The organism is Shimia sp. MMG029 (assembly GCF_027947445.1).
Lineage (GTDB): Bacteria > Pseudomonadota > Alphaproteobacteria > Rhodobacterales > Rhodobacteraceae > Shimia.
Window position 1 is genome coordinate 1 of the sequence record NZ_JAQJIM010000007.1, and the last position, 228,729, is coordinate 228,729.

The following is a 228,729-nucleotide window of genomic DNA, read 5'->3' on the forward strand; positions in this document are numbered from 1 at the left end:
CTCCTGTGCCAAAAACAACCGTTTTTGCGCCATCACTACGTGCCGCTGTAGCAACTGCCAAGGTTTCTACAGCGGCAACGAAAAGCTAGTTAACGAAATAGCCTTCGATCAGAACGCCTTCTACATTTGGCAGCGCCTCTGCACCGGCGTTAGTTGTGATGGCTTCGCAGACTGCAGTCGCAATCGCCGAAGCAGCTGTCAGCTCGGGGATTCCAAGACCCAGAATTTCGGAAATCACGCCAACTTTCGGAACAAAACTACATGCCGATGAAGTCGCCTCTTGAACTTCTTGAAAGAACTGTTTCGACGCACCCTCCGCACCAAGGTCTACATCGCAGCCCATCAAAAATACCGAAACAGTGAACAAATACGCAAAATTTCTCATTTTCTCCTACTCCATAATGCCATTGAAACGATAGGGTGAATAACCAGCTACATCCGGCTCCGTAAGAGTGCGTTGGGCGACACCGCCACGCGAGACGCTAGAGTCAATTATTGTGTACCTCGAAGGTGGGCCTGATACACTGACCACCAAAAAAACATGGCTTCCAGCATCCAGCAATATATCGCCAGCCTTCAGCTCTGTGTTTGAACTAAGCCTTGTTGCGACCTCCTTCAGAGTGGACGTGCCATATTTTTTGTTCGTCAAGCCCCAGACACGCGTGATTAGGCCCGAGCAATCGATACCGGCGACATCAGTCGACAATACACAATCATTTGAGCACGTTGTCCCATTATTCCTTTTGTATCGACCACGTGTGCAAATATCCCCAGCGAGCGCACCATCGTCAATTTTTGCAAAGTATCCATCTAAGGAGTCCCACTTACCCCATCCATACGGCAACCCCACAAACACACTTCCACCGATAGCATTGGTTAGTCGGGCCGGTAACAAGTGTCGGTTATTGCTTGAACAACTCTCGCCCCACGCGCGGGAAAGATTGTTCGAGTTCAATCGAGTAAGGGCTTGCACGAATGTGTTTGCATTGGCGATTACCTGAGCTCGGCTTATCGGATCAACCAATGGCAGCCCTTCAGCCCCTCCGCCATCTACCGCGCCTAGGTCGAAAAATTCTAAGAGTAGTGCAACTCTACCTGGTGAGTTCACTCGATCGACGAACTCAGGGGTTTCAAAAAATATAAGTTCTTCAAATGATACGCCACCTGATATCTTAAGGAATACGGCACGAGCCTTTGAGTCCACTGCAACAGGCAATGGTAGGGACATCTCATTCGTCCAATTCGGGACCTCCAGTCCCGCCAGCAGACCTCCTTCTCCTACGATGCCTGCAAAACTTCTACTAATTTCACCTTTACCATCGATAATTTGCCGTTCACTCCAAAACACAACAACCTCTCCAGAGTCCAAACGGTTAATAGCGCGCCAGTCGATTATGCTGCCGCCAGAAGTGACAGGTGACAGACTCCCATCTACAGAAACAGGAAGGAAACTCTCTGATCCCGGGGCGACACCGAGCGTTGCTCTCTCAGACGCCTCTACTTCCAAAGTACCATCGGCAAGAAGATTGAAACCGACAAGAGCAGTTTCATCAACGCTGCCCACACCAGTGGAGAACGCTTCTCCAGATGAACCTGCTGGGATGGAGGCGATATCTTCTATTACTTCTTGAGACCCAAATTCATCCTCGACCAAGAGTGATGATTCCAACAATCTGACGTCAGCAATCCTCCCAAGGCCTGTTACCTTCTTTGAACTTATCAGCTGAAACAGCTCATTAAATACATGTATCTCTGAGTCGTATTTCTCGACCAAAACCCACCGTGGGCCAACGCTCAAAAAGAACTCTGGCGCCACACCGCGATCCTCGGATTCAGGGGCAATGTAATCAATTGCGAGATTGTCCGCTTGGACGCTTGTTCCGCCTAGCAGTAGAGCCAGCGAAAGGAATAGAGCACTACTCTGGCCAAAATAACGATGAACTGACATTCTCAACTCCTATCCTATTCTCTGCCGAACACTGAGCTCTTGAAATGTCAGTCTTGGGAGCGACGCCGCCGGAGTGGATACCAGCCAAGAGCCAATTATCATCGCGCATGGCAAAAACAGGTGCTCCACTCATTCCGGCTTCTGTCTGGCACAGCGAAAACATGCAACTTGTTTGCGCTTCTAGAACTTGGCAAGCATCGCTTAGATCAACACGGCTAATCCCGTTGGTGGCGTCAGCATTGGCGAGGCCCAGTGTGACCAGATGGTTATTCTTTCCCAAAATCATAAGACGATCACCCTGTTCTGCCCTCCCAATTGGAAGCATAGACAGCGCGGCCCGGGCACGGTTAGGGTCAGTAAAATTCGTTCGTAGGACGATCTTATCGGTTGGAACTCTCCAATTGTCGTGCGCAACATCGGAGTTCCCATAGAATTCCGTGCCTATAAGTTTCTCCAAATCCAGATCGGACCAGTCCCCCGGTCCAAGAGCTTCTTCAACCTCCTCAACGCTCGAAAATTTCGAAAGTCTGAAGGTGTCCTCTGGATCCTCTGTTAGAGACCAAACCTGTCGACCAGGAAGTAGCTCGAGGTTTTGACTGGCTCCGATGCACTGCTTTCCAAATGGACAACCGTCCGGCAAGCAGTGTCGAGCGGTTATGAACACCTCATAGTCATCATCTAGAATAACGCCTGAGCATCTCACAAAATCTCTACCCGCATATGTAGTATTTGCTGCTCTGGTCAAAAGTTGTGAAGGAAATTCGTCTGATGCGGTCTCAACAAAACAGCTGGACTTGTACTGTTCAAGCATCCGCCTGTGCTCGGCGGAAGGGTTTGTCTGCACGAGATACCGGTACAACCCGCCCCTACTGCCTTTATTGTAGAGGTAAAAAGCCGCCTCATTGCACATCCGTCCAATGCTAGTATTCTCGAAATTGCACGCTACTCTAAACGTGTTTTTCTGAACTTCAGTGAGTCCTGCTGGAGGGCTATCTGGGTCACAATTGCTTCCGGTGATTTCTTGATTTCCACCATCTGAGATAGAGACCTCTGAAGCAGCTGCTGATTGCGAAGCTAACGCTTCACTTGAAACCGACTCTGCAGCCAATGCTGATAACTGACCACCCTCAACCTTTTGAACTCTGAGAGCTTCGCACTGCGCTGAGCCCGTAATACATCCAATGGGGCTTGGCGGCGGCGAAGAAAAAAATTGCTGTAAGCTTTCTCCAGAAGAAATCGAATAACTCTGCTGCAGTAAATCACATTGGCACGATCCAGTAATACAACAAACTGGGTTCGGAAAAGGAGGTGCCGCGGAAAACGGAAGGTCCTGACTTTCGAAGGTAAAGCTCTCACTACTTTGAAAAAAAGTGCTTAGTTTGAACTCGCATTGGCAAGAACCTGTTATGCAACAAACAGGACTAGGAACCTCTCTCGTCGGATCTCGAACAAGCAGCTCGGTATTCTGGGCTCTCAACCCAGTGGCCGAGGAGACAACCATAAACAAAACAAAGAAAATTCCCGCTGCGCCTCGCATAGTCATTCGAACTCCAATCTTGCTAAGACATCAGCATCAGACTTCTTGCAAATCGATTTGTTGGCGCAAAAGAAGGCACGTCCCGACCTACTCTCAACATTCAGATCGGACATAAGGACCGCAACAACTCTACTTCCCGACCCTGGCTGGTCGCTGAAAGCGTCTGGATATCCAGCAGAAAATCTAGGGGTACTCAGAACGACGTTGAAGTCTGCGCTATCGGCGGCCGGAACTACAGCCGATTGGTTGAAGCCGTTACCTGCCTTCTTGCCATAAAACTCTACAATCTTAATTCCAGAAGAGCAAAGTTCGGCGGTCATAAGCGCGGGACCCTGCGAACCATCTGCGTATGCGCGAACCCTATCGCATTGGTCGTTGGAGACATTAGTATCCTGAGACGGAGAAGGACGGTCGTCGCTTACACCAGGAATGGTGGGCACCGATATCGGATCGCAGCCAGTTAGGAATATGCCACAGAGCATTAAAGCGACATTTTTATTCATTGCATGCGCCTAAATCAAACTAACTAATGGTTTACGGTAGGGCCCTTGGTCAGGACCTATCAACTTTAGGATGAATTTCGACAATACCTGAGGAAGGTTCTGACGCGCATTGGAGCCGAGCGCTTAGCCGTCAGTTAGTGTTATCGAAAGAACTGGGGCAGTTCAGTATGCCTTCCTGGGCCACATTCGCACGACTGTTCCAACGACAAGCGGACCAACCCAGAACCATCCGCCGCCTTCCGAAGCAAATTCTTCTTCGCTTAGCCGAGCACCTCGACTATGGTTTGCAGCTGCCTCTAGGTCCACTTGGCGCACTGCATCGAATAGGTTTTTGATTTCATCCGGATACATCTCGATACGGGACAACATGATCTCGAGGTCGCGTTTCATTGTTTCCACGGCTTCTTGAGGATTCGTGTCTGGAAACTCATGCTTCGTCGATACCGACAATCCAGAATTGAAACCGTTGTAGTCGATTGCGTCCTTCTCATACCCAAGCACCAAACGTGTAGCCATCGTGAAATCCTCCTTTTTTAACCTTAATGTGTCGAATCGCGGCCTATCTTGTCCGCGCTTAAGATGATTCTCTGGAGAGTACCGAGGACAATACGCAATTTCATGATCCGAACGGATCATAGCCCCTAGTTTTACGAGGTTGCTGTCATGCAACTGGCGGCAGAACACGAAGGATCAGTCTGATCAGTTCGAGCCTGCTTCCAACTCCTGTTTTGGAGAGCACGGTTGAAACCTGGTTCTTTGCCGTTGTCGGGCTGGTGCCTCGCCGCTCGGCGATTTCAGCTATGCTGGCGCCGTCTGCGATCCACCGACAGACATCAGACTCTGCGTGGGTCAATCCGTAGAGCTCGGTGAAACGATCCATCCGGAGATAGGGGATTCGCTCTGGGTCGATGAGTGTGACGAGTGCTCCATCCAGTCCCTTTTCCAGTTCGGCCTTACTGTCGCTGATGGGTCCTATATCCAACAGGAATGGCGTCCGGCCAGATGGTCGGGCGATTGAAATCAGGGACTCGTGCCGGTTGGCCTGGCCTCGGGCTGTGGAACCTACGTCGAGGACGTGCGCCTGAATTTTGGACGTTACATCGGGATCGGAGGTGAGAATTCTTCCCTCACCAGACAGCGCGATGCCATCTTTCAGGCCAAATATTCTTTCCGCTTCGGCGTTCTTCACGACAATCTGCCCTTCCGGAAGCGCAATTGCGATTCCTGCTTGCACCCGCTCCAAGGCCGCAAGCGCCGCCTTGTACCGTGCCTTCAAAAGCGCGAACACGCGACCAATCTCAAGTGCTTTGGTCAGATGGGGAAGTAGGGCGCGTGACCGTTCGCTTGCGGACAGTGGAATTTCAGCCTTCTGTCGATCAAACCCGATGCTCATGGCATCAAACCATACCGAGTCTGCATTCAAACGGATCCCAAGCCGCCGGGCAACACCGGTTCGTTTTCTCAGAAACGCATAGTCCTTTCGCGCATCTAGGGCTTCAGCTGACAGTCCCGTTTCCAGGTCGGGCACTGGTTCATGCGGGGGTTGGGCCTGAAGAAAATCCCAGTCTTGGTTCTGCATGCGTGAGAGCCATGCACCGTAGTACCAGCCCGCCGGTGTGCGGGAAAAATCCAGGTAGACACTGGACATCATCGTCAGGTCTTTCGCGCCTGCTTTATTACCACGGATCACCAATGCAATAGCCTTGGCATCGACGGCTGATGCCGTAGCATCCAATGCACGACGCCAACTTCCCGGATTAACGGCTGTGTCGTATATCAGTTCGAGCGCCTGATAACCTCGCGGGTCCATTTCGTTCGCATCCTTCGAGCAAAGATCAGCTTCATGGCGACTTTAACAGAGTTGAACAATCTCATCAGCCACATGCATCGAAGGATGCTGCTTGTGGTTTCTGGCAGGGGTAAAAAGGACCGTTTTTTACCCGCCTGGTTTCTCGAAAGCTGACCTTGGCGCAACCGCAGCGAAATGGCGTTTTGTCCCGCAACTTGTGAGTTGCTTTGAAAATCCCCGCCGCGCGGTGAACGAATGGCAGCAATCTCCGCTGCCGCGCGGCGTCCTGGACTAAGCATCTGCGGCAAATTTCGTGCTGCGTGCACACGCAGCGAGAAAAGTCGATGGCCGCCTCGGGCTCACAGTTAGCTTTCTCCGCGCTCCGTCTGAACGACTGCTGTCACCTAGGCGTAAATGATCACCCCATCGACGGCCCGGCTCGATTGCGCACCTGTGCCGGGCGGCTGTGGCGTTGATGGTCTGTTGCCCAGACCGGGCGATCTTTGGTGTTGATGAAGAGCTCCATGTCATCGCGGTGGCGGGTCATGGCGACGTAGGCGAGGTGACGATCCATGGACCGGGATGCCAGGACATAGGACTGATCGACCGTCGCGCCTTGGGACTTGTGGATGGTGACGGCGTATCCGTGGTCGAAGCTGCGGAAGTCTTGCGGATTGAAGCGGACGAGCCGATCTTTGTCGCCATCAAGAGCAACGGCTATCTCCCTATCTTTTGCCGACATAACCGTTCCCAACATGCCATTCTTCACACCAATGCCTTTGTCATTGCGGGTGAAGACAATGCGGTCTTCAGCTGCGAAGGCGCGCCTGCCGGTGTCGGTCGTGAACAATGTCTCGGCTGGCGCATTTCCGTCTGGCTGCAGTGCAGCACGAATGGCCTGATTGAGCGCGTGCACGTCTTTGCGTTTGTGTGCAAAGGCCAAGCGCGACTTTGATGCGCCACTTGCGGCGACATCCATCGCATAGGTTTCGACCAAGGCTTCGATGGCGTCGCCGCGCTCATTGGTCTGTATCACAGCATCGCGTTTGCGGTACTGCTCAACAGCTTTTGTCATCTCACCCGCCGCCAGATCGCGGGAAGCCTGTTTCTGCCAATCCACTTTCTGGCGATGAATCTCAGTCAGATACGTAGCACTGTGGTCTTTCACCACACGCCGGAAGGGCGTCCCGGCCTCAATCGGCTGCAGCTGATCCGGGTCACCAACCAGAACCAGCTTCGCGCCGATTTCGTTCATTTTGGTAGTGATGCGGGACAGCTGCCGCGTACCAATCATGCCTGCCTCATCAACAACCAGCACATCGCCTTTGGCAATCGGTGCATTTCCGCTTTTCCACGACAGTTCCAATGATGCGAGCGTGCGGCTGGTGATGCCGGATGCGCTTTGCAGTTCCTCGGCAGCTTTTCCCGCCAGAGCCGCGCCGTGAACCGTGACGCCTTGCCGTGCCCAAGCATCTCGTGCCGTTGCCAGCAGAGTGCTCTTGCCCCCACCGGCAAGCCCAACGACGGACGACATTTGTCGTTCGCCGAGGATGTGACGCAAAGCATTCTGCTGTTCGTTGCTCAACGTGCCACCAAAGGCGCGGCGCATTTTGTTGTTCTGCGATGTGATGGCTCGTTCGATATGCGCGGCGTTGACGGCAAAGCCAGTTTTGGCCGACATCGAGGACGCCGCGCGATCCAGCGACCTTTCTGCCCGCTGATAATCTACCGTCATAAAGACGGGCGTTGATCCATCATCCGCCAAGCGTACCAGTTGCGGTGACTGCATCGCTTGATCTGCGGCCTTTTGCAGCGCCATCGGATCATCGATCCGCTTCGCCAGCGCGCGCAACACATCGACACGTTTGAAAGCGGCTTTGGTCTGCGAGATATGATCCAGCACCAAGGCAGGTGATCGGATCAGTTCGGCCTTGGAATGCGCCAAGTCGTCATCGGGCAGAACCAAGGCCTGCTTCGGATCGGATTGCCTTTGAGCGTGAAAGACGGGCGACACTCCTTGCGACTGGCCGTCACGGGTCAGGGCCTGTCTTTCGGCAAGGTGTTTGGAAATGAGTGCCTGCTGCGCATCACGATCCCGCTGCGCAGCGGCTTTGGCGTCCTCTTCAAAGCGTTTGAGCGTCGCTTGATATTGCCCGGTTGTACGCGACAGCAGCCCGCGCAAACCGGTGGGCAGTTGCGCTTGCCGTGCCTTTAGCTCAGCCAGCCGCCGCTCTTCCTGCGCTTTCAACAGAACCGCGCGTTCCGCACGTTGCGTCGCAACCAGCTTGGCACGCCGCGCTTCAAAAGCGGTGTTGCGTGGATCGACAGGCTGTTGGGGCAGGTCATCTAGACGAACCGCGACATCCTCAATCGATGGCAGGTCCATTTCCGAGCCAATCCGGGCGCGCATCTCCTTCGGTTTCACGCCACACTAGCGCGACAGCGACCAAACTTTACCATCCGCATCGACTGCAATGAAGCCGCGCCGGTCGCCTCGCGCCAGGGCAAACCCTTGCTCTTTCAATGCAGCCTCGAACCCGGCCCTGGAATCTGAAGCCTCCCAGCAGGCGCGGAACATGGCTTTAAGCGCTTTGGGATCGCGCTTGGCCCGTTTCGCCTGTCCAGCTTCCTGCCGCGTGTAATTGAGCGGGTCGCGTTTCTCGGCATCCACAAAGCCTTGCGGCATCTCCCAATCATGGCTGCGATAAAGCTCGCGCGCGAGGCCCCCAAGCTTGCGCTTGTAATGTGGCAGATTGATCGCTTTGTGTTCTTGCCCATCGATCCGCGACCAGACCGCATGCGCATGCCGCCGTCCGTTCTTCTCGTGAAAGACAATCGCGCGGGGCTGACCCGCGAGCCCAAGACGTTTCTCAACTTGGGCAATCGTCTCTTCAAAGTCTTCGACAGAGACCTCCGCATCTTGCGGTGGGTTCAGCGACACAGAGAACAGATATTTGTCACAGCGCGTGGCATTCGAGATCGCCTCAGCTTCCGCAAACGCGCCATAGAGATCGTCAGCAACAAACCCGTCAATGCGATGCACCGTGACATGATCATTGTCGCGCGGGTTCAGCAGGTGATGCGCGAGCTGTGCGCCATAGCCGCGTGCGTTGCCTTTCAGGATCACGCTTGCCGTCTCCCTCCAGCGGAACGGCGAGTCTTCTTACCAAGTGCATCCATCAACAGGGTCCGAATGGCCGCAAGATGCGCGTTGGCTTCCGCGATGTCAGCTTTCTCAGCTTCACCGACGATAAGCGCGCCGATGTTGGCATGGTAGGCCAGTTGGTTGAGGTTGCTCGCAATGCGCGACTGCCCCAGCAGAGCCAAAGCCTCAGCCGCTGCTTTCTTATCCTCAACAGCATCAGCAGGCCGCGTTTTGCGTAGCTTCACATCCTCAGCAAAAACGCAGGCGCGAACATAGGCACTGAGCGTCATGCCAGCGGCCAAATCTTCCAGCCGTTCACGTTCTTCCCACGTCAGGCGCAACGTCAGCGGCGACAAGGCGGTGCGTTTCTTTGGCGATGCTGTTGCCGCCTTCTCAAAGGCAGGTGTCACAGCCCGATCTGGTCGCGGCACCGCAGTCATGGCGACGGCTCCTCAAACGAAGCACCGACCGTGGGAGCAACATCGACCTCATCCGATGCATCTTCTGCCGCCTCTGCAAACGCAGCTAACTTGTGGATAACCTCCGGTTCCGCCTTAAGAATGCTTGTCCATTCTTCAAGTTCCGTCAGTATCTGCTCGCACTCAGAAGGTTCTAGATTGTTCCTCCCCGGTGCACCACTCAAGTTTTCGATAAAGCTGAGTTTTTCCAAAGTTGCGACTACTTAGAACACCACGTCTCCCTATTGCCGTACCATTTCTGTACCACTTAGAGCCGGTTTAATACTCGTTTCAAAACATTGAAGATCTCGACGAACTAGCGGGCTTGGACGGAAACGAGCGGTTGTGGGGACGAACCGGTTAAGATGATCGTTTGAAGCTTTTTAGCGGGCGCTGATGGGAAGTGCTTTCAAGGAGCTTGCCAAAACATCAAATTAGAAGACCAGAAACGAGTGTCTTGATCTGACAACCTGTTGCGTTGCTACGGTAGGGAGGCAGACAGCGGCAACGAAAGCTACCGGCGTACATGACGTATAAAGGCTCGGTCAAAGCAAGCACTCCGCGAAGCCCCATGAGATTCAGGGAGTGCCGCTACCGAAACGTCATGATCGCTACAGCAAATCTCCGGTCTCTAACGGGGCAAATGCGCTTTTGAGCGGAATTTCGGTGCGCAATAATATTTCGCTGAATTTTTTCATTTTTTCCAAGGATAGATCTAGCAATCAATTATTTTTATGTCGCCGCAAGAATCAAGATCTGGCGGCCTTACAGTTGAACTGACCGAGCCTTATTGACGCGACAGATGCGTTCAGATGCGTGTTTGCGGATGCTCTTAGCAATTTGATTAAAAGATTCCGAAACCTTCTCTTGGTAAGCTATTGTTATCAAATTCAAGAGGAGATAATTCTTGCCAACACTTTCATTTTGTTCACCAAAAGGTGGCACAGGAAAACCCACAACCTGTATTTTAGTGGCGCTGGAAGTCGCGAGGTCTGGCAAGTCGGTCGCTGTATTGGATACCGATCCGAAACGTTGGCTGTCCAGCTGGGCGGATCTAAAGGATTTGCCTGACGGATTTACCGTGCATCAAGTCGAGCAGCAGGATCTTACAGACGCAACGCTCAAGGCAGTTGAACTCTACGACTATGTTTTGATCGATGTCGAAGGTTCTGATGATGCCTCACTGATTGACGCTGTATTAGTTAGTGATCTGGTTGTTGTACCCACGAAGGCCTGCCGTATGGACGCACCCGGTGCCGTACAGGTTCTGAAACAAGTCCGTCAGAAGAGTTTGGTGTTGAACCGCAATATTGCGGCTCGCGTCTTGATGACCCAAACGGAACCAGGGGCCGTCGAGCATCGCATCACCGGCGAGATCGGTGCGGTCCTGAGGCAGGCAAATGCGCCAGTCTTTATCACGCGCTTGGCCAACCGACCGATTTTCCAAGCTATGGTCAGTTTTGGCGGCGACTATTTGGACCTGCCACGTGCCTTCCAAGGATCGGCACCACAATCCGCACATGCCAATGTCGCAGCCTTGGCAAACGAGATCGCGGCAACACTTTCAAAAACTCTTTCGGCAGCATAAGGACCGCAAACATGCAGGATAGAGTTCCTCAAAAACGCATATCACCAGCTGCATGTTGCGGCAGTGATTGTTCACGTCTCATTGGTAATCGGTGAGGTCTACAATCTCATTCCACATCATTGAGAACTTGTCCTTTTGCAGTTTTTGTTGTTCCGCATATTCATGATCTCCGTGTTCAAGGTACGGAATGCCTTCCCGTCATCTGTCCGATGGTGAACAAAGTCATATGACCAGACGTGATCACGATACTCCGGCCGTATCGGCCATACTGGCGAGCCAGTTCGATCATGTCGGCAACCAAGCGATCTTCATCGGCGCGACCTTTTGGGGCTTCAGTGATCGTGAGTTTTGGCCTCTCGACCCCTCCCAAGAGGGCTAGTGCGGCTGAAGACTGTGGTGCATCCTTCTTTTCGATCAGATGCGGAATCTGATCCATGATGACGGCTGGCTCCGAAGCCTCCAATTTTGCGGCCGGCTGACAAGAGAAGTTCCTGGGTGTCGCCAGTTCCGCGATGGCCTCGTAGTGATTTGCAGATGCTGGGTTGCCGCTCGCCAGCCCTAAAGGTCATCGTTCCGATGGAACCCAAGCCAATCATGCACTAACATTCAAATTGGGCCACTCAGGTGGGGGTGATCAATTCCTCAACATCTTTTTCTACGTCTTTTAGACTTTGATGCAAACGGGTGACTATCTCAGCGTGTTCCTCTCGCCAAACTCCGTTTGGGAGATTTTGCAGCGATTGCAGCTGTTCCCATAGAATAGTCAGGCCAAGGACTGCTGCTGAGCCAGAAAGTTGGTGTATCTCTTCCCTAACTGACTGCGTAAGATCGTCTTGGGTGACGAGGCGCTGCAACAAACTGTTTAGCGACATCAAGAGTTCTTTCGATGCGTCGCGGAAGCGCTCCGGTCCAAAATGGTCGAGAAATTCGTTAACTACCGTTCCATTTGCGGGGCTCTCTTTGTGCCCAAGGGGCAAGTCAAAGACACCTGATAGGCACTGGTGCACAGCTGAGCGCGTGATGGGTTTGACAAGCAGGCTTGAGAAACCAGATGCCAAGATTTGTCTGTGATCTGCAGGTGACGCGTGGGCTGTGACGGCAATCGCTGGCGAATATTTTTGCTCTTTACGGACTTGTCGGAGTGTTTCTATCCCGTCGATCCCTGGCATGCTGATGTCGAGCATGAGCACATCAAATTTATGTTCTCTCGCCAAATCAATTGCATCATACCCATTTGAGGCTTCGACGATGTGACCTCCAAAGTCAGTAAGCAGCGCTCCTAAAACATCACGGTTGATCTTATTGTCATCCACAACGAGCGCGCGAAATTTCCTTTGCAATTGTAGGCCTTGGCTTGCTGGAGCTTGGGGCATTGCAACTTCAGTTTGCGTCGCAGCAGGCAAAGGCAGGCGCATCACAAAAAGGCTACCTTCGCCCAAGATACTGTCGGCTTCGATTTCGCCGCCCATTTGCGCGACCAAGCGCTTTGTAATCGCCAGCCCCAGCCCAGTTCCGTTAGCTGAGCGATCAAACGAAGTATCTACAGTGACAAATTCTTCAAAAATTGCTTCTAAATTCTCTGTTGCGATGCCTACTCCAGTATCAGAAACCCGCAACTCAATCATTTGGTTTTGCAAACGTTCAACCTCGATGTTTATTGAACCGTCGCGGGTAAATTTTATCGCGTTGCCAGCAAGGTTGACGATGCTCCTCTGGAGAGAGCGGCGATATCCAATCACAAATCCAATGTCTTCTGGGCGAACATTTGCGGCGATGACATTGCCGCGTGCCTGCGCGCTTGCGCTCAGGCTTTTGACACATTCGTCTATTAAAGTTGGCAGATCAAAAACCGATTGTTCTGTGAATGCGCTGTTTGCAGAAAGTTTTGAAAAGTCCAAGACATCATTCACATGAGACAGAAGAAGATCACCGGAGACTGAGATGGCATTGAGGTGCTGCTTGTTTTGTTCTGACATGTTCGACTGATCTATCAGTTCCAATGATCCCAAAATACCATTCAGCGGTGTCCGCATTTCATGGCTCATCACTGTCAACAGATTTGATTTGGCTTTTTCGCCGAGTTGCGCTTTTTCGAGTGCCTCTTGCAGCTTTTGCTCTGCTTGGATCTCTTTGGTGATGTCTCGCAAGTAAGACACAAAAACCTTTTCCCCGCGTGCTTGGGAGAGTGATATCGACAACTCGACAGGGAAAATTTCTCCGGACTTTCGGAGTGCCTCTAGTCGAAGTCTGCCTGCGCCGATTACTTTCTTTTCACCTGTTTGCAGGAAACGCTGCATGCCTTTTGTGTGGGCGAATCGTAAGTGTTCCGGAACAATGAGTTGAACCATATCTTTGCCCAGTACTTGGCTCCTTTCGAAACCAAATACGTCTTGGGCGGCGCCATTGAATTCGATGATACGTCCAGAGGAGTCGACGATCAGAATCGCATCTAGTGAGGACGAAATCGCAGCTTCAAATCGCGTGCGTGCAATTTCGCTAGAAAGCGAAATTCGTCGGCCCTGGCGATAGAGCGCTATCAAAATCGCCAGGGCGATAAACAGCACCGCGATCAATGAAACGATCCCCATCACGAGGCGCGTCAAGGTGCGGGAAAAGGTTTCACGCTGAAGCGCTTCTTGACTGGTAAAATTCTCAATTCCAGAGAGTGCAAGGCCGCGGATGTTTGGTCCGAGATTCTCAATGTTGCGGTAGATACCCCCGAGCGCGGCGCGGAGCTCGTCATCCGCGCCGTCAATCAGGGGCGTTGTGTTGTCGAGAAAATCGGTCGCGGCGCTTAAGTGAGTGTCTATTGTTGGATCACCCCTAAACGACTGATAAAGCCTGCTTTGTTGCAAGGTTGTGATGCGACTGTAAAAGATATCAAAGCGTTTTCTGACTTCCGATACATCTCGATCTGGATCTGCAAGCACGCCTTGCACGGAGTTCTGTAGTCGCAGCAACTCGACTTCGAGCTGAGACATTCGCCAGCTCACGTCATCGTTTTGCGCCTCTGATAGAACACGCATATCTGCAATCACAGAACGCCCCAATAGGCCTATCAGCCCAAGGCTTAGTGCCATAAGCGTGACTAATAAAATAAAGGGCCAACGGCCAATCATCCGTGACAGTCTTTCGCGTATAACTTGTTCCTTACCTCTTTACTCCGAAACCACTTCAATACGGTTGAGTTGCCAAATGCTACGCGAATAGTATTCCTCTGTATTGTACCTCGGGTTGCTTTCGAATGGGTAAACGATCCACAATGGCCCCTTGTCACGCAAGGACATTTCTTCGCCGTTTCTTAAGTAGGCAACAATTGGACCAGATGGGATTGCATCCGTTGTCGGAATAGAAACTGCGTAGTCATTTATTGCTGTCGCACGTAGCATGCCTTCGCTGGCACCCACATATTGCATTAAACTGTGTAGCGAAACGCCGACGAAGGTCTGTTGTCCGTCAGTCCAGATTGTGTTTGTTTGAAAGCTTTCTTGAGGCAGCTCACGCAGGTCGTCTGCGCTAAAACTCCACTGGCTTGGTGTCGTCGATCCTTTGATGTCACCGGAAACGGTCAGTATTGTTTCAGCAGCGCTCGTTGTTGCAAAACAAAGCGACATGACGCTTGCGATACAAAATAATCTTGCAAGTGGCACGGGTTCATCTCCTTAAACATTTTCAAAATTTGTGCTTGGGATGTGTGTGCCACGCTTTTGAAGTTACTGGCTGGTGCAAAGGGCGAGCGTTGTAACCTTTAGGATAGAGAGGGCCGACTTTCGCGACTCTGACCCTACGTTAGCTTGTCTCGATAAGCAAAATCTCATCAGGATCTACTGAAATCAGACCAATGGGTCAGATGATTGAAAGTGAGGAGACAGTGATGCGACAGCTGAGTTTGAAAGGTGGGGGAGAGTTTACTAGCGCTGCGTATACCTCCGGGTTAGTGTCATCTCAGGCCAATCGTATAAGGCGTACAATTTCGATGCGAATATTGCTTGCAGATGATCATGGGATGGTTCGCGAAACCATTTCTGCATATCTTACGACTGAAGGGCGCGCTGCCGTTGTAGCAGTGTCTGATTATTTTGAGGCCATGAAGGCGCTGGAGCAGAAGGGAACTTTTGATCTCGTTTTGTTAGATTTCAGCATGCCGGGCATGAACGGGTTGCAGGGATTGACCGATGCTTTAGCCAAATACCCGGAACAGCCCATTGCGATTGTCAGTGGCACCGCCCCCAATAAGGTGGCGCAGGAGGCTTTGGATGCCGGAGCGATCGGGTTTCTGCCCAAAACCATGGGGGCCAAGTCGTTGGTAAACGCCGTGCGATTCATGATCGCAGGCGAGAGTTTTGTGCCTCCCAGCGTTATGGCAGGAGGCGAAGCGGCAGAAGAAACGGCCTTTACCAAGCAGTTCAGCCAACGCGAAAAGGAAGTGCTTACCGGGCTTTGCAAAGGGCATTCCAATAAAGAGATCGCGCGGGATCTGGATCTTCAGGAGGTCACGATCAAGCTGCATGTGCGTACCCTTTGCAAAAAGCTGAATGCGAAGAACCGCACGCAGGCGGCGCTGATCGCGAAAGAGGCGGGCTTTGAGTAGGGGCTTGCGCCCCCCAAGCCCACCTCTAAGGGCCTGTCTGTCAGAACAGGATGGTGCCATAAAGATCGCCAAGATCTGCGGCCGTGCCGTCCAGCACCAGAGTGGTGCTGTTTGACAGGGAGATCTGCAGATCATCGCCGGAGTTTGTGACATGCGTGGCGAACCATTGCAGATGTTCCGCGTCACTTGCACCCAACTCTAGGCGACGGAAGTCCAGACGGTCACCTCCATCTGTGTCGAAATCCAGAATGCGGTCGGTGCTGCCATCCAGATCATCGCTGCGGAAGATGAAGCGGTCAGCGCCGCTGCCGCCTGATGCGAGGTCTGCGCCAGCCCCGAGGTAGAGCCGGTCGCCGCCTGCGCCGCCGTCCAGAGTGTCATTGCCTGACGCGCCGCTGAGATAGTCGCGGTCATCGCCACCGTTCAGGACGTCGTTGCCGCTGTCGCCGCGCAGGCTGTCGCGCCCCAAACCGCCTGTTAGCACATCGTCATTCACACCACCGCGCAGATCGTCACTGCCCGCGCCGCCATCAAGCTGGTCGTCGCCGGAACCACCACGGAGCGTGTCTGCGCCATCGTCGCCGTTTAGCGTGTCTTCACCTGATCCGCCCACAAGGCTGTCATCGGCTGCGCCCCCTGAGAGTGCATCGTGGCCGCTGCCGCCTTCGAGCGTGTCAGCATCGCCGCCGCCGTTGAGGGTATCGTCGCCGGAGCCGCCGCGCAGCAGATCGCTCCCTGCGCCACCTGAGAGGGCATCGTCGCCTGAACCGCCGTCTAGGGTATCCGCACCGCTGCCGCCATCCAGCGTGTCGTCTTGACCGCCGCCTGACAACAGATCGTCGCCGGTGCCGCCATAGAGGGCGTCTGAGCCGGACCCGCCATTGAGCACATCATTGTTTGCGCCGCCATCCAGCGTGTCGTGGCCTGCGGAGCCTTCCAATGTGTCGTCTCCGGCACCGCCTGACAACAGGTCGTCATCCTCCGGCAGGAGGTTGCCATACTGGTCATAGCGCAGCCCGCCGGCGTAGTCGGATATGATGCTGCTTTCATAGTTGGGACCCGCCCCGCCGTGCAGATAATCACTACCATCTTCGCCACGTAGTTCGTCTCCGGCGCTGCCGCCGATAAGGGCGTCGGTGCCGATGCCGCCGCTGATAGTGTCATGCCCTGCATTTCCCGAGAGATGGTCATCATAGGTCAACGCACCTTCAGTGGTGGCCACAAGCTCCAGATCACGCAGTAGCACGGAGGAGCTGAGATCCACCTCGGAAAAGGGGCTTTCTGCGGTTGGGTCAGCGGCACCATCGTTGGAGTAAGACCGCGGTGCGTTGGTGATCAGATGCAGGGCCGCTTCGCCGGTGTCTGGATCGATGATGACCTGATAGATGCCGCCTGAGCTGCGGGTGCTGTTGTTCATATCGTGATCGCCGGAGTTGCCGCCGACATAGAGCGTGCCATCTGCATCCACGATCGCAGCACCAAAGGTGATCGCGGGCGCGCCAGCAAGGGTCTGTCCATCCACCACGGTTGATGTGACCGGAACGGTGGAGAAGGTGGGCTCACCAGAAGAGATGTCGACGACCAGAAGGATGGTGTTTTGACCTTCCCCCGGTGGTCGGGCAACGCCGTAGAATTTCTGGCTGCCGGCATCATAAGCCACATCATAGACGCGATGCTGCACCAGTGAGCGGGGCAGGTGGTGCACGGTGACTTCCGGGTTGCCATTTTCGTCAAATGTATCGACGTCGATCACTGCGATGCGGTCCATGCTGGATTCAAAAGACCAGAGATTGCCCTGATCATCAAAATCCCCAGTCCAGGAGCGGTAAGGCGTTTCACCGATCCGGTAGCTGTGGCCTTCGGCATCGAGCATGATCAGATCTGAGCGCTGAACCGCATTGCCAAGGCTGTCGACTCCGTTGCTGACGGCAATCGCATAGAGCAGATCATCTTCGGCGTTGTAGCCCATGGAGTTGACATTCACTGTCCCGGCGACACCTGCGACTTCATAGGTTTGTGTTTCCACATCAAAGACATGCAGGGTGCCATTGAGCACCTGATAAAGATTGGATTGACCGTCAGCAAAAGCGGATACGGTGATGGTCTGGCCGCCGATTTCAACCTCTTTGTCATAGTGAAAGGCCGGGCCGGATGTGTCGATGACGGGGCCTTGGGACTCGCCCTGAATGGAGCGGATTGTGATTTCGGGCGCATCACTTTGAGCCGCGAAGGTGGTTTCAAATGTCGAGAAAGCTCCGCTCTCAGAAGAGAAGGTGCCCACAACCGCGCCGTCCACAAGCACTTCGATTGAGGCGTTGGTCAGGCCCGCCGAAAAGTTTGCCGCCAGATCAAAGCTCAGGCGATAGACCCCGTCCTGCGCAAGCGAAAGGCTTTGGCTCATCGATTGATGACCCCCGGCGAGTTCGGTGATTGTCCAGTTTCCGGTGTCGGCGTAATCCTGAAAGCCGGAGGCACCAGAGGTGCCTGCCAGTAGGTTTTCCTGCGCGTGGTCACCATGGATGACGTCGTTCCCTGCAGAGCCGGTCAGGGTGTCGTCCCCATCCAGTCCGATCATGAGGTCGCTGACTTGCGTGCCATCGAAAGCTTCGGACAGAATGGTGCCGATGAGTGTGTTTTCTGTTGGGTCGGGCATAGCCTTTCCTTTCCTGTTTTCTAAGAGGGCCGGGGGCTTACCAACCGATACCGTTTACGGCGACGTTGCGAGGGGCTTCGTCAAAGAGGCGCACCACATCGACAACTTCGACGTCTGGATGACGGGTGACCGCATCGCGGTAGGTGTTGCTGGCGTGGCAGACGATCACCGCGTCAACCGAGCGCATCAGGTGATCGACGTCCTCGCAGAGCATGTCCGTGAGTTGTGCGGAGAGTGTCGCGAGGCCCTGGCTTCCGTGTTTGGTGTAGCTCGCGAGCCCCTCCAGAGGGGTGTCTTTGGTGACGGCTGCATCATGGGCCAAAAGCTCCACGCCCTGCGCTTGCAATGTGGCCATCGCCTCCAGAATTGGGCTTTCACGCAGATCGTCGGTGCCCGGCTTGAACGCGAGTCCAAGGACGCCCACGCGCCGGGCACCTGTGGCCAAGGCCATTTCCACCGCGCGGTTGATCTGTTCAGCGTTGGAGCTTTCCAGATTGCCGATCATGGGCAGCGACACGCCGTGTTTTTCCGCCACATATTGCACCGCGCGTACCTCTTTGGGCAGGCAGGAGCCGCCGTAGGCAAAGCCGGGTTTGAGGTAATAGGAGGACAGGTTGAGTTTCTGGTCCTGAGTGAAGATGTCCATCACGGCGTGACTGTCGACACCAAGAGGTTTGCACAGACGCCCAACCTCATTGGCAAAGCAGACCTTGGTGGCGTGCCAGACGTTGTCGACATATTTGATCGTCTCCGCCACTTCGATGGTGGTGAGGATCGGATTGTCATCCACGGGTGCATAGATCCGGCGCATGATTTCCGCGGTGGCAAAATCGGTGGTGCCGATTACGGTTTTTGGGGGGTGGTGGAAATCAGAAATCGCCACGCCTTCGCGCAGGAATTCCGGGTTGAAGCAGATACCAAAGTCGCGGCCCGCTACTTTGCCGGAGACCTCCTCCAGAATGGGGGTCATCACAGACATGGTCGTGCCCGGCGGGATCGAACAGCGCATGGCAAAGACGTGAAACCCTTCTTTGTCGCGCAGCCCTTCGCCCATCGCGCGGGAGGCGGCCCGGATGTAGGTGTCATCACAGCCGCCATCTGCCGCGGTTGGCGTGCCAACGGAGACAAAAGTCACATCCGTCTCGCGCACAGCAGCGGTGAGATCGTCGGTTGCAGAGATCAGCCCATCTTTGACGCCCTGTGTGAGGGTTTCGCTCAGATCCGCCTCATGGATCGGGCTTTTGCCGCGGCCGATTTGAGCGACTTTGCCAAGATCGAGATCAACACCGATCACACGGTGACCAAGCGCGGCAAGGCAGGCGGTTGATACCGCGCCGACATAGCCAAGGCCGACAATACTAATGCTGGCTTTGCGGCTTGGGATAGCTGATACGAGTTCAGCAGGCTGGTTCGAAAAATCGCGATGTTGCATAAATATGATCTCCTGTTTGAGATCAGCCTAGATCGCTGTTCAGTCTGTTGTTGGCGGCGATAGGTCAGTCCAAAATGGCTTTTGGTCAAATGCCTATCCTTTTGATAAAATTGTACATATTGGAGAAAAGCAAAACCTGCATGACGGGTCATGCAGGTTTGCCACGTGGCGCATTTGGGTAGGCGCTGTTGATGCCCACGAAGTGTAACTGAGGCTATAGTAAGTTGGCTGGACGCCATCACGCTCTTAAGGATAGCGCAGAGCTCAAAACGGCAATTCGATCAGTCCGACGTATATCATCAGCAGTGTCAAGAAGCCCGTGACTGCAGTCACCAGTTGGAATTTGGCAAAGCCGTTGCGCAGCTTCTCCAGAAGGCCGTCGCCATCGCCAGCGCTTTGATTACCCCGGTTGGACCACTTCTGTTTGGAAAGGTGAAAGATCATGTAGATCTTGACCGACGCATTGATGACCTGGTTCAGATAAAGAATAAAGGGCCAGGTCATGTCGGCACGGCGGCTGTAGCCAAACAGGAACATGCAGAGCACGACGCGGGAGAAGATCACCCAGATCAGGCAGTTCCATATGTAGCCTGGGGCGACGATGCTGCCGAGCACCGCCATGAACGGGCTCACCATCATGGTCCACATGGCGATGCGCTGATCGACCACGCACCACCAGATGAAAAATGGCATCCGGCGCGGGCCAAGCGCGATGGCGCGGCTGCCGTTGCGCAGCATATTGCCGGACCAGCGGCGGAAGTTCTGCACCATGCGCAGCAGGCCGTTTTCTTTGATGACTTCGATGGTGTAAACTGTTGCATCCGGCACATAGGTCATCTTGGCGCCCACGCTGAGCAAACGGTACCAGGTGGATTTGTCATCGCCTGAAAGGAAGCGGAACCGCCCCCAAAGCCAGTGATTGAGGTGGTCGGCCTCAATGGTGCGGATGAACTTCGGATCGACAATGTGGCGGGCGCGAAAAACGCTCATCCGGCCGGTGAGGGTGAGCACCCGATTGGATAGGGCGTGACTCTGCATGGCGAGGCGGCGCTGGGCAAAACGCATGTCGAGCCATTTGGCGATCCATGTAGGGCCGTAGCAGATCACCTCTTCGTCGGTGGTGAGCGCCTGAAGCTCCGGATCATAGGCGAACATCGATAGGGTTTTCTTGAGCACGTCCTGCCCGTAAAGCGCATCTCCATCCATAAAGATGACCATATCGTCGGGATCAGCCCCGGCCCGTGAAATGGCGCGCAGGATCAGCCCGATCGCCATACGCTTGCCCGGTTGGTTTTGCCGGATAAATACCAGTTCCGCCAGATCATCGGGGATGTCCTGTGCATAGGTGTCCACGAACTGACGAATGATGTTTTCATCATAGGCGCTGCCGGTGCCGATGTAGAGCGTGGTGGGGATGCGCTCACGTTTGATCTGGCCAAGGATGGAGCCGATCACCCTTTTGGTGATCGAGGGTTCCTCATAATAGGTGGTCATCTGGATATGCAGGCGCTTGGGGCGCCAGCCTTCTTGCCAGAGCGCGTCGGCGCGGGCGCGGATATGGGGCCACTTCAGGCGGGCGTAGATCATGGCGCGCACAGAATGGGTGAACCACCAGCCAAAGCGCCATAGTCCCAAAGCGCCAAGGATCACAGTGATATGCAAAGCATTGGGATCGACAAAGCGGTTGGGCACATTCACCAGCAGCCAGAGCAGCGCCGCAATCACCGCCATGAGGGCAAGGATGTTGGGCAGGGTCCAGCGCGCCCAGTAGGGTTTGATCGGGGTCTGCAGTTCGCGCAGCTTGAGGGTCAGATCCTTGTCAAAGGCGAACTCGGACAACTCACTCATCGCGGTTCACCAGAGATTGAATGCGGGCAATCATGCGCTGGCCAACCGCGCGGCGGGTCTGGATATTGACCGGCGCGTCGCGGCGCAGCAGGGATTTGGTCTGCGCCGGAGTGATGTCTTGGGGGGTGACGGTAACAATGATGCCAAATTCACCGGGGCGGCGGGGATCGGCGCCCGCCCGCACATCGGTGACGGTGCCGGCGATGGTGGTTCTCTGGCCAAGACTATTGACGCCGATATTCGCCTCCATCCCGATGAAGATGGCCTCGGAATACCGCTCGGAGACCCATCCCATGGCCACGCGGGGGGTGTCGGACTCAAAGACAACCGCGAGATCATCGTGGCGGTAGGGTTGCCCCTTACGCACCAGAACCTCGTGCACCACCCCATCTGAGGGCGCGCGCACGTGGCTCATGGAGATCGCTGATTTGTTGGCATCGCGGGTGGCGCGCAGGCGGCGCACCTTGGCGTTGTGTTCAAATTCCAGTTCGATGACTTTGTCCAGCGCAAAGGCAAAAGGATCAAAGGCTGTGGCGGCTTCTGGATCATGGGTCTGAATATCGAGCCAACGCTTCCAGAGGGCGTCAAAGCCGCGGTCGCCGATGAACTGTGCATAGATCTGGGCGGCAAGGGCACCCCGCACCTGCAGGGGTTGTGTCTCGTCCAGGGCCTCCAGCATGGTGCGAGCCTCAATGACACGGTCGCGCTCTTTCTCTGCAAGGCTCAGGCGGGCGCGGGTCTGGGACAGTTCCGCCTGCGCTGCCGGATCGCGCAGGCGCACCATGACCTCGCCCGCCTCAACCCGCTGGCCGGGGACCACGTGGATGGATTTCACAAAGCCTTCGCTGGCGGGGAGGTCTTCGGCAATGGGCGCAACGACGCGGCCGTGCTGGATATTGATGCGGGTGAGGCCGTTGAAGAGCGCAGAGCCAAGCACGGTGGCGATGAGGGCTGCCAGCAGCAGGTAGATCACCACATGGATCACCGCGCGCACGGATCCGGGCATCTTGGATTGCTGGTTGGTGGACTTCTCTTCTTCGGTTTCTCCCATGGGGACAAGATCAACAGGCGTATCAAGGCTCATGATCACGTCTTCGCTGCTGGCCATGCGACCGGACAGGATGGAACGATAAAACAGAGCCAGCGTTTCGCGCTGACGCCCGCTGAGGCCTTCAAAGGACACTGTGCCGTCGGCATCCGGTGCCGTCAGGCGCACGTCAAAGCGGACGTCAACTCCCTGAAAAGGCACACTGAGGGTGCCGGATTGCGGTGGCGATCCTGCGTCCTCGGGCCAGTCAAAGCCAGCCAGAGACCACGCCTCAATGCGGATTTGCTCGCCGTCCGGCGTGTCCAAAAACAGCGGGGCGTGCACCTTCCAGCTAAGCTGGGCGCTGGGGTTTTCATGGCGGATTTGCACGGGCACTCTCACAGGTTGAATGCCCAGAAGGTAGCTGGCGGGTGGCGCCAGCGCGCGCCGCGCTGAGGTATGGTGGGGCTGGCAAAAGAAAGTGCGACTATACGCAGGTATAGGCCCGCTCACTTTGGTTGCGACAAAGCCGGGTGTTGCGGCTTAACGGGACAATCCGGCGTGGGTGTTGAGGAAAAACTGCGAGAAGATCGGGCCGCTGGCGGCACCAATTTCACGGGCGTCCTGACCCACCACGGCCTCTTCGATGCGCGGCACGATCAGGCCGCGTGTGTCCTGATTGACCAGATAGCGTCGGACCCGCTCCACCAGCTCTTGGCGGACATCGGCGGGAAAAGCGCCGTCGATCAGAATGGCCTCAAAATCGACCACGGAGCAGACCGACAGCGCGGCCTTGGCCAGCTCCTGCGCGGTCTGTCCCAGCCACGGATCGACATAGCGGCTGAGCACCGACCAATCTTGTGGCTGGCTCCAGAGCATGTCGGGGTTGAGACCGGCCTCAATCAACCGCGTTTCCAGAAGGTGGATGGAGGCCACATCTATGAGCTGGCGGCTTTCCCCCATAGGGCCTGTGGCACGCATGGAGCCAAGCGCGCCTGCATTGCCCTGATTGCCCTCAAACACACTGTCATTCATGACGATGCCGCCGCCTACAAAGGAGCCGACAAAGAAATAGGCATAGTCGCGGAACTCTTTGCCACGGCCATAAAGATGCTCGGCGCGGCAGGCTGCGGTAGCATCATTGCCAACAAAGATGGGCAGGTCGCTGAAGCGGGCCACCTGTTCGGCAAAATCAATGTCTTTCCAGAGCTTGAACTGCTCTGCGGCGGGGCCTGCCAGATCGCTCCAGCGCCACAGCTCAAACGGAGCGGCGACGCCGATGCCGCAGATGTGCTCGATCTCCTCGGCGCTGAGAGTGGCGAGCAATGTCTCAAGACTGTCATGCAGGAAGGTGAAGACATCTGCGGGCAGCGGGTAGTCGTAGGTGGTGTGCTCAGAGGCGCGCACATTACCTGCGAAATCCAGAAGCAAGAGATCCGCAGTCCGGCGGCCGATCTTTAATCCCAGCGCCAAGACCCCGTCGGGGTTGAGGTGCATGGGAATGGAGGGCTTGCCCACCTTGCCGCGCGTGGGTTCGCCGCGTTGAAGCAGGCCATCGCTTTCCAGCTTGCGCAGCATGGTGGAGATCGCCGGTGGCGTCAGCCCCATACGTTTGGCGAGGTCGATGCCGGGCAGGGCGCCCTGTCGCTGCAGGATGGACATCAGAAGGCGTTCGTTGCGGTTGCGGACGCGCCGTTGATTCACGCCTCCGCTGAGTGCTCTGATTTTTCCGCCATCCATATGGCTGACCATAAAAGGCTCCTCCCAGCTTTGGAAGATAGGGCGCTTCGATTATTTAATAAAGTTAATTTATTTATTGACAGCTCTTGGGGAATCGCCGTTACCTATGGGGGCATCCTGCGTCACGAATTAGAGGCAGGCCTGGAGCTGGAGGGAGCCAGACCCAAATATTGCGAACCTTGGGAGGACATTATGAAAAAGCTACTTGCGACATCGGCCCTTGTTTTGGCCGGCATGACGGTCAGTGCGGCGGCGGATGTGAGCGCGTGCCTGATCACCAAAACAGACACCAATCCGTTCTTTGTGAAGATGCGCGAAGGCGCGACGGCAAAGGCCGAAGAGCTGGGCATCACGCTCAACAGCTATGCCGGTAAGGTGGATGGTGACCACGAAACTCAGGTGGCGGCGATTGAGACCTGCATTGCCAATGGCGCGAAAGGTATTTTGCTGACCGCCTCTGACACCAGCTCGATTGTGCCAGCGGTGCAGCAGGCGCGGGATGCGGGCCTTTTGGTCATTGCTCTCGACACCCCGCTGGAGCCAATTGACTCTGCGGATATGACCTTTGCTACTGACAACTTCCTGGCCGGGGAGCTGATCGGCAAATGGGCGGCAGCGGCGCTGGGTGATGAGGCGGCCAACGCAAAGATTGCGATGCTCGATCTGGCTGTGAGCCAGCCCACTGTGGGTGTTTTGCGCGATCAGGGCTTCCTGAAGGGCTTTGGCATTGAGCTGGGCGACCCCGGCAAATGGGGCGATGAGACCGATCCACGGATTGTGGGCAATGACATCACCGCAGGTAACGAGGAGGGTGGCCGTCGCGCCATGGAGAACCTGCTGGCCAAAGATCCGATGATCAATGTGGTCTACACCATCAACGAGCCTGCCGCTGCGGGTGCCTATGAAGCGCTGAAGGCGATTGGCCGTGAAAACGACGTGCTGATCGTGTCTGTGGATGGTGGCTGCCCAGGTGTGGACAACGTCAAGGACGGCGTCATTGGCGCAACCTCGCAACAATATCCGCTGTTGATGGCATCCAAAGGCATTGAGGCGATTGCCGCCTGGGCCAAAGACGGCACTAAGCCACAGGCCTCTGATGGCAAGGAATTCTTTGACACCGGCGTCTCGCTTGTCACTGATCAGCCTGTTGATGGCGTGGACAGCATCGACACTGCCAAAGGCACCGAGCTTTGCTGGGGCTGATCGCAGCCTAGACGTGTTAACCTGACGCGAGAGGGTGGGGGCAGCCTCACCCTTTTGCACAAGCTCAGACAGAATGCCGGGGGAGGGCTCACATGTCTCAGTTGGAGAATTATGAGGCTGTGGTGACAGATTCAGCGTCCGAAGTTGCTCATTTTGACGAGGGCAAAAGGGGGATTGTCGGGCGGTTTCACCACGCCTTGCACACCACGCCTGCGTTGGTGCCGCTGATCGTTCTGGTCGGGGCGGTGGTGATTTTTGGCCTGCTGCTGGGCAGCCGGTTTTTCTCGCCTTTCGCGCTCACTCTGATTTTGCAGCAGGTGCAGATCGTCGGCATTGTGGCGGCGGCCCAAAGTCTGGTGATCCTGACTGCAGGCATCGACTTGAGTGTCGGGGCCATTGCGGTGATCTCCTCCGTGGTGATGGGGCAATTCACTTTCCGCTACGGCCTGCCGCCTGCGGTGGCGGTGGCATTCGGGCTGGCCTTTGGCACCGCGATTGGTGCGCTCAATGGCTGGCTTGTGGCGCGTATGAAGCTGCCACCGTTCATCGTCACATTGGGCATGTGGCAGATCGTTCTTGCGGCGAATTTCCTCTATTCGGCCAATGAAACCATCCGCTCACAGGACATCGCCGCAGAGGCGCCTTTGTTGCAGCTCTTGGGGGCGAAATTCAAACTGGGCGGGGCCGTGTTCACGTTGGGCGTGGTCTTCATGGTGCTTCTGGTTGTCGTGCTGGCCTATGTGCTGAAGCACACGGCCTGGGGCAGGCATGTCTATGCGGTGGGGGATGACCCGGAGGCGGCGGAGCTGTCTGGCGTGAATGTGAAAGGCGTGCTGATCTCTGTCTATGCGCTGGCCGGGTTGATCTGCGCCTTTGCGGGCTGGGCGCTGATCGGGCGGATTGGCTCTGTCTCGCCCACATCGGGGCAACTTCTGAACATCGAGAGCATCACTGCGGTGGTGATCGGGGGCATCTCGCTCTTTGGCGGGCGTGGCTCCATTCTGGGCACATTCTTTGGCGCGCTGATTGTTGGGGTCTTCACGCTGGGGCTGCGTTTGGCCGGCGCAGATGCGCAATGGACCTTCCTGCTCATCGGCGCACTCATCATCGGCGCGGTGGCCGTGGATCAGTGGATTAGAAAGGTGGCGGCATAATGGAACCGATTTTGAAAGGCCGCGGACTGGTCAAGCGCTATGGCCGTGTGACGGCGCTGGATCATTGTGATTTTGACCTTATGCCGGGCGAGATCCTTGCGGTGATTGGCGACAACGGAGCTGGGAAAAGCTCGCTGATCAAGGCGGTCTCCGGTGCGGTGATCCCCGATGAGGGCACGGTGACGCTGGAGGGCAAAGAGGTGCGCTTTACCTCCCCCATTGAGGCGCGCGAGGCGGGGATTGAGACGGTTTATCAAACCCTTGCGATGTCGCCTGCGCTATCGATTGCCGACAATATGTTCATGGGGCGCGAGCTGCGCAAACCCGGTTTTCGCGGCAAATGGATGCGCCAGCTCGACCGTCCCGCGATGGAGAAATTTGCCCGCGACAAGCTAAGCGAACTGGGCTTGATGACCATTCAGAACATTAATCAGGCGGTGGAAACCCTCTCCGGCGGTCAGCGACAAGGTGTGGCTGTGGCGCGCGCCGCGGCCTTTGGCTCAAAGGTGATCATTCTGGATGAACCGACTGCGGCGCTGGGCGTGAAAGAGAGCCGGAAAGTGCTGGAGTTGATACAGGATGTGAAGGCGCGGGGCATTCCGATTATCCTGATCAGTCACAACATGCCGCATGTGTTTGAGGTGGCCGATCGCATCCATGTGCACCGTCTTGGCAAGCGGCTTTGCGTGATTGATCCAAAGGATTACACCATGTCAGATGCGGTGGCCTTTATGACCGGGGCGAAGGCTGCGCCATCGGAGGCGGCGTGAGCCGCGTGATGCAGGATCTGGATGCGCTGGTTGCGGCCATAGCGGCCGCGCCGCGCAAAGGTGTGCGCCGGGTTGTGGCGGTGGCGGGCGCACCGGCGAGCGGGAAATCAACGCTGGCAGAAGAGATTGCCGCGCGGTTGCGTGCCGTCGGATCAGTGGCGCAGGTTGTGCCGATGGACGGGTTTCACATGGACAACCAAGATCTCGTGGACCTAGGGCTTCTGGCGCGCAAGGGCGCGCCAAATACCTTTGATGCAGAAGGGTTTGTGGCCTTGGCGGGTCAGCTGTCTCAAGGCGGGGTTCTGGCCTACCCAACCTTTGACCGGGCCCGCGACGTGACCATACCCGGCGGCGGCGCGGTGTCGGCGGATTGCGATACGGTGGTGGTTGAAGGCAATTATCTGTTGTTTGACGCGCCGGTCTGGCGGGCGCTGCCCGAAATTTGGGATGTGTCGGTTTTTCTGTCGGTACCAGAAGAAGAGCTGCGTCGGCGTCTGGTGGAGCGGTGGCTGACCCACGGTCTGTCACAGGAGCAGGCGGAGCAGCGCGCAGAGGAAAACGATTTAGAAAATGCGCAGCTTGTGCAATCAAAGCGCCTGCCTAGCGACATTGTCTTTGTAAACAAAGATTCTCAAAGGCTATAGCAACCAATGAATGTTGTTCGCTTTGGTGGGATTCGCCTAACTCGGCTTAGACTGGTGTGTTTTAGACCCTTCGTAGGGAGTAAGGTTTTTGTAGTCTCACAGATGCATCAACGACTGTAGGCTTTGACTATGCGGAAGGCGTCTTTGGGTCGTTGCTTTCGTTTTTCTTCTTTTTGTCCTGATCGTAGTGCCACTTGATCGCAAAGAACATGCCGATCCCGAAGACAACGAGCTTGAATGACAAAAAAACAATTGGAAATAGGTCTGACCAATGGCCCATAGTGTGTTCCTTTTTGCACTATCTAGTTTGAGGAGCGCTAACCCACAACCGGAAAGCGCGACAGCCACCAAAGTGACGCAGGTCAGGCTTTATGGACAAAAATCGCGCTGCGTCTATCGGGGGCTCACACGTGTCGCACTGGTGCGTTCATCTTGCCTGCCATTCACATGTAAGTCGGCACGGTGCGCCCAGATGGTGTGCTGATAATATAGAGGGATTCCGGGGAGATCGTTGACGGCAATCCCCATAGCTGCGCCAAGAAATGTTCTTGCGCGCAAGGCATTTGTTTCAACGGCCCACGCGCCAATAGCGGCGTCAAACTGATCATTTCGATAGTTAGAATAATTGGCCGAACCCAGTCCGAGTTTTTTGTTGGGGGACGCAAAGGCAAAAGAGATCATTTGCGCCGCCCCTTGCGGATGCCCCCAGCCATACAGAAAAAAGCCTAGGTCTCCTGCGCGCCGCTTTCTGGAGAAATCTGGCCAGTTTTCTGACTTGATATGGATTTTTATACCTATGCGTGACAGATATTGCGCCACGGCTTGCGCCACTCGATCCCAATTCGCATACCGATCAGCGGGCACATAAAAATCAATCTCAAAACCTCCCGGGTAACCTGCCTCCGATAACAGTGCGATCGCTTTTTCCCGGCTATAGGGCAATTCCGGCATGTTTGGCGCATCCGCGCGATAACGCGGGGCAAATTGATTTGCCACGGTAGCCTCGCCTAAGAAGAGATTGTCAGTGATTGCTTTCCTGTCGATTGCCATGGACATAGCCTGTCTTACACGTATGTCCGCGAGCGGTGCGTTTCCTCCGCCGGCGCGAACGCCTTTGGCGCCATCCTCGCTAACGTCCAAAACTAAAAATATAGACCGCCAAGAGGGCACCGATGTGTAGGTGAGCCGCTCGCTTGAGGAGAGAAGAGGCAAGTGCTCAGTTTTAGGATTTTCAATCACATCGAAGTTGCCTGCAATTAGCCCGGCGAGGCGATCACCGGCGTCGGTTACCGTCCTGATTTGAACAGTATCCCAGACGGGTTTGGCGCCCCAGTAGTTGTCATTTTTTGAAAGATCAGCTTCGCCCGTGCTTGCAAATCTGTCGAGTTTGTAAGGCCCGGTTCCAATTGCAGCGCTGCCAGTTTCGAAATCTTGACGGCTTGGATAGTTTAAACCGCCGCAGTCGCCATGCTCATCATAGGCAATTGTCTTTGATTGGAGGTTTGCATGCTCTGATGACAGGATCGAAAGAAACTTCATTTTCTGTATCCACAGCGGGTATGGCGTCTTAAACTCAAAGCGAACCGTAAGGTCGTCCACTGCGACTATGTCATCGATTGGGCCCATTGAATTGGTCAGGAGATTGCGTCGGCCATCGACACGCCGCATCATGCGACATGCAGAGTAGATAACGTCTCTGGACGTAAATGGAGCTCCGTTGTGGAAGAATACATCTCCTCTCAATTTGACTTCCAGGGAAACAGGGCTAATCCAACGCCAGCTTCGCGCAAGCAACGGTCCATCGTCAGATGCAACCAAAGCTTCGAACACATGTTCCTTCAATGAAGCCGTTGGCGTCCCGCCAAAGGGATGGGGGTCTATGGAGCGGGGCGCAGATGAGAATGCGATCCTGAGAGTCTCAGCGCGCGCGTCTTGAGAGAACAAAATCACAAATAGAAATGTGATCGCAGCCAGTACTGTTTTCATGGCGGTGCTCTCAACCGGGTTTCTGGGACTAAGAATTCTGCGTTGGTGGGTTTGCTTTTTCAATACTGAAAAGCGCCAATTAGGATTCAACTTTAATTGGATTGCTCCATTCCCCACCGTCTGAAACCACAATTACATCGCGGTTTACTGAAATTGGCAAGGAGACTTCCGCCAAAGGTGTCCAGAAATTCATGGTAGTACCTTTGTGATGAGAGCCAATTTCCCACAAATGTCGTGTTCTACATGAAAAAAGCCGCCGCAGAGTTTTTCTGCAGCGACTTTCGAATTCAGAACGTTTGCGTTTTAGAGGTTTGGGTAAAGTGGGAAGCTTGCGCAGAGCTCTGCCACTTTGGCTTTAACCGCTTCTTCCACTTTGCTGTTACCTTCTTCGCCATTGGCGGCCAGACCGTCGACCACTTCCACAATCATGTCTGCAATTGCACGGAACTCTTCTGCGCCAAAGCCACGGGTGGTGCCTGCGGGAGTGCCAAGACGGATGCCGGAGGTCACCATCGGTTTTTCAGGGTCAAACGGAATGCCGTTTTTGTTGCAGGTGATGTGCGCGCGGCCCAGAGCTTTCTCGGTGGCGTTGCCTTTCACACCTTTGGGGCGCAGGTCGACCAGCATCACGTGGGTGTCGGTGCCGCCGGTGACGATGTCCAGACCACCTTTGACGAGTTGATCCGCCAGCGCCACAGCGTTGGCGCGAACCTGCTTCTGGTAGGCTTTGAACTCAGGACGCAGCGCTTCGCCAAAGGCAGCGGCTTTGCCTGCGATCACATGCATCAGCGGGCCACCTTGAATGCCTGGGAAGATCGCGGAGTTGACCTTCTTGGCGATTGTTTCATCGTTGGTCACGATCATGCCGCCGCGTGGGCCGCGCAGGGTTTTGTGGGTCGTGGTGGTCGCCACATCCGCATAGGGGAACGGGGATGGGTGCTCACCTGCGGCCACGAGGCCAGCAAAGTGCGCCATGTCTACCATCAGGTATGCGCCAACAGAGTCTGCGATTTCACGGAACTTCGCGAAGTCGATCTGACGTGGTATGGCGGAACCGCCTGCGATGATCAACTTTGGCTTGTGCTCGTTGGCCAGCTCCTGAACCTGATCGTAGTCCAGCAGGCTATCTTGTTGACGCACGCCGTACTGAACCGCGTTGAACCATTTGCCGGACTGGTTTGGTTTTGCGCCGTGGGTCAGGTGGCCACCTGCGTCTAGGGACATGCCGAGGATGGTGTCGCCAGGCTGGAGCAGTGCGGTGAACACACCCTGGTTGGCCTGCGAGCCGGAGTTTGGCTGTACGTTCGCGTACTCAACGCCAAAGAGCTCTTTTGCGCGGTCGATGGCGAGGTTCTCCGCCACATCCACGTGCTGACAGCCACCATAGTAGCGGCGGCCTGGGTAGCCTTCTGCATATTTGTTGGTCAGCACAGACCCCTGCGCTTCCATAACGGCCGCAGACACGATGTTTTCAGACGCGATCAGTTCGATCTCGTCGCGCTGGCGCGCCAGCTCATCTGTGATGGAGCCAAACAGCTCTGGGTCGCGGGATGCGAGGGTTTCTGTGAAAAAGCCAGAATCACGGGAGGTGCTCATGGACGTTTGCTCCTGTTGAACGGTTCGTGTTGCGAGTTTCCTAATGGAAACATGCGTGGCTTGAAAGGTCCCAAAGCGACGCAACACCTTGCCTGAGCGCCTCAGATGGTGCAGGGGATAAACATATGTCGCTATCGGAAACCTTTGGCGGCGCAGGGAAACCTGCTTTCGATTTGGGGGGCAAGGACGATCATGTCCAAGAGAATCGCGTTTTTGGCCAGCACTGCGCCCGTGGCGCAAACCGCACGTGCTGCACTTATTGGGCGATATGGTGATGTTGAGACTGAGTCGGCAGATGTCATTGTGGCACTGGGCGGCGATGGCTTCATGCTTCAAGCACTGCACGCAACTGAGGCTCTATCAGCACCTGTCTATGGTATGAATCGCGGCACCGTTGGCTTTTTGATGAACGCCTACTCCGAAAGCGACTTGCAAGAACGTCTGGCAGCGGCGGAAGAAGAACAACTAAACCCTCTCGCCATGCGTGCGACATCGATAGATGGTTCGGTGTCAGAAGCTTTGGCCATCAATGAAGTGTCGCTCCTGCGTGCAGGCCCGCAAGCCGCAAAACTGAAGATCGCAATTGATGGCCGTTTGCGTATGGAAGAGCTGGTTTGCGATGGTGCGCTTATCAGCACGCCCGCGGGTTCAACAGCGTATAACTATTCTGCGCATGGTCCGATTTTGCCGATAGGGTCTGACGTATTGGCACTTACTGCGATTGCCCCTTTTCGCCCCCGACGTTGGCGCGGGGCTTTGCTTCCTAAGTCTGCAGCCGTTACGTTTGATGTATTAGAGCCGGAAAAGCGGCCGGTGATGGCCCATGCTGACAGCCGTGCCATCGAAAATGTTATTAGAGTTGAAATTCGATCTGACGTGCAGATAGCGCACCGCATACTCTTCGATCCAGGCCATGGTCTGGAAGAGCGCCTTATTCGCGAACAGTTTGTATGAGATCAAGAGAGGCGCGTGAGCGAGGTACGCGCCTCTCTGACACAGTAGGTCAGGCCGAAGCGTAACCTATTGTTTTCAATGCCTCTGTGATCTCGTCCAGAATGGTCGGGTCATCGATTGTCGCCGGCATTTTCCACTCTGTTCCATCAGCAATAGATACCATCGTTCCGCGCAGGATCTTACCGGAGCGCGTTTTCGGCAGACGGTCTACCACAAGCGCGAGTTTGAACGCGGCCACTGGACCGATTTTGGAGCGTACGAGGCCAACGACCTCTTTGGCCACCTCATCATGTGGGCGGTTGCTTCCTGCGTTAAGGCAAAGGAACCCTATGGGCATCTGACCTTTCAGCTGATCAGTCACACCAATCACGGCACACTCCGCAACATCCGGGTGTCCAGCTAGTACCTCTTCCATGCCTCCGGTTGAAAGGCGGTGCCCTGCGACGTTTATCACATCGTCAGTGCGCGCCATGATGTAGACATAGCCGTCGTCGTCTTTCATCCCTGCATCGCCGGTTTCGTAATAACCCGGGAAATGGGAAAGGTAAGATGACTTAAAGCGGTCTTCAGCATTCCAGAGTGTTGGCAGTGTGCCTGGGGGGAGGGGAAGCTTGATTGCGATCGCACCCAGTTCGCCAGCAGCCACAGGATGACCGCCTTCATCCAGAATCTCAATATCGTAGCCGGGCATCGGGACTGTAGGTGAACCCAGTTTAATTGGCAGTTCTTCTATGCCCAATGGGTTTGCAGCAATCGACCAGCCTGTTTCTGTTTGCCACCAATGGTCAATAACGGGCACCTTTAGTTGTTCCTGCGCCCAGATTATCGTGTCAGGATCGGCCCTTTCCCCAGCCAGATAGACCTGCTTGAGGCAGCTGGTGTCATATTTTGCGACATATTCGCCGGTAGGATCCTCGCGTTTTACGGCTCGGAACGCTGTCGGTGCCGTGAAGAAACTTTTGACGTTGTGCTCCGATATGACACGCCAGAAGGTGCCGGCATCCGGAGTCCCAACCGGTTTGCCCTCAAAAACAATGGTCGTGTTGCCATGGATGAGGGGCGCGTAGCAGATATAACTGTGCCCGACGACCCAACCTACGTCTGACGCAGCCCAGAACACATCGCCGGGGTCAACATTGTAGATGTTTTTCATTGTCCAATTCAGCGCAACGAGTTGCCCTGCAGTGTGACGAATGACCCCTTTGGGCTGCCCTGTCGTGCCTGAGGTGTAGAGGATGTAGGAGGGGTGATTGCCTTCCACCGGAACGCATTCGGCGGGTTCAACTCCATATTGGAAACCGTGCCAGTTGACGTCGCGGCCTTCTTTAAGCTCAGCAACCTCTTGTTCGCGTTGAAATATGACGCAGAAGTCCGGTTTGTGCGCGGCGAGGTCGATGGCTTCGTCAAGAAGTGGTTTGTAGTGAACCACGCGCCCAGGCTCGAGGCCGCAAGATGCGGCGATAATCGCCTTGGGTTTTGCGTCATCAATGCGCACTGCGAGTTCATTTGAGGCGAACCCCCCAAACACAACTGAATGAATTGCGCCCAAGCGGGAGCATGCCAGCATTGCCTCAAGCGCTTCGGGGACCATTGGCATGTAGATGATAACGCGATCACCTTTTTCGATACCTTTGGCGCGCAATGCACCGGCGAGTGTCGCGACACGGTTGCGGAGCTCTACATAGGAAATCTCTCGCTTCGTGTGCGTGATTGGGCTGTCATAAATGATAGCCGTTTGTTCTCCGCGGCCAGCTTCTACGTGGCGATCAACCGCATTCCAACAAGTATTGACCTTTGCGTCAGCGAACCACTCATAAAGGTGATCGCCCTTGTCAGAGAGCGCCTTGGTGGGTGGCGTATGCCAATCAATTGCTTCTGCCGCCTGCATCCAGAAAGCTTCCGGATCATTTTTCCAGCGTTCATAAACGTCTTGATATGACATTTCGGTCCTCCTCTTCCTGTTATCTGGCATAGAGGAGGAGCAAGTCATGCAGCAAGTCTGCGCTAGAGTTATCCGCTAGATTCTCACCTCAGATTTGCTATTTCCGATAGGACAAATTGCAAACTTTAGTTAACTCGCCAATTTTTGCAGGAAAAATTGACAAAAATGGAATTTTTGCAAATTTGCAAATTTTGCGCTCAGGCCGAACGCCTTGCACAAACGCTCGCGGAAACGTGCGGACGTGTCAAAACAAACTCTGCGATACTGAACTGGGCTGTGTATTCGGACGACAAGTTGCGGGAGAGAGACATGTTAAGAGCGATATTCAATTTTGAAACTCGGAGTGGCTTCAGGGCGTCGTGCCTTGGTGTTTTGGCTTGGGTGGCGTTTGGGTTCGTTTGGCTCGCGCATCCAGTCGCCGCTGCCCCCGTCACTTATGAACTCGATCAGGCGGAAAGCGTTGTAGGGTTTACGTATTACTTCAATGAGAATGGCACCGTAGGGAAAATGCCTGTCGAGACTGCAGAGTTGAGTCTCGACCTTAAGGACGTGTCGCGCAGCACAATCGATGTGACCCTTAGGCCTGATCGCGCGAGGGCTGGGTTCCTTTTTGCTACAGAAGCGTTGAAGGGTGCTCAGGTTCTGGATGTCAGGACACACCCAACCATACGCTTTGTTGCGCGTGAGATCACTGGAACTGTCCATAGTGCGCGCGTTGTCGGTGACTTGACTGTGCGCGGCGTCTCACGTCCGGTTGCGCTTGCTGCTCAACTGTTTCGGCAACGCGGTACAGACGCGGGAGAATTGGATCAGTTGTCAATTTTATTGACGGGCAGCTTAGATCGTCACGATTTCGGAGCAAGCGGATATGCGGATCTGGTGGGACCGACAATAGACTTGCGCATCCTTGCGCGCATCAATCGTTCTGAGTGAGGGGGCGGTGGCGCGCTTTCATGCGCGCCACTTTCACCGAAAAATTAACCGTAGTGCGTAACTGGCGAGCCGGCGATGGCAGCCATGTTCAGCAGACCTCTGGGTGTGATCGATGGGCTGACAATATGTGCGCGGTTGCCCATACCCATAAGAATGGGGCCAACCTCAAGCGCATCTGCGCGCATTTTTAAGATATTTCGTACACCAGATGCTGCATCTGCATGTGCGAAGATCAGAACGTTCGCAGCGCCTTCAAGGCGTGTGCGTGGGAAAATACGACTGCGCAGATCGGGATCTAGCGCGGTATCAACATTCATTTCACCTTCATATGCAAAGTCTCTTGGTTTGCTATCCAAGATCGCAAGCGCGTCGCGCAGGCGTTTTCCAGACCCTTGCCGGTGGTTACCAAATTGACTTTGTGAGCAAAGCGCAATCTTCGGCTCAAGGCCAAAACGGCGGACATGGCGGGCGGCACCCACGGTTATGCGGGCGATGTCCTCTGGGCTGGGCAGTTCGTGAACCTGCGTGTCTGCGATGAAGAGGGGCCCGTCTTCCAAAATCATCAATGAAAGCGCGCCGTGTGGGGAAAGGTTGTTGTTGCCGAGCACCTGTTCAACATAGTTGAGGTGCCAGCGGTACTCTCCAAACGTGCCACAGATCAGACTGTCTGCTTCTTCTCTATGAACCATGATGGCGCCAATGGCAGTGGTGTTGGTGCGCATGATGGCTTTGGCCAAATCTGGGGTCACCCCCTCGCGCTCCATCAGCTCGTGGTAACTGTTCCAGTAGTCATAGTAACGCGGATCATTTTCCGGGTTCACAATTTGGAAGTCGCGGCCATGTCGAATAGACAGGCCTGCGCGCTCGCACCGTGCCTCGATCACCTCTGGGCGACCGATCAAGATAGGTGTTTCGGTGGTTTCCTCCAGGATCGCTTGCGCCGCCCGCAGAACGCGCTCATCTTCGCCTTCTGCAAATACAATGCGACGGGAGGCTTTTTGGGCCGTTTCAAATACCGGCCGCATAAGCAGCGCAGACTTAAAGACGGACTGATTGAGGGTGTGGATATAGGCGTCAATATCTGCGATCGGACGTTTGGCAACGCCACTCTCCATTGCGGCTTTTGCCACAGCTGCTGAGACGACGCCAACCAGACGGGGATCAAATGGTTTTGGGATCAGGTAGTCCGCGCCAAAGGTGAGTTGTTCCCCTTTGTAGGCAGCTGCGGCTTCTGCGGAGGTCGTTGCGCGGGCAAGTTCTGCAATGCCGTTGACGCAGGCCACACACATCTCATCGTTGATTTCAGTTGCGCCAACATCCAAGGCACCACGGAAAATGAATGGAAAGCACAGTACATTGTTGACTTGGTTTGGAAAGTCGGAGCGGCCAGTAGCGATAATTGCGTCAGGCGCCACCTCTCGTGCGAGATCCGGCATGATCTCTGGGGTTGGGTTTGCGAGCGCAAAAATAATAGGTTGGCGCGTCATCTTTCCGACAAGTTCAGGCTTCAGGACACCGGGGCCGGATAGGCCAAGGAACATGTCCGCACCATCGATCACCTCTTCTAGCGTGCGCAGATCGGAAGCTTGAGCAAACTCCGCCTTCTGCAGATTCATATCCTCTTCACGCCCCTCATAAACCAGCCCGTGAATATCGCAGAGCCAGATGTTCTCGCGCCTCACACCCAGTTTCACGAGCATATTCAGGCAAGCGATGCCCGCAGCGCCGCCACCTGTTGAAACAATTTTTATGTCTTCAAATTTTTTGCCTGCAACCTGAAGAGCATTCGTTGCGGCGGCACCCACAACAATCGCTGTGCCGTGCTGGTCATCATGAAACACCGGTATGTTCATGCGCTCACGGCAGATTTTTTCAACAATGAAACAATCTGGCGCTTTGATGTCTTCGAGGTTAATGGCGCCAAAGGTGGGCCCCATTGCACAGACAATTTCAGCCAGCTTTTCGGGATTTGCTTCGTCAAGCTCAATGTCAAAGCAGTCGATGTTGGCGAATTTCTTGAAAAGAACTGCTTTGCCTTCCATAACCGGCTTAGAAGCAAGCGCGCCGATATTTCCCAGCCCGAGGACCGCAGAACCGTTTGATACGACGGCCACCAAATTCTGACGTGCAGTATAAAGTGCAGCGTTTTCTGGATCTGCTTTGATCTCCAGACAGGCTTCCGCCACACCGGGAGAGTAGGCGCGAGACAGGTCGCGTCCATTCGCGAGCGGCTTGGTTGCTCGGATCTCTAGTTTGCCGGGTTTGGGAGTTGCGTGATAAGTCAGCGCCGCTTCGCGCAGGGATTGGTTGCGATTTTCAGACATCAGCGACCTCTGTTTGGCACTTTGAGTGCGGTCAAAAAGGAATTAGTTCAGCCTTAAACCAGTTTCGGTGTCGTTTAAATGCACAAAAGTGACGTTGCGGCGTGAGCCTGCGATTTTGACGTTTCTGGCCTAGCTTGTCTAAGAAATGCAGGGGCTCACGGGTAGGGGGGGCGGGCGATCGGATCTCCCGACGATACGCTACTCTACTACACCTCTTTGGCATGCGCGTTGGAAATGTTGGGGTGATTGCCGGTGGGGCTTTCTGAGATTGAGTTTGAAGCCCTGCCAGCTTTTGATATTTCTTTCACGTAGCCGGTCCGTCAGGCTAAACGTGGTGGTGGTTTTGACTTGCTCCAACGCAGTCCTTGATCAGCGCTATACAAAGATTGGGAAATCATGAACACAGACAACGAACTCGCAACGCTTGCCTTTGAAGTCAGAGAAAATGCTTATGCGCCATACTCCAAATTCAAAGTTGGGGCGGCGATCCTGTCAGAGAGCGGCGCCAAGTTTGTTGGCTGCAACGTCGAAAACATTGCCTATCCTGAAGGGACCTGCGCTGAGGCGGGAGCAATTGCCGCGATGGTTGCGGCCGGAGAGACGCGCTTGACCGAAGTGTTTGTGGTGGCCGACAGCAAGCAACCGGTAAGCCCATGCGGTGGATGTCGTCAAAAAATTGCTGAATTTGGATCCTCAGACACAAAAGTGACATTGGCAAATCTTGATGGGGTCCGGGTCACCATGACCATGGATGAGCTATTGCCAGGCGCTTTTGGTGTCGACCATATGGATGTTGATCACAAGGATCGCGACTAAATGGATGCGAGAGCGATCATCACGCATCTTCGCAAAGGTGAAGTGCCAAGCCAGGCAGAGCTGTCCTGGTTTGCGCGGGGGCTTTCGGATGGCTCAGTCTCTGATGCACAGGCCGGCGCTTTTGCGATGGGTGTCTGTTTGCGTGGGCTGTCAGAAGAGGGGCGCGTTGCGCTGACCCTTGCGATGCGCGACAGCGGAGATCGCATGGTTTGGGATTTGCCGGCACCTGTTCTGGACAAGCACTCGACAGGTGGCGTGGGCGATTGCGTTTCACTGGTGCTTGCCCCTGCATTGGCCGCCTGCGGGGCCTATGTGCCTATGATTTCTGGGCGTGGCCTTGGGCACACAGGCGGGACGCTGGACAAAATGGAAGCCATCCCAGGGCTGACCACGGCCTTGCCGGAAGGAAAATTCAAGAAAGTAGTGGCGGATGTGGGCTGCGCCATTGTGAGCGCTTCGGCGCAGATAGCGCCCGCGGACAAGCGGTTGTATGCGATCCGTGATGTGACTGCGACGGTGGAAAGCCTTGATTTGATCACCGCTTCGATCTTGTCAAAGAAGCTCGCAGCTGGGCTTGAAGGTCTTGTCTTGGATGTGAAGGTTGGCTCCGGTGCATTTATGAAGTCTGTCGAGGATGCGCAGGCTTTGGCCAACTCTCTTGTGTCGACGGCCAATTTGGCAGGGTGTCCGACCAGCGCGGTTATTTCTGATATGAACCAACCTCTTGCGTCCTCCTTGGGTAATGCACTCGAAGTCGCTGAATGTATGAAGGTTCTCTGTAATCAGGGTGGGGGGGCTTTAACAGAGCTGTCTGTCTCTCTCGGTGGGATGCTTTTGGTAAGCGCGGGGCTGGCAACAGATGTTGCTGAAGGCGTGTCCAAAATGATGGGCGCACTTTCGAGTGGCAAAGCTGCTGAGGTGTTTGCTGGTATGGTTGCTGCGATGGGTGGCCCAAAGCATTTCGCCGACGAATGGCAGAGGTTTTTGCCGGAGGCGCCTGTCATTCATGAGGTCACTGCGGTTCAGGCAGGTATCGTGCAAGCCATTGACGGCGAAGCGCTTGGGCTGGCCGTGGTTGGCCTTGGTGGCGGGCGCCAAATAGAAAGTGATGTAATTGACCCGTCTGTTGGTTTGTCAGATGTGGTGCGCTTAGGGGATCGCGTGGAAGTAGGGCAGCCGTTGTTGCGCGTGCACGCCTCGCGGGAAGATGCGGCCGCAGCGGCCGAGGCTATTGTACGCAGAGCCATTGTCATCGGTGAGGGAATGCCCGATATTCCTCCGCTTATTCATGAAGGGAACCAATAGAACGATGGCACGTGTGTTTCTCGTGGTGATGGACTCTGTGGGGTGTGGGGGAGCACCCGATGCAGCAGATTTTTTTAATGATGCGCTGCCAGATACCGGGGCGAACACGGTTGCCCATATCGCTCAGGCCTGCGCCAACGGTCTCGCAGAGTATGGGCGTAGTGGTCCGTTGTCTTTGCCAAATCTGGATTCGCTCGGTTTGGGGGCCGCAGTGCGATTGGCGTCTGGTGCTGAAACGCCGGGTCTTGAGGCTGAGCCAACAGGTTTCTGGGGTGCAGCGAGTGAGCAAAGTGCAGGCAAAGATACGCCCTCGGGTCACTGGGAACTCGCCGGTTTGCCTGTACCCTGGGATTGGGGGTATTTTCCAAAGTCTGAACCGTGTTTTCCTGAAGCGCTTGTTGCGAAAGTCTGTGCACTCGCGGGAACAGAGGCCATTTTGGGCAACTGTCATGCATCGGGCACTGTTATTATCAACGAACTTGGTGCGGAGCATGTCAAATCCGGTGCTCCGATTTGTTACACCTCAGCAGACAGCGTTTTTCAGATCGCTGCACATGAAGAGCATTTTGGCCTTGAGCGCTTGATCACGCTGTGTCGCGAACTTGCGCCAACCCTCCATGAGATGAAGATTGGCCGCGTGATTGCGCGTCCCTTTGTGGGCGATGCAGCGACAGGTTTTGAGCGCACAACCAATCGTCGCGATTTTGCGATCGCGCCGCCGGAGCCGATCCTGACCAATTGGGTGCAAGACGCTGGAGGTGCGGTCCTTGGTGTCGGTAAGATCGGCGACATTATGACGATGGCGGGTATAGACAGCTGTACCAAAGGCAGTGACGCAAAGTTGATGGACGACTTGCAAGGTTTGTCTGAGACTGCGCCTGCAGGCAGCCTGACATTTGCGAATTTTGTGGAATTTGACAGCCGTTATGGACACCGCAGGGACATTTCGGGCTATGCGCGCGCGCTGGAATGGTTCGACCGTGAAATTGGCGATTTTATGAATAAGATGCGCGACGGAGACCTACTTATTCTGACGGCTGATCACGGCAACGACCCAAGCTGGCCAGGAACGGATCACACCCGTGAACGCGTCCCAGTGCTCTGTGCCGGTGTCGGGGCCGGAGAGGCTGGATTGATTGATTTTGTAGATGTGGCGGCGACGGCGGCGACACATCTTGGCATTACGCCGCCGCGTGGAAGGAGTTTCCTATGACCGTTGCCGATCTCAAGAAAATTGAGTTGCATATTCACCATGAGGGTGCGGCGCCGCCTGCGTTCATCAAACAGCTCGCGCATGAAAAAAAGATGGATCTGAGCAAAGTCTTTGCCGAAGACGGCGGCTATGCGTTTGAGAATTTTGTGCACTTCCTGAGTGTCTATGAAGCTGCAACAAGCGTGCTGACAGGGCCAGAAGAATTCGCGCGTTTGACCGCCGCTTGGCTTGAGGAAAGCGCAGCCAATGGTGTTGTTTACACAGAAAGCTTCATCAGCCCGGATTTTTGTGGCGGCGGAGATGTGGGGGCTTGGCGTGAGTATCTGCATGCCATCCAAGAGGCCGCCAGTGCGGCCGAAGCCAAACATGGCATCACGTTGCGGGGGGTTGTAACGGCTGTTCGACATTTCGGCCCTGAGAAATCCCGAACGTCGTCTTTGTGTGCGGCAGAGACAGCGGGTGAATTTATTGTTGGTTTTGGTATGGGCGGCGATGAAGGGCAGTTCAAACAGGGCGACTTCGCCTATGCATACGATCAGGCGCGTGAGGCGGGTTTGAAGCTCACCACGCATGCGGGTGAATTTGCTGGGCCTGAGAGCGTTTGGGATGCGATCAACGATCTGAATGTAGAGCGCATCGGTCATGGTGTGCGTGCGATCGAGGACCTCGATCTGGTTAAAGAGTTGGTGGCGCGCGATGTAACACTAGAGGTTTGTCCGGGCTCAAACGTTGTGCTTGCCGTTTACCCGGATCTGGCGTCACACCCCATTCAGAAACTTCGGGATGCAGGCGTGAAGGTGACAGTCAGCACGGATGATCCGCCGTTCTTCCACACCACCATGCGTCGCGAATATGAGATGCTTGCGCAGGTCTTCGGTTGGGATGAAACGGATTTTGACGGGATCACCAAAACCGCGCTTGACGCCGCCTTCTGTGACGCAGATACGAAGGCAATTGTGGCCAAGAGACTGGAGAAAGCCTGATGGATCATTTGACTGTAGTGAACCACCCACTGGTACAGCATAAGCTGACAATCATGCGGGATGAGGCGACTTCGACTGGTGAATTCCGCCGCTTGCTGCGCGAAATCAGCCAGCTACTCGCCTACGAAGTGACGCGCGAATTGCCAATGACCACAAAGCGTATCAAAACGCCGATGGTTGAAATGGATGCCCCGACACTGGCGGGTCGTAAGCTGGCATTGGTGTCGATCCTGCGCGCAGGCAATGGCCTGTTGGATGGAATGCTCGAACTCGTGCCATCGGCGCGCGTTGGCTTTGTTGGCCTCTATCGCGACGAAGAAACATTGGAGCCCGTACAGTATTACTTCAAAGCGCCAAGTGAGCTTGATGAGCGGCTTGTGATCGCGGTGGATCCAATGCTGGCAACGGGCAATAGTTCCGCTGCGGCCATTGATTTGCTGAAAGAGCAGGGCGCAAAGAATATCCTATTCCTCTGCCTGCTGGCCGCACCAGAAGGTGTCGCGCGCATGAAAGAAGCGCATCCAGATGTGCCTATTGTGACGGCCGCTTTGGATGAGCGTTTGAATGAAAAAGGGTATATTTTGCCTGGTCTCGGAGATGCGGGTGACCGTATGTTTGGCACGCGCTAGGCGAAAATAAGGCTTTTCAGTGGTTTACTCACTGTAAAGATTTTGGCTAATGTGCCCCTACATCTTGTGGGGGCAAAATGACACTAGTCAAATTTCTTGCGATTGCGGTTCTCGCAGCGGCATCCGGAGTCGGGGCAGCTCAGGCGCAATCAATCAGCGACAGGCAAACCCCGGCGGAGTTTCCCCCGGCGAATTTTCAGGGCAAACAATTTGTCGACAGTCGCGGGTGCGTCTACATTCGCGCTGGCGTAGACGGCGCGACAACCTGGGTGCCTCGTGTCACGCGTGATCGCAAAGTGATCTGTGGATTCAAACCCACGTTCGACACTGCCTCTCGCCCGACAAGCGCAGCCCCTCAGTTAGACAGCGATGTTGTACAGATTGAGCCCGCTGCCCCACCTACGGAAAAGCCCTCGTTGTTTGGCAACGCGCGGCCAACGCCTCAAGCCGTGCCGCCGTCCCCCGCACCGGCACCAGCAGCCGCGGCAACAGCAACGGTCGTAACACCGGCGCCGAAAGCCGCGCCGGTTGTAGTACAGCCCAAGGCGCAAGCGGCGCCCACCAAATCAAACGCGAAGGCCGCTCCCAGCGCAGTGAAAGCCGCCCCGACGAAAACTACAGCTGCGCCTGCTCCGTCACCCGCACCCGCGAAGACTGTTTATACAAATCCTACCCCGCAACCAGCTGAGCGTCGCACTTCAAAGCAGTCGCCGCGGGCTTCGGGTATTGTCTCTCCTTGTCGGGAGGGCGTGACGCAATACAAAGGATCCAGCGTGCGTTGCGGTCCGCAGACGCAATCGCCTGTTACACCTGGTGTAGGTGGCACCATCTCGACCCCGCCTCAGATCAATCTGGAGCAAAGCAGCGCATTGCCGCGACCTCCTGCTGGCACTGTCGTGCGCCGTGGCGAAGTTGCCGCAGATGTCAGGATTGTGCCCAAACATGTGTATGAGGCACGCCGAACAAATTCTGTTTCTTCTTATGTACCTGAAGGGTATCGACGCGCCTTTGAAGACGGGCGTTTGGACACGGAGCGCGCTGTTATGACCTTCGCGGGTCATGAGCAGACCAACCAGATTTGGACGCAGACCGTGCCGCGCCGCTTGATCCAGGTGACTTTGGACAAAGGAGCTTCGGAACAAACCATCACGAGGTACAAAACCGGAGAGCGGATCAAAACCCAAACGGTTTCCACCAAGGCTGAGGCCCCACAGAAAGCCTTGCGTCTAGCTGGTACGTCATACGTGCAGGTGGCAAAGGCGGTTGATGCGACCCAGGCGCAAGCTTTGGCGCGGGATGTGCGCCGGCTGGGTGTCCCGGTGCGGATCGGGCGTTATGAGCGCGACGGCGCAACGCAAAGAATTGTGTTGGCAGGGCCGTTTGCAACGCAAGCAGAGGCGTCATCTGCGCTGGCCAAGGCCAAGAGTGCAGGGTTTGGCGGTGCGTTCCTGCGCAAGTAAATCGACAGCATCGTGATTTGTGGCTCTTAGCCGCCGCAAATCTCCTGAAGCGCCACCCAATATCGATCTATTAGAACGGGTTCGGGCAAATTGTCTGTGAATGGGGCCGCTTCAATCAGCGCCAGCGTGCTTTCTCCGGATGGGTCCTGCGCCAAGGCATAGGGTTTCAGGCGCACGCGCTTCTCCTCAAAGGCTGCAATCAGTGCATCATCCGGCGCCGCCATTGGGGGCGCGCTGATCAGTGCCTCAATGTGCTTGCTGAGCAGCGCGTCTGGCAAGGTGCCAGTGGTGAGGAGGCGCAGGCTGGCGCGAATACCGCCGCTTTCTAAAAGTCCACGCAGCGGGTCTGCGATCGCGGCCTGCGCGGCGATGACGTAACCTGCGGCCACATCCGGCTCCTCAAAGTCTTCCACTGCATCGCGCCCCAAAAGCACGATGTTGCCAGGCAAAGCCACCGCATCTCGCAGGGCGCTTGGCACCACTGTGATGGCGCGCACTTGCAAGCGTTTCTGAAACGCGTCAAGGGCGGGCAGCGCTTGTGAACTGCTGCACGCCTTACCGGTCAGCTGCAGCGCGTGGGTTTGCAGCTCTTGTCCAATGGTTTGCCGCGCCACATTGGGTACAACACGCAGGGCATGGTTGATCAGTGCATTGGGCAGCCAGAATATACCCAACGCTGCAATCGTTGCGATGGACCCGCCAAAAATGAATTTGCGTAGCCTACCTGTTGCCTTTCCTGGATTGGCCACCGCTTTGCGCAGCTTTTCGATGGCTTCGACCACCTCTGGGTGGTCAGCATCTATTTCCAGTGTCTCGCTTGGGTCGCCGTCCGGGTAAAACACGGCGGGCCGTTCGCCTGGGTTGAGCCTGCGCACGGCGGGAAGGGACCAATGGGTCAGCGCCCGATCATTGCTGTCTTTGATCACCAATGTCGCATCTCCCAGCGACACAATCACATCTCTGCGTTGTGTGTCAGGTGTCTCTCGCCACAGGGCTGTGGCTTCCAGACGTTGGAATTTTTCGAGTGCAGTGCTCATGGTGGGTCTGCTCAGGCCTCTGATTGGCTCAATCCCTAGCATGGGCGCGAAGGGCGGGGCAATCACTTGCCCCACAGAGGCAGAGCATAAAAAAGGCCCGGACAAAGTGCCGGGCCTTGATGTTTTTACTTCCGATCTTTGATCAGAGGATTTTGATGTCCGCCGCTTTGATGTCTGCGAGGAAGGCATCAAGACCTTTATCGGTCAGCGGGTGGTTGATCATGGATTTGATCACGCCGGGAGGGGCTGTCATCACGTCTGCACCAACCAGCGCACATTGGGTGGCGTGGTTCACGGTGCGCACGGAGGCGGCGAGGATTTCGGTTTCAAAACCGTAGTTGTCATAGATCTGACGGATATCTGCGATCAGATCCATGCCATCGATGTTGATGTCGTCCAGACGGCCGATGAAAGGAGAAATGAAGCTTGCGCCTGCCTTTGCGGCCAGAAGCGCCTGATTGGCGGAGAAACATAGGGTCACGTTCACCTTGTGGCCTGCATCAGTCAGGGTTTTGCAGGCTTTCAGGCCGTCCCAGGTCAGCGGCACTTTCACTGCGATGTTCTCAGCGATCTCAACCAGCTTGCGGCCTTCTGCGATCATTTCGTCGGCATCGGTTGCGGTGACCTCGGCAGAAACCGGGCCTTCGACCAGATCACAGATCTCTTTGGTCACTTCGAGAATGTCGCGGCCGGACTTTTTGATCAGGGAGGGATTGGTGGTGACACCATCAACCATGCCAAGGGCGTTAAGCTCGGCAATGGCGTCGATTTCGGCAGTGTCTACAAAGAATTTCATGTCAGGTCCTTTGCTGGGTTTGACAAGTGCATGGGTGTTTGGTGCAACTGCGGGATTGCGCTGCGGCTGTGATGGCTTTACCCGATAGAAGGCCGCGCCGAAAGCTGTAATGCGCCAAAAGGGCGCAATATTCGTTAGCGATAACGGTATTTGGCGGGCAAAGCTGGCAAGAGGGCCTTTTGAGCGACGCAGAGTTTTATCCCGAAGGGGCTTTGATTGCGGTTCTGACCACGCAACCGCTGGACCGGGTTTTGGATTACAAAGCACCGGCCGGGGGCGTTTGGGCTGGCAGCTTTGTCGAGGTGCCGCTGGGGCCGCGCAAAGTGCTTGGTGTGGTCTGGGGGATGGGCAAGGGCGATTATGACATCTCCAAAATTCGTGCGGCCAATAAGGCGCTGGACGTGGCACCGATGCGAGCCGATATGCGCAACTTTTTGCAGCGTGCCGCCGATTACACCCTGACACCCCTTCATGCGATGCTGCGGCTCGCGACCCGTGCGCCGGGGCTCAGCGATCCGCCTTCAATGCGCAAGGTGTACCGCCGCGGCACAGGTGCGCCAGATCGACAGACCGACGCGCGGCGGCGGGTACTCGCAACGTTGGAAGACTACGGCGGGCTGGCGTTTACTCTGGGCGAACTTGGCGAGATGGCGGGGGTCACAAACTCGGTCATCAAGGGGCTGGTGAAACAAGGCGTTGTGCTGGAAGAAGCCGCGCCACGGGACACACCATATTTGCGGCTTGATCCGGACTATGGCGGCAAAGAGCTGACAGCGGATCAGGAAGCCGGGGCGGCAGAGCTACGCGCCGGTATTCAATCAGGTGTCTATGGCACCACTTTGCTGCGCGGGGTCACGGGCTCCGGCAAAACAGAGGTTTATCTTGAGGCTGTCGCGGAATGCCTGCGCAAGGGGCGGCAGGCGTTGGTGCTTTTGCCAGAGATCGCACTGACCGCCGAATTTCTGACCCGCGTTGAGGCGCGGTTTGGTGCGCGCCCAGCGGAATGGCACTCCGGTGTAACCATGACCGAGCGGCGCCGCGCATGGAAGATGGTGGGAGAGGGTGGCGCACAGCTCGTGGTTGGCGCGCGCTCTGCGCTTTTTTTGCCTTATCGTGATCTTGGTTTGATCATCGTCGATGAAGAGCACGACACCTCCTATAAGCAAGAGGACGGCGTGCTCTACAACGCGCGCGATATGTCGGTGCTGCGTGCGGCGATGTGTGACGCACAAGTTGTTCTGGCGTCGGCCACGCCTTCGCTGGAAACCTGGGCCAACGCCGAAGCGGGCAAATATAAGCGCCTTGAGTTGACCAGTCGTTATGGGGCTTCCGTGCTGCCAGAGATGCGCGCGATTGATATGCGCACGCAAAAGCTGCCGGCCAGCCGTTGGATTTCCCCGGCCTTGAAAGAGGCTGTAGATGCACGCATTGCCAAAGGCGAACAGGCGCTGTTGTTCATCAACCGCCGCGGCTATGCGCCTGTTACGATTTGTCGTGCCTGCGGGCATCAGATCGGCTGCGATCACTGCGACGCGCGTATGGTGGAGCACCGTTTCCTGAAACGTTTGCTGTGCCATCAGTGCGGCGAAACAAAGCCCATGCCTGACGCCTGTCCGAGCTGCGAGGTCGAAGGTAAGCTTGCGCCAGTCGGTCCGGGGGTCGAGCGGCTGGCTGAGGAGGCACAAGAGCTTTGGCCAGACGCCCGTCAAGCGGTGTTGAGTTCCGATTTGTTTGGCTCTGCCCGTGCGTTGAAAGAGAGCATTGAGACCATCGCCAATGGCGGCGCAGATATCATCATCGGCACGCAGCTGGTGGCCAAAGGGCATAATTTCCCGCTGCTGACGCTTGTCGGCGTGATCGATGCAGACCTCGGCTTGCAAGGCTCTGACCTGCGCGCGGCGGAGCGGACTTTTCAGCTCATGCGCCAAGTTGCCGGTCGGGCAGGGCGCTCTGAACGCGCGGGGCTTGCGCTGTTGCAGACCTTCCAGCCGGAACACCCCGTGATCCGCGCGATCCTGACCGGCGATGAAAACGGCTTTTGGCGGGCTGAGGCGGATGAGCGGCGCCACGCTGTGGTGCCGCCTTTTGGCCGCATGGCTGGGATCATCCTTTCAGGCAGCGATGTTGGGCAGGTGTTTGATCTGGGCAATGCGCTGGCGCGCAATTCTGATGCTCTGCGCGCGATTGGAGCTGAAGTTTACGGACCGGCCCCGGCACCGATTGCGCGTGTGCGTGGACGGCACCGGGTGCGGCTTTTGGTGAAAGCCGACAAATCCGCGCCACTGCAAGCCGCCTTGGCACGTTGGATTGGCCAGTTCCGCCTCAAAGGCGATCTGCGCCTCGCTGTCGATATTGATCCGCAGAGCTTCTATTAAGTGTAGGGTTTCCTCTTGCCGCCAACATCCCGGAGCGCGAGGCAGAGCGTCGCATTTGTCTTGCGTGCAAATACGCAGCCCGGCTTGTGCATCCTTTCGCTCTCGCCTTTTGGGGTGTTTCCCAGTATGCGCTAAGCATGTTTGAAAAAATTGCCATTGATGACGCACAGGCTTTGCCATGGTGGCGTCGCCCAATCGCGCTTTTGTTCCTGATGGCGCTGGCCATGCCCATCGCGTTCAACACATGGAGCGCGCTGCTGAATAACTTTGTCGTAGAGGTTGCAGACTTTGACGGCTCCGACATTGGCCTTTTGCACACCGTGCGGGAAATACCAGGCTTTCTGGCGATTGGGGTGATTTTCCTGCTGCTCTTCATTCGCGAGCAGGTTCTAGGCTTGATTGCCCTTCTGCTCTTGGGCGTTGCAACTGCGCTGACCGCCTATTTCCCCAGCATGGGCGGTATTTTGATGATCACCCTTCTGAGTTCTATTGGGTTTCACTACTATGAGACCGTGAACCAATCGCTTCAGCTCCAATGGCTCGATAAGAAGCGTGCGCCCAAAGTGCTGGGCTGGCTGGTGGCCGCAGGCTCTGGCGCAACGTTGATTGCCTATGGGCTGATTGTGCTGAGCTGGAAACGGTTTGATCTGAGCTATGAGGTTGTCTACCTCGCCGGGGGCGGCATGACCGCGCTGATTGCGCTGTATTGTATTTTCGCCTTCCCGCAGTTTGAAGGCCGCACGCCGCAAGCACGTAAGATGGTGCTCAAAAAGCGCTATTGGCTCTATTATGCGATGCAGTTTATGGCGGGCGCGCGCCGACAGATATTTGTGGTTTTTGCCGGCTTCATGATGGTCGAGCGCTTTGGTTTTGACGTGCATGAAATCACGGCACTCTACCTCATCAACCTTGTCGCCAATATGATCTTTGCCCCGATGATCGGCGCGGCTGTTGCCCGATTTGGGGAGCGGCGCACCCTGATCTTTGAATACGCCGGTCTGGTGATCGTGTTCCTCGCCTACGGTGGCATCTACTTCTTCGGTTGGGGGCTTGTGCTGGCGGCCACGCTCTATGTGGTGGACCATTTGCTGTTCTCCCTCGCACTGGCGCTGAAGACCTATTTCCAGAAGATTGCCGATCCTGAAGATATGGCACCAACCGCTGCTGTCGCCTTCACCATCAACCACATTGCGGCGGTGTTCCTGCCGGTGCTGCTTGGTTTGCTTTGGCTTGCCTCCCCGGGGGCGGTGTTCGTGCTGGCGGCGTCTATGGCGGCGGTATCGCTTGGTCTGGCCTTCCTGATCCCGCGCCACCCTGAGAAAGGCAATGAAACCCGCCTGACACGCCCTTTGGCCGCCGCTGCAGAGTAGTTTGCCCCGTCAGGCTTGACGAAGCTGGGCCAAGACCCTAGGCCCGGCACAAAGTTTCTGGAGATCTGTTATGGCCACATTCACCGCGCTGACCACGCTCGTCGGGAAATCCCAAGCTGAGGCGCTTGGCGAAGCCATGGAGCGTCTGGTGCCGGAACCCACCGGTGTGGGCGTCTTTGAGATTGAAGATGGATCTGGTCTTTGGGAAGTGGGCGGCTATTTCACCGAGGCGCCTGATGAGGCGGGCCTCGCCGTTCTCGCTGCTGCTTTTGAGGCAAAGCCCTTTGTAGTGTCCGAACTGCCGGAAACCGACTGGGTGGCCCATGTGAAGCGTGAGCTGGCCCCTGTGGAGGCCGGGCGTTTCTTTGTTTACGGCAGTCATGATGCAGACAAAGTGCCGGAAGGCGCCGAGCCGCTGTTGATCGAAGCGGCTATGGCGTTTGGCACTGGGCACCACGGCACCACGCTTGGGTGCCTCAAGGCGCTGGATCGTGTTGCAAATGAAGGGTTTGTTGGCGCGAACGTCGCTGACATCGGTTGTGGGACGGCCGTATTGGCTATGGGAGCGGCACGCATCTGGCCAAACAAAGTGCTCGCGAGCGACATCGATGAGGTTGCCGTCGACGTGGCGAAGGCCAATGCCGTCGCCAATGGTTTGGAAGGCAAACTGATCTGCCTAGAGGCCGCGGGCTTTGGTCATCCCGACCTGGCTGCCAAAGCCCCATTCGATTTGGTCTTTGCCAATATCCTCAAGGCACCGCTTGTCGATCTCGCACCAGACATGGGGCAGAACATTGCGCCAAGTGGCTTTGCCATCTTGTCAGGCATTCTGAATGAGCAAGCAGATGAGGTTGTAGCGGCCTATCAGTCGGCTGGTTTTGACGTGCACACACGCGAAGAGATTGGCGAGTGGACGACACTTACCATGCAGCGGAACGCGGTGAACTGACGCTTCACAGGCATGAACCAATGATCGCTCCTTAGCGAGAATCAAGGTTGGGCGTCCCAGAATTGGGGCGCCATTTTTGTAACTCACCCGCACTTTGTTTCGACTTTGAAGACGGTTGAGGGTCTTAGGTGTTTCCGTTTCGAAATTGACATCATCTGTTAAGCATAAGTGTCAGTTTTGTCTCGAATTCGCCACAATTGCGGTGAGTTGGCTTGATTTTAGGGCAATTTTTGGCCAATTTTAGACATGTTTGGTGGGGGCCAAACTTGGGTAATAGCCATGAGTGAATCCAACGCTGAGTTTCATGAGCGTCTTGCACGGATTTACCGCCAGCAGGCGGAAGCCGGGCCCAAGGCGCGTGAAGCGGTCGTGGTCGATCGCAATGGATACATTATTGTGCGCGGCGCAGGACGACGGCGCAGCATCCCGTGGCACGGCTTGGGCATGGTCGTGATGTCTTTTTTCGTCATCAAAGGGCTCATGATGTCGCAACTGGGGCCTGACTTTTATTCGCAGGATGTGGCAAGGCTGAGTGGTGGATCCGCCATCGAGAAAGCCGCCGCCTGGACGATGCGCCCGGACCCAGTGTCTCGTTGGATCGCAATGCAGATCAAAACACACAGCTAAACGCTATTAGAGTTCATGGATCCCTCCAAGATCCTATGCGGCCTCGGGTTCTCTCCCCCGGGGCCGCCTTTGTTTTAAAACAAAAAAACCGCAGCCTCCCCAAAGGCTGCGGTTTCCTGACCCGAAGGAATGCCCTTCGTGAGCGGTGCTTGGCAGGCTCAGCGGTAGCGAGCGATATCAGCACGCGACATGCCGATGTCTTCCAGCTCGCGGTCGCTCAGCTGTTCCAGAGCATTGCGGGTCATGCGTTTTTCATTCCAATCTTTGACTTGGGCGGTAACCGCGCCGAAGGTTGCGCGGATACGACCGGCAAAACTTGGATAAGACGCTGTTTCAAATGAGGCCATATCAGTGCTCCTTTTGCTAAATTGGTATGGACTTTGTTCTAGGATGGAGCGCAGATAGAGATGCGAAGGATGGCTCGCAAGCTGGATTCTGGCATAGCTCCTATGCGGCAATTGCATGGGTTGGGCTGTTATGCTGAGTCATAAAAATAAGGCCTGAAACCGACCCTTTGCAGTTCGTTCCCGTCGCATCCAGATCAGCCATGTTGGCGCTGCAATTCGGGCTTGCTTTCTACGCATGCCATTTTTTGAATGGGATCGGGCTTGGCGTTTGTTCTCGTTTCGTGCTACTTCGGCAGAAATAGAACAACAAAGCAGAAATGGGGCAGGCGATGCGTGTTTTGGGGATTGATCCCGGTTTGAGAAACATGGGCTGGGGCGTGATTGACGCAGATGGCAGCCGCTTAAGCCACGTTGGCAATGGAATTTGTCATTCGGTGGGTGAAGATCTCGCCGCGCGCCTGCTCTCGCTGCATGAGCAACTGACTGATGTTGTTGCACGTTTCCTACCTGATCATGCGGCGATTGAGCAAACCTTTGTGAACAAAGATGGCGCGGGTACGCTGAAGCTCGGCCAGGCGCGGGGCATTGCTCTTTTGGTGCCAGCGCAGGCAGGTTTGATTATTGGCGAATATGCGCCCAACAAGGTCAAGAAAACCGTCGTTGGTGTCGGCCACGCAGAAAAACATCAAGTAGAACATATGGTTAAGTTGCAGCTTCCGGGTGTGCAAATAACTGGGCCGGATGCGGCAGATGCGCTGGCCATTGCGATGTGTCATGCGCATTATGCACGGGCAGGGGCGGGGTATGCCGCCGCATTAAAAAAGGCGCAGGCATGATTGGGAAGATTTCCGGAACGCTGGAGTATCGCAGCACAGACCATGTGTTGATCGATGTGCGCGGCGTCGGCTATATGGTTTATTGCTCTGACCGCACGCTGGCTGGGATGCCGGGTGTTGGCGAAGCCGTGGCGCTTTATACTGACCTTCTGGTGCGGGAGGATTTGCTCCAACTCTTTGGATTTGCAAGTCTTTTTGAGAAGGAATGGCATCGTTTGCTGATGAGTGTGCAAGGCATTGGCGCAAAAGCCAGCCTTGCGATCCTTGGCACTTTGGGTGCCGAAGGTGTGAGCCGGGCCGTCACGCTTGGCGATGTGGCTGCGATCAAAGCGGCCAAAGGTGTCGGCACTAAGACCGCACAACGTGTTGTTATTGAACTGAAAGACAAGGCGCCTGAGGTCATGGCGCTTGGCGGTAGCCTGAGCAATGCGATGGCCGCAGCAACAGCCGAAGGAGCACAGTCGGTCGCAGAAGAGGACGCGGTGATCGAGGATGCAGCGCCTCAGCCCATCGCGGCTGGAGATGGTGCGTCAGGGGGCAAGGGCTCCGCAGCTGCGGCATCGATGAGCGTGCAGGCCGACGCCCTGTCTGCGCTTGGCAACCTTGGCTACAGCCCGTCTGACGCGGCAACTGCGGTGGCTCAGGCGGCGGGCGAAGATCCTGAGGCTGACACGGCTTCACTGATCCGATCGGCGCTTAAGCTACTGGCACCGAAGGGATAATTTATGGATCAGCCAGACCCGACACTGCGCCCGGAGCCCCGGCCTGAGGATGCTGACCGTGCGCTGCGCCCGCAGGAGCTTGAAGCCTTTATTGGTCAGGCGGAGGCGCGGGCCAACCTGCGTGTGTTTATTGAGAGCGCTCGGCGGCGGGGTGAGGCAATGGATCACACGTTGTTCCATGGTCCGCCCGGTTTGGGGAAGACCACGCTGGCGCAGATCATGGCGCGGGAGCTTGGGGTGAACTTCCGGATGACCTCTGGCCCGGTGCTGGCCAAGGCTGGAGATCTGGCGGCGATCCTGACAAATCTGGAAGCGCGGGATGTGCTTTTTATTGATGAAATTCACCGATTGAACCCGGCTGTGGAGGAAGTGCTCTATCCGGCGATGGAGGATTTTGAGCTTGATCTTGTGATCGGTGAAGGGCCTGCGGCGCGGACAGTTCGTATTGAATTACAACCGTTTACGCTGGTTGGGGCGACCACACGGCTTGGGCTGCTGACCACGCCTTTGCGGGACCGTTTTGGTATTCCGACGCGGCTGCAGTTTTACACGGAAGATGAGCTGAATGAGATTGTCACCCGCAATGCCCGCAAACTGGGTGTGCCATCGCAAGAAGGCGGGGCGCGCGAGATTGCGCGGCGGTCGCGGGGCACACCGCGGATTGCCGGGCGGCTGCTGCGGCGTGTGGTGGATTTCGCGCTGGTGGAAGGCGATGGTATCATCACAAAAAGCCTTGCAGATGGGTCACTTACGCGGCTTGGGGTCGACAATCTGGGCCTTGATGGGGCTGACCGCCGCTACCTGCTTTTCATTGCGGAAAACTACGGCGGTGGCCCTGTCGGCATTGATACGATCAGCGCCGCGCTGAGCGAGAGCCGGGACGCGATTGAAGAGGTGATTGAGCCGTTTCTTTTGCAGCAGGGTCTTATTCAGCGCACGCCGCGCGGACGTATGCTTGCGCAAAAGGCGTGGCGGCATTTGGGGCTTTCTGCACCAAAACGACCGGATCAGTCGGACCTGTTTACTTCTAAAAAGAGCTGAAAATTAGATGTCGGTATTGCGTCGGTATCACGACTGTATTGCGACGGTGCAATTTTCGGGGTGAGTGGATGAGTGAGAGTGTTAAGGGATCGCACCGCAGTGTGACAGAGTTGGCGACACGTGCAACGCGTGTGAGCGATATTTATGCGCAGAATTTTGGTATCACGCGTGATGCAACATGGCATCTGGCCAAGCTGACAGAAGAACTGGGAGAGCTGCAGGCTGCCTATCTTTCCGTGACCGGAAATCAGCGTGGCAGTAAGTCAGACACTTCTGCGCGGCGGGCGCTAGAGGATGAGGCTGCGGATCTGTTTGGTTTCTTGCTGGTCTTTGCGCAATGGCAGGGGATTGATCTGGAAGCTGCGTTTGAACGCAAATGGGGCAAATATCTTGAGTTACCTGCAGAGCCAGTATCCGGCGAGTAGCTGTTTAGCGTGTAGCCTGCTGCCGCAACCTTCTGGCCTGTAGCCCCGGTAATGCAGCAGAGAGCACTCCAGCCCCAAGGATGAGCGTGAGCCCGACCCAAGTCAGGGTGGCTGGCAGCGTGCCAAAGATCACCCAGCCGAGTGCGGTGGCGCTGAGCAGTTGCAGGTAGACCAGCGGGGCAAGCTGTGCGGCTTCGGCGCGGCGATAGGCGAACAGCAGAAGCAGGTTGCCGCCCATGGAGAAAGCCGCGCTCGCAACGGTCAGGGCGCTGAACTCCAGCGTCATGCTTTCTGGCACATGGGGTAGACCCAACGGCGTCAGAATGAGCGCACCCAACATAAGCTGAGTGACCAGCATGTCGGTTGGCCGCACAGTGTCTGAAAGCCAGCGGGAGATTGTCAGGAAGGTGCCATAACACATCCCCGCGCCAACCGCATAGAGCAGGCCGGTCGACATGTTGGCGCTGGGGCGTACGACGAGCAGCACACCAATGAAGCCAACCGCCATCAACATGTTGCGGCTGGGGGTTGCAGGCTCTTTCAAGAGCGTGACGGACAGCAGATATGAAAAGATCGGGCCGATGAAGAAGGCGGCAAACACATCTGCGATCGGGGCGGTCTGCAGGGCGTTTTGAATGCAGAAGATTCCGCAGCTCATGAGAGCGCCGCGCAGCCAGATCCCCCAGTGGCGCAAGGCGCCTATCATCGACGGGCGCATCAACGGCACCACCATCAGCGCGCCAAGAGCAAAGCGGGACCACGCCACAAAGATTGGACTGGCCTCATGGTTTTGCATCATCAGTTTGCCAGCAGTGTCCCCGGCAGGGATCATCGACATGGCCACAAACATCAGAGCAAAGACTTTGAACATGCACTTCCCTTAACAGGTAAATTAACGAAGCTAAACCCCATGAGATTTGTGTGTTTTGTTCGCAGGAAAGCGCTGCGCAGCTGTTGAACCAAAGCGCGGAACAGCGCTACGGTTGCTGTCATGACAAAGCGCTTTTCTCGCCGTTCGTTTTTGACGCTGACTGCCGCAAGCTTGGCGACGCCGGGTTTGGCAAATGCCCCCAGCCGTTCTTTGCGCCCTGTGCTGCGCCCGAGCGCGCAGTCGTTGATCAACGCTGCGCCGACAGCTGAGAGCCTGATCCGGGACAGTGGGCTGTCCGGCAAGATCAGCTATGCCGTGGCACGGGCCGGAGAGGGGGGCGGCATCTTGGAGGGGCACAATGCGGCGGCGGGTCTGCCGCCTGCGAGCGTCACAAAGGTGCTGACGGCGCTTTATGCGCTGCATTATCTGGGGCCGACCCATCGATTTGTCACAAGCCTTGTTGCTGTGGGGACTGTGCAAAATGGGGTTCTGAAAGGTGATCTGGTGCTGCGCGGCGGGGGCGACCCGACGTTGGACACAAATCGGCTTGCCGATCTGGCACGGACCTTGAAAGCCTCTGGCATTCGTGAGGTGACAGGGCGGTTCTTGGTGTGGGGCGGAGCGCTGCCTGCGACTAGGCAGATCGACGACAAGCAACCCGCTGAGGCAGGTTATAATCCTGCGGTGTCCGGGCTCGCGCTGAACTATAATCGTGTGCATTTCGAATGGAAGCGGAGTGGCAACGGCTATGGTGTGACGATGGATGCGCGCAGTGATAGATATCGTCCTGCGGTCACGGTGGCAGAGATGCAAATCGCAAACCGGGCGGTGCCGGTTTATACCTACAAGTCTGCTGGGAAAACGGATCAGTGGACGGTGGCACGGGGCGCGCTTGGCAATGGGGGCGCGCGTTGGCTGCCGGTGCGGCAGCCAGAGCTTTATGCCGGTGAGGTGTTTCGCACGCTTGCCCGCGCCCATGGGGTGCAGTTGAAAGCGCCGAAGGTGGCGCGGGATGCGCCGCGTGGCACCATTGTGGCGCGCCAGCAAAGCCCTGATTTGCGCACGATCCTCAAAGGCATGTTGAAGTATTCGACCAACTTGACGGCGGAGATGGTGGGGTTGGCGGCGAGCCAGGCGCGCGGCGCGCATCCTGCTTCGCTTCGGCAGTCAGCGGGTGCGATGAATGCCTGGGCCAAAGAACAGATGGGAATGCAGGCGGCTGCGCTGGTGGATCACTCTGGATTGGGAGAGGCGTCGCGGCTGCGGGCTGATGAGACGGCGCTGATGTTGGCGAAGGCGGGGCAGCATGCGGTGTTGCAGCCGATTTTGAAAGACATCCCGCTGAGAGATGAGAACGGCCGCCCGATCAAGTCTCATCCGGTGAAGGTGAAGGCCAAAACGGGGACCCTGCATTTTGTGAGTGCCCTAGCAGGATATCTGAATGCGCCGGATGGCAAAGTTCTGGCGTTTGCGATTTTTGAGGCGGATGTGAATGCGCGGGCGCGGTTGATTGGGCCGAACAGAGAGAGGCCCAAGGGCGCGCGCACCTGGAATGGGCGTGCAAAACGATTGCAGCAGGCTTTGATTGCACGTTGGGGCACGGTGTATGGGGCTTAGCAAAGCACGTGCCGTGGAGGTGACAGAAACGCAGCATTCTATGGCGATTTAGGCAGAGCGATTGGTGTCGACCACTTGTTTTGTAACAGTCTCGTAACCATGTCACCTTACCGTTTTTGCATATGACTTGCGCTTTGGGCGTAAGACTGAAGAGTTGGGTATGTCCTGTATGACAAAGGATCTGATGGATCAGTTTGCGTTCCTTGATGCTGTGAAGGGTGCGATTTTTGTGCTTGAAGTCGCACAGGATGGCATGCCGCGCTATGCTAAGGTGAACAAAGAGTGGCAACTGCGCACGGAGATTGATGCGGCGTTCGCGATCGGAAAAACAGCCTACGAGATTTTTGGTGGTGCCAATGGCAAGCGCGGGCTGCAGTTGCATCTGGATGCGATGGAAGCGCAAACAGAGATGGCCTATATCGTCACCATTCCATTTGAAAACAGGATCGCGGATTTCCGCACCACGCTGATGCCGGTTTTTGATGATGCGGGGAAGCTCACGCACATTGTTGGCACCACAGATGACATCACTTCCGCGCGGGAGCGGGATCAGGCGCTAGAACTCAATCGATTGGCGCGTGAGGAAGCCGAGAACGCGGTGCACGCCAAAGAGCGATTTCTTGCCAATATGAGTCATGAGATTCGCACGCCGATGAACGGTATATTGGGCATGTCGGAGCTTTTGGCTGAGACGGACCTCAATGCACAGCAGCGGCTTTTTGCGAAAACGATTCACAACTCTGCTGATGCGCTGCTGACCATCGTGAATGACGTTCTGGATTTTTCAAAGATCGAGGCAGATAAGATCTCTTTGAATGACGGACCTTTTTCGTTGCGAGATTTGGTACAGGAGTGCTGTGCACTGCTGGGGCTGCATTCGGATGCAAAAAACCTGAAAATGGAAGTAACCTACCCAGAGAGTGTGCCGAGCGCCTTTATTGGTGACGTCAACCGGTTGCGCCAAGTTTTAATGAATCTGATAGGCAACGCGGTGAAGTTCACGCAGGAGGGTGGGGTGTATGTCAGTGTATCCTACGACTCAGAAGAAGCAGATAGGCCGCTGAAGATTGCGGTGACCGATACGGGTGCTGGCATCGCGCCGGGCCAGCAAGAGGTGATTTTTGCAGCCTTTGAGCAAGCGCATGAGGATAGCGCACTGCGTGGCAAAGGCACGGGGCTGGGGCTGGCCATCAGCAAGGCATTGGTGGAGCGCATGGGCGGTACAATCACAGTTGAGAGTGTGCCGGGGGCGGGTTCTACTTTTGTGTTTTCATTGGGATTGGCACCCAGCGATGTGGTGCCTCTTCCTGTGGCTGCGACTGTCCGACCAGCCTATCAGGAACCGGACGCAGTGGGCGAGCCCACACCCAAACTTGTTTGGTCAAGCGACAAGATCGCGGCGCATAGGCGTTTTGACGTTGCTGGGCCACCACTGTTGTCGGGGCTGCGAGTCTTGGTGGCGGAGGACAATCGCACAAATCAGCTTGTTGTGCGCAAGATGCTCGAGCCCGCCGGGGTGGACTTGCACGTCGTCGAGGATGGTTTGGCTGCGCTGACAGCTTTTGAGGCACGCCCTTGGGATCTTGTTTTAATGGATTTGTCGATGCCCGTGATGGGCGGTCTGGATGCCACCCGTGCAATCCGGGAGTTTGAGCAAGAAAAGGGCTTGGCGCGGTGCAAGATTGTTGCGCTGACCGCCAATGCGCAACCCAGCGATGAAGAGGCCTGTCTCGCCGCTGGGATGGATGATTTTCTGAGCAAGCCATTTCGCAAACGGGCTTTGCTTGACGCACTCAACGTATAACTCAGGCGCCTCCGCAAGGTTGAGGAGGGCCTGTCATCGCTGCGTACCCTAAACCTGTCGCGGTCAGGTCATGTGACGTGCGCGTGCGCCGCGTTCGATGCCCGCTGCGTGCAGGCGATCCAGATCCAGCTCATAGCGGATTTCTTCGAGCAGGCGCAGCTCTGGTTCGGCCAGCGTGCCGTCCGCCGCAGCCACATCACAGGCCAGCGCATAGGCGGTTTCAAACAGACGCTCATCCAAATTGTCGCGCACCAAACCAAAGAGAGCGGCCAGACCGTCTTCCTGCTCAAACAGATCAAACACGATCTGGCTGATAATCTGCATCCGGTCGAGATCATACTCGGCAAAGACTGGCAGGTGATTGACCGCCGCCTGAATTTTCACGAGTTCTGCGGTGCGGATGTTTTCATCAGAGGCGGAGACAGCCACCATCACCAAGACCAGGCAGTCCTGCGGCGTGAGCGGGTGGGGAAGTTCTTGGGTCACGTGCAAATCCTTTGCAATGCTGTGTTGCAGTGCAGAATATTGACTGCCAGTCTCTGGGGCAATAGGAAGCGTCGGATTGTCGCGTGCAATGAAGCACGTGGCCGTTTTTTGCTGAAACCCCGATCCTGAACCGGAGATGGACAATGTCTGACCTGCGCGCAGCAGCCCTCGAATCCAAAGCTTGGCCTTTTGAAGAAGCCCGAAAGCTTCTCAAACGCTATGCAAAGGGTGCGCCTGAGAAGGGCTATGTTCTGTTTGAAACCGGCTATGGCCCATCGGGTCTGCCGCACATTGGCACTTTTGGCGAAGTGGCCCGCACCACGATGATCAAAGTGGCCTTTGAGGCGATCAGCGACATTCCCACGAAACTGATCTGTTTCTCTGACGATTTGGACGGGCTGCGCAAAGTGCCGTCAAACGTGCCAAACCCTGAGAATCTTGAGCCCTATCTGCAGATGCCGCTGACGGCGGTGCCTGATCCGTTTGGCACGCATGACAGCTTTGGTGCGCACAACAACGCTATGTTGCGCCGCTTCCTGGATACTTTCGGCTTTGAGTATGAGTTCTACTCGGCCAAGGAATTCTATGAAACCGGCCAGTTTGACGAGGTCTTGAAGCGCGCGGTGGACAACTATGATGCCATCATGGGGATCATGCTGAAATCACTGCGCGAAGAGCGCGCCGCGACCTATTCGATCTTCTTGCCGCTGCACCCGGAAACCGGTCGTGTGCTTTATGTGCCGATGAAAAAGGTCTGCGCGGAAACCTATACCGTCACCTTTGATGACGAGGACGGCAAAGAGTGGACCGTGCCAGTGACCGGCGGCAATGTGAAGCTGCAGTGGAAGCCGGACTTTGGTGCGCGCTGGGCCGCGCTGGGCGTCGATTTTGAGATGTATGGCAAGGAGCACGCCACCAACGAAAAGATCTATGATGCGATCTGTCGTGCGCTGGGAGGGCGTCAGCCAAACCACTTCTCTTATGAGCTGTTCCTGGATGAAAACGGGCAGAAGATTTCGAAATCTTCGGGCAATGGTGTGTCGATTGACGAGTGGCTGACCTATGCTTCCACCGAAAGCCTTGCCTATTTCATGTATCAGAAGCCAAAGACCGCAAAGCGGATGCATTTTGATGTGATCCCGAAAGCGGTGGATGAGTATCATCAGCAGTTGCGCGCCTATCATGGGCAAGACATCAAGGCGCAGTTGAACAACCCGGTGTGGCACATTCACGGCGGCGACGTGCCGCAATCGGATATGGTGGTGCCCTATTCCATGCTGCTCAACATTGCCTCTGTGTCCAACGCCGAAGACAAAGAGACGCTTTGGGGCTTCATCAACAAATATGCGCCTGACGCGACCGCAGAAACGCATCCGGGTATGGATGCGGCGGCCGGTCATGCGGTGCGCTATTTCAATGACTTTGTGAAGCCTGCGAAAACCTATCGCGCGCCCACAGAGCAGGAGCGCCGTGCGCTGGAAGACCTGGCGGGGGCGCTGGCGTCGCCTGAGACAGCGCTGGCCGTGATCGCAGCCAAGAACGCATTGGTGGGCAACGAAGATCCGCTGCCGGAGCCAAACTTCACGGATGAGGAATTCCTGCAGTCCATCGTTTTTGCGGTTGGTAAAAATCATGGGTTTGAACCGCTGCGCGATTGGTTCAAGGCGATCTATGAAGTGCTTTTGGGCGACTCCCAAGGCCCACGCTTTGGCAGCTTCATTGCGCTTTACGGCGTGGAAGAAACTCTGACACTGATCCACAGCGCGCTGGCGGGCGATCTGGTCAAGCCTGCGTAAGTAGCAGAAATAGAAAGACTTTTGCAGCAGGCCCCACTTCGGTGGGGCCTGTTTGCGTTTGGCGGTGCGATGCGTCGAATGATCTGGGCGCGCGGTTGCGGCGTAGCCTTCCTAAAGGGAGGGACTGAGATGAAACATATTTTGCTCGCCTTTGTTGTGGTGCTTGAGTTCACGCGAGCCGGTGCGGCGCAGGCCCAAGAGAGCGCTAAGGCGGAAATTGAGGCGGTGATCAGCGCACAGATCGAAGCTTTTCGAGGCGACGATTTTGTCACCGCCTTTGGATTTGCCGCGGACAATATCAGACGCCTGTTTCTGACGCCTGAGAACTTTGGCGCCATGGTGCAACGCGGCTACCCGATGGTGTATCGACCCGAAACGGTGCAGTTTGGGGCGCAAACCTTGGAGGGGGCTGCGGTCTGGCAGCGCGTTTTGATGAAAGACGCAGCTGGGGTCACACATGTGCTGAACTATCTGATGGTGCCGCAGAATGGCGTCTGGCGGATTGCTGCCGTGCAGTTGCAGCCCGCCTTAGATGCGGCCGCTTAAGTCTGTTTGCTGCGCCCTTCGCGCCAGACCAGAATGCCCGCCGCTGTCAGGATCACGCCCGCGCCGAGCCAGCTGATGGCATCGGGCAGCACAGAAAAGACCAAAGCATCATAGAGGGCTGCAAAAGCGAGCGCGGCGTAAAAGAACGGTGCAACAAAGCTCGCATCAGCGAGCCGCATGGCGTTTATGAAGCAGGTCTGTGCAGAGGCCATGAGAAGGCCAATGCCCGCCAGCGCAGCCCATTGCGGCCATGTTGGCATGTGCCAGACAAACAGCGCGGCGGCCGTCGCGATCGCCAGGCCAATTGCATTGTTGATCAGCAAGATCTGAAAGGGGCGTTCGCGGCCTGTGAGCTTTTTGATAAAGATCAGCTCTCCCCCCATTGAGACAGCTGCGCACAGCGCAAGGATTGCGCCAAATTCCAGAGCGTCAGCGCCCGGTCGGGTGAGGATCATGGCGCCCGCAAACGCAAGTGCCGCTGAGCCCCAGCGCCATGGGCCAATTTTTTCACCCAGAAACGGAATGGCCAGCAGCATGCCCACGACCGGGTTCAGAAAGCTGATTGCGGTGGCGTCCGATAATGGGATGAAAGCCGCGGCGGCAAACATGAGCGTCACGCCCCCCCAGCCAAGTGTTGAGCGGCCAATGTGCAGCCCCCAGTGAATACGGCTGAAGGTTGGGCGCAGGATCATCGCGGCTGTGGCAAACCCCAGAAAGGCAAACAGAAATCGCCCATGGCTGATTTGCAGTGGGTGCAGTGCAGGACCAAGGGCACCTGTGCCAAGCGCCTTGGCCAGCAACGTTGTGCCTGCTGCAAACGCCGAGGCTGCAAGCGTGAGCGCGGCGGCGAGTGCAGGATTCGAGGTGGGCACAGGTGTGGGTTGCATGAGCGATTTATGAAGCGGACGTTCCGGGCTGACAAGGCCGTGATTTCGTCGCTGCATAAACGGGATTGAAGGGTTCGAAATGGGTACATTTGGCGAAAACTGAACGAAATGGAACTTTGGGGTTCCCATTCGTCGTTTGACCGGTTAGGGAGGCCTTATGACCAGATGTGCTTACAAATCCTTGCTGCGACGCCGACGCCTTATTGCGTAATCGGCATCTGTGCCTGTGAATGGTCTTAAGCGTTAGAAAGTGACGCAACCCCCTTCAAAAACATTGACGTAAATGCCTTGAGTGATGCAGTCACTGAGGCTCATGATCTGAAAAAGGAAGATCGCAATGATCCCGTCCATTTTGCCAACATACAACCGCGCACCGCTCACGTTTGAGAGCGGTGAAGGAAGCTGGATGATCGAGGCGGACGGCCGACGTTTTCTGGATCTGGGCGCCGGTATTGCGGTGAATGTGCTGGGGCATGCAAATCCTGTGCTGGTCAATGCGTTGACCGAACAGGCGGGTAAGCTGTGGCATGTGTCCAATCTCTATAACATCACCCAGCAGCAGGCGCTGGCGGATAAGCTGGTGGCGCATACCTTTGCCGACACCGTGTTTTTTACCAACTCAGGCACGGAATGCTGTGAGCTGGCGGTGAAGATGGCGCGCAAGTACTGGAACGACAAAGGTCAGCCGGAGCGTGTGGAGATCATTGCCTTCGAAGGCGCGTTTCATGGCCGCAGCTCCGCGGGCATCGCGGCGGCGGGCTCTGAGAAGTTGGTGAAAGGCTTTGGGCCATTGTTGCCGGGCTTCCATCAGGTGGCTTGGGGCGACGTGGAAGCCGCCAAGGCGCTGGTTGGTGATCAGACCGCTGCGATCATCGTGGAGCCCGTGCAGGGGGAAGGTGGCATTCGCCCGCTGCCGGATGCGGACCTGAAAGCGCTGCGCGATATCTGTGATGAGGCGGGCATTCTGCTGATCATGGATGAGGTGCAATGTGGCGTGGGCCGGACTGGCAAGCTCTTTGCGCATGAATGGGCCGGTGTGACGCCTGACATTATGATGGTTGCCAAAGGCATTGGCGGCGGCTTCCCGCTGGGCGCGGTGCTGGCCACAGAAGAGGCCGCAAGCGGCATGGTGGCGGGCACCCATGGTTCCACCTATGGAGGCAACCCACTGGCCTGCGCTGTTGGCGGCGCGGTGATGGATGTGGTGGCCGATGAGGCGTTTCTGGCGGAGGTGAACCGCAAAGCAGGCCTGTTGCGCCAGAAGCTTGAAGGGCTGGTTGCGGCGCACCCGGATGTGTTTGAAGAGGTGCGTGGCGCGGGCCTGATGCTGGGGCTGAAATGTGCCAAAGCGACCTGTGGCGATATGGTGGCTGCGGGCTATGACCATGAGGTTGTGACCGTGCCTGCGGCGGACAATGTGGTGCGTCTGCTCCCGCCTCTCAACATCACAGATGACGAAATTGCCGAAGCCGTTGCGCGGCTTGAGAAAGCGGCGGCCCAACTGGGCGCGCAGGTTTAAGGACTGAATACAATGAAACATTTTCTGGATATCAACAAAACCGAAGTTGCCGATCTGCGGGGCATGATCGACAGCGCGAAGGCGATGAAAAACGCGCGCAATGGTCGCCCGAAAGGCGCGCTGGATGATGATCTGCCGCTGAAAGACCACATGGTTGCGCTGATCTTCGAAAAGCCATCGACCCGGACGCGGGTGAGCTTTGACGTGGGCGTGCGCCAGATGGGTGGGCAGACCATGGTGCTGTCCGGTTCTGAGTTGCAGCTGGGCCATGGGGAGACTGTCGCGGACACTGCCAAAGTACTGAGCCGCTATGTCGATCTGATCATGATCCGTACCTTTGAAGAAGCGACCCTGCTGGAGATGGCAGAGAACGCCACTGTTCCAGTGATCAACGGGCTGACCAACCGCACCCACCCGTGCCAGATCATGGCGGACATCCTGACATTTGAGGAACGCAACGGCCCGATCGCGGGCAAAAAGGTTGTTTGGTCTGGTGACGGCAACAACGTCTTTGCGAGCTTTGCCCATGCGGCAGGGCAGTTTGGGTTTGATCTTACCTTCACCGGGCCGCAGACCTTGGACCCAGAAGCGGTTTTCATCGAAGAGGCGCGTGCCAAGGGTGTGAAGGTGGAGATTGAGCGGGATCCTGTCAAAGCCGTGCAGGGGGCCGATCTGGTTGTTACGGATACATGGGTGAGCATGCATGATGCGGTGTCGACCCGCGAGCGTCGCCACAACCAGCTGCGTCCTTATCAGGTCAATGAAGAGCTGATGCGCCATGCGGCCGATGATGCTCTGTTCATGCATTGCCTGCCTGCGCACCGCAACGAAGAAGCCACTGACGCGGTGATGGACGGCCCGGCCTCTGTCATTTTTGATGAGGCGGAAAACCGGCTGCATGCGCAGAAAGCGGTGATGAAATGGTGCCTGAACTGACATCTGTATCAGTGATGTGAAACAAGAAGCGCTGGCCCTGGCTGGCGCTTTTTTGTTGCGCTGTCTTGACCTGTGGGGGCCGCGAGCGGAGACTTGCCAAAGCAAGGGGCGGGACAGATATGAGTGACGCAGAGCGCAGTGCAATACACCCTCGGATTGTCGTGGCCGGGGCTGGCAGCATTGGCTGTTTTGTCGGCGGGATGCTGGCGCGCTCAGGGTGCAACGTGACGCTGCTGCTGCGCGCGGCAACGCTTGAAGAGATCTCCCAAAATGGGCTGACGCTGACCGATTATGCCGGTCTGGATGTGGCGCTTTCTCCTGACAGTTTTGCGATGGACACCGATCCGGCCTGCCTTGCTGAGGCAGACATCGTTCTGGTGACGGTCAAGAGTGAGGCCACGGCAAAGATTGCGGGTGAGATCGCGCATCATGCCCCAAAGAACGCGGTGATTGTCAGCTTGCAGAACGGTGTGGAGAACGCGGCCAATCTGCAGGCGGCACTGCCGGAGTATGATGCGCGCGCGGGTATGGTGCCGTTCAATGTGGTTTGGGTTGGCGGTGGTCGGTTTCACCGTGGCACCAGTGGCGATATTGCCATCGCGCAGGGGGGCGGCCATGTAGGGCGTCATCTGAGCTGTCCTGATCTGGCGGTGTATGAGCGGCGGGATATGGCTGCGTTGCAGTGGGGCAAGCTGGTGATCAATCTCAACAATGCGTTGAACGCCCTCTCTGGGCTGCCGTTGCGTGTGCAGATTGGTGACAGGCGCTGGCGGGGGCTGATGGCCGCGCAGATGGAAGAGGCGCTGGGCATTCTGGAGGGGGCAGCGATCCGCACGCAGAACCCGGTGGCAGCGCTGCCGATGCGCCATGTGCCAACTGTGCTGCGCCTGCCGACGTGGCTGTTTCGTGTGGCGGCTAAAACGATGCTGTCGATTGATCCAAATGCGCGCAGCTCCATGTGGGAGGATCTGGATCGTGGGCGGGCCACGGAGATTGACGAGTTGCAGGGCCAGATTGTGCGACTGGCGGAGCAGTTGGGTCACGTGGCGCCGATCAACGCGGGTGTTGCTGAACTGATCCGGGAGGCTGTGGCCGCAGGTGCTGGTGCGCCGGGTATGCCTATACAAGAGCTACAGGAGCGCCTGCGCCGTGCGTGACGCCGCAGGCCGCCAGTGTTGGCTGGCAGGTTTAGCTGGTGACCGCGTTTAGCAGCAGGAAGATCACAGCTGACATAGTGGCGGCGGCTGGCACGGTGATGACCCACGCAGCGGCAATGGTCATGAAATGGCTTCGGCGCACCAGCTTGCGGCGGCGGCGCTCTTCGGGGGCGATGCGTTTGACCACAGGGCGCTGGCCCGTGTTCTTGCGCAGGCGTTTCTCTGCGTCCCATTCGCGGTAAAAGCCGACGCCGAAGATCCCGCCCACGGCGATGTGGGTGGAGCTGACCGGCAGGCCAAGCCAGGAGGCGACAATCACGGTGATGGCGGCAGACAGCGCGACGCAATAGGCGCGCATGGGGTTCAGCTTGGTGATTTTCTCACCCACCATGCGGATCAGTTTGGGGCCAAAGAGAAACAGACCGAAAGAGATGCCAAAGGCGCCAATGATCATCACCCAGCTCGGGATGGAGACTTTGGTGGCGATGTCGCCAAATTCTGCGGCGTATACAATGGCGGCAAGCGGGCCCACCGCGTTGGCCACATCGTTTGCGCCATGGGCAAAGGACAGCAACGCAGCTGAGAAGATCAGCGGAACGCCAAACAGCACCTTGAGGGATTTGTTGCGATTCTCCAGCCCCTGAGACTGTTTGTGGATCAGCGGTTTGGAAATCACATAGAAGGCTACGCCCGCCCCGGCGCCAATCAGCAGAGCGGTTTGCAGATCAATTTTCATGATCCGCTTCAGCCCTTTGAGGGCAAGATAGGAGGCAAAAGCGGCGGCCATGATGCCGATCAGAACCGGCACCCAGCGGCGGGCGGCGGCGATCTTGTCATCCTGATAGATGATCCGCGCCTTGATGAAAGCGAGGAAAATGGCGGCGATGACGCCGCCCAGAACCGGAGAGATCACCCAGGAGGCGGCAATTTTGCCCATGGTGGGCCAGTTCACGGCGGCGAACCCGGCAGCGGCGATGCCCGCGCCCATCACGCCACCCACAACAGAATGGGTGGTGGACACCGGCGCGCCAACCCAGGTGGCGATGTTGACCCAGAGTGCAGAAGAGATCAGCGCCGCCATCATCGCCCAGATAAAGACCGATGCATCGCCCATGCCTGAGGGGTCAATGATGCCTTTGGAAATGGTGGAAACCACATCACCGCCTGCAAGCAACGCGCCTGCGCTTTCACAGATGGCGGCGATGACAATCGCGCCACCCATGGTGAGCGCATTGGCCCCCACAGCTGGCCCCATGTTGTTGGCCACATCATTGGCGCCGATGTTGATCGCCATATAGGCGCCAAACCCGGCGGCAGCGATAATGATCAGACTGTTGGAGCCTGCACCCGTCAGCAGACCTGCAAAAATCGCGGCGAGCACAATGAAGGCCAGAGCAATGCCAAGCCCAACCATTGGGCGAGAGACATAGAGAGTCGCGGCTTCAAGATGAGAAATACGGTGAAGATCGCGGTCCAGCGTGGACCACTCTTTGCCACTGTTTGGCGCAGACATAGCAGAGAATCCCAGATTGCTTGCGCGGGGGCCTATCCCCAATGGCGCGGCAATGCAAGAAACCGGTCACAAAAGTGTTACAATTGCCGCAGTAGCGCCTGCAGCTCTGGTTCATCCACCAGATGGGCGGCCTCAGATGGGGCGACCCATTTGCGGGTGCGTTCTTCGGCTTCTGGGAAGTCGTCTACCATTTTGGTGACTTCTGTTTCAAAGACGGTCACATCAACGCCCACGGCCAGACCGCCATCCAAACGTTTGTCATAGCCATATACACCAAGAGGCTCGCGGTTGATGTTGGCGTCTTTCACGCCGGCTTCTTCCCAAGCTTCTCTCAGGGCGGCGTCTGCGGCATCGAGCCCGTCAATCGGCCAGCCTTTGGGCAAGACCCAGCGGCCCGTGTCCCGCGATGTGATGAGCAGGATTTCACGTCCTTTGCCAGCTTTACGCGTGCACAGCGCTGCCATCTGGATGCGGCGCGGACGCCGCCAAATTGGCGCAATCACACTGTCGTAGGCGGTTTTAATGGCACTGGTCATAAACGTCTGCTCGGTCTGTGGATAAGTCCGCTTTGCGGATCTGCTGATTATCAAGTTGTGTATATACGTTTCTGAAACCGATAAATCAAGCTATGGTGAATAATTCCTTAATTTTTGCGCCGTTTTGCGCGCAATGTTGGATCTGCTTCGGTGGGATCTTCGGGCCAAGGGTGTTTGGGATAGCGCCCACGCATGTCTTTGCGCACATCGGCATAGGAGCTGGCCCAGAAGCCGGGGATATCCATTGTGGTTTGCACGGGTTTCTGGCCGGGTGAGAGCAAAGTCACGCGCAGCGGTGTGTTGCCAATCATGGGATGTGTGGTCTGACCAAACAACTCTTGCAGGCGCAGGGAGATTTCGGGGTGCTCACCGGCGTAGTCGATCGGAATTTTACGATCCAGCGGTGTTGTGAAATGCGCAGGCGCGAGACGATCGAGCAGTTGCATCTGGTTCCAGTCCAGCCGTGCGCGGAGGGCATCGAGCGCATCAGATTTCTTCCAGTGCTCGGCGGTTTTGATGCCGGTGAGGTGGGGCAGGAGCCACTCCTCTATGCTGTCCATCAGAGCGCCTGGGGACATGTCGGGCAAATCATGGCCTGCGTCACGGATCAGGGTGACGCGCGCGACAAAACGCTGTGCCGCAGGCGACAGTGTTATGCCAAGGTCGCGCACGCCATCCAGCATGGCCTCGGCGATGGCCTCAGAGGGGGCGTCTTTCCAGATGCGGTCATCCAGAGCGATGGCGCCTAAGCGTTCCTGTTTGCGCGCGATCACGCGGCGCTCCCGTTTGGACCAAGCACAGCTGTCTTCCCAGTCGATATGTGCCTCAAAGAGGCTGCGCACCTGCGATTCAGAAATTTGTATGGCCTGTCGAATGCGGGCTTCGCGCGGGTTGCCATCGGTGTCGGTTACGACAATCAGGCGTGTGTTTGCGAGCGGGTCGCTTTCCTCCATCACCGCGCCTTTGCCGCCGGAGAGCACGAAGCGGGGGGCGTCGCCTTTGCGGTGCAAACCGATGCGGTCCGGATAGGCGAGGGCTGCGAGTTCTGCCGCGCTGTAGCTGGGCGCAGCTTTGGTTTTTGTGGATTTGGCGAGGCGTTTGGCCTCGTCTTTGAGCGTGTGCAGCGCGGCGCGGTTGACCCCATAGGGGCGACGATCTGTAAACGCCTTGAGATCGCTGAGGGCTTCCATGCGCAGGGCGAGATCCACGGGTGCCTCGCGGGTCAGGGGATCCCGCGCGGCCAGCAGGGCCGCCATTTGGGCACCCTGCGGTCCTGCGATGGTCAGCATATGGGCGAGGCGGGGATGCAGGGGCAGGGCGGCAATGGCTTTGCCATGTTCTGTGATGCGGCCTGTATCGTCCAGAGCATCGAGCATCTGGAGCACGGCCTGCGCCTCTGCAAAGCTGCCGGGATTGGGTTGGGACAGGAAGGCAAGATCGCTGGGCGTTGCCCCCCAGAGCGCAAGCTCCAACGCAAGGCCGGTGAGGTCTGCGGCCTCGATCTCGGCGGGCGGGAAGGGCAGCAGCGCACCTTCCTCACCTTTGGTCCAGAGGCGATAGCAGATGCCTTCGGCGACACGGCCCGCGCGGCCTTGGCGCTGGGTCGCTTCGGCGCGGGTCACACGCTCTGTCACAAGGCGGGACATGCCGGAGCCCGGATCAAAGCGCGCGCGCCGGGCGCGGCCTGCATCCACCACCACGCGCACGTCTTGAATGGTGAGGGAGGTTTCCGCAATTGAGGTGGCGAGCACCACCTTGCGGCCGTCTGTGGCGGGACGGATCGCGGCTTGCTGATCCTTGAAGGGCATCGCGCCAAATAGCGGATGCACGGTACAGTCCGCTGACAGTTTCAGAAGGGCCTGTGTGCGGCGGATCTCGCCTTCGCCGGGGAGGAAGACCAACACGCCACCTTCGGTTTCACTGACGGCTTGTGTGATGAGGCGTGCGGTGGCCTCCTCCAAGCGGGTGCCTTTGGCAACTGGCTTGTCGAGCCAGCGGGTTTCCACCGGGAAGGCGCGACCTTCTGAGGTGATGATCGGCGCGTCCCCCATGAGGGCGGCGACCGGGGCGGCATCGAGCGTGGCGGACATGGCCAGCAGGATCAGATCGTCGCGCAGCGCGTCACAGATTTCGAGGCACAGCGCGAGGCCAAGATCGGCGTTCAGAGAACGCTCGTGAAATTCGTCGAAAATCACGGCACCTACGCCTGACAGCTCTGGATCGGATTGGATCATGCGGGTCAGGATACCTTCGGTGACAACCTCGATCCGCGTGGCTTTGGAGATCTTGCTGTCGCCGCGTACGCGGTAGCCCACGGTTTCCCCGGCGTTTTCCCCCAAAGTCTGAGCCATGCGTTCAGCAGCGGCGCGGGCCGCGAGGCGCCGCGGCTCCAGCATGAGAATGCGGCCCTTTGTTAGATTTGCCTCCAGCATCGCGAGCGGCACCACGGTGGTTTTGCCTGCGCCGGGAGGCGCTTGCAGCACGGCGCGATTGCGCGTGCGCAGGGCAGAGAGCAGGGGATCGAGGGCGTCGTGAATGGGGAGCTGCGTCATGGGGTCGTTATCGGTCAGGCTTGCCGCCGGGTCCAGAGGGGTTGTATCGCCCGCGCTAGTCGCGACGGATCAGCTTGGCCCTGCCGTGGCGCGACGTGAGGCGCACTTCGGTTGCGCGCCAGATCTCCCCCACGCGGCTGTAGGTCACAGAGAGTGGGGAGGTTTTCAGCTCAGCAAGTTCTTCTTCTGAGTAGCCACCGATGCGGTCATAGGTGCCGGAGCAGGTCACGCTGTCGCCATCCTGCTGGCGGGTTTTGAGCGTGATGCGCACAAGGCGGGTTCCGTCAAATTGGGTTCGCTCAATCTGGCAAAGTGTGGCGTCTGTTTGGTCGCGCAGGCTGAGCCACATCATGCTCATCGGGTCGAGCGCGCCTTTGGTGCGGTTGGGGGCAATGGGCGTTGCAGGGCTTTGGGCGCCTTTGGTTTTGATCAGCAGATCGTTTTTTGCAACCAAACTGGTTTCTGATACGCGCTTACCTGTGTTGATATAGCCGTCATATTTCGCCGGTTTCAGGTCGGATCCACTGCGTGTGCCTGCGCCAGACACGGTGAAGCGGATGCTGCGCAGAACGCCGGCGAGGCCGGTGGTCTGAAAACTGCCTGCGCCCTTATAGCGCTCTGCGGATTCGTCCATTTCCAGTGTGAGCTCTCCCACTTTGAGGCCGAAGGCATGGACCGACCAAAGCTGGTTTGTGGTGTCTGCCTTGGCCGCCGAGAGACACAATTGCGCGAAAAAGACTGCGGCGCAAAAGCACGGTAGGCGCAATTTGCGCGTGTCGATGTGTCGCTGGACTAGACAAGAGAGGGTGGGGCGCGGCATGAAGATTTCCAAACAAAAAACACAGGGTAGCGCTATGGATATCGCAGATCTGCGTGACAGAATACTGAAACAAGAGCGCAGAGCGCTGGCGCGGGCGATTACTTTGGTGGAAAGCGCGCGCGAGGACCATCGCGCGCAAGCGAGTGCTTTGCTGGAAAGCCTGCGAGGGGCTGGGCGGCAGGCGCTGCGTGTCGGGTTGTCTGGGACGCCGGGAGTGGGGAAATCCACCTTCATTGAGAGCTTCGGCATGATGCTGACCGGGCAAGGGCTGCGGGTTGCGGTGCTTGCTGTGGATCCGTCCTCTGCGCGCAGTGGCGGCTCGATCTTGGGGGATAAAACCCGGATGGAAAGGCTGAGCCGGGACAAAAACGCCTTTATTCGCCCGTCCCCCAGCCAGACCCATCTGGGCGGTGTGGCCCGGCGCACGCGGGAAGCGGTGGCGCTGTGTGAGGCGGCTGGCTTTGATGTTGTGTTGATTGAAACCGTTGGGGTTGGACAATCGGAAACGGTGGTTTCTGAAATGTCTGATCTGTTTCTGTTGTTGCTGGCGCCTGCGGGGGGTGATGAGCTGCAAGGCGTGAAGCGCGGTATCATGGAAATGGCGGATGTGATCCTTGTGAACAAAGCGGATGGGGCACTCAAGACCACCGCGATGCGAACCTGTGCGGATTATGCAGGGGCGCTGCGGCTTTTGCGCAAGCGACCACAAGACCCAAAGGGATTTCCCAAGGCGATGACCGTGTCCGCGCTGGAGGAAGAGGGGCTGATGACTGCGTGGAAAGAGATCAACACGTTGACAGAGTGGCGTAAGGAAGAAGGGCATTGGACAGCCCGGCGTGCTGCACAGGCCCAGTTCTGGTTCCATGAGGAAGTCCGGCAGGGTCTCTTGGCGCGCCTGCATAAGGCGCAGGCGCGTAAGGACCTACAATTACTGGATGAAAAAGTCGCATCTGGTGTGATTACGCCGTCTCAGGCGGCGCAGGAGATGCTTGCACGCTTGGCATAACTGGATCATTCTGTCGGTCACCTTTTTGCGTTTCTGATGCGGATAAGGAGCTGAGATCGGAGTTTATGCGTATGCAAGAGCACACGGCTTTTTCGGAGGGTGCCGGGCAGGCGCATCCTCTCGGTTGGCCGTCAAGACAGCTTAAAGATGCATATACGTCGATTGTGCAGTTGCAAAACGGGTGTTTGCAGTTGCGGGTGGAGCACAACACCCTCAAAGGGGTCACTGCGGAAATGCTGGACTGGTGGTTCAGCGTGTTTGTCTCTCAGCGGGTCTCCTACCGAGGTGATGTGAAAAAGGCGTTTCTTTTCTGGCATCCTCAAGACCATGTCGACATTCGTGTGTCTGATGACAAAGCGTTGCGGCCGCTCAGGGTGGGGGATGAATTTTACGTTGGTGAGATGTTTGGTGGTGATCCCAAGTTGCAGAGCCGCGAGCGTGTCTGGGTGTCCAAGCGCGACACGGCTGGGTTCCATGTGTGCCTGAAACGTGCCGGGGTCAGAATTGGCAGTATCTGCTACAACTTTCAGGATGTGCCCGGAGGTGTTGATGTGGTGACGGAGGCCACGCTTGGTTTTGAGCGTGGTCTGGCTAAGACACTGCTGAATAACTTCATCGCGCGCTTGAGTTTTAACATGGGGATGTCGGACCCATGGTTGCTGCACAACGTTCAAGAATTTGGATATTTGCAGCAGTTTTTACCTGAACTGTTTTCAAAGCGTGCGCAGGGTAATGTTATTGTGCTGGAGGATCGGGGTTAAATGGTTGCGCAGCGGTGCTTTGGTGAGGTCGCATCCTTTAGTTCGACTGCGATATTGGGTCGGGCTGTTCTGCAGAGTGCAGGAGCGATTGTTCTTTGGTGATGCGTTTGTTTCGTTCCACTGACTTGCCTGAACCTCGGCCCCTAGATTGGCCACGTCGGCAGTTTAGTGACGCCAAGTTCCTTTTTGAGCAAATGCGCGATGGGCGTATCATGATCGAGTTGCATCACAACACGATCAAAGGTGTGACGCCCGAGATGTTGAACTGGTGGTTTGGCGTCTATGCGACGCAGAAGATACGGATTTGTGAGCAAGTCTTTGACGCCTATCTGATCTGGCATCCGCAAGACAATGTGGGGCTAAGTGTGTCGCGAGGCGACCTCAAGGAGCCTTTGCGCGTGGGGGATGTGCTGGCTGTCAGGCGGTATTTTGCGCGAGATCGGGCCTTTAAGAGCTATGAACGGTTTCATGTCATGCAGCGGGATGCCGAGGCCTTTGCGGTCAAGGTGCATCGGCTTGGCATGCAGATGGCGATAGCGCGTTGGGAGTTTCAGGCAACACAAGACGGCACTGATGTCGTGATGCGCACCGAAGTTGGTGTTGAAAACGGGCTTGTGAAGGTGATCATGAACAACTTTATCCTACCGATGGTTGTCGACATGAAGCTTTTGGATGCGTGGCTACAGTATAGCGTCGAAGAAATTGGCAACTTTGAGTTCTTTTTGCCTGCGCTCTATGCGAAGCGAGATCAGGGTGCCGTGATTGATCTTTCGGACGAGTTGGGGCAGAGATCGTGCGATCTGTGAGTGTATTCGTCTTATGATGGGCGTATTTGCTTTGCGGAATCGTCAAATAATGAACGTGAGCCGCTGAATCACTTGACGCCCCTGCCAATTCCGCCTAATCACGCCAAACAAAATTCCGGGCGCGGCCTTGGCAGCGCCCTTATGCTTTGACGGGGCCGTTATCCCCGTGCACCGTAAAACGAGGATGAACCCATGTCGCGCCGTTGCGAATTGACCGGAAAAGGCCCGATGACTGGCAACAATGTCAGCCACGCCAACAACAAAACCAAGCGTCGTTTTCTGCCTAACCTGAACGACGTGACCCTGCAGTCCGAGACCCTGGGCCGTGGCGTTAAACTGCGTATCTCCGCAGCTGCGCTGCGCACCGTTGATCACCGCGGTGGTCTGGACGCATTCCTGGCAAAAGCTAAAGATACCGAGCTTTCTGACAACGCTCTGAAAGTGAAAAAAGAGATCGCAAAAGCACAGGCAGCAACTGCCTAATTTTGCTGACCTTTTTAGGTTTTGACAGCCTCGCAGTTTTGCGGGGCTGTTTCTTTTTGTCGCCTTCACAAAGTTAAGATGACGTGCCTATATGCGGGCATAATGGTGGCTTTCCGCAGATATCTCACGATGGCCTTGGTGGCTGTGCTTGTGCTGACAGGGCACAGCATGGCTGTGGCGCGTGGCATGCCCGGTGTGGCTGGATATGCGGAGTATTGTATCGCCGAAAGCGCGGTAATGGTGCCGGTGGATGCGGATGGCAACCCAACCGGGCCGGCGCATATCTGCCCGGATTTCAGCGCCTCGCTTTTCACCTGGGTTGTGGATGACGAGCCGATCCTGCCTATGGTTTTGGGGCATGTGCGTAGTCTGCGGATTGTGCGTGGCGACTTTGATGAAGCGATTCGCACTGTTGCGGTAAACGCCCGTGCGCCTCCTGCCTTCGTGTTCTTCTGACTTTTTGACACGATACCCTATAGGGACAGGAGACTTGATATGTCCGTAAAAACAACCGTCGTTGCTGCCATTGCAGCCGTTTCTTTTGCCTTTCCTGCGTTTGCGGAAAGCACCATTGCTGTGAAAGACGCCTATGCGCGGGTGGCCACGAAAGTGTCCAAATCCGGGGCAAGCTTCATGGTTATTGAAAACACAGGCGACGAGGACGACCGTCTGGTGGCGGTGTCTTCCGAGGTGGCGAAGCGCACTGAACTGCACACCCACAAAGAAGATGCGAATGGCAACATGCAGATGCTGCATGTCAAAGAAGGCTTTGCGGTGCCTGCAGGGGGCAAGCATATGCTCGCGCGTGGTGGGGATCACGTGATGTTCATGGGGCTGACCCAGGGTCTAGAGCATGGAGATGTGGTCACGCTGACGCTGACCTTTGAAAAGGCCGGTGACATCACGCTGGACGTGCCCGTGGATCTGGAGCGCAAGCCTGCGCATGGTGATGGGCACGGCGCGCATAAGCACTGAGCATGCTGCAAAGATTTGATCATTTGGCCATCCTTCGGGGTGGCCCTTTCGTAAGATCAGCTGCGTGTTTGAGCAAGCTCGCGTGCCACCCAATCCGGCACGATCTCTGACGCGTGGCCAAGGTGGACCTCCGCAAAGCGCGACGCACCAGCAGAGGGCTCCAGATTAAGCTCGATGGTATGCGCGCCGATGTGGTCCGCATGGGCGACAAAATTGGCGGCTGGGTAGACCTCACCTGAGGTGCCAATGGAGACAAACAGATCTGCCGCGTCCAAAGCCTGTTCGATGCGTTCCATAAAATAGGGGATTTCGCCAAACCACACGACGTCTGGCCGTGTTGCGGGCGCGGCGCAAGCGGGGCAGGGATCTTCTTTTGTCATGACAGGTGGCGCTTCCCAGCGGTGGCCACATGCGGCGCACAGCGCGCCGGCCAAGGTGCCATGCATATGGAGCACATTCTTGCTGGCTGCCTTTTCATGCAGATTGTCCACGTTCTGAGTGACAATCAGCAGGGTGCCATCCAGTTCGGCCTCGAGCTCTGCGAGCGCGTGATGTGCGGCATTGGGTGTGGCCTCGGCGGCATTGCCGCGTCGGGCGTTGTAGAAGGCGTGAACCAAGTCAGGATTGCGGGCGAAGCCCTCCGGTGTGGCCACATCTTCGATGCGATGCTGCGCCCAGAGCCCGCCCTCGTCGCGGAAGGTGCCAAGGCCGCTTTCAGCACTGATGCCTGCGCCGGTGAGGATAACGATATTGGTGCCCATGGTGGTTTTCTGCTTTCTGGCTGTCGGGTGGCGGCTCTGCTCTGACTGTGGCAATCTCGCGCTGGACTGGCAAGGTAAGGGAATGATGTGCCATGAAAATTCTGTTTGTGTGCCTCGGCAATATTTGCCGTTCACCCACCGCAGAGGGCGTGTTTCGCGCAATGGCGCCTCAGGCGCAGGTGGACAGCGCGGGCACTGGCGCCTGGCACGTGGGGGAGCCGCCTTATGGCCCAATGCAGGCCGCCGCACGTGCACGTGGGTATGATCTGTCTGATCTGCGCGCACGGCAGTTTGTGGCGCAGGATTTTGCGCGATTCGATCTGATCATTGCGATGGATCGCGACAATCTGAGCAATATAGAGCGGTTGCGGCCCGCAGGTGATGATACGCCGGTGCGGCTGTTCACCGGGTATGAAAGCAGTGGGGCAGAAGCGGTGCCAGACCCCTACTACACCCGCGATTTTGATGGGACACTCGATCTGATCGAAGACTGCGCGCGCGGGCTGGCGAAAACGCTCTGAAAGCGTGCGATGGGGGCATTAGTTTCGGAAAATTGAAAACTAACGGCTGGTGTTTCTAAAGCAGAGCTTGCCCCTCTTGCGCAGCAGACCAGCGCGGCCCGACATTGGTTTCGATGTCCAGTTGGAGCCTCGGTTGTGTCGCGCCTATTTGTCCAAAACGCGGAATTCCTCTTCCAGCCATGGGAATTTTTCTATGGCGGGTGTGATCATGTGGCTGGTGAGCAGATTGCGCATGGTCTGCGCCACGTCACGCGGCACCGTGTCTGCCCAATCGCCGCTGGCGAGCAAAGAAATTGTGCGGCTGAATGGCGCAAACGGCAGGGGATGCGCGGTGACGCGATCGTGGAAGCGGGTGGCGCGCAAATACCCCAGTGGCGTTGTGATCGCCCAGCCGATCCCGCGCGAGACCATGGCGATCAGCGAGGGGTTCGAGCTGATTTCAAACCGATGTGGGATGTCGATCTTGCAGCGCTTCAGGTGCGCCTCAATCTGTCGTCCAATAAGTTGCTCCTGTCCGTAGCGCAGCATGGGCAAGTTCGCGAGCGCAGACATCACATCCCCCTTGGCAGGCACGCGGCCAGCGGGCGCGATCAGGATGAAAGGGTCGCGGGTCAGCGGATATTCGGCAATGCCGTCCATCACTTCCCCAGAGGTCGCGGTGATCGCAAGGTGCAGGTCACGGGCGCGAATGGCCTTTGTGATTTCGTGGCTCGGAGCGGTCACAAGGCGAAACTGACAGCGGGTCATGGACTCCGCCAGGGTCGTCACCAGGCGGGGGGTCAGGTCATTGTCAAAGTCATCAATGATGCCCATGGAGAGCTGGGTGAGGTGCGTGAGATCCATCACCGCCAGCTCGGACTGTGCAAGACGCAATTGCGAGAGCACAGCGCTCGCACGGATCAGATAGGCCCGCCCCGCTGGGGTCAATTGCATGGGGCGTTTGCTGTGGTCGAGCAGGTCGGTGCCAAGCGCCTTTTCAAGATTGCGGATCTGTTGAGACACAGCGGGTTGAGACAGGCCCGTGATTTCGGCCGCTTGCGCCACGGCCCCGGTGGCGGCCAGCGCCTCAAACACTTCCAAACCCCTGAGGGTGACACCTTTGTTCAACATTTTGGCTCTCCGGCAGATTTGCCTTTTGTGAATAGTCGCGCGGGTTGGGTCAAGCCAAGAATAGACAATAGAAACTGTGGGAGACGGCGATGGCCATCACATATTTGAAACGCGCAGACGCCGCTGTGGCAGAGGCAGGGGCCGCAGATGCCCGCGACACTGTGGAGATCATGCTGGCCCGGATCCGGCAAGGTGGCGAGGCCACAGTGCGGGCGTATGCGCGTCGGCTGGATCGCTGGGAAGGGGCCATCGTTGTGGTGCGTGATGAGATGGCAGAGGCGGCGCGGCAGGTTGCACCAGAGCTGCGGGAGGCCATGCGCTATGCGTATGACAATATCCGTCGCTTTGCGGAGGCGCAGCGCAACAGTCTGAATGAATTTGAGGTTGAGCTGCGGCCTGGATTGATGGCAGGGCAGCGCGTGATCCCCCTGCATGCTGCGGGTTGCTATGTGCCGGGTGGGCGCTATAGCCATATTGCCAGCGCTTTGATGAGCATCACCACGGCGCGGGTTGCTGGGGTTGAGGATGTGACGGCGGCGTCACCGCCGCGTCCAGATGAGGGCATTCCGGCGGCGATCCTCTATGCCATGTGGCTTGCGGGGGCGGATCGTGCCTTGGCGCTTGGCGGTGTGCAGGCCGTTGCGGCGATGGCCGAGGGGCATTTTGGTGCAGGGCGTGCCGATATTCTGGTCGGGCCGGGCAATCAATATGTGGCGGAAGCAAAACGCCAGCTGTTTGGGGAAGTTGGCATCGACATGTTCGCAGGGCCCACCGATGTGCTGGTCGTGGCGGATGACAGTGCCGACCCGGATCTGGTGGCGTGGGATCTGGTGGGGCAGGCAGAGCATGGGGGCAATTCGCCCGTGTGGCTGGTCTGTGACGATCAGGCGCTGGCGGAGGCTGTGATGGCAAGGATTGATGGCTGCGTGGCGCAGTTGCCAGAGCCCAATCGCAGTGCGGCCAGACAGGCGTGGGCGGAGCGTGGGGAGGTGATCCTTTGCGCCGATCGAGAAGAAATGGCTGAAGTGTCTGATGCTTATGCGCCAGAGCATTTGCATGTGCAGGCGCGCGATCTGGCATGGTGGCAGACGCGGTTGCGCAGCTATGGCTCTTTGTTTCTTGGTGAGCGCGCCTGTGTGACGTTTGGCGACAAAGCTGCGGGGCCGAACCATGTGCTGCCCACCGACAAGGCCGCGCGTTATACGGGCGGGTTGTCAGTGCATAAGTTCCTGAAAACCGTCACGTGGCAGCGCGTGGCCGATGAAGCGCTGCCAGAGCTGGTTCGGGCGTCATCGGTGATTTCGCGCGAGGAGGGCATGGTGGGGCATGCCATCAGCGCGGAGATGCGGGAGGCGCAGTTTTTGCGGCCACCCAGTTTGAAGCTGGTGAGTGGCGCTTAGGGCCGTGACCGAAGCGCCGGAAACACAAGACATGCCGTTTGTCGCTGCGGATCAGCGCAGGTGGTTGCAGCTGCGCGTCGCATCTTCGCCGAACGCCTTGTAGCGTTTCCAGAAAATTTCGTGGCTGCGGCTGTCGGACTGGCGGACTTCCTGCGCCTTGTGCGGTTCTTTGATAAAGCTTGCGGCCAGTCGCTGATCCGCGCGCGACAGCGACTTGTTGGCCACTTTCTGAATGCAGCGGCACAGGTTGCGGTTGGCCGCGTCACGCTCAGATTGTTGGCAGGCACGATTGAGAACGCGCGCGTCAACTTGCTGTGGAACGAATGGGATCAGTACGGCTGCCAGCAGCAGCGCCAGTAGTGCTCGGGTCATAGTTGCCTCATGTCTCTGCTCGGGCCCGTGGAGATTCTTTTGGTCCATCGTTGCGGCCTGACCGGATATCGCGCTTATTATGGGGCAGCTGTTGCTTTGTTGCAATCACAAGCGCGTGGGTTTTGAAGGCCATCAGTCAGGACTGAAATTGCGACCGTCTGTCTGAGCGTCAATAGAAGGGCCCGCTGTGATGCATTGAGGCTAAGCCAATGAAATGGAGGAGGAAATATGCCCAGGATTACCAAGGAAACAGACCTTCAAACCGTGATCACAACTTTTGAAATGACGCCCGGCACCTGTCAGGATCTGCTGGATGCCCTGACCGAAGCTTATGATCAATTTATTTCAAAACAGCCTGGATTCATTGCGGCAGGATTGCATGTGAATGACGCGCAAACGCGGGTCGCGAATTACTCGCAGTGGCGTCGTCGCGAGGATTTTCAGAGCATGTTGCGCAGTGCGGAAATGCGGGAACGCAACCGACGTATTCACCAACTGTGCCGCAGTTTCGAGCCAGTGATGTATGATGTTGTCGAGGCTTTCGATTGAGCATAGTCTGATCGCAGTTTCAAAGGCTTAGGAGGCCGTCATGTATCATCATATCTTGGTTCCCGTGGCTTTTGATGATGGGCATGATCCAAATGAGGCTATCGCTGTGGCCCGCCGGTTGGTGGCTGAGAATGGGCGCGTGAGTTTGCTGCATGTCATGGCGCATGTCCCGAGCTATGTGATGAACTACGTGCCTGAGGGGTTTCAATCCGAGGCCCGTGCTTCAATCGAGGCCAGTCTGGAGGCCATGGGCGCAGATTTGCCCCATGCACGCGGCATCGTGAAGGAGGGGGCCGTGGGCAAGACAATCGTTGGTTGGGCCAAAGATGAAGGTGTTGATTGCATCGTTATCGCGTCGCATAGACCTGGGGTGCAAGATATAGTACTTGGCAGCACCGCAGCGCAGGTTGTCCGGCATGCCACCTGTGCGATACACGTCACCCGATAGTGAGGAGCTCTGCCGAAATGATGAAGTCTGTCAAATGGTTACGTGGTATTGCTGCGGCTGCGATTTTGTTTTTGGCGGGGCCTGTTTTTGCAGATGACGACAACGGATTCTCAGAACATCAGACCAAACGCGCGGTGGATACCTTTGAGGCAGCGTCGGCAGCCTGTGCGACTTTGGATCCGGTGTTTCGCGTAGATTGTCTGCGGCAGGCTTACAGTCAGACGGTACGGGTTGTTGCCAATGCCTCGGTCTATTGGGAAGCAGAAGTGGCGCTGACGCGCGTGAACCGTGGGCTTTATGCGTTTGTGCGAGAGCATTTGGATCGCAACGTTGCGCGGGTACGGGTGAATGGCGGACGGATCAAGGCTGTGACGCCCGCGTCGGTGCCGGTGGCGCAGCAACTCTATCGCGATGGTGTGGACCGTGCGGTGGCCGCGATGCGCGGCGCGTCGTCTTTGGAAGTGCGCTATTTCGAGCCGATCTCTCAGGCGCTTTTGGCGACAAAATCCATGATGCAATAGTCCGGTCGTCCCTGCGGTTTTGTTGCGGGGGCTTGGCGGTGCAGAACCAGCCGTTTGGGCGCCGCTTTGTCGCGACCTGATCGCGCGCGACAAAGCTGTGTTCCGACGGGTTAAGCTGGATTGGTCGCAGGTGTCATATCGGCCTGCGTGAGCGTGTAAGCTTTGGCAAAGCCGCCGTTGAGAAAGCCCTTTAGTGGGATCAGACGGACGAAATTGAAATCACCGAAATCCGCGTAGATTTTTGCCTTTGGGCGCTGGTCGAGATAATGCGCGCGCAAGGCCGTGTGATCTTCGCTACCGCGTGTCACAAATTCCGCCCGTGCTTGAATGGTGAGGCGTGGATGGGTGAGCGGATCCCCCTTTTCGCGAGGTTCAACCAGCAGCAAGGAACAGCGCGGATCAGCGCGCAGTGCCGTTGTGTGGCTCGCGAGGTCTGAGATCAGCGTGAGCGGTTCAAATGCAGGTGTGGTGGCGAGCGCGACTCGGGTGGCGGAGGGGGCACCTGTCTCTGGATCGATGACAGCCATAGAGGCGTAGGTTGCGTCTCGGATCATGGCTTGTGCAAAGGCGCGGGCGTCGTCATCGGCGGGCAAAAAGGGATCTTTTTTCATATCTCGGTGTCAGCTTAGGTGATTTGGGTTTGAAATAGGCGGGGTGCGTTTGTGCTGCCGTTGGGGAGCGTGCCCTTCGGGTGAGGCTGCCTTACGTCACGGTCTAAACGCTTTGGCAAATGGCGATCTGGAGGGATGGCTGGCTGAGCGGCTGTGCCTGCGTTTGGGGCGTGCTGTCTTGCTCGATCTGGCGTTGGGCTGGATCTGGCTGGAGCGCGGGCTGCATGCGTTGGAAGCGAATTGGCGGGCCGGTCTGTCTGTCGCGATCTGGCTGGCGTGTGGCTGCCTGCGTTTGGGGCTTGCTGTCTTGCTGGACCTGGCGTTTGGCTGGGCCTTGCTGGAGTGCGCGCTGCATGCGTTGGGTGCAAACTTGCTCGCTGAACTGTCGGGAAGGTGCTGGCTTGATCTTGGCTGCCTTCGTGCGTGGCTGGCTGTCTGGCTTGGTCTGTTTGACCTTGCTGGATTGCTTGCTTCGTACGTGGGTTGCGATCTGGCTCGCTGTATTTCTTGAGTATCTACTTAGGGTGAGTCGGTGCGGGATGCAAGAAAAATCGTTTAAAAACAAATACTTGAGTAGTTTTGTCGGAATTGCGGGGCGCAGAGTCTTTTTGTCGGAATTGTGCGCATTTCAGCGAAATGCCGCTATCTCCTTGCCGTGACAGGTGAAAAGTCTGAGTGGGCTCCCTATTTTCAATGTATCTAAACCTGAGAGGAGAGCTTTGATGAAATGTCCGGTGGATGGCGCAACGCTGGTGATTGCAGACCGCAACGGGGTGGAGATTGACTATTGCCCGGAATGCCGTGGGGTCTGGCTGGACCGTGGAGAGCTGGACAAGATTGTGGAGCGCGCCGGGGCCTATAGCGCGCCGCCGCCACCGCCGCGCGCAAGCCACACGCAGGAGCAGCGCGGGCATGATCAGAGCTATGATTCCCGCTATCAGGGCAAGCCGCGCAAAAAGAAAAAGATGAGCAGCTTTCTGGATGACATCTTTGATTTCTGAGGTTGCGGCCTAAGCAGACCAGTTGGGGGCCGGTGGCCCCCTTTTTATCTCGGCGGTGCGGTCAGCCTTCTGGGAAAGTGGCAAAACACTGATCGGATTGGCGGGACGCATCCGCGCGCGCGGCGCGCAGATCGCGGCGCAGCGCGTCCCGCTTGGTGCGCTCGGCGCGCAGGTCAATGTCCACCGGCACTTCGACCGTGTGATATTCCACTTCGTCGCAGCGATACCAGCGGCCGTCATCGTCGTGACAGTCTTTCGGCACCAGAATGGCCTCTTCATAGCTGTGCAGGGCGTAGCCGCGCGAGATGTTGGCGTCCGCCGTGGCAATCGCGCTTTGCAAATGGGTGACGCGGCTGTTGGCTGTGTTGAGGCAACGCTCCAGCGGCGTGGCGCAAGCGGCGAGGGTTGAGAGGGCGATCCCCGCAAGAACAATTTTTGCGTGCATGTGTGACTCCGTTTTTTGCGGAGCCATGGGGCAGCGTGGGCTGACAGGCAAAAGCGGGGCGGTGTTATTGGATAGCGGGAGGCCTTAAGAGAGTTGCGCTGCGGTGCAGTCGCGAAATTTCTGCACTTCGGGCGCGGCGCCGATCAGTGACACGCCGACGGTTTGGGCCTCGGTAAAGGCCAACGCGGTGTCATTGAACTGCAAGCCGTCCAGCACATTGCCAAAGCCGCTGTCCGCGACGTTGAGGGTTTGGCCGTTGTCTGAGAGCGCGTGTTCTGGCGTGGTGATGGTGATCTTATTGGGGCCGAGGAAACGCATGGCGAACCATGGGGTGGGGTGCCACGGGTCAGGCTTGCGGGTGATTGCTAGGGTGTAGAGCGGTTTGGTTGGGTCGTAGGTGAGGTAGATGTGCGTGTCGGTGGTTTCATGCGTCAGTGTGCAGGTTTTGCCACTGGTGGCCTGCCATGCGAAGGCCGGGGTCGCGAGGGAGGCGAGGACGGAGATGATGAGGCAGCGCATGTGGCGAGCTTAGGGGGTGGGTGGCATAGCGTCGAGAGTGTAGTGCGTCACAAAAGCATGATGCAGAGCATCATGCCGCGCCCGACCTCCCCCACGGGAGGGCGCGTTCGCTTCCTACCGAGGTCGGGCACGGTCCTAGACTTCGTTTTCCGACGGTTGGCTCTTTCCACCAATATACATACCGCTAAAATTTACCCCTAGTCCGTGGACGCCGAGGTCAGCGTTCTCCTCGAGCATTATCTGGCTTTGGTTGATGAAACGTAGTCTAAGATGGTGGCCGGTTTCAAAATAGGTAAAAGTACTCGGCACTTCATCAGAAACTAAGATGTGTTCGAGAACCCCGATATTGGGACCAAGTTCACTGTCTTCGCCAAAGAATGCTAAGCCGTCTACTAACAATCGCGTCAAACCTTCTACATTGGAGGGCAAAGAAGTTATGTTCAGTTCTGCACTTTGAATTGTATTGCCCGCTCTAACAAAATTTCGTGTAAAGATTTGCTCGTCACTATTTTGTATTTTCCCGAACGGGACCGTTTTTTGTAGTGATGCGACGAACTTGTACAGCTCTTCACGCATCTTTTTTACTTCCAGTAAGGTAAAGTTTTTTCGCTGACTTGTTCGACTGTCATAGATGTCGTGATGTTCGAGGCATAAGAAGGCCAAATTCTCTAAGGATGAATTAGAGTGGTCCTTGTCTAAATGCGCTATCTGTCCGGGTTTGATTTCCGCATCTCTTTCGGCTCCATAACATATACAGCAACGTCGCCTTGATCGAAGCAAAACGGCGGTTTCATCCGACTTTGTGATCCTTTGACGCGCCATTTACCGCCCCCGTCGCTTCACATTCCCACCACGTTGCCCGGCACGGCCTGCCGTTGAGCGGCCTCGGCTTTTGACCGCATCTTCCTCGGCAGCCTTGATCGCGTATTGCCGGGCCATCGGATCATCCGCCACGGCGAGGTCCACCGCCTCAAGCCGTTTGATCTCATCGCGCAGACGGGCGGCCTCTTCGAATTCGAGGTTCTCGGCGGCTTTGCGCATGTCGTCGCGCAGGCCGGAGAGCACGGCCTCCAGATTGCCGCCAGCCAGCGGGTTGTCGATCTTGGCGGTGACGCGGCTTTGGTCTGTGTCGCCTTGATAAAGTCCGGCCAGCACATCCTCGACGTTCTTTTTGACCGTCGCGGGGGTGATGCCGTGCTCTTCGTTATAGGCCATCTGTTTGGCGCGGCGGCGGTTGGTTTCGCCAATTGCGCGCTCCATGGAGCCGGTCATGCGGTCGGCATACATGATCACGCGGCCCTCGGCGTTGCGTGCGGCGCGGCCAATGGTCTGCACCAGTGAGGTTTCTGAGCGCAGGAAACCCTCTTTGTCGGCATCGAGAATGGCGACGAGGCCACATTCGGGAATATCGAGACCCTCGCGCAAGAGGTTGATGCCGATCAGCACGTCAAAGGCCCCGAGGCGCAGATCTCGCAGGATTTCGATGCGCTCCAGCGTGTCGATGTCGCTGTGCATGTAGCGGACTTTCACGCCCTGCTCGTGCAGGTATTCGGTGAGGTCCTCGGCCATGCGTTTGGTGAGGGTTGTCACCAGCGTGCGGAAGCCGTCTTGCGTCACTTTACGGATTTCATCCAGCAGATCGTCCACCTGCATCTCAACCGGACGGATCTCCACCTCGGGGTCCAGCAGGCCGGTGGGGCGGATGACCTGTTCACTGAACACCCCGCCGGATTGCTCCATCTCCCAGTTTGAGGGCGTGGCGGAGACAAAGACGGATTGAGAGCGCATGGCGTCCCATTCTTCAAATTTCAGCGGGCGGTTGTCCATGCAGGAAGGCAGGCGGAAGCCATGTTCTGCCAGCGTGAATTTGCGGCGGTAGTCGCCCCGGTACATGCCGCCGATCTGCGGCACAGAGACGTGGCTTTCATCGGCAAAAACAATGGCGTTGTCAGGGATGAATTCAAACAGGGTGGGTGGCGGCTCGCCCGGTGCGCGGCCGGTGAGGTAGCGGGAGTAGTTTTCAATCCCGTTGCAGAAGCCCTGCGCCTCCAGCATTTCCAGATCAAAGTTGGTGCGTTGCTCCAGCCGCTGCGCCTCTAGCAGTTTGCCCTCGTCTACCAGTTGATCGAGCCGCTGGCGCAGCTCTTTTTTGATGTTGACGATGGCCTGATTGAGCGTCGGTTTGGGCGTTACGTAGTGGCTGTTGGCATAGACACGGATCTGCTCAAACGTATCAGTTTTCTCGCCGGTCAGCGGATCAAACTCGGTGATGCTTTCCAGCTCTTCGCCAAAGAAGGAGAGCTTCCAGGCGCGATCTTCGAGGTGCGCGGGGAAGATTTCAAGGCTGTCGCCGCGCACGCGGAAGGAGCCGCGTTGGAAGGCCGCGTCATTACGGCGGTATTGCTGCGCCACCAGATCGGCGATCACTTGACGCTGGTCATACTCGCCGCCCGCTTTCAGATCGAGGGTCATGGCCGAATAGGTTTCCACCGAACCGATGCCGTAGATGCAGCTCACAGATGCGACGATGATCACATCATCCCGTTCCAGCAAAGCCCGCGTGGCGGAGTGGCGCATGCGGTCGATCTGTTCGTTGATCTGGCTTTCTTTCTCAATGAAGGTGTCGCTGCGCGGCACATAGGCCTCAGGCTGGTAGTAGTCATAGAAGCTGACAAAGTATTCGACCGCGTTTTCCGGGAAGAAGCCTTTCATCTCGCCATAGAGCTGGGCGGCGAGCGTTTTGTTGGGCGCGAGGATAATGGCGGGGCGTTGCGTTTCCTCAATCACCTTGGCCATGGTGAAGGTTTTGCCGGTGCCTGTTGCGCCAAGCAGCACCTGATTGCGGTCACCCTCGTTGATGCCCGCGGAGAGTTCGGCAATCGCTGTGGGCTGATCGCCAGCAGGCTCAAACTCTGTGTGCATCACAATCCGCTTGCCGCCCTCAAGTTTGGGGCGGCGGACAGCCTCGGGGCCGGGGCTGTTCAGCAGGGGGGCGTTAGCAGCGTCGCTCATCAGAGACTCCATCGCGGGGGGCAGATCGTGCTCCTGATTTTGGTCTCTTTTTGTTCCTGTGCAAGGGCGAAAGCGCATTTGGAGGCATTCTGTGGATCTGGCCCTGCGCCGTGGTGATCCGCGCGTATGTTTGCGGGTGTAGAAAAGGGTCATGACTGCACAGTGCTTTGCGCAGCGCGGGCCGGATTGATTTACCTAGGGTTCATCTGGGCAACATTCTTTTGGGTAAGAAATTTCTATATGTTTTGAAATAATGGGAAGTGGTTCCGTGCATTTGTGAAACTAAATATATACTGCACTTGCACCTTAAGCATTGGTCTCGCTATGCTATTGTGAGCAAGCAGTCATGGAGGACGGACTGTCCAGCTGCAATTACACCCCTCGCTCCCCGCAGCCTGACTGAGCGTTCTGACTGCTTGCAAGCTTATCTTTCTCGTCACATCACCGGTTTGTGGGCGCTTGCGCCAATCTGACACTTGTTTGAATGGTCAGAATCCGGGATACATTTTGCAGTCCAAGGAGAAAGCGATGATTGCGCGTATCTATCAGCCCGCCCGGACTGCGATGTCGTCGGGCACAGCAAAGACCCACCAGTGGGTTCTGGAGTATGGACCCTCTGAAGCCAAGGACATTGATCCGCTGATGGGGTGGACTGGATCTGGTGATACGCAAACTCAAGTGCGGCTTAAATTTGAGAGTAAAGAGGCAGCGGTGTCCTACGCGCGAGAGCATGGCATCGAGGCGCAGGTGATCGAGCCGCAAAAACGTAAGCCCAACATCCGGCCCGGTGGATATGGTGAGAATTTTGCCACCAATCGGCGTGGGCCCTGGACGCACTAGCGCCGTTGCAAAGCAGCACAGTTAGAGCTGCAAACACGCTGATTTTCTGGTGGTTGCATTATTGCATCATCGTTGCGCGCGTTTGGCGTGCTTGCTTGACCAAAACGTAAGGCAGAGATAGCGCGGTCTAACCCAGCGGCTTGCCAGGCGGATCTTCAAGGAACAACAGGACAGAAGAGATGCGTTTGCAGCGAGCGGCGGTTTCCGTCGTGGCGTTGGTTGCGGCATGGCCGGCCTTCGCACAAGATACACAACTGAAAGATATCAACGTAACCGGCGCGGATACTGAAGGATACTTCGGCGAGCCAGTGGCCCTCAACACCGGTACGATTGCCAAAACAGGTGATGCGATCATCGACACACCACGGTCTGTGAGTGTGATCACGACAGAGCAAATTCAAGAAAGAGGCGCGCGTGATCTGGAGGAAACTCTGGCCTATACACCGGGTGTGCGTGCCGGGCTGTTTGGTCAGGATAACCGCGCGGATTGGGCAAATGTCCGCGGGTTCACCCCCAATTTCCTGCAAGATGGTCTGCAGACACGTTATGACTTTTACAATGGACCGCGCCCTGAGACTTTCATGCTCAACAGTGTTGAAGTTCTGCGCGGACCTGCCTCTGGTCTGTACGGCAGCGGCTCTGTTGGCGGGGTTATCAACACCACTTCCAAGACATCGGCACAGGATGCGCCAAACATTGTTCAATTCCAGCTCGGCAGCAACAATCGCAAGCAAGTTGGTGTGGACGTAAGCGGGAACGGCAATAAAAGCGGGACGCTGAGCTACCGTTTTGTGGGGCTGTTGCGTGATTCCGATGATGTGTTGCCATCTTCACAGGACGACACCTTCAATCTCGCACCGTCCTTCACATGGCGTCCAAGTGAAGATACCGAACTGACGGTGCTTGCCAGCTATCAGAGAAGCCGTGCGACCCCAGCGACGCAGTTTGCCTCTTGGATCGGCACTTTGGAGCCTGTGCCATCCGCCTTTGTCATTCCTGACTTTTCCGGTGGTGCTCCGATTGTTGTGCCATCACCCAACGCTGGGCGCGAGTTTGACTCTGACCTATATGTTGGGGAACCCGGTTTTGACCGATACGATTCCGAGTCAGCCAGTTTGTCGGCAAGCTTCAAGCATCGCTTCAACAACGTATGGTCTGTGAATGCGAATGCACGTCTCTCTGACTCTGATGCCGAATATGATCACGCCTATTGGTATGGTGCGACAGATATCCGTACAAACCTGCCAGCGCTTGCCCAATATCTCTATCTCGGTCGCTATAAACTGGATGGCACAATCAACCGCACCTTCTACAAGGCGCGCAATTCTCTGAAAACCTTTGGTGCCGATGCCTACACCACGGCGGAATACAGCCTTGGTTCTGTCGAGATGCGCAGCATTGTCGGATTGAACTACAGCCGCGGTGAGTTTGACAAAGACTCCTCGGACAACACTGACCCAAACAACCACGGCGCACCGATCAATCCGTTTGATCCGACATACGGTAACATCATTGATGTCGACATCATTGACACCCCTTCGGTCACAACGAAGGAGTGGGGGATCTATTCACAAAACCGCGCAACCATCAATGACCGCCTGTTTGTAGACTTCGGTGTGCGCTACGGGCGCGTTGAAGTTGGCGAAAATCTGGATTCCGCCAATGGCAATTTGCGTCCAGGTGCAGAGGACAGCGCATGGACCGGCAATGCCGCTGTGATGTATCGCTTTGACAACGGGCTGGCGCCTTACGTCAGCTGGGCAACGAGCTTCCAACAAGAAGCGTTTGGCACGGATGCCAATGGTCGACCATTTGATCCAACCGAAGGTGAGCAGTATGAAGTTGGTGTGAAATACCAGCCAACCGGTACAAACACTCTGTTGTCTGCAGCGGCATTTGACATCACAAAGTCGAACTTGCTTCAGAGAGATCCGACGAACCCGAATTTCCAGGTGCAGACAGGTGAAACGAGCTCCAAAGGGGTTGAGCTAGAGGCCTTCCATAGCTTTGGCGACTTTTCTGTTCAGGCCTCCTATACCTATCTGGATACGCAAACAGACACTCAGGACTACATTGATGGTATCCCCGAGCATCTGGCGTCAGCATGGGTGAACTACACTCCCAAGCAGCTTGATGGCTGGAGCTTTGGTCTTGGGGCGCGCTACACTGGGTCTACCTTTGGTTCAGCTGGTCTGCCTGTTGCGCTGCCGGGTCTGCCAACCGAGTTCAAAACCGGTGCTTACACCCTGTTTGATGCGGCGGTGTCCTATCGGAAAAATGACTGGCTTGTGGCGCTTAACGTCAACAATCTCTCGGACGAACGTGTCATCACTGGCTGCGGTGCTTTCGCCTGTTACTTCGGTGAAGGGCGCAATGTGATGCTGACGGTCAGCAAAACATTCTAAGCGGTTCAACGAGGGCCAGTCGTGTAAGCTGTGGCTGGCCCTTTCAATTCTTGACAACTCAGACCCACAAATTTACCGAAATACTCCAGCCACTGTTGAGATGAGCATCGCTCACACTGCAGCCAGCCCCAAGGTTCGAAGCGTTCAAGCAACGTGGGTATGCAAGACAAGGGCAGGCAGGTGCGCATAGTTTTTTCCATTGCTTTGGCGATAGGGCTCTTCAGTACACAGCTCTTGGCTGCGGGCGCTTTTCCCGTGGAGATTTCGCACAAATACGGCACAGCCCGCATAGAGGCCGCGCCGCAAAAGGTGGTGTCGCTGAGCTTCATCGGCCATGACTTTTTGTTGGCTCTGGGCACTGTGCCTTATGCGCTGCGGATGTGGTACGGATCGCACCCCTATGGGGTGTGGCCTTGGGCACAAGAGGCGCTGGGCGATGGGCAGCCGATCGTGATGCGCGGCGAGATTGATATAGAGCAGATTGCGGCGATGAAGCCGGATCTGATCGTTGGGCAGTGGAGTGGGATGACAGCGAGTGATTATGCGTTGCTCAGCCAGATTGCGCCGACCATCGCCCCGCAAGAGGCGTGGGGAGATTATGGGGCTCCCTGGGCCGGGATGCTGCGCACGCTTGGACGGGCTCTGGGGCGATCTGAAGATGCGGAGGCACAAATTGACCGCATCGAGCGGCGCTTTTCAGACATCCGCGCGGCGCATCCAAAGTGGCAAGATGCAACGGCTGCCGTTGTGTGGTCCGGGACCACTGGGGCCTATACGGCGGATGACATCCGGATGCAGTTCATGGCGCAGCTTGGCTTTCGCGCACCACCGGCGCTGAACGATATCGGGGCGTTTGATGCAATTTACAAAGTCATCCCGGAAGAAGTCACGGATCCGATCGATGCGGATGCACTGCTTTGGATTGACGCGGGCAGCAATGTGGATCGGTTGAACCGTCTGCCTTTGCGCCACACCATGCGGGCCTATCAGGAAGGGCGAGAGATCTATGTGGGGCTAGAGCTGGCGGCCGCGTTTTCACATTCAAGCCCTTTGAGCATCAATTACACGCTGGATCATCTGGTGCCCTTGCTCGAAGCGGCAATGGATGGTGACCCAGCCACAGAAGTTTCCACATCTCGAGCAGTCGGGATTTTGCCGGGAGAAGCCAAATGACGATGTTGGCGGACCAAAGTCTCCCAGAAAGGCGCGATCGACGTCCGGCTGTGTTCCTGCTCGCTGTTTTCGGCCTCGGAATGCTGTCTGTTCTGTCACTACGGCTTGGATTTCGCCCGGTTGATTGGCCGAGTGTTTGGAGCGCGTTCACGAATTTTGATGGGAACAGCGCTGCGCAGATTGTTGTGTTGGACATTCGTTTTCCTCGCCTGCTGGCGGCGCTCCTTGCGGGCAGCGCACTGGGCGTAGCGGGGGCCCTGATCCAGGGTATGACACGCAATCCCTTGGCAGACCCCGGTCTGTTGGGGATCAACGCGGGTGCAGCCTTTGGTGTTGTGACCGTTGTTTTTGCGCTCGGCTGGAGCGACCCTCGACAATTTGTCTGGGTGGCGATGGCTGGTGGCACGGTGGGAGCGGTCCTTGTGTTCGCATTGGGCGGCGGCGCGCAGGCCAGCCCGGCGCGGCTGTTGCTGGCGGGGGCCGCGATCACCGCATTTTTCCTTGCGATGAGCCGCGCGGTTCTCCTGATGAGCCGGCAAAGTTTGGACGTTTACCGCTTTTGGGTGTTGGGCGGACTGGATGGTATCAGCGCAGCTGACGTTCAGGGATTGCTTTTCTTCTTTGTAACAGGCTTTGGCATCGCGATTGTGGCGGCGTTTCTGTTGAACGCTTTGATGCTGGGGGAGGACACAGCCCGTGGGCTGGGGGTCAATGTTGGTTTGGCCAAGCTGATCACGGGGGGCGGAATTGTGTGCCTTGCGTCCAGCACCGTTGCGATGGCCGGGCCAATTGCTTTCATCGGTTTGATGGTGCCGCATCTGGCACGACCGCTGTCTCAGCAAGATATGCGCTGGCAGGTGGCGTTTTCTGCCGTACTTGGCGCGGTGTTGATGGTGTGCGCAGATTTGGTGGGACGGTTGCCGCTGCTTGGCGGGAACATGCAGGCGGGCGTTATGGCTGCGCTGATCGGGGGACCCGCTCTGGTTATCATGGTCCGCCGCAGTGGGGGACGTGCGCTATGAGTCTTTCTATCCGGACAAATGTGATGTCTTTCTGCATCGAACGGCGCGCCGTGTGGGTGGGTTTTGGCCTGTTGGCGCTGGTCCTTGTGATTGGTCTTTTGTCGCTGAGTATTGGCAGTTACCCGCTGGGCATTGATCAGGTGGTGCAAGGGCTTGCCGGACAACTCGGCGGTATTGAGCAGATGATCGTGCGCGACCACCGGTTGCCCCGGATATTGGTCGCCATTGGCGCCGGTGCTGCCTTTGGCATGGCGGGTGCAATGTTTCAGGCCATGCTGCGCAACCCGCTGGCCTCACCGGATGTGATCGGCTTTACGGCTGGCGCAAATTTTGGCGCGCTGCTGGCGGTTGTTTTGACCGGAAGCATGGTTCTGTTTGGGGCGCTGATGGGAGGGCTGGCGACGGCTGGCCTTGTGACTGTTTTGGCCTGGCACCACGGGCTACAGACCGGTCGGATCATTCTGGTCGGCATTGGCGTGAGCCTGACGCTCGCCTCAGGGGCTGATGTCCTGATGAGTATGACTGATGAACAGGTGGCCGCTGACATGGCGCGTTGGCTGACGGGGTCGTTGAACACGCGTTCTTTTCAGGATGTGACGCTGATCTGGGGTGGTCTGGTGCTGTTGTTGCCGATTGTCGGCTGGTTGCAGTTTCCACTCGCACGGATGGCGATGCATGATGACATCGTGATCGGGTTGGGCTTGGCGCTCTCCCCGCTGCGTCTGGCGATCACCTGCACAAGCGTTGCTTTGGTGGCATTGGCGGTCAGCGTGGCAGGGCCGCTGCCGTTTGTTGCCTTTGTAGCAGGACCCATTGCGCGGCGTCTGACGGGCGGCGGGCGGCCAGCTGTTCTGACCGCGGCCTGCGTGGGCGCGATTGTGACGATGGCCGCGGATTTGGCGGCGCGCTCAGTGCCTTTGATTCAATTGCCGGCTGGGGTTTTCACTGCGTTGGTCGGCGCACCTGTGCTGTTGTGGCTGCTGGCCGTGCAATACCGAAAAGGGAATTTTTGATGAATCAATCTGTGCGATTGAGCGCCGACTCCGTTTCGGTGGCTTTTGGAGACACGCCTGTATTGCAAGACTTGTCGCTGGCGCTGCCAGACGGCCAAGTCACGGTGATTGTCGGCCCAAATGCCTGTGGCAAGTCCACTTTGTTGCGCAGCCTGTCGCGTTTGCAGAAGGTTGACGCAGGTCAGATCATGCTGGACGGCCAAGCGATTGCGAAGCAACGCTCCAAACATGTGGCGCGTGCGCTTGCGGTGTTGCCGCAGTCCCCTTCTGCGCCGGAGGGGAACACGGTGTTGGACCTCGTGCGTCGCGGACGGACCCCCCATCAGTCGGCATTGCAGCAGTGGTCCAAAACCGATGCAGAGGCGGTGGCGCGTGCACTGGCGTTGACAGGTATGACCCACAACGCACAGCGCGCGATTGAAACGCTCTCTGGGGGGCAGCGACAACGGGCTTGGATCGCGATGGCACTGGCGCAAGACACCGACATTCTGTTGCTGGATGAGCCAACGACCTATCTGGACCTGCCGCATCAGATTGACCTGCTTAATCTTGTTAAGTCTCTCAACCAAGAGACCGGGCGTACGGTTGCAATGGTCTTGCATGACATCAATCTGGCGGCGCGTTTTGCGGATCACATTGTCGCTCTGAAAGCGGGCAAGGTGCAGGTTCAGGGCCCGCCAGCCGAGGTTGTCAACGCGGCCATGATGCAAGATGTGTTTGGCCTGCCGTGCACGGTGATCAGCGACCCTGTCCATGGTCATCCCCATGTAATCCCCGCTTGAAAGGCCGCAGTATGACAGACCAACCAACCTTCCCCTATCTGGCGCAAACCGAGCTGGCGGGCATTGCTTATCCGGCGGTACAGGCCCTGCTGTTGCATGAAGCAGAGGAACATGACCTTGAACTGAGCGAAAACTCGGACAGCCGTGTTGCGTTGATGACTGAATATGGCCAGTTGATTTTTGATGCGATGGAGGGCGGCGTTGTGGCGGCAGTGCACTCTCAAAGTGAGGAGAACCTGTTTATCCTCAAGGAAAGTCTGCAGGAGAGCATCTCCCATTTTGCGCCGGAGCTCGCTGATCAGATGTCCTGGTCTGATGCGGGGGCACGCACCGGGTTTCCCCCGAACTTCCAGCTGGTCACCGTGCTTTCCGCAACGCCACTTGGCAGCAATTTCATGCGGGTTGTTGTGCAGGCCGATGATCTGAAAAACTATACGGATGCGGCGATCCATTTCCGGATTGTGCTGCCGCCAGCGGGCGATGATGCGCCGCAATGGCCCGCCGTGAATGAAAAAGGGGTCTCCGTTTGGCCAAAAGGTGAGAAAGCCTTGCACCGTCCGGTGTATACTGCGCGCTCGATCGATCATGACACCAACAGGCTGACATTTGATGTGTTCGTGCATGAAGGCGGGCGCACGACTGATTGGGCGACGTCTGTTGTGCCGGGTACGAAGGTGGGGCTGACGGGCCCCGGCGGGGGCGGTGTGCCTGATGTGGCGGCCATTGCGATTTATGCAGATGACACGGGTTTCCCGGCTGTGGCGCGCATGTTGGAAACGTTGCCACAGGAGACGACCGGGCGGGTTGTTCTCTTGAGCGCCGCAGGGGCCTCATCTGGCTATCCTATGCCATTGCATGCGAATCTCAAACCGGAGTGGCATTCCGCCGCGACGCTGGAGTCGCTTGCTGATTTAGCGCTGTCAGAGCGCGAAGCTTACTCCGATCACATGCTGTGGTTCGCTGCTGAGAAACAGGATGTGCAAAAAATGCGCAGCTTTTTCAAAGACGCGGGCCTGAACGCCAAAGCGCATTATTTGGCGGCCTATTGGGGGCGTTAAGACCGGCGCTGGGCTTTAAGTAAGCAATTACAGGTGTTTACAGCCGGTTCATCCCGTGAGGGTGGACCGGTTCTTTGGTTTCTAGGAGCTTGATGCCTTGGGCAATGAGCCCAGTCTGCGCAGTTCCTAACATATTCTCTTCAAACCCTAATTGAGTGCCAAACCTGTTGCGCAGGGTTGCCACAATCGGAACACATTTCCTTCACAACTTGGCCTTCCAGGTGGGTACGTGCAGCTGCATTTCCTCCCGATTGTATCAAAGATAGAGGACCATGCGTTGATTGACTGCGCCGAAGATACCCTGACTGTGCTCCCTCCGGGGACCGAATTGCTGAGGGGGCAGTACCGGATCACGCGCAGTCTGGGCCAAGGGGGATTTGGCCTGACTTATCTGGCGTCTGACAGTCTTAATCGGACGGTGGTCATCAAGGAATGTTATCCGGACCAGATCTGCCGACGTGAAGGCGCGCGCGTTGTGCCGGCGGATCCAGAAAGCGCTGCTTTTTTTGCCGCAGTGCTGGCGCAGTTTCAGGCGGAAGCCCATCGTTTGGCTGACCTCAATCACCCCAATATTGTTTCGGTGCATCAGACATTTGCCGAAAATGGCACGGCCTATACGGCGATGGATTTTGTGGAAGGCGATGACATTCATGAACTGGTGGATCATGCGCCCGGCCGCTTGACACCCAAACTCGTGGACGGGCTGTTTCGACAAGTTTTGGAAGCGCTGAGCTATCTGCATGATCGTGGCGTGCTGCACCGCGATGTGGCACCGGACAACATTCTGTTGAACGCCAAGGGTGACGTGACCCTGATTGACTTTGGCGCGGCGTACTCCGCGGGGGACGCCAGTGAGGGAGAAGGTCATCGGTTACTGGCGGTGAAGGATGGTTACTCGCCGCCCGAATTCTATACCGCAGATGGTGCGCAGGGATCCTTCAGCGATATGTATTCCATGGGGGCGCTTTGCCATTTGATTTTCACTGGCGAAGCCCCACCTGATGCGCAGACGCGGCTTGATACGATCGCTCAAGGTCGCATGGACCCATATGTTCCGCTGGAGTCCACCGATTTTGACATTGATATACGCCTGAAGCTTGTCACCGATCGTGCACTGGCGCTTGATCCGCAGGACCGCCTGCGCTCTGCTGGCGATTTTCTGGCGATCATGGATGGCCCCATCCCCAAACCCTTGGCTGCGTTTGATCCAGCGGTGATCGAAACGATTGGTGCTTTGGTCAGCGCTACCAATGAGACACTTACACCGGGATTGCCCAAGGCGTTACAGCAGCCGACACCAGCGTCAGGCGTTCCTGCGTCAGTGGCTGAAAGCCCGAAGCAATATGTCGATATATTTGGAGACCCAATCGACGATGTCGAAGCCTACTTAAAAGAGCAGGACCGACTTTGTGATCGTCGTCAACGCAAAGCGGTGCCATCCCTCCTTCATGGTCCAAAGGCGCAGGCCGCCGGGACTGATCCTAAGACCACCGCATCACCAAATCCAAGAGGAACCGGATCGCTGTTTGCGCGGCTTTGTGACCGGCTCAAAGGGGATCGGCCGCCGCCCAACACCCGTCTATTCCTGATCTGAAGGGACATCTCATGAAATTCATCCGCGATATTATTGCTGAAAAAACACAGGCGGCGGAGCAGGATCCTGCCGCTGCGTTGTCTTATCCGTTGCGCCTGAGCGCGCAGGATCGGACTGAGAGCGCTGCAGAGGCGCATGCGTACCCATCTGCAGCAACCGTGGCTTCGCCACTCGAATCTGAGCCGCCTGTTGCGCAACCGGCAGCCGCTGAGCGGGCGTCTGCGATAGCGCCCGCCGCCGAAGACCTGCTGCCAAATCCAGAGCCGCAGGTGAACATGGATGCGATCACGGCATTGATGGGAACGCAGGCGGATGAGCGCGCGCTGCACAACGCGCCGGAGACAAACGCGCCGGTGTCAGAAGAACACGTTGCTGAGGCGCCTGCACCACTGGTGCTGGAGCAAGCAGTTGTCTCTCCAGATCGCCTTGAGAACGCGGAACATCTGGGTGCGCGCACGTCCAGTTCAGCAGCCGAAGAAAAGGTGGCTGTGCCTGATCATCGCCATTTGGATATGACAGGCGGGTATGTTCCTGCGGCGGACCCGGTACCGGCCCCGCCAATCCTAGAGACCGCGGCAGCGCCGACACCAGCTCCAACGGCGATCCCTACCGCAGCCCCTGCGCCCGCCGAGTCAGCACCGCAAATGGCTCCTCCCTCGCAACCTGTCACACGGGAGCCTGCGCTTGCAGAGATTGGCCTTGAAGCGTTGCAAGCCAATGTGGGCGCACACAAACCCGCAAGTGGCCGTGGAACAAAGGGCCGCGTCAAAACCCGGCTACTGGGTTTTAGCGCCCCCTCCAGTCAGGCAACCGATCCGTTGTCACAAGCCCCAGAGGCGCCAACCTCGGCACAGGCGAGTTTTCCGGTCGGTTGGCTGGTGATTGTGGATGGGCCAGGCAAAGGGGCGTCGTTTGCTTTGTTCGATGGGCTCACGCAGATTGGCCGCGGTGAAGGGCAGACCTTGCGTCTTGATTTTGGGGACAACACGATTTCGCGCGAGAACCATGCGGCCATCGCCTTTGACGGAGAGCAACGCCGGTTCTTTTTCGGCCATGGCGGCAAGGCAAACCTTGTGCGTCTGAACGGACAACCGGTTCTGAGCACTGAAGTTCTGGCCTCACAGAGCCTCATTCGGATCGGAGAAACCACGCTGCGGTTTGTGGCGCTTTGTGGGGAAGAGTTTACCTGGAGCGACACTGAAAAAGGATCTGCGCATCTTGGTTGAGCTTTGTTTTGATGTGGCCACGGGGCTGAGCCTCGGTGCGCGTGACAGGCAGGAAGATACCGTTGTTGCGGATTTCCCGCTTGGTGCGCCAGTTGGCTTTGCGGTGTTGTCTGATGGCATGGGCGGACATGCTTGCGGCGACATGGCCAGCGGTATTGTGGCCACAGAGATGTTCAGCGAACTGAAGCTGCTTGCGGCGGCTCCGGCACAAATGGAACACGACATTGGTGTTATTTTAAGGGATGCGGTGACTGCCGCGAACCGCTGCATCCATCTGTATGAGGCCCAAAACGGCGCTGCGCAGGGCATGGGAGCAACGCTTGTTGCGCCGGTTCTGTTTGAAAATCGCCTTTATTGGGTGTCGGTTGGGGACTCTCCGCTGTATTTGTTTCGCGGCCAAAAGCTTTATCGCTTGAACGAAGATCACTCCTTTGCCGCCTATGTAGATGGTTTGCGCGCGCGGGGCGAGATTTCACAGGATGAGGCCGACAACCATCCGGATCGCAGCGCCTTGATTTCGGTGCTGGCTGGCGGGAAAATTGCCAGAGTCGATTGCCGGACTGTGCCCACGTTGTTGAATGACGAGGATATTGTTTTGGCGGCAAGCGATGGCTTGCACACGCTTTCTGATGCGGCGCTGACAGAAATTTTGTGTGCGCATGCGCAGCGGTCTGGCGCCCAGATTGGCGACGCGATTTTGCGCGCAGTTGAGGCCGCAGGCTGCCCGGATCAAGACAACCTGTCATTGTGTGTCATAAAGGCTGCGCGCGCGACGGAGGCGATGCTTTCTACGCCGCAAGCGCAACCACAACAGACCCGTCACACCGAGTCTGCCCAAAGGGGCGGCGTGGAATGCAAAACTGTTGTGCAGATAGATCGAGACGCACGCAATGGTGTGCAACGCTCTGTGCTTACGCTCATTCGAAAGGTCGCAAAATGACGTCTGCCAAGTCAGATCAGATCGTGACACAGCTACACTCTGCGCTGGAAACGGGGCGTTTGCCCGCCCACCATCAGGCTCTTGGGCTTCAGGTTTTGGATCACTTGTCTCAGGCGGTGAGCGTGGTCGTGTTGGGACGTGCTGGCAGCGGGAAGTCTAGCCTGATCAATATGCTGATGGGTGGAGAGTTGCTTGCGCCTCCGGCAAGCGTCGAGATGTGCGATGTCGTATATGGCGACCGCGCAAAACTGACTTTGGGCTGGTCGGACGGTACAACCCGCGCGTTTGGGGGGACAGCGGTGGACGCCTCAGAGGCGGAAGGCGCGATCTGGGCCAGATATGAGCTGCCGTTGCAGACACTGCGGTCGCAACGATATTGTGAAATTGCTCAGCCCAATGAACCGACGCGACAGCGGGACCTGCTGGAGACCGCCTTGGCAAAGGGGCAGGTGTTCGTCTGGTGTAGTGAGCTTTTTGACCGCGCAGAGCAAGAGATCTGGACTGCGCTGCCCGAGACCGTGAAAGATCACAGCTTTCTTGCCCTGACAAAAGCGGATCGCCAGATCATGAAAGGGGACCTTTCAGAACGCATTGCGGAGCTGGAAGCTGTCGCTGCGGATGAATTTCTTGGCCTGCATCCTGTCGCCACCCTGCACGGGTTGAAAGCGCGCTGCGCAGAGAATTTTCAAGCCGACTTATGGGAGGCTTCCGGCGGTCGAGATCTGTCAGAAGCGGTACAAGCACAGGTTCAGAAAGGACGTTCGGCGGATCTGGATCAAGCAGCAATGTTGCTGGCACAGGTGCCCGATCTGGATGTCGCGCCAACGCAGGAAGAAACGCTCGGGCGCGATCGCAATGCCCCAGAGGCGCCGCGCGAGCAGCAGATGGTTCTGCTTGATGAACTGCAAACGCATTTGCAAACCGCTGCACAAGAGATGCTGGCGGATCTGGATGCGGGCAAAGTGCCCAATTCGGACGTTGTTGTTTCGCGATGCACTTCTGCGTTGAATGGGCTGACTGAGATGCTTTCTGATGCTGCGGCCACAGAAGGCGGTGTCTTTGAAGGCTTGCTGGAGGATGCGCAGGACGGAGGCGAAACGCTCACCCTTTTGCAGGTCGAGCAAAATGCCAAGGCGGCTGAAGATTCTGTGGTTGTGCTGTTGCAGCTGAAAAAAGAAATCGGCGCGAGGGCCCCCGCATGAACATGCAAATTCGACCCGAGGGCAAGCCCAATGTCCAATCCTCCCGACGGATCGCAAACCTGCGCACTGGATTGGAAGGCTTGCAGGATCTTGGCCGCGATCTTGACCGCTTAGACGTTCTGCTTGGTGCCCTTTCTGAGGTTGCGGGGAAGAACACGCGCAAAACTGTCGAGCGGTTGCGCAAGGATGTGGCCTCTTTTGAGCCGACAATCACCGTTTTGGGACAGGTCAAATCCGGGAAAACCACGTTGGTCAATGCCATGGCAGGCTGGGCGGATCTTTTGCCCTCTGATGTCAACCCATGGACGTCGGTTGTGACTTCTTTGCATCTAAAGCCCGCTTCGCGTCCGACCGAAACCGGAGCGTCGTTTCAGTTTATGACGGAAAAGAACTGGGACCGGTTGCTCAATCAGGGCGGGCGCATCGGAGAAATGGCCAGCCGCGCAGGCGCAGAGAGCGAGCTGGCAAAGATCGGCGAGCAAGTTCAAAAAGTGCGTGCCAAAGCGCAGAAACGGCTCGGTCAGAAATTCGATCTGCTGCTCGGGGAAACACATCGCTACGGCTATTTCGATAAGAATCTGCTTGAGCGTTATATCGTCATGGGTGACGATTTTGGTGCAGATGACAGTGAGCAGGGGCGCTTTGCAGATATTCTGTCTTCTGCGGATCTGCATCTGAATTGCGACACCATCCCTGTGCCGCTTTGCCTGCGAGATACGCCCGGGGTCAACGACACCTTTATGATGCGTGAGCAGGTCACCATTCAGGCCCTCAGGAGCAGCAAAACCTGCGTGGTGGTGCTCTCTGCCGGGCAGGCTTTGACCTCTGTGGACATGGGGTTGATCCGGCTCATTTCCAACCTAAAGTCCCGTGATGTGGTGATTTTTGTCAATCGCATTGATGAGTTGCCTGATCCGGTGAATCAGGTGCCAGAGATTGAGGCGAGCATCCGCAAAACGCTGCGTGATCGGCAGGGCCCCGAAGAGGTGGATATCCTGTTTGGCAGTGCCTATTGGGCCAATAAAGCCCTGAGCGGAAACATTGAAGGCATGCCAAAAGTGTCCAGTCAGGCGCTGTTGGAGTGGGCCGAGATCGCGCTTGAGCCTGACAGCGGCCCGATGGCGCCCCACGAGTTGGTCTGGGAGCTTTCCGGCATGAGCCACCTCTATCGCGCCCTATCAGAGCGCGTGATCGAGGCGCAGGGCGCAGAACTCGTGACAAAAACGGCGAAAGCGGCATTGACTGTGGCGACCAGTGAAGTGGCGGCAGGCATGGTGCGCATAAAGCCCAGTGAAACCGCGCAAGCGGCCACTTCACTAGACAACGTGCAAGAGGATTTTGCTGCGATTGCCGCGTTCCACAAAGACGCGTTTGACAAAGAACTGACAGCGGCGATTGCGGATTACCACATCCGTGCAGATCGGGCGCAAGCGAAGTTCATTGACCGCGCGCTGCGTTCATTGCTGTCGCATCTGGAAGCCTACGGGAAAGCCGTCGTTTGGGACTATGACCCCGTGGGGTTGCGCATGCTGTTGCGCTCGGCTTATTCGGCTTTTGGGGCGCGGGTGCGCAGCATGTCGAAGGCGCGTTTCGAGGCGGCGATGACGGATGTGGCGGTGTTTTACGCCAATGCCTTTGGGTCTGCCGTTGAAGGCATCCAGATGGCGCCACCCAACCTGCCTGAAGTGCCTGCTCCGGTGACGCTCGGGCAGACCATTGCGCTGGATTTCAACGATGGTTGGTGGATTTCCTGGTGGACGCGCATTCGCGGATATGACGCGTTTTCCAAGCGGTTTCAGAATTTGATTGCGCGGGAAACCGAAGACTTCATGACGCAGGCCAAAGATGTGCAGACCAGCCAGATGCGCGATTTGGCGCAGGCGCAACTGCACAGCTTTTTTGAGCAGCACACAGACATACTCAGAGATATCGGCGCCACATCGGCAGGCGCACAATTGGACTCTCTTCTGCAAAATGGAGCAGAGGGACAGAAGCGTGGTCAGCTGCAAACGCTGACCACAGAGTTTGAGCGCCTGTTGGCAGAACGGGACGCTGAGGCAAAAGGGACAAGGTGATGACAGATCCGCAGGCAACCCCAGTGACATCGCAACCTGTTCGCAAACCGCGCATCGCTTTGATGGGCGAGTTCAGCGCAGGCAAAAGCACATTGATGAACCTTCTGTTGGGGTGCGACCCGATGCCGGTGCGCATCACAGCGACGCGGGTGCCACCGGTTTGGGTAACCCATGGCCCGCGTGGCGCGGTGCTTTTGCGCGAAGATGGGTCAGAGGAGCGTTTTGAAGGTGCTGATCTGACTGAGGCGCCGATGGAAGGCACCGACCTGATCCGCTTCTCCATGGAGTCTGATATTCTAAAACTTTGTGAGTTGATTGATATTCCCGGGATTTCTGATCCCAATCTCAACTACGAAACTTGGTTGGATGTCCTGGAAGAGGTGGATTGCGTGCTGTGGTGCACGCACGCCACACAGGCTTGGCGGCAATCGGAGGCTGCGCTTTGGGAACAGATCAGCGAAACTGTGAAGGGGCCCAACTATCTGGTGGTCACCCAATTTGACAAATTGAGATCAGAGCGTGATCGCGCGCGCGTTTTGGCGCGTCTTGCAGCAGAAGCCACCGCGGAGTTTGAGGCGATTATCCCGCTTGCCACCATGGACGCGATCAATGCCGGATCAGATGAAGAGGCCTGGCGCGCAAGCGGAGGCGCGGCCCTGATTGAACGCATGGTGACCATGCTTGTTGGTGTGCCACAGGGGGGTGTCCCGCAGGCACCCTCAGAAAAAGACCTTGTTAACGTCAGCACGCTAGAACCAAGAGACGGCGAGGTGGATCGTTCCACGCTTGACGCACAGGTGCAGCCGAAAATGGATCATGCGTCATGTGCAGGTGCGATTGGCGAAGACGGAAAAAAGGTTGTGCCGCGTAGGGTGCGCCCAAAATCGCCCAATCCAGAAAGGCCGTCGGCCGCTGAGTTGCAACCCTATGCGCTGCAAGGGTTTCCAGGCGGCTGAAGATATGAACAGGGGGCATAAAATGAAACAGCCTGAGGGCGCGACAGTGGAGGCAACACATCTGTGACCATTGCCGCCCGTCTCGACGCGTTGCGCAGGGAGCTTCCCAAGTGCCAGGTTGTTGGCTTTGGGGACGTTGATGCACGCCTTGTGCTTAAAGCGGCACATCAGGATGGCTTGGCGCGTGAGGTGCTCGACAGCTATTGCACAGAGGCTTTGACGTGGTTTGAAACCGCAGGTGCCGCCAACCAGAGTGTAACTGTTGGTGACCACTGTGTCGTTTTGGGCGCTCAAGATATGCGGGTTTATTTGCGTCATGAGGGGCGGACAGATTTCCTGTTTCTGGTGTGCGACTTAGAGAGTGATGTCGATCTTGTTTCCTCTGCGGGGCGGCAGATGTTGACCGCACTGGCAGGCCCCGCATGATCGCGCGTCGCAACGCAAGGTCGGCCACATTGCCGCCCGATCAGGATACCGATCTGCGTGACGCGCTGGAGGCGCTCGCAAAACCGGCTGAGCATCGCTATGGATGCTGGCGCATGTTTGCAACGGATGATGAGGCGCTAAGGGCCGTGGTCGTCGAGGTCGGGCAGGTGATTTTGGCGCGTCGTGTTCGGGTCAGCGTGCGGGACACCGAAAGGGTGTTAGAGCTCACCATAAGCAACCGACACCTGATCGACATCTCAGGGTTGTCTGTGTCGCCTGAAGAGGCCACGGCGCAGCAGATTGTTTCAGCCTTGCGTCAGGCGATGACAGATGCGCGCGTGCTAAAATTTGAGATCATAGACACAGCGCCACTCATAAGAAACGGCACCCGATCATGGCCCCTAACAGCGCTTTTTCAGGCGCTTCAGCAGGACGTCGACACCGCCACCAATTCCGCTGACTGGGCCGATCTTGTGGCCCAATTGAAAGCGCTGTCCGTGAGTTGGATTGACATGCCTGAGAGTGCGCAGCCCGCCGCGTATGGGGATGCGCCAGCTGTTGAGGTGCTCCGTCAGTTTGCAGCTTCGCGCGCAACAGCGCAACGCGCAGGGGAGCGGATCGGAAGGCCACAGCCGTTTCTGGCGATGGTGCATACTGAAACGGGCGGACTTTTGGTGCAGCTGAGCTTGCCGATGCAACAGATTTATTTGGCCGCCCCGGTAACGCATCGCAAACAGATCACCGCCCTTTGGTGCGCGTTCGTCAGAGCAGTCGATCCCCGTCCTACCAGACCTGTTGAAGCAGGTTGAGTGTCTCGGCCATGATGGGACGTTCCACGTTGCGTTCCAATGTGATGAAGCTGAGGCTGGCGGGCACGGATACGGTGGCGCAGACAACGATGCCAAAGCTTTGTTTTTGGTGCAGGGCGATGGAATCACGGCACAGGCTGAGCCCAATCCCTGATCGGACCATTGCCAGCATAGAGGCTTCCTGATCCACTTGGGCCACGATGTTTTGGGTGCAACCGTGTGCCTCAAACACGCGATTGAGCAGGCGATGATGCACCGAAAGTTCCGGTGTTCCGATCCATGGCAATGCTGCGAGTTGCTTCCAATCCGCGTGCTCTGCCTGGGTGCCCCACCCGCTGGGCGCAATTACGCGATAGTTGAAATCTGCCAGCCGCACAGCGTGGATTGGCAGTTCATTGTCTGTATGACTGTCAGGCAAATCGTCCGGCGCACTGAGATAGAAGCCCGCATCAATCTGGCCGCGTTTGAGCCAATTGAGCGTATTGCCACTCACCCCATGCAGCAAATGGGTTTCAATGGCGGCGTGATCCTGCCGCAGTTTGGCCAGCAAATGCCCAAGGCGAATGAACTCCGGGTCCACGATTGTTCCAATGCGCAGCGTGCCACTGAGCTGGCCAGAGCGTTGGCGGGCGCTGCGATGAAAATCGCTCATGGCGTCCAGAACCTTTTCCGCCTTGGCAAGCATCGCGGCGCCATCGGGTGTAACCTGAAGGCCGGTTGTGGTGCGCGTGAAGAGAGACAGATCGGTTTCTTCAGCGAGTCGCTTGATCTGATGGCTGATTGCAGGCTGCGTGAGGTTGAGCACCTCTGCCGCCCGCGACACGCTGCCTTCTCTGGCCACAGTGACGAAGGCCAAGAGGTTGTTTAGGTTTGAAAAACGATCCATATAAATTTTTCTAATATAGGTTTGTGGGATTTGTCATTAGCCACATGCGTGCCAATGTCGAATAAGCGGGCAACAGGTGCATTTCGGGGAGGGGATGCAGAGCGCTGCCGCACGGTGAATGTCTAGGGTTGCCATGCACGGTGTCATTCGCCCTCGAACTGCACTCAGGATGATGAACCGAGTCGCCGAGGGACAAAACATGACCGATCAGAAAAATGAATTTGACTATGTCGTGGTTGGCGCCGGATCTGCTGGGTGTCTGTTGGCCAATCGCTTGAGCGCAGATCCAGCAAATCGCGTGCTCTTGCTGGAGGCGGGTAAAGCAGACACTTACCCCTGGATTCACATCCCTGTTGGCTACCTATATTGCATTGGCAATCCCCGTGCAGACTGGCTTTATAAAACGCAGCCTGACAAGGGGCTGAATGGCCGCAGCCTGCTTTACCCGCGCGGCAAAACGCTTGGTGGCTGCTCGTCTATCAATGGTATGATCTACATGCGCGGTCAGGCACGGGATTATGACAACTGGGCCGCATTGACCGGTGAAGACGCTTGGAACTGGGACAACGCGCTCGAGTCATTCAAGTCTCATGAGGATCACTACAAGCTTGATAATGGGGCAGATCCCAAAACAGGGGACAACAGCCGCTTCTCGGATATGCACGGTCATGGCGGTGAGTGGCGCATTGAGAAACAGCGCCTGAACTGGGAGGTGCTGGATAGCTTTGCTGATGCTGCCGAACAGACCGGCGTGCGCAAAACCGATGATTTCAACAGCGGCGACAACGCAGGTGTGGGCTATTTTGATGTGAACCAGCGATCCGGCTGGCGCTGGAACACGTCCAAGGCTTTCTTGCGGCCGGCAAAGTCCCGTCCAAACCTCACAATCTGGACAGAGGCGCAGGCGGAAAAGCTGTTGTTTGACAGCGAGAATGGCCTGCGTTGCTCCGGTGTGCGGGTCAACCTCGCTGGGGAAACTGTCGATGTTGGGGCGCGCAAAGAGGTGGTTTTGTCCGCCGGTGCCATCAACTCTCCGCAAATCCTTCAGCTGTCGGGCATTGGCCCCGCCGCTCTGTTGAAAGAGCATGGCATCGACGTGGTGATGGATCAGCCCTATGTGGGCGAAAACCTGCAGGACCACCTACAGATCCGCGCGGTTTTTAAAGTCAAAGGCACGCAAACACTGAACACGCTCGCCAACTCTATGATTGGAAAAGCCAAAATCGGCCTGGAGTATATGTTCAAGCGCTCTGGCCCGATGAGCATGTCTCCAAGTCAACTGGGCGCGTTTACCCGTTCAGATCCTGGCCGCACGCATGCAAACCTCGAATATCACGTGCAGCCACTGAGCCTTGAGGCCTTTGGCGAAGATTTGCATGATTTTCCTGCCATGACCGTGAGTGTTTGCAACCTCAATCCCACCAGCCGCGGGCATGTGCGTATTGCCTCCGGCAACTTTTACGATGCGCCAGAGATCACACCGAATTATCTGGACACGGAAGACGATCGCAAAGTGGCGGCCGACAGCCTGCGTCAGGTGCGCGAGATCATGGGGCAGCCTGCAATGCAAAAATACGCGCCCGAAGAGTTCAAGCCGGGCCCTCAGTACCAAAGTGATGAGGAACTGGCGCGGCTTGCGGGGGATATCGCCAGCACGATTTTTCACCCCGTTGGCACGGTGAAGATGGGCCGCGATGATGATCCCACTGCCGTCTTGGACCCGCATCTGCGCATGCGTGGCGTTCACGGGCTGCGCGTGGTTGACGCGTCGATCATGCCGGAAATCACCAGCGGCAACACCAATTCACCAACCATAATGATTGCCGAAAAGGCCGCTGGCTGGATCTTGAACGGCCAATAGTCGCGCAACTTCATAAATTTGAATGATCGGAGGACATATGCGTCATTCGTTTTCCAACCTGCCTTTGACAGGCGTCAAAGTTGTGGACTTTGGCCAATACATTGCCGGTCCGGCTGTCGCCATGTTGCTTGGAGATTTGGGGGCGACGGTTGTGCACATCGACCCGCCCGAAGGCGCGATGTGGGACAGCCCAGCCAATGCGATGCTGAACCGCAATAAGGTGATCGTAAATCTCGATCTGAAAACGCCTGAAGGGTTGGAACAGGCGCTTGCGCTATGCGTGGAGGCCGACATTCTCATCGAGAATTTCCGCCCCGGAAAACTGGCCAAGCTGGGGGTCGATTTCGCTGCCCTGCGCAAAAACCGCCCCGAGCTGATCACGCTTAGCATCCCAGGATTTGCCTCTGACGACGAAGAACGCCGCGACCTGCGCGCCTTTGAAAGCATTGTCGCCGCGAGCTCCGGTGTCTTCACCGATATGGGGCTGAACCGGGTTTTGATGGGGCTCAACCCGTCGTTCTCCCCGTTGCCGCTGTCCTCTGCTTATGCCTCCCAGATTGCGGCGTCTGCCACCGTATTGGCGCTCCAGTCGCGACAGATCACAGGGCAGGGGGACGCCATCGAAGTGCCTTTGGCCGCCGCAGTGATGGAGGGGCTTTGCTATAACTCCATCTACGTTTCTGACATGCCCCAGCGTTATCTGACCCAGCGCGAGGTAGAGATCGAGCGCCGCCGGATCGAAGGCCTGCCGATGAATGTCAGCTATGAGGATCTGCAGGAACTGCTGGACCCATTTTTCCGCAGCTACATGTGCAAAGATGGTCGGATGTTCTATGTGGTCTGTCCCAGCCACAAGAACCACGCGCGCCGCTGTCTGGAAGTGCTCGGGATCTATGACGAGTTGGTCGAAGAGGGGCTGACCTCCGAAGAAGACACCTACAAGCCGTGGTCTGAATGGGAACACGACACCTCTCTGGGGGTCTACCCGATGCCAAAAGACTGGGCGGACAAGATCGCCGCGCGCATGAAAGAGGTGTTTATGACCCGCACCTCCCATGAGTGGAAAAAGATGTTTGGCCGGGGCATGATCCCGGGCGCGCCGCAAAGGTGGCTTCAGGAATGGATTCACGACGAATACGCCGAGACCTCAGGGTTGATGATCGACGTTTGGGATCCGGTCTATGGCGATATGACCCAACCCGGGCCGGTGGTGTGGCTTGAGGAAAGCGGCGAAGAGGCACTGAAGCCCGAACCACGCCGTTGGGTCGAATTTGACGAAGCCCTGAAAATTCTCAAAAAACACCGCACAGAGCTGCCGGAACCGGACGAAGCAGAAAGCCGCGAAGGCTGGCTGTCTGGCGTACGGGTCCTCGATCTATGCAACGTGATTGCCGGGCCTCACTCTGCCAGCTATCTGGCGCGCTTTGGCGCAGAGGTGATCAAGCTGGATCCGGCAGAGCCGATGTATGACAGCTGGAACACCGTGATCTACGGCATGTCGCAGATGCGCGGCAAAAGCTCCATTCTGGCAGATATCACCTCGCGCCATGGCCGTCAGGTCTTTGAAGATCTGGTGAAAACCGTTGACGTGATTGTCTGGAACGCGCCGGACAATCAGATCCGCAAGATGGGTCTGGATGCCGACAATCTGCGCAAGCTCAATCCGGATGCGATCTTCTGCAAACTGGATTGTTTCAGCGGCGTGCGGCGTGGCACACGGACTGACTATATCGGCTATGATGATCTGGTGCAGGCCGCCACCGGCATCATGCTGCGCTTTGGCGGGGCCATGGATCGCCCCGAAGAGCATGCCCACGTTGGCACCATCGATGTCATGTGCGGCTTTGGTGGAGCGTTGAGTGTCGCTGCGGCGCTGTATCAGAAGCATCGGTTCGGGCGTATTGGACGGGGCCGCACTTCGCTGACAGCCAACAGTGGCCTGCTACAGGCGCCCTTTGCGTTTGACTATAAGGGGCGCGGTTTGTTTGACGAGCCTTCTGGCCCAGAGGCCAACGGATATGATGCTCTGACCCGCTTTTACTATACTGCGTCAGGTCGCTACATTCTTCTGAGCGCCTATGAGAGCGATCTGCCACGTTTTGCGCAAGTTGATGGGTTGGAAGAGTTGCCAAACCTGCCCGAGGAAGAGCGCGCGGCCTATCTGTCTCAGGCGTTCCAACTGCAGCCCGCATCTGAGTGGGTGGCCCGTTTGCGTGCCGCCGATCTCGCGGCCACGATCTGTGAAAACCTCGAAGCCCTGCGCGCGCTGAACACGCGTGAAAGCGACGGCCTGCCGGGGATCGACAAAGGCAGCTATTCTTTCTCGGTCTACCCCGACCATCCAAGCGGGCACGAGGTGACACAACTTGATCCCTATGCTGTGCGTCCGGCGCAAAGCAAAGTCTATGCCCTTGAACCCGCCGAGCAATTCGGCACCTCTACACGCGCGATCCTGCGTGACCTTGGCTATGCGGAGAAAGCGATTGAGCAGATGATCGCCAGTGGTGATATCGGCACATCTTGGGCTGACGAGTATCTTCCAAGTTAATCCAACACACCGCCCCTCCTCGCAGGGGCGGTTTTTTGTGCGCGTGCTGCCATTTGGCTGAGCGCGCCCACACCCGCACATCCTTCTGGGATGTGAATTCTTGCGCCAAAAAGGAGGAGTTATGGCCAAAGAACCCCCAATGATGGATCTGTCGATCCCAACGGCTGAAACAGGCTTTTATGCCGGCTTTAGCAAAACCGTCGCAATCTGCCGCTGACCAACCGCTCCGGTCTGGCGGCGCTGTTTGGGGGACGTCTGTCAGGCGGTATCGGCCATGCTGTTCACTTTGTAGTCGATTTGGCGACCATTCTGGGTGTGGCACAGGGCACAGTTCTGGTCGAACCTCACCCGTATCGGTCTGGACGACTGGCTGCTCAATGAGGCGGGCAAACCGTCGGTCGCAGGCATCGTCGTATCACTGGCGATCATCATGGGCGCATCTACCCTGTCCGCGCTGTTTGGAGCCCTGATGGCACCGGGATGGGCGATGCACCGGCAGGCTGACAAGGCGGCAGCCTGTCTTCTGTTGGGCTTGATGGGTCGCCTTGCCTCCTTTGTAGGCGTGTTCCTGACGCGGATCTCGCGTGGTTGCCGCTTGTATAAATATTTCGTTGGCGCCCTTCAGACAGCCATGGTGATTGGCGCGCTGCCTTTCAGCTTGGTGATGGTTTTGATGGGCATTGCGCTGATCAAAGCGGTGGTGAGAGATGCGCTGCGTGAAAAGAACGGCGTGAAAACAGTCTACTAAGTCTCAGGTCCGTCAGAAGCGACGGTTCGCAACTGTCGCTGGGATCTCAAAAAAAAGCGGCCTTTCGGGGGTGTTTCCCGAAAGGCCGCGATTCTACTTCTTGCGAGCCGGATTCCAACGCCCTCAGGAGGCATCCGGCCCGTGTCTGTTACTTGGCGGACAGATCGTAGCCAAACCAGGTTTCAGATAGCTTTGCCATTGTGCCGTCGGCCAGCATCTCGGCAACGGCAGCATCCATGCGACTTTGCAGATCTTGTTTGCCTTTGCCCAACGCGACGCCCTGACCCTGACCAAACTCAGCGAAATCCGCGCTGGTCAGCAATGGGCCAACGAGCGACAGTTTGTCTTTCTGATCGCCTTTCAGGAATGGTTCGGCTGCGGATGTTTCCATCATGGCGGCATCAATCCGGCCTGCCAGCAGGTCGTTCACAATCTGGTCGGGGCGGTCATAGCTGCGCAAGGTTGCGCCTTCAAAATGGGCTTTGACCACTTGTTCATGGGTGGTGCCGGTCTGCACGCCGACCGTTTTGTCAGCCAAAGCAGCAAGCAGGTCTGCAGGGGTGTCCAGCGTGCCAAACCCAGCGTCCACTGCTCCAATCACAGAGTTTGGTGCGTCGGCATAGGCGGACGAAAAGTCGACCATTTTTGCGCGCTCTTCGGTGATGGAAATGCCAGAAATCACAGCATCAAACTTGCCAATTTGAAGTGCAGGAAGCAGACCATCATAGGCTTGGTTGATCCAGGTACAGTTTGCTTCAATGCGGCGGCAAAGCTCGTCGCCGAAGTCGCGGTCAAACCCAACGATTTCGTTGTTTTCGTTTACGGACTCCCAGGGTGGGTAGTCTGCACTTGTGCCAATGCGCAGGTCTTCTGCGGAGGCAGTTGTGCATGCGAACAGCGCAATTGCGGCCAAAGCGGCGAGGTTTTTCATGGTGATCCCCAATTTGTTGTGGTTGGTCTGCCCGTCTGCGACATGGCGGCTATGTGCTGCACTGTTGTCGTTGCGGGGGGTGGAAAAATATGAAATGTCGCGGCTAAACATCATACTTTCCGATGTGACGCAATATTCATTTAACGCAGCAAGGGCAAAGCATGAAAAGGCTACAGGATATCGATCTGAAGCTGCTGCGTAGTTTTCAGGCAATTGCCGATGCGGGCGGGATCGCCGGGGCGCAGGCGACGCTGAACTGTTCCCAGTCAACCCTCTCGACACAATTGGCGGACTTGGAAAAACGGTTGGGGTTTCGGGTTTGCCAACGCGGCCGCAGCGGGTTTTCACTTACCGCTGAGGGCAAAAAGCTGCTTGAGGCTCTGGATGATCTCTTCGCGGCGGCGGACAGATTTCAAAATGCGACGGCCACGATTTCAGGCGATATGCGTGGCGTACTTCGGATTGGCATCATGGATGCCATGCTTGCCAATACAGCCTGGCCGCTGCCGGATGTCTTAGGGCGGTTTTCGGAACGGGCGCCAAGCACCTATGTAGATCTGTCCTTGGTATCGCCCTCCGCGATGGAGGGATTGCTTCTGGAGGGGCAGCGAGATGCGGTGATCGGGCCTTTCCCACAAAAGCGCGCTGGTATCGCATATATTCCGCTCTTTCAGGAGCGGCATTCTCTCTACGCCGTTCCGCGCCATCCTTTGACCCGCATGGCGCATATTGGGTTTGAGGAGTTGAGCCGTCACTCTCTGATCGTCACTCCGGGAGAGTTGCAGCGCTTCCCTTTCATCCGCCGTCGGCGTCGTGGTCGGGGCGATGAAGCCGATGAAAACATCTATCCTTCCGCCACTGTGGACCAGATGGAAACACATGCGATCCTGATCCGCAGTGGGCGGTTTGTTGGGTTTCTGCCGGACTACTACGGCGGATCGCTTGCTGATCTTTCCGCGCTCAGCACCGGGTCGGAGCTGCAATATCACTCGCCGATCTATCTGGCCTATCGCCGCAACGCCGAACTCAACATCATCCTGCGCGCCTTTATCAATCGCGTGCGCGAACAGCCTCTGGTTGAGGGAGTGTTGATGCAGACGGGCGCCGTGGTGGCGCTGGATTCATAAGCATCGAATTTTCAAATGTAAGTCGCCGATATTTCGAATGTTTCGGTGTTAAAAGAGGCAATACCCGGGGGCGGTCTCCTGTCTTCGGGCACAGAACAAAGGACATATGCATGTTTGATGTGATCGCACCCTATGCGACACAGCTGCTACTTGGGCTTTTGCTCACACTCAAAGTTGCCTTGGGCAGCTTTGTGTTGGGGCTGGTGCTGGCCGTGCTCTGCGCACCGCTGACGCAATCGCGACGCAATCCCTTGCGGAAAGTGCTTGATCTCTATGTCACCGTGATCCGCGGCGTCCCGGAGCTCTTGGTGATTTTCCTGATCTTTTATGGGGGAACCATCGTTCTGACAAAGCTCAGCGGCAGTTACTTTGAGGTGGACGCGCTGACTGCGGGGATTGTGGCGCTTGGTGCCGTGGCCTTTGCCTACCTGCTTGAGATTTTGCGCGCGGCGTTGCAATCCATTCCTGTTGGACAACGTGAGGCCGCGTTGGTGCTGGGCCTGTCGCGGCGTCAGATGTTTGTGCACGTGATCTTGCCGCAGATGCTGCAGCGCGCTTTGCCTGGCATTGGCAACCAGTGGCTGATTGTCCTCAAAGAGAGCGCGCTGGTGTCCATTGTCGGGCTTGAAGAATTGATGCGCAAGTCGGTGATCGCAGCCGGTGCGACGCACCATCCGCTGACGTTCTATTTGAGTGCGGCCTGTCTTTATGTGGCAGTCTCCGCGCTGTCTTCGGCGATCTTCGCACAAGCTGAACAGCGGCTCACGCCCGTGCAAAGATAGGAGCGCCCATGTCTTATGAAATTCTAATGGCTGCGATACCTATCGTCTGGGACGGTTTGTGGCTGACCTTGGTCATTACGCTGTCTGCCTTTGTGCTTGGACAGGTGGTCGCGCTCCCGCTGGCCATGGCCGCTGAGTCGCCCACGCGTTTTGTGAGCGCGCCAGCCCGCGCTTACATCTTCTTTGTGCGCGGCAGTCCCATGCTCGTGCAGCTTTTCATCATCTACTACGGTCTTGGCAGTCTTGAAGCGGTGCGCGACAGCATTTTCTGGCCCATTCTGAAAGAGCCTCTGGGCTGTGCGATTCTTGCCGTCGGCCTCAATTCTGCAGCCTATATGGGCGCACTGTTGCGCGGTGCTATTTCGCAGGTGCCAGACGGGCAAGGCGAGGCGGCGCGCACTTTGGGCCTGTCCCCTTTGCAAACGCTCACACGCGTGACGCTGCCGCAGGCCTACCGATATGTGCTGCCAGTGCTGGGCAATGAAATCACGCTGGTGATGAAAGCCAGTTCGCTCGCCTCTGCTGTGACGGTGGTGGAAATGACTGGCGCCGCACGCGCATTGGTGGCCCGCACCTATGCCCCTTTTGAAGTCTTCACCGTCGCTGGCGCGCTCTATCTGATGCTTGCGCTTGGCTTTGCCGCGCTCTTCCGCGCGATTGAACGTAAAACTGCGATCCCCGGCCTGTCCGGCAATGACGCATAACTTAGCGAGGAAGCCCACATGCGCGCGTCCAACGCCATTAAGGTAACAAATCTCGAAAAATCCTACGGCCCTCTCAAGGTCATCGACGACATTAGCCTGTCTGTCGCTCAGGGGGAAAAAGTGGTGCTCTGTGGCCCGTCGGGGTCCGGCAAATCCACACTCATACGCTGTATCGCGGGGCTGGAAACGCGCAGCCGGGGGGACATTGATGTTGCCGGGCATGCGTTGAGCCTTGACTGCAAGAACATTGGCGCTTTCAGCGGCGATGTCGGCATGGTGTTTCAGCACTTCAACCTGTTCCCCCACCTGAGCGCCTTGGAAAATCTTATGCTTGCGCCGCGTCTTGTGCGGGGCCTTGGTAAGGCTCAGGCACGCGCACGTGCGCTGGAGTTGCTGGAGCGCGTCCATATCGCGGATCGGGCGGACCATTACCCAGGTCAGCTTTCTGGTGGTCAACAGCAACGTGTCGCCATTGCGCGCGCGCTGTGTATGCAGCCCAAGGTGATGCTGTTTGATGAGCCCACTTCGGCTTTGGACCCTGAAATGGTGGGCGAAGTTCTGGAGGTGATGGAAGATCTTGCATCTGAGGGCATGACGATGATCGTTGTCACGCACGAATTGGGCTTTGCCCGAAAGGTGGCGGATCGGGTTGTGTTCCTTGATGGCGGGAAAATCCTAGAAGAGAACACCCCCAGCGCCTTCTTTGAGCATCCCGTACACGCGCGCACCCGCGCCTTCCTCAACAAAATTGACCACGCCTGACCGCACGCGCGATCAGCCACTCAGGAGACCAAATGATGTCAACCACCCCACAGGCCGCACTGGTTCTGGACGCCGCAGCCGTGCAAGCGGTTTTGCCCAATGTGGACACGCTTGGCGCGATGCGCGCGCTGTTTTCCGAACTGGGGCAAGGGCAGGCGGTTCAGCCGGCGCAGACCCTGACCCTGTTTCCTGAGGACAAAGGGGATTTCATCACCTATCAGGGCGCCAGCACAGGCGCCAATCTGTTTGGGGCGAAATTGTCGCCTTACCTTGTGCAGCCGGGCAAGCCGATCATCACCGCTTGGACCGTTCTGATGTCTATGGAGACCGGCCAGCCGCTGATGTTGTGTGACTCAGGCGAGTTGACCACAGAACGCACGGCTGGCACCACAGCGCTTGCGGTGGATCATCTTGCCAAAGAGGGGGCAAAAACCCTTGCGATCATCGGCTCTGGCAAGGTGGCACAGGCGCATTTGCGCCACACAGCCGCGTTGCGTGACTGGGCAGAGATCCGTGTGTTTTCTCCCTCCCTCTCTGGAAACGCCGAGCTGAAAGCCACGTGGCAGGCGCTGGATGAACGGGTGCGGTTTGCAGACAGCGCCGCGGCAGCCGGGACTGAAGCGGATGTGGTGATGCTCTGCACCTCCTCAGGAACCCCAGTGTTTGACACAACTTCTGTGGCCGCGGGGGCTTTGGTCACCTCGATCAGCACCAATGTTGCCAATGCGCATGAAGTTGATCCTGCGTTTCTCTCTGCTGCGGAAGTTTACTGCGACTATCGCGAAACCACCCCTTCCTCTGCGGGCGAGATGAAGCTGGCGGCAGAGGCCGGTTGGCAGGCGGATGCGATTTGTGGGGATCTGGCACAGCTCCAGACTGCTGCCTGCGCGCGCCCAACCGGTGAAAAACCCGTGTTCTTCCGCTCCATCGGATTGGGACTCGAAGACATTTTCATGGCCCGAGCGGTGTATGACGCCGCCAAGGCCCAAGGTTGAGAAAGGACTGACCCATGGATATCCGCCCCTTCGGTGTTGAAATGTGGATGAATGAGTTTGAGACCAAATGTGATCTCAATCTTGCTGAAACCTGTGTTGAATCCATCACCCTCGGCCAGCTCTTTGAGATGGCCGATGTCAAAGACAGCATTCTGGATCAGCTGTCCGCGATCAAGATGACCTATGGCGCGATTGAAGGCTCTGACCGCCTGCGGGATGCCATCAGTGGTCTTTACACAAATCAAAGCCGCGACAATATTCTGACCACACATGGCACGATTGGGGCCAACTCGCTTGTGCACCAGACCCTTGTTGCGCGCGGCGATCACGTGATCTCTGTCATTCCCACCTATCAGCAGCACTACTCCATCCCTGAAAGCATCGGCGCCGACATTGAACTGCTGCATCTGCGCCCAGAGCAGGACTTCCTGCCCGATCTTGCCGCTTTGCGGGCCATGGTGCGGCCAGACACAAAGCTGATTGCCATCAACAATCCCAACAACCCGACCGGCGCTTTGATGGGTCAAGCCATGTTGGAAGAGATTGTTGAGATCGCCCGCTCTGTGGATGCCTGGCTTCTGTGTGACGAGGTTTACCGCGGCACCGATCAGGAGGGGGATGGCATGACTGCTGCCGTGGCGGATCTTTATGAAAAAGGGATCAGCACAGCGGGCATGTCCAAAGCCTATTCACTCGCGGGGTTGCGTGTGGGCTGGATTTCGGGACCAAAAGAGATGTTGCATGACGTGATGATCCATCGCGACTACAACACCATCTCTGTCGGGCAGATCGACGAACTGCTGGCTGCCATGGCGCTGGAAAACCGCGACAAGATTCTGGCGCGCGCGCAGGAGATCACGCGCAAGAACCTGCAGATTGTGGAAGAGTGGATCGAAGAGCAGCCCCTGATCAGCTGGGTCAAGCCAAAATCCGGCACAACGGCCTTGCTGAAGTATGATCTGCCCATGACCTCACGCGACCTGTGTGTGACCCTTCTGAAAGAAGAGGGCGTGATGCTGACCCCGGGCAGCGCGATGGACATGGAGGGCTGGTTGCGACTTGGCTACACCAACCCAACGACGGATCTGGTGGCGGGGCTTGCGAAGTTCTCGGTCTTCCTGAAGCGCCACGCGGCCTGATAAACCGCGTATCAAGGGGCTCTGCCAACAGGCAGGGCCCTTATCATTTTGTGATGGCGCTACAATTTGAGATGCGTCAGCAGAGGCTCTCAATCAGTTTCGTCAGAAAACGCTGCCCTTTGCGCAGTTGGTCTGCTGTCACGTATTCATCAGGCTGATGCGCTTGTGCGATGTTGCCCGGCCCGCAGACCACCGTGGAATATCCCGCACTCTGAAAATGGCCTGCCTCTGTCTGATAGGACACGCAGTTGTCGGAGTTGTCCCCGGTCAGTTGCCGCGCCAGCTGTTCCGCCGCGCCGTCCGTCTCTGGCATCATTGCCGGGATAACTTCAATATCACACAGTTCGATGTTTGCCTCAGCATGGCTGCGTTGCATGTCGCGGGCGATCTCTGCGGCCAATGTGCGATAACGGGTGAGCCAGTCTTCCGCGGTGTCTGGGGGCACAAAGCGAATGTCGGTTTCCATGCGGCAGGCATCAGGCACAATGTTCATCGCGGCCCCGCCCTGAATGGTGCCGACTTGCAGCGTGCTGTGAGGTGGGGTGAAGCCGGAGGCTTTGTCGGCGCTATTTTCACACAGCGCCATCTGCGCCTCATGCCACGCGACAAGCTTCGCAGCGGCAGAGATCGCAGAGACACCCAGATGCGGCATGGAGGAATGCGCGGCTTTGCCCGTGATCTGCGTTGTGATCCCGATGCCGCCCTTATGCCCCGTCACAACGCGCCACTCTGTCGGCTCCCCAACGATCACGCGATCCGCACGCGCAAACCGGGCCTGAAGCTCCGCCAGCAAAGGCGCGGTGCCGGTGCAGCCAATCTCTTCGTCAAAAGAAAGCGCGAGCTGGACGGGTCGCTGCAGGGGGGCTGCCAACATCTGCGGAACGGCGGCCAGCACCAGCGTAAGAAAGCCTTTCATGTCACAGGTGCCGCGCCCGAAATAGCGCCCGTCCTGTTCGGTCAATGTCCATGGGTCGGTCTGCCAATCCTGACCGTCGACAGGCACAACATCCGTATGGCCTGACAACACAACACCGCCATCAACATCCGGGCCGATGTGAGCGACAAGCCCGTGTTTTTGCCCGGTGTCATCGGCAAATACATGCGAGGTGACCCCGAGAGCTTCCAGATAGTCCGCAACATAGGCGATCAGATCTCTATTGGAGCGGTCAGAAACGGTTTCAAAGGCGATCAGACGCTCCAGAATTCCAACGGTAGCCTGTAAGTCAGACATCAGACGCTCCTGCTTTTAAGTCGTTGTAGATGGTGGCGCGGCTGACCCCGAGCAGGCGGCCGACATAGGCGGCGGCATTGCGTTCCGATAAAGCACCAGAGGCGTCGAGCGCGGCCAGAAGTGCGCGCCGCGAGGCACGGTCGAGCGTATCCACACGCGCACCCCGCTCCTGACACCAGTCACTGACAAAGATGTTGAGCCGCTCATGCCAGTCATTGCGAAACAGATCATCCGGCTGTTGCCCAATCGGGCGCGCAGGCAGCAGGGCTTCCACCGCGCGCTGCACCGCGAGCAGATCGGACTGGTCATAGTTTACACAGATCATGAAGGCCGCGCGCCCATCCGGCATGCGCTGCACAATACTGATCGAGCGCAGAATGCTGCCGTCCCAATGCACCTTTTCGTAGGGGCCGATCACCATATCTTCTTTGCGAAAATCAATGTCTTGCACATTGGAGGGGTCGCCCGGAACACGGCGGGAGTATGGATTTACAATATGGGTGATGGTGCCACTGGCAAGGTCATGCACCACGATTTCCACCTGCTGGCCAAACAGGAGCCCGATGGCGTCTGCGGTGGCGCAGGCATTGGCCTTCAGCGTTGTCAGATCCACATCTTTGCCTCCAATGAGACCTCAATCAGCGGGTTGAGGTGTTGACCCAAGTGTCTAGTCTGGATACTTCTGTCTAGGAATCTGGTCAAGCGTCAACTAAACGGCGCGCCAGCACGCAGGGGGGAGGCGCCGGGTGATTGATCTTTGCAAGCCGCAGATTCGGGATCTGTTTGATTTTCATATTGCCGCCGATGCCATTCGTGCGGCCTTCGTGGCCTCCGCAAAAGGTCAGGTGCAGGCACCGCCAATTGCGCAGCTGGCCTTCCCTGAAAATGAGGGCGACTGTTGCGTTAAAACCGGTCATGTTGTGGGCGCGGAAGGCTTTGTTGTGAAAGTCTCCACCGGATTTTATCGCAACCCAGCGCAGGGCTTGCCGTCGTCGAATGGGATGAATCTGGTGTTCTCAGCAACAAATGGCGCGCCTCTGGCCATTCTGCGCGACGAAGGCTGGCTGACAGACATCCGCACCGGTATTGGAGGTGCGCTGGCGACTGCGGCGCTGGCACCAGCCGGGTTCACAGAGGTGCTGATCGTGGGCACTGGCCTGCAAGCGCGCCATCAGGCAGAGTGCCTGCAGTCGCTAGTGGATCGCCCGTTGACGTTTAAGATCTGGGGGCGGGATCTGAAGAAAGCTGAGGCTGTTGTTGCGGACTTGCAGGCGGAAGGCTTGCGGGCGGCATTGGCTGCGGATCTTCAGGCGGCCTGTCTTGATGCGCAGGCCATTGTCACCTGCACACCGTCAAAGCAACCATTGATTGAAAAGCACTGGATCACGCCAGGCACGCATATCACGGCCATTGGCGCAGACTGTCCTGGCAAACAGGAGCTGGCCCGCGATTTGACAGAAGCTGCAGACCTGCTGATCTGTGATGAGGCCGCGCAATCCCTGCACCATGGCGAATTCCAACACCTGCCACAGGGTACGGCGACCATCGCATTGGGGGACGTGCTTGAAAGCCGCCATCTGGGGCGGAGCGACGTCTCTCAAATCACCATCGCGGATCTGACTGGCCTTGCGGTGCAGGATGCGGCTGTGTCTCTTGCCGTAGTACAGGCATTTCAAAACCAAACATCAAACGAGAATGAGGCCGCTCATGTCTAATGCTTCTGAACTGATTTTGCGCTCTGCCGCGGCCTCTGTCGCCACCCACCGCCGGATTGCGCCTCTGATCAACAAAACGCCCATCGTGGCTTCTCGCATAGCGCAGCCCAAGGGCACGCAGCTGCTTTATAAAACCGAGAACTTCCAGTTCACCGGTTCCTTCAAGCTGCGCGGGGCAAGCGCGATGTTGACCACCACACCGACAGATCGCCCGGTGGTCACGGCCTCCTCTGGCAACCACGGGATTGCCTGCTCGCTGGCCGCGCAGAAAACCGGGCACAAGCTTACCGTTGTATTGCCGGAAAATGTGATCGCGAAAAAACGGGAGACGATTGAGAGCTACGGCACCCGGGTGATCATCGCTGGGGCGGATTCTTCTCTGGCGGAAGTCCACGCCCGCAAACTGGCTGAGGATGAGGGTTATACTTATATTTCCCCCTACAACGATCCCGGCGTGATTGCGGGGCAGGGCACGATCGGGCTTGAGCTGCTGGAACAACTGCCACAGATCGACAACGTGTTCATCTCTATGGGCGGCGGTGGCCTGATCTCTGGCATTGGGGCGGTTTTGAAATCCTTCTCCCCGAACACCCGTGTGATTGGCGTGAGTGCGGTGAATACCGCAGCGCTCGCGGCTTCTATAGCTGCTGGAGAAATTGTGGAAACTGCACATTATGACACGCTTGCGGATGGTGTGGCTGGCGGTGTTGACGCAGGATCGGTCACCCTGCCAATGGCCAGCGAGGTGATCGACGCGGTGATCCACTGTGACGAAGAGCAAATTGCCGAAGCGCTGCGCGTGATTGCCTGGACCGACAACATGATTGTGGAGGGCGCCGCCGCTCTCGCGCTTGCGCCCTACCTTGCGCAGCCAGAGGCTTATGAAGGTCAAACAAGCGTCGTTCTGCTGTGTGGGGCCAACTACGATCAGGCGCGCTTGCAGAGTGTCATCGCCTAAGGCAGGCAATACAAAAACTTGCGCCCTGAGCGGGCGCAAGTTCTGCGTTGGCGCGTCTAAGGTCTGCGCAAGAGCACAACAAACGACAGCCCGCCAACCAAACCTGTGACGATGCCAACGGGAATGTCTTCCGGTGCCATGATGGTGCGCGCAACAATGTCGGCCCAGAGCAGGAATATCCCACCAAACACGGCAGAGATCGGCACAAGGCGCGCATAGTTGCCGCCAACGATCAGCCGCACAATGTGCGGCACCATCAGCCCGACAAAGCCGATCATGCCCGAAAATGCCACCATCACACCGGTGATCAGGGCGCCAACCACAAACACGGTCAGACGAAAGCGCGCAACGCGGATGCCCAGCGAGCTTGCCGTTTCATCGCCGATGGTCATCGCATTCAGTTGCGAAGCCTGCATCCAGAGCCACAGCGCGCAGGGCACAAGAATAGCGAGCGGGTAGATCAGGTAAGACCACTGCGCCAGCCCCAGCCCGCCTAGCATCCAGAAAACCACAGTGTGATGTGCCTTCGGATCGCCCAGAAAGATAAGAATGTTCGCGCAGGCCATGATTACAAAAGAGATGGCCACACCGGTCAGCACCAGTCGGTCCGCACTGGTCGCTCCGGCCCATTTGGATACTGCCAGTACAGCGAGCGTCGCGACAAGCGCACCGAGGAACGCCATCACGGGCACAGTGAGCAGACCCAGAAACAGCCCGGTGTGTAACAGCGCCAGAATGGCCCCAAAGGCGCCACCCGAAGAAATGCCAAGCAGATGTGGATCCGCCAGCGGGTTGCGCGTCACAGCCTGCAACGTTGCGCCGACTATGGCGAGCCCCGCACCGACCATCACGGCCAGCAAGGCGCGTGGAAAACGGATTTCCCAGACAATGGCTGTGCGCCCCTTAGACCATGTTGGTTCCACGGGCCAGAGGCCGGTTTTTTGTGCAAATATGCCCCAAACCGTTTCGATGGGCACAGAAATTGCGCCCACCGAGATTGCGAAAGACAAGGACGCTCCCAATGCGGCGAGGCTGCCCAGGAGAACGATCCAAAGGGTGGCTTTAGATTGGGAGGTGCCTTTGCTCATTTAGTTGCTGGCCGCGCCTTCGGAGCCCCAGAAACCTTCAGCCAGTTTCTTCACAGCTTTGATGTTGCGTGGGCCAGGGGTCGCTTCGACATATTCCAGCACAACGAAACGGTCGTTTTTCACCGCATCGAGCTCTGCAAAGGCCGGATTGTTCATCATAAAGGCGCGCTTTTCTTCGGCGGTCACATTGCCGTAGTTCACGATCACAACCACTTCAGGGTTGCGCTCCACAACGGCTTCCCAGGTGACGGTGCCCCAGCTCTTTTCAAAGTCGTCCATGATGTTGGTGCCGCCTGCGGCCTCGATCATGGCTGTTGGCATCGCATAGAGGCCTGCGGTGAACGGCGTGTCTTCGCCGCTGTCATAAACAAACACACGCAGCGGCTCGTCCGCGGTTTCCAGAGAGTCGGTGAACGCGGCAAGCTCCGCCTTGTAGCCATCCACGAGTGCGGTGGCTTTGTCTTCCACAGCGAAGATTTTGCCGAGATTCAGCAGGTCATTGTACATGTCATCCATGCTGACTTTGGGTTTGTCGCCAATGTGGATGCAGCTTTCGGTCAGCTCGTACACATCGATGCCAAACGGCGCGAGCGTTTCTGGGGTGACTTCGCCGCCAACCTTCATGCCGTAGTTCCAGCCCGCAAAGAAGAAGTCCGCGTCAGCGCCAACCAGAACTTCTTTGGAGGGGTATTTCGCAGACAGCTCAGGTAGCTCTTCCACGCCGGCGCGCATCTCTGCGTCCAGTGTTTTCCAGCCGGAAATACCTGTGTAGCCGACCATACGATCCGCAAGGCCAAGAACCAGCATCATTTCGGTGAGGTTCACGTCGTTGGAAATGGCCGCTTTTGGCGGGGTGTCAAATGTCACGGTGCGGTCGCAGCTTTGCACGGTGGTTTCTGCCGCAGCGGATTGTGCTGCCAAGATCAGCCCGAGGGCGAGGGAGCTCTTTTTCATTGTTGGTCCTTGATGAAGATTGAGGTGTTAAAGTTGGAAAGTGAGATGGTTTTTCTGGCTCACGCTGAGCTGTTCGCGCTGGGCGCGCACTTGAAAGGTGTCGGACACCAGCCTGTCTTTGAGAACTTCCATAGGCGCGCCAAATCCCTTCGGTGCGCCATTCTTTAAGATCAGAATGCGATCACAGACATCAGCTGCCAGATTGAGATCATGCAGCGATGTGACAATCGTCAGATCCAGATCGCGGATCAGTTGCAACACTTCCAGCTGATGGCGGATGTCGAGGTGGTTGGTCGGCTCATCCAACACCAGCAGTTGCGGCTCTTGCGCCAATGCGCGCGCCACCATCACCCGCTGGCGTTCGCCACCGGAAAGTGTGGAGAGGCTGCGGTGTGACAGATCTTGCAGCTGCAGCCGCTTGAGCGCCGCCTCTATCACTTCCGCATCGTGTTGTCCGGGAGTGGAGAGGCCCAGGCGATGTGGCACCCGCCCAAGCGCAACAACTTCGCGCACAGTGAGCGCAAAGTCAGAAGGTTGTTCTTGCAAGACCGCGGCGACCTTTTTGGCCAGCGCGCGTGGCGCCATTTTGCGCAGCGACTCGCCATCCAGCAGAATGTCGCCGGACAGAGGGCGGTTATAGCCATATATCAGACGCAAAAGCGTGGTTTTGCCGGCGCCATTTGGCCCAACAAGGCCCATCACCTCACCCTTGTTCAGGCTAAAGCTGGTCGCCTCAAGCAGCAGGGGGTCGCGCTTGCGCGGCGCCCAGGTGACATCGCGCACGTCCAACGTTGGGGAGGTCATGAAACGCGCTCCAATGTGTCTTCAATGGCCATGATCGCGCAGGGTATGCGTGTCAGGGTAGAGTCGTCGCGCAATTTTATGGGATGGCCGGTGGACACGCACCAATCGCCTTGCTGAGCTGCATAGTCTTTTGCAAAATCCATGAGGCTGTCTATATCTTCCTCTGGCGTGATGTCACCAAACAGGAAAGAGGCTGTACGTGTAGCGTGATAGCCAACAGTGCAGGGGCGGTCACAACCGTCAAGGCAGGCCGTGCCTGCAATTTCGAAGTCATCGGCGATGCTGTCACCCGCAGCGGAGATCGCTGCGCGCAGTTTCGCAATCAATGCATAGCCGGAGTTGCAGGTTTCGCCCGTGTGCCGGCACGATGTGCAAATCGTCATTCGATGAGATACAGTTCCGTTCATTTCGCCCTCCGCGAAAACGCGGGGCGAGAACAAAACCAGTCATGTCAGCGGCGTAAGCCGATTGAGCCATCTTGGCCTCCTTCCGAGACACCCCGCCCGGTTTGAGTTTCAGTTAAGATGGCAGGTCTCCTGACTTGCGGTGACTGGCTCCCTCCACCTTCCCGAGCGCTGGCCCAGTGGCTATCGGAGGTTGCACACCGCTTACAGTTGCGGGGGCAGTTACGGAATTGGCAATTGTGTGCCGCACCGTATTCCCTTTTCATCCAGCCGGTCACAGGCTGGAAACCATCAAAGTTATCAATGTAAAACTCTAAGGATTCTGTCAATCGGCAAACGTGTCGGAATCTACCTGCTCTGTGCCCATTGTCGTTGAACAGACCCGCCTTTTGCCATCGCTCGGAATGCGCACTGCTGTGAGGCAGGTGGTGCTCAAAAAACAGTCGTTTGACTGTCGACATCTACGAATGCGGGTTTGTGTAGCAAAAAAGCAGTGTCAATTTACACAGCCTTAAATCGTGTATGTGTACTCAGCTTACATCTTATAAATGCAGACGAGTAGGTGCTCCCAATGAAACTGCGTATTGTGATGTTGTTCGTCATCGGACCGATTTTTGCGCTCGCCGGGTTTTTGATGTACGGCGATGTAACCAGTCAGCGTGCGGTTGTAGAAAGTGCTCACGATACCACAATGCGTGCGCAAGAGGGCGCCGTTGTCGGCCATGTGATACACGAACTGCAAAAAGAACGCGGCTACTCTGCCGGTTACATCGCGTCTCAAGGCAAGAATTTCCCAGCGGAGCTGAAAGAGCAGCGTGAACACTCCAGTGCCGCGATCGAGAGCTTTCAGCAGCAGATTGATTTGCTGGCCATGCAACGGCCAGAGCTGCTTTCGGAGATTTCTACGCGTCTTAGCAAGTTGGAATCGATGCGCGATCAGGTGGATGGGCTGGAGCTTCGCGTTCCAGAAATGGCCTCATTTTATACGCAAACAATCAATCAGTTGATTGATTTTTCACGCCCGTCTGGCATGCGCGACACGCACAGTCAGGTTCAGGCCCTGCTGAGCGCTCGTGTGTTGATTGGATCAGCGAAAGAGAGTGCAGGCCTGGAGCGCGCCATGGGCGCAACCGGGCTTGGGGGCGGCTTCTCAACCATTGTGCATGACCGGTTTATTGAACTTGGCGGCGCTCAGGGGGCGCTTTTGCTCGAAGCTTCCGGCGCCTTAGACGACGCAGGTTGGCTGGCCGCCTTGCGCGAAACCGCCGAATTCAAAGCGGTCCAGAAAGCGCGTGAAACAGTGCGATCAGGATATGAGTTGCAAGACTATGATGGGCTAACCGCGCCCAATTGGTTCAAAATATCAACAGCTTGGATCAATATTCTGCGAGAGGAAGAATTGCGGTTTGTAGAGCAGATTGCAAATCTGACGCTGGAAATCGAAGCGGCGGCAGATGCCAGATTCAATCGCATGATGTGGTTGGGAATGAGCGTCATGCTCTTGGTTCTGTCCTTTGCTATTTTCTCCTTTGAGCGCATGGTGGCACGTATCAAATACCTGATCGCTGTCATCAATGAGTTCACAAGCGGCAACTTTGATGTGTTCGTCGAAGGTATTGAAGGCCGCGATGAATTGAGCAAAATGTCAAAAGCCGTCTATCATTTTAAGCAAGATACCCTGCAAATGCGACGCGATGCTGAGGCTCTTAAGGCGGAGCAAGAGCGGCGCAAAAAGGAACAGGACTTTGTGGTTGGCGAAATCCGCCTTGGTCTCGGGGAGATGGCAGAAGGCAATCTTACCCACCACTTTGAAACGCCTTTCCCTGAGGAGTACGAGGGGTTGAGGGCGGATTTCAACGCAACGGTTGGCAAGCTAAACGAAACACTTGTGCATGTTGTTGATGTGGCTTCCAGCATTCGATCAGGCACGGTCAAATTTAGCCAGTCCTCAGATGACCTGTCGCGCCGCACCGAAGATCAGGCTGGTACGCTGGAACAGACAGCGGCTGCGCTTGAAGGCATCACCTCCAGCGTTCAATCGGCTGCCTCTGGCGCAAAAGATGTGCAAGAAAGCACGCTCTCTGCGAAAAATGACGCGACAGAGAGCGGCGCGATCGTGAAAGAAGCCGTTAATGCGATGGCGAAGATCTCAGAGTCGTCCAAGCAAATCGCCCAGATAATCAGCGTGATTGACGATATTGCGTTTCAAACCAATTTGCTTGCACTGAATGCGGGTGTTGAGGCCGCAAGGGCCGGCGCCGCAGGCAGCGGTTTTGCGGTGGTTGCGTCAGAAGTACGTGCACTGGCACAAAAATCTTCCGGTGCAGCGCGAGAAATTCAGGATCTGATTGGGGAAAGCACAGCCAGTGTCAGCAACGGTGTCGGGCTGGTGAATGAAACCGGAGAAGCGCTTGGTGTGATTGTAAACCGTGTGAGCCACGTTTCCGCACTGGTGTCTAACTTGGCGGATGGGACCGTAAGCCAGGCGGCCACTCTGGGGGAAATCAACACGGGTGTGTCTCAGCTCGAAGAAGCAACCCAACGCAATGCGGTCATGGCGCAGGACGTCAGCGCAACCTGCGCAACGCTGAAAGAAGAAGCCAATGAACTAGAAAGACTGGTGTCTCAATTCAAGCTGAGCTTGGATGGTACAGCACGCAACCCTGATCGTGATGCCGCGTGATTCAGCGATGGCGCGCAGAAAGCGCGCGCCATCAGACCCCTGCGTGATCGCCTTTGGTCAGATCCAGACATTCCGCAATCTTTTGAAACAGGATGCCCCGCCGCACAGGTTTTGCGACATGGGCGTCGCATCCCGCGGTCAGCGCGTCTTTTACATTATTTGGCATGGCGTTTGCTGACAACATAATGATTGGGGTGCGGGCACGTTTGTTTTCGCTTTCAAAAACACGCATGTTGCGAACGGCTTGTTCCCCATCCATGACGGGCATCCGCATATCCATGAGAACCAAATCGAATGGCTTCGGCTCTTCTTTGAAGGTCTCAAGCGCCTCAACGCCATTGGATGTAAACGTTATGTCGCAATCTGAGTTTTGGAGAACGAGGCTGATCACCTTTTGGTTGACTTTGCTGTCCTCAGCGACAAGTACCCGACACCCACTCAAATCAAGCTCTTCGAGCTTTGCGGCCTGTTGATGTTGCACCGGTGCCTTTGAGAGGGCTGATCTAAGCGGGAGTGTAAGCGTGAATATGGTGCCTTCGTCCGGGGCAGAAATCACGCGCAACGTGCCCCCCATTTTGTGGGCCAATGAGGCGCTGATCGCGAGGCCAAGCCCTGTGCCGCCGTGAGTCCGGCTGTCCGTTTCTCGCTGTTGCGTGTATCGCTCAAACACCGCGCCAGAGGTTTTGGTCGGAAAGCCAATGCCACTGTCTTCGATCTCAAAGACGAGTTTCTCGCCAAAGGCCGCTTTCTGCACGGACAGGCTGCAAGATATTTGACCACAGTCGGTAAATTTCACAGCATTGGATGCGAGGTTAGAAATGATCTGACGCAAGCGAAGCGGATCACCCAAAGCAAGATTTTCGGTGTTTGCATTGGCTTGAAGCGAAAACCGGAGGCCTTTGCGTTCCGCTTTTTGCATGTGCAGCTGCAATGCGGCTTGCGCCTCCACGCTTGGGCAAAAGGGGATGGATTCGATTGTCAGCTTGCCAGCTTCGATCTTGGAGAGATCGAGAAAGTCAGAAAGCAGGTCTTCGAGCATCTCTCCCGCTTCGTAAATCGTTTTGACAAGATCCTGTTGCTTGGCCGTTAAGTCAGGGTCTCTATTCAAAACGTCTGTGATCCCCACAATCGCATTGAGCGGTGTGCGGATCTCATGGCTCATGTTCGCAAGGAAAGCGGTTTTGGACTGGTTCGCCTCCTCCGCAGTATTGCGGGCATCTGCGAGTGATTGCTGGCGTTCCAATTGTTCAGTTATGTCGTTTGCAGACCCAAAGATCTGGCCCTCAAAACGGTTGAAATGGACGTCCATGATCCGCTGTTTGTCATGTCGACTGTGCAACCTGATCTGAAGTGCGTTTGATTTCCGGCCCAAAAGCGCCTTGCGTAGGGCTTTGGTGACTTTGCTGCGATCACCTGAATTCGCGAGGCTGTTAAAGTGGCGCCCCAGAAGATCTTTTTTGGTGTGCCCAGCCGCCGCGCAGAAGGCTGGGTTTACCTTCAGAATATAGCCGTGGTCGTCCAATATGAAATTGGGTGCACTTGAAATGTCAAAAAATGCGGAAACGAGCCGGCTGGAACGTACCTTCTCGGTGACATCAAATCGGAGAGCAAAAAACTTGTCAGGACGCCCAATAGTGTCAGTCACCGGATAGATGATGGTGTCAAACCAGAGTGTTTCTCCCTGCTTACTGCGATTGCAGATCTCTCCGCGCCAGATTTTGCCACAGGAAATGGTTTCCCACATTTGCTGAAAGAACTCTTTGCTGTGGTAGCCTGAGTTCATCAGGTTGTGGTTCTGTCCGATTAGTTCATCGGCCGAGTATCCAGAAACGCGCAGCAAGTTCTTGTTGACGCGTAAAATTTTCCCACTCGCATCAGATACAGACAAAATCGCTGTCTCATCCACAACCGCATGCAGATCTGTGAGCTCGTTCAAGTATCGCCATGTGTCGGGGAGGGTAGAGGAGGAAAGCTGCGTTTTACTGAGCACCAGTTCTTTGCGTGCAAAGCGTCCGATGAGCTTTGTGGTCTTGCCGTTTTCGACAACTGGGTACCCTTCGCTCTCGATCAGGAGGGTGTCCCCTCCAGGCAATTCCGCAGTATATTCAAAACGCCAGGGGACTGCGTTTTGTATGCTGTTGCTGAGTATGTTCCGAATGTGTGTTCGATCGTCTAGGCTGCAGAATTCAAACGCGTTTTCGAAATTGGGTTGGTAATCTTCTCCAACCGCATGCAGGTGCTGCGCCTTGCGGTTCCACCAGATTGTCTTGTTGATCAGATCGGCTTGCCAGAGGGCTGTGCCCTCCTCACCCAAAGAGGTTGCTGAATCTGCCATATCTGGCGCACGGGCACCAAAAAAGTCATAGGCAGTTGTCATTCAGGTCACCTCTCAAATGTTGACCAAGTAAAAAACGCATCGTTTCACAGCCATTCCGAGCGAACGGGATCTCGTAAGATTGCTACCGCAATGCGTGTATAACAAGTGATCTATATATAGGGCTGTCCTAAAAATCACGATCTTTTCTTTAAAAGCACAATAGTTTCAATTACTTAAATAGGTATTTGAGATATATAATTTGTGAATTATCTCATTCCTCCGCTGCGTAAGACCTGTGATAGGCAACTGCGTGCACGCGAAGCGAAGTGCGTTCAAGGATCAATCGCGCAGCTTGTTATCTCGCAATCTGAAGTGCTTTTCAGAATTTGGCTGAGGAAAAGCACTGCTTTGAAACGGCGCTGTCCATCCCGTCAAAAAGGCGTTCTTTGATTGCCAGAGCCAGGTCAATTGGCAGCCCAAAGTCCGGTGCCGCAAAGTCAGACTGCGCAAGATCTGTGGTCACAGATTGCACTTCATACATCGCCGGATCTTGCTGAGAGGCGCGACAGATCAGCCGCGCGCGTCCGAGGCCAGGTATGGCCTGTGCAACTTTTCCCGCAAATGCTTCAAGCCCGTCTGGCAGGCTGGGCAGTGTTGCAAATCCCTCTTGCGTTCTGACGGCTGCGCCTAAAATATTGTTGTGCAATATGACGCACTCGAGCGTTTCTTGCGAGGTGCAGGGATCCTGTAAGATCGGATAGCAACGTTCCGGTATCTGGTTTGCAAGGCTTTGATAGCGGGTTTCAGGGCCAACCCAATGGCAAAACGCGCCACGCCATTTGCGAGACAGGTGTAGGTTGGCCTGTTGATGCGGCAGTTGCCCCAGTTCCGCAGCGGTTTTGATCAGTCTTAAGGGCACAATTGGGAGACCAGCACTCCCTAAAATGGCACGCAGCGCAAGCAGCCGTTTGGGCTGCATCGTGTATTCTGCAAAACTTGTGGGATATGCTGTGTCATAGACCGAGAAGCCCTTGTCCTGCTCGCGGCCGATCAGTTGAGGGCGCCACTCTTGCGCGTTTCCTTCTAATGCGGCTGACATGGCGAAGGTTAGGCTCTGCTCTGCGGTCGGCGATACAGCCAGCCTAGGATAAGCCCGCGTCGATAGGTGGACGTATGGCGGGCTCTGAACCGGAGCGTTTCGATCCACGAGCTTCAGGCGCCCAAACAAATCTGCGTTTTGTTGTAGCGCGCCAAATTTGCGCAAAGCCTCGTCTTGACCCATCAGGCCGAGCGGCAAATGCCAAGTGTCGCCCCGCACAGCCTTGTGAAACCCAAAGCGCTGCGCCGTGCTTTCTTCGGAAGGAGGGGCGCAAAACACGATCTCCCAATCAGAAGTCTGCCATGCCTGCGACGGTTGTTTCGGCGCAAAAACCTCAAGCGCATGGGTGAAAAAATTTACATATGGCCCATGCGTTGCATGCCGGAACACACCGCCAAACGGGCGGTTGTTGGCTTCGCAGAAGACGCTGCGGGCCTGGGACGGTGGGCGCGTGAAATCTTCGGTGATGAGATCAAACCCCCACAGCGATGATGTGCCAAGCGTGTGGGTCGCCTGAACGCAGATGTCTTTCAGTTCGGGGTGCAAATGCTCTGTCACATTGATTTGGTCAGCACCGTCAGAGGTGTTGGGCCGCAAACCCAAGAGCACAAATTGTCCCTTGGCCGGGACGGCGTCCAAAGCGAGCGTTTGATCTTTCAGCAGCGCCTGCGCGAGCGGGCCTGTCGGGATTGGATTGGCCGCACCGATCCCCGGAACGGAGGCGCGGTCAGTGTTTTTGCGTGCAATCAACTCAGCAACAGATGCCTTTCCGTCTCCCACAACATTTGCCGGGAACCGCAGATACGCCGCAACAAAACGATCACCCGCCATCAGGATGCGCATGTCCACGCCGCGCACATGTTCTTCAACAATCACGCGCCCATCGGGAGAGGATTGCTGCGCCAAAGCAAAGGCCGCTGGCAACGCATCGCGCTGCCGCAGATTGGTGGTCACACCCACAGAATTGGACCCGTGGCTTGGTTTTAGAACGACGCAACGCCCCAGCGCATCAAACACGTCCTGTGCCTCAGCCTCTGTCTGGGCGACCATGCTCTTTGGTGTCGGCAAACCGGCGTGCGACAGGGCGTCCATCGTTAGCGATTTGTCGTTTGCAACAACCGTATCCAAATATGGCGAAACGCTAAGTCGGGTGCTGCTGAGGCCAAGTCGCGCCGTTTCACTTTGTAACAGATAGCGTCTTGGCGCACCCTGATCGACACGCATTGTGATCATGCCTGCCGCGCGCGCTGCATGCTCAAGCTGTTGAAACCCCCAATCCTTCTCAATGTGATCAACACGATTGTGCCGTCGGAGCGCGGTCGGGAGCGCATCGTAAAGGCCCTGACACAGCGCGACAAATTCAGGGTCAAAGTGATAGAGCGGCTGGGCCTCAGAGGGGCGTTCGGCCGGTGCCTGCTTCGGGTGTCCTTTGCTCTCTAAGATCTGAAAGCTCTTAAAGGCGCGCAGCCGCACGGGCTTGCTTTCAACGCTGGTGACATTGGCACGTGATGGCCCGTTTCGCAGAGCCACTTCGAAATCAGATGCTTCCGTTGCGCTGGCTGTGAACATCAGCTCAACAGTATCTGACTTGTTGCGCACCCAACCGCAGATGCCCCGCCGCGTCGCTTCCCGTTTGGTCCAATTGCGAAAGCCGACATGCTGAACCTGCCCCTTCAGGACATATAGAAAAGTCTGTCGCTCTTCGTCTTCGGGAGGGGATGCACCTGCAGCCATCGCAATCTGTCACTTCAGCTGTGAACTATGAGTTTTTCCAATAGCCCGAAACACAGCAAAAATGGCGTCTTCCAGATTGCTGAGTTTTTCAGTGTCAGAGGGTCCCGACACCGTGGTAGACGGGCTTAGATCGTCGATCTCAAACAAAGCTGCGGGCGCATCGCAATATGTCTTGGCAACATAGGCGTTGTCTTGCGCACACAAATCCATGATTTCAGCGCGCTCGGCGATCGAATAGCAATCACCGCTGCGTGTGGCCCCCTTGGTCTGATGGCGCGAAATCTCTCTGATGAGCTGTTTCGTGTTGATGTCCGTTGTGCGGTTGAGCATGCCCAACAGATGCGACACTTCCAGCGACAGCGTCGGATTTGACTGCGCTTGACGCGGCAGCGCACACAGCGTGCCATGCAGGCCGATACTCTGTGCAAAATCTTCGACCACATCGCCGTTGTGTAGCGTGCTGCGCTCAAAAATGCGCACAATCAGGGCCTCTTTGCCAAAGGCCGCGGCAAAGGCGTCGAGGGTTGTTCCATAGAAAGATGCGATTTGGCGTTGCTGGGCGTATTTGGCGGGTGACCCACGGAACCGCCCGTTTTTGAGCGTCTGTTTGTACATGGCCTCCAGAAACTTGTCCTGACGACGCAGATACGTGACCAACTTGACCCGTTGCTTTTGGTGCTCTGGTAAATGAGCTGCGAGCGCCGCGGCTATAGAAGGCCGGAAAAACATCTCAGAGGAAATGATGTGGGTGTGATCGGGCAGTGCGTCGATTTCTTGCACCACCTTTTCCAGCAGCGGCTGGATGTCACCATTTCTTTCTGTAATCGCAATCTGGTTGTGCGCCGCGCGTTTGCGCCCGGCCTGCACGTAATTCACCCCTTGCGCCTTCAGAGCCTTCTGATGCGCCCAAAGATGCGCCTGAATCGACGTGGAACCGGTCTTTTGCGTGCCAATGTGAATGTAGATTGGAGGGGGGGATTGCGGCATTCGAAGCTTTCAGATGGGGCTGACGATCAAGCGGATTTTACGCAACTATATCAAGCTTTAGTACATCTTCCAGCGGTGGCGCCTTACCAAATGCATCTGAAATCAGACGCTTCACTTTCGTTGTGTGTGGAATGCTGGAAAATTCTGGCGCCGCGCGCTGTTGCATGCGGTCAATGGCGTTGCGCTCTACCCGGAAGCGCGGGCGCAGTCTCATGGACCCATGGAGCAAAATCCGGTCATTGAAGGGGTTCACATGATAGGCGTTAGTGGATCCGTTCAAATGTGCGCCCAATGCATGCGGTTGCACCAGTTCCAGAAAGGCCATGTCATAGATGCGTGCATGCGCAGCCTCTGGCAGTGTGTTCATCCAGTCGCGATATCTGGCGCTCCAGAACGCTTTCTGATCCGGGGTCCAGTCCTCACTGATGCGCAACCGGTACAGAGCATATCCCATGTCAAAAGGCGCATCGATATACTCTCTGAGGTATTGTTGCGCGCTGAGAATGCCCACGAGGTTCCCGCGGATCAACACCTCATGTTCAGGTGCAAGCGTGTTGGCAAGCCCGGCGCGCGGATCTCGCGTGCCTGATTCATACCCGGTGCGCAAAGCAAACTCATCAAACCGAATGCGATTGATCGGTTTGCGCAGGACCGGCTCATGTTCAGGATCGAGGGTATTTATGATGTGATGAGGGACGCCAAGCTGCTGGCATAAATTTCGTGCAATCAAACAATCGGCGAGCGTGTTGTGATTGATGGCATGGGTGAAGGCGCTCTTGAGATGTTGAATGTCCTCCTTGCCGTAGCTCAACAGCAATCGGCTGTCATAACCACCGCTGACCGGCAAACAGCAGTCGAAGTTGGTAAGCAGGCCAGACATAACCTGCCGCAGCCTGTCTTCCATCTGCGCAATCAAGCCGGGTCGTTCGGCGCGGCTGACATCAAACTCTGCGTCTGTTCCTGGCCACAATCGTTGCAATTCAAAGCTGTCGAGGTCCAGAAAATGATTGGGAAACGCACGCAGGACACGTCGGTCGCTTGTGTGTTCAAATGCATAGCACAGGTTGCGTCGTAAAATTGCCTTTCCGTTAAAACGCGGGTTGTGTTGAAGCTCTCCGTACGCAGCCAGCATTGTGCTGGAGGCCACAAGCCCCTCGGCAGGATTGTAAACCACCGATTGGTCCAGTGCCGCATCGAAGTGGATCTGCTCAACACCCTCTTTGCAAAGGAGGACGGCAAAGCGCCCGGCAGTCTTGAAAATGAGCGTCCGCAATGACGCAATCAAACGTGCATCGGTTGCGCTATTGGGAACAGTGAGCCTGTCTTTGACCGCCGTTCCATCCTCTAGGATGCCAACCCCAAGGAACCAACCAACGTGTTCATTTTGTGTGTCATAGATCGGAGTGACGCGCAGATCTGGACATGCGTGCAGATACCACTCTCCCAATTTTGCGTTACGCCATCTGTACGATGTCGCAACCGGCGCTTTCGAGAGCACAAACTGGTATTTGAAGACTTCAGAAAAGTCATAGCCGGCTCGGTCGCAAATTACGCGCGCGGCGAGCTTTTTGGTGGGGTCGTCAGCCAATAGATCTCTCGATGCTCGGTTTTTGCGCCTTAAGTCTGTTTGTGTTTTGCCCAGTTGACGGCAGATGGACAACATTTTTTGTGACCGACGCGCCAAGTCTGCTATCTTTTGTGTGAAAGAGCAGGCTCAAGGTTTTGCAATCCGGTGGCTTTAAAGCGCCCGCGTTCCGCCTGTGGCGTCTCTTTGGCGCGAAAAGAGGGCGTTTTTGAGAGTGCGTTTCGCGATGGTTAAGCCATCAATACGCCTTTTCATCATTTCACCACTAGTAATTTGCGGCCAAACAATAGACATAGGCGAGCGACTCTGGCGATTCAACATGTGATGTGTGCGTAATTTGGCCTCATCCCGCCGTTGCACCGCCGCTCGGTTGCAACAACGTCGCTGTTTCTGGCGTCATAAAATGAAGAGGTCACCAATATGGGTCTGACATGTGCTGATGTCATGGTTTCACCCGACCTGCAAAAGACAATTCACCCCGACGCCAGCGTCGCAGAAGCTCTCGCAATTCTGAAGGAACGCCGTTCGCGTTTCCTCCCCGTGGTTGACGAAACCGGCAAGTATCATGGCGTTTTCAGTGCGCCCACGATGCTGAAGCTGCTTCTTCCCAAAGCCGCCACCATCGGTCTGAACACGGACAGTATGCGGGTGTCTTTGGATCACTTGAGCTTCATGAACCTGGATAAGGATCATTTCTCCCAACAGGTTGAAATGCTCAAGCAAGAAAAAGTTTCGGACAATATGTCCGATCCCAGCAACATTCCTGTGACGGCGCCTGATACGCCGATCATGGAGGGCATCTTCCTGGTGTATAAATACAAACGCCACGTGATGCTTGTGGAGCCAAATTCGCAGCGATTTGTAGGTACGGTGAGCGCGAACTCACTGATCGACAAAGTGTTCTGAGGCCATCGCCTGACGCCTCCTTAACCAATCTAAATGAAAGCGGGTCAGTATCGTGTCTGCACATTCTTCCTCACACGGTGAGGCGGGCTTTTCCTTGCCGGATATGCTTGGGGTCGATCCTTTGTGGATTGCTTCCGGTATTCTGGTTTTGGTCTATGCCGTACTCATCACCGAAAAAATCAACCGTGCCATTTTGGCCATGCTCGGCGCCTCGCTCATGGTGCTGTTCGGCATTCTGAACCAGCAGCAAGCGGTCAATGGTGTTGATGCAAACACGCTCGCGCTTTTGATTGGCATGATGGTGGTTGTGGCCATCACCAGCAAATGTGGATTGTTCCAATACGTGGCGATCAAGTCAGCCAAATGGGTGAAAGCGGATCCCACGGGCATCCTGATCATGCTGACCCTGATCACAGCTGTTTTCTCCGCGATGCTCGACAACGTGACGACTGTGCTTCTGATTGCGCCGATCACACTTCTGATCACTGATGCGCTTGAAACACGTGTGTTCCCGTTCTTTCTGGCAGAAATCCTGGCGTCTAACGTTGGGGGTACGGCCACGTTGATTGGTGACCCGCCTAACATCATCATTGGCTCTGCGGCGAACCTGAGCTTCAACGACTTCTTGTATAACTTGGCCCCGATCTCCGCGATCTGCCTCGTTATTCTGACCTTCATCATCTACTTCATGAACCGCAAAGAGCTGTCCAAGATCCCACCGGAAGCCAGCGCACGGATCATGCAGTTCAACGAAAAAGAAGCCATCACCGACAAGGTTCTGCTGGTTAAGTCCTTGGCTGTTCTGGCTCTGGTGATCTTTGGCTTCGTGGTTGGTCACGGCTATGGCATTCAGCCAGGCACCTCCGCTCTGGCCGGCGCCGCGCTGCTGATGCTTCTGGCCTATGGGCACCAGCACGGCGAAGATCAAACCGAAAGCGTGCACCACATTTTCGGCGAAGTGGAATGGGTTACCATCTTCTTCTTCGGTGGTCTGTTTGTGATCGTGGCTGGTGTGGAGCAGGTTGGTCTGCTTGAGTACTTTGGCGAGAAAGTGCTGGAGCTGACCCAAGGCGATATGATGTGGACAGCGTTCTTCATCTTCTGGGCCTCTGGTATCCTCTCTGCGATCCTCGACAACATTCCTTTTGTGGCAACCATGATCCCGCTGATTGAATCCACTGCGGATACATTTGGTGGCCCTGACGCGATCGAGCCACTGTGGTGGTCGCTGGCGCTTGGTGCTTGTCTGGGTGGTAACGGCTCTCTGCTCGGCGCTTCGGCAAACCTGACGGTTGCGGCCTTCGCAGAAAAAGCCAAACAGCCAATCGGCTTCCTGAAATTCATGTACTATGCATTCCCGATCATGATCCTGACGCTGATGATCGCAAACGTGTATCTCTGGCTGCGCTATTTCTAATTGCGTGACATAACGTCTCTAAGAAGCCCGGCGCATCGCGCCGGGCTTCTTTGTGTTTGGCATGAAAAAATCTGGTATGATGACGGCATCGAAAGCGTGTTGTCTGAAGCACAGCATCCCCAGATTGATACATCTTTAAGATGATTTGGCCTTTAGGGTTTGGCTAAAGAGTTTAGGGTATTCCTAAGAGAGCTTGAAAGACCAGTGGGGGGCACTTTGATGCCAATACCAAAGAAGCGTGTGACGATTGCGTTTTTGGGGGCAAGTGTTCTTGCCGCGTGCGGCGGCGGTGACGGTGAAGACGACAGTACAAGTGGCGGCGCTGGCGGTGGCAACGCGCCCGGAGGTGGCGGAGGGCCTGTTTCGAACCTCCCATTTACCGATGATGAAACGCTGCTGGCTTCGTTTATCAGCAATCTGGATTCCCTGCGCACGAGCGCCAACAGGCTGCTCCGTCAGGATGCCAGATATCGGCGTCAAATAGCAGATGGGCGATACTTTGTTGACCGCAACAACAATGGCACCTTTGACGACGGTGTTGATGTCAGCTTAGAAGGCAACCCGATTGAGGCCGCAGGCATTCACTATGCCCATGCCGCGGGCCTCACCGGTGCCGGCGAAACCATCGCCTTTTCTGACAGTGGCTTCCTGCCCGGCCACACTGTGTTTGCAGGCAAAGATATCACTTTGGGTCGCAACTTGCCGGTGACGGATCACGGCACTTTCGTGGCATCGGTCGCGACGGGCAATTCATCCACAATGATTGGCGTCGCCCCAGAGGCTGACGCAATCTTTGGCAGCTACAACACCTTTGCGCAGTTGAGTGAAACCGCGCGCGCTGCCCGTGCGCAGGGCGCGGTTGCGTTGAACAATTCATGGGGCTTTGTCGCCCGCGATGCAGTGCGTTCAGACTACGATCGCGTGTTCGGCTCATCGGCGGGGGCGGACTATCTCAGTGCGTTGACAGATTATGCCGAAGACGGAATTGTGGTGTTTGCAATCTCAAACGATCATGAGATTTCCAGAGCGGGCTTGTTGCCGGGTCTGCCTGTGTTCCACTCCGATCTTGAAAAGAGCTGGATCGCGGTCATCAACGGCGTGCCTGAGCTCAATGGGGACGATGTCGTTTCGGCAACACGTGTGTCCGGCGCCTGTCTGGAAGCCGCTGCCTGGTGTATCGCTGCAAACGGCAACTGGACCGGTGCGAACGCATCAAATGGCTATCGTTTTGGCACGGGCACGTCGTTTGCTGCGCCGACAGTCTCCGGGGCCTTGGCGCTGTTGGCCGAAGCTTTCCCCGATATGTCGCACCAGCAGCTGCGGGTCAGGTTGCTGGCCACAGCGGACAATGAGTTTGACGGATTTCAGAAAAGTGGGTCCGTTGAACTGGTTCCGGGGTTTGAGCATGACTACAGCCGTGAATGGGGTCATGGGTTCCTTGATGTGGCGGCGGCATTGTTGCCAATTGGCCAAGCCACAATAACAACCGCTGATGGCAGGACGATCAACACACGTGAACCGCTTGTGGTGTCTGGTGCGGCCAGTGGCAACGCGATCAAACAAGCGCTTGAGGGGGTCGACGTTGTCAGCCGCGACGCGCTGTCTGCTGGGTTTGTCATCGACGCGGCCCAAATGGTCGCCACCCGTGACACAAGCCCGCTGTTTTCGCTGAATGATGTTCTGAACTTCGACCAAATCCAAGAAGAGGGCTACGGCAGCATCGCTTTCTTTGGTGACAATCGCCTGACGCCTTTTGCCACGCTCAATGCGAAGACAGAAATGCTGCTTTTCCAGTCTCAAAACTACGGAGATGAGAGCATCGGTTTTGGATTGGCGCGCCACTTTGATCTTGGCGGTGCCAACCTGAGGGTCAGCGCAACCTACGGCGATGACACCGCCTCTCTGCTCTCCGATTGGAACGGAGGCGGTGACGCCGCCATCTTCTCCATGGACATGGCACTTTCCACAGACCTTTCCGAAAAATCACAGCTCAGGGTCGAGTTTGGCTATGCCTTCGGGCAGGAGGCCACTGGTTTTGGCCAAGCCTCGGATGTTGTAATGAACGCAAGCGCATTGACCCTGTCGCATCGCGATGTCTGGGCGCGCAACGACCGGCTCAATCTGTCTGTGTCTCTGCCCGCGGCGATCTCTTCTGGTGCCACGGCTTTGTCTCTTCCGGTGACAAATGCGCTTGGGGTTGTCACGCATCAGACGGTGCCAATTGACCTTAGCCCTGATGAGCGTGAGGTCCGTCTGGAGCTCAGCTACGGGCGGCCTCTGTCTCGCAGAACCAGCATGGGCGTGTCGCTCGCACACGCCATGAATCGCGGCCACATTGCAGGGCGTGACGAAACGGCTATCTTGTTTGGGATCAACACGCGTTTTTGAGAGACCGCATGGCACCCATAAACTTCCTTGTGGATGGAGCGCGCACCGACGCACCGACATTGGTGTTTGCCCATGGTGCAGGCATGCCGATGGACGCGCCGTATATGAACACGGTTGCCCAAGGTCTGGCTCAGGCTGGATTGCGCGTGGTCCGTTTCGAATTTGCCTATATGGCGCAGCGGCGCACCGGTGGTTCAAAACGGCCACCTCCGAAAATGCCCCTTCTGCAAGAAGAGTATCACGCGGCGCTTTCTGCGTTGGCGCGGGATGTTGGCGCAGATGGTCCTATAGTGATTGGCGGCAAGTCAATGGGTGGGCGCGTTGCCAGTTTGATCGCGGATGATCTGCATGCGGCGCGGCACATTCGAGGGGTGCTCTGTCTGGGATATCCATTTCATCCGCAGGGCAAACCGGATGTCTTGCGTGTGGATCACCTTGAAGCGCTGCTGACACCGACCCTGATGTGTCAGGGCACACGGGATCCCTTTGGGACCGAAGCGGATGTCGCCACCTATCCATTGTCGCCGCAAATCGAAATGGCATGGTTTGAAGACGGCGATCACGATCTTAAACCGCGCAAACGCGTCACTGGTCTGGATCACGCCGCGCATTTGGCGCAGTTTTGTGAGATTGCAGGATCTTGGGTCAAAGAACGGTGTGCCGGGTGAAAGAACGTTGCGTTGCGTCGCAGGCCGGCGCTGGCGGCGCACTGGTGCAGCGCGTAACCTGTCGCCCGGATAGGCATTTCCCAAAACAGGACGCGCAGCGCTGATGACAGATCAAGAGATTGAAGCCCTCGCTGATTTCCCGAATGCATATTGGAAGCGGTTCACAGTCACACAGCAGGATCTGGACGGTTTTCACCATGTCAACAATGCGGTGTATCTGAAATGGCTCGACGCCACCGTTTGGGAGCATACAGATTCTGTGGGGCTGACCGCAGAGGTATGCCTGAAAATGGAGCGCGGCATGGCCGCTGTCCGTCACGAGATCAAATATCTGGCCTCTGCATTCCTCGACGATGAAGTGGTTGTTTTTGTGTGGATCTCGTCCAACGACGGGCGCCTGAGGTGCAGTCGCGTGTTCCAGGTGGTCCGCTTGAGCGATCACAAAACCATCCTGCGCGCGCAGTCAGATTATGTCAGCACCAACCTCACCACCGGCCGCCCTGTGAAAATGCCGGAGATCTTCAAAACCGACTATCCGGTGATGTTGCCGAAGGATGCGGTCTTGCCATAACCGACCACCGGGCAAGGTTGCATGGCGGGCCTGTCGCGCAGGACGGATATGGCAAGAGCGGCCGGCGTTCCCTTAAGAGTGGGAGAGATTGAGGTACAGTTGCAACTGATGGGTCAGTTGGGCGCGAACTCATTGCTCCAGAGCGATCTTACAGGTACCGAGACAGAAATGGTGGGGCACGGGCCGTCACATCGGGTGCTCCCGTGGTCCATCGGAATGAAATTTGGCACGGCCGCAGAGTCTCCATGAGTCTGCGCGCCGTACTCGCAAGGACGGATCGCTTCGATGGGTCAGCAATTTGGGCAGTTAGACGGGTTTCGCGCAGATGCGTCGGGCCCCAGAGTTTCAGGGCACCGTGGCGCCCGAGGTGCGTTGCCGGAAAACACGATTGAGGGTTTCGCCTTCTGCCAGCAGATTGGGATTGCCTCGATTGAGTTTGATGTGGTCATGACCAAAGATCGCGTGCCGGTGGTGGTCCACAACCATACGCTGGATGGCGCATTGGCACGTGATGCAGAGGGGCATTGGTTGCCCGACCCCGGTCCACGCGTGGCAGAGATGACCCTGGCAGAGGTCCGCGCCTGCAACGTTGGCATGGCCAATCGGGGCACTGAATATGGGCGTCGTTTCTCAGATCAGGCGGTGCTGCCGCATGCACAGGCGCCCACGCTGGATGATGTGCTGACATTTGTGGCAAAGCCTGAGAATGCCTCCTTGTCCCTGCTGCTGGAGCTCAAGACGGACCCGGATGCCCCCGATCTCGCGCAGGAGCGCGCAGAAATGGTGGCGACGGTTGTCGCTCAGGTGCGTGCTGCGGGTCTTGTGGATCGCACCGTGATGCACAGTTTTGATTGGGGCATTCTCGATGTAGCGCGCGCACAGGCGCCAGAGATGCCGACATCCTACCTATCCTACCTGCCCAAGGGCCTGCCGGGGGAAGACACGGATCGCACCGTGATGCCCTCTTGGGAAGAGGTGCCCGCCTCTATGCCGAATGCTGTGGTTGAGGCAGGGGGGCAAATGTGGTGCCCGCATTTTCTGGATGTTACTCCAGAGGGTGTAGCCGAGGCCCACGCGCTTGGCCTGGTCGTTGGCACCTGGACAGTCAACAGCGTCAAAGAGATCAACCGCATGATTGACTGCGGTGTGGATAGTATTGTCACCGACTATCCCGGTCGGGTGCAGGATTGCCTGCTACGCCGCGCAGCAAGCTGAGATCACAACGAAAAAGGGCCGCTTGAGATCATTCAAGCGGCCCTTTGTTTGACTAGACTGCGCCAAAGCCGCCGCCGCCGGGTGTTTCCATCACAAAGATGTCTCCGGCTGTCAGCTCCGCCTGATCGTTGCCCTCCAGCGTCTCTTTGGTGCCATCACTGCGCACAACGCTGTTCAGGCCCACCTTGCCGCTGCCACCGCCAGACGCCCCATGAGGCGCGATCACACGGTGGGAGGACAGCACGGTCACGGTCATTGGCTCATTGAAGCGCAGACGCCGGATGATGCCATCGCCGCCTTGCCACTGGCCGTCGCCACCAGACCCATGCCGGATCGAAAACTCCTCCACCCGCACCGGGAAGCGGGTTTCCAGCACCTCCGGGTCAGTCATCCGCGTGTTGGTCATGTGGCTGTGCACGGCACTCGTGCCATCAAAGCCGTCGCCAGCCCCGGTGCCGCCGCAGATGGTTTCATAGTTCTGATAGGTGTCATTGCCATAAACAAAGTTGTTCATCGTGCCCTGACTGCCTGCAATCACACCAAGCGCGCCATACAATGAGTCGGCAATCGCCTGGCTCACCTCTGTGTTGCCGGAGATCACGGCGGCTGGGAATTTCGGGTTGATCATGGAGCCTTCCGGCACAATGAGCGAGAGCGGTTTCAGACAGCCTTCGTTCATCGGGATGTCACTGCCCACAAGCGTGCGGAAGACATAAAGCACCACCGCACGGCAGATCGCCATGGGCGCGTTGTAGTTCGTTGGGCTTTGCTCTGATGTGCCGGTGAAGTCGATCGTCGCGGTGCGGTTTTCCTTATCAACTTTGATGGCGACTTCGATCTTCGCACCGCCGTCCAGCGGGTAGGAAAACGCGCTGTCTTTCAGCACATCCAGAACCTGCCGCACGCTTTCTTCGGCATTGTCCTGCACATGGCCCATATAGGCCTGCACCGTAGAGTGGCCGAACTGTGCGGTGATCTTGGTCAGCTCAGAGGCCCCGGTGGCATTCGCCGCAATTTGCGCGGCCAGATCGGCCATGTTTTCGTTCACATTCCGGCAGGGATAGCGCCCGGAGGTGAGCAACTCGCGCGCTGCTGCCTCCCGCAGGCTGCCTTGATCCACCAGCAGGAAGTTGTCGATCACGATGCCTTCTTCTTCGATATGGCGGCTGTCAGGCGGGGCGGAGCCCGGCGTCTTGCCGCCAATATCAGCGTGGTGCCCACGTGAGGCGACGGTGTAGATGATGCTTTCACCAGCCGCGTCAAACACCGGCGTGATCACCGTCACATCCGGCAAATGTGTGCCGCCATTATACGGGTTGTTCATCATGAACACATCGCCGGGGCGGATCTTGCCTGCGTTCTCGCGCAGCACCGTGCGCACACTTTCCGACATAGAGCCCAGATGCACCGGCACGTGGGGTGCGTTGGCCACCAGATCGCCATTCTGATCAAAGATCGCACAGGAGAAATCATAGCGCTCCTTGATGTTGACCGAATAAGCGGTGTTCGCAAGCGTCGCGCCCATCTGCTCAGCAATCGACATAAAGAGATTGTTGAACACCTCCAGCATCACCGGATCCACCGAGGTGCCAATCGCCTCAGAGCGTTTGAGCGGCACAATGCGTTTGAGCACCAGATTGCCGCCGGTGGCACAGGTCGCCTGCCAGCCGTCCTCAATCATATTGGTGCCGGTTGGCTCCGTCAGGATGGCCGGGCCGGTCACCGATTGGCCAATCGCCAGCGTGTCGCGGTCCACCAGCGGCACTTCCTGCCAGCGCCCGCCGGTATAAAGCGAGACATTGGGGGGCGTGCAGTCTGCGCCAACAGGGTCAGGCATAGTCACCGGCTCGCCGGTCTGACCAATCGCCTCAGCCACCACCACATCAATGATCAGATCATCTGTGTCCGGCGCAAATCCGAAACGCTGCTTATGCGCGGTGACAAAATCCGCGCGCATGTCGTCTGGCGTGCCAAAGGCGACCGACAGGCTCTGCTGCGCGCCTTTGGGCCGGATATGTGCGGTTTGCGAAACATGAATATCCGTTGCAGCAACCCCTTGGTCTGCAACTTCTTTTTGCGCCGCGGCCGCCAGCGCTTGCAGGGCGGTGCCTGCCTCCGCCGCTTCCAGCGCGCAGGCCACTTGGCTTTCCCGCATGGCGCGGATGTCTGCAAGCCCCATACCAAAGGCAGAGAGAACGCCCGCAAACGGGTGAATAAAGATGCTCTCCATGCCAAGCGCATCCGCCACCAGACAGGCATGTTGCCCACCAGCGCCGCCAAAGCAGTTCATCGTGTATTTTGTCACGTCATAGCCGCGCTGCACCGAGATTTTCTTGATCGCATTGGCCATGTTTTCCACAGCAATGCGCAGGAAGCCCTCCGCGAGGTCTTCCACGGATTTATTCGTGCCAATTTCCGCCTTCAGCGCTTCAAATTTCACGCGCACCGCATCCACATCCAGCGGCTGATCACCATTGGGCCCAAAGACATGCGGGAAATGATCCGGCTGCAATTTGCCAAGCAACACGTTGCAATCCGTCACGGTGAGCGGGCCACCCCGGCGATAGGCGCAAGGCCCCGGATTTGCGCCTGCGCTTTCCGGGCCCACCTGCATACGACCATCGCGATAGCTGAGAATAGAGCCGCCGCCCGCCGCCACCGTATGAATGGACATCATGGGCGCACGCATCCGCACCCCGGCCACTTCGGTCTCAAAGGAGCGTTCATATTCGCCCGCATAGTGGCACACGTCGGTTGAGGTGCCGCCCATGTCAAAGCCGATCAGCTTGTCAAAGCCAAGCTCCGCCGCAGAGCGCACCATGCCAACCACGCCGCCCGCTGGGCCAGACAGGATCGCGTCACGCCCTTGAAACAGCCGCGCATCGGTCAACCCGCCGTTGGACTGCATGAACAAAAGCCGCTCACAGCCGCCTTTGGCGGTATCAAGCGCGGTGGCCACCTGATCCACATAGCGCCGCAGGATAGGGGAGAGATACGCATCCACCACAGCGGTATCGCCGCGTCCCACCAGTTTGATCAGCGGGCTGGTCTCATGGCTCAACGAAATTTGGGAAAAGCCGATGTCTTGCGCCATCTCGCCCAGCGTTTTCTCGTGTGCGGGGAAGCGATAGCTGTGCATCAGCGCAATCGCGACAGACCGGAAACCCGCCGCATGGGCCGCTTCCAGCGCACTCCGCGCCGCTTCGGCGTTCAGGGCGGTGATGACATTGCCATCTGCATCCAGCCGCTCTTCAACCTCGATCACCTGATCATAGAGCAGCTCTGGCAGCACGATATTCAGATCAAACAGAGCAGGGCGGTTCTGATACCCAATGCGCAACAGATCCCGCAACCCTTTGGTGATCAACAGCACGGTGCGCTCGCCTTTGCGTTCCAAAAGCGCATTGGTCGCAACCGTTGTGCCCATTTTTACGGCATCAATCGCGCCTCTAGGAATCGCGTCACCCTCAGTCAGATCAAGCAGCTGGCGAATGCCATGCACGGCCGCGTCTTGGTATATTTCTGGGTTTTCTGACAAGAGCTTATGCGTTTTGAGCCCGCCATCGGGCGCCTTCGCCACGATGTCGGTAAACGTGCCGCCACGGTCGACCCAGAATTGCCATGCGCTGTCGTGCTCTGTGGTCATCGCTCTCTCCTAGAATCGAATTACTGTTGCTTTATGATGAGAACGCTGACAATTTGTCAACGTTATGTGGGCGTAAGATTCGACGTTCTGCAAAAAAACAGGGAGCACCAAAACCATGCGCAAGATTGCTTTTGCCGCCGCCATGACCTGTGCCACCATGGCACAAGCCGAAGGTTGGGACATGCCAACGCCTTATGGCGACAGCACGTTTCACACACAAAACATCATGCAGTTTGCCGATGATGTCCGCGCCGCCACTGACGGTGGGCTGGACATCACCATTCACTCCGCAGGCTCGCTGATCCCGCACGCCGAGATCAAAAACGCCGTACGCTCGCGTCAGGTGCCAATGGGGGAATTTTTCCTTTCCCGTCTGTCCAACGAAGATCTCGCCTATGGTCTGGACAGCCAACCGTTTGTCGCCACCAGCTATGACGACGCGCGCGCCCTCTGGGAAGCGCAAGAGCCGGTTGTGACCGAGCTTCTGGCAGAGCAGGGCCTGATGCCGCTCTTCTCGGTGCCATGGCCGGCACAGGGTCTTTATACCAACGGCGAAATCGCCACTGTAGACGACCTGAACGGTCTGCGCTTCCGCGCCTATAACGCCGCTCTGGAAGAATTCGCGACCCTCGCCGGGGCCGCGCCTGTTCAGGTCGAAGCCTCTGACATTCCGCAGGCCTTCACCACCGGTCAGGTTGCCGCGATGATCACCTCGCCCTCCACCGGCGTGAACTCAACCGCGTGGGATTTTGTCAGCCACTACAGCCCAATCAACGCTTGGGTGCCCAAAAACATCGTCGTGGTGAACAAACGCGTGTTTGACCGTCTGGATGCTGATGTGCAGGCCGCGGTTCTGGCCGCCGCAGACACCGCCGAAACACGTGGCTGGGACATGTCCGCCGCCGAGGCAGACGCCAAAACCGCAGAGCTCGCCGCCAATGGCATCACCGTTTATGAGCCAAGCCCAGCTCTGGTCGAGGGCCTGCAGGGCATCGGCGCAAAGATGCTGGAAAACTGGAATGCAAACGCCTCTGACGCCGCCAAAAAGGCGCTGGCAGAGTATTCCAGCAAGTAAGCCACATCGCGAACCGGCGGCGAAGTTCACCGCCGGTTTTCATATGTCGCGAACAAGACACCACAAACAGGAGGGCAGGGCATGAGCAGAGCTTTGGACCAAATTTACCGGGCCGCCGGATATGTCAGCGCACTGCTGATCTTGGCGATTTGCCTGCTGGTCAGCGCGCAGATTGTGCTCAACGGCATGGGGCGCATCATGCCCGGCGTCTTGCCGTCCACGATCCCCTCTTATGCGGATTTTGCGGGCTTCATGCTTGCAGGGGCCACCTTTCTGGCGATGGCCTACACGCTGCGCTCAGGTGGCCACATCCGGGTGACGCTGTTTGTGCAGCGTATGGGCCGCCGCGCGGTGGTCGCGCTTGAGGCCGTGACGCTGTTGGTGGCCATCGGCTTTGTTGGCTATGCACTTTACTTCGCGGGCGCGCTGGTGATGGAAAGCCTGCACTACGGGGATGTCTCCAACGGTATTATTCCGGTGCCGCTGTTCCTCCCTCAGGGTGTGATGACCTTTGGCATTGGTCTGCTGTGTCTCGCTTTGGTCCAGTCCCTGATCGAACTGATCACATCTGGCAAACCCGTGCTGCACGCCGCGGAGGAGATGTAAGATGGCTGATCCAATGATTGCCGCAACCCTTCTGGGCCTGATGCTGGTTTGCTTGGCGGCCGGGCTTTGGGTGGCGATGGCGCTTGGTGTTGTCGCCTTGGTTGCCATGACCGCTTTTTCCAATGCGCCTGCCGGGCTGGTGCTTGCCACCACGCTTTGGGGGCACTCCCACAGCTGGGCGCTCACAGCCTTGCCGCTGTTTATCCTGATGGGGGAAATCCTGCTGCGCAGCCGGTTGAGCCAGGACATGTTCTCAGGTCTTGCCCCGTGGCTCACCCGCGCGCCGGGGCGGCTTTTGCATGTGAACGTTTTTGGCTGCGCCATCTTTGCTGCGGTGTCTGGCTCAAGCGCCGCCACCGCCGCCACCATCGGGCGCATGTCCGTGCCAGAGCTTACCAAACGCGGCTATCCTGAAAGCCTGATCATCGGCACGCTCGCAGGTTCCGCCACCTTGGGTCTGTTGATCCCACCGTCCATCATCCTGATCGTTTATGGCGTCGCGACCGAGCAATCCATCGCACGCCTGTTCGTCGCGGGCATCCTGCCAGGCTTCATGTTGATTGCGCTTTTTGCGGGCTACGTCGCAGTGCGTGCGTGGATGAACCCCGCTCTGATCCCCCAAGAGGTGCGGGATTTCCCACTGCGCGAAAAACTCGCCGCCTCGCGCAATCTCATCCCCGTGGCCTTGCTGATCATCGGCGTGATCGGCTCAATCTACACAGGGCTTGCCTCGCCAACCGACGCCGCGGCGCTGGGCGTGGTGCTCGCCACCGTGCTCGCTTGGGCCTCCGGCAGCTTCAGCGTGAAACTCTTCATGGAGGCGCTGCTCTCTGCCACCCGCACGAGCTGCATGATCGCCTTCATCCTCTTGGGTGCGGCCTATCTTTCCGTGGCGATGGGTTTCACTGGTCTGCCACGCAATCTGGCCGCGTGGATTGGCGCGATGGAGCTTTCGGTGCCCGCCCTGCTGGTCGCGCTGACGCTTTTCTTCATCGTGCTTGGCTGTTTTCTGGATGGCATCAGCGTAGTGGTGCTCACAACCTCCATCATCATGCCGATGATTTCTGCTGTGGGCATCGACCCGCTGTGGTTTGGCATCTACCTCGTGATCGTGGTGGAGATGAGCCAGATCACACCACCGGTCGGTTTCAATCTCTTTGTCATCCAAGGCATGACCCGGCTCGACATCCTGCGCATTGCAAAGGCGGCGTTCCCGTTCTTCCTGCTGCTTCTGCTGGGGGTCCTGCTGATCTGTGTCTTCCCACAAATCGTGACTTACCTGCCGGAGCTGATGAGCCGCTAAACCCAAAGCTGCCTCGCGAGATCAGAGCGAGGCAGCCGCCCGGCTGGCCTGATCATATTGCCCGGACAGCGAGCGCAGAGAGGCCGCAATCTCGCGCATTTCTTCACCGGATATGTCCAGCCGGGGCAACCCGTCGATAAAGCAGCGATTGCGCACCACACGGTACGCCTCACAGACGTCCTTGCCCTCTGGCGATGTGCTGTAAAACACCTCTTTGCCGCGCTTTTCTGATTGGATCAGCCCCAGCTTCAAAAGCTTCTTCAGCGCATAGTTGACGGTATGACTGTCCTCAATATTGAGCAGAAAGCAGATGTCCGTCAGCCGCTTATGCTTGTCGCGGTGATTGACATTGTGCAGTGCCAAGATTTCCAGCGGTGTCATCTCCGGGTGCCCCGCCGCCGCCATACATCGGGTCATCCAGCGTGAGAACGCGTTGTAGGCAATGATCATCCCATACTCGACCTCAGAGGCTTCCCAGCCATCTCCCTCGGCTAGGTGGCGGGAGGAAACGATGGGGCGCTTTTCCATAGCTTTGACCAATCATATCAGCGTTACGTTTGTAAAATGGTAGCATATTCTCTCGACTTCGCGAGTGAAACCCCGTTGTGCGCGGCGTATGTGCTCAGGGCCCGCTGGCTGCACGTCTTTCCTTTGACAGGCGCGTCGGCTGCGTCCAAAGGTTGGATATAATTTTGAGCTGTGCCCCTCCATCACGCTCAAAATGCACCATAAAAAATCCCATTCCCCGGTGATCCGCTTTGCAAGTCGGCGCGTAATGACCATATGATGAGCGCGACACTTGATATTTCCCGCGACCGGCCGAAAGCGCCGGTGAAGCGACCAACGGAAAGGCAGCGCGTGACGCAAGCCAGAGCGGAGCCCTCACAGGAGACTCAGTGGATGATCGCTGTGCGCGATCACCGCGACAAAGCGGCCTTTTCCCGGCTGTTCGATCACTTCGCCCCGCGTCTGAAGGGCTTTGTGATGCGCAATGGAACACCAGCTGCGCAGGCCGAGGAAATTGTGCAGGACGTGATGCTTACACTGTGGCGTAAGGCCCACATGTTCGATCCACACCGCGCTCAGGTGTCCGCTTGGGTCTATCAAATCGTGCGCAACCGTCAGATCGACGTGGCGCGCAAGGAAAACCGCCCGATGCCGGAGGCGCTGAAGGAAGAACCTGAAGCCGAACCGGACGCAACACAGATTGTGGCCATCGAGCAAGAAACGGGACAGCTGCGTACCGCGTTGCAAAAATTGCGGCCCGAACAGCGGGAGGTGATTGAGCAGGCCTACTTAGGGGAGCTGACCCATCAGGAGATCAGCACCAAAACGGGCTTGCCGCTTGGTACCATCAAATCGCGCATCCGCCTTGGATTGCAGCGTCTGAGACACGAGTTGAAAGATCTGAGTGAATGACAGCCATCAGCCATCATATCCCAGAGCCCATGTTGGCGGCTTACGCGGCAGGCAACCTGCCGCATGCCTTCTCCCTTATTGTGGCCGCACATGTATCGATGTGTGCAGAGTGTCGCGCAGTTGTGGAGGCACATGAGGCCGTGGGCGGTATCGTTATGGAAGACACCGGTGCAATCGCCGTATCCTCATCTATGAAGGCCGACGTTTTGAGCCTTCTGGATGATCCGATCCCGCAGGCGCCAGTTTATGCGCGCACAGGCCCCTATCCCGGCCCCGTGATGGAAGCGCTGAACGGGCGCGCGCCTCGGTGGAAAAAGCTCGGCATGGGCGTGCGCCAAGATATCCTCGCAGAGGACAAACACGGCAGCGTGCGTCTGCTTTATATCCCACCGGGGCAGGCTGTGCCGGATCATGGTCACAATGGTCTGGAGCTGACAATGGTTCTACAGGGCTGTTTCACGGATGAAACCGGGTTCTTCGGTGTGGGTGACGTGGAAGTCGCGGACGAAACGCTGGAGCACACGCCGATCGCGGGTGCCGGGGATGCGTGTATCTGTCTCGCGGCGACGGACGCGCGGCTGAAGTTCAACGCCTTCGTGCCGCGCATGTTGCAACCGATCTTTCGTATCTGATTCTTAAACGTGCTGCTGCGCGTTCAGGTCTTTCCATCCCGGAAAGACCTCTTCCTGCTTTGGGGCCGCCGTTGCGCGCAGCATGTCCAGACTGCGCTGCAACTCGGGGTTGGTCATGTCTCTTGCAATCACAACAATGCGCGAGGTTGTGTCCCCCTCAGGCCAGTTGGTGAGCGGTTCCGGACGGTCAAAGATGTGTTGCACACCATGAAACACAAAAGGTGTCTTCAGACCTTTGAGAAAGACAATGCCTTTCACCCGGAGTAGGTCCGGCCCCTTGAGGGCCACAAGCGTATCAAGCCAGTGGTCAAAAACCGCGTCCTCCAGGGGCTCTTTCAGTGTGATGGAGGCGGATTCAATGCGCGCATCATGCGGAGAGAACCGACGCAGCAGCTTGGTGGGGGCAAATCCAGAGAGATTGCGCAGGGGATCAGTTGGCGGTGTCTCAGATGGCGCGCGCGTCAGCCAGTTGAGCGCCTGTGTGGCTTCGGCACCCCGGCGCAGTGCAGACAGGCCCCAAAGCCGCTGCGGATCCGCCACAGCGTCGACGACCTTCAGGATCTCGGCAGTTGGATTGAGCTTTTCCAGTCGCCGTTGCAACGCCGACGTTGCCTTTGGCGGTGTAATATCCGTCTTTGACATCAGCAGCAGGTCAGCCGTGGCCGCCTGTGAAACCGCCTCAAACTGTGCATCCAGTGTCGCTTTGCCATTGCTGGCATCCACCAGTGTGACAACCCCATCCATATGTATGGTGCTGGCCAGATAGTAGTCCTTCAGTAGGGTTTGACGGATCGGGGCAGGGTCCGCCAATCCAGTGGTCTCAATCACCACGCGATCAAAATCCAGTATGCCGCGCGCGCGGCGCTCCATCAGATCTGCAAGCGTCTTTGAAAGATCGTCGCGGATCGAGCAACACAAACACCCCGATGATAGCAGAACCACCTCTTCATCCATTGCCGCAATCAGATCGTGATCCAGCCCAACTTCGCCGAATTCATTCACGATCACAGCGATTTTCTCTTTCTCGGGCTGTGCGAGGATCTTGTTGAGAAGAGTGGATTTTCCTGCGCCGAGAAACCCTGTGAGCAGGGTAACGGGCAATCGTGTTTCGGTCATGGTGCGCCTGTGCGTTGCTGAATGACCAAAGTGTAATAATATATCAAAACATGTGCAATGCTTGGGCCGCTATTTCCCGCGATAGATCAGCCAGTCGGGCAAGAAGGTCAGCGCGCGGATGGCCCAGGAAAACGGGCGCGGAAAATCGGTGCGGAACCGGCGCCCATGCATCGCTTTGATCACATGGCCTGCGGCCTGTTCGGGTGTCATCAGCATCGGCATCTTGAAGCTGTTTTTGTCCGTCAGGCGCGTCTTAATGAAGCCGGGATTGACCAGACGCACAGTCACCCCACTGTCTTTCAGATCATGACGCATGGTTTCAGCAAGGCTCACAAGCGCAGCTTTGCTGGCGCCATACCCGACCGCGTTGGGCAGGCCGCGATAGCCCGCAAGCGATCCCACAAGGGTGATGTCGCCACTGCCTCGCGCAACAAACCCCGGCATCAGTGCGCCCAAAACACGCATCGCGCCCATGAAATTCACATCCGCCACGGTCAATGCGCTGTCGGCTTTCCAATCCGTGGCGGCCATCGGCTCATAAGCGCCGGCATTGTAAATCACGCCGTCAATCGCCCCCACCGACTTGGCCGCTGCCTTCACCGCCGCTTCATCAGTCACATCCAGGATCAGAACCCGTGTGTGCGGCAGCTGCGCCGCCAAAGAGGCGAGGCGCTCGCCATTGCGCGCCGAAATGATCAATTCGGCGCCCTCAAGGCTCAGCTCTTCGGCCAAGGCACGGCCCAGCCCCTCGCTGGCCCCGATGAGCCAGTAGGTTTTGCCTTGAAACGCAATCATTGGTTTTGCGCCGATGCGGGCGTGTTGTCTGACAACAGCGTTTCTGGCGCGGGTTGTTTCTTCAGGAACGGTGCGCGTTTTGCCCACAAAATTGCAGCTTGCCAATGGATCAGTGCGACCACGCGCGCAGCGCCAAACGGTCTACGCACCGCCGCCCAGATCAGGCTGCCATTGCTTGCCACCCTGCGCGGCCCAAAAAGCGTGGCAATCACGCCTTGGTCACCGTCTTCATAAGCGATGCGAATGCGCACTTCGTCTTTGTCAAAGCCAAAGTTGAAGCGATAGCCGCCGGCAACTTTCTGGAACGGGGACACGTGCATCAACTTTTGCGCATGAAGTTGGTCAGCTGCCGCAATGGGGCGAAAATCCTCATGTGCGCAGAAGTAGCAGTGGCGGTGCCCAAAGGTGCTGTTGACCTCCGCGACAAAGGCACAGGGCTGATCGTCTATCAACGCAATCCAGAAACTCACTGGATTGAAGTGAAACCATAGGAAACTGGGTTGTGTCAGCAACAGCAGACGGGCGTTTTCAACTGGAAATCCACGCTCAAGAAGCACATCTTTGAACCAGCTGACGCCACTGCCATCGCCGCGCACGCCACCATGGTTGTGATCCCAAACGGACCACAGATTAAATCGGTTGCGCGACAACACCGCCAAGCGCGTGTCTTGCTCTGAAAGGTCTGTCAGGACAAAATCAACGCCATAGCGAAACGCGTTTTTCAACTGTCCTCTTCGGGCGTGTGTTGTGTGGCCCTGAATGTGCTCGATGGTCATGTTCCCGATACGCGCGGCTTTGCGTCACAGATCACACAGGCTGTGGATTTGTGACCAAATACCCCCTCTTACTCTCCGAACAACTGTGCCATGTCCTTGAGAGTGAACCAAGGTTTCATTCGCCCCGTATCCGCTTCTAAACGATCAACAAACGAGGACCACATGTTCGATCAGTCGACAAACGCACGCCGCAAGATTGCCATCGTTGGGGCCGGGATTTCAGGGCTCTCTGCGGCATACGCTTTGTCAGAGCAACATGACGTCACCATTTTCGAAGCTGAGAACCGCCTTGGCGGCCATGCGCGCACTGTGCTGGCGGGGCGCAACGGGGATCAGCCAGTCGACACGGGCTTTATCGTGTTCAACTACGCAACCTACCCACACCTCACACGTCTGTTTGGCGAACTTGATGTGCCAGTGATGAAAAGCGAGATGAGCTTTGGCGCCAGCATCGACAACGGCTGGCTTGAATACGGTTTGAACAGTCTTGGAGCAATTGCGGCGCAAAAACGAAACCTACTGAAGCCGAAGTTCTACGGCATGATCGCCGACATCCTGCGGTTCGGCAAACGTGCGGAAGCGGCGGCAGTTGATGACACAAAAACCATTGGGGAACTGGTGGAAGAATTGCAGTTGGGCCGCTGGTTCCGCGACTATTACCTGATGCCCATGTGCGGCGCGATATGGTCCACGCCAATTGCCGAAGTCGATCAGTTTCCCGCGCGCTCTCTGGTGCAATTCTTCAAGAACCACGCTCTGCTGGCGGGCAACAAGCAGCATCAGTGGTACACGGTGCAGGGCGGTAGCAGGGAATATGTACACCGTTTACAAGCCGCGCTTGTCACACGTGGTTGCACCATCCGAATGAAGGCACCAATCGAACACATTCAACGCGGTCTTCATCCACAACGTGGGGTGCCCGGCGTCACGGTCAAAGCGGCCGGTGCCGAACCTGAGCAGTTTGATGAAATCATTCTGGCCTGCCACTCTGATCAATCCCTGCGCATTCTGGGGGCTGATGCCACACCGGCAGAGCGCAAAGCCCTGAGTGCCATCCGCTATCAGCCTAACCGGGCCGTGCTTCACCGGGATCCGGCACTCATGCCCAAAAACCGCAAATGCTGGTCCAGCTGGGCTTACCGGTCACAAAACGGCGCGATTGGGGTCACTTACTGGATGAACCGACTGCAAAACATCGACGACAACGACCCGCTGTTTGTCACGCTCAATCCGACGCAGGAAATTGCCCAAGAGGCGATCTATGATGATGTGAGTTTTGCGCATCCTGTGTTTGATAAGGCGGCGCTGATCGCACAGCGCGAAATCCGCGAGCTTCAGGGTCACAACCGCACGTGGTTTGCTGGCGCCTACAACCGCCATGGCTTCCATGAGGATGGCATCGACAGCGCAATGCACGTCGTCGCGCAGATGACTGCACAGCACGCTTCAATGCAAAACGCGGGCGCTGGGCATCTTAACGACGCCAAGGGCGCTGCGCAGGCAGTGTTGATGCGCGACAGCGCCTAAACCATGGCAGCGCAGGCGGCCATAGAACAGGCGCGCGCGGTCTATCCGCGCGTCAGCCTCTACGCCTTGATCCTGGCTGCTGCAGGCATCCCACTCTATATCCACCTGCCGCGTTATGCCTCGGTTGAGCTGGGCATCGGGCTGGGGGCTTTGGGGGGGCTGCTTCTGGCGATCCGCTTGGTTGATCTTGTGCAGGATCCCTTCATCGGCTGGGCCATTGACCGTTTCCCGCGGTTCCAGATGGGCTTCGCGCTCTTGGCGGTGGGCGGTCTGGCAATTGGATTTCCGCTGCTCTTTACCCGATCCGAGGCGCTGACGACAGGCGGCATGGGCGCGTTGGCGGCGGTTTTGGTGCTGCTATTTTCCGCCTACAGCCTGGGCATGATCCTGCTCTATGGGCGCAGCGCCACTCTGGCGATCACCCCTACCGCACCAGAACTCATGCGGCTGGCCGCTTGGCGGGAGGCGGGCATGCTCGCCGGCGTGATCATGGCAGCCCTTTTGCCCACACTCCTTGTTGCACTGGGCGCCTCAGGTGCAGGTTATGGCGCGTTTGGCCTGACGTTGGGGGGCATGGCCATTGTGGTGGGTTGGCTGTCCCGCCCCATCTGGCAACGCCCGGTGATACTGGGCGATCGGTTTTCGTTTCACGATCTGAAGCAGGCCGGGGCCAGCCGCCTCATTCTGCTTGCGCTGGTCAACAGTCTGCCAGTGGCCATCACCTCCACCCTTTTCCTGTTTTTTGTCGAAGACCGCCTGCAACTCCCAAATGCCACCGGGCCGCTGCTTGTGCTGTTTTTTCTCAGCGCCGGGCTCAGCGTGCCCCTTTGGGCGCGTGTGGCGGGCAAGCTTGGCGGGCGCACAACCCTGATCATCGCCATGCCACTCGCCATTGGCGGCTTTGTTGGGGCTGCGTTCCTCTCTGCCGGGAACGCACTTGGCTTTGCCATCATCTGCGTGGCCTCCGGCGCGGCTTTGGGCGCGGATATGGTGATCCTTCCGGCGCTCTTCTCCGTATCTCTCACAAAGGCACGTCTGAGCGCGTCTTTGGCTTTTGGCATCTGGTCCTTTGCGGGAAAGCTCGCGCTGGCTCTTGCAGCGTTTCTGGTTTTGCCCGCTTTGCAGGCCGCCGGGTTTGTGCCCGGTTCGGCCAATGCGCCCCAAGCCCTGAGCGCGCTCAACATCGCGTATGCGGTTGTGCCCTGTGTGTTGAAACTTGTTGCGCTGGCGCTTGTGCTGGCCTTGCCTGCCGAGGAGGCAGACCTATGAAACTACTGACTGTGCTTGTTGTTCTGGCGCTAGGGATTGTCTATCTGAAAGCCCGTCTCTTCAGCTTCCGCGCTCAGGACTCCTCTGATTACGCGGCCCTTGGCCCCGATATTTCGCTCAAAGAGCACCTGAACGGGCCGATCCTGTCTGAAGGCGTCATCTATGGCCCCAATGGCCGTGTGGCCAACAGCTTCGTCGCGCGCATGGAAGGCCGTTGGGAAGGCGCCACCGGCACGCTGACAGAGGCGTTCACCTATTCCAACGGCAAACAGCAGAACCGGCAATGGAACCTGACCATGGTGGACGACACCACCTTCACCGCCACCGCTGATGACATCATTGGTGTCGCCAAAGGCAAGGTGTCCGGCGCCACCATCCGCATGGATTACACCATCGTGTTGACCGAAGAAGCGGGCGGCCACAGCCTGAATGTGACCGACTGGCTCTATCTGACCGAAAGCGGCGTGATCATGAACCGCTCCGAGATGCGCAAGTTCGGCATCAAGGTCGCCGAACTGATCGCCACCATGCGCCCGCAAGCGGATGAAGAAGCGCGCAGGGAGGCGGCGGAGTAGGGGGGTACAAGAACGGCTGTTTGGACAAGACAGTCGTTTGATTTCTGCCCCGCAAGATCGCGGCTAGCGCAGAAAAAGGCGCGTGTATGCGGCGCAAAGCATTGATAGTTGTGCTAAATTTTATCTTCAAAAATACATGTAGAAAGAACCTTTTAACCGCTGCTGTCCTATTGCTTGTACGCCACAAGCCGTTGAACAGGGAGGCTTTAGCGTGAGAGTATCGCAGCTATTGAAGTCGAAAGACACGAACAAGGTCGAGGGAATTCCACCTCAATCGACGCTGCGGCAGGCCGCGAATTTACTGATAGATCTCAAACTTGGCGCATTGGTCGTGACCGATGAAACCAACACAATGGTTGGGATTGTCTCTGAAAGAGATCTTTTGCCTGTCGTGGCAAGTTGCGACCCACACGCCGCAGACGCTTTGGTCTCAGACGTCATGACCCGCTCCGTGATTTCTTGCGGACCGGACGACGAAGTAAGCTACCTGTTGCACCTCATGAATGAAAACGCGATCCGGCACATCCCCGTGATCGAAAATGAGAAACTGGTCGGCATTTTAAGTATCAGAGAGCTGACCAAAGCTTATGAGCTGCTTCAGATCGAAGCGAATACGGATCCGTTGACCCAGGTCTCCAACCGACGCCCGTTTCTGAAAACCCTGGAAAATCAATTCAATAGAGCCAAGCGTGACGGGCTGCCAATGTCGGTTGCTATGCTGGACGTCGATCATTTCAAAAGGATCAATGACACATACGGTCACGATGCAGGGGATAAGACGCTGCAGCAGCTGTCACGGATGCTGATACGCGAGTTTCGCTCAATTGACCTTGTTGGCAGGCTCGGTGGCGAAGAATTTGCCCTTGTCTTTCCGGACACAAACTTGGTTGGCGCATATGCAGCCTGTGAGCGGCTGCGTTCGACGATCCAAGCCAGCGAAATTGACGCAGACGCAAACAAAATCCGTTTAACGGTGAGTATCGGGCTGACTGAGGTTTGCAACCAAGCCAGGGTTGGCGCGGCCTTGCTCAAGCGCGCAGATGAGTTGCTATATGTGGCCAAAAAATCTGGCCGGAATCAGGTAATGGCGGAAGGTGGGGTTAGGATACCTTCCAAGGTGAGCAACGTGCTGACAGCGGTAAAATAGGTTATCGGGCCTGGCAATTATCGATTTTTCGAAGGCAGGGCTCAAAGCTGACCTGCCAACACCAATCGCCCCTCACTTCGCCCCAATCTTCGGCTCTTCGCCTTTTTGCAGCCGTTCGATGTTCTCCCGGTGGCGCCACAGCACGATGGTCGCGAGCAACAGCGCCAGATACACCGCGCTGCCATAGCCCAGCACAAACATCCAAACCCCACTTGCACAGGCTGCCACAAGGGCTGAGAGCGAGGAAATTCGGCTGATTGCTGCGGTCACAAGCCATGTCAGGCAGCAGGCAATGCCGACCGGCCAGGCCAGCGCGAGGATCAGGCCCAGAAAGGTCGCCACCCCTTTGCCGCCTTTGAATTTCAGCCACACCGGATAGCAATGGCCTAGGAAGGCCATCAAACCGGCGATCTGAGCAGCGTCCTCCGCCGCCATGGCGCGCGCGATCAGCACTGCCACCGCGCCTTTGCCGCCATCCAGCAAGAGGGTCAGCGCTGCCGCCTTTTTACTGCCCGTTCGCAGCACATTGGTCGCGCCGATGTTGCCAGAGCCGATATCGCGCAGATTGCCCAGCCCCATCACGCGGGCCAGCACCATGCCAAAGGGGATCGAGCCCAAAAGATAGCCAATCACGGCCCACAGGAGCAGGGCGGCGGGCGCGGTTTCCAAAATGGGCATCAGTCTCTCCGGTATACGGCCTCACCGGCCACGTAAGTTGCCTGCACCTTACCCTGCATGCGGGCGCCGTCAAACGGGGTGTTCTTGGATTTGGAACGCAGCTTGAACCGGTCGAGCACAAAAGGCGCATCCGGGTCAAACAGCACCAGATCGGCGGGCGCACCCTCGGCAATCTGTCCGCTCTCGAGCCCCAAACGCCGCGCCGGGTTCAGCGCAAGCGCACGGAACAGCTCCGGCAGGGTCAGATCCCCGTTGTGATACAGCCGCATCGCCGCCGGCAGTAGGGTCTCCAGCGCCACCGCGCCAGAGGCGGCCTCTTCAAATGGCAGGCGTTTGCTTTCTTCATCCTGTGGCGTGTGCATCGAGCTGATCACATCAATCACCCCGGTTTTCACCGCCGCAATCAGCGCCAGACGGTCGTCCTCGGCCCGCAATGGCGGCTTGATCTTGAAGAACGTCCGGTAGTCCGCCACATCCAGCTCATTGAGCGTCAGATGGTGGATCGAGGTGCCCGCTGTCACGTCCAAGCCGTTGTTTTTGGCTCGTTCCAGCGCGGGCAGGGCACGCGCCGTGGTGATCTGATCCGCGTGATAGCGCACGCCAGTCATCTCGACCATTGCAATGTCACGATCGAGCCCCATACGCTCCGCCATGGGTGAGACCGACGGCAAGCCGCGCAGCGCCGCAAATTTGCTCGCTGTCGCTGCCGCACCTTTAGACAGCACAGGCTCCTGCGGATGGGCCATCACCAGCGCCCCGCAAGAGCGCGCATAGGTCAGCGCCCGTGACAAGACTTTGGTGTCGCGCACCACATGGTCACAATCGGTAAAGGCCACCGCGCCTGCGTCCATCAGAAAGCCGATCTCGGTCATCTCACGGCCTTCGCGCCCTTTGGTCAGCGCGGCCATGGGGAGGACATTCACCGGCGCCGCCTCATTGGCGCGCCGTTCCACAAACTCCAGCACTTCGGGCGTGTCAATCGCGGGGAACGTGTCTGGGCGCGTGACCATGGTGGTCACACCACCCGCCGCCGCCGCGAGGCCTGCGGATTTATAGCTTTCCTTGTGGCGCTCGCCCGGCTCACAGACCTTCACACCAATGTCGACAATCCCCGGCGCAAGGCAGCGCCCACCGCAATCGATGGTCTCTTCTGCGGCTGGTGGCGTCTCAGTACCAAAACCTGCGATCTTGCCATCCGCGACCATCAGCCAGCTGGAGGCATCCGTGCCCTCTGCCGGGTTGATCAGGCGGGCATTGGTGAAAAGCGTGGTCATCTCTGCTCTCCTTAAAGGGCGCCGCTCTGGCGCTTCAGGGCGGTCATCGTGGCGTCAGGGTCGCTCTGATACTTGATCAGATGTTTGTCCCCGCTCTGGGTCACAACCTGCACGAAACTGCCCATTTTGTTGATTTTTTCGATGTTTTGCAGCGCAATGGTGCGCCCTCCCGGTCCCAGCAGGCGCTGATTGGTCAGATCCCAGCGCATCGCCAGCTCATCAGACATCAGATAGGCCCCGCGCACCACGATCGCCCCCAGTCCTCCGACCGCCCCGGTCCAGACATACGGATTGCCCAAGAGCCACAACACCGCCATGCCGCCGAACATGGCGGCGGCGGCCAGCCAGGTGTTCGTGCGGATGTAAGTGGCGCGATCCGCGGCAAAGCTTTGTTGCACGCGCTCGTTTTCCAGCAAATCTGCGGCGGGGGTCAGATGGGGTGTCATCCGATCATCCATAATATCAAGAGGCCAAGGAATGCCGCGCAGAGTGGCAGAGCCACAAGTGCAACAAGCAGGGTGAGGTAAGGGCTGCGTTGGGCAGGGGTGGGGGCCGGATCAGTCTCCGGGGGAAGCGGCGCGCCTTTTGCGGATGTGTCTGGTAAAGGCGTGAATTGTATCGGCGCGGCTTCCTCTTTGTATGTGCCAATCCAGCGCAGCGGCGACTTTGGTGTCAGCGTTTGCGCAACACCCCCAAAAGCAGCGGAGAGCACAACCAGCACCCAGCCCTTTTGCGCGGCCAGTCTTGTGGCGTCCTCATCGACGTCTTTCTGCGCAATTCCAAGGCCTTCTACCATGTATCCGGTGAGCCCGAGGTCTTCGAGGTCGCTGACGGGAAAGAGCTCAATGAAATCTTCATCCAAAAAGCTGAACCCAAGCGCATCATCCAAAGGCCAATCGGCCAGCTCTCCGTCGGAGTTGATTTTGGGGGTTCGGAAATTTTCGATCTCCTCGCCGGGCAGGTCCACGGCAAACAGCCGCACCAACCCGCGCTCGGTCGCCGACACCCGCATCGCGCTTAGCCCCCGATCCAGATCATCAGGCCGACAAAGGCAAACATCACAATGAGCGCCACCGTGGCGACCCTGCCAGACATGCGGGGATCTTTGGGGTCTTCCATGCCCTTAAACCTCCGCAGTCGCAGGCTGGTTCGCGCGTAGATTGCGTGCCAGCAGATCCATCGCCGCCATGCGCACGGCCACGCCCATCTCCACCTGCTCCTGAATAACGGAGCGGTTGATGTCATCTGCGATCTCGCCGTCAATTTCCACGCCACGGTTCATCGGGCCGGGGTGCATGACAATCGCGTCGTCTTTGGCGTGCGCCAGCTTGGCTGCGTCCAGCCCGTAGCGGTGATAATACTCGCGTTCCGAGGGGATAAAGCCACCATCCATGCGCTCTTTCTGAAGGCGCAGCATCATGACGACATCCACGTCTTTCAGACCTTCTTCCATGTCCTCATAGATTTCGGCACCAAATTCAGCAAAGTTGCCCGGCACCAGCGTTGGCGGGCCTATCAGGCGCACGCGGTTTTCCATCTTACCGAGCAGGATCAGGTTAGAGCGCGCCACGCGTGAATGCGCCACATCTCCACAGATCGCGATGTTGAGGCGGTGTAGGCGGCCCTTGGCACGACGGATGGTCAGCGCATCCAGAAGCGCCTGCGTTGGGTGCTCATGTTTGCCATCGCCCGCGTTCAGCACCGCACAGTTCACTTTCTGCGCCAGCAGATCCACCGCACCGGAATGCGGATGGCGCACCACCAGCAGATCGGGGTGCATGGCGTTCAGCGTCATGGCGGTGTCAATCAGGGTCTCGCCCTTTTTGATCGAGCTTGCCTGCATCGCCATGTTCATCACATCCGCGCCCAGTCGTTTGCCAGCCAGCTCAAAGCTTGCCTGCGTGCGGGTGGAGTTTTCAAAGAACATATTGACCTGCGTCAGGCCCTTCAGCGCATCAGAATGTTTGTGCGCGCGACGGTTCAGATCGACATATTGATCGGCCAGATCCAGCACGGTGGTGATTTCCTCGGGCCGCAAAGGCTCGATCCCCAGAAGGTGCTTGTGGTCAAAGCGCATAGCCTGCTCCTTATGCCGATATTGGCCCGCTTATAGGTAGCGCAGCGGGGCGGGGCAAGCGTGTGGTGTGATGTGCCCTTTTGTCTGGCAGGGCATAAGGATAGTCTGTGGCCATGGAATCGACCTATGACCTCTCCGCACTGGATTATCACACGGCGCGCGCCCTGCTGGAATGGCAGGTCGAGCTGGGTGCGACAGAGGCTCTGCTGGATGCGCCCTTCAACCGCTATGAGGCCCCGAAAGAGGCGCCGAAATCCAAGAAATCTGCCGCACAGCCTGCCCAGCCCCTGCCGGTGCAACCTGTCCCAGAGGTCGATACGGCTGCCGAGGCCGAAGCGGCGGCCAAGCGGGCCAATTCACTGGATGAGCTCGAAGCAGCACTTGCAGCCTTTGAGCATTGCGATCTCAAACGCGGCGCCCGCAATCTCGTGTTTGCAGATGGCAACCCCGCCGCGCGGGTGATGATCATTGGCGAAGCGCCGGGGCGCGATGAAGATCGCGAAGGCAAACCCTTTGTGGGCCGCGCAGGGCAGCTGCTGGATCGGATGCTTGCCGCGATTGATCTGGATCGCGCGGCGTCAATGTCCGAGGATGCGGTCTATATCACCAATGTTCTGCCATGGCGTCCGCCACAGAACCGGGATCCCAAACCGGAAGAGATCGCCATGCTGCGCCCGTTTCTGGCGCGCCACGTGGCTCTTGCCGCGCCAGATGTCATCATTCTGATGGGCAATATCTCTTGTGACGCGGTGCTCGGGCGTCGCGGCATCACCCGCCTGCGCGGCAACTGGCAGGAGGCCTTTGGCAAGCCTGTGTTGCCGATGTTGCACCCGGCTTACCTATTGCGCAAGCCAGCGGCCAAGCGCGAAGCCTGGGCTGACCTCCTCAGCCTGAAGGCCAGATTGGGTACACTGTCTTGAAAATTCTGGCCTTTTCCGATCTGCATCGCGCCCGCGTGCATGCCGCCCGCCTTGTGGAGGCCAGCAAAGACGCCGATCTGGTGATCGCTGCGGGTGACTTCACCAACCATCGTCAGGATCTGGCAGGTGCATTGGCGCTGATCTCAGACATATCCACGCCCATGGTCATGGTGCCCGGCAACAACGAAAGCGAAGCCGAACTGCGCGCCGCCGCACCGGCCAATGCCGTTGTGCTGCATGGCGAGGCTTATGAATTTGAGGGGCTCAAGCTCTTTGGTCTGGGCTACGCCGTGCCCGTCACCCCTTTCAAAGACTGGTCTTGTGATCTGGACGAAGCGGAGGCCGCAGCCATGCTCGCCAACTGTAACGCCGCCGATATTCTAATCAGCCATTCACCCCCCAAAGGTGTGGTGGACGTGGCCTCAAACGGTCTGTCGCTTGGCTCCACTGCCGTGCTGGACACCATCAAACGCATCGCGCCGCCGCTTGTGGTCTGTGGCCATATTCATGACTGTTGGGGGCAAAGCGCCATGGTGGGTGACAGCCGTGTGATGAACCTCGGCCCCACCGGCACATGGCTGGATGTCACCCCGCAAAACTAGGAGCCGCTCATGGGCCGTATTGACGAAAGCAAAGAGTTCATCCCTGTCCGCATCGCTGTGCTCACGGTCAGTGACACCCGCGCACTGGCAGAAGACCGCTCCGGCGATGTGCTCGTGGGGCGGCTAGAGGCGGCAGGTCATGTGCTCGCAGATCGCAAGATCATCCGCGATGAACGCGCAGAGATTGCAGATCAGCTGCGCACATGGTGCGCGGATCCGGCGATTGATGTGGTGATCTCCACCGGCGGCACCGGGCTCACCGGACGCGATGTCACGGTTGAGGCGCATCGCGATGTCTATGAAAAAGAGATAGACGCCTTCGGTACGGTGTTCACTATGGTTTCGATGCAGAAAATCGGCACCAGCGCGGTGCAAAGCCGCGCCACCGGAGGCGTTGCGCTGGGCACTTACCTTTTTGCGCTGCCCGGCAGCCCTGGGGCCTGCAAGGATGCTTGGGACGAAATCCTCGCCTATCAGCTCGACTATCGTCACCGCCCCTGCAATTTCGTGGAAATCATGCCGCGATTGGATGAACACCAACGTCGCAAGTGATGCGCCGGTGCCCTGACTTCCTGCGGGCATTATTTTCGAAATTAAAGTGACGGAAACTGCGGGCACCTCCGTAATATGAGGGCGTCCGCTTGGAATCCTGCCCAAACAGGCGCATCATGGGACCTAAGCCACGCACGGAGGCGGAGCATATGAAATTCTTGCGGCAGAGCCTGACGGGCCTCTTTTTGTTGTCCCTGACAGCAGCGCTCATGCTCTACGCCGGGTATTTGATCCATGGCGCAGTGCAAGACCGTTTGGCGCAGGATATCAAAGGCCCGCCTGCCAACGAACGTGTGTTTACAGTCAATGTGCAACGCGCAGAACCCGGGGTCGAAAACCCAGAGCTTGTCGCCTTTGGCGAAGTGCAAAGCCGCCGCTCCCTCGAAGTGCGCGCCGCCGCAGCAGGCACCGTGGTGCAGCTTTCAGAAAATTTCGAGGACGGGGCGCGTGTCACCAGCGGCGAAGTGCTTGTGCAAGTGGACCCCACCAAGGCGCGCTATGCGCTGGACCGGGGCCGCAACGACCTCCTTGATGCGCAGGCCGAGCAACGGGATGCGGACCGCACACTTGCGCTCGCACGGGATGAACTGAACGCCGCACAGGCGCAGCTCGCCTTGCGCCAGACCGCCTTTGCGCGACAGGTCGATCTTCAGGAACGCGGTGTCGGCACCGCCGCCTCTGTGGAAACGGCCGAGCTGGCACAGGCCGGAGCCCAACAAGCTGTGCTTTCCAACCGCCGCGCTGTTGCTCAGGCAGAGGCCCGTGTCGATCAGGCCAAAACCCGTCTTGAGCGCACCTCTATCCTGCTCGCAGAGGCGCAGAAAGATCTCGATGATACACGCATCACCGCCGATTTCAGCGGCACCCTGTCAGAGGTGACCATCGTGCAGGGCGGGCTCGTATCGCTGAACGAACGCCTTGCGACCTTGATTGACGCTGACGCATTGGAAGTCGCCTTTCGTGTGTCCACCACCCAGTATGCGCGGCTCTTGGATCCCGAGGATCAGCTGGTTCAGGCAGAGGTGCGCGTGTCGCTTGATGCGCTCAACACCGATTTGTCGGCCACTGGCGTGATCACGCGGGATGCGGCCGCCGTTGGCGAAGGTCAGACCGGGCGCGTGCTTTTTGCCCGCCTTGACAGCGCGCGCGGGCTTAAACCGGGGGATTTTGTGACCGTCCGCGTTACAGAACCCGCGCTTGAAAACGTCGTGCGTCTGCCCGCCACCGCCCTCAGCGCCACAGGCGAAGTGCTGATCGTCGGAGAGGGCAACCGTCTGCAGGCGCGCAAAGTGACCCTGATCCGCCGCCAACAGGACGACGTTCTGGTGCGTGCGCCAGAGATCACTGGCGAGCTTGTTGTCACCCGCCGCACGCCCCTTCTGGGGGAGGGCATCTCCGTCAAACCTCTGACAGGCGATCGTTCCGCAATCGAAGCCCCTGAAATGGTGGCCCTGTCCGATGAGGAGCGCCAACGCTTCGTTGCGGCCATCGAAGGCAACCGCCGCATGCCCAGCGAGGCGAAAGAACGCATGCTGCGCGCGCTCGCAGAGCCAGAGGTGCCCGCGCGTATGGTGGAGCGTCTGCGCAGCCGGATGGGGGGATAAGCCATGCGTGACATCGGCGCCCGCGCTGGCGGTATCCTCAGCTATTTCACCCGCCATCGCACCGCGGCCAACCTGCTTTTGGTGCTTTTGATCATCGCAGGCATCGCCGCCATGCCACGCATGCGGGCACAATTCTTCCCCGATGTGATTGTCGACAACGTGCGGGTGCTGGTCAGCTGGGAGGGGGCAGGCGCCGAAGATGTGGATGCGGCGATTGTTCAGGTGCTGGAGCCAGCCCTTTTGTCTGTGGAAGGTGTCACCAACACAGAATCCCGCTCCACCGAAGGCAATGCGCGCATCACGCTGGAGTTCGAACCCGGCTGGGATATGGGCCGGGCAACCGATGATGTGCAGGTCGCCGTCGATGCAGTGACTACATTGCCGCAGGAAGCGGACGAACCCGAAGTGCGGCGCGGCGTCTGGCGCGACCGTGTTACGGATGTGGTGCTCACAGGGCCTGTGGGGACAGATCAATTGGCCCGCTATGCGGATGAGTTTGTGGCGCGCCTTTATGCCGAGGGGGTGACCCGCACCACAATTCGCGGCGTTGCCGAGCGTCAAACCATCGTGGAAGTCTCCTCGGTTGATCTGATCACCCACGATATCGCGATTGCCCAGATTGTGGACGCCATCGCACAAGAGGTCAATGCCGATCCCGCAGGGGACGTCACCGGAGCCTTTGCCCGTGTGCGCACCGGTGTAGAGAAGCGTGCCCCGGATGAAATCGCAGGCATTGTTTTGCGCTCCAACCCCGATGGGACAAAACTTACCGTCGACGATGTGGCCACCATCCGCTTGGAGGGCGTCGATCGTGATCGCGCCTATTTCGTGGGTGACAACCCGGCAATGTCGATCCGCGTGGATCGCACCAACGCAGGCGATGCCATTGCCATCCAGCAAAAGGTGGAAGCGGTCGCCGCAGAGATGCAGGCCACCTTGCCCCAAGGGGTGACCCTTGATCTCATTCGCACCCGCTCAGAAGCGATCAAAAGTCGTCTGCACCTTCTGTTGGACAATGGCATTGCTGGCCTGTCCTTGGTGCTGATCCTGCTGTTTCTGTTCCTGAACACGCGCACAGCCTTTTGGGTGGCCGCGGGCATTCCAACCGCCATGTTCGCGGCGGTCGCTCTGATGTATGTGGGTGGGCTGACGATCAATATGATTTCCCTGTTCGGCCTCATCATCACACTCGGGATCGTGGTCGACGATGCCATTGTGGTGGGCGAACACGCAGACGCCCGCGCCCGCCGTCTCAACGAACCCGCTCCCGTCGCCGCAGAAAATGCAGCCCGTCGTATGGCGATGCCGGTGTTTTCCTCCACGCTCACCACAGTGATCGCCTTTTTTGGCCTGACCTTTGTGGGGGGGCGGTTCGGCGATCTGATCTCAGATATCCCCTTCACCGTGATTGCGGTTTTGATCGCCTCTTTGGTGGAGTGTTTTCTGATCCTGCCGCACCACATGGCGCACGCCATCAAACATTCCGCCAAAGAGCATTGGTATGATGTGCCAAGCCGGGTGGTGAACCAGGGCTTTCGCTGGGTGCGTGAAACGCTCTTTCGTCCGTTCATGCGTTTGGTGATCTGGGCGCGCTATCCGGTCTTGGCGATCGCATTTGTGGCGCTGGCCACACAGGCGGCCCTTTTCATCAATGGCGATGTGAAATGGCGGTTCTTTAACGCACCGGAGCGGGGCTCTGTGACTGGCAATTTTGCAATGCTGCCAAGCGCAACCCGCGATGACAGCTTGGCGATGATGAAAGAAATGCAGCGCGCTGTCGAAGAGCTTGGTAAAGACTACGAAGAGCGCCATGGCACCAACCCCCTGGCCTTTGTGATGGCGGAAGTCGGAGGCAACAGCGGGCGGGCCATTCCCGGAACGGAGAGTCTGGATCGGGATCTTCTGGGCAGTGTGAGTATCGAGCTGATTGATGCGGATCTGCGCCCCTATTCCAGCTTTGCGTTTGTGGGTGAACTGCAGGACCGCGTGGCGCGCCATCCTCTGCTGGATCAAATCAGCTTCCGTGGCTGGCGTTCAGGTCCCGGTGGGGATGCGCTTGATGTGGAGTTTTATGGCGCGGACAGCCCGACCCTCAAATCCGCAAGCGAAGCGCTCAAAACCGCCCTTGAAGACTTCCCAGAGGTGTCTGCGGTTGAGGACAATCTCAGCTATGACAAAGAAGAGTTGATCCTTGATTTGACCCCGCAGGGCCGGGCGCTGGGCTTTTCCATCGATGCGCTGGGGCGCGAGCTGCGCCACCGTCTCAATGGGCTTGAGGCGGCCACCTACCCAGATGGCCCACGCAGCGCCGCGATCCGGGTTGAACTGCCGGACGGGGAACTGACTGCGGATTTTCTTGAGGGCAGTCTGATGCGCACCCCGGATGGTGCCTATGTCCCACTTGCAGATGTTGTGACCGTGGAAAGTCGTACAGGCTTTAGCACCGTACGCCGTGAAAACGGTTTACGCCTGATCAATGTCACCGGCGATATCTCCGAAGATGATCCTGCCCGCGCAGAAGCGGTGCTGGAAAGTTTGCGCAGCGAGATTCTGCCCGCCATTGCCAGTGAAAAACAGGTCGACTGGCGCCTTGCTGGTCTCGCTGAGCAGGAAGATGAGTTTCTCAACGATGCGAGCACCGGCATGATCTTGTGCCTGACAGGGATCTATCTGGTGCTGGCTTGGGTGTTTTCCAGCTGGACCCGGCCAATGGTGGTGATGGCGATCATTCCTTTTGGGCTTGTGGGCACCATTTATGGGCATCACTTCCACAATGTGCCGCTCAGCATGTTCACCGTTGTCGGGCTTTTGGGCATGACCGGGATCATCATCAATGACAGCATTGTGCTTGTCACCACGATAGACGATCACGCCAAAGACCGCGGCATGATCCCTGCCATTATCGACGGCACCGCAGATCGCTTGCGTCCCGTTTTCCTGACCACGGCCACCACGGTTTTGGGGCTTGCACCGCTGTTGTTTGAACGCAGTCAGCAGGCGCAGTTTCTCAAACCAACGGTGATCACACTGGTCTATGGTCTGGGCTTTGGCATGGTGCTGGTGCTGATTGTGGTGCCTGCATTGATGGCCATCCAGAATGATTTTTCCAGTCAGGTGCGGGCTTTGGGCCGCGCGCGCCGGGTGCGTTCGCTGCAGGGTCTGTTGGCGCTTGTGGCTGGGGCGGTGGCTGTTTGGTTTGCCTTCACGATTGGATGGGCCGTGGTTCGGGGGGAGCTGCACCCAGCGCTTGCGGCGCTGTCGTCTCAGGCGCAGGTGCCGCTCACAGTCGCCGACGGCCCGACGACAGAGGCGGCATCCGCTCCAGCCAAAGCCTTGCCCGTTTTTGCTCTTGGCGCGGCGGTTATCTGCCTGATCAGCTATTTTGTGGCAGCGGCGTGGATGATGATCAAAGCAGGCAAAACCTCTACATCATCTGCGGGCTAACCCCATGGGCCATCGGTCTCAGCCGGTGCAGCCATGAATATCGACCGCTTCACCAGTGCTCAGCACGGTGAAGCGCAGATCCGCGCGATTGATCAGAAACGACGCATCCGACACATGCATCATTTCGGTTTCGGCAACCAAAGTGTCCCCGGATCGTTTGGTCGTGCCTTCCGCCACCCAGATCTCTGGATTGGCGGTTTCAATCACCGCCACTTCGTCAGCACCCGCCCGCGGCATCTTGATCTTGGCCTGCAGTTTGATCCCATCCTCACTCGGCGTCAGGGTGCATGTGACCTGATGCACGCCAGCCTCCTCTGCAGACAGCGGCTGATCCACAATGGAGGCCACAATCCGCGCATCCCGCGCACCGGGTGCTGCCAGCTCGCCATCAATCTTGAGCCGCTGCGGCACGCAGATCTCGCGACACACACCAATGTCGAGCACCGCCTTCAGACGTACAGGTTTGCCAGCCTGTATCGGGGCAATCTTCACCGGCAAAACCAGATCTTCGGAATAGCCGATGGAGCGCATGCCATTTTCATAAAACACGTCGGGCGTCGGCCAACTGATCGCCAGATCTCCCACATTGCGCGACCCGCGCCAGGAAATCTGAGGCGGTATGCCGGCGTCGCCGGGCGCGCGCCAATAGGTCTTCCACCCCGGGTTGAGCGTGATCCGCACGCCTGCCATATGCGTGCCGTCTGCATTGCGCCAACCGGGCAAAACCTCCGCCTGCACCACTTGGTCAAAGGACTGAGCGGAGGCCATGGCAGGCAATACGAGGGCGCAGAGCGGGGCGAGGCAGTGGGCGATTGTCTTGAACATGTGTATCAGATGGGCCAGAATCGGGCGAATTCCAACTCACATTTGGGCGAGATTGCTGTGTGTGATTGAAACAGAACGCTTACCTCTTGAGTCTATGATGATTGGCGCACATGGTGGTTGAACAGACAGCGCGTCTGACAAAGGAGGCGTTTTGAGCAGCGAAGACAAAAGCCGCAATGAGACAAAAGATGAGCTCGATTTCACCGGGCAGGTCCTGATCGCCATGCCCGGCATGGAAGACACACGGTTTGCCAATTCGGTTGTGCTGATGTGTGAGCATTCCGAAAAGGGCGCAATGGGGTTGATCATCAACAAATCCATTGACGGTCTGAAGCTGACCGATCTGTTTGAACAGCTCTCCATTTCCACCCATCAGAAAGAGGCGCCCGCCGCGCTTCATTTTGGCGGGCCAGTGGAAACCGGGCGCGGGTTCGTTCTGCATTCCCCTGAGTATCAATCCGGCCTCAGCCATATGAAAGTGGGGACCGATTTTGCCCTGACCACCACGCAGGACGTGCTTGAGGATATGGCAGAGGGTCGTGGCCCGCAAAAAGCACTGACCATGCTGGGCTACAGCGGTTGGGGGCCAGGGCAGCTGGAGCGCGAGATCGGTGAAAATGGCTGGCTTGTGGCCGAGGCCGCACCCGATCTTGTGTTTGACGCGCCGGATGGCGAAAAATGGGGCAATGCGCTTAAAAGCCTCGGGGTGGATGCGCTGACGCTCTCAGCCAGTGCCGGGCGCGCCTAGAGGCGGGTCAAAAGTCTGCTTCAACCAGCCTCATGGCGCATAAACCGCCGCTTCAAACGCTTCATAGGTCCGCAAATAGCGCGCCTCCACAAAGGGCAGGGACTGCGTGAAGACAAGGCCAGCCACATCTGAGGCCGGATCGACCCAGTAATGCGTGTTGCACACCCCGGCCCAGCTTTGTGAACCGGCTTTGCGCCGTCCCGAAACATCGGCTTCAAAACGCACAGCTGCAAAGCTGTGGGTGGTGCCCTCGGGCAATTCTACATCTGCTGTCACCGGTGGCGCCACAGTCACCATTTTCTGAAAGGTCTTGCCCTCCATCTGGTCCTCCAGCATTTCGGCGAAGGCTCTTTCAGAGAGGATGCGGTGCCCGTCCAGCGTGCCTTTGTTCAAGAACATGCGGAGAAATTTCATGTAGTCCGCTGCGGTGGAATAGAGGCAATGCCCCATGCCATAGACTTCGGGCTTTGGCGGCGGCGCCAATTCAAAGGGCACAAAATTGCCGTTCTCATTACGGGCCCGCACCTCTGACAGCCGGTCCGCAAAGGCTTCCGGTTCAAAGGCAGTGTCTGTCATGCCCAGCGGGGCAAAGATTTCCTCGTGGCAGAACTGGTCAATCCGCCGTCCGTCAAGGGTCTCAACCACTTGCCCCAACCAGTCGATGCCTGGGCCATAACCCCAGCGCGCGCCGGGATCATACATCAGCGGATAACTGAGCGCGGCTTTTGTTCCGCTCAAAATGCTCGGATGCCCGGTCGCTTCGAGGTATCTGCCCACATTTGGGTTCCAGAACTCATATTCCAGACCGCTGCGATGGGTGGCCAGATGGCGGATGGTGGCCGTAGTTTTGGGGGCACGCATCACGGGCGTATCTCCATCCCAGCGCTCCAGCACCTGCAGCCTGTCCCATTCGGGCAGAATGTCGGCAACTGGTGTGTCCATCGACAATTTGCCCCGGTCGATCAGGATCATCGCTGCCACTGACCCGATGGCCTTGGTGGCGGAAAAAATCCGAAACACCGTATCCTCCGTGGCGGGGCGACCCGCGGCAGCCTCTCCCGAACTGCCGCAATAGGTGACCCCATCAGCGTTGGCACTCATGGCCACCACAAAGGGTACATCCTGTGCGGCGACGGCATCTTTGAGGATGCGATCAAAATTCTCAGACGACATTGTATTCCTCCCAGATCTTGATTGGGAGGGAGGCTAGCGCAGGTGCCTTTTCAAAACAACGGTGCAGACGTGAGGGCTCAATCCCTTGGCGCAGCTGCCCGTTTCAGCCGGTCATTGATCGCCAGTCCAAGTCCGGTTTCCGGGATCGGCGACACCGCGATGGGTGCGTCTCCGTTCTGGTCAAGCTTGTGCAGATGGTGAAACAGATTTGCCGCCGCTTCGGTCAGGTCGCCCGCAGGGCTCAGATTTAGCGTTGCCCCTTCAACGTAGCCAAAGCCCAAAAGTCGCTCGCCAGCGGTTATGTCGGTTGCGTTCAGTCGCACCGTAGCACCGGGGGCATAGTGAGAGGTCATCTGTCCCGGCGCGGTCAGCGGGGCGTTGTCTGCCCGCCCGGTCACCGGCGCACCCAGCGCGGCTTCCAATGCTTCCACCGGGAGGCCACCGGGGCGCAGCAGTGTTGGGGTCTCTGATAGCCCGAGAATGGTGGATTCCACGCCCACATCACAGGCCCCGCCATCCACCACCGCTTCAATCCGGCCTGTGAGGCCTGCGATCACATGGGCGGCTTCGGTCGGGCTGATTTTGCCCGATGGATTGGCCGAAGGCGCGGCAACCGGGCCATCAAAGGCCGCAAGCAGGCCCTTGGCCACCGGGTGGGCTGGCACGCGGATCGCCAGCGTTGGCAATTCGGCGGTGACGAGCGGAGACAGGCCCGAATCCGGGCGGATCGGCAGCACCAGCGTCAGTGGTCCGGGCCAGAAGGCTGCGGCGATCCGATCTGCGGTATCGCTCCAAATGACGTAGCGTTTCGCAGCTTCCACATTGGCCACATGCACGATCAGCGGGTTGAAACGGGGGCGCCCTTTGGCCTCAAAAATCCGCGCCACGGCATGGTCCTGACGGGCGTCAGCCCCCAGTCCATAAACGGTTTCCGTAGGGAACGCGACCAAACCACCGCCTGTCAGTACAGTCGCAGCCTCAGCAAAGCCATCGGCGGTGGCGGATAGGGTTTTGGTATCCAACTCAGGGCTCTCCTGTGACGTGGCGTTCCGCTATGATAGGGTCAGCCACCCCACTATCTTGGCGTTCAAAAGCTGCATACAAGCGTCATTACACAAAGCCAAGCCTGCCGGAGAGACACATGCCCTTTCGCGCCCCAGTGACTGATTTCCAATTCCTGTTCGATCACGTGGTCGATTTCGCTCAGATCTCTGCAACCGAACGCTTTGGCGATGCGGACAGCGATACGCGCGATGCCATTCTGGTAGAAGCAGGCAAAATGGTCGAAGAGGTCATGGCGCCCTTGCAGCGCAATGGCGATCTTGAAGGGGCCGTGCTGGAAAACGGGGTGGTGCGCACCTCTCCGGGCTTTGGTGAGGCTTACAAACAGATTGCAGAAGGCGGCTGGGTCTCCACCAGCGCCGATCCGGCCTTTGGCGGCATGGGGCTGCCCCATTCCATCACCACAGCGGTCAACGAAATGATGGCCTCTGGCTGTCTGTCGCTTCAGCTCAACCCGCTGATGACCCAAGGCCAGATCGAAGCGCTGGAGCATCACGCCTCTGATGAGATCAAAGCAACCTATCTCCCCAAGCTGATCTCAGGTGAATGGGCCGGCACCATGAACCTGACTGAGCCCGCCGCAGGCTCTGACGTGGGCGCGTTGCGCTCCAAAGCGGAGCCGAACGGTGATGGTTCTTACGCGGTCACCGGTCAGAAGATCTACATCAGCTGGGGGGACAACGACTTCACCGAAAACGTCTGCCACCTTGTGCTGGCCCGTCTGCCCGATGGTGTGCCCGGCACCAAAGGCATCAGCCTCTTCATCGTGCCGAAGTTCCTGCCAGACGAAAACGGCGCACCGGGTGTGGCCAACACCCTGAAAGTGGTCAGCCTTGAGCACAAAATGGGCCTGCACGGCTCCCCAACCGCCGTGATGCAATACGACGGGGCCAAAGGCTGGCTGGTCGGGCCAGAGCATGGTGGCATGAAAGCCATGTTCACCATGATGAACAACGCACGCCTCGGCGTGGGTGGTCAGGGCGTCGGCACCGCCGAAGCGGCCTATCAGCACGCCCTCAGCTACGCGATGGACCGCACCCAGGGCCGCAGCCCGATCGAGGGTGGCACCGGCACCATCATGGATCACGCCGATGTGCGCCGCATGCTGACCGGCATGAAAGCCGACATCTTCGCGGCCCGCGCCATCGAAATGGCCTGCGCTGTCGCGATTGACATGGGCACCGCCACAGGCGCCGCAGATTGGAAAGCCCGCGCCGCCTTCCTCACCCCGATTTCCAAAGCCTTTGGCACTGATGTGGGCATGAAAGTCTCCGAAGACGGTGTGCAGGTCCACGGTGGCATGGGTTTCATCGAAGAAACCGGCGCTGCGCAGTTTTATCGCGATGTGCGTGTGACCGCGATCTATGAAGGCACCAATGGCATTCAGGCCATGGATCTTGTGGCGCGCAAACTGATGGATGGTGGCGACGCTGCCTACGCCATCCTTGATGAGATCGAAGACTGCGCCGAAAAAGTGCGTGAAAGCATGGCCGATCTGGCAGAGCCTCTGTGGCAGGCCACCGAAACCCTGCGCGAGGCCACCGAATGGATGGTGGCACAGGGCGATCTGAACGACCGCTTTGCTGGCTCCGTGCCGTTCCTGCGCGGCTTTGCCCGCGTGCTGGGTGGCTACTACCACCTGCGTGCCGCCATTGCGGAGGGCGGTGAAGGTCCACGCAGCAAACTGGCGAAATTCTACATCAAACGCCTGCTGCCAGAGCATGCAGGCGTGCTGGCCCACGCCATGGAAGGTGCAAGCGATCTCTATGCGCTGAGCCCAGAAGAACTGGGAGCCGCCTGATGGCAGACGGCGCGGCCGGCGGCATCCGTTATCCATGGGACACTCCCCCGGCAGAGGGGGAAGCCATCACCGTGGCCGAAGGGGTGCTCTGGATGCGCCTGCCGTTGCCGATGAAGCTTGATCACGTCAACATCTATGCGCTGGATGAGGGCGACAGCTGGACGGTGGTGGACACAGGGTTTGACAGCAAGCGATCACGCGCGATCTGGCAAAAGCTTCTTGATGGCCCGCTTGCGGGAAAACCCGTGGGGCGGGTTGTCGTCACCCACCACCACCCCGATCATGTTGGCCTTGCGGGCTGGTTTCAGTCCGCACATGGTGCGGAGCTCTGGACCACCCGCACGGCTTGGCTGTTTGCCCGTATGCTGCAGCTCGATGAACAGGCTTTGCCGCGTCAGGAAACGCTGGATTTCTACCGCGCCTGCGGCATGGACGAAGAGATTTTCCAGAAACGTGCCAGCGAACGCCCTTTCAACTTTGCTGATATGGTCGCGCCTATGCCGCTTGGCTTTAAGCGCATTAAACAGGATGATGTGATCCGCATGGGCGGGCGGGACTGGGACGTGCATATCGGCAACGGCCACGCGCCAGAGCACGCCACTTTCTGGAGCCGCGATGATCATCTGGTGCTGTCCGGCGATCAGATCCTACCGTCCATCAGCTCCAACATCGGCGTCTACGCCACAGAGCCAGAGGCCGATCCGGTGGCGGATTGGCTGGAGGCCTGTGAACGGCTGGCGACCTACGCGCGGGAGGATCAGCTGATTCTTGGCGGCCACAAACTGCCCTTCACCGGCGCGCCAACCCGCATGCGCCAACTGATCGACAACCACCACGGCGCGCTCGACCGCTTGAAAGATCATTTGGACGATCCGAAAACCGCAGGCGAATGCTTCCCGCCTTTGTTCAAGCGCACCATTGATGAAGGGGCCTACGGTCTCGCCTTGGTGGAGGCCCTTGCTCATTTGAACCATCTCAACCAGATTGGGGAGATAAGCCGGACAATGCGCGAAGATGGCGCCTACGTTTGGCAGAGGATCAAATAAGGCAGCTTTTATGAGCGAAGACATCAAGACCACAGCAGAGGCAGCAGAGGCTGCGGCTCTGCCCCGCCGCCGTGAGGTACATTCAAATCCAGACGTGGCAGAGGTCGAGGTGCCCGAAAAGGTCGCCAAGGAACCCGTACAATCCAAAAGCGCAGCGGAATGGGCCTATGAGCGGCTGATCCTCTATATCCAGAACTTCGAAAAGCAGCTGGATGAATCCCACGAAGTTGCCATGGGTTTTGTCGGCGGAGAGGCCGGTGTGCTGCGGATCGAGGGCATGGGCTATTTTGATCCCGACATCGTGACCTTCTACGGCACGGACTCAAGCGGCATCAAAACCCAGCTTGTCCAGCACGTCAGCCAGCTCAATGTGATGCTGCGTGCATTGCCCAAACCCAGCGATGATCGCAAGGCCCCCACGCGCATCGGTTTCCGCCTGGCAGAAGGGCTGAAGAAGTAGGCGCGCGGCCAGTGCGTCATTTTGTGTCGCCTTTCACCGGGCTTGCTTTGCGCAGGCAGGGTGACAGGTGATGCTGAATCAGCTATCCAAAACGTAAGCGACAGGAGGAATGACCATGGCAGAACACAAACACGGCTCGATGGATATCGAAGTTCAGGAAAAAACCTTTGCAGGCTTTATCAAAGCTTCTGTGTATGTGGCCGCTGGCAGCATTGGCATTCTGGTCTTCTTGGCGCTCTTCAACAGCTAAGGTCTAAAGGGCCGCATTCGGGCCACAGAGGTGCCCCCTCATGATCAGAACTTTTCGTTTGATGGCGCTGGCTTTGCTGGCGCTTTCTGTTGCGGCTTGTACCATTCGCAATCCGGTGGAGACCAACGCACCCGACCGTGATGTTGCTGCGGCGCGGTATGCGCATTCCGGTCCCAAACAGCTGACGCTCTATACTATGGTGTCCAATGACAATGGGGCAGGGGCGCACAGTTCTCTTTTGATCAACGCCAGCGAACGTGTGGCTTTTGATCCGGCTGGCTCATTCCGTACCGAAGGCATCATCGCCAAAAATGACGTGGTCTACGGCATGTCACCTTACCTTGTGGATCAATACACCCGCTTCCATGCGCGCGAGACCTTCCATGTTGTTGTGCAGTCTCTGGACGTCAGTCCAGAGATCGCCGAACTGGCACTTCGCAAGGCGCAGTCTCTTGGTCCGGTGTTGGAATCCCAATGTGCGCTCACCACCTCGCAGTTGCTGTCGAGTTTGCCGGGGTTTGAAGATGCGCCGGGCACGTTTTCGCCGCTTAAGCTGAGTGAGTATTTCGCGGCCAAAGGGGCGAGCTATGATCGTCTGTTTGAATATGACGACGCGGACAAATCCAAGGTTCTTGCGGCTTTTGTGCCGGAATATGAGCGCGCGGCGACCAACTAATTTGCGCACGTTAACCATGAATCTGTGGAAGTTCTGTGCGTGAAATGCCACCGACGCAATACCGTAGGGATACCGACGCGATACCGACGTGTGATTTTCAGAGGATTTGCAGCCCGCCAAAAAGGGTTAACGCACCGACGAGGATCGCCCAGAGTATGTTTTTGGTGACATAGCCGGTGACCAGCGTCGCCGCCGCTGCCGCCATCCGCGCAGGGTCAGGCTCGCCCCCTGTGGCGCTTGGCCAAATCACCAGCGGGGCCACAAGGCCGGGCAGCACCGCAACTGCGGTGTAGCGCAGGTGGCGCAGCACCCACTCGGGCATTTGCCGGTCGCCGATGATGCCCAGAAACACGTAGCGCAGCCCAAAACTGCCGATCCCCATGCAAATGATAATGATCCAGGTCGTGGTCTCATTCATTTGGAATCCCTCACTTTTTCGGTGCGTCGCTCAACTTCAGCTCCGGTGATCATCCCTGCCGCAGCGGCCACCATCAGCCCGAGATTCCAAGGCAGGAAGGCGAATGTCAGCGCCGTGATGACAGAGACCACCGCCGCCAGAACATGGGCTTTGGTGCGCAGCATCGGCCCGATCATCGCCAGAAATGTGATCGGCACCGCAAAATCCAACGCAAAGGAAGGCGGAATGGCCTGCCCCACCACCGCGCCCACCAACGTGGCGGCGTACCAGACTGGAAACACAGGGGTAATGGAGCCCACAAAGTAAGAGAATTTTTGCCCCAGCGTCATTTCAGTACGCTTCTCAAACTCAATGATTGCAAGGGCATAGCTCTGATCGACCAAGCCATAAGCGACGAAGGCCCGTCGCCAGAAAGGCAGGCCCCCAAAGTGTGGTGTCAGCGATGCCGAGTACATCGCCATGCGCAGATTTACGGTCAGCGCGGAGGCAATCACAACAAATGTCGGCGCGTTTTCCGCCATAAGCTGCAGCGCGGTGAATTGGGCCGCCCCGGCAATGACAACCACTGAAAAAGCAAGGGTTTGCAAGACAGGGAGCCCCGTTTCCGTGGCCACAACCCCAAACAGCAGGGCAAAAGGCCCAACCACCAATAGGAAGGGGAGACCATGGCGAAAGCCGCGCATAAACTCGGTGCGATCAAAGAAAGATGTCATGAGGTCCGCCAAGCAAACAAAGCATGCAACGCCTAACCAACTCAGGGCAGGGTTGCAATGGATTGAACAGACGCAAACGTGTTGGATTGGTGGTGGTCATTCTCGGGAAAGCTGATTAGGTTTCAATGCGATGTGGAGGATGTTTCATGGCAGATGCACCAGAGACAGCGGGCTATTTGATTGCGCCAAACCCCAAAGCGCCGCGTTTGACGCGGGCCGTTATGGGCACCGATCAATTTGGGCAACCGACTGAAATCTCAGTTGTGGAAGAGCGGCCCCTGACCATCTACCTCAACAGCCGCGAGATCGTGACGGCAATGACCATTGGGGATCATCCAGTCTATCTCGCTCTTGGTTTTTTGCTCAACCAAGGCATGCTTCAGCCGTCAGACAAAGTGACGGGCGTGGATTATGATGAAGAGCTTGAAGTCGTCGTGGTGCGCACCGAAGCGCAAACAAACCACGAAGAAAAGCTCAAGAAAAAAACCCGCACATCCGGCTGCGCTGTCGGCACAGTGTTTGGCGATATGATGGAAGGCTTAGACGGTGTCACGCTGTCCAAGACCGCAGTGCGCACCAGCGATCTGTACACTCTGGCGCATAAAATCAATCGCACGCCCTCTCTCTATCTGGAGGCGGGGGCTATCCATGGCACGGTGTTGTGTCAGGGGGCGCAACCCCTTGTTTATATGGAAGATGTAGGCCGCCACAACGCGGTTGATAAGATCGCCGGATGGATGTTTCAGGAAGGCGTCAGCGCAGAGGACAAGGTGCTTTATACCACGGGGCGGCTGACCTCAGAAATGGTGATCAAATGTGCGTTGATGGGCATTCCTGTTCTGGCTTCCCGTTCTGGTTTCACCGCATGGGGCGTTGAAATCGCACAACAGGTTGGCTTGACCCTGATTGGCCGCATGCGGGGGCAGCGGTTTGTCTGTTTGAGCGGAGAAGAGCGTCTCGTGCGAGATGCCGATCCGCACAGCATCCCGCAAGAACCCCGCAAACAAGGACGCAAAGGCGGAGAAACAGCGTGAAGCAACCTTTGGGAGTGATCCTCGCTGGCGGGCAGGCCACACGTATGGGCGGTGGTGACAAAGGCCGCCTCATGCTTGGGGATCGCAGTATATTACAGCATGTCATTGACCGGTTGGAGCCGCAGGTGGCGGGGGTTGCGCTAAATGCCAATGGCGACCCTGCGCGGTTTGAAGACTTGGCTTTACCAGTGGTGCCGGATTCTCTTGCAGAGTACCCGGGCCCTCTTGCCGGTGTCCTTGCGGGCCTTGATTGGGCCGCGGAGCAAGGCGCCGAATCCATCGTTACTGCTGCGGCTGACACCCCGTTTTTTCCATGCGATTTGGTCCCGCGTTTGCTTTTGGCTTCCGAGCAGGCAGACCATCCGATTGCACTCGCGGCATCAGGTCAGATTGGTGCTAAAGTCTGGCGGCAGCCAACATTTGGGCTTTGGCCAGTTGCGCTGCGGGATGACTTGCGAAACGCATTGAAAGACGGTCTTAGAAAAGTGGTGTTGTGGACGGATAAGCACAACGCTGGTGAAGCCACATTCATGCATAACGGCTTGGATCCGTTCTTTAATGTCAACACCCCGGAGGACCTGAAAGAGGCGCGCCGGATGTCTGGAGAGGCAGAAGAGTGAAGCAGGTTTATGGCGTGGTCGGTTGGAAAAACTCCGGCAAGACAGGGTTGATGGAACGCTTGGTGGCCGAAATTACGGGACGCGGATTTTCGGTTTCGACCATCAAGCATGCGCACCATAGTTTTGACGTGGACCAGCCCGGAAAAGATAGTCATCGGCACCGGGTTGCTGGCGCGAGCGAAGTGCTGTTGGCAAGTGGTACGCGTTGGGCTTTGATGCACGAACTGCGTGATGCAGAAGAGCCGCCACTCTCAGAATTGTTGGAGAAACTCGCGCCCGTCGATTTGATCTTGATTGAAGGTTATAAACGTGACGATCACCGCAAGATCGAAGCGCACCGCGCGGTGACTGGCAATCCGCTGATAGCGCCGGACGACCTGACTGTGCGTGCGATAGCTTCAGACACGCCGCTTGAAATTGACCGGCCGGTGATAGAATTGGATGACACCACCGCGATCGCAGATTTTATTCTCGCTGATCTTGGAATGTAGACGCTGTTTCAGGTGGTTGCCGGGAGGGTATGACTATGGCTGAAGACAATGACTTGGTGCCACCACCGTTGAAAAACGATTGTTTCGCGCTGCCTTCAGACACGCATTGGACGCCTGTTGCCGAAGCTTTGGCGCTGCTCCAAGAGCGCTTGGATATTTGCGTCGGCGAAGAATATGTGGCGCTTGCAGACGCGCTTGGCCGCATTTTGTCAGAAGACCTGATAGCGCAGCGTTCCAACCCGCCTCAGCCCAACTCTGCTGTCGATGGTTTCGGCTTGCGACATGCTGATATTGTAAATGGTCCACAGAGCCTTCCGTTGGTGCTGGGGCGCTCTGCTGCCGGTGCGCCCTATCAGGGCACGGTTCCAGAAGGACACGCGATACGGATATTGACGGGCGCAACTATTCCTCAGGGCGTGGATACCGTGATTTTACAGGAAGATGTTAACACGGACGGTGACGTGATTGCGTTTCATGGGCCTCTCAAGAAAGGCGCGAACACGCGCAAAGCAGGCGAGGATGTCGCCGCCGGTGATGTGATCTTGGTCAAGGGCCGACAGATAACACCTGCTGACTTGGCCCTTGTGGCGGCCACAGGTGTTGGTGCGCTTAAGGTTTATAAGCGACTGAAAGTCGGAGTTATTTCGACCGGAGACGAACTGGCAGAGGCGGGTGACACCGCACGTGCTGATCAGATTTATGACGCCAATCGCCCAATGCTGTTGGCAATGATCTTACAGTTTGGATTCGAGCCGGTAGATATGGGGCGTGCCCCCGATGATCGGTTGGCCGTGAAGCGGTTTCTTGATGAAGCAGCGATGAAATCTGACTTGATCCTGACGTCTGGAGGCGCTTCTGCTGGGGACGAAGATCACATGTCAGCTCTGTTGAATGAGACAGGAGCGATGGCGCTTTGGCGCCTTGCCATCAAGCCGGGTCGGCCGCTTGCTTTGGCGGTGTGGAATGGAACGCCCGTATTTGGCCTACCGGGAAACCCGGTTGCGGCGATGGTTTGTACATTGATCTTTGCGAAACCTGCGATGTCTTGTCTGGCGGGGGCAGGGTGGCAACTTCCAGCGCCGCAGTGGGTGCCCGCAGCGTTCACAAAGAGCAAGAAAGCGGGAAGGCGAGAATACCTTCGGGCACGTCTGAGGGACGGCAAAGCAGAGGTGTTTCGCTCAGAAGGGTCAGGTCGGATCAGTGGTTTAAGCTGGGCAGATGGATTGGTTGAGTTGCCGGATGAGGCGATGCAGGTCTGCGAGGGGAGCCTTGTTGCATACTACCCCTACACAGCGTTCGGTTTGAGCTGAACGCGGCATTCCTGTCTCCAAGTAAGGGTCAGTCAAATATCCCAGCAACCCTGCCCAAAAGCATGAATGCGCGCGCTGTACGTGTTTCGGAAAGCGCTGCGATGTCTGAGTCGGTTGCTGTTTCCTCAAACTCGACAAAGCTGTTGTCAAAACGACGAAGGAAGTGGTGCGCGGCGTCCCTGAAAATCGCATCTTGCTTCATGCGGCCCGCAGCCAATGCAAGAGAACTGCGATCTCGCACCCCGCCCAATGCGCCGATGGGCTTGCCACGCACGCCTGATGCGAAACGGCGCCAAATTTCAGGCCGTGCCAAGTCTGGTCGCAAATCATCCATGTAGATCCCGTCCTGACTGAGCAAGGTCAACACATCTTGGCTCGCTTGAATCAGCTGGGCGGCTTGCCTGTCGCGTAGCGCCTTACGCAAAGCGGCAAAGCCATCTGCATCCTCTGCGTTTTCAGGGAAATTCAGGGCCTGGATGAAATCGGAACGCGCGAGAGGCGGAGAAAGATCCTCTGCTGGCGTGCCCAAGGCGAGCGTGCCCTGATCGATCTGCGCATGCTCTGGCGTGTCAGGTGATGCGGGTTTGCGAATGCTGTCTGTTCGGTCACGGCTGGATGAGAAGGTTGCCAGAGCAGTTTCCGTTTTCCGAGTCGCCGCTGCGATTTCATCCAGTTTTTTTGTCACAGACGGTTCAACGCCCTGGGCGGCTTGTGCGCCCTGGGCCTGCAGCACATAGGTGCGTCGCATTGCGTCAATGGCGGCTTGAAGGCGCGCGCTTTCCTCACGCATCACGCGCGATGAGCGGGCAGCGGTTGCTGCTACCCAAATCATCGCAACGGGCATGAACACCGTGAACAGTGTCATCAAGAAGGCGACACCGTCGGAATGATCAAACGGATTGCCAGGAAGAATCATAAAGAACACGACCGCCCCGAGCAACCAAGCGAAAGTCGCGCCAACCGCAATCCACTCAATGACGGTGATCTTTGGTTGCAAAGGCTTTTCGTAGATTCCCAGCGGCGTTGACTGGGATTGCGTTTCGTCTTTCATACCTGTCTGTCTGGTACTCATCAGTTACTTATACGCGATCGTGAGCACTTCGTAGCTTTTTTCGCCGCCTGGCGTGCGCACTTCAACGCTGTCGCCCTCTTCTTTGCCGATCAAGGCGCGGGCGATTGGCGATTTTATGTTGAGAAGACCCTTTTCCACATTGGCTTCGTGCTCGCCAACAATTTGCCATGTCTTCTCTTCGTCAGTGTCCTCGTCCACCAAGGTGACTGTTGCGCCAAATTTGATGGCGCCAGACAAGGTCGCAGGATCAATAACCTCGGCGAGCCCAATCACGCCTTCAAGCTCTTTGATACGACCCTCAATGAAGCCCTGTTTTTCACGTGCAGAGTGATATTCGGCATTCTCTTTGAGATCGCCAAGCTCGCGCGCAGAGGCAATTGCTTCAATGATTGCAGGACGTTCGACTGTTTTCAGCTGCTTCAATTCCGCTTCGAGCGCTGAGTGACCAGCGCGAGTCATTGGTAGTTTTTCCATGGGTGCGGTCCCGTTGGTTTTTGGCCGCCATAACAGCAGGGCGGCAGTTCTGTTTCAACTGTTGCAGTGCAGCATGCACCGAGGCTCCTTAAAAATGCAAGTGGTCCTCCTATTGCAAGGATAAATGTGCGGCTGTGCCGCAAAATCACTTTAATGGGGCGAAATGTCGTCGGGTTCTGATTGACGGATCGAATATAGTCACGCTAGCAGATGCGAAAGAATATTACCCAGCGAGCCGGAAGGGGAAGCCAATGTCGGAAATCGAACGCGAAGCCATGGAGTATGATGTTGTGATTGTTGGCGCGGGCCCTGCGGGTCTGTCAGCTGCGATCCGTCTGAAACAGCTTGATGCGGACCTCGACGTTGTGGTGTTGGAAAAAGGCTCTGAGGTTGGGGCGCATATCCTGTCTGGTGCGGTTCTGGACCCGTGCGGTCTGGATGCGCTGATCCCTGACTGGAAAGACAAAGGCGCGCCGCTCAATACGCCGGTGAAAGAAGACAACTTCTTCATGCTGGGCGAAGCCGGCGAAATCCGCATCCCGACCTTCCCGATGCCGCCCCTGATGAACAACCACGGCAACTACATTGTCTCCATGGGCAATGTCTGTCGCTGGATGGCGGAGCAGGCCGAAGAGCTGGGCGTGGAGATCTTCCCGGGCATGGCGTGCTCTGAGCTGGTCTATGGCGACAATGGCGAAGTCAAAGGCGTGGTGGCCGGGGTCTTTGGTCTGGAAGAAGACGGCTCTTATGGCCCCGGCACCGAGCCCGGCATGGAGCTGCACGGCAAATATGTGTTCCTCTCTGAGGGCGTGCGGGGCTCGCTCGCCAAAGAGGTGATCGCCAAATACAATCTGCAGGACGGCAAAGAGCCGCAGAAGTTTGGCGTGGGTATGAAAGAGATCTGGGAGATCGCCCCGGAGAAGCACAACGAAGGCGAAGTGACCCACACCATGGGCTGGCCGCTGGGCAGCAATGCGGGCGGCGGCTCCTTCATCTATCACCTTGAGAACAATCAGGTCTATGTCGGGTTTGTGGTGCACCTGAACTACAAAAACCCGCATCTGTTCCCCTACATGGAATTCCAGCGCTTCAAGCATCACCCCAAGGTGGCCAAACTGCTTGAGGGCGGCAAACGCGTGGCTTACGGCGCGCGTGCGATCTCAGAAGGCGGCTATCAGTCCATGCCAAAAATGGTGGCGCCGGGCGTCGCGCTCCTGGGCTGTTCTGTGGGCATGGTCAACGTGCCGCGCATCAAGGGCAACCACAATGCGATGCTGTCTGGCAAGGCCGCTGCGGAAGCCGCCTTTGAGGCGATCAAGGCCGAGCGTTCCGGCGATGAGCTGAGCGCTTATGAAGAAGAGGTGCGCACCGGCGCGATTGGCAAAGACCTCAAGAAGGTGCGCAATGTGAAGCCGATCTGGTCCAAATGGGGGCTGACCGCGTCTTTGATGCTGGGTGGTCTGGACATGTGGACCAACACCCTTGGCTTCTCCCTGTTTGGCACGGTCAAACACGGCAAGACCGATGCAGAGGCCACAGAAGAGGCCAGCAAGCATAAGCCGATCGACTATCCCAAGCCCGATGGCAAACTGTCGTTTGACCGTCTGACGAATGTGAGCTTTTCCATGACAAACCATGAGGAAAGCCAGCCTTGCCACCTGCGCTTGGCCAACCCGGAAACCCCTGTGGCCGTGAACCTGCCGAAGTTCGCAGAACCTGCACAGCGCTACTGCCCGGCCGGTGTCTATGAGGTCGTGGAAGAAGAGGGCAAAGACGCCCGCTTTGTGGTCAATTTCCAGAACTGCGTGCACTGCAAAACCTGCGACATCAAAGACCCAAGCCAGAACATCACATGGGTCACCCCGCAAGGCGGCGACGGACCAAACTACCCGAATATGTGATTATCCTTTTGGTGCAACATGGCATCAGCCAATCCCCGGTCTGCGCAAACAGGCCGGGGTTTTGCGTTTGGCTGGCTGATTTTTGCGGAACACAGGTCTTCCCTCCAAAACTTGAACGGAATTGGGCGCATTATTGCCTGCCCACCATTGCGTGTCCCAATGGGCACGACTACGTTCTAGGGATAGCCTATGCATGGGAGTTTCACGTGGCCAAAAAGCTTATCAGATCAGTTGCCTTGTCAGCGGTTTTGGCCGCGCTGTCGTTTCCATCGTATGCAGACGGTCTTGCAGGATCATACCTCGCTGCACGCCAGGCCACTTATGAAGCGGACTACAGTGAAGCTGCGCGGTACTTCACGCAGGCGCTTACACGGGACCCAGGCAATCCGCTGCTGCAAGAAAATGCGGTTCTCGCCTTTCTCGCTCTCGGTCAAATTGATCGTGCCATGCCGATTGCCCGTCAAATGGTCGCGGATGGCAATGGCAGTCAACTTGCCGAGATGGCCCTGACGACTGGACTGGTTGAAGACGGGAATTTTACGGAACTTCTTGAACGCTTGGCCGATGGCGGTGTCGGGCCTCTCGTTGATGGCTTGTTGAAAGCTTGGGCTGAGATTGGTCGCGGGGAAATGTCTGAGGGTCTTGAGGCATTCAACGAGGTTTCCAATGAGCCTGGGCTTGGTGGGTTTGCCGCATACCACAAAGCGATGGCTTTGGCGTCCGTGGGCGATTTTGAGGGCGCGCTGAGCGTCTATGAGGCCGATGCGATGGATGGGCTGCAGCTGACGCGCCGCGGCGTGATGAGTGAAGTTGAGGTTCTGTCGCAGCTTGAGCGCAATGAAGACGCTATCGCACGCATTGATTCTGCGTTCGGCAGTGATTTGGATCCCGCTCTGCGCGAGGTGCGCGATCGCTTGGTGGCTGGGGAAACCTTGCCCTTCACGCATGTGACCAGTGCCGCAGATGGTATTGCCGAGGTGTATCATTCGATTGCAAGCGCGTTGCGCAATGAAGCAAATGCCGACTACACGCTATTGTATGCGCGTGTGGCCGAATACCTGCGCCCGACCCACACAGAAGCGTTGTTGATGACGGCTGAATTGCTCGAAACGCTTGGTCGGTATGAATTGGCCTCTCAGACATACCAAAAGGTTCCAGCCGAGGACCCTTCGTTTCATGCTGCTGAGCTCGGAAGAGCGGAGGCCCTGCGGGAGACTGGCAAAACGGAGGCCGCGCTTGAAGTTCTTGAGCAGCTGACGCGCAGCCATGGTGATGTGCCTTACGTCTTTACTGCGTTGGGCGATCTGCGCCGCCAGGAGCGTGATTTTGCAGGTGCGATAGAAGCTTACGATGCGGCGATAGGGCTGTATGACACGCTTGAGCGCCGCCAGTGGTTCCTCTTGTATGCGCGCGGCATCAGCCACGAAAGGCTTGATCAGTGGGAGCAGGCTGAGGCAGATTTTCGCAAAGCGCTGGAGCTTAATCCCGAGCAGCCACAAGTTCTGAACTATCTTGGCTATTCACTTGTTGAAAAGCAGATCAAACTTGATGAAGCGCTTGATATGATTGAGCGCGCCGTGGCAGTGCGTCCCGACAGTGGCTATATCGTGGACAGTCTTGGCTGGGTTCTTTTCCGTCTTGGACGGTATGAGGAGGCTGTTGAGCACATGGAACGCGCCGTTGAATTGATGCCGGTTGACCCGGTTGTGACCGACCACTTGGGTGACGTTTATTGGGCCGTGGGGCGCAAGCTTGAAGCACAGTTTCAATGGCGTCGCGCATTGAGTTTTGTGGACGGTGACACGGTTGAGGAAGCCAATCCTGATCGTATTCGCCGCAAACTGGAAGATGGCCTCGATGTGGTTTTGGAAGAAGAGGGTGCTGCGCCGTTGACCGCAGAGAATCAGAACTGAGTTTTAAGCAGTTTTCGCTGTCTTAAGGCGCGCTTTGGTATGATCCGAGCGCGCCTGTTTGTTTGATCAGCTCAGGCGTTCAACCACGTAATCCGCAATGCCAGTGAGCAAGTCTCGGATTTCATGCTCTGGCAGTTTGGCCATCGCGGCCTTGGCTTTTGCTGTCCAGGCATAGGCATCATCACGCGTGGCTGAGAGCGTGCCGTATTTGTCCATCAATTCAAGTGCATGCTCAAGATCACCGTCCTGTTGGCGCCCTTTTTCTATGGTGCGCACCCAGAATTGGCGCTCGTCTTCTGTTGCCCGTGCAATGGCTTTAATAACTGGAAGTGTGAGCTTACGTTCGCGGAAATCGTCGCCGATGTTTTTGCCTGTTTGTGATGTCTCGCCCTGATAATCCAAAAGATCGTCGGCAATTTGGAAGGCGATGCCAAGTGCATCTCCGTAGTCAAACAGAGCCTTCACGATTTCCGGACCTGCATCAGCAATCACACCGCCAACCTCGGTGGCGGCAGAAAAGAGCGCTGCGGTTTTGCCACGCACAACCTGCAGATAGATGTTCTCGTCGGTACGCAGGTCGGTCGCTGCTGTGAGTTGCAGAACCTCGCCTTCGGCGATGGTGGCGGATGCGTTTGAGAGGATCCGAAGTACATCGAGTGACCCGGTTTCCGTCATCAGCTGAAAACTGCGAGAAAAGAGGTAATCGCCAACCAGAACCGAGCTTTTGTTGTCCCACAGCAGGTTTGCAGTGGGGCGCCCGCGGCGCTGCGCGCTTTCGTCAACGACATCATCATGCAAAAGCGTAGCAGTGTGAATGAATTCGACGGTCGCAGCGAGGTGCACATGGTGTGGGCCATTGTATCCACACAGGCGCGCGGCAGCGAGTGTGAGCATGGGGCGCAGGCGTTTGCCCCCGGCGCCAACCAAATGGGCAGTAACTTCTGGTATGCGCGGTGCATGTTCTGATGCCATGCGCGCTTCGATAAGGTTGTTGACCGCCTCCATGTCGTCGCGCAACAAAGTGGCGAGGGCTTCATGTGGTTTGCTGGCAGCGTGATCGAGGCTCATCTTAGACTTCCTGACGTGAGGGCTCGACAATCGTCGATCCCTGACTTTACATCCCCATTATGAAAGAGCTTTTGCGTAGCACCGATCCAACCATCATCGCCTTTGCCACAGCCCTGCTTCAAGGGGAGGGTATAGACTGCTTTGAAATGGACGTAAATATGAGCATCTTAGAAGGAGGCATCGGAATTTTTCCACGTCGCCTTATGGTGCGGAGCGAAGACTTGCAGCGCGCTGAGCGCGTTATGCGTGACAATGAGATAGCGATGGGGCGTCCGTGATGGAGCTTGAGGCGTCTCTAAACGAATTTTTGAACGGTCGTGTGCAACTTTGGCAGCCCACCAAGGGCTACCGTGCGGGGGTCGATCCGGTCATTCTGGCGGCGTCTGTTCCAGCCAAGACAGGCGATCACGTATTGGAGTTGGGATGCGGCGTTGGTGCGGCCTTTCTGTGCCTGCACGCAAGAGTCGCAGGCGTGTGTTTTGACGCTGTGGAGATCCAGACGGATTATGCAGCTTTGGCGCGAAAAAACGTGACAGAAAACGAGGCTGTCGCTCGTATTTGGGACGCAGATTTAACAGCGCTTCCTGAGGCGCTGAAGCAGCGACAGTTTGATCACGTTTTGGCCAATCCCCCCTATTTTAATCGGTCTGCCAGCACGCGCGCAGAGGACACCGGGCGTGATGTTGCGATGGGAGAGATCACCCCGCTTGCTGAGTGGGTGGCGGTGGCTGCGAAGCGGCTGAAACCAAGGGGAACAGCGACGTTCATTCACCGCGCTGAAAAACTGCCTGAGCTGCTCGCGGAGATGTCCGGAGTCTTGGGTGCGCTACAAGTGTTGCCTTTGCAGGCGCGTGTGGGGCGAGATGCCGGATTGGTTTTGGTGCGTGCCCAGAAAGGCGCGCGTGCGGCCTTTCGTTTACATGCGCCAGTGGTGATGCACGAAGGCGCTGTGCATCAACACGATGGTGAAAGTTATACGCAGCAAATTCGCGATGTTTTGCGCAACGGCGCTGCGCTGACCTTCCCGTAGACGTCGTATCAGTCCGGCAGTCAGGGGGGGCTGATTCGCCGCCCGTTTCGATGACCCCATGTCGCGCATATGACAGCGGGGCGTGGATGTGGCGGAAAATCTCTTGTGTTTCGAATGTGACACAGTCGGTGCGTGACAGACGCTGGATTATGTGCTGCACTGTATGGGCTAAAGATCGTTTGGATAGGAGACCAAGATGAGCGTAAGCGCACACTTGCAAGAGCTGAAACGCAAACATGAAGCCCTCTCTGATCAAGTCGAACAGGAACAACGTTCGCCAGGCAGCAGTGACCTCGCCATCGCCGACTTAAAGAAACAAAAGCTCCGACTTAAAGAAGAGATCAACAGGCTCTCGATTTAGACCTGAGCTGTTTTAAGGCTGGCGCGCGCAGCCAAGATTGCGCCGCCAGTGACAAGGAGTGTTGCAGCGCCCAAGTGTAGGCTGGGCTCCGCAAATCCGAATACGACCAGCGTCAATGTCGATAAGAGTGGCGCTGCGTATGAAGCGGTTCCAAGCAATTGAATGTCACCGCGTTTGACACCGATATCCCAAACATAAAAGGCCAGCCCGACAGGCCCCAATCCGAGCGCGAGAATGGCGCCCCATGCCACCGTGGTATTTGGCCAGATGCTTTCTTCTAGCAGCAAGTGAAGCCCTGCTGACAAAGCGGCTGTTGCTAGGCAAAACACCACAACTGAAACGGTAGGCACATCTCCCATGCGACGGGAGAGCACCGAATAGCTTGACCAAGTAAAAGCGCAGGCCAGAGCCAGTGCATAGCCCGGCAAATGTGCAGGATTGAAACCAACGTCACCACCGCCAATGATCAGCGCAGCCCCAGCAAAGCCCAGGAGCGCGCCAAGCAGGTGGCCGCCTTGCAGTCTTTCACCCGGTAGAAGCCCTGAGAGCAATACTATCAGCAGAGGCCAAAGATAGGCGATCAAGCCAGCCTCTGCTGCGGGTGCGAGCCTAAGGGCGCTGAAATAAAGCGCGTGGTAGCCAAACAAACCAAGTGTTCCGAAAAGATATACCTTAAACGGCACCTTGGAGAGCGCACGCCACTCGCCCGTCATGAGAGCCCAAATCACACCGATCATGCCTCCGACTGTGAAGCATAGGGCGTTCAGCAGCAGCGGTGGAGTAGGGGCGCTGCCCACGGTGAAAAGCGCCAGCAGTGCCCAAAGCAAAACAGCGATGAATCCGACGGCTGTGGACTTAGTGCGCGTCATGTGGGGGAATCTCCTCGACCGGTGTGAGAGACAACGCTTGGGTCACAGCGGCAGTTTTTTCAATCTCTTTCATCATCCAGCTGTGCAAGGCGGCAATGTGGGGGCGGGTTTGCGTGCCCTCGCGGCATAAGAACCTGAAGCGTGCTTTGAGAGAAATGGCGTGCCCATATGGCGCAACGAGGCGTCCTTCATGGATGTCTTTCACAACCAGCGCTCGCCGACCCAAAGCGATCCCTGCGCCGGCGAGCGCCGCGTCGATGCTGTGGTCTGCGCCTGAAAACCGGGGGCCGTGATTTGTGTCTACGTCAAGTTTCATCAACCGGCACCAGGCCGCCCAGTCAGCGCGTGGACGCAGGAAATCAATTGACTCGTCGTGTATCAATGTTGCTGTTGACAGGCTCTCTGGCGTTGGGAAACGTTCCGCCATTTCCGGTACCATAACGGGGGTGACCCACTCTTGAGCCATGGGAAAAGACCACAAACCCGGCTCTTTGTGGTCTTCACCAAACCGGATTGCGACATCCACTTCATCCCGATTGAAATCCAAATTTCGCAAAGTGGCAGAAAATCGAAGATCGATGTCCGGGTGCGCGCGTGCAAATTCATAAAAACGGGGCGCCAGCCATTTCGCGGTGAATGCTGGACCGGCTGTGACCATCAGTGTTGCGTCATCCGTCTGGCGCTGCGCTGATCGCCACGCAGCGGTTAGTGTCTGAAATCCCTCCTGAACGCCGGGTGCCAGACTGTTTCCAATCTCAGTTAAAGCAACGGCGCGATTGAGGCGATGAAACAGCGGTGCGCCCAAATGCTCTTCGAGAGATTTTATCTGATAAGACAAAGCCGCCGGTGTCACAAAAAGTTCCTCAGCCGCTTTTGCGAAGGACATGTGTCTTGCAGCAGCTTCAAAGGCGCGCAGAGCAGTTAGTGGAGGCAGGCGGTCAGGCATATTCACTTAAGTACAGCTTAACTGAAAGTATGAAAAGTCTCGTTTGTCAGAGGCTATAGTTAAATTCATATTGGGTGCAGTTATTCAATACATTCAACTGCGAGTGAGAGAGCCATGATTGAGACCGCGCACAACGCCCGTACCCGCCAAGCCTTCGAAGCAGCGCATGCAGAGCGTAGTCGAGTCTTTTTTGGCATTTTTCGAGCTTTGTTTGGCATTAAAAAGCTTCCGCTGCGCCAAATGGCACTTACGGAACCGTCCCGCTGCGCTTGAAAGCAGAACTTTCAAAGCACTTACGGGGCAAACAGAGAGGGCCGGTCCCTAAAGACCGGCCCTCTGCAGTTGGTACTCTTACGGGTTAGACGAAGAATTGGCCGCCATTCGCGGAGATTGTCGAACCATTGATAAAACCTGCATCTTCCGAGGCGAGGAAAGTCACGCAGCGTGCAATTTCTTCCGGTTCGCCCAGGCGTCCCGTTGGGATTTGGCCAATAATGGACTCACGCACTTTTTCAGGAACCGCCATGACCATTTCAGTCGCGATATACCCCGGACAAATGGCGTTTGCTGTGATGCCGGCCCGTGCGCCTTCCTGAGCGAGGGATTTCACGATGCCCAGATCGCCTGCCTTTGTGGCAGCGTAGTTGACCTGTGCAAATTGGCCTTTCTGGCCATTGATTGAGCTGATTACGATGATGCGGCCAAATTTACGCTCACGCATTCCTGGCCAGACTGGGTGAACGGTGTTGAACACACCTGTGAGGTTTGTATCAACAACCTCGTTCCACTGTTCAGGGGTCATTTTGTGGAACGGCGCGTCGCGGGTGATGCCCGCATTTGCCACCACGATGTCAATCGGGCCAAGATCAGCCTCAACCTGTGCGATTCCCGCGGCGGAGGCTTCGTAGTCTGCCACATTCCACTTGTAGGTCTTGATGCCGGTGGCTTCGGTGAAGGCTGCCGCCTTTTCATCGTTGCCAGCATATGTGGCGGCGACGTCATACCCTTCCGCCTTAAGTGCTTTAGAAATGGCTTCACCGATGCCTCTGCTACCGCCGGTGACGAGTGCTACTTTTGCCATGTTGGTCCTCCAGTTCCAAATTCCCTTAGTAACTCTGTTACTTTTATTAAATTATTTGCGCAAGAAAATTGCGCGATGAAATGCCGCGATGCAGATATTTTTTCTGCTTGTGCGAAGGTCGTCCTCCCTTGGGTGCAAAAAAAGAGGCGCCACATGGGCGCCCCTTTGCTTTCTCAAACGAATTGGGGCGCAGATTTAGGGACGCTCAAGGCACATAGCCACGCCCATGCCGCCGCCGATGCACAGCGTGGCGAGACCTTTTTTGGCGTCGCGACGCTTCATTTCAAACAGCAGTGTGTTGAGAATGCGTGCGCCAGATGCGCCAATCGGGTGCCCAATGGCGATGGCCCCGCCGTTAACGTTTACAATATCTGGGTTCCAGCCCATGTCTTTGTTCACGGCGCATGCTTGTGCTGCGAAGGCTTCGTTGGCTTCCACAAGATCAAGATCTTCCGCAGACCAGCCAGCTTTGTCCAATGCTTTGCGAGACGCATAGATCGGCCCAACACCCATAATGGATGGGTCAAGGCCAGCCGTGGCGTAGGAGGCGATACGCGCGAGAGGCTCAATTCCGCGTTTTTTCGCTTCGTCTGCGCTCATAACAAGGGCGCCCGCAGCTCCGTCATTCAGACCAGAGGCGTTGGCGGCTGTGACTGTGCCATCTTTGGTGAACGCAGGGCGCATTTTGGCCATGGCTTCGAGTGTGGCCCCGTGCCGGATGTACTCGTCTTTGTCCACAACGATGTCGCCCTTGCGGGTCTTTACGGTAAAGGGAACGATCTCATCGTCAAACTTACCGGCTTTCTGAGCGGCCTCAGCTTTGTTTTGCGACGCCAGTGCGAAGGCATCCTGCGCATCACGGCTGATTTGCCATTTCTCTGCGACGTTTTCAGCAGTTTGCCCCATATGATAGCCGTTGAAGGCATCCCAAAGCCCATCGCGGATCATGCTGTCGATGTACTTTACGTCGCCCATTTTCGTTCCTGCACGCAGATGTGCAACATGCGGGCTGAGCGTCATGTTTTCCTGGCCACCTGCAGCAACAATGTTCGCGTCACCCAGTTGAATGTGTTGTGCCGCAAGCGCCACCGCGCGCAAGCCAGATCCACAAACCTGGTTGATGCCCCAAGCGGCGCTTCCAACGGGAAGGCCTGCATTGACATGGGCTTGACGCGCAGGGTTTTGGCCTTGTCCACCTGTCAGGACCTGACCCAGAATGGTTTCTGAAACGTCTGCTTTATCGATCCCCGCTCGGACAACCAGCGCCTCAAGAACAGCTGCGCCAAGATCGTGTGCTGGGGTATTGGCGAATGATCCGCTGAAGCTTCCAACTGCGGTCCGGGCCGCGGAGGCGATCACTACGTTTGTCATGAAAAATTTCCTCTACCAAATTCCGGGTGGAACTTGGTTTTGGTCCTCCTCGACCACGCCTCCAAGCTCCCTCTCTGAGATGGATAGCGCATTTGCCGCAGTGCGGCAACGGGCAGGGTGTCACACGGATCTGGATGTTGCTTCGCGCGCGGATCGGCGCCGATTTGACAGGCACGGCAGTGGGGCTTTTTGCTCTTAGGCTGCGCTGGATCGTGCCTTGCGCGATTTCCATGGGGGCGAAATCGTCGGCGCGCCAAACGCAAAGCCCTGCAAGCAATCAAATCCAAGGTCTGTCATCATCTGCGCGTCAGCTGGGCTTTCAATCCGGCTTGCGACCGAATGCATATCAAACCGCTCGCAGATTGCGGCTACGGCGCTTGCGAGCACCTGATTGGCGGCATCGTTTGCAATGTTTCTGCTGAATGAGCCGTCGAGTTTGATGATGTCGAAGTCGAAGTCGCGAAACACTGTCAGAGTGGTCAGTCCACTGGCATAGTCATCTAGGGCAAAAGACATGCCCTTAAGCTGCAATTCTTCCATGAAACCCTTTACGATTTCAGGAACTTGGACAACAGACTTCTCTGAAATCTCGAAAATGAGCCTTTCTGGAATGGTTGCAGTACGTGACAGGCCGCGCTGCAAGCATTCCATCCATGGGGCATAGCCGATCGAACGTGCCGACATGTTCACAGAAAGGCGCAGGTTGGGTTGTTCCGCTAACGCCTTAAGGCCCAATTCGAGCGAAAGGACATCTAACTGGCGACCCAGCTCGCTGTCTTCGACGGAAGACATGAAGTCTTTTGCAGGGATGATACGGCCAGTTTCATCAAGAACACGCACCAATGCCTCATAAAAGGCAGGTCGCTTGGTGTTTGCGGCTTGCACAACGGGTTGGTAGGCAAGCAAAACTTGCTTGTGAGCAATGGCGTCTCGCACCATATCCAAGACGGAAGAGTCACGCGTTTCAACAGCGTAGGCAAGCGGGCTGCGGTGCTCGCGTGATGGTTTGGCGGATTTTATTTTGGGCGTGCGACCCATAGCTGCCTCTCGACTTTCTAACGATGCGCTATGCATTTTAGGTGCAGACAAGTGAAACAACACTTAAACAGCCTATCGCGGGAGCGTTTGCCAGACGGTAAATCTGCTTATTTTTAGATAACTTGGAAGCTTGAGATGGGCCGCGTATTCCAAAGCTGGAACGCAGAGCCAATGCGCAACCGCGGGTATGAGTCTGATTAGTCAGACTTGTGCACAAGTTTGCATCCGTGATTGGAAGGGGTCGCGACGATCGGCCGTAGAAGTTTTGGCGTTTTGCGCATGAGCTTGCGCGCCGATTTTGAACAACGCTTTAGCGCCTCTTGTTCGGCCTCTTTCCATGACGCCTCAGCCCAAGAGTAGCCAAATGCACCGTTGTCTGAGGCGGCAAAAGCCCCGAACCGCTTGCGATCTTGTAGGCGAAGATACTCTTTGAATTCGATATTCGCTTCGCGTGAAAGCGTTTGTGTGTTTTTTGTGGGTTTGTATTTCCTAGGTTTGACACGAGCGTAGAGCACACAATTCTGCGGTCTCTTGGACTTTACTTGGCAAGCCGCGCGCGCATAGTAGTCTGCGAGCTCAACGGAATTGGTGTTTTGAAAGCTTCCCGCCACGCGTTCTGGACGATTTACATAGATGCTGCCGAAGTACTCTGACTTACGGCGAAACTCTTTGAATTCAGATCTGGCTTCACCCTTCAAAGAAAAGTCTTTGATCTGCTCCAGTTTGCTTCGATTGCTTTGAATTGCAACAGACTGAGCTGCCAGCATTTCTGCTGACAGCAAGACGCCCAAAGGCAGCATTATGAGGCACAACAAACGGGTCATCACAGCGGCACCTTATCGTTCTGGTGTTAATAAAGCTCCGCTAAATTCAGTACCATTATTGCGTAATTTCAATCACACTCGACAGAACTGCGCGCGCGGTTTCACTAGACCAGTCAGCATCACCATGCAGACGTGCAATTTCTCGACCTTCTCGATCCAGCAGGACTGTCGCAGGCAGACCGAGTACAGACATCTCGCGCGCGACCGTGCTTTTGGGGTCACGGTGTAAAGGCAGATTGGACACGTTTATTTCTTCAAAGAACTTTTCCATCGCCGGGACCATGTTGCGTCCGGTTGCAAGCGTCACCACTTCGAAATCGTCACCTGAGAGCTGTGTTTGCAACTCCGAAAGCATGGGCATTTCATGACGGCATGGTGCGCACCAAGTTGCCCAAAAGTTCAACAGTACCACTTTGCCTTTGTAGTCCTGCAGTGTCGCTTCACCACCATCGCCGTTGATGAACGGGCTTTCCGAGATTTGTTTAGCTGCTGGGTGGAAAATCAGCTTTCGCATGTCACCATCACGCAGCTCTTTGGCTGCTGTGTAGTCGACATCTGCAGCCTGCGCAGGCGCGCTGACTGTGACAAAGGAGAAGGCAGCAATTGCGCAAGCTGCCAAGCCTGTATAAACCATCGCGGACCAATTTCGTTTCATTTTCGCTCCAAAAGGGCTGCTCATGACTAAAGATACCTCGAACCAGATGTGGGGCGGCCGTTTTGCCGCTGGACCAGACGCCATCATGGAAGCGATTAACGCCTCCATCGGGTTCGATCAGCGAATGGCAGCACAGGACATTGCTGGCTCTCGGGCCCATGCGGCGATGCTCGCCAAGACAGGCATCCTGACAGATACCGATGCGGAAGCTATTCGGGAAGGGCTGCTCACGGTCTTGTCAGAGATTGAAAGCGGAAGCTTTGAATTCTCGACCGCGCTCGAAGACATTCACATGAATGTAGAGGCGCGTCTTAAGGATCTTATAGGAGAGCCTGCAGGGCGTTTGCACACTGGACGGAGCCGGAATGACCAAGTGGCGACCGATTTTAAGCTTTGGGTGCGCGATCAAATTGATGCGGCGATTTCCGGTATTGAGGCGCTCATCCGGGCTTTTGTCGCGCAGGCAGAGGTCGGTGCGGACTGGGTGATGCCGGGCTTTACCCACCTGCAAACAGCGCAGCCTGTGACGTGGGGACATCACATGATGGCCTATGTCGAGATGTTCGGCCGTGACCTCAGCCGTTTCAAAGATGCACGTGTGCGGATGAACGAATCGCCTTTGGGTGCGGCCGCATTGGCGGGGACCTCTTTTCCAATTGATCGGGAGATGACGGCGGCGGCATTGGGTTTTGACCGTCCGGCTGCAAATTCCCTCGATGCGGTTGCGGATCGCGACTTTGCGCTGGAATTCCTGTCTGCAGCGAGCATTTGCTCGATGCACTTGAGCCGTTTTGCCGAAGAGCTGGTGATCTGGTCATCCGCGCAGTTCCGGTTCGTGAAATTGTCAGATCGGTTCTCTACCGGCAGTTCCATCATGCCGCAGAAGAAAAACCCGGATGCAGCTGAATTGATCCGTGCGAAGATTGGTCGGATTTTTGGTGCCAATACCGCTTTGCTGATGGTGATGAAGGGGCTACCGCTGACCTATTCCAAAGATATGCAAGAAGACAAAGAGCAGGTCTTTGATGCAGCGGACAACCTTATGCTGGCGCTGGCGGCGATGGAGGGCATGGTCAAAGACATGACCGCCAACCGTGAAAGTCTGGAGGCGGCAGCTGGTAGCGGGTTCTCAACAGCCACCGATCTGGCTGATTGGTTGGTGCGTGCGCTCAACATGCCCTTCCGCGATGCACACCACGTGACGGGCTCTTTGGTCGCAATGGCGGAGAGCAAGAATTGCGACCTGCCAGACTTGACGTTGGAAGACATGCAGAGCGTTCACGCCGCAATCACGGATGATGTATTCGGCGTGCTGGGCGTGCACAATTCGGTGTCTTCGCGCATGTCCTATGGTGGTACGGCACCGCAGAGAGTGCGCGAACAGATCACTGCGTGGCGTGAAAAACTGAGCTAAATTCCACAGATGTGTATTGGGTGTGCCCCGACGTTTTCGGGGCGCTTTGCTTTTGGCCGAGTGGTCAATAGTTTTGCCTCTGCGGGCGCAATGCGTTAAATCTGCAAGTGTATTTTGGGGAGAAAGATCCGATGCTGCGAGTCGTTTTTGTTGTGTTGAGCCTTCTGGCGGTTGCCGCCTGCGGTGCGGATGGGGAGCCATTTAAGCCACGGGCCAATGCAAACATTGGCATTGGATCTGATGGCGTTCACACCTCGGGCAGCGTTGGTCTGAGCAATGGGACTGTCAGTGTCTCGATCGGCGGTGGATGCCGCTGGTATGGTTGCTGAGTGAACGCATCCAGTTTGGCTGTTTCGGAACGGTTTGATATTCATATCAATTTGATCTGAGCGCAGTCGATTTGCGTAAGATCTGCAAACACAATTCCGTGTGCGAGCAAAGGGGTACTATGACCATAATTCGTTGGATTTACCTTGGCTTGGCCATCTGGGGTGCCATCATGCCGATGCGCTATTTTGGTCCATGGATCGCTGAAAATGGCTTCGATCTTCCGGCATTGGTCGCCTTGTGGAAGGCAAATCCTGCAGTGACTGGGATCTACTGGGATCTGGTGATTTCGGCGATCGTGCTGACCGTTTGGGTGATTTACGAGGCTGTGACCCGGCGCAACTGGAGGGGGCTGTTGGCGATCCCCGCAACATGGATGGTTGGTGTGAGTTTCGGCCTGCCGTTGTTCCTCTTTTTGCGCTCAGCGCCAAGGAACTGATGTCTTTCTGCTGAAAGAATGGCTGGCAGGATTGAACGGAGCATGTCTGCCGCGTAAGAGGGGTTGAAAGCGGCGCACGGGACTTCAGGAGAGCACGGCCATGGATCATTTTCTTTATCGCGATGGTGTTTTGCATGCTGAAGACGTGCCTGTCTCAGAGATAGCTGCCGAAGTTGGTACGCCTTTTTACTGCTACTCTACTGCGACCTTGGAACGGCACTTTCGCCTTTTTGACGAAGCGCTAGAAGGCACTGATCACCTCGTGTGCTACGCCATGAAGGCGGCGTCGAACCAGGCCATCCTAAAAACGCTCGCTGCGCTTGGGGCCGGCATGGATGTGGTGTCGGGCGGCGAATATGCGCGTGCCAAAGCAGCAGGCGTCCCTGGTGACAAAATCGTGTTTTCCGGCGTTGGCAAAACGGAAGAAGAGATTGCGTCTGCTCTGATGGGCGGCATTCGTCAGTTCAACGTCGAAAGTGAGCCTGAAATGGCTGTGATCAGCGCTGTTGCAACGCGACTGCGTGTCGAAGCGCCTATCACCATCCGTGTGAATCCGGATGTGGATGCAAAAACCCATGCCAAGATCGCAACCGGGAAGTCAGAGAACAAATTTGGGATTCCAATCAGCCGTGCACGTGAAGTCTATGCGCTCGCTGCATCATTGCCCGGACTGAAGGTTGTTGGCATTGATGTACATATCGGCAGTCAGCTCACGCAATTAGAGCCTTTTGCAGCGGCGTATCGTAAGGTGGCAGAGCTGACCGAAACACTTCGCGCAGATGGCCATGACATCAAACGATTGGATCTGGGCGGTGGCCTTGGAATTCCTTATGAGCGTTCAAATACAGCGCCGCCACTGCCCGTTGAATACGGTGCAATGGTCAAGCGGGAGCTCGGCCACTTGGGGTGTGAAATCGAGATTGAGCCAGGCCGGCTTATCGCTGGAAACGCCGGAATCATGGTCAGCAAGGTGATTTATGTGAAATCCGGTGAGGATCGCGAGTTTCTGATCGTTGATGGCGCGATGAATGATCTGATCCGCCCCGCGATGTATGAAGCACACCATGATATCGTGCCAGTGCAAGAAGCGGCCGCAGGCCAAGAGCCTGCACAATATGATATTGTTGGCCCTGTCTGTGAAACCGGCGACACTTTTGCGAAAGAGCGTGAAATGGCGCCAATGGCGGCAGGTGATCTGGTCGCATTTCGAAGCGCGGGCGCATACGGGGCCGTGATGTCGAGCGAATACAACACGCGTCCTCTGATACCAGAGGTGTTAGTGCACGGCGATCAATTTGCGGTTATCCGCCGACGCCCAAGCTATGAAGAGATGATAAATCGCGATAGCATCCCAGAATGGTTATAGGGCCTATCGGCCCATTGCGATGCGGATGGGAGTGAAGTGGTCAATAAAAACGGGTCTCAAGTTGCACTAAAACGACTTGGCAGAGTGATTGCTCTGACTCGTTTGGGACTTTTTGCAGAATCGCTGACCCGTGCGTTCTGGCCCGTCTGGACCATTCTTATCGTTGTGCTCGCGGCGCTCATGACCGGAGTGCACGAGGTCTTACCGTTAGAAGTCACGTGGGTTGGAGGCGTTCTGGCGGTTGTGAGCCTAACCTGTGCAGTGGCTATCGGCGCGCGGCGTTTTGTTTTCCCGACTCAGGAAATCGCAGAGGCACGGCTGGATGCAACTCTGCCTGGTCGTCCACTTCAAGCGCTGCGCGACACTCCTGCTGTTGGAAGAGGCGATGCCGCTTCCGAGGCGCTTTGGCAGGCACATCAGGGGCGCATGGTGACGCGCACTGAAAGCGCGAAGGTCGTTCAGCCGAACCTGCAGATTTCCTATCTTGATCCATTTGGTTTGCGCCATATTGCGATGCTGTTTCTCATGGTCGCGCTGGTTTTTGGTTCGGCCGCAAATCTCACGACCATCCAAGATCTCGGCACGCCACGTGGGAGTGCGCTGGCGAGTGGTCCGGCATGGGAAGGCTGGATTGAGCCTCCGTCCTACACAGGAAAGCCGGCTCTCTATTTGAACGACTTGTCGGAAGGGGCGTTGGAGCTCCCCGAGGGCAGTCATGTGCTTTTGAGGCTTTATGGGGAAGTCGGTGCTTTAACGGTTGCAGAAACAGTTTCTGGGCGCACCGGGCCTGTCGAAAGCGCGGCGGATGCCGAACAGAGCTTTGAGGTTACGCAATCTGGAATGCTTGATATCGCGGGACCCGGCGGCGCGCGCTGGGACATCGCTTTGCTGCCAGATGGCGCCCCAACAGTGATGGCGCTTGCGCAACCCGAGACATCTGGCCGCGGAGAAATGACACTGCCGTTTGAAGCGACTGATGACTATAGCGTTGTTGGTGGCAGTGCCACTGTGCGCTTGGATCTCGACGCAATCGAACGCAAATATGGCCTGCGCGTTCCGCCAGAGGCAAGACCTGACGTGGACGTCCCGCTGCCACTCCCGATCTCAGGGGATCGAGTTTATTTCCAAGAAGTTCTCATTGAAGATTTTTCAAAGCATCCCTGGGCGCATTTGCCGGTTGAGGTGACACTTACGGTGAAAGACGACGCAGGGCTTACGGGTACGACAGGGCCTATGCGGTTCGATCTGCCGGCCCGACGGTTTTTTGATCCTCTGGCGGCAGCGATCATAGAATTGCGGCGCGATCTTCTTTGGTCAAAGGACAATGGCGCGCGTGTTGCGCAGTTGATGCGCGCGATTTCGCACCGGCCGGAGGAAGGCGTCTTCAAGCAGGAAACCGATTACCTTCGGTTTCGCACAATACTGACGCGGCTTGAAACAAACCTAACGCATGGTTTGAGCAGCGAGAAGCGAGATGAATTTGCAGAAGCGCTATGGGCGCTGGCTTTGGATCTGGAAGACGGTGCGCTTGGCGACGCGGCTGAACGGCTTCGGCAAGCGCAAGAACGACTCTCCGAAGCGATGAAGAATGGCGCAAGTGAGTCCGAGATCGCACGCCTGATGCAGGAGCTTCGAGAGGCCACCGATGATTACCTGCGAGAGTTGGCCCGCCGTGAGCCGCAGCAGGGCGACGGTCAGGAAAGTCAAGAGACTGCACAGAACCGTATGCAGCTCAATCAAAATGACCTTCAGCGTATGATGGACCGCATTCAAGAGCTGATGGAACAAGGCCGGATGGCGGAAGCGCAGCAAGCGTTGGAAGAGCTTCAGCGCATGATGGAGAATATGCGTGTCACACAAGGCCAGGGCCAGCAGGGCGAGGGTGAGCAGGCTATGGAGGGGCTCGCTGATACTTTGCGAGAGCAGCAAGGTCTGTCTGACGAAGCGTTCCGAGAGTTGCAGGAGCAATTTAACCCGGGTGCACAAAGTGGCCAATCAAGCGAGAACCAGGGTTTTAATGGCGGCGAAGGGCGCGGCCAGTCTCATGATGGCACTGGCGTTGAAGGGCGCGGTGAGGGCGAAGGTCAGGAGGGGCAGTCTGATGGGGCGCAGCCGGGGCAATCCGAGGCACTTGAAGATCGCCAGCGCGCTCTACGTCAAGAGTTGAACAGGCAGCTTGGTAATCTGCCGGGACAGGGGACGCCCGAAGGCGACGCTGCCCGTGAGGCGCTTGATCAGGCCGAAGGCGCTATGCAGGGCGCTGAAGACGCGTTGCGCCAAGATGATTTAGCGACGGCTATAGACCGACAAGCCGAAGCCATGGATGCCCTGCGCGAAGGGCTGCGCAACTTGGGTGAGGCAATGGCTCAGCAGCAGCAAGATGGCCAGCAAGGCACTGCAGAGGCGCAAGGCAACGCGCAGGATCCGCTTGGGCGCAGCCAAGGCAATCGCGGTGCTGCAGGAACGCAGGAAGGATTGCTGCAAGGCGAAGATGTGTATCGCCAAGCGCGCCGCTTGCTTGATGAGATTCGACGCCGTGCTGGAGAGGCAGAGCGCCCCGAAATTGAACGCAATTATCTGGAGCGTTTGCTCGATCGATTCTAGGCGTATCGCATCAGAGTTAAACGAAACAGTCTGGTTATATACTAGCCGGTCATTTCGTCTAATTTCAAAAACAACAGCGTCATTTTTTCATCTAGCCAGATACGTGCCTGGTTCGAGGACGTCATGAAACTCTCTATGTAAGGTGCAGCTACGGGATATTGTGCACTCAGCCGATCATGCGAGCTATACACAAAAATCGAAGCGGCTGCGATCAGTAGGACAGCAACAAATCCAAGGCGGAACCCTCGGCTGCGCCGTGCGCCTGCCTCTTCTGCTTTGCGCGGATCTGCTTTGCGTTTTGGTTTGTCCGAAGCGCTCCGCAAAGTAGAATTAATCTCTTCAATGTCTGGCAACAGATCACGACGTGTCGAGCGAATATCAGTCAGGGATGCCGCGTTGGCGCGTTTTTCATCTTGTCCCCGGAGACGGTCCAAACGCTCTTCCACCGGATCATAGGCTGAGGTCTCTGCCTCAGGCAGAGCAAACTCCGCTTGTGTTTCCAGACTTTGAGGCTCTTCGGCCGCACGGGCCTGAGATTCAAACGCAGCCTCTTCGCGCAATATATCCGCGACAGAGTCATCAAGCCCTCGGCGCCGAGGGCCATTGGTGTCATCAGGGGACACAGTGTCGTCGTTACCACCAGAGGTCTGCGCAATGGCACCTGGCGCAGCTGCAGGTGTGTCGCTCAGCTCTTCTTCTTCATACGTTTCATTTGTCGCAGCAGTGTCGCCATGCGCAGGCATCCATGGGTCTTCGGTTTCAAGATCCCAGTCGGTACCACCGAGATCTACGTCATCCGAATCTTGCTCTGATGTGTCTTCGCGATCTGCCGTGTCTTCCGCGATGGTCAGTTCCGGGGGCTCAACTTCTATGAAATCGTCTGTCGCGGCCACTTCTTCAGCCTGTGGCTCGGCCGCGCGCTCCTCTTGCAGTGCAGGGCTTTCGTTTGTTGGTTCTTCAGGCTCTTGCAGTTCAGACGAAAGATCTGCTGGCAACTGAAACCATGTGTTGCCACAATTTGAGCATTGCACATCACGACCATCTGTAGGGATGACATCGTCAGGCACTTCATATTGCGCCCCGCAATTTGGGCAAGTCAGCCGCATAGTCTTCCCCTGCGCTCTAGCTTCTTATCCTTGTCTCTGGACCATATTCTGTAACGAAGTATAGCGAAAGTGCAAAGCAGGCGTAGAACGGATTGCAACCGAGCCGATGCTCGTGCACAACAGCCCGGATACATGAGGCCCGCAGTGATTGAACTTGAAAAAATAGCCTATAGCTACGGCGGCGGTGAGCTGTTGAATGATGTTTCCCTCAAACTGGCCCCGGGATCCTTTCATTTTCTGACCGGCCCGTCCGGGTCTGGGAAAACGACATTTTTGAAGCTCTGCTATGGTGCGTTGATCCCGACGGCGGGGCAGGTGCAGCTTTTCGGTAAAGATGTACGGACCATGTCTCGTGATGATCATGCGATGACTCGTCGCCAAATTGGTGTTGTGCATCAGGATTGCCAGTTCTTGGATCACTTGCCATTGCGAGAAAATGTGGCATTGCCGTTAACCGTTTCGGGACGGGACTCGCTAGAGCAGCATTCAAACTTAAAGGAACTATTGAGTTGGGTCGGTCTCGGCCACCGTGCGGATGCGTTGCCACCCGAACTCTCTGGTGGTGAGCGGCAGAGAGCGGCACTGGCGCGTGCGGTCATTATGTCGCCTGACGTTGTTCTTGCTGACGAGCCAACCGGAAATGTGGATTGGGAAATGTCCCAACGGTTGCTGCAGCTTTTGGTGGAGCTCAACAAGATGGGCAAAACCATTCTGATTGCCACGCATGATCTCAATCTGATCCGCTCCGCAAAGCATCATGTGCAAGCGCGTGTCTTGCGCATATCCGGTCGAAAATTGCAGCTGGCGGGGGCGGATCTGTGAGTAAAGCGCGTCGTCTCTCGTCTTTGGTTGTTGGTGATGTGCAAGCCGATCGTGTGGTGCCGCCCACCGGCTTTACTGCGCAGCTCACGCTTTTTGCTGCCGGTGCGATGGCATTCCTTGCGGTTTTTGCACTTGCACTTTCTCTTGCGAGCGGGCGGTTGGCTGCGCGCTGGGGCGCAGAGCTTGCCCAAAGCGCAACGCTGCGTATCTCTGCGCCCACTGAACAAGTGGATGCGCAGACGGCTGTTGCACTGTCATTGCTTGAAAGCACTCCGGGGGTCGCATCGGCAAGAGCGTTGAGTGCGGCAGAGCAGCGTGAACTGCTTGCGCCCTGGTTTGGACCTGATCTGCCAATAGACACGCTGCCAATCCCGCAATTGATCGAGATTGTAGAAACAGACGAAGGCTATGACGCAGCGGGTCTGCGCTTGCGCTTACAAGCAGAAGTTCCCGGCGCTGTGCTTGATGATCATACACGGTGGCGGCGCCCCTTGGAAAAGGCTGCAATGCGCTTGCGATTGCTTGGTTGGGTTTCGATTGTCCTGATCGGTGCTGCGATGGCCGCGATGATTACTCTTGCGGCGAATGCGGCCTTGGCCGCCAATGCACAGGTTATTTCTGTGCTTCGCCTCATTGGTGCGCAAGATGACTACATCGCTTCCGCTTTTGTGCGACGATTTGCGTTGCGGGCGCTCAGCGGGTCTGTGGTTGGAACCCTTGTGGGCGCTTTGGCAATCCTCCTATTGCCTTCCTCACAAGAAGAAGCCGGGTTTTTGACTGGTCTTGGCTTTGAGGGCGTGGGGTGGTTTTTCTTAGCGCTGATACCCTTTGTCGCCGTTGGGGTGGCCTATTTTGCAACGGGTGCTGCGGCGCGCAAAACACTGTCGGAGTTGAGCTGATGCGACTGGCAATACAATGGGTCTTGTCGATCATCTATGTCATCCAGAATGCGGTCATGATGCTGTTGATGGGGATCTTGTTTTTCCCTTGGGCACTGTTTTCGCCAAAAGGCGCAACAGCTGCATGTCGCACCTACGCGACTTGGGCTATTTGGACGGCGCGCTGGCTTGTTGGTATTCGATCTGAAGTGCGTGGACTGGTGCCCAGCGGGGCTGTTCTGATACCCGCAAAACACCAGTCATTTCTTGATATCATGATGATTTTCAAGGTGTTGCCTCAACCCAGATTCATTATGAAATACGAACTGCTGTTTACACCAATCATTGGGGTATATGCGTGGCGTCTCGGCTGTGTACCCGTTAGGCGCGGAAGACGCGGCGCGGCGATCAAGGCGATGCTGGCTGATGTCGAAAGTGGCCGTGTGCCTCCAGGCCAGCTGGCAATATACCCTCAGGGAACCCGTGTGCCTGTCGGGGAGTATGTGCCTTATAAAGTTGGCCCTTACGCTCTTTATAAAGAGACAGGCCAAACCGCTGTGCCAGTGGCGACAAACTGTGGCATGTTTTGGCCCAAGGGTACCATGTTGCGCAAACCCGGCCTTGCTGTGGTGGAATTTTTGGCGCCCATTGAGCAGGGTTTGAGCCAAAAAGAATTCATGACGCAGCTGGAAGCTGTCATTGAGGATCGCTCCAACGCGTTGATGCAAGAAGCTGGGTTTGATCTAGATACAGTACGTCGCTGATATCTCAGAGTTTGACTCGCTTTAGGACGCGCGGTGTTTTGAATTTTTGAACAAAATCGCGCGTCATAGGACGAGGCTTGGGCACCACGCGCTGCAAAAGCTATGAAGTAAAGCGCTAAAAGAAAAGGCGCCCTAAGGCGCCTTTTTTGTCTCTCTAACAAGATCTTAGCTGTGGATAGCACCGTCGCCGCAAGCCAGTGCGGCTTCGCGAACAGCTTCGGAGTAGGTCGGGTGCGCGTGGCAGGTCAGGGCGATATCCTGTGCGGATGCACCAAATTCCATCGCTACACAGATCTCATGGATCATGTCACCCGCTGCAGGGCCGATAATCGCAGCGCCAAGCACGCGGTCGGTTTCGGCATCTGCAATGAGTTTTACAAACCCATCGGCCTGATGCACGGCTTTGGCGCGGCCATTGCCCATGAAGTTGAACTTGCCAACTTTGATCTTACGGCCTTCGGCTTTTAACGCGGCTTCGGTGGCACCGACGGTGGCAACCTCTGGGGTGGTGTAAACCACACCTGGGATCACGCCGTAGTTCACATGCCCATGTTTGCCTGCGATCACCTCGGCGACGGCCATGCCTTCGTCTTCGGCTTTGTGTGCCAGCATCGGGCCTTCGATCACGTCACCAATTGCGTAGACACCGGGCACGTTTGTCGCCCAGTGGGCGTTGGTGGCGATTTGGCCGCGCTCGGTCATTTTAACGCCGATTTTGTCCAGTCCCAGGCCTTCAGAGTAAGGCTTACGACCAGTGGCAACCAGCACCACGTCTGCGTCCAGTGTTTCCTCAGTATCTGGAGATTTCTTCAGCGCGTATTTGACCTTAGCTTTGGACTTGGCTGCATCCACGCCGGACACGGCTGCGCCCATTATGAACTTGAGGCCCTGCTTTTCCAAGATGCGTTTGAAAGTGCGTTGTACGTCGGCGTCCATACCGGGGCAGACGGCCTCCATGTACTCAACAACGGTCACTTCGGAGCCGAGGCGTGCATAGACGGAGCCGAGTTCAAGACCAATCACACCTGCGCCGATCACCGTCATTTTCTTTGGGATCTTTGGCAAATCAAGTGCGCCGGTGCTGTCCACGACGACGCCTTTGTCGTTGTCGACTTCGACACCTGGCAGTGAAGATGGAACTGAGCCGGAGGCGATCACGATGTTTTTGGTTTCGTGAACGTCATCACCAATTTTGACTTTGCCGGCCTCAGGGATCGAGGCCCAGCCTTTGAGCCAGTCGATCTTGTTCTTCTTCATGAGGAACTCGACACCACCGGTGTTCTGACCAACCACTTCAGATTTATAGGTTTTCATCTGATCCCAGTCGACCTTCACGGCGCCGGTTTTCAGACCCATGCCAGCGAAGTTGTGCTCTGCCTCGTGCAGTTCATGCGTTGCGTGCAGCAGGGCTTTGGATGGGATACAGCCAACGTTCAGGCAGGTGCCGCCGAGGGTTTCGCGACCTTCTACGATGGCGGTTTTCAGGCCCAGCTGTGCGCAGCGGATCGCAGAAACATAGCCGCCGGGGCCAGCGCCGATGATGATGACGTCATAGTTTGCCATGTACGGGGTCCTTTTTAGGTTTGAGGGAACCGAGGGGGCTTCTTTGTCCAGGGTTCAAGGATTTTTGTTGCGTATCAGTTAGATAAGTGCCGCTATGAGCAGTGCCATGGTGGCAAAAAAGCCAGCCATCCAGATGACCGTTCGCCAAGGTTGCCAGCCAAGGGCGTAGGCGGGAACATAAAGCTGGCGCGCGGCCAGGTATATGGTGGCACAAGTGGCCGTAACGTTTGTGGATTGGTCGGAGATTGTGACTACGAGCGCGGCGATTGCGAAAAGCACAAGGCCCTCGGTGTGGTTGCTCAAGGCGCGGTGCATCCGACCGGACGCGCCGGGGCGTTTGCCTTCTTCATCGCGTGGTCCCATGGCCCAGTCGAGATCCATTTTTCCGTGGCTCACCGCAAGGTAAGCAAAGAACTGTAGGCCCCAAAGCAGTGCTGCATAGGTCAGAATGGTCAGTTCATAGGTCATGGAATAGCGTCTTGTGAGGGAAAAGGGACAGCGTGGTTTTGGGCAAAACACTCGTCGGTATTGCATCGGTATCGCGGCTGTATCGCATCGGTAATGCGGAGGTGCGATATCGGTGCATTTCAACGGCCCTGATTTGGGCACAGCGCTGGCTTGGCTGCATCTGGGATGCGCTTGTCTGGGAGTCTTCAGAGCTAGAAAAAGAGGCGTGCTCTTTCTCGAAGATCATCGGTTTTACCTCCTGCAAGACTTAAAGCGTTTGAATGCGCGTTTTAGCTTTGTACCAGTGGTCGAAGCTTGCGAGGCTGGAGTTTTCTCCAGCCTCGCATGTGTTTTACAGATCCATGAGCAGGCGGCGTGGATCTTCCAGTGCTTCTTTCACGCGCACGAGGAAGGTCACGGCGCCTTTGCCGTCGACGATGCGGTGGTCATAGCTGAGCGCCAGATACATCATCGGGCGGATCACCACTTGGCCGTTGATTGCCATTGGACGGTCCTGAATTTTGTGCATGCCCAGGATACCGGACTGTGGTGGGTTCAGGATCGGGGAAGACATCAGGGAGCCGTATACACCACCGTTGGAGATGGTGAAGGTGCCGCCCTGCATTTCCGCCATCGACAGTTTGCCGTCACGGGCGCGCTTGCCTTTTTCGGAAATCGCTTTTTCGATTTCAGCAAAGGACATGCTGTCCGCATCGCGGATCACAGGCACAACCAGACCTGTTGGAGTGCCAGCAGCAACGCCCATGTGTACGAAGTTCTTGTATACGATGTCGGTGCCGTCGATTTCCGCATTCACTTCTGGCACTTCTTTCAGAGCGTGGCAGCACGCTTTGGTGAAGAAGGACATGAAGCCAAGACGCACGCCGTGCTTCTTTTCGAACTGGTCTTTGTACTGGCTGCGCAGTGCCATCACCTCGGTCATGTCCACCTCGTTGTAGGTGGTCAGCATGGCGGCGGTGTTCTGGCTGTCTTTCAGACGCTTTGCGATGGTCTTACGCAGACGTGTCATTTTCACGCGCTCTTCGCGAGAGGCATCTTCTGCAGCAACAGGTGCGCGCGGTGCAGCAGCCGCGGCGGGAGCCGGAGCGGCAGCAGGGGCAAGCGCAGCTTTCATGACATCTTCTTTCATGATGCGGCCATCGCGGCCAGTGCCGGTGACAGCGGCTGGATCAATGCCTTTTTCCGCCATCAGTTTATTGGCAGAGGGGGCGTTCTCCACGTCAGAAGAGGCGGCAGGCGCCGCAGCTGGAGCGGGCGCAGGCGCGGCTGCCGCTGCGCCAGATGCGCCACCGATGATGGCGAGCTTGGCGGTGGCATCAACGGTGGTGCCTTCAGGCGCGAGGATTTCGCTCAGCACGCCTGCGGCTGGGGCTGGCACTTCTACAGAAACCTTGTCGGTTTCCAGCTCACAAAGCATTTCGTCCTGAGCAACGGTGTCACCCACGGCTTTAAACCATGTGGACACGGTGGCTTCGGTGACGGACTCGCCAAGGGTTGGAACCATGACATCCACGGCTTCCGCGCCAGATGCTGCGGGAGCGGCCGCTGCGGGTGCCGCTGCTGCGGCAGGCGCCGGAGCAGCGCCTTCGCCAGCATTGATTGTGGCCAGCAGTGCGTCAACGCCAACGGTTTCGCCTTCGCCAGCAACGATTTCGCCCAGCACACCAGCGGCTGGCGCTGGTACTTCGACGGTGACTTTGTCGGTTTCCAGCTCACACAGCATCTCATCCACCGCGACTGCATCACCCGGCTTTTTGAACCAGGTCGCGACAGTTGCCTCGGTGACGCTCTCGCCTAGGGTGGGGACTCGGACTTCGGTCATGGATTAGTTTCCTTCCATGGTAAGCGCGGCATCGACCAGCGCTGCTTGTTGTGACTTGTGTTGGCTTGCCAGACCGGTGGCGGGCGACGCGGAAGCTGCGCGGCCTGCGTAAGTCGGGCGGGTGTGTTTTGCTTTGATGCGGGTCAGTACCCATTCGATGTTGGGCTCAATGAAGCTCCAAGCACCTTGGTTCTTTGGCTCTTCCTGACACCAGACCATTTCAGCGTCTTTGAAACGCTCAAGCTCTTTGGTCAGCGAATGCGCCGGGAATGGGTAATATTGTTCGATCCGCATCAGATAGACATCATCAATGCCGCGTGCATCACGCTCTTCCAGGAGATCGTAGTAGACCTTACCGGAGCACATCACGACGCGTTTGATGTCTTTGTCTTTCTTCAGCTGGGTGTCGGAGTTGCCCTTTTCGGCGTCATCCCACAGTACGCGGTGGAAAGAGGAGCCGTTGGTGAACTCTTCCGCTTCGGAAATGCAGAGCTTGTGACGCAGCAGCGATTTTGGCGTCATCAGGATCAGCGGCTTGCGGAAGGTCCGGTGCAGCTGGCGACGCAGAATGTGGAAGTAGTTCGCTGGGGTCGAGCAGTTGGCCACGATCCAGTTGTCCCCGCCACACATCTGCAGGAAGCGTTCCAAACGCGCGGAGCTGTGCTCTGGGCCTTGGCCTTCGAAGCCGTGCGGCAGAAGGACTGTCAGGCCGGACATGCGCAGCCATTTGCTTTCGCCGGAGCTGATGAACTGGTCGAACATGATCTGCGCGCCGTTGGCGAAGTCACCGAACTGGGCTTCCCAAAGGGTCAGCGCGTTTGGTTCTGCCAGCGAATAGCCATATTCAAAGCCAAGCACCGCATATTCAGAAAGCGCGGAATCGATCACTTCGTATTGGCTTTGGCCGGCACGGATGTTGTTGAGCGGGTAGTAACGCTCTTCCGTTTCCTGGTTCACAATGCCGGAATGGCGCTGAGAGAAGGTGCCGCGAGTGGCGTCCTGACCGGCCAGACGAACTGGGTAGCCTTCGGTCATCAGAGAGCCGAAGGCCAGCGCTTCTGCGGTTGCCCAGTCAAAGCCTTTGCCGCTTTCAAACATTTTGCCGCGTGTGTCGAGAAGACGGCCCACGGTTTTGTGCAGCGGGAAGCCTTCTGGCACAGAGGTCAGCGCTTTGCCGATTTCTGCAAGGGTTTCTTCTTTGATCGAGGTCTGGCCCCGCTCGTAGTTTTCACCGCGTTTGTCGAGGTGGGACCAGCGACCATCCAGCCAGTCTGCTTTGTTGGGTTTGTAGTCTTTGCCGACTTCAAACTCTTCGTTCAGATGGGCCTGGAAGGCGGCCTTCATGTCTTCGATCTCGCCCTCTGGGATGAGGCCGTCTTTCACCAGACGTTCGGTGTAGAGGGTGAGCGTGGTTTTTTGCTTCTTAATGCGCTTGTACATCACCGGGTTGGTGAACATGGGCTCGTCGCCCTCGTTGTGACCAAAGCGGCGGTAGCAGAAGATGTCGAGCACGACGTCTTTCTGGAACTTCTGACGGAACTCGGTGGCCACTTTCGCGGCGTGGACCACAGCTTCTGGATCGTCGCCGTTGACGTGGAAGATCGGCGCCTCAACCACCAGAGCGTTGTCTGTTGGGTAAGGCGAAGACCGAGAGAAGTGCGGTGCGGTGGTGAAGCCGATCTGGTTGTTCACCACGATGTGCATGGTGCCGCCGGTTTTGTGGCCACGCAGGCCGGAGAGGGCGAAACACTCGGCCACAACACCCTGACCTGCAAAGGCCGCGTCGCCGTGCAGCAAAACAGGCATCACAGCAGTACGTTGCGCATCGTTCAGCTGATCCTGTTTTGCGCGGACCTTGCCAAGCACAACGGGGTTCACCGCCTCAAGGTGGGAGGGGTTTGCTGTCAGGGACAGGTGGACAGTGTTGCCGTCAAATTCACGGTCAGAGGAGGCGCCGAGGTGGTATTTCACGTCGCCGGAGCCGTCCACATCATCAGGTTTGAAGCTGCCGCCCTGGAATTCGTTGAAAATGGCGCGGTAAGGCTTGCGCATCACGTTGGCCAGAACAGACAGGCGGCCACGGTGGGGCATGCCGATCACGATTTCTTTGACGCCGAGGTTGCCGCCGCGCTTGATCACCTGTTCCATGGCTGGAATGAGGCTTTCGCCGCCGTCCAGACCAAAGCGCTTGGTGCCCATGTATTTCACGTGCAGGAATTTCTCAAAACCTTCCGCCTCAACCATTTTGTTCAGGATGGCTTTGCGGCCCTCACGGGTGAAGGTGATTTCTTTGTCATAACCCTCAATACGCTCTTTCAGCCAGCCCGCTTCTTCGGGGTTGGAGATGTGCATGTATTGCAGCGCGAAGGTGCCACAGTAGGTGCGCTTCACGATTGCCATGATCTGGCGCATAGTGGCGATGTCGAGCCCCAGCACCTTGTCAATGAAGATGGGGCGATCCAGATCTGCTTCTGTGAAGCCGTAGGATTTGGGATCAAGTTCTGGATGCGGCGTCTGATCCCGCATGCCCAGTGGGTCGATGTCAGCGATCAGGTGGCCGCGAATACGGTAGGCGCGGATCAGCATGAGGGCGCGGATTGAATCCAGCACCGCGCGTTTGACCGCCTCGTCTGAGACCTCAACGCCCTTTTCGGCTGCTTTGGCCTTAATTTTGTCGCCTGCCGCTTTCGCTTCGGCGGGTTCTGCCCATTCGCCGGTCAGCGAGGATGTCAGATCATCACTGGGCTGTTGTGGCCAATCGGTGCGCTGCCAGCTTGGGCCCTGGGCCTCAGCTTTGACGTCAAGCTCCGCATCGCCGAGCTGACGGAAGAATTCCTGCCAGGTCGCATCGACCGCATTTGGGTCGGCGGCGTAGCGGGCATACATCTGTTCGAGGTATTCCGCATTGTGCCCCTGCATAAAGGAAGAGGCATGGAAGATATCGTTAGGCGACTGTTCGGTCATGATGGCACCTCATGGAGACTGGGACCGGTTTTGATTTTGGCCCCAAATAGGGCATGTCGGGGTAGATGAACGCGGGAACGTTTCAAAACACTTAGCGCGGTTCGCTTTGAAACACAGAAATTCGCGTTCACCTTTCAGTTATCTGCGCGACGCTTATGCGGGACAGCGCCCGAACCTATGAGGCTCGGACGCTGAACATTTGCATATGTGCCGTGCGAGCGGACAATTTAGCCCAGCTCGATCGCTTTGAGCACAGCTTCGCCGAGGCCGGCTGGGCTGTCTGCAACGATGATGCCTGCTTCTTGCATTGCGGCGATCTTGTCTTCTGCGCCACCTTTGCCACCAGCAACAATCGCACCGGCGTGGCCCATGCGGCGGCCGGGAGGCGCTGTGCGGCCCGCGATGAAGCCAGCGGTTGGCTTCCAGCGGCCTTTCTTGCGCTCGTTGGCAAGGAAGTCTGCGGCTTCTTCTTCGGCAGAACCACCGATTTCACCGATCATGATCATGGACTGGGTCTCGTCATCAGACAGGAACATATCCAGCACGTCGATGTGCTCGGTGCCTTTGATCGGGTCGCCGCCGATGCCCACAGCAGTGGACTGACCCAGACCGATGTCTGCGGTCTGTTTCACCGCTTCGTAGGTCAGGGTGCCGGAGCGGGACACAACGCCCACAGAGCCGCGCTTGTGGATGTGGCCCGGCATGATGCCGATTTTGCAGGCGTCAGGTGTGATAACACCTGGGCAGTTTGGGCCGATCAGGCGGGAGGAAGAGTTCTCCAGCGCGCGCTGCACCTTCATCATGTCCAGCACAGGAATGCCTTCGGTGATGCAGATGATCAGTTCCATCTCCGCGTCGATCGCTTCGAGGATCGAGTCTGCCGCGAAGGGGGGCGGCACATAGATCACAGAAGCGTTGGCTTCGGTTTTTGCTTTCGCATCATGTACGGAGTCAAAGACCGGCAGGCCCAGATGCTCCATGCCACCTTTGCCCGGGGTCACGCCGCCGACCATTTTGGTGCCATATGCGATGGCTTGTTCAGAGTGGAAGGTGCCCTGAGAGCCGGTGAAGCCCTGACAGATGACCTTGGTGTTTTCGTCTACGAGGATTGCCATGGGTGTTATCCTTTCACCGCTTTGACGATTTTCTCTGCGCCGTCAGACAGGTTGTCCGCGGCGATCACGTTCAGGCCAGAGGTATTGATGATCTCCTTGCCCTGCTCCACGTTGGTGCCCTCAAGGCGCACAACCAGCGGAACTTCGAGGCCAACCTCTTTCACTGCGGCCACAACGCCCTCTGCGATCACGTCGCAGCGCATGATGCCGCCGAAGATGTTCACGAGTATGCCTTTGACGTTTTTGTCAGAGGTGATGATCTTGAACGCTTCGGTCACTTTCTCTTTGGTCGCACCGCCGCCTACGTCGAGGAAGTTGGCTGGCTCTGCGCCGTAGAGTTTGATGATGTCCATGGTGGCCATCGCGAGACCCGCGCCGTTCACCATGCAGCCGATTTCACCGTCCAGAGCGATGTAGTTCAGGTCGTACTTGGACGCCTCAAGCTCTTTGGGGTCTTCTTCGGTTTCATCGCGGAGCTCGGCCACGTCTGGGTGGCGGTAGATGGCGTTGCCGTCAAAGCCGACTTTGGCGTCGAGCACTTTGAGTTTGCCGCCTGGCATGACGATCAGAGGGTTGATCTCCAGCTGCTCCATGTCTTTTTCCATGAAGGCTTTGTAGAGAATGCCCATCAGCTTCACGCATTCTTTGACCTGTGCGCCTTCAAGGCCCAGAGCAAAGGCAACGCGGCGGCCGTGGTAGGCCTGATAGCCGGTGGCTGGGTCAACGGAGAAGGAGAGGATTTTCTCAGGAGTTGCGGCTGCAACTTCTTCGATGTCCATTCCACCCTCGGTGGAGCAAACGAAAGACACGCGGGAGGTCTGGCGATCCACGAGCAGGGCGAGATAAAGTTCGCGCTCGATGTCGGAGCCGTCTTCGATGTAGATGCGGTTGACCTGTTTGCCCGCTGGGCCAGTCTGGTGGGTCACAAGGGTGCGGCCCAGCATCTTTTTGGCTTCTTCGGCGGCTTCTTCAACCGACTTGGCAAGGCGCACACCGCCTTTTTCGCCTGCATCAGCTTCTTCAAAGGTGCCTTTGCCGCGACCACCTGCGTGGATCTGTGCTTTAACAACCCACAGTGGGCCGTCAAGTTCACCAGCGGCGGTTTTGGCGTCTTCTGCTTTCAGAACAACGCGACCTTCAGACACCGGGGCGCCGTAGGAGCGAAGCAGGGCTTTCGCCTGATATTCATGGATGTTCATAGAACTGGTCCCATCTTGCTGCGATTGGCGGCGTTTTGACACACTCCAAAGCAGTCGATAAGCAAATTCGAAAAAGAAGGTGGATTTTTCGTTATTTGTGATCACAGTTAGAAAAGCTGTGATCACAAATGCGGTTTGACCAATTCTACCGAGAACAATTTTGTTAAATTGTCAGTGAAATAAGGGGTTGGAGCAACGACTCGTATTGCAGTGCAGCGTTAACGATAACGGGCGAAGCCTTTAGATCATGTCTTATTCAGAGCGATCGGACGCGAAACTCACTGGCCAGACGAAGGTGCCGGGCTCACAGTGATTGTCAGGTCACCGTCGGTATATGCGACAGGTTGGCCGGTCTGTGCCGCTTGCGCTTGCAAGGTTTCAAACAAAGCGGGGTCGAGGGCTGGCGTGTCCCCAACGATAATATTTGTTGCGTTCGTTCGTGTGCAAGACGTCGCACCCGAGGATGTGCGGATCAGAGTTTCGCCAGATCGGCAGCCCGTAGAAACGTTTGCGCCGGTTAAAGGCGCAGATCTCTGACGAGATGTGTCGTCGTTTGGTCCAGGGGTGGTTGGCGCTTGTGTCTGTGGCCCGCTGCGGATGTTGTGGTCAGCGGTGTCACCCGGCTGGTTGCGCAGGGCGGCGGATGTGCAGCCTGCAAGGGTGATCAGTGCGCCCAGTGTTAAGCTTTTTGCGAGCGAGGTTGTCATCGTGCCTCCATGTATATGAATTCGATAGGAATATGGCACGTTTGTCAGGCGCCGTTGGAGGTGAGTTAACCCGTGTTCGGGCAAGAAGATCAATGATCTGTTGTGTGCAGGCACAAAAAAAGGGCCTGCGAAACATGTCGCAGGCCCTTTAAGTTTGTCGTCCGGCTTATGCCAGTGAGCTGTCGATGCCTTTGCAGGCGTCCACGAGGCCCTTCACAGCGTTTACGGAGGTGTCAAACATCTCTTGCTCTTCTTTGTTGAGCTTGATGTTCACCACTTTCTCAACACCGCCAGCGCCGATCACGGTTGGCACGCCAACATACATGTCTTTCACGCCGAGGTCGCCGTCACAGTAGGCGGCACATGGCAGAACGCGCTTTTGGTCTTTCAGGTAGGCTTCGGCCATTTCGATGGCGGAGGCGGCGGGTGCGTAGAACGCGGAGCCGGTTTTCAGCAGGCCAACGATTTCTGCGCCACCATCGCGGGTGCGCTGAACCATGGCGTCCAGTTTCTCCTGCGTGGTCCAGCCCATGTCGATCAGGTCTGGCAGAGGGATACCTGCAACGGTGGAGTAGCGCACGGAAGGCACCATGGTGTCGCCGTGGCCGCCCAGAACGAAGGCGGTGACGTCGCGCATGGACACGTTGAACTCTTCGGCCAGGAAGTGGCGGAAGCGTGCGCTGTCCAGAACACCTGCCATGCCGCAGACTTTGTGGGTTGGCAGGCCAGAAAATTTCTGCAGAGCCCAAACCATCGCGTCGAGCGGGTTGGTGATGCAGATCACGAATGCGTCTGGCGCGTTGTCGCGGATGCCTTCGCCTACGGACTTCATGACTTTCAGGTTGATGCCCAGAAGGTCGTCGCGGCTCATGCCTGGCTTACGGGCCACACCGGCAGTCACGATACAGACGTCTGCACCAGCGATGGCGGAGTAGTCGGATGTGCCGGACATCGCGGCGTCGATTTTCTCAACAGGGCCGGATTCCGCGATGTCGAGCGCCTTGCCCTGGGGCAGGCCGTCTGCGATGTCGAAAAGAACAACGTCGCCAAGTTCTTTGATTGCAGCGAGGTGGGCGAGGGTACCGCCGATGTTGCCTGCGCCGATGAGGGCGATCTTAGGTCTTGCCATTGGATCTGTCTCCGGTCCGGTTAAATATCGCGGGTGGCTTAAGTCGAAATCGGCTTTGACGCAAGTGTTTGCACGTGAGGTGTGTTGTTGGTTGCGCGCGGATTTGCCGTGCGGGGCGTCATCATCACAGGTAGATTCAAGTCTAAAAACTATCTCTTTGGGGCGCTTGCTTTGCGGGTATCGCTGTGGGTAGATGCGCGACAAGACAACTCTATTTAATGAGGAACGAACGCCATGACTTCGATTGCAAAAACCCTGATCTCGCTGGCTTTGGTTGGTATGACGGTCGCTGCGTGCGGTGGCGGTGGCAACAGCACGACCACTGTGAATGCGGTGACAATTGGCGATCAACTGGCTTCTTTGGAGAAGGCCTATGCTGAGGGGCTGGTATCAGACAAAGAATACAAACAGCAGCGCGAGAAAATTCTCGACGGAAAGTGATCTTTTGTATGCAAAAGTATGCTGTCAGCGTCACGTTTTGATTTTTTGGCGCTGACAGAGTGAGCGATTCCCTTGATTGATTCTCTCTTATTTATGGTCGTTGCTCCGATAGCCGTGATGTTTGCGGGTATCTCCAAAGCCGGATTTGGATCGGGTGCTGCTTTTGCAAGCGCGGTGTTGCTCGCGTTGATTCTGCCGCCCGCGCAAGCCTTGGGCCTGATGTTACCGCTCTTGATGTTGGTCGATTTGATGACACTGCGGCCTTACTGGGGGCGGTGGAGTTGGCTGGATGCAAAGGTGCTGATTTTGGGGGCACTGCCCGGAGTGGTCGCAGGCGTTGCGCTGTTCCGCGTTGCAAACGATGACGTGCTTCGCCTGCTGATCGGTGCCGTTTCACTTGCATTCGTTGCTTGGCAGCTTTGGCCGCGCAAAGCCATCGCTGCGCAATTGCCGGTTGGGGCTGGCGTGATTGCAGGGGGCGTAGCCGGTTTTACAAGTTTTGTGAGCCATGCAGGTGGACCACCGGCCGCCGTCTACCTGTTATCGCGTGGTTTGAATAAAACCAGCTATCAGGCAACCACTGTGCTGGTGTTTTGGGCGATCAATATCGCTAAGTTTGTACCCTATGCGTTTCTCGGTGTGTTCACATTGGAAACAGTCAAAGCGGGCATTTTGCTTGCACCATTTGCGTGCCTTGGTGCCTACATAGGTGTGAAAGCGCATCACGCCGTTTCAGAGCGGGTCTTCTTTTTTGTGACATATATTTTGCTGTCAGTGACCGGCGTGAAGCTGATTTATGATGCGCTTGTGTGAGACGTCTGATTTAGGCGTCGTCACCTTTCGTTGGGAGAACTTCCGCTAGCTTTTCAAAGGCTTGGCCAGTCGCCATCAAACAGGTTGCGCCATTTGGCATGGTCACCGTTATGGTCCAGCTGCCAGAGTCCTCAGAGGCAAAGATTTCCACCATGGCGCCTTGGGCTCCGAGACCAAGCGCTTGGCGGGACTCGCCGTATTTGTCGGCCAGACGTTCGACCACCTTGTCGCGTTCTGCGCAATTGCGAGAGGTTTGCGCCTCGGTCAGCGTTGCAGAGAGCGCCAATAAAGAAAGACCAGAAGTTAGGGTCAGAAGCATGGATTTCATGTGGTTTCCTTTCAGGAAAATCTTGTCACGCAGTGGGCTTTTCCCGTTGTGCGCGCCATATGTGTCTAGTTGCTTCGCCTCTTATTGTTTGTGTTGCAGCCCGTTCTGTCTGCATTCGCTCCTCCCCAGGAAGCGATGGAAACAATGTGCATCTAAACTGGTAAGCAATAAGTTAACGCCTAGGGTGAAAAGTCTTAACGGATGGGGCGGCGCCAGGTGACGGAGCGTTTTTCTGCGCTGCGGCAAGATTGCTCTTGAAGTTTTCTGAGAAAAATGCACCTGATTGCGCAACAAAATTACTGTTCCAATTTGGAGTCTGGCTATGGATCAGCGCGCGCGCCCTTATCGTTCGGTTTTGTATATACCTGGATCTAAAGATCGGGCTTTGGACAAGGCGCGTGGCTTGCCAGTCGATGCGATCATCTTTGATCTTGAAGATGCGGTTGCCCCTAACGAGAAAGAAAACGCCCGTGCCACGCTTTCTGCTGCGCTTGATCAAGGCGGGTATGGCAACCGGATGCGCATTGTAAGGATCAATGGGCTCGACACGCAGTGGGGTGCTGCAGACGCGAAAGCAGCGGCGACAATGGATTGTGATGCGGTGCTGTTGCCAAAGGTCGAAAGCCCTGCGCAATTGGATGCACTGGCCTCCTTGATTGGGGACAAGCCGATTTGGGCAATGATGGAAACGCCACGCGGCATGCTGAATGCCGCCGCTCTTGCTGCGCATCCGCAGCTGAGCGGTTTTGTGATGGGGACCAATGACTTGGCGAAAGAGTTGCAGACCCGTTTCCGCCCTGACCGTCTGCCGATGATGGCGGGGCTTGGCCTGTGCCTTCTGGCGGCGAAGGCAGAGGGTATCGTGATTGTTGACGGGGTTTACAACGCCTTCAAAGACGCCGAAGGGCTAAAGGCCGAGTGTGATCAGGGACGTGATATGGGGTTTGACGGAAAAACCCTAATCCACCCTGCACAGATCGACGTTGCCAATGCGGCTTTCGCACCTTCGGAGGCTGAGATCGATCTGGCAAAGCGGCAGATCGCAGCATTTGAGGACACAGAAGCCAGCGGGCAGGGCGTGGCCGTTGTAGATGGCAAAATCGTGGAAAACTTGCACGTGGTGACGGCGCGAGAAATCCTCGCGAAGGCGGATGCAATCGCTGAGCTGGAAGGGTAACCTTTGTCCTGACAACCAACAATCCAGCGGAGAGCGAGATGACATTATTGGTTCTTGGGGTTTTGCTTTGGGCAGCAGCCCATTTTTTCAAGCGGGCGATGCCGGCTGTACGGGAGCCGATGGGTGACAAAGGGAAGGGCTTGGTTGCCCTGACGCTGGCTATATCCATCGTGTTCATGGTGCTCGGCTACCGCGCGGCAGAGATTGAGGATGTGCTTTGGATAGCGCCAAGCTTTGTTTTTCATATCAACAATTTGTTGGTGCTGATTGCGATTTTCCTGATGAGCCCTGCGCCGCGTAAGGGCAAGCTGTTCAACAATATGCGCCATCCGATGTTGATCGGGTTTTCGCTCTGGGCTGTGGCGCATATCTTGGTCAATGGCGACGCGCCATCGATTGTTTTGTTCGGCGGTTTGCTGGCCTGGGCGCTTGCGGAGATTGTTGTGCTCAACCGCGTTGAAGGCCCCTGGCAACCAACCGAACGTGGAACCATTGCAAAGGATGGCATGTTCTTTGTTGCTTCTGTAATCCTCATGGGTGTGATCGGTGCCATTCACGGCCTGATCGGACCATCCCCATTTGGAGGCTAAGAGCATGAAACTTTATCGTTTTCTATCTGAAGAAGACACATCCGCGTTTTGTCACAAAGTGACGGATGCGCTTAACAAGGGGTGGGAGCTCTACGGCTCTCCGACACAGACTTTCTGTCAGGCCACAGGTGTTATGCGGTGTGGTCAGGCCGTCGTGAAAGAGGTTGAAGGCACCTACACCCCGGAGACAAAACTGGGAGAACACTAAATGGCCAAGACCAATCCGGGCCGGTTTTTTGAAGACTACACGCTGGGGCAGGTGATTGAACACGCTGTGCCGCGCACTGTGGGATCAGGCGAGCGCGCACTCTATCACGCGCTTTATCCTGCGCGTCATGCGCTTTACTCCAGTGACGAATTTGCGCTCGCTTCTGGCCTGCCGCAATCTCCGCTGGACGATCTGGCGGCGTTTCACGTGGTCTTTGGAAAAACGGTTCCGGATGTGTCGCTGAATGCTGTGGCAAACCTTGGCTATGCCGAGGGACGCTGGCTGAAGCAGGTCTATGCAGGCGATACGCTGCGCTCTACATCCGAAGTGATTGGCCTGAAGCAGAACTCAAACGGAAAAACCGGGGTGGTTTACGTGCGCACGCGCGGCATGAACCAGCGCGATGAGGTTGTCATGGAATATGTGCGCTGGGTGATGGTGCGCAAGCGTGATGCAGATGCGCCGGCACCTGAGACCGTGGTTCCCGAGTTGTCGAAGGTTATTGACCCAGCGGATTTGGTGATCCCGGAGGGGCTGGACTTTAGCCGCTATGATTTTGCGCAAGCTGGCGAAAGCCACCGCTGGGGCGACTATGCGGTTGGCGAAACCATTGACCATGTCGATGGCGTGACGCTGGAAGAGGCTGAGCATATGATGGCGACGCGTCTTTGGCAGAACACCGCCAAGGTGCATTTTGATGCGACGTTTCGGCCAGATGGGCAGCGTCTGATCTATGGTGGGCATATCATCTCCTTGGCGCGGGCGCTGAGCTTCAATGGGCTCGCCAATGCACAGATGATTGTGGGCCTGAATGGGGGCGCGCATGCCAATCCTGCGTTCTCGGGTCTGACAGTGAAAGCCTGGTCGGAAGTGCTTGATAAAGCGGAGACATCTGCCCCCGGTGTCGGTGCAATCCGTTTGCGCCTTGTGGCAACCAAAGGCGGCACCCCCTTTGCTCTGAAAGGCGAAGATGGGAAGTATCTGCCGGATGTGCTTTTGGATCTCGACTATTGGGCGCTTATGCCAACTTAGGGAGTTGTGATGCCCCGCGCGATTTATCTGACACATCCGGAAGTGAATGTTGATCCAAATGTCGCTGTGCCTGACTGGGGATTGAATGACATTGGCCAGACGCGCGTGGCTGCCTTGGTTGCGCGCTTTTCTGGTGGAGGTTGGCAGGTTGCCTCGAGCACGGAGCGCAAAGCGCTGGAGATGGCTTGGCCGTTGGCCGCCTGTTTAGGACAGGCGCCGGTTTCCATCCGTCACGACCTCGGCGAAAATGATCGCTCCAGCACAGGGTTTTTGAAAGATAGCGCCTTTCAGGCGGCGGCAAACGCTTTCTTCGGTGCCTCTGACGTATCTTACAACGGCTGGGAGCGCGCGGTGGATGCACAGGCCCGAATTGTTGGGGCAGTGCAAGACCTTATCTCGGATTGCTCAAACGACAACCTTGTGATCTGCGGACATGGAGGTGTCGGAACGCTGCTGTATTGTGCGTTGGCTGGCGTGCCGATCGACCGCCAGTGGGATCAGAAAGGTGGCGGGCACTGGTTTGAATTTGATACCCGAACGCTTACGCCGGAAAACCATTGGCAACCCATGGAAACTTTGGTCTTGAATTAGGTGGTGTGTTGTCTTTTTCTACGACAATGAAACACTTACTCCTACCCTTTGCTTTATGTATTGCTGCGAGCGTTTCTGAGGCCGAAGTGGATTTGAGCCACACCTCTGAGGAGACGCTTGCCTTTGTGGAGAGCAATCTGCTCGGCATCTTTTATCACGAGCTGGGGCATGCGTTGATCGACGTTCTGGAGCTGCCGATCTTTGGTCAAGAAGAAGATGCTGCGGATGTTCTTTCGATTTTCCTGATTGATGCGTTTTATGAAGAAGAAGCTGCTGTACAGCTGGCGTATGATGCGGCTTTTGGCTTTTTGGGCGAAGCCGAGGCCAATGAAGAGATTGCCTTCTGGGATGTGCATGGCCCTGATCTGCAAAGATACTATAACACGGTCTGCCTATTTTACGGTGCGAACCCGGACGAACGCGCCGATTTGGCGGAAGACTTGGGGCTACCCGAGGACCGCGCTGACTATTGTCCTGAGGAGTATTCTCAGGCAGCGGACAGTTGGGGCGGCGCATTGGATGAGATCTCCCATGAGGGCGGTGGAAACACACTGATCATTGGTGGTGTCGATGCCGAGACAGATGGAGGGATTCTGACTGAAAGGGTTCTTCGGGCGGAGGTTGAAGCCCTCAATGGTGACTTCCGGTTGCCGGAGACACTTACGATTTCGATCCAGCCATGTGGTGAAGCAAACGCGTTTTATGATCCTGAGTATGTCGAGATCACGATGTGCACTGAATTTGCTGATGCCCTCGTCGAAATGGCGCCTGATCTCTGAAACACACGCGGAGTTGATGGCGCGTGTTCTGGCATCGGGTTAGGCTTTTGCCATGCGGTTTCTCAATGTCATAGCGGCAGGGCTTTTGTGTTTTCCGGCGTCGGCAAAGGGCTGCGAGCTGGCGCTTTTGCTGACAGTGGATGTCTCTGGCAGCATTGATGCAGACGAGTATCGCGTTCAGATGGATGGGCTGGCTGCAGCGCTGCGTGACGGGATTGTGGTCGAGGCGCTGGTCGCGCAAGAGGCTGCGGTTGCCTTGATGCAGTGGACAGGGGAAGGGCGCCAGCATGTGAGTGTACCTTGGAGCAGGATCACGTCGGCGCAAGATGCGGAAGATCTGGCGGTTAGAGTGGGGCACATGCGCCGTCAGTGGAGCCGATATTCGACAGCGATTGGCGATGCGCTTTTGGCATCCGCTGCGTTGATGGAAGCCGCGCCTTCCTGTGAGCGGAAGGTTGTAGATGTGTCCGGGGACGGACCGTCAAACGAAGGCCCGCTGGTTGAATACGGCCGGAAGCGGTTGGCGGAACTTGGGGTAACGATCAATGCGGTCGTGATCGAAACCGATGCATCTGACCTGACAGCCTACTTCTGGGAAAATGTGATCACGGGGCCCGGTGCGTTTGTCGTCACCGCGCAAGGTTTTGAGGACTATCCAAGACGGATCAGGCAAAAGTTGATCCGCGAAGTCGCAATGCAGGTTTCAAAAACGTCTGTTTCTTTCGTAGAAACGACCGGAAAAATGTGAGCGCCAACATCGGTTGGCCGTTCGGATGCGCAGGCGGAGCGGGATTCCTTTCCTCATTATCCTGACAAAAATACTATAAATACGAATTGTGATCACGAATAAAAACGTGTGATCACAAAAGTGAAAAAATCGATATGATTGGCGAAAAAAACAGCGAGAATTAAGTCTTCGCCAAGGTGACAGCGTGCAAAAATGCGCTAGAAGATCCGCAGAGACCTTGAAAGGATTCATTATGGCTGATGTGAAAAGGATTGAGCGCCCGCTCTCCCCCCACTTGCAGATCTACCGACCTCAGATGACCTCTGTGTCGTCTATCTTTGTGCGGATCACCGGCATTGCGTTGATTCCCATTGCTGCGGTCGTTGTTTGGTGGCTCCTCGCTGCGGCAACATCAGAAAGCGCGTTTGCGTTCATTGATGGATTACTGCGCAGCTTCCTTGGCGACGTGTTCCTTTTCCTGTCTGCGTGGGCGGTGTTCTATCACATGCTGGGGCGTCTTCGTCATGTGATCTGGGATTTCGGCTACTGCTTGGATATCGAAACTGCGGTTAAGCTCGGCAAAGGCATGTTTGTAGGGGCAACCGTGCTTTCCATCGCGACCGCGCTGATTGTGTAAGGAGTAGACGAGATGAACTTTCTAACCGACCGCAAACGCGCGCAAGGCACCGGGGCATCTGGTAAAGGCACCGAGCATCACTGGCACATGATGATCAACTCGTCGCTCCTGGTGGTCTTGGTCCCGCTGTTTGTGATTACCTTTGGTATGGGCATTGGCGGCACTTACGAAGAGGTTCTGGCCTATTTTGGTAAGCCGTTCCCTGCGATCATCACGGCGCTCACGCTGATCGTTGGTGTGAACCACATCAAAAGCGAAGCTCAGGACGCAATCGAAGACTATATGCACGGCGTTGCGGAAAAGCTGACTTATATTGCCGCAGGTGCAATCTGTTACACGATTATCATCGTAGGATTGTTTGCGCTGATTAAACTCGCCCTCTGACGCCGGAGCGCCCGACCGAGGTTGTGGCGCACGTGTAACACTGTGAACTGAACGCCCTGTATAGCGGCGGCAAGGATTAAACCGATGACAGCAGCATACGAATACGAAACACATGAATATGACGTGGTCGTGGTAGGCGCCGGTGGCGCTGGTTTGCGCGCCACTCTAGGTATGGCCGAGCAGGGCTTGCGCACTGCCTGTGTGACCAAAGTTTTCCCGACCCGCTCGCACACAGTTGCGGCACAGGGCGGGATCGCCGCCTCGCTTTCCAACATGGGCCCCGACAACTGGCAGTGGCATATGTATGACACCGTGAAGGGGTCTGATTGGCTTGGCGATACCGATGCGATGGAGTATCTCGCACGCGAAGCGCCCAAGGCTGTTTATGAGCTGGATCACTATGGTGTGCCGTTCTCGCGCACCGAGGAAGGCAAGATTTATCAGCGTCCGTTTGGGGGCCACACCACAGAGTTTGGCGAAGGGCCTGCCGTGCAGCGGACCTGTGCGGCCGCAGACCGGACTGGCCACGCGATCCTGCACACGCTGTATGGTCAATCGGTCAAGAACAACGCGGAATTCTACATTGAATATTTCGCAATTGACCTGCTGATGTCCGAAGACGGCCAATGTCAGGGTGTGGTTTGCTGGAAGCTTGACGACGGTACTTTCCACGTGTTCCACGCCAAAATGGTTGTGCTGGCAACTGGCGGTTATGGCCGTGCGTATTTCTCTGCAACTTCTGCACACACCTGTACGGGCGATGGTGGCGGCATGGTGATGCGCGCTGGCCTGCCGATGCAGGACTTGGAGTTCGTACAGTTCCACCCAACCGGGATCTACGGCTCCGGCTGTCTGATCACCGAGGGCGCACGCGGCGAAGGCGGCTATCTGACCAACTCCGAAGGCGAGCGCTTCATGGAGCGCTATGCGCCACAGTACAAAGACCTTGCACCACGCGACTACGTCTCGCGCTCCATGACGATGGAAATCCGTGAAGGCCGTGGCGTCGGTGCAGAAGGTGACCACATTCACCTGAACCTGAGCCACCTGCCGGCGGAAGCGCTTGCAGAACGCCTGCCAGGGATTTCTGAGAGCGCGAAGATCTTTGCGGGTGTTGACGTAACCAAAGAGCCAATCCCAGTATTGCCGACTGTGCACTACAACATGGGCGGCATTCCCACGAACTACTGGGGCGAAGTGCTGAACCCAACTGAAGAAGATCCCACAGCTGTTGTGCCGGGCCTGATGGCGGTTGGTGAAGCGGGCTGTGCCTCTGTTCATGGTGCAAACCGTCTGGGATCCAACTCTTTGATCGACCTTGTTGTGTTTGGCCGCGCGGCAGCGATCCGTGCAGGCAAAGTTGTGGATCGTGACGCGCCCGTGCCAACCCCACCTCAGGTCGAGATCGACAAGTGCTTCGCGCGCTTTGATGGTTTGCGCCACGCCAAAGGTGCCATTCCGACGGCAGAGCTGCGTCTGGATATGCAAAAAACCATGCAGCGTGACGCGGCCGTTTTCCGGACAGCCAAGACCATGAAAGAGGGTGTCGAGGCCATGACCGAGATTGCAGGTAAAATGACTGACCTGCACGTGACAGACACATCTCTTGTCTGGAACTCCGACCTGATGGAGACGCTTGAGCTCACCAACCTGATGCCGTCTGCAATCTCCACCATCGTGTCCGCTGAGGCGCGTCAAGAAAGCCGAGGCGCGCACGCGCATGAGGACTTCCCGACACGTGATGATGAAAACTGGCGTGTGCATACGGTGAGCCGTGTGAACGAAGATGGCACGAAAGTTGATCTATCTTATCGCCCAGTGATTGTTGACCCGCTGACCAAAGAAGAAGAGGGTGGGATCGAACTTAAAAAGATTGCACCTAAAGCGAGAACCTTCTGATGAAATTTGGATTTGCTGGATTATTGATTGGGCTGATGCTTGCGACACAAGTTGCCGCAAAAGATGTCGCTACTCCATTGATTGTACAGCAAATCCAACGTTGTATCGCTGATACGCGCGCGCCTGGTACCTATAAGGTGACTGCGTATGAAAATGTGCCAATCGTAGTCGCGGATGCGGAGGGAACGGACTTGGGGGCGCGAAATGTCAATGACTGCCTGCAGGACACCTACAGCGTCCAGTACTCTATTGGTGCGTTCTCCTCTGTGACAGATGACGCAAGCGTGGAACGTGCTAGGCAGCAATGCCTCAATTTGGTCGTCGGCGGCGTCATCATAGGAGTGGTAGCAGGGGCAGTGATTTGGCATTGGGTTGGATACCCGGCGGCTGAGGGCGCTGCTTTGGCGTTAATTGGCGCGCCGATCACCGGGCCGAACCTTATGAATCAGTGCTTGAGAGACAAAGGTGTTTCTCAATCTCAAGGTTTGGAATTCGCGTCCGGGTGTTCGCGTAAGTCTGATGTATTGCATGGCGGCTCTCAGTACTGCCGTCGCTAGAAAACTACTTTGTGCTGAACCTTAGGGTTAAGCGCGACTTGAAACGAAAAAAACGCTGACCCAACCGCGGAGCGGTTTTAGTGAGCATGAGAATGAGAACGAAGGTAAGCGCAGGTTGCGCGCCCACGTGTAGGAAGGAAAGACGATGGTCGAATTTGCCCTCCCCAAGAACTCCCGGATTATGACCGGCAAAACCTGGCCCAAGCCGGCTGGCGCGACCAATGTGCGCAAGTTCCAGATCTATCGCTGGAACCCGGACGACGGCAAAAACCCACAGGTGGATACCTATTTTCTGGACATGGACAAGTGCGGTCCAATGGTTCTGGATGCGCTGATCAAGATCAAGAATGAGGTCGACCCTACGCTGACCTTCCGCCGCTCGTGTCGCGAAGGCATCTGTGGGTCCTGTGCGATGAACATCGACGGGATCAACACGCTCGCCTGTATCTACGGTCTCGATGAGATCAAGGGTGATGTGAAGATTTATCCTCTGCCGCACATGCCAGTGGTGAAAGACCTGATCCCAGATCTGACCCATTTCTATGCGCAGCATGCATCCATCATGCCGTGGCTGGAAACCAAGACCAATCGCCCCGCGAAAGAGTGGCGTCAGTCCATTGAGGACCGTAAGAAGCTTGACGGGCTTTATGAATGTGTGATGTGTGCATCCTGCTCTACGTCTTGCCCAAGCTACTGGTGGAACGGCGATAAATACTTGGGGCCAGCGGCACTGTTGCACGCTTACCGTTGGATCATCGACAGCCGTGATGAGGCGACAGGCGAGCGTCTGGACGAGTTGGAAGATCCGTTCAAGCTCTACCGCTGCCACACCATCATGAACTGTGCAAAGACCTGCCCGAAGGGTTTGAACCCCGCCAAGGCGATTGCAGAGATCAAGAAGATGCTGGTCGAACGCCACGTCTGATTGTGGATGAAACGCTTTTCGACAAGGGCCCTTACGGGCCCTTTTTCGTTTCTTTCTGTGCATAAATTGCATGGCGCCTTTGCCAACTGAGCAATTCTTTGGCTGTGCTGCGTTGGCTATATACTCAAGCAGGGAAGGAGATCAGTTGTGAATACGGAGACTGCCGATGTCCGCCCTAGAGACAAACACACCAGAAGACTTTGCCGCGCGTGCCTTGGAAGTACTTGAGCAAGCCTACGCCTACTACTCAGAGCCGCCACGCGTTTCGGTTTTGTCGCAGGACAGCGATCAAGAAACATATTTTGAGTATGTAAAAGCAGCCTGAACTTTCTGGTATTGCTGATATGAAGCGCTCCTTTCTGGGGCGCTTTTTGCGTTTCTCGGTTTGAGAGTGACGCGCTTTTCTTTACGTAAGGTTGGTCTTGGTCCACAGACGACTGCCCGCTAGCCTCTAGAAAACGGGAGGAGGCAACATGGTCGATGTGATCATCGTAGGCGGCGGCCTGGCTGGGTTGGTGGCTGCACGGGAAGCTGCGCTTCGGGGGCGTCAAGTTGTCGTGTTGGATCAGGAAGGTAGGCAGAGCCTTGGCGGCCAAGCTTTTTGGAGCCTTGGCGGTTTGTTTATGGTTGATACGCCTGAACAGCGGCGTATGGGGGTGAAAGACAGCGCAGAACTTGCTTATGCGGATTGGATGGGGTCTGCGCAGTTCGAAAGGCCCGAGGATGAAAACCCGCGCCGTGTGGCCGAAGCCTATCTAGAATTTGCCAGCGGTGAGATGCGCAGCTGGCTGAGAGAGATCGGTATGCGGTGGTTCCCGGTGGTGGGGTGGGCCGAGCGTGGCGGCGCGTTGGCGCATGGTCACGGAAATTCTGTCCCACGTTTTCACATCACTTGGGGAACAGGCCCCGGAGTGGTCGCACC

The 228,729-nt window shown here is 56.9% G+C and carries 214 protein-coding genes, 1 pseudogene and 1 riboswitch (1 of these 216 only partly in view); of the genes and pseudogenes, 129 read left to right on the forward strand and 86 right to left on the reverse strand.

All coding sequences use genetic code 11. From position 1 onward, the window contains the following. Positions 1-85: 85 nt before the first annotated feature. The 9 genes from PJL69_RS15410 to PJL69_RS15450 form a co-directional block, all read right to left on the reverse strand. A complete protein-coding gene (locus PJL69_RS15410) occupies positions 86-385 on the reverse strand; it encodes a hypothetical protein (RefSeq protein ID WP_271310456.1) in 300 nt (99 codons plus the stop codon). Between the two features lie 6 nt (positions 386-391). Continuing rightward, positions 392-1,948 carry a hypothetical protein gene (locus PJL69_RS15415; protein ID WP_271310457.1) on the reverse strand — a complete coding sequence of 519 codons (1,557 nt, stop codon included), beginning with the start codon at positions 1,946-1,948 and terminating at the stop codon, positions 392-394. Then, positions 1,917-3,491 (reverse strand): trypsin-like serine peptidase, encoded by a 1,575-nt coding sequence (locus tag PJL69_RS15420; protein WP_271310458.1) that lies wholly within the window; start codon positions 3,489-3,491, stop codon positions 1,917-1,919. Before PJL69_RS15420 ends, PJL69_RS15415 begins: the two co-directional genes overlap by 32 nt. Before the next feature lie 659 nt (positions 3,492-4,150). Then, positions 4,151-4,504 (reverse strand): hypothetical protein, encoded by a 354-nt coding sequence (locus PJL69_RS15425; RefSeq protein ID WP_271310459.1) that lies wholly within the window; start codon positions 4,502-4,504, stop codon positions 4,151-4,153. Between the two features lie 145 nt (positions 4,505-4,649). Next, the gene (locus tag PJL69_RS15430; protein WP_271310460.1) at positions 4,650-5,798 is read right to left on the reverse strand and encodes a helix-turn-helix transcriptional regulator; all 1,149 of its coding nucleotides are present in this window, start codon (positions 5,796-5,798) and stop codon (positions 4,650-4,652) included. A 397-nt stretch (positions 5,799-6,195) separates the two neighbouring features. After that, on the reverse strand, positions 6,196-8,187 hold the full coding sequence (locus PJL69_RS15435; protein ID WP_271310461.1) for an AAA family ATPase: 1,992 nt from the start codon (positions 8,185-8,187) through the stop codon (positions 6,196-6,198). A gap of 21 nt (positions 8,188-8,208) precedes the next feature. Continuing rightward, entirely contained in the window at positions 8,209-8,904 is a 696-nt protein-coding gene (locus tag PJL69_RS15440) for a relaxase/mobilization nuclease domain-containing protein (protein WP_271310462.1), read from the reverse strand. Then, positions 8,901-9,362, reverse strand: a complete 462-nt coding sequence (locus PJL69_RS15445) for a plasmid mobilization protein (protein WP_271310463.1) — start codon at positions 9,360-9,362, stop codon at positions 8,901-8,903. Before PJL69_RS15445 ends, PJL69_RS15440 begins: the two co-directional genes overlap by 4 nt. Then, positions 9,359-9,592 (reverse strand): hypothetical protein, encoded by a 234-nt coding sequence (locus tag PJL69_RS15450; protein WP_271310464.1) that lies wholly within the window; start codon positions 9,590-9,592, stop codon positions 9,359-9,361. The genes PJL69_RS15445 and PJL69_RS15450 overlap by 4 nt, the downstream gene beginning before the upstream one ends. A 695-nt stretch (positions 9,593-10,287) precedes the next feature. Between PJL69_RS15450 and PJL69_RS15455 the strand changes: the two genes are divergently transcribed. Then, the gene (locus tag PJL69_RS15455; RefSeq protein ID WP_271310465.1) at positions 10,288-10,968 is read left to right on the forward strand and encodes a ParA family protein; all 681 of its coding nucleotides are present in this window, start codon (positions 10,288-10,290) and stop codon (positions 10,966-10,968) included. Positions 10,969-11,141: 173 nt separating this feature from the next. On the opposite strand, the pseudogene PJL69_RS20405 reads toward PJL69_RS15455, so the two are convergent. The 3 genes and pseudogenes from PJL69_RS20405 to PJL69_RS15470 all read right to left on the reverse strand — a co-directional run. Then, positions 11,142-11,311 (reverse strand): annotated as a pseudogene (locus tag PJL69_RS20405) (IS3 family transposase); the annotation flags it as partial. Between the two features lie 277 nt (positions 11,312-11,588). Next, a complete protein-coding gene (locus PJL69_RS15465) occupies positions 11,589-14,087 on the reverse strand; it encodes a PAS domain S-box protein (protein ID WP_271310467.1) in 2,499 nt (832 codons plus the stop codon). A 39-nt stretch (positions 14,088-14,126) separates the two neighbouring features. Beyond that, a complete protein-coding gene (locus PJL69_RS15470; protein WP_271310468.1) occupies positions 14,127-14,618 on the reverse strand; it encodes an oxidoreductase in 492 nt (163 codons plus the stop codon). A 326-nt stretch (positions 14,619-14,944) separates the two neighbouring features. Here PJL69_RS15470 and PJL69_RS15475 point away from each other — a divergent pair, with 326 nt between their 5' ends. Continuing rightward, the gene (locus tag PJL69_RS15475; RefSeq protein ID WP_209098215.1) at positions 14,945-15,559 is read left to right on the forward strand and encodes a response regulator; all 615 of its coding nucleotides are present in this window, start codon (positions 14,945-14,947) and stop codon (positions 15,557-15,559) included. A 40-nt stretch (positions 15,560-15,599) separates the two neighbouring features. Here the strand turns inward: PJL69_RS15475 and PJL69_RS15480 are convergent, their stop codons facing one another. The 5 genes from PJL69_RS15480 to PJL69_RS15500 form a co-directional block, all read right to left on the reverse strand. Beyond that, positions 15,600-18,212, reverse strand: a complete 2,613-nt coding sequence (locus tag PJL69_RS15480) for a calcium-binding protein (protein WP_271310469.1) — start codon at positions 18,210-18,212, stop codon at positions 15,600-15,602. A gap of 37 nt (positions 18,213-18,249) precedes the next feature. Further along, entirely contained in the window at positions 18,250-19,644 is a 1,395-nt protein-coding gene (locus tag PJL69_RS15485) for a nucleotide sugar dehydrogenase (RefSeq protein ID WP_271310470.1), read from the reverse strand. Between the two features lie 264 nt (positions 19,645-19,908). Further along, a complete protein-coding gene (locus PJL69_RS15490) occupies positions 19,909-21,492 on the reverse strand; it encodes a glycosyltransferase (protein WP_271310471.1) in 1,584 nt (527 codons plus the stop codon). Next, complete coding sequence (locus PJL69_RS15495; protein ID WP_271310472.1) at positions 21,485-22,909, reverse strand: HlyD family secretion protein; 1,425 nt, start codon at positions 22,907-22,909, stop codon at positions 21,485-21,487. Before PJL69_RS15495 ends, PJL69_RS15490 begins: the two co-directional genes overlap by 8 nt. Before the next feature lie 153 nt (positions 22,910-23,062). Continuing rightward, a complete protein-coding gene (locus PJL69_RS15500) occupies positions 23,063-24,259 on the reverse strand; it encodes an ROK family transcriptional regulator (RefSeq protein WP_271310654.1) in 1,197 nt (398 codons plus the stop codon). A gap of 192 nt (positions 24,260-24,451) precedes the next feature. Between PJL69_RS15500 and PJL69_RS15505 the strand changes: the two genes are divergently transcribed. From PJL69_RS15505 to PJL69_RS15520, 4 genes are all read left to right on the forward strand, one after another. Beyond that, positions 24,452-25,462 carry a sugar ABC transporter substrate-binding protein gene (locus tag PJL69_RS15505; RefSeq protein WP_209061812.1) on the forward strand — a complete coding sequence of 337 codons (1,011 nt, stop codon included), beginning with the start codon at positions 24,452-24,454 and terminating at the stop codon, positions 25,460-25,462. 92 nt (positions 25,463-25,554) lie between these two features. Next, complete coding sequence (locus PJL69_RS15510) at positions 25,555-26,616, forward strand: ABC transporter permease (RefSeq protein WP_271310473.1); 1,062 nt, start codon at positions 25,555-25,557, stop codon at positions 26,614-26,616. After that, a complete protein-coding gene (locus PJL69_RS15515; protein ID WP_209061808.1) occupies positions 26,616-27,386 on the forward strand; it encodes an ATP-binding cassette domain-containing protein in 771 nt (256 codons plus the stop codon). Before PJL69_RS15510 ends, PJL69_RS15515 begins: the two co-directional genes overlap by 1 nt. Further along, positions 27,383-28,030: an AAA family ATPase gene (locus PJL69_RS15520; RefSeq protein ID WP_271310474.1), complete on the forward strand. Its 648-nt coding sequence runs from the start codon at positions 27,383-27,385 to the stop codon at positions 28,028-28,030. The genes PJL69_RS15515 and PJL69_RS15520 overlap by 4 nt, the downstream gene beginning before the upstream one ends. A gap of 393 nt (positions 28,031-28,423) precedes the next feature. On the opposite strand, the gene PJL69_RS15525 is transcribed toward PJL69_RS15520, so the two are convergent. Continuing rightward, positions 28,424-30,016 carry an ABC transporter substrate-binding protein gene (locus tag PJL69_RS15525; RefSeq protein ID WP_271310475.1) on the reverse strand — a complete coding sequence of 531 codons (1,593 nt, stop codon included), beginning with the start codon at positions 30,014-30,016 and terminating at the stop codon, positions 28,424-28,426. 303 nt (positions 30,017-30,319) lie between these two features. Next, positions 30,320-31,612, reverse strand: coding sequence for a serine hydroxymethyltransferase (gene glyA, locus PJL69_RS15530; protein ID WP_271310476.1), 1,293 nt, complete (start codon positions 31,610-31,612; stop codon positions 30,320-30,322). Positions 31,613-31,804: 192 nt separating this feature from the next. On the opposite strand from glyA, the gene PJL69_RS15535 reads away from it, so the two are divergent. Next, on the forward strand, positions 31,805-32,566 hold the full coding sequence (locus PJL69_RS15535; RefSeq protein WP_271310477.1) for an NAD kinase: 762 nt from the start codon (positions 31,805-31,807) through the stop codon (positions 32,564-32,566). 49 nt (positions 32,567-32,615) lie between these two features. Here PJL69_RS15535 and prpE read toward each other — a convergent pair whose 3' ends face one another. Further along, a complete protein-coding gene (gene prpE, locus PJL69_RS15540) occupies positions 32,616-34,508 on the reverse strand; it encodes a propionate-CoA ligase PrpE (protein WP_271310478.1) in 1,893 nt (630 codons plus the stop codon). A gap of 165 nt (positions 34,509-34,673) precedes the next feature. Between prpE and PJL69_RS15545 the strand changes: the two genes are divergently transcribed. Next, a complete protein-coding gene (locus tag PJL69_RS15545) occupies positions 34,674-35,441 on the forward strand; it encodes a YceI family protein (RefSeq protein WP_271310655.1) in 768 nt (255 codons plus the stop codon). A gap of 44 nt (positions 35,442-35,485) precedes the next feature. Here the strand turns inward: PJL69_RS15545 and PJL69_RS15550 are convergent, their stop codons facing one another. Continuing rightward, positions 35,486-37,765 (reverse strand): NADP-dependent malic enzyme, encoded by a 2,280-nt coding sequence (locus PJL69_RS15550; protein ID WP_271310479.1) that lies wholly within the window; start codon positions 37,763-37,765, stop codon positions 35,486-35,488. Between the two features lie 396 nt (positions 37,766-38,161). Between PJL69_RS15550 and PJL69_RS15555 the strand changes: the two genes are divergently transcribed. The 6 genes from PJL69_RS15555 to PJL69_RS15580 all read left to right on the forward strand — a co-directional run bounded on the left by PJL69_RS15555 (position 38,162) and on the right by PJL69_RS15580 (position 44,171). Then, the gene (locus tag PJL69_RS15555) at positions 38,162-38,581 is read left to right on the forward strand and encodes a cytidine deaminase (RefSeq protein ID WP_271310480.1); all 420 of its coding nucleotides are present in this window, start codon (positions 38,162-38,164) and stop codon (positions 38,579-38,581) included. After that, positions 38,582-39,886 (forward strand): thymidine phosphorylase, encoded by a 1,305-nt coding sequence (locus tag PJL69_RS15560; RefSeq protein ID WP_271310481.1) that lies wholly within the window; start codon positions 38,582-38,584, stop codon positions 39,884-39,886. Positions 39,887-39,890: 4 nt separating this feature from the next. After that, entirely contained in the window at positions 39,891-41,099 is a 1,209-nt protein-coding gene (locus PJL69_RS15565; RefSeq protein ID WP_271310482.1) for a phosphopentomutase, read from the forward strand. After that, a complete protein-coding gene (locus tag PJL69_RS15570) occupies positions 41,096-42,082 on the forward strand; it encodes an adenosine deaminase (RefSeq protein WP_271310483.1) in 987 nt (328 codons plus the stop codon). The genes PJL69_RS15565 and PJL69_RS15570 overlap by 4 nt, the downstream gene beginning before the upstream one ends. Then, positions 42,079-42,711 carry a uracil phosphoribosyltransferase gene (gene upp / locus PJL69_RS15575; RefSeq protein WP_209098515.1) on the forward strand — a complete coding sequence of 211 codons (633 nt, stop codon included), beginning with the start codon at positions 42,079-42,081 and terminating at the stop codon, positions 42,709-42,711. The genes PJL69_RS15570 and upp overlap by 4 nt, the downstream gene beginning before the upstream one ends. Before the next feature lie 773 nt (positions 42,712-43,484). Next, on the forward strand, positions 43,485-44,171 hold the full coding sequence (locus PJL69_RS15580) for an SPOR domain-containing protein (RefSeq protein WP_271310484.1): 687 nt from the start codon (positions 43,485-43,487) through the stop codon (positions 44,169-44,171). Between the two features lie 26 nt (positions 44,172-44,197). On the opposite strand, the gene PJL69_RS15585 is transcribed toward PJL69_RS15580, so the two are convergent. Beyond that, a complete protein-coding gene (locus PJL69_RS15585; RefSeq protein ID WP_271310485.1) occupies positions 44,198-45,208 on the reverse strand; it encodes a hypothetical protein in 1,011 nt (336 codons plus the stop codon). Between the two features lie 142 nt (positions 45,209-45,350). Then, complete coding sequence (gene fsa / locus PJL69_RS15590) at positions 45,351-46,004, reverse strand: fructose-6-phosphate aldolase (protein ID WP_271310486.1); 654 nt, start codon at positions 46,002-46,004, stop codon at positions 45,351-45,353. Positions 46,005-46,183: 179 nt separating this feature from the next. Here fsa and PJL69_RS15595 point away from each other — a divergent pair, with 179 nt between their 5' ends. From PJL69_RS15595 to PJL69_RS15610, 4 genes are all read left to right on the forward strand, one after another. Further along, positions 46,184-48,379, forward strand: a complete 2,196-nt coding sequence (locus PJL69_RS15595; protein ID WP_271310487.1) for a primosomal protein N' — start codon at positions 46,184-46,186, stop codon at positions 48,377-48,379. A gap of 137 nt (positions 48,380-48,516) precedes the next feature. Further along, positions 48,517-49,749: an MFS transporter gene (locus PJL69_RS15600; RefSeq protein ID WP_271310488.1), complete on the forward strand. Its 1,233-nt coding sequence runs from the start codon at positions 48,517-48,519 to the stop codon at positions 49,747-49,749. 70 nt (positions 49,750-49,819) lie between these two features. Then, positions 49,820-50,698 carry a 50S ribosomal protein L11 methyltransferase gene (locus PJL69_RS15605; RefSeq protein ID WP_271310489.1) on the forward strand — a complete coding sequence of 293 codons (879 nt, stop codon included), beginning with the start codon at positions 49,820-49,822 and terminating at the stop codon, positions 50,696-50,698. 279 nt (positions 50,699-50,977) lie between these two features. Continuing rightward, the gene (locus tag PJL69_RS15610) at positions 50,978-51,325 is read left to right on the forward strand and encodes a hypothetical protein (RefSeq protein WP_271310490.1); all 348 of its coding nucleotides are present in this window, start codon (positions 50,978-50,980) and stop codon (positions 51,323-51,325) included. Between the two features lie 158 nt (positions 51,326-51,483). Here PJL69_RS15610 and PJL69_RS15615 read toward each other — a convergent pair whose 3' ends face one another. Beyond that, positions 51,484-51,672, reverse strand: a complete 189-nt coding sequence (locus tag PJL69_RS15615) for a DUF1127 domain-containing protein (RefSeq protein ID WP_271310491.1) — start codon at positions 51,670-51,672, stop codon at positions 51,484-51,486. A gap of 329 nt (positions 51,673-52,001) precedes the next feature. On the opposite strand from PJL69_RS15615, the gene ruvC reads away from it, so the two are divergent. The 4 genes from ruvC to PJL69_RS15635 all read left to right on the forward strand — a co-directional run bounded on the left by ruvC (position 52,002) and on the right by PJL69_RS15635 (position 54,696). After that, positions 52,002-52,508, forward strand: a complete 507-nt coding sequence (gene ruvC, locus PJL69_RS15620; protein WP_209098261.1) for a crossover junction endodeoxyribonuclease RuvC — start codon at positions 52,002-52,004, stop codon at positions 52,506-52,508. Then, positions 52,505-53,230 carry a Holliday junction branch migration protein RuvA gene (gene ruvA, locus PJL69_RS15625; protein ID WP_271310492.1) on the forward strand — a complete coding sequence of 242 codons (726 nt, stop codon included), beginning with the start codon at positions 52,505-52,507 and terminating at the stop codon, positions 53,228-53,230. Before ruvC ends, ruvA begins: the two co-directional genes overlap by 4 nt. Before the next feature lie 3 nt (positions 53,231-53,233). Continuing rightward, entirely contained in the window at positions 53,234-54,271 is a 1,038-nt protein-coding gene (ruvB, locus tag PJL69_RS15630; RefSeq protein ID WP_209098278.1) for a Holliday junction branch migration DNA helicase RuvB, read from the forward strand. A gap of 68 nt (positions 54,272-54,339) precedes the next feature. Beyond that, positions 54,340-54,696: a hypothetical protein gene (locus tag PJL69_RS15635; RefSeq protein ID WP_271310493.1), complete on the forward strand. Its 357-nt coding sequence runs from the start codon at positions 54,340-54,342 to the stop codon at positions 54,694-54,696. 4 nt (positions 54,697-54,700) lie between these two features. On the opposite strand, the gene PJL69_RS15640 is transcribed toward PJL69_RS15635, so the two are convergent. After that, complete coding sequence (locus tag PJL69_RS15640) at positions 54,701-55,567, reverse strand: DMT family transporter (protein ID WP_271310494.1); 867 nt, start codon at positions 55,565-55,567, stop codon at positions 54,701-54,703. Between the two features lie 120 nt (positions 55,568-55,687). On the opposite strand from PJL69_RS15640, the gene dacB reads away from it, so the two are divergent. Together dacB and PJL69_RS15650 are read left to right on the forward strand one after the other, a co-directional pair. Then, entirely contained in the window at positions 55,688-57,184 is a 1,497-nt protein-coding gene (gene dacB, locus PJL69_RS15645; protein ID WP_271310495.1) for a D-alanyl-D-alanine carboxypeptidase/D-alanyl-D-alanine endopeptidase, read from the forward strand. Positions 57,185-57,344: 160 nt separating this feature from the next. Then, positions 57,345-58,988 (forward strand): ATP-binding protein, encoded by a 1,644-nt coding sequence (locus PJL69_RS15650; RefSeq protein WP_271310496.1) that lies wholly within the window; start codon positions 57,345-57,347, stop codon positions 58,986-58,988. 63 nt (positions 58,989-59,051) lie between these two features. On the opposite strand, the gene PJL69_RS15655 is transcribed toward PJL69_RS15650, so the two are convergent. After that, entirely contained in the window at positions 59,052-59,474 is a 423-nt protein-coding gene (locus tag PJL69_RS15655; protein WP_209098284.1) for a tellurite resistance TerB family protein, read from the reverse strand. Positions 59,475-59,617: 143 nt separating this feature from the next. Here PJL69_RS15655 and PJL69_RS15660 point away from each other — a divergent pair, with 143 nt between their 5' ends. Both PJL69_RS15660 and PJL69_RS15665 read left to right on the forward strand, forming a co-directional pair. Beyond that, a complete protein-coding gene (locus tag PJL69_RS15660) occupies positions 59,618-61,270 on the forward strand; it encodes a lysine--tRNA ligase (RefSeq protein WP_271310497.1) in 1,653 nt (550 codons plus the stop codon). 129 nt (positions 61,271-61,399) lie between these two features. Further along, entirely contained in the window at positions 61,400-61,816 is a 417-nt protein-coding gene (locus PJL69_RS15665) for a DUF4864 domain-containing protein (RefSeq protein ID WP_271310498.1), read from the forward strand. On the opposite strand, the gene PJL69_RS15670 is transcribed toward PJL69_RS15665, so the two are convergent. Beyond that, complete coding sequence (locus tag PJL69_RS15670) at positions 61,813-62,703, reverse strand: DMT family transporter (protein WP_271310499.1); 891 nt, start codon at positions 62,701-62,703, stop codon at positions 61,813-61,815. The genes PJL69_RS15665 and PJL69_RS15670 overlap by 4 nt on opposite strands. 337 nt (positions 62,704-63,040) lie before the next feature. Here PJL69_RS15670 and PJL69_RS15675 point away from each other — a divergent pair, with 337 nt between their 5' ends. The 3 genes from PJL69_RS15675 to PJL69_RS15685 all read left to right on the forward strand — a co-directional run bounded on the left by PJL69_RS15675 (position 63,041) and on the right by PJL69_RS15685 (position 66,315). Continuing rightward, a complete protein-coding gene (locus tag PJL69_RS15675) occupies positions 63,041-64,222 on the forward strand; it encodes an aspartate aminotransferase family protein (protein WP_271310500.1) in 1,182 nt (393 codons plus the stop codon). Between the two features lie 12 nt (positions 64,223-64,234). Then, a complete protein-coding gene (argF, locus tag PJL69_RS15680; protein WP_271310501.1) occupies positions 64,235-65,158 on the forward strand; it encodes an ornithine carbamoyltransferase in 924 nt (307 codons plus the stop codon). A gap of 119 nt (positions 65,159-65,277) precedes the next feature. After that, positions 65,278-66,315: a 2-dehydropantoate 2-reductase gene (locus PJL69_RS15685; protein ID WP_271310502.1), complete on the forward strand. Its 1,038-nt coding sequence runs from the start codon at positions 65,278-65,280 to the stop codon at positions 66,313-66,315. 31 nt (positions 66,316-66,346) lie between these two features. Here the strand turns inward: PJL69_RS15685 and PJL69_RS15690 are convergent, their stop codons facing one another. The 4 genes from PJL69_RS15690 to PJL69_RS15705 all read right to left on the reverse strand — a co-directional run bounded on the left by PJL69_RS15690 (position 66,347) and on the right by PJL69_RS15705 (position 71,550). Beyond that, positions 66,347-67,828 carry an inorganic phosphate transporter gene (locus tag PJL69_RS15690; RefSeq protein WP_271310503.1) on the reverse strand — a complete coding sequence of 494 codons (1,482 nt, stop codon included), beginning with the start codon at positions 67,826-67,828 and terminating at the stop codon, positions 66,347-66,349. A 77-nt stretch (positions 67,829-67,905) separates the two neighbouring features. After that, entirely contained in the window at positions 67,906-68,364 is a 459-nt protein-coding gene (locus tag PJL69_RS15695; protein ID WP_209098298.1) for an NUDIX hydrolase, read from the reverse strand. 107 nt (positions 68,365-68,471) lie between these two features. Then, positions 68,472-70,916 carry an ATP-dependent helicase HrpB gene (gene hrpB / locus PJL69_RS15700; protein WP_271310504.1) on the reverse strand — a complete coding sequence of 815 codons (2,445 nt, stop codon included), beginning with the start codon at positions 70,914-70,916 and terminating at the stop codon, positions 68,472-68,474. Positions 70,917-70,971: 55 nt separating this feature from the next. Beyond that, positions 70,972-71,550 (reverse strand): hypothetical protein, encoded by a 579-nt coding sequence (locus PJL69_RS15705; RefSeq protein WP_441347501.1) that lies wholly within the window; start codon positions 71,548-71,550, stop codon positions 70,972-70,974. A 220-nt stretch (positions 71,551-71,770) separates the two neighbouring features. On the opposite strand from PJL69_RS15705, the gene meaB reads away from it, so the two are divergent. The 6 genes from meaB (at position 71,771) to PJL69_RS15735 (ending at position 75,767) form a co-directional block, all read left to right on the forward strand. Beyond that, positions 71,771-72,742, forward strand: coding sequence for a methylmalonyl Co-A mutase-associated GTPase MeaB (meaB, locus tag PJL69_RS15710; RefSeq protein WP_271310506.1), 972 nt, complete (start codon positions 71,771-71,773; stop codon positions 72,740-72,742). A 71-nt stretch (positions 72,743-72,813) separates the two neighbouring features. Continuing rightward, positions 72,814-73,503, forward strand: coding sequence for a DAPG hydrolase family protein (locus tag PJL69_RS15715; protein ID WP_271310507.1), 690 nt, complete (start codon positions 72,814-72,816; stop codon positions 73,501-73,503). A gap of 194 nt (positions 73,504-73,697) precedes the next feature. Next, a complete protein-coding gene (locus PJL69_RS15720; RefSeq protein WP_271310656.1) occupies positions 73,698-74,309 on the forward strand; it encodes a DAPG hydrolase family protein in 612 nt (203 codons plus the stop codon). A gap of 192 nt (positions 74,310-74,501) precedes the next feature. After that, complete coding sequence (rpmB, locus tag PJL69_RS15725) at positions 74,502-74,792, forward strand: 50S ribosomal protein L28 (RefSeq protein WP_209098307.1); 291 nt, start codon at positions 74,502-74,504, stop codon at positions 74,790-74,792. A gap of 102 nt (positions 74,793-74,894) precedes the next feature. Further along, positions 74,895-75,248 (forward strand): hypothetical protein, encoded by a 354-nt coding sequence (locus PJL69_RS15730; RefSeq protein ID WP_271310508.1) that lies wholly within the window; start codon positions 74,895-74,897, stop codon positions 75,246-75,248. 39 nt (positions 75,249-75,287) lie between these two features. Next, entirely contained in the window at positions 75,288-75,767 is a 480-nt protein-coding gene (locus PJL69_RS15735) for a copper chaperone PCu(A)C (RefSeq protein WP_271310509.1), read from the forward strand. A 56-nt stretch (positions 75,768-75,823) separates the two neighbouring features. Here the strand turns inward: PJL69_RS15735 and PJL69_RS15740 are convergent, their stop codons facing one another. Then, the gene (locus PJL69_RS15740; protein WP_271310510.1) at positions 75,824-76,528 is read right to left on the reverse strand and encodes an NAD-dependent deacylase; all 705 of its coding nucleotides are present in this window, start codon (positions 76,526-76,528) and stop codon (positions 75,824-75,826) included. A gap of 92 nt (positions 76,529-76,620) precedes the next feature. Here PJL69_RS15740 and PJL69_RS15745 point away from each other — a divergent pair, with 92 nt between their 5' ends. After that, on the forward strand, positions 76,621-77,049 hold the full coding sequence (locus tag PJL69_RS15745; RefSeq protein WP_271310511.1) for a low molecular weight protein-tyrosine-phosphatase: 429 nt from the start codon (positions 76,621-76,623) through the stop codon (positions 77,047-77,049). Positions 77,050-77,193: 144 nt separating this feature from the next. On the opposite strand, the gene PJL69_RS15750 is transcribed toward PJL69_RS15745, so the two are convergent. Beyond that, positions 77,194-78,159, reverse strand: a complete 966-nt coding sequence (locus tag PJL69_RS15750) for a LysR family transcriptional regulator (RefSeq protein ID WP_271310512.1) — start codon at positions 78,157-78,159, stop codon at positions 77,194-77,196. Positions 78,160-78,248: 89 nt separating this feature from the next. Between PJL69_RS15750 and hisD the strand changes: the two genes are divergently transcribed. Further along, positions 78,249-79,559, forward strand: coding sequence for a histidinol dehydrogenase (hisD, locus tag PJL69_RS15755; RefSeq protein ID WP_271310513.1), 1,311 nt, complete (start codon positions 78,249-78,251; stop codon positions 79,557-79,559). 51 nt (positions 79,560-79,610) lie between these two features. Here the strand turns inward: hisD and PJL69_RS15760 are convergent, their stop codons facing one another. Then, entirely contained in the window at positions 79,611-79,931 is a 321-nt protein-coding gene (locus PJL69_RS15760) for a hypothetical protein (protein ID WP_271310514.1), read from the reverse strand. A 228-nt stretch (positions 79,932-80,159) separates the two neighbouring features. Here PJL69_RS15760 and PJL69_RS15765 point away from each other — a divergent pair, with 228 nt between their 5' ends. From PJL69_RS15765 to PJL69_RS15775, 3 genes are read left to right on the forward strand one after another with little or no spacing between them, the layout of a single operon-like run. Continuing rightward, the gene (locus PJL69_RS15765) at positions 80,160-80,480 is read left to right on the forward strand and encodes an antibiotic biosynthesis monooxygenase family protein (protein ID WP_209098316.1); all 321 of its coding nucleotides are present in this window, start codon (positions 80,160-80,162) and stop codon (positions 80,478-80,480) included. A gap of 40 nt (positions 80,481-80,520) precedes the next feature. Continuing rightward, complete coding sequence (locus PJL69_RS15770) at positions 80,521-80,928, forward strand: universal stress protein (protein ID WP_209098317.1); 408 nt, start codon at positions 80,521-80,523, stop codon at positions 80,926-80,928. A gap of 17 nt (positions 80,929-80,945) precedes the next feature. Continuing rightward, positions 80,946-81,449, forward strand: a complete 504-nt coding sequence (locus PJL69_RS15775; RefSeq protein WP_271310515.1) for a hypothetical protein — start codon at positions 80,946-80,948, stop codon at positions 81,447-81,449. 110 nt (positions 81,450-81,559) lie between these two features. Here PJL69_RS15775 and PJL69_RS15780 read toward each other — a convergent pair whose 3' ends face one another. Then, on the reverse strand, positions 81,560-82,060 hold the full coding sequence (locus PJL69_RS15780) for a HugZ family pyridoxamine 5'-phosphate oxidase (RefSeq protein ID WP_271310516.1): 501 nt from the start codon (positions 82,058-82,060) through the stop codon (positions 81,560-81,562). A 112-nt stretch (positions 82,061-82,172) separates the two neighbouring features. On the opposite strand from PJL69_RS15780, the gene PJL69_RS15785 reads away from it, so the two are divergent. Next, entirely contained in the window at positions 82,173-82,571 is a 399-nt protein-coding gene (locus PJL69_RS15785; protein ID WP_271310517.1) for a hypothetical protein, read from the forward strand. Positions 82,572-82,782: 211 nt separating this feature from the next. Next, complete coding sequence (locus PJL69_RS15790) at positions 82,783-83,061, forward strand: TFIIB-type zinc ribbon-containing protein (protein ID WP_271310518.1); 279 nt, start codon at positions 82,783-82,785, stop codon at positions 83,059-83,061. 61 nt (positions 83,062-83,122) lie between these two features. Here the strand turns inward: PJL69_RS15790 and PJL69_RS15795 are convergent, their stop codons facing one another. From PJL69_RS15795 to uvrB, 4 genes are all read right to left on the reverse strand, one after another. Then, positions 83,123-83,506 (reverse strand): hypothetical protein, encoded by a 384-nt coding sequence (locus PJL69_RS15795; RefSeq protein WP_271310519.1) that lies wholly within the window; start codon positions 83,504-83,506, stop codon positions 83,123-83,125. 84 nt (positions 83,507-83,590) lie between these two features. Beyond that, positions 83,591-84,025 carry a hypothetical protein gene (locus PJL69_RS15800; RefSeq protein ID WP_271310520.1) on the reverse strand — a complete coding sequence of 145 codons (435 nt, stop codon included), beginning with the start codon at positions 84,023-84,025 and terminating at the stop codon, positions 83,591-83,593. A gap of 135 nt (positions 84,026-84,160) precedes the next feature. Then, on the reverse strand, positions 84,161-84,847 hold the full coding sequence (locus tag PJL69_RS15805; protein WP_271310521.1) for a hypothetical protein: 687 nt from the start codon (positions 84,845-84,847) through the stop codon (positions 84,161-84,163). Then, positions 84,848-87,049: an excinuclease ABC subunit UvrB gene (gene uvrB, locus PJL69_RS15810; protein ID WP_441347502.1), complete on the reverse strand. Its 2,202-nt coding sequence runs from the start codon at positions 87,047-87,049 to the stop codon at positions 84,848-84,850. Positions 87,050-87,565: 516 nt separating this feature from the next. On the opposite strand from uvrB, the gene PJL69_RS15815 reads away from it, so the two are divergent. The 15 genes from PJL69_RS15815 to PJL69_RS15885 all read left to right on the forward strand — a co-directional run bounded on the left by PJL69_RS15815 (position 87,566) and on the right by PJL69_RS15885 (position 104,558). Continuing rightward, on the forward strand, positions 87,566-87,877 hold the full coding sequence (locus PJL69_RS15815; RefSeq protein WP_209098326.1) for an ETC complex I subunit: 312 nt from the start codon (positions 87,566-87,568) through the stop codon (positions 87,875-87,877). Between the two features lie 179 nt (positions 87,878-88,056). Next, positions 88,057-90,282, forward strand: a complete 2,226-nt coding sequence (locus PJL69_RS15820) for a TonB-dependent siderophore receptor (protein WP_271310523.1) — start codon at positions 88,057-88,059, stop codon at positions 90,280-90,282. A gap of 255 nt (positions 90,283-90,537) precedes the next feature. Further along, the gene (locus PJL69_RS15825; RefSeq protein ID WP_271310524.1) at positions 90,538-91,455 is read left to right on the forward strand and encodes an ABC transporter substrate-binding protein; all 918 of its coding nucleotides are present in this window, start codon (positions 90,538-90,540) and stop codon (positions 91,453-91,455) included. Next, positions 91,452-92,477, forward strand: coding sequence for a FecCD family ABC transporter permease (locus PJL69_RS15830; RefSeq protein WP_271310525.1), 1,026 nt, complete (start codon positions 91,452-91,454; stop codon positions 92,475-92,477). The genes PJL69_RS15825 and PJL69_RS15830 overlap by 4 nt, the downstream gene beginning before the upstream one ends. Beyond that, positions 92,474-93,490 carry a FecCD family ABC transporter permease gene (locus tag PJL69_RS15835; protein WP_271310526.1) on the forward strand — a complete coding sequence of 339 codons (1,017 nt, stop codon included), beginning with the start codon at positions 92,474-92,476 and terminating at the stop codon, positions 93,488-93,490. The genes PJL69_RS15830 and PJL69_RS15835 overlap by 4 nt, the downstream gene beginning before the upstream one ends. Further along, positions 93,490-94,272 carry an ABC transporter ATP-binding protein gene (locus PJL69_RS15840; protein WP_271310527.1) on the forward strand — a complete coding sequence of 261 codons (783 nt, stop codon included), beginning with the start codon at positions 93,490-93,492 and terminating at the stop codon, positions 94,270-94,272. The genes PJL69_RS15835 and PJL69_RS15840 overlap by 1 nt, the downstream gene beginning before the upstream one ends. Positions 94,273-94,283: 11 nt before the next feature. Continuing rightward, entirely contained in the window at positions 94,284-95,330 is a 1,047-nt protein-coding gene (locus PJL69_RS15845; RefSeq protein WP_271310528.1) for a siderophore-interacting protein, read from the forward strand. Positions 95,331-95,607: 277 nt separating this feature from the next. Next, a complete protein-coding gene (locus PJL69_RS15850) occupies positions 95,608-96,924 on the forward strand; it encodes a serine/threonine protein kinase (protein WP_271310529.1) in 1,317 nt (438 codons plus the stop codon). An 11-nt stretch (positions 96,925-96,935) separates the two neighbouring features. Beyond that, positions 96,936-98,150 (forward strand): FHA domain-containing protein, encoded by a 1,215-nt coding sequence (locus tag PJL69_RS15855; RefSeq protein WP_271310530.1) that lies wholly within the window; start codon positions 96,936-96,938, stop codon positions 98,148-98,150. Next, a complete protein-coding gene (locus tag PJL69_RS15860; protein WP_271310531.1) occupies positions 98,143-99,090 on the forward strand; it encodes a PP2C family protein-serine/threonine phosphatase in 948 nt (315 codons plus the stop codon). The genes PJL69_RS15855 and PJL69_RS15860 overlap by 8 nt, the downstream gene beginning before the upstream one ends. Next, entirely contained in the window at positions 99,087-100,292 is a 1,206-nt protein-coding gene (locus PJL69_RS15865; RefSeq protein WP_271310532.1) for a GTPase domain-containing protein, read from the forward strand. Before PJL69_RS15860 ends, PJL69_RS15865 begins: the two co-directional genes overlap by 4 nt. Beyond that, the gene (locus tag PJL69_RS15870; RefSeq protein WP_271310533.1) at positions 100,289-102,367 is read left to right on the forward strand and encodes a dynamin family protein; all 2,079 of its coding nucleotides are present in this window, start codon (positions 100,289-100,291) and stop codon (positions 102,365-102,367) included. Before PJL69_RS15865 ends, PJL69_RS15870 begins: the two co-directional genes overlap by 4 nt. Next, positions 102,367-103,323 (forward strand): dynamin family protein, encoded by a 957-nt coding sequence (locus tag PJL69_RS15875; protein ID WP_271310534.1) that lies wholly within the window; start codon positions 102,367-102,369, stop codon positions 103,321-103,323. The genes PJL69_RS15870 and PJL69_RS15875 overlap by 1 nt, the downstream gene beginning before the upstream one ends. A 63-nt stretch (positions 103,324-103,386) precedes the next feature. Then, the gene (locus PJL69_RS15880; protein WP_271310535.1) at positions 103,387-103,749 is read left to right on the forward strand and encodes a hypothetical protein; all 363 of its coding nucleotides are present in this window, start codon (positions 103,387-103,389) and stop codon (positions 103,747-103,749) included. Continuing rightward, positions 103,746-104,558 carry a hypothetical protein gene (locus PJL69_RS15885; protein ID WP_271310536.1) on the forward strand — a complete coding sequence of 271 codons (813 nt, stop codon included), beginning with the start codon at positions 103,746-103,748 and terminating at the stop codon, positions 104,556-104,558. The genes PJL69_RS15880 and PJL69_RS15885 overlap by 4 nt, the downstream gene beginning before the upstream one ends. Here the strand turns inward: PJL69_RS15885 and PJL69_RS15890 are convergent. After that, positions 104,533-105,444 carry a LysR family transcriptional regulator gene (locus PJL69_RS15890; RefSeq protein ID WP_271310537.1) on the reverse strand — a complete coding sequence of 304 codons (912 nt, stop codon included), beginning with the start codon at positions 105,442-105,444 and terminating at the stop codon, positions 104,533-104,535. The genes PJL69_RS15885 and PJL69_RS15890 overlap by 26 nt on opposite strands. Before the next feature lie 199 nt (positions 105,445-105,643). Here PJL69_RS15890 and PJL69_RS15895 point away from each other — a divergent pair, with 199 nt between their 5' ends. From PJL69_RS15895 to PJL69_RS15905, 3 genes are all read left to right on the forward strand, one after another. Then, the gene (locus tag PJL69_RS15895) at positions 105,644-107,305 is read left to right on the forward strand and encodes a GMC family oxidoreductase (protein WP_209098355.1); all 1,662 of its coding nucleotides are present in this window, start codon (positions 105,644-105,646) and stop codon (positions 107,303-107,305) included. A 37-nt stretch (positions 107,306-107,342) separates the two neighbouring features. Next, positions 107,343-109,853, forward strand: coding sequence for a CoA transferase (locus tag PJL69_RS15900; RefSeq protein WP_271310538.1), 2,511 nt, complete (start codon positions 107,343-107,345; stop codon positions 109,851-109,853). A 313-nt stretch (positions 109,854-110,166) separates the two neighbouring features. Next, a complete protein-coding gene (locus PJL69_RS15905; RefSeq protein WP_271310539.1) occupies positions 110,167-110,601 on the forward strand; it encodes a BCCT family transporter in 435 nt (144 codons plus the stop codon). Between the two features lie 148 nt (positions 110,602-110,749). Here the strand turns inward: PJL69_RS15905 and PJL69_RS15910 are convergent, their stop codons facing one another. Continuing rightward, positions 110,750-111,643, reverse strand: a complete 894-nt coding sequence (locus PJL69_RS15910; protein WP_271310540.1) for a transporter substrate-binding domain-containing protein — start codon at positions 111,641-111,643, stop codon at positions 110,750-110,752. 50 nt (positions 111,644-111,693) lie between these two features. Here PJL69_RS15910 and PJL69_RS15915 point away from each other — a divergent pair, with 50 nt between their 5' ends. The 6 genes from PJL69_RS15915 to PJL69_RS15940 all read left to right on the forward strand — a co-directional run bounded on the left by PJL69_RS15915 (position 111,694) and on the right by PJL69_RS15940 (position 117,041). Further along, positions 111,694-112,659: a LysR family transcriptional regulator gene (locus tag PJL69_RS15915; RefSeq protein ID WP_209098359.1), complete on the forward strand. Its 966-nt coding sequence runs from the start codon at positions 111,694-111,696 to the stop codon at positions 112,657-112,659. A gap of 110 nt (positions 112,660-112,769) precedes the next feature. Further along, positions 112,770-113,441 carry an ABC transporter permease gene (locus PJL69_RS15920; RefSeq protein WP_271310541.1) on the forward strand — a complete coding sequence of 224 codons (672 nt, stop codon included), beginning with the start codon at positions 112,770-112,772 and terminating at the stop codon, positions 113,439-113,441. Between the two features lie 8 nt (positions 113,442-113,449). Then, positions 113,450-114,145, forward strand: a complete 696-nt coding sequence (locus tag PJL69_RS15925; protein WP_271310542.1) for an ABC transporter permease — start codon at positions 113,450-113,452, stop codon at positions 114,143-114,145. A gap of 18 nt (positions 114,146-114,163) precedes the next feature. Then, complete coding sequence (locus tag PJL69_RS15930; RefSeq protein WP_209098362.1) at positions 114,164-114,907, forward strand: amino acid ABC transporter ATP-binding protein; 744 nt, start codon at positions 114,164-114,166, stop codon at positions 114,905-114,907. 35 nt (positions 114,908-114,942) lie between these two features. Then, positions 114,943-115,902: an ornithine cyclodeaminase family protein gene (locus PJL69_RS15935; RefSeq protein WP_271310543.1), complete on the forward strand. Its 960-nt coding sequence runs from the start codon at positions 114,943-114,945 to the stop codon at positions 115,900-115,902. A gap of 14 nt (positions 115,903-115,916) precedes the next feature. After that, entirely contained in the window at positions 115,917-117,041 is a 1,125-nt protein-coding gene (locus PJL69_RS15940; RefSeq protein WP_271310544.1) for an aminotransferase, read from the forward strand. A gap of 76 nt (positions 117,042-117,117) precedes the next feature. Here the strand turns inward: PJL69_RS15940 and argE are convergent, their stop codons facing one another. Then, positions 117,118-118,272 carry an acetylornithine deacetylase gene (gene argE, locus PJL69_RS15945; protein WP_271310545.1) on the reverse strand — a complete coding sequence of 385 codons (1,155 nt, stop codon included), beginning with the start codon at positions 118,270-118,272 and terminating at the stop codon, positions 117,118-117,120. Beyond that, positions 118,265-118,885 carry a helix-turn-helix transcriptional regulator gene (locus PJL69_RS15950; protein WP_271310546.1) on the reverse strand — a complete coding sequence of 207 codons (621 nt, stop codon included), beginning with the start codon at positions 118,883-118,885 and terminating at the stop codon, positions 118,265-118,267. Before PJL69_RS15950 ends, argE begins: the two co-directional genes overlap by 8 nt. Positions 118,886-119,018: 133 nt before the next feature. Between PJL69_RS15950 and PJL69_RS15955 the strand changes: the two genes are divergently transcribed. Together PJL69_RS15955 and PJL69_RS15960 are read left to right on the forward strand one after the other, a co-directional pair. Continuing rightward, a complete protein-coding gene (locus PJL69_RS15955) occupies positions 119,019-119,987 on the forward strand; it encodes an ornithine cyclodeaminase family protein (protein WP_271310547.1) in 969 nt (322 codons plus the stop codon). After that, positions 119,980-120,945, forward strand: a complete 966-nt coding sequence (locus PJL69_RS15960; RefSeq protein ID WP_271310548.1) for a pyridoxal-phosphate dependent enzyme — start codon at positions 119,980-119,982, stop codon at positions 120,943-120,945. The genes PJL69_RS15955 and PJL69_RS15960 overlap by 8 nt, the downstream gene beginning before the upstream one ends. A 56-nt stretch (positions 120,946-121,001) precedes the next feature. Here the strand turns inward: PJL69_RS15960 and PJL69_RS15965 are convergent, their stop codons facing one another. From PJL69_RS15965 to PJL69_RS15980, 4 genes are read right to left on the reverse strand one after another with little or no spacing between them, the layout of a single operon-like run. Beyond that, entirely contained in the window at positions 121,002-122,033 is a 1,032-nt protein-coding gene (locus tag PJL69_RS15965) for a FecCD family ABC transporter permease (RefSeq protein WP_271310549.1), read from the reverse strand. Beyond that, positions 122,034-122,987 (reverse strand): ABC transporter substrate-binding protein, encoded by a 954-nt coding sequence (locus PJL69_RS15970; RefSeq protein WP_271310550.1) that lies wholly within the window; start codon positions 122,985-122,987, stop codon positions 122,034-122,036. It abuts the gene before it with no gap. 27 nt (positions 122,988-123,014) lie between these two features. Beyond that, positions 123,015-123,791, reverse strand: a complete 777-nt coding sequence (locus PJL69_RS15975) for an ABC transporter ATP-binding protein (RefSeq protein ID WP_271310551.1) — start codon at positions 123,789-123,791, stop codon at positions 123,015-123,017. Beyond that, entirely contained in the window at positions 123,788-124,198 is a 411-nt protein-coding gene (locus PJL69_RS15980; RefSeq protein WP_271310552.1) for a DUF1636 domain-containing protein, read from the reverse strand. Before PJL69_RS15980 ends, PJL69_RS15975 begins: the two co-directional genes overlap by 4 nt. A gap of 102 nt (positions 124,199-124,300) precedes the next feature. Continuing rightward, positions 124,301-124,503: riboswitch (cobalamin riboswitch) on the reverse strand. A 263-nt stretch (positions 124,504-124,766) separates the two neighbouring features. Between PJL69_RS15980 and PJL69_RS15985 the strand changes: the two genes are divergently transcribed. Beyond that, positions 124,767-126,878, forward strand: a complete 2,112-nt coding sequence (locus PJL69_RS15985; protein WP_271310553.1) for a methyl-accepting chemotaxis protein — start codon at positions 124,767-124,769, stop codon at positions 126,876-126,878. A gap of 31 nt (positions 126,879-126,909) precedes the next feature. On the opposite strand, the gene PJL69_RS15990 is transcribed toward PJL69_RS15985, so the two are convergent. From PJL69_RS15990 to PJL69_RS16005, 4 genes are all read right to left on the reverse strand, one after another. Continuing rightward, positions 126,910-129,255: a PAS domain-containing hybrid sensor histidine kinase/response regulator gene (locus tag PJL69_RS15990; RefSeq protein ID WP_271310554.1), complete on the reverse strand. Its 2,346-nt coding sequence runs from the start codon at positions 129,253-129,255 to the stop codon at positions 126,910-126,912. A 319-nt stretch (positions 129,256-129,574) separates the two neighbouring features. Then, on the reverse strand, positions 129,575-132,028 hold the full coding sequence (locus PJL69_RS15995; protein ID WP_271310555.1) for an acylphosphatase: 2,454 nt from the start codon (positions 132,026-132,028) through the stop codon (positions 129,575-129,577). Between the two features lie 9 nt (positions 132,029-132,037). Beyond that, entirely contained in the window at positions 132,038-133,015 is a 978-nt protein-coding gene (locus PJL69_RS16000; protein ID WP_271310556.1) for a hypothetical protein, read from the reverse strand. A gap of 37 nt (positions 133,016-133,052) precedes the next feature. Continuing rightward, on the reverse strand, positions 133,053-134,603 hold the full coding sequence (locus PJL69_RS16005; RefSeq protein WP_271310557.1) for a hypothetical protein: 1,551 nt from the start codon (positions 134,601-134,603) through the stop codon (positions 133,053-133,055). Positions 134,604-135,044: 441 nt separating this feature from the next. Here PJL69_RS16005 and PJL69_RS16010 point away from each other — a divergent pair, with 441 nt between their 5' ends. From PJL69_RS16010 to PJL69_RS16035, 6 genes are all read left to right on the forward strand, one after another. After that, positions 135,045-135,506: a CBS domain-containing protein gene (locus PJL69_RS16010; RefSeq protein WP_271310558.1), complete on the forward strand. Its 462-nt coding sequence runs from the start codon at positions 135,045-135,047 to the stop codon at positions 135,504-135,506. Between the two features lie 52 nt (positions 135,507-135,558). Next, a complete protein-coding gene (locus PJL69_RS16015) occupies positions 135,559-136,923 on the forward strand; it encodes an ArsB/NhaD family transporter (RefSeq protein WP_271310559.1) in 1,365 nt (454 codons plus the stop codon). A gap of 219 nt (positions 136,924-137,142) precedes the next feature. After that, positions 137,143-139,311: a S8 family peptidase gene (locus tag PJL69_RS16020; RefSeq protein WP_271310560.1), complete on the forward strand. Its 2,169-nt coding sequence runs from the start codon at positions 137,143-137,145 to the stop codon at positions 139,309-139,311. Positions 139,312-139,319: 8 nt separating this feature from the next. Then, positions 139,320-139,979, forward strand: coding sequence for an alpha/beta family hydrolase (locus PJL69_RS16025; RefSeq protein ID WP_271310561.1), 660 nt, complete (start codon positions 139,320-139,322; stop codon positions 139,977-139,979). 103 nt (positions 139,980-140,082) lie between these two features. Then, entirely contained in the window at positions 140,083-140,550 is a 468-nt protein-coding gene (locus tag PJL69_RS16030) for an acyl-CoA thioesterase (RefSeq protein WP_271310562.1), read from the forward strand. A gap of 285 nt (positions 140,551-140,835) precedes the next feature. Further along, the gene (locus PJL69_RS16035) at positions 140,836-141,765 is read left to right on the forward strand and encodes a glycerophosphodiester phosphodiesterase family protein (RefSeq protein ID WP_271310563.1); all 930 of its coding nucleotides are present in this window, start codon (positions 140,836-140,838) and stop codon (positions 141,763-141,765) included. A 52-nt stretch (positions 141,766-141,817) separates the two neighbouring features. Here PJL69_RS16035 and PJL69_RS16040 read toward each other — a convergent pair whose 3' ends face one another. Further along, entirely contained in the window at positions 141,818-145,411 is a 3,594-nt protein-coding gene (locus tag PJL69_RS16040; protein ID WP_271310564.1) for a hydantoinase B/oxoprolinase family protein, read from the reverse strand. A gap of 115 nt (positions 145,412-145,526) precedes the next feature. Here PJL69_RS16040 and PJL69_RS16045 point away from each other — a divergent pair, with 115 nt between their 5' ends. From PJL69_RS16045 to PJL69_RS16055, 3 genes are all read left to right on the forward strand, one after another. Then, on the forward strand, positions 145,527-146,486 hold the full coding sequence (locus tag PJL69_RS16045; RefSeq protein ID WP_271310565.1) for a TRAP transporter substrate-binding protein: 960 nt from the start codon (positions 145,527-145,529) through the stop codon (positions 146,484-146,486). Positions 146,487-146,567: 81 nt separating this feature from the next. Further along, a complete protein-coding gene (locus PJL69_RS16050; RefSeq protein ID WP_271310566.1) occupies positions 146,568-147,092 on the forward strand; it encodes a TRAP transporter small permease in 525 nt (174 codons plus the stop codon). 1 nt (position 147,093) lies between these two features. Continuing rightward, on the forward strand, positions 147,094-148,395 hold the full coding sequence (locus tag PJL69_RS16055) for a TRAP transporter large permease (RefSeq protein WP_271310567.1): 1,302 nt from the start codon (positions 147,094-147,096) through the stop codon (positions 148,393-148,395). Between the two features lie 21 nt (positions 148,396-148,416). Here the strand turns inward: PJL69_RS16055 and PJL69_RS16060 are convergent, their stop codons facing one another. After that, the gene (locus PJL69_RS16060) at positions 148,417-148,923 is read right to left on the reverse strand and encodes a winged helix DNA-binding protein (RefSeq protein ID WP_209098408.1); all 507 of its coding nucleotides are present in this window, start codon (positions 148,921-148,923) and stop codon (positions 148,417-148,419) included. Between the two features lie 372 nt (positions 148,924-149,295). On the opposite strand from PJL69_RS16060, the gene PJL69_RS16065 reads away from it, so the two are divergent. Together PJL69_RS16065 and PJL69_RS16070 are read left to right on the forward strand one after the other, a co-directional pair. Continuing rightward, a complete protein-coding gene (locus PJL69_RS16065) occupies positions 149,296-149,814 on the forward strand; it encodes a sigma-70 family RNA polymerase sigma factor (RefSeq protein ID WP_271310568.1) in 519 nt (172 codons plus the stop codon). Next, positions 149,811-150,446 (forward strand): ChrR family anti-sigma-E factor, encoded by a 636-nt coding sequence (locus PJL69_RS16070; protein ID WP_271310569.1) that lies wholly within the window; start codon positions 149,811-149,813, stop codon positions 150,444-150,446. The genes PJL69_RS16065 and PJL69_RS16070 overlap by 4 nt, the downstream gene beginning before the upstream one ends. A gap of 3 nt (positions 150,447-150,449) precedes the next feature. Here the strand turns inward: PJL69_RS16070 and PJL69_RS16075 are convergent, their stop codons facing one another. From PJL69_RS16075 to PJL69_RS16085, 3 genes are all read right to left on the reverse strand, one after another. Next, entirely contained in the window at positions 150,450-151,562 is a 1,113-nt protein-coding gene (locus PJL69_RS16075) for a CobW family GTP-binding protein (protein ID WP_271310570.1), read from the reverse strand. 69 nt (positions 151,563-151,631) lie between these two features. After that, positions 151,632-152,357, reverse strand: a complete 726-nt coding sequence (locus PJL69_RS16080; RefSeq protein ID WP_271310571.1) for an SDR family NAD(P)-dependent oxidoreductase — start codon at positions 152,355-152,357, stop codon at positions 151,632-151,634. After that, a complete protein-coding gene (locus tag PJL69_RS16085) occupies positions 152,354-153,133 on the reverse strand; it encodes a DUF1365 domain-containing protein (protein WP_271310572.1) in 780 nt (259 codons plus the stop codon). Before PJL69_RS16085 ends, PJL69_RS16080 begins: the two co-directional genes overlap by 4 nt. 162 nt (positions 153,134-153,295) lie before the next feature. On the opposite strand from PJL69_RS16085, the gene PJL69_RS16090 reads away from it, so the two are divergent. The 4 genes from PJL69_RS16090 to PJL69_RS16105 all read left to right on the forward strand — a co-directional run bounded on the left by PJL69_RS16090 (position 153,296) and on the right by PJL69_RS16105 (position 157,651). Next, positions 153,296-154,660 carry an NAD(P)/FAD-dependent oxidoreductase gene (locus PJL69_RS16090; RefSeq protein ID WP_271310573.1) on the forward strand — a complete coding sequence of 455 codons (1,365 nt, stop codon included), beginning with the start codon at positions 153,296-153,298 and terminating at the stop codon, positions 154,658-154,660. 3 nt (positions 154,661-154,663) lie between these two features. Beyond that, positions 154,664-155,929 carry an MFS transporter gene (locus PJL69_RS16095; protein WP_271310574.1) on the forward strand — a complete coding sequence of 422 codons (1,266 nt, stop codon included), beginning with the start codon at positions 154,664-154,666 and terminating at the stop codon, positions 155,927-155,929. Then, complete coding sequence (locus PJL69_RS16100; protein WP_271310575.1) at positions 155,926-156,504, forward strand: DUF3833 domain-containing protein; 579 nt, start codon at positions 155,926-155,928, stop codon at positions 156,502-156,504. The genes PJL69_RS16095 and PJL69_RS16100 overlap by 4 nt, the downstream gene beginning before the upstream one ends. A 211-nt stretch (positions 156,505-156,715) precedes the next feature. Beyond that, a complete protein-coding gene (locus PJL69_RS16105) occupies positions 156,716-157,651 on the forward strand; it encodes a GGDEF domain-containing protein (RefSeq protein WP_271310576.1) in 936 nt (311 codons plus the stop codon). A 72-nt stretch (positions 157,652-157,723) separates the two neighbouring features. Here the strand turns inward: PJL69_RS16105 and plsY are convergent, their stop codons facing one another. The 5 genes from plsY to PJL69_RS16130 form a co-directional block, all read right to left on the reverse strand. Then, the gene (gene plsY / locus PJL69_RS16110) at positions 157,724-158,329 is read right to left on the reverse strand and encodes a glycerol-3-phosphate 1-O-acyltransferase PlsY (RefSeq protein ID WP_271310577.1); all 606 of its coding nucleotides are present in this window, start codon (positions 158,327-158,329) and stop codon (positions 157,724-157,726) included. Beyond that, positions 158,329-159,603 (reverse strand): dihydroorotase, encoded by a 1,275-nt coding sequence (gene pyrC, locus PJL69_RS16115; protein ID WP_271310578.1) that lies wholly within the window; start codon positions 159,601-159,603, stop codon positions 158,329-158,331. Before pyrC ends, plsY begins: the two co-directional genes overlap by 1 nt. Before the next feature lie 11 nt (positions 159,604-159,614). After that, complete coding sequence (locus PJL69_RS16120; RefSeq protein WP_271310579.1) at positions 159,615-160,049, reverse strand: hypothetical protein; 435 nt, start codon at positions 160,047-160,049, stop codon at positions 159,615-159,617. After that, a complete protein-coding gene (locus tag PJL69_RS16125; RefSeq protein ID WP_271310580.1) occupies positions 160,046-160,615 on the reverse strand; it encodes a hypothetical protein in 570 nt (189 codons plus the stop codon). Before PJL69_RS16125 ends, PJL69_RS16120 begins: the two co-directional genes overlap by 4 nt. A 111-nt stretch (positions 160,616-160,726) precedes the next feature. Beyond that, positions 160,727-161,680, reverse strand: a complete 954-nt coding sequence (locus tag PJL69_RS16130; RefSeq protein WP_271310581.1) for an aspartate carbamoyltransferase catalytic subunit — start codon at positions 161,678-161,680, stop codon at positions 160,727-160,729. Between the two features lie 113 nt (positions 161,681-161,793). Between PJL69_RS16130 and PJL69_RS16135 the strand changes: the two genes are divergently transcribed. From PJL69_RS16135 to PJL69_RS16155, 5 genes are all read left to right on the forward strand, one after another. Beyond that, on the forward strand, positions 161,794-162,600 hold the full coding sequence (locus PJL69_RS16135) for a uracil-DNA glycosylase (protein ID WP_271310582.1): 807 nt from the start codon (positions 161,794-161,796) through the stop codon (positions 162,598-162,600). Continuing rightward, complete coding sequence (locus PJL69_RS16140; protein WP_271310583.1) at positions 162,597-163,202, forward strand: metallophosphoesterase family protein; 606 nt, start codon at positions 162,597-162,599, stop codon at positions 163,200-163,202. The genes PJL69_RS16135 and PJL69_RS16140 overlap by 4 nt, the downstream gene beginning before the upstream one ends. Positions 163,203-163,211: 9 nt before the next feature. Then, entirely contained in the window at positions 163,212-163,754 is a 543-nt protein-coding gene (gene moaB / locus PJL69_RS16145; RefSeq protein WP_271310584.1) for a molybdenum cofactor biosynthesis protein B, read from the forward strand. A gap of 149 nt (positions 163,755-163,903) precedes the next feature. After that, positions 163,904-165,358 (forward strand): efflux RND transporter periplasmic adaptor subunit, encoded by a 1,455-nt coding sequence (locus tag PJL69_RS16150; protein WP_209098445.1) that lies wholly within the window; start codon positions 163,904-163,906, stop codon positions 165,356-165,358. A 3-nt stretch (positions 165,359-165,361) separates the two neighbouring features. Continuing rightward, on the forward strand, positions 165,362-168,802 hold the full coding sequence (locus PJL69_RS16155) for an efflux RND transporter permease subunit (RefSeq protein WP_271310585.1): 3,441 nt from the start codon (positions 165,362-165,364) through the stop codon (positions 168,800-168,802). Between the two features lie 18 nt (positions 168,803-168,820). Here the strand turns inward: PJL69_RS16155 and PJL69_RS16160 are convergent, their stop codons facing one another. Further along, the gene (locus PJL69_RS16160) at positions 168,821-169,627 is read right to left on the reverse strand and encodes a protein-disulfide reductase DsbD domain-containing protein (RefSeq protein WP_271310586.1); all 807 of its coding nucleotides are present in this window, start codon (positions 169,625-169,627) and stop codon (positions 168,821-168,823) included. Positions 169,628-169,850: 223 nt separating this feature from the next. Here PJL69_RS16160 and PJL69_RS16165 point away from each other — a divergent pair, with 223 nt between their 5' ends. Further along, positions 169,851-170,375 carry a YqgE/AlgH family protein gene (locus tag PJL69_RS16165; RefSeq protein ID WP_271310657.1) on the forward strand — a complete coding sequence of 175 codons (525 nt, stop codon included), beginning with the start codon at positions 169,851-169,853 and terminating at the stop codon, positions 170,373-170,375. A 30-nt stretch (positions 170,376-170,405) separates the two neighbouring features. Here PJL69_RS16165 and PJL69_RS16170 read toward each other — a convergent pair whose 3' ends face one another. Then, positions 170,406-171,548: a serine hydrolase domain-containing protein gene (locus PJL69_RS16170; protein WP_271310587.1), complete on the reverse strand. Its 1,143-nt coding sequence runs from the start codon at positions 171,546-171,548 to the stop codon at positions 170,406-170,408. Between the two features lie 77 nt (positions 171,549-171,625). Further along, positions 171,626-172,570 (reverse strand): L-threonylcarbamoyladenylate synthase, encoded by a 945-nt coding sequence (locus PJL69_RS16175; RefSeq protein ID WP_271310588.1) that lies wholly within the window; start codon positions 172,568-172,570, stop codon positions 171,626-171,628. A 119-nt stretch (positions 172,571-172,689) separates the two neighbouring features. Here PJL69_RS16175 and PJL69_RS16180 point away from each other — a divergent pair, with 119 nt between their 5' ends. The 5 genes from PJL69_RS16180 (at position 172,690) to PJL69_RS16200 (ending at position 176,843) form a co-directional block, all read left to right on the forward strand. Beyond that, positions 172,690-174,411, forward strand: coding sequence for an acyl-CoA dehydrogenase (locus PJL69_RS16180; RefSeq protein WP_271310589.1), 1,722 nt, complete (start codon positions 172,690-172,692; stop codon positions 174,409-174,411). Beyond that, positions 174,411-175,457 carry an MBL fold metallo-hydrolase gene (locus PJL69_RS16185; RefSeq protein ID WP_271310590.1) on the forward strand — a complete coding sequence of 349 codons (1,047 nt, stop codon included), beginning with the start codon at positions 174,411-174,413 and terminating at the stop codon, positions 175,455-175,457. The genes PJL69_RS16180 and PJL69_RS16185 overlap by 1 nt, the downstream gene beginning before the upstream one ends. Before the next feature lie 10 nt (positions 175,458-175,467). Continuing rightward, complete coding sequence (locus PJL69_RS16190; RefSeq protein ID WP_271310591.1) at positions 175,468-175,917, forward strand: DUF6173 family protein; 450 nt, start codon at positions 175,468-175,470, stop codon at positions 175,915-175,917. A gap of 115 nt (positions 175,918-176,032) precedes the next feature. Further along, positions 176,033-176,167, forward strand: a complete 135-nt coding sequence (locus tag PJL69_RS16195) for an aa3-type cytochrome c oxidase subunit IV (protein WP_209098461.1) — start codon at positions 176,033-176,035, stop codon at positions 176,165-176,167. Between the two features lie 40 nt (positions 176,168-176,207). After that, on the forward strand, positions 176,208-176,843 hold the full coding sequence (locus PJL69_RS16200) for a hypothetical protein (RefSeq protein WP_271310592.1): 636 nt from the start codon (positions 176,208-176,210) through the stop codon (positions 176,841-176,843). Positions 176,844-176,940: 97 nt separating this feature from the next. On the opposite strand, the gene PJL69_RS16205 is transcribed toward PJL69_RS16200, so the two are convergent. Then, complete coding sequence (locus PJL69_RS16205) at positions 176,941-177,261, reverse strand: AzlD domain-containing protein (protein WP_271310593.1); 321 nt, start codon at positions 177,259-177,261, stop codon at positions 176,941-176,943. Continuing rightward, positions 177,258-177,974 (reverse strand): AzlC family ABC transporter permease, encoded by a 717-nt coding sequence (locus tag PJL69_RS16210; RefSeq protein ID WP_271310594.1) that lies wholly within the window; start codon positions 177,972-177,974, stop codon positions 177,258-177,260. Before PJL69_RS16210 ends, PJL69_RS16205 begins: the two co-directional genes overlap by 4 nt. 146 nt (positions 177,975-178,120) lie before the next feature. Between PJL69_RS16210 and fdhD the strand changes: the two genes are divergently transcribed. From fdhD to PJL69_RS16230, 4 genes are read left to right on the forward strand one after another with little or no spacing between them, the layout of a single operon-like run. Beyond that, the gene (gene fdhD, locus PJL69_RS16215; protein ID WP_271310595.1) at positions 178,121-179,008 is read left to right on the forward strand and encodes a formate dehydrogenase accessory sulfurtransferase FdhD; all 888 of its coding nucleotides are present in this window, start codon (positions 178,121-178,123) and stop codon (positions 179,006-179,008) included. Then, positions 179,005-179,628, forward strand: coding sequence for a molybdenum cofactor guanylyltransferase MobA (mobA, locus tag PJL69_RS16220; protein WP_271310596.1), 624 nt, complete (start codon positions 179,005-179,007; stop codon positions 179,626-179,628). The genes fdhD and mobA overlap by 4 nt, the downstream gene beginning before the upstream one ends. A 50-nt stretch (positions 179,629-179,678) precedes the next feature. Further along, entirely contained in the window at positions 179,679-180,119 is a 441-nt protein-coding gene (gene mobB / locus PJL69_RS16225) for a molybdopterin-guanine dinucleotide biosynthesis protein B (protein WP_271310658.1), read from the forward strand. A gap of 35 nt (positions 180,120-180,154) precedes the next feature. Continuing rightward, positions 180,155-181,429, forward strand: a complete 1,275-nt coding sequence (locus PJL69_RS16230; RefSeq protein ID WP_271310597.1) for a molybdenum cofactor synthesis domain-containing protein — start codon at positions 180,155-180,157, stop codon at positions 181,427-181,429. Between the two features lie 28 nt (positions 181,430-181,457). Here the strand turns inward: PJL69_RS16230 and PJL69_RS16235 are convergent, their stop codons facing one another. Together PJL69_RS16235 and greA are read right to left on the reverse strand one after the other, a co-directional pair. Beyond that, positions 181,458-182,501 carry a hypothetical protein gene (locus PJL69_RS16235; RefSeq protein WP_271310598.1) on the reverse strand — a complete coding sequence of 348 codons (1,044 nt, stop codon included), beginning with the start codon at positions 182,499-182,501 and terminating at the stop codon, positions 181,458-181,460. Positions 182,502-182,504: 3 nt separating this feature from the next. Further along, the gene (greA, locus tag PJL69_RS16240; RefSeq protein ID WP_209098474.1) at positions 182,505-182,975 is read right to left on the reverse strand and encodes a transcription elongation factor GreA; all 471 of its coding nucleotides are present in this window, start codon (positions 182,973-182,975) and stop codon (positions 182,505-182,507) included. A gap of 251 nt (positions 182,976-183,226) precedes the next feature. Here greA and PJL69_RS16245 point away from each other — a divergent pair, with 251 nt between their 5' ends. Further along, a complete protein-coding gene (locus tag PJL69_RS16245) occupies positions 183,227-184,876 on the forward strand; it encodes an electron transfer flavoprotein-ubiquinone oxidoreductase (protein ID WP_271310599.1) in 1,650 nt (549 codons plus the stop codon). A gap of 206 nt (positions 184,877-185,082) precedes the next feature. Further along, entirely contained in the window at positions 185,083-186,789 is a 1,707-nt protein-coding gene (locus PJL69_RS16250) for a tetratricopeptide repeat protein (RefSeq protein WP_271310600.1), read from the forward strand. Between the two features lie 66 nt (positions 186,790-186,855). Here the strand turns inward: PJL69_RS16250 and PJL69_RS16255 are convergent, their stop codons facing one another. Then, entirely contained in the window at positions 186,856-187,857 is a 1,002-nt protein-coding gene (locus PJL69_RS16255; RefSeq protein ID WP_271310601.1) for a polyprenyl synthetase family protein, read from the reverse strand. A gap of 59 nt (positions 187,858-187,916) precedes the next feature. Here PJL69_RS16255 and PJL69_RS16260 point away from each other — a divergent pair, with 59 nt between their 5' ends. The 3 genes from PJL69_RS16260 to PJL69_RS16270 all read left to right on the forward strand — a co-directional run bounded on the left by PJL69_RS16260 (position 187,917) and on the right by PJL69_RS16270 (position 189,248). Continuing rightward, positions 187,917-188,135 carry a putative signal transducing protein gene (locus PJL69_RS16260; protein ID WP_209101051.1) on the forward strand — a complete coding sequence of 73 codons (219 nt, stop codon included), beginning with the start codon at positions 187,917-187,919 and terminating at the stop codon, positions 188,133-188,135. Then, positions 188,135-188,887, forward strand: coding sequence for a tRNA1(Val) (adenine(37)-N6)-methyltransferase (locus PJL69_RS16265; protein WP_271310659.1), 753 nt, complete (start codon positions 188,135-188,137; stop codon positions 188,885-188,887). The genes PJL69_RS16260 and PJL69_RS16265 overlap by 1 nt, the downstream gene beginning before the upstream one ends. Positions 188,888-189,083: 196 nt before the next feature. Then, complete coding sequence (locus PJL69_RS16270) at positions 189,084-189,248, forward strand: YdcH family protein (RefSeq protein ID WP_209101053.1); 165 nt, start codon at positions 189,084-189,086, stop codon at positions 189,246-189,248. On the opposite strand, the gene yddG is transcribed toward PJL69_RS16270, so the two are convergent. Both yddG and gcvA read right to left on the reverse strand, forming a co-directional pair. After that, positions 189,245-190,117, reverse strand: a complete 873-nt coding sequence (gene yddG / locus PJL69_RS16275; protein WP_271310602.1) for an aromatic amino acid exporter YddG — start codon at positions 190,115-190,117, stop codon at positions 189,245-189,247. The genes PJL69_RS16270 and yddG overlap by 4 nt on opposite strands. Further along, on the reverse strand, positions 190,104-191,063 hold the full coding sequence (gene gcvA, locus PJL69_RS16280) for a transcriptional regulator GcvA (RefSeq protein ID WP_271310603.1): 960 nt from the start codon (positions 191,061-191,063) through the stop codon (positions 190,104-190,106). The genes yddG and gcvA overlap by 14 nt, the downstream gene beginning before the upstream one ends. Positions 191,064-191,177: 114 nt before the next feature. Here gcvA and PJL69_RS16285 point away from each other — a divergent pair, with 114 nt between their 5' ends. Further along, complete coding sequence (locus PJL69_RS16285; protein ID WP_271310604.1) at positions 191,178-191,336, forward strand: hypothetical protein; 159 nt, start codon at positions 191,178-191,180, stop codon at positions 191,334-191,336. 85 nt (positions 191,337-191,421) lie between these two features. Here the strand turns inward: PJL69_RS16285 and phbB are convergent, their stop codons facing one another. The 5 genes from phbB to PJL69_RS16310 all read right to left on the reverse strand — a co-directional run bounded on the left by phbB (position 191,422) and on the right by PJL69_RS16310 (position 196,032). Further along, positions 191,422-192,144, reverse strand: coding sequence for an acetoacetyl-CoA reductase (gene phbB / locus PJL69_RS16290; protein ID WP_209101057.1), 723 nt, complete (start codon positions 192,142-192,144; stop codon positions 191,422-191,424). Between the two features lie 195 nt (positions 192,145-192,339). Then, positions 192,340-193,515 carry an acetyl-CoA C-acetyltransferase gene (locus PJL69_RS16295; protein WP_271310605.1) on the reverse strand — a complete coding sequence of 392 codons (1,176 nt, stop codon included), beginning with the start codon at positions 193,513-193,515 and terminating at the stop codon, positions 192,340-192,342. A 195-nt stretch (positions 193,516-193,710) separates the two neighbouring features. Continuing rightward, positions 193,711-194,553, reverse strand: a complete 843-nt coding sequence (locus PJL69_RS16300; protein WP_271310606.1) for an EAL domain-containing protein — start codon at positions 194,551-194,553, stop codon at positions 193,711-193,713. A 197-nt stretch (positions 194,554-194,750) separates the two neighbouring features. Continuing rightward, a complete protein-coding gene (locus tag PJL69_RS16305; RefSeq protein WP_271310607.1) occupies positions 194,751-195,377 on the reverse strand; it encodes a hypothetical protein in 627 nt (208 codons plus the stop codon). A 55-nt stretch (positions 195,378-195,432) separates the two neighbouring features. Next, positions 195,433-196,032, reverse strand: a complete 600-nt coding sequence (locus tag PJL69_RS16310) for a TlpA family protein disulfide reductase (protein WP_271310608.1) — start codon at positions 196,030-196,032, stop codon at positions 195,433-195,435. Between the two features lie 22 nt (positions 196,033-196,054). On the opposite strand from PJL69_RS16310, the gene argH reads away from it, so the two are divergent. The 5 genes from argH to PJL69_RS16335 all read left to right on the forward strand — a co-directional run bounded on the left by argH (position 196,055) and on the right by PJL69_RS16335 (position 202,182). Beyond that, the gene (gene argH / locus PJL69_RS16315) at positions 196,055-197,446 is read left to right on the forward strand and encodes an argininosuccinate lyase (RefSeq protein WP_271310609.1); all 1,392 of its coding nucleotides are present in this window, start codon (positions 196,055-196,057) and stop codon (positions 197,444-197,446) included. A gap of 131 nt (positions 197,447-197,577) precedes the next feature. Then, entirely contained in the window at positions 197,578-197,775 is a 198-nt protein-coding gene (locus PJL69_RS16320; RefSeq protein WP_271310610.1) for a hypothetical protein, read from the forward strand. Positions 197,776-197,894: 119 nt separating this feature from the next. Beyond that, complete coding sequence (locus PJL69_RS16325; protein ID WP_271310611.1) at positions 197,895-198,212, forward strand: DUF2834 domain-containing protein; 318 nt, start codon at positions 197,895-197,897, stop codon at positions 198,210-198,212. Between the two features lie 100 nt (positions 198,213-198,312). Continuing rightward, positions 198,313-199,578 carry a diaminopimelate decarboxylase gene (gene lysA / locus PJL69_RS16330; protein WP_271310612.1) on the forward strand — a complete coding sequence of 422 codons (1,266 nt, stop codon included), beginning with the start codon at positions 198,313-198,315 and terminating at the stop codon, positions 199,576-199,578. Positions 199,579-199,662: 84 nt separating this feature from the next. Next, positions 199,663-202,182 carry a TIGR02302 family protein gene (locus PJL69_RS16335; RefSeq protein WP_271310613.1) on the forward strand — a complete coding sequence of 840 codons (2,520 nt, stop codon included), beginning with the start codon at positions 199,663-199,665 and terminating at the stop codon, positions 202,180-202,182. 41 nt (positions 202,183-202,223) lie between these two features. On the opposite strand, the gene PJL69_RS16340 is transcribed toward PJL69_RS16335, so the two are convergent. After that, complete coding sequence (locus PJL69_RS16340; protein WP_271310614.1) at positions 202,224-203,288, reverse strand: zinc-ribbon domain-containing protein; 1,065 nt, start codon at positions 203,286-203,288, stop codon at positions 202,224-202,226. Positions 203,289-203,432: 144 nt separating this feature from the next. Here PJL69_RS16340 and PJL69_RS16345 point away from each other — a divergent pair, with 144 nt between their 5' ends. Genes PJL69_RS16345 through PJL69_RS16355 form a run of 3 tightly spaced genes read left to right on the forward strand, consistent with a single transcriptional unit; the run spans position 203,433 to position 205,752 of the window. Continuing rightward, positions 203,433-204,110, forward strand: a complete 678-nt coding sequence (locus tag PJL69_RS16345) for a cell division ATP-binding protein FtsE (protein ID WP_271310615.1) — start codon at positions 203,433-203,435, stop codon at positions 204,108-204,110. Then, a complete protein-coding gene (locus tag PJL69_RS16350; RefSeq protein ID WP_271310616.1) occupies positions 204,107-205,009 on the forward strand; it encodes a cell division protein FtsX in 903 nt (300 codons plus the stop codon). The genes PJL69_RS16345 and PJL69_RS16350 overlap by 4 nt, the downstream gene beginning before the upstream one ends. Continuing rightward, complete coding sequence (locus PJL69_RS16355; protein WP_271310617.1) at positions 205,009-205,752, forward strand: lysophospholipid acyltransferase family protein; 744 nt, start codon at positions 205,009-205,011, stop codon at positions 205,750-205,752. The genes PJL69_RS16350 and PJL69_RS16355 overlap by 1 nt, the downstream gene beginning before the upstream one ends. A 165-nt stretch (positions 205,753-205,917) precedes the next feature. Here PJL69_RS16355 and lpdA read toward each other — a convergent pair whose 3' ends face one another. From lpdA to mdh, 8 genes are all read right to left on the reverse strand, one after another. Further along, positions 205,918-207,315 (reverse strand): dihydrolipoyl dehydrogenase, encoded by a 1,398-nt coding sequence (lpdA, locus tag PJL69_RS16360; protein ID WP_271310618.1) that lies wholly within the window; start codon positions 207,313-207,315, stop codon positions 205,918-205,920. A gap of 78 nt (positions 207,316-207,393) precedes the next feature. Further along, entirely contained in the window at positions 207,394-207,783 is a 390-nt protein-coding gene (locus tag PJL69_RS16365) for an MAPEG family protein (RefSeq protein WP_271310619.1), read from the reverse strand. Positions 207,784-208,114: 331 nt separating this feature from the next. Beyond that, the gene (odhB, locus tag PJL69_RS16370; protein ID WP_271310620.1) at positions 208,115-209,605 is read right to left on the reverse strand and encodes a 2-oxoglutarate dehydrogenase complex dihydrolipoyllysine-residue succinyltransferase; all 1,491 of its coding nucleotides are present in this window, start codon (positions 209,603-209,605) and stop codon (positions 208,115-208,117) included. A 3-nt stretch (positions 209,606-209,608) separates the two neighbouring features. After that, positions 209,609-212,569, reverse strand: coding sequence for a 2-oxoglutarate dehydrogenase E1 component (locus PJL69_RS16375; RefSeq protein ID WP_271310621.1), 2,961 nt, complete (start codon positions 212,567-212,569; stop codon positions 209,609-209,611). Between the two features lie 227 nt (positions 212,570-212,796). Further along, positions 212,797-213,684 carry a succinate--CoA ligase subunit alpha gene (gene sucD / locus PJL69_RS16380; RefSeq protein WP_271310622.1) on the reverse strand — a complete coding sequence of 296 codons (888 nt, stop codon included), beginning with the start codon at positions 213,682-213,684 and terminating at the stop codon, positions 212,797-212,799. A gap of 5 nt (positions 213,685-213,689) precedes the next feature. Continuing rightward, on the reverse strand, positions 213,690-214,883 hold the full coding sequence (gene sucC / locus PJL69_RS16385; protein WP_271310623.1) for an ADP-forming succinate--CoA ligase subunit beta: 1,194 nt from the start codon (positions 214,881-214,883) through the stop codon (positions 213,690-213,692). Between the two features lie 278 nt (positions 214,884-215,161). Beyond that, positions 215,162-215,590: a hypothetical protein gene (locus tag PJL69_RS16390; RefSeq protein WP_271310624.1), complete on the reverse strand. Its 429-nt coding sequence runs from the start codon at positions 215,588-215,590 to the stop codon at positions 215,162-215,164. Between the two features lie 166 nt (positions 215,591-215,756). Further along, positions 215,757-216,719, reverse strand: coding sequence for a malate dehydrogenase (gene mdh / locus PJL69_RS16395; protein ID WP_271310625.1), 963 nt, complete (start codon positions 216,717-216,719; stop codon positions 215,757-215,759). Between the two features lie 234 nt (positions 216,720-216,953). Here mdh and PJL69_RS16400 point away from each other — a divergent pair, with 234 nt between their 5' ends. Together PJL69_RS16400 and PJL69_RS16405 are read left to right on the forward strand one after the other, a co-directional pair. Further along, complete coding sequence (locus tag PJL69_RS16400) at positions 216,954-217,160, forward strand: SHOCT domain-containing protein (protein WP_209101083.1); 207 nt, start codon at positions 216,954-216,956, stop codon at positions 217,158-217,160. A gap of 93 nt (positions 217,161-217,253) precedes the next feature. Beyond that, positions 217,254-217,973, forward strand: a complete 720-nt coding sequence (locus tag PJL69_RS16405; protein WP_271310660.1) for a sulfite exporter TauE/SafE family protein — start codon at positions 217,254-217,256, stop codon at positions 217,971-217,973. Positions 217,974-217,983: 10 nt separating this feature from the next. On the opposite strand, the gene PJL69_RS16410 is transcribed toward PJL69_RS16405, so the two are convergent. Continuing rightward, positions 217,984-218,301 carry a hypothetical protein gene (locus PJL69_RS16410; RefSeq protein ID WP_271310626.1) on the reverse strand — a complete coding sequence of 106 codons (318 nt, stop codon included), beginning with the start codon at positions 218,299-218,301 and terminating at the stop codon, positions 217,984-217,986. Positions 218,302-218,623: 322 nt separating this feature from the next. Between PJL69_RS16410 and PJL69_RS16415 the strand changes: the two genes are divergently transcribed. From PJL69_RS16415 to PJL69_RS16480, 14 genes are all read left to right on the forward strand, one after another. Next, positions 218,624-219,478 carry an HpcH/HpaI aldolase/citrate lyase family protein gene (locus tag PJL69_RS16415; RefSeq protein ID WP_271310627.1) on the forward strand — a complete coding sequence of 285 codons (855 nt, stop codon included), beginning with the start codon at positions 218,624-218,626 and terminating at the stop codon, positions 219,476-219,478. Between the two features lie 38 nt (positions 219,479-219,516). Further along, entirely contained in the window at positions 219,517-220,068 is a 552-nt protein-coding gene (locus PJL69_RS16420; RefSeq protein WP_271310628.1) for an NnrU family protein, read from the forward strand. A gap of 4 nt (positions 220,069-220,072) precedes the next feature. After that, positions 220,073-220,276, forward strand: coding sequence for a DUF1737 domain-containing protein (locus PJL69_RS16425; protein WP_271310629.1), 204 nt, complete (start codon positions 220,073-220,075; stop codon positions 220,274-220,276). Next, entirely contained in the window at positions 220,277-221,308 is a 1,032-nt protein-coding gene (locus PJL69_RS16430) for a MaoC family dehydratase (RefSeq protein ID WP_271310630.1), read from the forward strand. It abuts the gene before it with no gap. A gap of 9 nt (positions 221,309-221,317) precedes the next feature. After that, the gene (locus PJL69_RS16435) at positions 221,318-221,899 is read left to right on the forward strand and encodes a histidine phosphatase family protein (protein ID WP_271310631.1); all 582 of its coding nucleotides are present in this window, start codon (positions 221,318-221,320) and stop codon (positions 221,897-221,899) included. Between the two features lie 8 nt (positions 221,900-221,907). Beyond that, positions 221,908-222,678 (forward strand): DUF4344 domain-containing metallopeptidase, encoded by a 771-nt coding sequence (locus PJL69_RS16440; protein WP_271310632.1) that lies wholly within the window; start codon positions 221,908-221,910, stop codon positions 222,676-222,678. Between the two features lie 52 nt (positions 222,679-222,730). Beyond that, positions 222,731-223,426, forward strand: coding sequence for a DUF1194 domain-containing protein (locus PJL69_RS16445; protein ID WP_271310633.1), 696 nt, complete (start codon positions 222,731-222,733; stop codon positions 223,424-223,426). A 232-nt stretch (positions 223,427-223,658) separates the two neighbouring features. Further along, the gene (gene sdhC, locus PJL69_RS16450) at positions 223,659-224,042 is read left to right on the forward strand and encodes a succinate dehydrogenase, cytochrome b556 subunit (RefSeq protein ID WP_209101097.1); all 384 of its coding nucleotides are present in this window, start codon (positions 223,659-223,661) and stop codon (positions 224,040-224,042) included. A gap of 12 nt (positions 224,043-224,054) precedes the next feature. Beyond that, complete coding sequence (sdhD, locus tag PJL69_RS16455) at positions 224,055-224,426, forward strand: succinate dehydrogenase, hydrophobic membrane anchor protein (RefSeq protein WP_209101099.1); 372 nt, start codon at positions 224,055-224,057, stop codon at positions 224,424-224,426. 84 nt (positions 224,427-224,510) lie between these two features. After that, positions 224,511-226,325 (forward strand): succinate dehydrogenase flavoprotein subunit, encoded by a 1,815-nt coding sequence (gene sdhA / locus PJL69_RS16460; protein ID WP_271310634.1) that lies wholly within the window; start codon positions 224,511-224,513, stop codon positions 226,323-226,325. Beyond that, on the forward strand, positions 226,325-226,882 hold the full coding sequence (locus tag PJL69_RS16465; protein ID WP_271310635.1) for a hypothetical protein: 558 nt from the start codon (positions 226,325-226,327) through the stop codon (positions 226,880-226,882). Before sdhA ends, PJL69_RS16465 begins: the two co-directional genes overlap by 1 nt. 145 nt (positions 226,883-227,027) lie before the next feature. Then, positions 227,028-227,807, forward strand: coding sequence for a succinate dehydrogenase iron-sulfur subunit (locus tag PJL69_RS16470; RefSeq protein WP_209101106.1), 780 nt, complete (start codon positions 227,028-227,030; stop codon positions 227,805-227,807). Between the two features lie 166 nt (positions 227,808-227,973). Then, on the forward strand, positions 227,974-228,132 hold the full coding sequence (locus tag PJL69_RS16475; RefSeq protein ID WP_209101121.1) for a hypothetical protein: 159 nt from the start codon (positions 227,974-227,976) through the stop codon (positions 228,130-228,132). A 148-nt stretch (positions 228,133-228,280) separates the two neighbouring features. Continuing rightward, positions 228,281-228,729, forward strand: the 5' portion of a protein-coding gene (locus PJL69_RS16480; protein ID WP_271310636.1) for an FAD-binding dehydrogenase. It continues 1,192 nt past the right edge of the window; only the first 449 of its 1,641 coding nucleotides appear in the window; its start codon is at positions 228,281-228,283; the stop codon falls past the right edge of the window.

Coding starts and splice junctions, on each gene's coding strand:
- PJL69_RS16200 (WP_271310592.1), top strand. CDS start 176,208: ATGATCAGAACTTTTCGTTTGATGGCGCTGGCTTTGCTGGCGCTTTCT.
- PJL69_RS16190 (WP_271310591.1), top strand. CDS start 175,468: ATGAGCGAAGACATCAAGACCACAGCAGAGGCAGCAGAGGCTGCGGCT.
- PJL69_RS15415 (WP_271310457.1), bottom strand. CDS start 1,948: ATGTCAGTTCATCGTTATTTTGGCCAGAGTAGTGCTCTATTCCTTTCG.
- PJL69_RS15730 (WP_271310508.1), top strand. CDS start 74,895: ATGGTGGCTTTCCGCAGATATCTCACGATGGCCTTGGTGGCTGTGCTT.
- PJL69_RS16405 (WP_271310660.1), top strand. CDS start 217,254: ATGGTCGTTGCTCCGATAGCCGTGATGTTTGCGGGTATCTCCAAAGCC.
- PJL69_RS15705 (WP_441347501.1), bottom strand. CDS start 71,550: ATGGACGAATCCGCAGAGCGCTATAAGGGCGCAGGCAGTTTTCAGACC.
- PJL69_RS16300 (WP_271310606.1), bottom strand. CDS start 194,553: ATGGGTCGCACGCCCAAAATAAAATCCGCCAAACCATCACGCGAGCAC.
- fdhD (WP_271310595.1), top strand. CDS start 178,121: ATGGCAGATGCACCAGAGACAGCGGGCTATTTGATTGCGCCAAACCCC.
- PJL69_RS15720 (WP_271310656.1), top strand. CDS start 73,698: ATGCGCGATGGGCGTATCATGATCGAGTTGCATCACAACACGATCAAA.
- PJL69_RS15765 (WP_209098316.1), top strand. CDS start 80,160: ATGCCCAGGATTACCAAGGAAACAGACCTTCAAACCGTGATCACAACT.
- PJL69_RS15560 (WP_271310481.1), top strand. CDS start 38,582: ATGGATGCGAGAGCGATCATCACGCATCTTCGCAAAGGTGAAGTGCCA.
- argF (WP_271310501.1), top strand. CDS start 64,235: ATGAAACATTTTCTGGATATCAACAAAACCGAAGTTGCCGATCTGCGG.
- PJL69_RS15975 (WP_271310551.1), bottom strand. CDS start 123,791: ATGACCTCCCCAACGTTGGACGTGCGCGATGTCACCTGGGCGCCGCGC.
- PJL69_RS15790 (WP_271310518.1), top strand. CDS start 82,783: ATGAAATGTCCGGTGGATGGCGCAACGCTGGTGATTGCAGACCGCAAC.
- PJL69_RS16410 (WP_271310626.1), bottom strand. CDS start 218,301: ATGAAATCCATGCTTCTGACCCTAACTTCTGGTCTTTCTTTATTGGCG.
- PJL69_RS15425 (WP_271310459.1), bottom strand. CDS start 4,504: ATGGCTACACGTTTGGTGCTTGGGTATGAGAAGGACGCAATCGACTAC.
- PJL69_RS15830 (WP_271310525.1), top strand. CDS start 91,452: ATGACGATGTTGGCGGACCAAAGTCTCCCAGAAAGGCGCGATCGACGT.
- PJL69_RS16320 (WP_271310610.1), top strand. CDS start 197,578: ATGCTGCGAGTCGTTTTTGTTGTGTTGAGCCTTCTGGCGGTTGCCGCC.
- PJL69_RS16470 (WP_209101106.1), top strand. CDS start 227,028: ATGGTCGAATTTGCCCTCCCCAAGAACTCCCGGATTATGACCGGCAAA.
- PJL69_RS16285 (WP_271310604.1), top strand. CDS start 191,178: ATGATTGAGACCGCGCACAACGCCCGTACCCGCCAAGCCTTCGAAGCA.
- PJL69_RS15660 (WP_271310497.1), top strand. CDS start 59,618: ATGTCTGACCTGCGCGCAGCAGCCCTCGAATCCAAAGCTTGGCCTTTT.
- PJL69_RS15445 (WP_271310463.1), bottom strand. CDS start 9,362: ATGACTGCGGTGCCGCGACCAGATCGGGCTGTGACACCTGCCTTTGAG.
- PJL69_RS15475 (WP_209098215.1), top strand. CDS start 14,945: ATGCGAATATTGCTTGCAGATGATCATGGGATGGTTCGCGAAACCATT.
- PJL69_RS16040 (WP_271310564.1), bottom strand. CDS start 145,411: ATGACCACAGAGCACGACAGCGCATGGCAATTCTGGGTCGACCGTGGC.
- lpdA (WP_271310618.1), bottom strand. CDS start 207,315: ATGGCAAACTATGACGTCATCATCATCGGCGCTGGCCCCGGCGGCTAT.
- PJL69_RS16420 (WP_271310628.1), top strand. CDS start 219,517: ATGACATTATTGGTTCTTGGGGTTTTGCTTTGGGCAGCAGCCCATTTT.
- PJL69_RS16025 (WP_271310561.1), top strand. CDS start 139,320: ATGGCACCCATAAACTTCCTTGTGGATGGAGCGCGCACCGACGCACCG.
- PJL69_RS15420 (WP_271310458.1), bottom strand. CDS start 3,491: ATGACTATGCGAGGCGCAGCGGGAATTTTCTTTGTTTTGTTTATGGTT.
- PJL69_RS16090 (WP_271310573.1), top strand. CDS start 153,296: ATGTTCGATCAGTCGACAAACGCACGCCGCAAGATTGCCATCGTTGGG.
- PJL69_RS16135 (WP_271310582.1), top strand. CDS start 161,794: ATGGAATCGACCTATGACCTCTCCGCACTGGATTATCACACGGCGCGC.
- PJL69_RS15815 (WP_209098326.1), top strand. CDS start 87,566: ATGATTGCGCGTATCTATCAGCCCGCCCGGACTGCGATGTCGTCGGGC.
- PJL69_RS16170 (WP_271310587.1), bottom strand. CDS start 171,548: ATGTCGTCTGAGAATTTTGATCGCATCCTCAAAGATGCCGTCGCCGCA.
- PJL69_RS15925 (WP_271310542.1), top strand. CDS start 113,450: ATGTCTTATGAAATTCTAATGGCTGCGATACCTATCGTCTGGGACGGT.
- PJL69_RS15635 (WP_271310493.1), top strand. CDS start 54,340: ATGAGTGAGAGTGTTAAGGGATCGCACCGCAGTGTGACAGAGTTGGCG.
- uvrB (WP_441347502.1), bottom strand. CDS start 87,049: ATGGAGTCTCTGATGAGCGACGCTGCTAACGCCCCCCTGCTGAACAGC.
- PJL69_RS15750 (WP_271310512.1), bottom strand. CDS start 78,159: ATGTTGAACAAAGGTGTCACCCTCAGGGGTTTGGAAGTGTTTGAGGCG.
- PJL69_RS16390 (WP_271310624.1), bottom strand. CDS start 215,590: ATGACAACCTCGCTCGCAAAAAGCTTAACACTGGGCGCACTGATCACC.
- PJL69_RS15835 (WP_271310526.1), top strand. CDS start 92,474: ATGAGTCTTTCTATCCGGACAAATGTGATGTCTTTCTGCATCGAACGG.
- PJL69_RS15555 (WP_271310480.1), top strand. CDS start 38,162: ATGAACACAGACAACGAACTCGCAACGCTTGCCTTTGAAGTCAGAGAA.
- PJL69_RS15840 (WP_271310527.1), top strand. CDS start 93,490: ATGAATCAATCTGTGCGATTGAGCGCCGACTCCGTTTCGGTGGCTTTT.
- sucC (WP_271310623.1), bottom strand. CDS start 214,883: ATGAACATCCATGAATATCAGGCGAAAGCCCTGCTTCGCTCCTACGGC.
- greA (WP_209098474.1), bottom strand. CDS start 182,975: ATGGAAAAACTACCAATGACTCGCGCTGGTCACTCAGCGCTCGAAGCG.
- PJL69_RS16055 (WP_271310567.1), top strand. CDS start 147,094: ATGGCTGATCCAATGATTGCCGCAACCCTTCTGGGCCTGATGCTGGTT.
- PJL69_RS15940 (WP_271310544.1), top strand. CDS start 115,917: ATGGATATCCGCCCCTTCGGTGTTGAAATGTGGATGAATGAGTTTGAG.
- ruvB (WP_209098278.1), top strand. CDS start 53,234: ATGGATCAGCCAGACCCGACACTGCGCCCGGAGCCCCGGCCTGAGGAT.
- PJL69_RS15820 (WP_271310523.1), top strand. CDS start 88,057: ATGCGTTTGCAGCGAGCGGCGGTTTCCGTCGTGGCGTTGGTTGCGGCA.
- PJL69_RS15960 (WP_271310548.1), top strand. CDS start 119,980: ATGTCTAATGCTTCTGAACTGATTTTGCGCTCTGCCGCGGCCTCTGTC.
- PJL69_RS16065 (WP_271310568.1), top strand. CDS start 149,296: ATGATCGCTGTGCGCGATCACCGCGACAAAGCGGCCTTTTCCCGGCTG.
- PJL69_RS15890 (WP_271310537.1), bottom strand. CDS start 105,444: ATGGATCGTTTTTCAAACCTAAACAACCTCTTGGCCTTCGTCACTGTG.
- PJL69_RS16310 (WP_271310608.1), bottom strand. CDS start 196,032: ATGAAACGAAATTGGTCCGCGATGGTTTATACAGGCTTGGCAGCTTGC.
- PJL69_RS15505 (WP_209061812.1), top strand. CDS start 24,452: ATGAAAAAGCTACTTGCGACATCGGCCCTTGTTTTGGCCGGCATGACG.
- PJL69_RS16195 (WP_209098461.1), top strand. CDS start 176,033: ATGGCAGAACACAAACACGGCTCGATGGATATCGAAGTTCAGGAAAAA.
- PJL69_RS15735 (WP_271310509.1), top strand. CDS start 75,288: ATGTCCGTAAAAACAACCGTCGTTGCTGCCATTGCAGCCGTTTCTTTT.
- PJL69_RS16075 (WP_271310570.1), bottom strand. CDS start 151,562: ATGACCGAAACACGATTGCCCGTTACCCTGCTCACAGGGTTTCTCGGC.
- PJL69_RS16425 (WP_271310629.1), top strand. CDS start 220,073: ATGAAACTTTATCGTTTTCTATCTGAAGAAGACACATCCGCGTTTTGT.
- PJL69_RS16185 (WP_271310590.1), top strand. CDS start 174,411: ATGGCAGACGGCGCGGCCGGCGGCATCCGTTATCCATGGGACACTCCC.
- PJL69_RS15995 (WP_271310555.1), bottom strand. CDS start 132,028: ATGGCTGCAGGTGCATCCCCTCCCGAAGACGAAGAGCGACAGACTTTT.
- PJL69_RS15690 (WP_271310503.1), bottom strand. CDS start 67,828: ATGTCTGCGCCAAACAGTGGCAAAGAGTGGTCCACGCTGGACCGCGAT.
- PJL69_RS16150 (WP_209098445.1), top strand. CDS start 163,904: ATGAAATTCTTGCGGCAGAGCCTGACGGGCCTCTTTTTGTTGTCCCTG.
- PJL69_RS16125 (WP_271310580.1), bottom strand. CDS start 160,615: ATGCGGGTGTCGGCGACCGAGCGCGGGTTGGTGCGGCTGTTTGCCGTG.
- PJL69_RS15615 (WP_271310491.1), bottom strand. CDS start 51,672: ATGGCCTCATTTGAAACAGCGTCTTATCCAAGTTTTGCCGGTCGTATC.
- PJL69_RS15965 (WP_271310549.1), bottom strand. CDS start 122,033: ATGAGCAAAGGCACCTCCCAATCTAAAGCCACCCTTTGGATCGTTCTC.
- PJL69_RS16050 (WP_271310566.1), top strand. CDS start 146,568: ATGAGCAGAGCTTTGGACCAAATTTACCGGGCCGCCGGATATGTCAGC.
- moaB (WP_271310584.1), top strand. CDS start 163,212: ATGGGCCGTATTGACGAAAGCAAAGAGTTCATCCCTGTCCGCATCGCT.
- odhB (WP_271310620.1), bottom strand. CDS start 209,605: ATGACCGAAGTCCGAGTCCCCACCCTAGGCGAGAGCGTCACCGAGGCA.
- PJL69_RS16270 (WP_209101053.1), top strand. CDS start 189,084: ATGAGCGTAAGCGCACACTTGCAAGAGCTGAAACGCAAACATGAAGCC.
- PJL69_RS15910 (WP_271310540.1), bottom strand. CDS start 111,643: ATGTTTAGCCGCGACATTTCATATTTTTCCACCCCCCGCAACGACAAC.
- PJL69_RS16445 (WP_271310633.1), top strand. CDS start 222,731: ATGCGGTTTCTCAATGTCATAGCGGCAGGGCTTTTGTGTTTTCCGGCG.
- PJL69_RS15695 (WP_209098298.1), bottom strand. CDS start 68,364: ATGACCAGTGCCATTAAAACCGCCTACGACAGTGTGATTGCGCCAATT.
- PJL69_RS16340 (WP_271310614.1), bottom strand. CDS start 203,288: ATGCGGCTGACTTGCCCAAATTGCGGGGCGCAATATGAAGTGCCTGAC.
- sdhA (WP_271310634.1), top strand. CDS start 224,511: ATGACAGCAGCATACGAATACGAAACACATGAATATGACGTGGTCGTG.
- PJL69_RS16260 (WP_209101051.1), top strand. CDS start 187,917: ATGAAAGAGCTTTTGCGTAGCACCGATCCAACCATCATCGCCTTTGCC.
- PJL69_RS16295 (WP_271310605.1), bottom strand. CDS start 193,515: ATGACAAACGTAGTGATCGCCTCCGCGGCCCGGACCGCAGTTGGAAGC.
- sdhC (WP_209101097.1), top strand. CDS start 223,659: ATGGCTGATGTGAAAAGGATTGAGCGCCCGCTCTCCCCCCACTTGCAG.
- PJL69_RS15565 (WP_271310482.1), top strand. CDS start 39,891: ATGGCACGTGTGTTTCTCGTGGTGATGGACTCTGTGGGGTGTGGGGGA.
- PJL69_RS16435 (WP_271310631.1), top strand. CDS start 221,318: ATGCCCCGCGCGATTTATCTGACACATCCGGAAGTGAATGTTGATCCA.
- PJL69_RS15500 (WP_271310654.1), bottom strand. CDS start 24,259: ATGGATGGCGGAAAAATCAGAGCACTCAGCGGAGGCGTGAATCAACGG.
- PJL69_RS15935 (WP_271310543.1), top strand. CDS start 114,943: ATGTCAACCACCCCACAGGCCGCACTGGTTCTGGACGCCGCAGCCGTG.
- PJL69_RS16070 (WP_271310569.1), top strand. CDS start 149,811: ATGACAGCCATCAGCCATCATATCCCAGAGCCCATGTTGGCGGCTTAC.
- PJL69_RS16045 (WP_271310565.1), top strand. CDS start 145,527: ATGCGCAAGATTGCTTTTGCCGCCGCCATGACCTGTGCCACCATGGCA.
- PJL69_RS15855 (WP_271310530.1), top strand. CDS start 96,936: ATGAAATTCATCCGCGATATTATTGCTGAAAAAACACAGGCGGCGGAG.
- PJL69_RS16305 (WP_271310607.1), bottom strand. CDS start 195,377: ATGACCCGTTTGTTGTGCCTCATAATGCTGCCTTTGGGCGTCTTGCTG.
- PJL69_RS15980 (WP_271310552.1), bottom strand. CDS start 124,198: ATGAACGGAACTGTATCTCATCGAATGACGATTTGCACATCGTGCCGG.
- argH (WP_271310609.1), top strand. CDS start 196,055: ATGACTAAAGATACCTCGAACCAGATGTGGGGCGGCCGTTTTGCCGCT.
- PJL69_RS16120 (WP_271310579.1), bottom strand. CDS start 160,049: ATGACACCCCATCTGACCCCCGCCGCAGATTTGCTGGAAAACGAGCGC.
- PJL69_RS16355 (WP_271310617.1), top strand. CDS start 205,009: ATGCGACTGGCAATACAATGGGTCTTGTCGATCATCTATGTCATCCAG.
- hrpB (WP_271310504.1), bottom strand. CDS start 70,916: ATGACGCAGCTCCCCATTCACGACGCCCTCGATCCCCTGCTCTCTGCC.
- PJL69_RS15570 (WP_271310483.1), top strand. CDS start 41,096: ATGACCGTTGCCGATCTCAAGAAAATTGAGTTGCATATTCACCATGAG.
- mdh (WP_271310625.1), bottom strand. CDS start 216,719: ATGGCAAGACCTAAGATCGCCCTCATCGGCGCAGGCAACATCGGCGGT.
- sucD (WP_271310622.1), bottom strand. CDS start 213,684: ATGGCAATCCTCGTAGACGAAAACACCAAGGTCATCTGTCAGGGCTTC.
- PJL69_RS15745 (WP_271310511.1), top strand. CDS start 76,621: ATGAAAATTCTGTTTGTGTGCCTCGGCAATATTTGCCGTTCACCCACC.
- PJL69_RS15610 (WP_271310490.1), top strand. CDS start 50,978: ATGAGTGAATCCAACGCTGAGTTTCATGAGCGTCTTGCACGGATTTAC.
- PJL69_RS15605 (WP_271310489.1), top strand. CDS start 49,820: ATGGCCACATTCACCGCGCTGACCACGCTCGTCGGGAAATCCCAAGCT.
- PJL69_RS15675 (WP_271310500.1), top strand. CDS start 63,041: ATGATCCCGTCCATTTTGCCAACATACAACCGCGCACCGCTCACGTTT.
- PJL69_RS15795 (WP_271310519.1), bottom strand. CDS start 83,506: ATGCACGCAAAAATTGTTCTTGCGGGGATCGCCCTCTCAACCCTCGCC.
- lysA (WP_271310612.1), top strand. CDS start 198,313: ATGGATCATTTTCTTTATCGCGATGGTGTTTTGCATGCTGAAGACGTG.
- PJL69_RS15685 (WP_271310502.1), top strand. CDS start 65,278: ATGAGTGACGCAGAGCGCAGTGCAATACACCCTCGGATTGTCGTGGCC.
- PJL69_RS15535 (WP_271310477.1), top strand. CDS start 31,805: ATGTCCAAGAGAATCGCGTTTTTGGCCAGCACTGCGCCCGTGGCGCAA.
- ruvA (WP_271310492.1), top strand. CDS start 52,505: ATGATTGGGAAGATTTCCGGAACGCTGGAGTATCGCAGCACAGACCAT.
- PJL69_RS16205 (WP_271310593.1), bottom strand. CDS start 177,261: ATGAATGAGACCACGACCTGGATCATTATCATTTGCATGGGGATCGGC.
- PJL69_RS16080 (WP_271310571.1), bottom strand. CDS start 152,357: ATGATTGCGTTTCAAGGCAAAACCTACTGGCTCATCGGGGCCAGCGAG.
- PJL69_RS15780 (WP_271310516.1), bottom strand. CDS start 82,060: ATGAAAAAAGATCCCTTTTTGCCCGCCGATGACGACGCCCGCGCCTTT.
- PJL69_RS16475 (WP_209101121.1), top strand. CDS start 227,974: ATGTCCGCCCTAGAGACAAACACACCAGAAGACTTTGCCGCGCGTGCC.
- dacB (WP_271310495.1), top strand. CDS start 55,688: ATGACAAAGCGCTTTTCTCGCCGTTCGTTTTTGACGCTGACTGCCGCA.
- PJL69_RS15545 (WP_271310655.1), top strand. CDS start 34,674: ATGGAATTTTTGCAAATTTGCAAATTTTGCGCTCAGGCCGAACGCCTT.
- PJL69_RS16265 (WP_271310659.1), top strand. CDS start 188,135: ATGGAGCTTGAGGCGTCTCTAAACGAATTTTTGAACGGTCGTGTGCAA.
- PJL69_RS15900 (WP_271310538.1), top strand. CDS start 107,343: ATGCGTCATTCGTTTTCCAACCTGCCTTTGACAGGCGTCAAAGTTGTG.
- PJL69_RS15970 (WP_271310550.1), bottom strand. CDS start 122,987: ATGAAAAAGAGCTCCCTCGCCCTCGGGCTGATCTTGGCAGCACAATCC.
- mobB (WP_271310658.1), top strand. CDS start 179,679: ATGGAACGCTTGGTGGCCGAAATTACGGGACGCGGATTTTCGGTTTCG.
- PJL69_RS15775 (WP_271310515.1), top strand. CDS start 80,946: ATGATGAAGTCTGTCAAATGGTTACGTGGTATTGCTGCGGCTGCGATT.
- PJL69_RS16130 (WP_271310581.1), bottom strand. CDS start 161,680: ATGCGCTTTGACCACAAGCACCTTCTGGGGATCGAGCCTTTGCGGCCC.
- gcvA (WP_271310603.1), bottom strand. CDS start 191,063: ATGCCTGACCGCCTGCCTCCACTAACTGCTCTGCGCGCCTTTGAAGCT.
- PJL69_RS16180 (WP_271310589.1), top strand. CDS start 172,690: ATGCCCTTTCGCGCCCCAGTGACTGATTTCCAATTCCTGTTCGATCAC.
- PJL69_RS16000 (WP_271310556.1), bottom strand. CDS start 133,015: ATGCCGCAATCCCCCCCTCCAATCTACATTCACATTGGCACGCAAAAG.
- PJL69_RS16415 (WP_271310627.1), top strand. CDS start 218,624: ATGGATCAGCGCGCGCGCCCTTATCGTTCGGTTTTGTATATACCTGGA.
- PJL69_RS15865 (WP_271310532.1), top strand. CDS start 99,087: ATGACGTCTGCCAAGTCAGATCAGATCGTGACACAGCTACACTCTGCG.
- PJL69_RS15895 (WP_209098355.1), top strand. CDS start 105,644: ATGACCGATCAGAAAAATGAATTTGACTATGTCGTGGTTGGCGCCGGA.
- PJL69_RS15525 (WP_271310475.1), bottom strand. CDS start 30,016: ATGAAAACAGTACTGGCTGCGATCACATTTCTATTTGTGATTTTGTTC.
- PJL69_RS16255 (WP_271310601.1), bottom strand. CDS start 187,857: ATGAGCCTCGATCACGCTGCCAGCAAACCACATGAAGCCCTCGCCACT.
- PJL69_RS16155 (WP_271310585.1), top strand. CDS start 165,362: ATGCGTGACATCGGCGCCCGCGCTGGCGGTATCCTCAGCTATTTCACC.
- PJL69_RS16210 (WP_271310594.1), bottom strand. CDS start 177,974: ATGACATCTTTCTTTGATCGCACCGAGTTTATGCGCGGCTTTCGCCAT.
- PJL69_RS16010 (WP_271310558.1), top strand. CDS start 135,045: ATGGTTTCACCCGACCTGCAAAAGACAATTCACCCCGACGCCAGCGTC.
- PJL69_RS15670 (WP_271310499.1), bottom strand. CDS start 62,703: ATGCAACCCACACCTGTGCCCACCTCGAATCCTGCACTCGCCGCCGCG.
- PJL69_RS15930 (WP_209098362.1), top strand. CDS start 114,164: ATGCGCGCGTCCAACGCCATTAAGGTAACAAATCTCGAAAAATCCTAC.
- PJL69_RS16100 (WP_271310575.1), top strand. CDS start 155,926: ATGAAACTACTGACTGTGCTTGTTGTTCTGGCGCTAGGGATTGTCTAT.
- PJL69_RS15715 (WP_271310507.1), top strand. CDS start 72,814: ATGCAAGAGCACACGGCTTTTTCGGAGGGTGCCGGGCAGGCGCATCCT.
- PJL69_RS15875 (WP_271310534.1), top strand. CDS start 102,367: ATGACAGATCCGCAGGCAACCCCAGTGACATCGCAACCTGTTCGCAAA.
- rpmB (WP_209098307.1), top strand. CDS start 74,502: ATGTCGCGCCGTTGCGAATTGACCGGAAAAGGCCCGATGACTGGCAAC.
- PJL69_RS16030 (WP_271310562.1), top strand. CDS start 140,083: ATGACAGATCAAGAGATTGAAGCCCTCGCTGATTTCCCGAATGCATAT.
- PJL69_RS15990 (WP_271310554.1), bottom strand. CDS start 129,255: ATGACAACTGCCTATGACTTTTTTGGTGCCCGTGCGCCAGATATGGCA.
- PJL69_RS15480 (WP_271310469.1), bottom strand. CDS start 18,212: ATGCCCGACCCAACAGAAAACACACTCATCGGCACCATTCTGTCCGAA.
- hisD (WP_271310513.1), top strand. CDS start 78,249: ATGGCCATCACATATTTGAAACGCGCAGACGCCGCTGTGGCAGAGGCA.
- PJL69_RS15485 (WP_271310470.1), bottom strand. CDS start 19,644: ATGCAACATCGCGATTTTTCGAACCAGCCTGCTGAACTCGTATCAGCT.
- PJL69_RS16035 (WP_271310563.1), top strand. CDS start 140,836: ATGGGTCAGCAATTTGGGCAGTTAGACGGGTTTCGCGCAGATGCGTCG.
- PJL69_RS16465 (WP_271310635.1), top strand. CDS start 226,325: ATGAAATTTGGATTTGCTGGATTATTGATTGGGCTGATGCTTGCGACA.
- PJL69_RS15510 (WP_271310473.1), top strand. CDS start 25,555: ATGTCTCAGTTGGAGAATTATGAGGCTGTGGTGACAGATTCAGCGTCC.
- sdhD (WP_209101099.1), top strand. CDS start 224,055: ATGAACTTTCTAACCGACCGCAAACGCGCGCAAGGCACCGGGGCATCT.
- PJL69_RS15515 (WP_209061808.1), top strand. CDS start 26,616: ATGGAACCGATTTTGAAAGGCCGCGGACTGGTCAAGCGCTATGGCCGT.
- PJL69_RS16085 (WP_271310572.1), bottom strand. CDS start 153,133: ATGACCATCGAGCACATTCAGGGCCACACAACACACGCCCGAAGAGGA.
- PJL69_RS16095 (WP_271310574.1), top strand. CDS start 154,664: ATGGCAGCGCAGGCGGCCATAGAACAGGCGCGCGCGGTCTATCCGCGC.
- ruvC (WP_209098261.1), top strand. CDS start 52,002: ATGCGTGTTTTGGGGATTGATCCCGGTTTGAGAAACATGGGCTGGGGC.
- PJL69_RS15805 (WP_271310521.1), bottom strand. CDS start 84,847: ATGGCGCGTCAAAGGATCACAAAGTCGGATGAAACCGCCGTTTTGCTT.
- pyrC (WP_271310578.1), bottom strand. CDS start 159,603: ATGACCACGCTTTTCACCAATGCCCGCCTGATCAACCCGGCAGAGGGC.
- PJL69_RS15665 (WP_271310498.1), top strand. CDS start 61,400: ATGAAACATATTTTGCTCGCCTTTGTTGTGGTGCTTGAGTTCACGCGA.
- fsa (WP_271310486.1), bottom strand. CDS start 46,004: ATGAAATTCTTTGTAGACACTGCCGAAATCGACGCCATTGCCGAGCTT.
- PJL69_RS16245 (WP_271310599.1), top strand. CDS start 183,227: ATGTCGGAAATCGAACGCGAAGCCATGGAGTATGATGTTGTGATTGTT.
- PJL69_RS15600 (WP_271310488.1), top strand. CDS start 48,517: ATGTTTGAAAAAATTGCCATTGATGACGCACAGGCTTTGCCATGGTGG.
- PJL69_RS16160 (WP_271310586.1), bottom strand. CDS start 169,627: ATGTTCAAGACAATCGCCCACTGCCTCGCCCCGCTCTGCGCCCTCGTA.
- PJL69_RS15740 (WP_271310510.1), bottom strand. CDS start 76,528: ATGGGCACCAATATCGTTATCCTCACCGGCGCAGGCATCAGTGCTGAA.
- PJL69_RS16230 (WP_271310597.1), top strand. CDS start 180,155: ATGGCTGAAGACAATGACTTGGTGCCACCACCGTTGAAAAACGATTGT.
- PJL69_RS16430 (WP_271310630.1), top strand. CDS start 220,277: ATGGCCAAGACCAATCCGGGCCGGTTTTTTGAAGACTACACGCTGGGG.
- PJL69_RS15870 (WP_271310533.1), top strand. CDS start 100,289: ATGAACATGCAAATTCGACCCGAGGGCAAGCCCAATGTCCAATCCTCC.
- PJL69_RS16325 (WP_271310611.1), top strand. CDS start 197,895: ATGACCATAATTCGTTGGATTTACCTTGGCTTGGCCATCTGGGGTGCC.
- meaB (WP_271310506.1), top strand. CDS start 71,771: ATGGATATCGCAGATCTGCGTGACAGAATACTGAAACAAGAGCGCAGA.
- argE (WP_271310545.1), bottom strand. CDS start 118,272: ATGTCTGACTTACAGGCTACCGTTGGAATTCTGGAGCGTCTGATCGCC.
- PJL69_RS15490 (WP_271310471.1), bottom strand. CDS start 21,492: ATGAGTGAGTTGTCCGAGTTCGCCTTTGACAAGGATCTGACCCTCAAG.
- PJL69_RS15920 (WP_271310541.1), top strand. CDS start 112,770: ATGTTTGATGTGATCGCACCCTATGCGACACAGCTGCTACTTGGGCTT.
- PJL69_RS15435 (WP_271310461.1), bottom strand. CDS start 8,187: ATGCGCGCCCGGATTGGCTCGGAAATGGACCTGCCATCGATTGAGGAT.
- PJL69_RS16375 (WP_271310621.1), bottom strand. CDS start 212,569: ATGACCGAACAGTCGCCTAACGATATCTTCCATGCCTCTTCCTTTATG.
- prpE (WP_271310478.1), bottom strand. CDS start 34,508: ATGTCATATCAAGACGTTTATGAACGCTGGAAAAATGATCCGGAAGCT.
- PJL69_RS16020 (WP_271310560.1), top strand. CDS start 137,143: ATGCCAATACCAAAGAAGCGTGTGACGATTGCGTTTTTGGGGGCAAGT.
- PJL69_RS16365 (WP_271310619.1), bottom strand. CDS start 207,783: ATGACCTATGAACTGACCATTCTGACCTATGCAGCACTGCTTTGGGGC.
- PJL69_RS15760 (WP_271310514.1), bottom strand. CDS start 79,931: ATGACCCGAGCACTACTGGCGCTGCTGCTGGCAGCCGTACTGATCCCA.
- PJL69_RS16165 (WP_271310657.1), top strand. CDS start 169,851: ATGCCCGGCATGGAAGACACACGGTTTGCCAATTCGGTTGTGCTGATG.
- PJL69_RS15650 (WP_271310496.1), top strand. CDS start 57,345: ATGTCCTGTATGACAAAGGATCTGATGGATCAGTTTGCGTTCCTTGAT.
- PJL69_RS15430 (WP_271310460.1), bottom strand. CDS start 5,798: ATGGACCCGCGAGGTTATCAGGCGCTCGAACTGATATACGACACAGCC.
- PJL69_RS15640 (WP_271310494.1), bottom strand. CDS start 55,567: ATGTTCAAAGTCTTTGCTCTGATGTTTGTGGCCATGTCGATGATCCCT.
- glyA (WP_271310476.1), bottom strand. CDS start 31,612: ATGAGCACCTCCCGTGATTCTGGCTTTTTCACAGAAACCCTCGCATCC.
- PJL69_RS15985 (WP_271310553.1), top strand. CDS start 124,767: ATGAAACTGCGTATTGTGATGTTGTTCGTCATCGGACCGATTTTTGCG.
- PJL69_RS16060 (WP_209098408.1), bottom strand. CDS start 148,923: ATGGAAAAGCGCCCCATCGTTTCCTCCCGCCACCTAGCCGAGGGAGAT.
- PJL69_RS15845 (WP_271310528.1), top strand. CDS start 94,284: ATGACAGACCAACCAACCTTCCCCTATCTGGCGCAAACCGAGCTGGCG.
- PJL69_RS15550 (WP_271310479.1), bottom strand. CDS start 37,765: ATGTCTGAAAATCGCAACCAATCCCTGCGCGAAGCGGCGCTGACTTAT.
- PJL69_RS15770 (WP_209098317.1), top strand. CDS start 80,521: ATGTATCATCATATCTTGGTTCCCGTGGCTTTTGATGATGGGCATGAT.
- PJL69_RS15885 (WP_271310536.1), top strand. CDS start 103,746: ATGATCGCGCGTCGCAACGCAAGGTCGGCCACATTGCCGCCCGATCAG.
- plsY (WP_271310577.1), bottom strand. CDS start 158,329: ATGCCCATTTTGGAAACCGCGCCCGCCGCCCTGCTCCTGTGGGCCGTG.
- yddG (WP_271310602.1), bottom strand. CDS start 190,117: ATGACGCGCACTAAGTCCACAGCCGTCGGATTCATCGCTGTTTTGCTT.
- PJL69_RS16235 (WP_271310598.1), bottom strand. CDS start 182,501: ATGAGTACCAGACAGACAGGTATGAAAGACGAAACGCAATCCCAGTCA.
- PJL69_RS15915 (WP_209098359.1), top strand. CDS start 111,694: ATGAAAAGGCTACAGGATATCGATCTGAAGCTGCTGCGTAGTTTTCAG.
- PJL69_RS15465 (WP_271310467.1), bottom strand. CDS start 14,087: ATGATTGGCCGTTGGCCCTTTATTTTATTAGTCACGCTTATGGCACTA.
- phbB (WP_209101057.1), bottom strand. CDS start 192,144: ATGGCAAAAGTAGCACTCGTCACCGGCGGTAGCAGAGGCATCGGTGAA.
- PJL69_RS15800 (WP_271310520.1), bottom strand. CDS start 84,025: ATGCGCTGCCTCATCATCTCCGTCCTCGCCTCCCTCGCGACCCCGGCC.
- PJL69_RS15585 (WP_271310485.1), bottom strand. CDS start 45,208: ATGAGCACTGCACTCGAAAAATTCCAACGTCTGGAAGCCACAGCCCTG.
- PJL69_RS16400 (WP_209101083.1), top strand. CDS start 216,954: ATGACTTCGATTGCAAAAACCCTGATCTCGCTGGCTTTGGTTGGTATG.
- PJL69_RS15410 (WP_271310456.1), bottom strand. CDS start 385: ATGAGAAATTTTGCGTATTTGTTCACTGTTTCGGTATTTTTGATGGGC.